Here is a 230,686-nt window from a genome sequence, read left to right as displayed (position 1 = left end):
GGACTTTTCGGCTTCTTTTCCTGACGTGGGCGCGCAATGCGGGTAGTGTCCGGCGGTAGGTGCCCTCGGTGGTGCGATTCTCGTTGCTCTCGCAGGTCAGAGCGGCTAGGTTCCACTGCGGTCGTAGTCCGAACGGGCTGTGGCAGGCGCCTGGTTCGACCAATGTCCTAGCACTTCATTTCCTTCCAGACCCTGAGGTGAACGGCGTGGCTCTTCCGCCCCTTACCCCTGAACAGCGCTCCGCCGCGCTGGCCAAGGCCGCCGAGGCTCGCAAGGAGCGCGCTGAGGTGAAGAACCGGCTCAAGCACTCGGGAGCCTCCCTGCACGAGGTCATCAAGTCCGGCAAAGAGGACAACGATGTCATCGGCAAGATGAAGGTCTCCGCACTGCTGGAGAGCCTTCCGGGCGTCGGCAAGGTCCGCGCCAAGCAGATCATGGAGCGTCTCGGCATCAGTGAGAGCCGCCGGGTCCGTGGTCTTGGTACGAACCAGATCTCCGCGCTGGAGCGGGAGTTCGGCGCCACGTCGTCCTGACGCGCGCCGGTTCGGCACCGGGTGGTCCCGGGTCCGTCCAGGATCCGGGATAATCGGTGCATGAGTGAACGTCCGCGGCTGACCGTGCTCTCCGGCCCTTCGGGGGTCGGCAAGAGCACGGTCGTCGCTCATATGAGGCAACAGCACCCCGAGGTCTGGCTCTCGGTGTCGGCGACCACCCGGCACCCGCGGCCCGGCGAGAAGGACGGGGTCCATTACCACTTCGTCGACAGCGACGAGTTCGACAAGATGGTCGCGAACGGCGAACTGCTGGAGTGGGCCGTCTTCGCCGGCAACAAGTACGGCACCCCGCGTGCGGCCGTCGAGGCCAAGCTGGAGCGCGGCGAGCCGGTGCTGCTGGAGATCGACCTGCAGGGCGCCCGCCAGGTGCGCGAGTCGATGCCGGAGGCACAGCTGGTCTTCCTGGCTCCGCCGAGCTGGGAGGAGCTGGTCCGCCGGCTCACCGGTCGGGGCACCGAGCCCCAGGCGGTGATCGACGAGCGGCTGGCCGCCGCCAAGGTCGAACTGGCCGCCGAGCCGGAGTTCGACACCACGCTGGTGAACACCTCGGTCGAGCAGGTGGCGACCGAGCTGCTAGCCTTGCTCGGTGTAGACTGATCCGATCTTCTCTGCTAGCGGTTCACAGTGATCCGTGACCGGGGAATCGACATCAGGCGTTCTGTTTTTTCCACCCTTTCGGAAGGTTTTCGCGTGTCCTCTTCCATGACCGCGCCCGAGGGCATCATCAACCCGCCGATCGACGAGCTGCTTGAGGCCACGGACTCCAAGTACAGCCTGGTGATCTACGCGGCCAAGCGTGCCCGTCAGATCAACGCCTACTACTCGCAGCTCGGCGAGGGTCTGCTGGAGTACGTCGGCCCGCTGGTCGACACCCACGTGCACGAGAAGCCGCTGTCGATCGCGCTGCGCGAGATCAACGCGGGCATGCTCACCGCGGAGGCCGTCGACGCCGCCTGATGCGACGTGTGGAAGGGCCCGCCGGATTCGTCCGGCGGGCCCTTCTGCGTGCGCTGATCGCGGACCCCCGGCGGACCCTACTAAGGTGAACGCGCATCTTTTGAGCGAATGGAGTCCCATGAGCCAGCCCCGGGTGGTCCTCGGTGTGAGCGGTGGCATCGCCGCCTACAAGGCGTGCGAGCTGCTGCGGCGTTTCAGCGAGTCCGGTCACCAGGTCACCGTGGTGCCCACCGCGGCGGCGCTGCACTTCGTGGGCGAGGCGACCTGGGCGGCGCTGTCCGGGCGGCCCGCCGCCACCGAGACCTGGGACCGGGTGCACGAGGTCCCGCACGTGCGGATCGGGCAGCAGGCCGACCTGGTCGTGGTGGCGCCGGCCACCGCCGACCTGCTGGCCAAGGCCGCCCACGGGCTGGCCGACGACCTGCTCACCAACACCCTGCTGACGGCGCGCTGCCCGGTGGTCTTCGCCCCGGCGATGCACACCGAGATGTGGGAGCACCCGGCCACCCAGGAGAACGTGGCCACCCTGCGGCGGCGCGGTGCGATCGTGCTGGACCCGGCGGTGGGCCGGCTGACCGGGGCGGACACCGGCAAGGGCCGGCTGCCCGACCCCGACGCGATCTTCGCCGCCTGCCGCCGGGTGCTGGCCCGCGGTGCGGCGGCGCCCGACCTGGCGGGCCGCCATGTGGTGGTCTCGGCCGGCGGCACCCGCGAGCCGCTGGACCCGGTGCGCTACCTGGGCAACCGCTCCTCCGGGAAGCAGGGCTACGCGCTGGCCACCACCGCCGCGGCGCGCGGTGCCCGGGTGACGCTGCTGTCCGCCAACGTCGGGCTGCCGGACCCGGCCGGGGTCGATGTGGTCAAGGTCACCACCGCGCTGGAGCTGCGCGAGGCGGCGGTGAAGGCGGCGGCCGAGGCCGACGTGGTGGTGATGGCCGCGGCCGTGGCCGACTTCCGGCCGGCCGAGTACGCGGCGGCGAAGATCAAGAAGCGGGGCGGCGTGGAGCCCGCGCCCGTCGCCCTTGTCCGCAATCCGGACATCCTGGCGGAACTGTCCGGCCACCGGGCCCGCCCGGGTCAGTTGGTGGTGGGCTTCGCCGCGGAGACCGACCAGGTGCTCGCCAACGGCCGGGCCAAGCTCGCCCGCAAGGGCTGCGACCTGCTGGTGGTGAACGAGGTCGGCGAGGCCAAGGGCTTCGGGACCGACACCAACGAGGCCGTGGTGCTGGCTGCCGACGGCTCCGAACACCCGGTCGCACCAGGGCCGAAGGAGGATCTGGCCGACGCGGTCTGGGATCTGGTCGCGGCCCGGCTGGACGGCGCCGGGCAGTCCTGAGCGGGGCCGGCCCGGCCGACGTGATCTGGCGCACGTGTTCGACCGCGGAGACGGTTGGTCCGCTGGTCGGGCGGGCTGTGGGCCGATGGTTGGTCTGCCCACCACGTGAGACGCAGCGTCCGTGAATCGGCGAAAGGAGTGTCGAAGGTCGATAGCCGACCGTTACACTCCAGGAATCAAGTCTTTCCGGATGCCCTTCGATCGGGGGCATTCAGTCAGCAGCCGCTGCAACCCCAGGGAGCGCTGTGTCTCGCCGCCTGTTCACCTCGGAGTCCGTGACCGAGGGACACCCCGACAAGATCGCTGACCAGATCAGCGACACCATTCTCGACGCCCTGCTCAAGGACGACCCGACCTCCCGGGTCGCCGTCGAGACGCTGATCACCACCGGCCAGGTGCACGTGGCCGGCGAGGTCACCACCAAGGCGTACGCGCCGATCGCGCAGCTGGTGCGCGAGAAGATCCTGGAGATCGGGTACGACAGCTCGAAGAAGGGCTTCGACGGCGCCTCCTGCGGCGTCTCGGTCTCGATCGGCTCGCAGTCCCCGGACATCGCGCAGGGCGTCGACACCGCCCACGAGCACCGGGTCGACGGCGAGGACGACGAGCTGGACCGGCAGGGCGCCGGCGACCAGGGCCTGATGTTCGGGTACGCGTGCGACGACACCCCTGAGCTGATGCCGCTCCCGATCACCCTGGCGCACCGCCTGTCGCGCCGGCTGACCGAGGTGCGCAAGAACGGGACCATCCCCTACCTGCGCCCCGACGGCAAGACCCAGGTCACCATCGAGTACGACGGCGACAAGGCTGTGCGGGTCGACACCGTGGTGGTCTCCACCCAGCACGCCAGTGACATCGACCTGGACTCGCTGCTCGCGCCCGACATCCGCGAGTTCGTGGTCGAGCCGGTGCTGGCGGGTGTGGACATCGACACCTCGAACTACCGCCTGCTGGTCAACCCGACCGGTCGCTTCGAGATCGGCGGCCCGATGGGCGACGCCGGTCTGACCGGCCGCAAGATCATCATCGACACCTACGGCGGCATGGCCCGCCACGGTGGCGGTGCCTTCTCCGGCAAGGACCCGTCCAAGGTCGACCGCTCGGCCGCCTACGCGATGCGCTGGGTCGCCAAGAACATCGTCGCCGCGGGCCTGGCCCGCCGCGCCGAGGTGCAGGTCGCGTACGCGATCGGCAAGGCCGAGCCGGTGGGCCTGTTCGTGGAGACCTTCGGCACCGAGACCGCCCCGGTCCTGAAGATCCAGGAAGCCGTCACCCGGGTCTTCGACCTGCGTCCGGCCGCCATCATCCGCGACCTGGACCTGCTGCGGCCCATCTACTCCCAGACCGCCGCCTACGGCCACTTCGGCCGCGAGCTGCCGGACTTCACCTGGGAGCGCACCGACCGCGCCGAGCAGCTGAAGGCGGCTGTCGGGGCCTGATCCCCAGCACCGCGCGGGGCCAGCGGGCCCTTCGCGTCGACCGCGGCGGCGGCGTCCATCCCCAGGGTGGGCGCCGCCGCCGCGGTCTGTCCGTGTCACGTGGTACCACTGGACCCGGGTGATCCACGGTGGCGGCACGGGAAAGGGGGCCGGCGAGCCCATGAGCAGCGACGACACGCCCCCGGGCGGGCCGCCGGAGCAGCTGGCGCTGATCCGTGAGACGGTGCGCCGGGCCAAGCCGCGCACCTGGCACGGCGCGCACCTGGCCGAGGAGCTGCCGGTGGCCCGGGTGGTGGTCGACAAGGGCCTGCTCCACCTCGACCAGTTCTTCGACTACGCGGTGCCGGTCGCGATGGCCGAAGCCGCCCAGCCGGGCGTGCGGGTCCGGGTCCGGTTCGGCGCCCGGGTCAGCGCCGCGGGCCGCCGCGAGGGCGGCGAGCTGCACGACGGTTTCATCGTGGCCCGGCTGGCGAGCAGCGACTACCGCGGCCCGCTCGCCCCGCTGGCCCAAGTGCTCTCCGCCGAGCGGGTGCTGACCCCGGCCCTGCTGAAGCTCAGCCGCACCATCGCCGACCGCTACGCCGGCACCCTGGCCGACGTGCTGCAGCTGGCCGTGCCGCCGCGGCACGCCAAGGCCGAGGCGCAGCCCTCGCCGGCCCCGCTGCCGGCGCCCGCCGCGCCGGCCGCCGGCAGCTGGCAGCGCTATCCGCAGGGGCCCGAGTTCCTGAGCGCGCTGACCGCCGGGCACACCCCGCGCGCGGTCTGGACGGCGCTGCCCGGACCGAGCTGGCCGCAGGAGATCGCGCTGGCGGTGGCCGCCACGCTGGCCGGCGGGCGCGGCGCCCTGGTGGTGCTGCCCGACGGGCGGGCGGTGGCCCGGGTGGATGCGGCGCTCACCGAGCTGCTCGGCGGCTCCGGGCACCACGCGGTGCTCACCGCCGACCTCGGCCCCAAGGACCGCTACCGCAACTGGCTCGCCGTCAGCAGGGGTTCGGTGCGCGCGGTGCTCGGCACCCGGGCCACGGTCTTCGCGCCCGTGCACGACCTGGGCCTGCTGGTGGTCTGGTCGGACGGCGACAGCAGCCACAGCGACCCGCGGGCACCCCATCCGCACGTGCGCGAGGTCGCGCTGCTGCGCGCTGCCGAGGAGGGGGCCGCCGTGCTGGTCGGGGGGCTCGCGATGACGGTGGAGAGCGCACAGCTGCTGCGCACGGGCTGGGCCCGTCCGCTGGCCGCCGACCGCGCGGTGGTGCGCGAGGTCGCGCCGCGGGTGCGCACCGTCGGCGAGGCCGACCAGGCCAGGGACGCCGCCGCGCAGGTCGCCCGGCTGCCCTCGGTGGCCTGGCAGGCGGCGCGCGAGGCGCTGCGCAGCGGCCCGGTGCTCGTCCAGGTGCCGCGCCGCGGCTACGTGCCGCGGCTGGCCTGTGGGCGCTGCCGCACCCCGGCCCGCTGCACGCACTGCGCCGGGCCGTTGGAGGCCGTCGGCGCCGGGGAGGCGCTGCAGTGCGCCTGGTGCGGGGTCGCCGCGCTGGACTGGCACTGCGAGGAGTGCGGCTCGTTCCGGCTGCGCGCGCAGGTGGTGGGCGCCCGGCGGACGGCCGAGGAGCTGGGCAAGGCCTTCCCGGGGATCCCGGTGCGGACCTCGGGCCGGGACGCGGTGCTGGCCGGGGTGTCGGCCGAGCCGGCGCTGGTGATCTCCACGCCCGGGGCCGAGCCGGTGGCCGAGGGCGGTGGGTACGCCGCCGCGCTGCTGCTGGACGGGTGGGCCCTGCTCAGCCGGCCCGACCTGCGCTCCGGGGAGGAGACGCTGCGGCTGTGGCTGGCGGCGGCCGCGCTGGTGCGGCCGGCCACCGAGGGCGGCCAGGTGGTCGTGGTGGCCGAGCCCACCGCGCGGCCGGTGCAGGCGCTGGTGCGCTGGGACCCGGCCGGGCACGCGGACCTGGAGCTGGCGGAGCGGGCGCAGCTGGGCTTCCCGCCGGTCTCCCGGATGGCGTCGGTCACCGGGACGCCCGCCGCGGTGGCCGATCTGCTCGGGCTCACCCGGCTGCCCGAGGGGGCGGACCTGCTCGGCCCGGTGCCGCTGCCGCCGCTGCGCGGTCAGGAGCAGGAGCGTGCCCTGCTGCGGGTGCGCCCGGGGCAGGGCGGGGCACTGACCGCGGCGCTGAAGGCGGCGCAGATCGCGCGGGTCGCGTTGCGGGGGGCGGAGCCGGTGAAGGTGCGGATCGATCCGACCGACATCGGGTGAGGTCGGGCTCGCTGCCCGGAGCAGGGCCGACCCTGGGTGCAGGAAGTCGGGGAGGCCGACTTCCTGCGCACTGGGGCTCGGGCGTGCGGCGGGATGCGGTGACGGGGCGTCAGATGGTGCCGCTCAGAGGGCGTCGCGCGGAAGGTCAGCCGCGCAGCGGGATGCCGGGCCGGTCGAGACCGCCCTGGCGCGCCGCCGGGACGGAGCGGGCGAGCGGGACGCCGGCCGGGGCCGGGGTCTGGGCCGGCGGGGCGGGCGTCTCCTCCGCACGCAGGTCGTCGCGCGGTGCGGCCGGAGCCGGCAGCGTGGCACCCAGCGCCGCCGGGCCACCGGGCACGCCGCCGGCCGCCGCCGCGCCCAGCAGCTCGGTCGCCGAGCGGCGCATCCCGTACCTGCGGTGCACCGCCTGCTTGGTCACCCCGAGGGCGGAGCCCACCGAGTCCCAGGAGAAGCCGAGCGCCCGGTCGAACTCCACCGCCGCCGCCACCAGGGTCTCCACGCTCTCGCGCAGCTCCTGGGCCAGCCGTACGGTCGGCGCGGGCGCCCGCCCGTACACCACGAAACCGCCCGAGCTGCTGGGGCGCCGGGGCCGGTAGACATTGCCCAACTGGGCGGTGAGGGTACGCAGGGCGTCGACCTGGCGGCGGACCCGCTCGATGTCGCGCACCAGCAGGTGCAGGCTCGCCCGTGCCCGGGTGTCGTGGTTGATCTGCTCGGCCATCGTGCTCAGGCCACCTTCCGTGCAAATGATGGGGCCTCGCGCCGGCCCGGTGAAACTCACGGTCAATCTCTTTTGACCAACGCCGAAGCGGGGTCCGGGGTCACGCGTGAGTGCGCTCCGGGATCCGGGAGGCGGGATTCGGGATCCCGGCCGCGCCGCATAGACTGACGTGCTGCCCGTATGAACGCCTGCCCGAGACCGTCGACCGAGAAGGAGCCCGCCGCCGTGGCGATCCAGCCGATCCGGATCTTCGGTGACCCGGTCCTGCGCGCCAAGGCGCAGCCGGTGACCACCTTCGACAAGGAACTGCGCACCCTCGTCAAGGACCTGACCGAGACCATGCTGGACGCGCCGGGCGCGGGCCTGGCCGCGCCGCAACTCGGCATCTCGCTGCGGGTGTTCACCTACCACGTGGACGGCGTGACCGGTCATCTGATCAACCCCGACCTGTCGTTGACGGAGGAGGAGCAGGACGGCCCCGAGGGCTGCCTGTCGCTGCCCGGACTGCGGTTCGACACCAAGCGCGCGTTCGGCGTGGTGGCCCGCGGGTTCAACGAGTACGGCGACCCGGTGACCGTCGAGGGCACCCAGTTGCTGGCCCGCTGCATCCAGCACGAGACGGACCACCTGGACGGGATCATCTTCATCGACCGGCTGGACCGGGAGACCCGCAAGGCGGCGATGCGGGCGATCCGCGAGGCCGAGTGGGGCGACGGTCCGGCCCCCGAGCTGCGGATATCGCCGCACAGCACGTTCGGGCCGATCCGCTGACCGCCGTTCGCCGCTCCTGACCCTCCCGTTCGCCGCTTCTGACGCTCTCGTCAACTCGACTGATCCGAAGGACTACTGCCTTGCGTCTCGTCTTCGCCGGAACCCCCGAGGTCGCCGTCCCCGCGCTGGAGGCGCTGCTCGCCTCGGAGCGGCACGAGGTGGTCGCGGTGGTCACCCGTCCCGACGCCCCCGCCGGGCGCGGACGCAAGCTGGTGGCGAGCCCCGTCGGCCAGCGGGCGGCGGAGGCCGGCATCGAGGTGCTCAAGCCGGCCAAGCCGAGCGAGCCCGAGTTCCTGGCACGGCTGGCCGAGCTGGCCCCGGACTGCTGCCCCGTGGTCGCCTACGGCGCGCTGCTGCGCGAGGCGGCCCTGGAGATCCCCGCGCAGGGCTGGGTCAACCTGCACTTCTCGCTGCTGCCGGCCTGGCGCGGGGCCGCCCCCGTGCAGCACGCGGTGCTGGCCGGTGACGAGGTGACCGGTGCCTCGACCTTCCGGATCGAGCGCGGCCTGGACTCCGGCCCGGTCTTCGGCGTGATCACCGAGGAGATCCGTCCCACCGACACCAGCGGCGAGCTGCTCGACCGGCTGGCCCGGGCCGGCGCCGGCCTGCTCACCGCCACCATGGACGGCATCGAGGACGGCAGCCTGGTCGCCGTCCCGCAGCCGGCCGACGGGATCACCCTGGCGCCGAAGATCAACGTCGAGGACGCCCGGATCGAGTGGCGCCACCCCGCACTGGCGATCGACCGCCTGGTGCGCGGCTGTGCGCCCGCGCCCGGTGCGTGGACCACCTTCCGCGGCGAGCGGCTCAAGCTCTCCGGGCCGGTGAAGCTGCTGCCCGGTGGCGCGGAGCTGGCCGCCGGCGAACTCGCGGTGAGCAAGAACGCGGTGCGGGTCGGCACCGGCAGCCACGAGGTCGAGCTGGGCGAGGTCCAGCCGCAGGGCAAGAAGCCGATGCGGGCGGCGGACTGGGCGCGCGGGGTGCGGATCGAGAGCGGCGAGCTGCTCGGCGGCTGAGGTGTGACCGGCCGCCGGTCCGCGCGCTCCGGCGTTACTGTTTCTGATATCCCCGTAGCACTTTTGAGGTCCCCATGAGCACCCCCGCGTCGAACCCCGCGTCGAAGTCCGTCAAGCGCGCCCCTCGCCCGCACCGCCGTCCCAAGAAGGACCCGGCGCGCAGCGTCGCCTTCCGCGCCCTGCGCGCCGTCGACGAGCGGGACGCCTACGCCAACCTGATCCTGCCCTCGCTGCTGCGCGAGGCCGAGCAGAAGGGCATGGACCGGCGCGACGCCGCCCTCGCCACCGAGCTCGTCTACGGCACGCTGCGCCTGCAGGGCACCTACGACGCGATCATCGCCGCCTGCATCGACCGGCCGCTGCGCGAGGTGGACCCGCCGGTCCTGGACGTGCTCTCGCTCGGCGCGCACCAGCTGCTGGCCACCCGGATCCCCAGCCACGCCGCCGTCTCGGCCACCGTGGAGCTCGCCCGGGCGGAGATCGGCGACGGGCGGGCCAAGTTCGTCAACGCCGTGCTGCGCCGGATCAGCGCGCAGGACCTGGAGGCGTGGATCGCCCAGGTCGCCCCGCCGTACGAGGATGACGCCGAGGACCACCTGGCCGTGGTCCACTCCCACCCGCGCTGGGTGGTCTCCGCGCTCTGGGACTCGCTGGGCCGCTGGCAGCCCGGTGCCGCCGGGCGGGTCGCGGTGGAGGAGCTGCTGCGCGCCGACAACGACCGCCCCGAGGTCACCCTGGTGGCCCGCCCCGGGCGGATCGCCACCGAGCAGCTCGCGGCCGAGCTGCCGGACAGCTCGCCCGGGCGCTGGTCGCCGTACGCGGTGCGGCTGGCCGAGGGCGGCGACCCCGGCTCGCTGCCGGCGATCCAGCAGAACCAGGCCGGTGTGCAGGACGAGGGCAGCCAGCTGGTCGCCCTCGCGCTGGCCGCGGCTCCGCTGGAGGGTCCCGACCGGCTCTGGCTGGACGGCTGCGCGGGGCCGGGCGGCAAGGCCGCGCTGCTCGGTGCGCTGGCCGCCGGGCGCGGCGCCGCGCTGGTCGCCTCGGAGCGGCAGCCGCACCGGGCCCGGCTGGTCGCCCGCGCGCTGGACGGCAACCCCGGTCCGTACACCGTGATCACCGCCGACGGGACCAGGCCCGCCTGGCGGCCCGGCAGCTTCGACCGGGTGCTGGTCGACGTGCCGTGCTCCGGTCTGGGCGCGCTGCGCCGGCGCCCCGAGGCGCGCTGGCGCCGGCGGCCCGAGGACGTGGCCGGCTTCGGCCCGCTCCAGCGCGACCTGCTGCGCTCGGCGCTCGACGCGGTCCGGGTCGGCGGCGTGGTCGGCTACGCGACCTGCTCGCCGCACCTGGCGGAGACCCGGGCCGTGGTGGACGACGTGCTGCGCGGGCGCGCGGACGTCGAGTGGGTGGATGCCCGACCGCTGCTGCCCGGCGTGCCCGCGCTGGGGGAGGGGCCGGACGTCCAGCTCTGGCCGCACCTGCACGGGACGGACGCGATGTACCTGGCGCTGCTGCGGCGCACTGCGTGAGGGGCTGAGGGCTGAGGGCTGAGGGCTTGGGGGTTCGGGGCCCGGTGTTGCTGAGCTGACGTCAGGTGCGGGTTCCGAAAGCGCTGGACAGCGGGCCGGTCGCGGCAGAGAGTGGGATCATGGAGTACACCCACCTCGGCCGGACCGGCCTCCGCGTCTCCCGTCTCTGCCTGGGCACCATGAACTTCGGCCCGCACACCGAAGAGCCCGACGCCCACCAGATCATGGACGTCGCGCACGACCAGGGCATCAACTTCTTCGACACCGCCAACGTCTACGGATGGGCCGAGAACCGCGGCCGCACCGAGCAGATCATCGGCAACTGGTTCGCGCAGGGCGGCGGGCGCCGTGAGCGCACGGTGATCGCCACCAAGCTCTACGGCGACATGGGGACCTGGCCCAACGAGGGCAAGCTCTCCGCGCTCAACATCCGCCGCGCCGTCGACGCCAGCCTGAAGCGGCTGCAGACCGACTACATCGACCTGTACCAGATGCACCACGTCGACCGGAGCACTCCGTGGGAGGAGATCTGGCAGGCGATGGAGGTGCTGGTCGCCCAGGGCAAGATCGTCTACGTCGGGTCCAGCAACTTCGCCGGCTGGCACATCGCCCGCGCCCAGGAGACGGCCAAGGCGCGCGGCTTCCTCGGCCTGACCAGCGAGCAGTCCCTCTACAACCTGCTGGAGCGGTCGGTGGAGTTGGAGGTGCTGCCGGCTGCCGAGGCGTACGGCCTCGGGGTCATCCCCTGGTCGCCGCTGCACGGCGGACTGCTCGGCGGCGTGCTGCGCAAGGACCGTGAAGGGGTGCGGCGGTTGAGCGGCCGGGCGGCCGACACGGTGGCCGACAAGCGCGAGCAGCTCCAGGCGTACGAGGACTTCGCGGCCGAACTGGGCCACGAGCCCGGCGACATCGCGCTCGCCTGGCTGCTCACCCGCCCGGCCGTGACCGCGCCGATCGTCGGGCCGCGCACCCTGGAGCAACTGCACGCGGCGGTGCGGGCGGTGGACCTGACGCTCGATCAGAAGTCGCTGGACCGGCTGGACGAGATCTTCCCCGGGTACCGGACGGCGCCGGAGGCGTACGCCTGGTAGTCCTGGTGGGGTGCGTCCCGGTCAGGAGAGCGCGTGGGCGATCAACTCGTCCGAGAGCGACCGGAGTCGGGTGCGCGCATCGGGGTCGTAGGCCTGCTGGTCGGCGGTGGCGGGCTGAAGCCCGTTGAAGTACCGGCCGGTGCGCGCCCCCGCGGATCCGGTGACCAGCTGGAGGGTCGCCTCGACCCCCTGGGCGACCGTGCTCAAGGGGGTCACCGCGGCCTCCTGGACCATGGTGGTGGCCATGAAGCTGGCCGGGTGCAGGGCGTTCACCGTGACCGGAACGTCCGCCTCGGCCAGCCGTTCGGCCAGGTCGAAGGTGGCGATGATCTGGGCGAGCTTGCTGCGCCGGTAGGCCACCACGCCGTCGTAGTGCGAGGTGAGCTGCGGGTCGGCGAAGTCGATCGGGTACTGCCCGGCGGAGGCCACGTTCACGATTCGTGCCGCGTTCCCGGGGGCCGCCGCCTCGGTGAGCCGGGGCAGCAGTCGCCCGGTCAGCCGGTAGCCGGCCAAGTAGTTGACGGCGAGGCGCAGTTCGATGCCGTCGGCGGACTCCTGGCGGCCCGAGCCCGGGGTGCCGAAGCCGATCCCCGCGTTGTTGACCAGGACGTCGAGCCGGTCGAAGTCGGCCAGTACGGTGTCCGCGAGCCGGTCCACCTGGCGCAGGTCGCCCAGGTCGGCGAGGCGGACCTCCGCCTCGCCGCCGGCCGCGCGCACCTGCCGCTGCACCTCGGCGGCCCGCTCGGCGGACCGGCCGTGCAGCACCAGCAGGGTGCCGGGGCCGGCCAGCCGCAGGGCGAGTTCGCGGCCCAGGCCGTCGGTGGCGCCGGTGATCAGGATGGTGGTGGGGGTGTGTGGCATGGTGTCAGCTCCGGCGGGGTGTTGGGGTGTTGGGGTGTTGGGGTGTTGGGGTGTTGGGGTGTTGGTGTGGTGGGGCTGGGGTGTTGGGGTTTGGGGGCTTGGGGGAGTGCGGTGTCCAGGATTCTCGGGAGGGACGGATGATGGCAAACGCATATGAGGACCCGCAGCTGGCGGCGTCGTACGAGCGTGGCAACGAGCTGCCCGCGCGGTCGCTGCGGGCCTGGGCGGAGCTGATCGCCGGCTACGCGCCGACCGGGCCGGGCGCTCCCGCGGTATCGGATGCTCCCGCTGTGCCGGGGGCTCGCGCGGTGCCGGGGGCGCCGGCTGTAGGGGCCCAGCCCGCTCCCGCGGTGCTGGAGGTGGGCGCCGGAACGGGCATGTTCTGTGCCGCGCTGGCCCGCGCACTCCCCGCCGCCATCGTGACCGGCGTGGAGCCGTCGCAGCCGATGCGGGAGCAGGCCGCCGCGCACAACGCCCACCCCCGGGTGCGGTACCTGGACGGCTCCGCCGAGCGGCTGCCCGTCCCGACGGCCGGCTTCGGACTGGCGCTGCTCTCCCGCGTCGTCCACCACCTGCCCGACCGCCCCGCCGCCGCGCGCGAGCTCGCCCGGGTGCTGCGCCCCGGCGGGCGCCTGGTGATCCGCACCACCGTGCGCGAGCGGCTCGACGCGCCCGTCTACCGGTACTGGCCGCAGCTGTTGGCCAGTGACGCGCTGCGGTTCCCGACCGAGGGCGAGCTGCTCGCCGACTTCGGGGCGGCCGGCTTCGCCGTGCACCAGGTGCGCTCCTACGCGCAGCCGGTCGCCGCCGACCTGCGGAGCTGGCGGGAGCAGGTGGCCGGGCGGGCGCAGTCGAAGTTCCTCGCGCTGAGCGGGGAGCAGTTCGCGGCGGGGCTGGCCCGGCTGGACGAGGAGCTGGACGAGGAGCTGGGAGAGGAGCTGGGAGAGGAGCTGGCGGGCGGGGACGCTGCTGACGGGGATGCCCCCGGCGGGGAGCGGTCGGCGGCGGCTGTTCAGGAGCGGTACGACGTGATCGTGCTGGAGCGCACCCCGGGCGGGGCCTGAACCTGGTGCGCAGGGGATGATAGGGGCAGGCGACCGCGTGGGTGGCCGGTCCGACGAGTGGTGAAGGTTTTCGGAAATGGCGCAGATCAACCCCAGCATCCTGTCCGCGGATTTCGCCCGCCTGGCCCAGGAGGCCGAGGCGGTGCGCGGAGCCGACTGGCTGCACGTCGACGTGATGGACAACCACTTCGTGCCCAACCTGACGCTGGGCATTCCGGTGGTGGAGTCGCTCGCCCGCGCCACGGACACCCCGCTGGACTGCCACCTGATGATCGAGCAGCCCGACCGCTGGGCCCCGCAGTACGTGGAGGCCGGTGCCGGTTCGGTGACCTTCCACGTGGAGGCCGCCGCCGCGCCGGTCCGCCTCGCCCGCGAGATCCGGGCCAAGGGCGCCCGCGCCTCGATGGCGCTCAAGCCCGCGACGCCGATCGAGCCGTACGAGGACCTGCTGCCCGAGCTGGACATGCTGCTGATCATGACCGTCGAGCCCGGCTTCGGCGGCCAGTCCTTCCTGGACATCATGCTGCCCAAGATCCGCCGCACCCGTGAGCTGATCAGCAAGCACGGCCTGGAGCTTTGGCTCCAGGTGGACGGCGGGGTCGCGCCCGCCACCATCGAGCGCTGCGCCGAGGCCGGCGCGGACGTGTTCGTGGCCGGCTCCGCCGTGTACGGCGCCGCCGACCCCGCCGAGGCGGTGCGCTCGCTGCGCGCGCAGGCGGAGGCGGCCACGGCCGGCGCCGGCTGGGCCTGCCGGCACTGAGGCCGGTGCCGGCGCGCATCACTGGACTGTTCTTCACACTGGACTGTTCTCAACAAGGGGGAGTACGTGTCCCAAGCGGGCCCGTATGTGGTTGGCGACGCGCCTGGCGTCGGGGGCTGGGCCGGGGCTGATGCTTCGGCCTTCGTCGGCGCTTCGGCCGAGGTCGCGGCCGAGGTCATGGGCGACGTCGCGGCCGAGGTCATGGCCGGGGTCGGGCGGCGGATGCTGGCCTGGTTGGTCGACTTCGCGCTGGTCCTGGCGACCGCCACGCTGGTCGTGATCGTGACGATGCACCGGATCGGGCTGCTGCTCACCAATGTGCCGAGCCTGGCCGGCGAGAGCGCCTGGCAGCTCGTCAAGTCGCACGGTCACCTGGTCGGTGCGGCCGAGGGCCTGGGCCGCTCGCTCTGGCACTCGGCACTGTCCGACGTCCAGCAGGGCCTCGGCGCGCTGGTGCTGCTGACCTTCGCCTACCAGTTCGGCGCGCTCGCGCTGTCCGGCCGGACCCTGGGCAAGGCCCTGCTCCGGCTGCGGGTCGGCGACTGGCGCGAACCGGGCGTCCTCGGACGGCGTCGGGCCGCGGTCCGGGCCGCCGTCACCACGGTCGCCGACATCGGCTGCTTCGCGCTGGCCTGCTCGCTGCTCGTCGGCGGATCGTTCCTGCTCGCCGCCCTCTGCTGGGCGCTGGCCGTCGCGCTGCTCTGGGCCAACGCCGTCCCCGCCCTGCTGGGCGTGCGGCGCTCGCTCGCCGACCGGCTGGCGGGCACCGGGGTCCGCGGCGCCCGGCGGGTGACTCCGGCGGTGGGCGATCGCCGCTGAGCGCCCGTCAGACCGTTACGGTGGGGCGATGAGCAACCTTGATCTCAAGCCCGTTGCGACCCGCTGCGGCGGCGATGCCAGCACCGGCCCGGTCCGTGAGCTGCTGACCGGACGGGCCGTACAGCTCGGCGAGAGCACCGAGGTGCGCCGACTGCTGCCCGCCATGGGGCGGCGGATGGTCGGCGCCTGGTGCTTCGTGGACCACTACGGCCCCGACGACATCGCCGACGAGCCCGGCATGCAGGTCCCGCCGCACCCGCACATGGGCCTGCAGACGGTCAGCTGGCTGCACGAGGGCGAGGTGCTGCACCGCGACAGCCTGGGCAGCCTGCAGACCGTCCGGCCGCGCGAGCTGGGCCTGATGACCTCGGGCCGGGCCATCTCGCACTCCGAGGAATCCCCGCGCTCGCACGCGCGGTTCCTGCACGGCGCACAGCTCTGGGTCGCCCTGCCCGACGCCCACCGCCACACCGCCCCCACCTTCGAACACCACGCCCACCTCCCCGAGATCACCGCCGCCGGCCTGCACGGCACCGTCATCCTCGGCTCGGTCGACGGCGCCACCTCGCCCGGCACCACCTACACCCCCCTGCTCGGCGTCGACCTCACCCTCACCGAGCGCACCGCCACCCGCCTCCCCCTGGAACCCGCCTTCGAGTACGCGGCACTCGCCATAAGCGGCAGCGTCGACGTGGACGGCGTCCTCGTGGAGCCGGGTTCGATCCTCTACCTCGGCTGCGGCCGCCGCGAACTCCCCCTGCTGGCCCGCACCGACGCCTCGCTGCTGCTCCTGGGCGGCGAGCCGTTCGAGGAGGAGATCGTCATGTGGTGGAACTTCATCGGCCGGACCGACGAGGACATCAGGCAGGCGCGCGAGGACTGGACGACCGGGTCGCGCTTCGGCGAGGTGCACGGCTATGACGGCGCCCGGCTGGCCGCTCCCGAGGTGCCGCAAGTGCCCCTGAAGCCACGGGGGAGGGCGCGCTGACCTGGGGGTATGCATCTGAGAAGTGGCGCGCCGGGTTGCCGTGGATCGCAGTCCGGTCGGTCTGCGATCCACTGTTCCGGGAGGAGGTTCGTGCCGCCGAACGACGGCCTCGGCGAGCGGCCATGAGTCTCAGGTGTGGGCATGTATAGCCAGGTTTAGTCAGACCAATGCTGACTCAATGCTGACTTTGCTGACTGATCGTCAGTTTCGAGGTGAAAGGTCGAACGCCCGACGTCGCGCCGACTCGCCTGAGCCGGCCGGCGACGGGCAGGTGCTTGCTGAGATTGCTGCCATCGTGTCGCAGTCGGTGGAGAGGGGCACGAGCGGGAGCGGTCGGTCCGGCGTGGTGCATTTGTGCGTTGTCGACAACTGGGAGTGCGAGACGACAGGCGTTGACGCTGTGCGTGTGCTCGCCGTGGGAGTTCAAGTCCGAGGGCGACACGGACCGTTACCCCACTACCGCCTTCGTGGCAGGAACAGCCGCTGAGGCTGGGATGTGCAGCGTCGCTGGCACCGATGCGCTCACATCGACCTGTTCACTGGACCGGCGCCTGAGCCGGCCCCAGGGCCGGGCGGGATCCGGTCCCCGGGTCCCGCCCGGCCCGTGTGACCCCAAGCCATGTATGGCTGGCGGCACTGGTTGGGTGGATTACGGAAGTACCGATTCAGGGAATGGGGATGGTGCGATAGGGGTCACCGCTTGCCTCAACAAAGCCTATCGACCTGCTCTCGGTCGACTAATACCTACGTGAAGCAGAGTCAGTTCGGCCCAATGGTGCAGAATATGAACTACTACGAAGACGAGGTGTCGTCAGCTGTCGCGAGTGGGTGGACCGTTCTCTATAAGGTTTTGCCGAAATATGACGGACCGCGTACAGTTCCGGTGGATATGAGACGATCGCCATGGGCATGAATAAAGGTGGTGCGCCGGAATTCCCTTTGATGAAGTCGTGCCTAACATGCTGTACAGTCCGACGCGGGGTTGGCGTAATCTCGGATCGGTGACCGATCAACATGGCACGGCGGTCCCAGTTGATTCAGGGCCGTAATAGGCAAGTGGTATTCGAGGTGTTCCATGGGTTTCTCTGCTGCATTTGATCGCCTCTCGTCAATTATGCCGCCGGATCGCGGTGAGAAGGCTTGCATCGATTGGACGATAATTCGAGGCGAATGGGGGTCTGGCCTCCCGCAGGACTATGTCAGGTTCATCGGGGCGTACGGCGCAGGGTCCATCGACGATTACCTTGGTGTGGCCTCCCCGACGTCGTCCAATTCGCCCGGGACGCTCCCGATCGACCTGGTTTCCGAAACGGAGGAGGCGCGTGACGTGTTTCGGCGGAACCGGCAGGGCCTGCCAGCTTTCGTTGGCGCTGAGTCTCTGATCGCCTGGGCGCACGACTCGAGCTCTGATCTGCTGTGCTGGATCAAAACTGGGGACGATCCTGACTCGTGGCCTGTCGCGGTCTGGGCAACCGATGATGGGCAATGGTCGGTCTACGAGTTCGGGATGGTTGAGTTCTTGGTCGCCATCTTCGACGCGACACTGGACGAGTGTCCGCTGGGTGATACCTCCCTGTGGGGAAAAGCCAACCCAAAGTTCGTCAGCTGGGCGGACCAGGTCAGGCTTCGCGAGTCTGGTACCGATCCGTGGACCGGTGGCCCGCTACCGCATTTCGATGAGTTCGGCGGCTGAGCGGTGTGACGCATTGGCATATCGTCGCGGCATAGCCATCCGGACTTATCGAGGAACTCCTCACCAGCACCCCTGTGGGCGCCCAGACTCGGGCCCCGATCCTGCGCCAGTTCGAGTACGCGCCCGACCCAAGCTTCCTCGCCGCGCACGGCGACACGGCGTAGGGCGGGTCGAATTCGGGGGCGGTCGGCTTGGCGGAGGTCGCTGCGATAGCTCCTTGATCATTTCTGCGAGGAGGGCACGCGTGGCCTGGACGTAGGTGCCGACGTACTCGGCGGGCAGCGGGCAGCGGGCGGTATCCGCGGTGGCCCATGTGGCGCACCCCGAGTGCGCCGTGCTCGTTGCGCTGGCCAACCTTCGTTGGTCGCGTGCGCGTGACGTCAACTGGTCGGCTGAAAGCGGGGCTTCACGATGCGATCACTGGGGTGGTTGTGGCAGGGTCAGCCGGGTGCTGTTGGACTACGCGGTTGTCCGCGACCACCGAGACTTTGACCATCTGAACGCCGAGGCTCTGCACGAGCTGGCCGTCTCGGGCGCTCCCGAGACGCAGGCTGCTGCGTTCGCCGCCACGGCGTTGCGCAACCCGTCGGTGCGGGCCGTGCTGGAGCGTCTGGCCGCCCTGGACCTGCCGGCTTGGTTCTTGACGGCGGGTTCGCTGTTCCAGACGGTGTGGAGCGTGGCGGCCGGCCGGGAGGATCTGACGGCCGGGATTCGTGATCATGACCTGTTCTTCTTCGACGAGGACACCTCGTGGGAGGCGGAGGACGTGGTGATCAAGCGGTGCTTGGCTGCGGTCGACGGGCTCGGTGTGGAGCTTGAGCCGCGCAACCAGGCCCGGGTGCACCTGTGGTATCCGAAGGAGTGGGGCAACGAGATCGCCCCGTACCGCGACCTGGCCGATGCCATCAGCTCCTTCGCGGCGACGAGCTGCTGCGTGGGGCTGAGCCTGGACAGCGGCGGCAAGCTGACGGTGCACTCCACCCACGGATTCAGGGACTTGTTCAACCTCGTGCTGCGGCCCAACCCGCTGACCGTTGCTCCCCAGGCGGTGTACGACGCCAAGGCGGAGCGGTGGATGCGGGAGTGGCCGCAGCTGACGAAGCTGCCGTGGGTGGAGCCGTCTGGTCGGCGGTAGGTCCGACGCCGGCCAGGTGGCGATGAGTGTCAGTGCGGAGTGGTCGCTCAGGCGGCCGGTCCGCACTCAAGACCTGGCACAGCGCGGCGTGCGCGGCGTGCGCGGCGACGTCGGTGGTGACGGCGTCGGCCAGGGCTGGGCCGGTGGTGTGGCCGCCGAGGACGTTGTTGATCGCGGGGATGCGGCGCAGGGTGTGGCAGAGGGAGACGGGCTCGATCAGCACGGAGCGCAGGCCGACGCTGGCTGCCATCACGGCAGCTGCGCAGCCAGCGGGGCCGCCGCCGATGATGATCAGATCACTGCTGGGCGGTGGAGGTGTCGCGGTCATGGTCCTGGTCCAGGGCGGGCTCGGTGAGCCGGGCGAAGAGCTGGGCGGTGGTGAGGAGCTGGCCGGCGCCGATGAAGCGGCGGGCGACGACGAGTCCGGCGTCGTGGACCTGGGGGCCGGCGTCGCTGGCGCAGGCGTCGGTGACGATCCAGGGGGTGAACTCGCGCTCGAAGGCGTCGGCTGCCGACTTGAGGACGCAGCTGTCGGTGGCGATGCCGCAGAAGACGAGGTCGCTCCAGCCTTCGGCGGTGGCCAGAGCGGTGGTTCGGGGCGTGAAGCAGGTGTAGGCCGGCTTGTCGATGACCGCGGCCGATCGGCGGGCGCGGTCCTGGAGTTCGGGTACGAGGTCCGTCTCGGGGGCCTCGCGCAGGCGGGTCCAGTGGATGAGGCGCTCGAACTGGCTGCCCTGGTGGTTGAGGTAGCGGGTGAACACGACCGGGCGTCCGGTCGCGGACCACCGGTCGACCAGGTCCGCCACCACGGGCACCAGGTGCCGGGTGTGGTGGTTGAGGAAGCCGTTCTGCATGTCGACGACGATCAGCGCCGCTCGGGTGTCCATCCCGCCCCGCTCCCTTCACGGTCGGCCGGCGGAGTCCCGCAGCGCGTCCTGAGCGGCACGCATGCGGGCGGCCGGGCCGCTGCTCTCCACGACGGCCTCGCGCATCAGGACGTGCTGAGCGGTCTCCCGGGCGGGGCCGTGGTGGGGCGAGAGTACGCCGCCCGCAGGAACCGCCAGCCGTAGCCCTCGGGCGTGGTGGGGTCCTGGCCGTCCTCGACGAGGAGCTGGGTCTGGTGGCAGTACGCCCACAGGGTCTGGCCCGCGGACCGCTACAGCGCGGCCGTGGGGGTCGCCGAAGCACGGGCGGACCTTCACTCCGGATGCCGCGAGCTGGGCCGGCATCGTGGCGATCCGCGGGTTCGACTGGGCGAAGAAGGTCCCCGAGAACGCGAGCACGTCGATGCCCTGCTCTGCCTCCAGCAGCAGCGAAAGCCACATCACCGGTGACGTGCATGAGGTGGGCGACCGCTTGCTGTGCGTGTTGCCCGCCATCGCGAGGGTGAGAGGGTGGGACGGCCGGGGGAGGGGTGGGTTGTGGTGGGGTGGGAAGGGTTTGAAGAGGTCCGGCAGCGAAACGGTGCGTTCGGGCGGGGGCTGGGGCCGTATGGCTGGGTGCGGCGTGTGGGGGGAGGGGGAGGGGTGGGGCTTTACCCTCCATCTGCTCAACAGGGGGTCGGGGCTGCCTGCAATGATGCTGTGCGCACAGCAGATGGCTCAGGAACGGGGAACGCGGCATGGTGAACGGACAATTCCAGGTACATCCAACGACTCTGACGGCGCTCGGTGGCAAGTTCGGTACCGAGTCGCAGACGTTGGGCGGGCAGGTGGCGTCGTTCGAGACGACTGCCGGTGATGTCGGGCAGGCGTTCGGGCTGCTCGGGGCTTGTGACGGGGCGCTCTCGCAGTACCTGCAGCTGTTCAACAGCACCTCCAAGGCACTCAACCAGCTCACCCAGGTGTTGGACGCCAACAACAGCCGGCTGCAGACGAGTGCGGCGGCTTATCAGGCGACCGACAAGGCGGTCAAGGACAACGCCGACAGTGTCGGCAAGAGCGTCTGAGGGGGCGGGCGATGAGTGTCAACGGCTGGATCGACGGCAAGGTCATGGACATCCTGCAGGCCCTGGGGATCGAACTGCCCGGTGGTGACGGGGACAAGCTGCGCACGGTGGCCGGTGCCTGGGACACCATGGGCAACGAGATCAGCGGGGTCTCGCAGGCGATCGACACCACCATCCACTCGATGGGTCCGGGTGACTGGTCGGGGCCGGCGTACGACGCGTTCCTGTCGCACTGGGGCGACCAGAAGAAGGCCTTCGAGGACATCGCGAAGCACTTCCACGAGATCGCCAAGGGGCTGCGCGACTACGCCGATCAGATCGACTCGATCAACGAGTCGATCATCGACATCGCCACCCAGATCGCCGAGATGGAGGTGGCGGGGGCCGCGCTGTCGCTGTTCACCGGGTTCGTCTCGGACCTGGTGGCCAACACCGCGGTGGCCGCCAAGGCCGCCAAGATCCTCGACCTGGTCAAGCTCTTCACCGCGGCGGCCGAGAAGGTCACCGAACTGCTGAAGAAGTTCTTCGACCTGTCCGAGGAGATGGCCGCCACCATCGAGAAGTTCCTCACCGCGGCGGCCGAGTTCGGCGGGAAGTTCGGCAAGAACTTCCTGAAGAACTTCGCCACCAACCTGGCCGCCGACTACGGCAGCGCGGTGGGCCAGCAGGCGCTCAGCGGGCAGCCGATCACCTACGGTACGGACTTCACCAACGCCCGCCGGGCCGCGGCCGGCACGTCACTGTTCGTCGCGGGCGGGGCCTCGGCGGCCGAGGAGCTCAAGCTGAGCGGCACGGTGGGCAACATCCTCACCGGCGAGGGGCGGATGGGCAACGCGGTCAACGGCGGGCTGGGCAACATCGTCGGCGGGTTCAGCCAGGACCTGCAGAACGGATCGAGCGGGAGCACGCTCTGGCAGGACGCGGTCACCAACGCCATCACCGGCTCGGTCGGCAACGCGAGCAACAAGGAGTTCGCCGACATGGCCACCAAGGAGGGGATGCTCGGTGGCAAGAACCGCAGCGACAAGGCCAAGCTCCGGGACGCCGCGTTGGAGCAGGGCTTCGGCACCGGTCTGAATGCCGCCATATACTCGGCCGGCTCGGGCATCGAGACCGATGCCCAGAACCTGGCCCAGGGGAAGTAGGAGAGCACCAGTGCCGGACAAGTGGGACCTCGCGACGGTGGTGCACAACGGCCCGCACCTCGAAGGCGTCATGGCGGACGTGTGGATGACCGTCGGCGGCTTCGGGGTGGTTCTCGCGATCTTCGGCGCGGGGCTGATCCGCAAGGGCAAGGACGCGGGCGGCAGTTCGGCCGGTTCGCCGGCCGGCCTGGTGGTGCTGCTGGTGGGCCTGCTGATGGCGGTGGGCGGCTTCTGGGCCGCTTAGGCCGTGTCTCACAATTCCCGCCAGGCGCGCGACGCCGGCCCGCAGCGTCAGCTGCTGATGTCGCTGCCCGCCTGGACGCACCGGCGAATCATCCACGTACGACCCAGTACGAGGACGCTTCGCCGGCACGCCCAGCCGGGCGCCCAACACCGCGCGCTGATCCGACGCGAATTGTGAGACACGGCCTAGCTTGACTCTGTCGGGGATCTTGGAGCGTTCCCGGTGTGCCCGCCTGATCAGCGGGCATGCTCGGGCTGATCGAAGACCTGCAGTTGTCGAGGTGTCAGTTGTCGCTCCATCCGCGCTCCGGTGAGCAAGTTCCGGCTCTGACCGCGCAAATCGCGCGGGCGAGCAACCCCGGCGGCACGACGGCGATGTGGGTCAGAGACCGGCTGGACGGGCTGTGGCGCGACGAGGACTTCGCGGGCTGGTACCCGCGCGACGGACGCCCCGGCATCTCGCCCGCCCAGCTGGCCACCGTCAGCGTGCTGCAGTTCCTGCTCGGCCTGTCGGACCGGCAAGCGGCCGAAGCGGTGCGCTGCCGCATCGACTTCAAGTACGCGATGGCCATGGAACTGGACGATCCCGGCTTCCACCACAGCGTGCTGGCCGACTTCCGTGAGCGCCTGGTCCTGGAGGACCGAGCCGACCGCCTCCTCGATCTGGCACTCGCGCGCCTGAAGGAGGCCGGACTCGTGCGCGAGCGCACCACTCAGCGCACCGACTCCACCCACGTCCTGGCCGCGGTGCGCGAACTGACCCGGCTGGAAATGGTCACCGAGGCCGTCCGTGCCGTCCTGGAAGAGGCGGCCCGGACCGCTTCGCACCTGCTGACCGGCCTGGTCGACGAGGACTGGGGGCGTCGCTACGGCCGCCCGGTCCGCCTGGGCAAGAACCCCACCCGGCCCAAGACCAGGATCCTCACCGCCGGTGACGACGCCTGCCGCCTGCTGGAACACCTCCACGAGCACGGACCGGCCTACCGGCCCGGCCCGCAGGCCGAAGCCCTACGGCAGATCCTCGTGCAGAACTACTACCGTGACGCGGCGGGCCGCCTGCGCTGGCGCACCGCCGACGACGGTGGCCTGCCGCCCTCCGCCTCGGCGATCGTCTCCCCCTACGACACCACGGCGCGCTACGTCCGCCACGGGCACATCATCAGCTGGAAAGGCTTCGCCGCGCACGTCACCGAGACCTGTGCCCCCGACAGCGTCAACGTGATCACGGACGTGGCCACCACCTCGGCCGCCACCAACGACGGCCAAGCCTTGCCCGGCATCCACACCCGCCTGGCACGCCGCGAACTGCTGCCCGCCGAGCACCTGGTTGACGGCGGCTACACCTCCCTCGTCCACCTGGAACGAGCCGCCCGCGAACACCAGGTCACCATCAGCGGACCCCTGCCGGGCAACCCCACCCGCCAGCACCGCAAGAACGAAGGGTTCGACCGCGACGACTTCCACATCGACTTCGACCGCCGACAGGTCACCTGCCCCAACGGCCAGGTCAGCGCCGGATGGCACGGTCCCTACCCGACCTCCTCGCCCACCGCGGCACCCCTGATCGTGGCACGGTTCACCAAGAGCCAGTGCCAGCCGTGTCCGGACCGCCCCCGCTGCACCAGCTCCGGTGACGCCCGCAACGTGGGCTTCCCCCCGCGAGAACTCCGCGACCTGCAAGTCCACGTCCGAACAGAGCAGCAGACACCGGAGTGGAAGGCCCGCTACGCGGTCCGCTCCGGTATCGAGGGCACCATGAACGAGTTCGCCCACGGACACGGCATGCGCCACTGCCGCTACCGAGGCCGGCCGAAAGCCCACCTGCAGCACGTACTCACAGCCATCGCCGTGAACATCGAACGACTCAGCGGCCAACCCGTCACCGAGGGAGCTCTCCCGCCGAGACCGCCGACCGCCTTCCAGACCTACCTGGACGAGAACGACATCCCCCGGACGAAGTCCTGGCGCGCCCTCGGTACTTGAGCCCCGTCGTCCAAGATCCCCGACAGAGTCAAGCTAGCTGCGGGTGAAGCGCAGGATGCCGGTCTCGGTGCCCTGGTAGAGGGTGCCGTCGGGGCCGGTGGTGCCGGTCATCTGGAGGGGGTTGTAGAGCAGGCCGAGTCCGATGGGGGAGGAGCTCAGCTGGGTGCCGGTCGCCGGGTCGAGCGTGGCGTAGGAGTAGCGGGCGAAGGTGTTGCTGCCGAGGATGCCGGTCGGGCCGCTGACGGTGAGGGTGTAGATCTTCCCGTCGGCGAGCGAAAGGCGGGGCAGCGCGGCCGACTTGACGTCGCTGTTCCACACCGGGTGGCAGCCGTTGCCGTCGGCGTCCAGGTCCACCCGGCTCAGCCCGCCGTCGAAGTCCGCCGAGGAGGGCACGCTGGCGGGGGCGCCGGCGGGCAGCGCCGGGTACGGGTAGCCGTAGGTGTTGGTGACGAAGACCGAGCTGCCGGAGGCGATCACCGCGTCCTCCGTCCCGCTGGCCGGGTACTGGGTGAGCACCGGCGTGCTGCAGACCGGGGTCGGGCCGTCCGCCACCCGGTAGACCAGCAGGTTCTCGTGCGGGGCGGCGTTGTCGGTGATGGTCACGTACTCGGTGCCGTCGCCGGGGCCGAAGAAGCTCGGGGTCGCGCCGGTTCCCCAGCTCAGCTGGCCGGGCTTGCGGCCGGGGCCGCGGTCGTAGGGGGCCCGCCAGTCGATCACCGGGGTGCCGTCGGGTGCCTCGGAGAGGAGGTAGAGCGCGTGGTCGGTGGCGACGGCGGTGTGGCCCGGCACGGTGGAGATGCTGTTGCCGACGCCTTCGCCGGTGCTGATGGTGCGCACGGTCCCGGTGCCGGTGTCCACCGTGCCGATCACGCCGCCGGAGGTGGCGAACCACACCCGGCCGTCCCAACCCGGGCTCAGGCCCACCACGTTGTCGCCTGCCGGGATCGCACCGGCCAGCGAGGTGGACTGGTCCACGGTCAGGGACCAGCCGCTCGTGCCGTGGTGGTGCCCGATCCGCAGCAGGTTGTCGTTGCCGTCCACCGCGACCAGTGCCCCGGTGGCGTCCAGGTAGGCGTAGACGCCGCCGAAGAGGCTGCCCTTGGGGAGCGCGAGCGAGGCCAGGTCCGCGCCGGAGTGCGGGTCGAGCAGGTGGACGGTGGGGGTCTGCCCGAAGATCGTGGTGCAGAGCGCGACCGGCAGGCCGTCGGCGCCGATCACCACGGTGGGGCAGGCGGAGGCGAGTGCCGTCCGGTTCCAGGAGACGGCGCCGCTGCCGGGCCCGGGATAGGGCGTGGTGTCGCTGGAGGCGCTGTCTCCGTGCATGGTGGCCGTGCCGTTCGGGGCGGTGGCCGGGTTCTGCGGGGGCAGCGGGCCGAAGCCCGGTGCGGCGAGGGAGACGCCGGCCGTGCTGGTCCAGAGCAGGCTGGCGAGGGCGAGTGCGGCGGCGGGTTTCGGGGTGCGCAGGCGCATGGGAGTCCTGTTCCAGGTTGCGGCGGGACGGCGGCCGGGCGCACGGGCGGGGCCGCCGGGGAGGACGAGCGGTGGCGGCCCTCGGACGCCCCGGCGCAGGCCGGGGCGGAGGTGGGAGTTACAGGGGGCCGCGTCAGTTGACGCGGCGACAGCCGGTCGTGGTGGCACGGCCATGGTCGACATGGCGGCGGCTCACGAGCGGGGTCATGCGGGTCACTGTAGCGGAGCCGGGGGGCTTGCTGTCAGCGCCTGACACCATGTGGGACGGCGCAGGTCAGCGGTGCTTTTTCAGGCGGGGAAGGGCGCGCGCCCCGGGGTGCGCGGACGGTGGCGCAGGTGGTGCTGCGATAGTGGGCGGGTGCGTGTCGGCCTGCTCGGACCCTTGATGCTCGATCCCGGAACGGGCCCGCTGGTGATCGGCGGGGCGCGGTTGCGCGCGCTGGTGGCCCGGTTGGGACTGGAGGGCGGGCGCGCCGTGCGGCCGGAGGTGCTGGCCGAGGCGCTGTGGGCCGGGGCGCCGCCGGCCGACCAGGTGAACGCGCTGCAGTCCCTGGTGTCCCGGTTGCGGGGCCTGCTGGGGGATCCGGCGCTGCTCGGCCTCGGACCGGCCGGGTACCGGCTGGCCGTCGAGGCGGCTGCGGTGGACGTCGTTCGGTTCGAGCAACTGGCGGGCTCCGGTAGGCAGTTGCTCGCGCAGGGTCGGCCTGCCGAGGCGGCCCTCGCGCTGCGGGAGGCGCTGGGGCTGTGGCGCGGCCCCGCGTTGGCGGACGTGCGGGAGGCGCCGTTCGCCGAGGCGGCGGCCGAGCGGCTCGAACGCGCCCGGCTGGCCGCTCTGGAGGAGCGGATCGAGGCGGACCTCGCGCTGGGAGCGGGCCCCGAACTCGTCGCCGAGCTGGAGTCGCTGACGGCGGATCACCCGCTGCACGAGCGGCTGCATGCGCAGCTCGTCCGGGCGCTGGCGGTCGGCGGCCGGGGCGCCGAGGCGCTGGCCGGCTACCAGCGGATCCGCGAGCGGCTGGCCGACACCTTCGGCAGTGACCCCGGGCCCCAGCTGCAGGCGGCCCATCTCGCGGTGCTGCGTGGCGAGTTGCCGTCGCAACAGGACCGTCCGGAGCCCTGGCGGGCCCGGCTGCCCGGCAACCTGGAAGCGCCGCTGACCAGCTTCGTGGGCCGCGAGGACGACGTGCGGCGGGTGGTCGGGCTGCTCGGGCAGGTGCGGCTGGTCACGCTGGTGGGGCCCGGCGGGGCCGGCAAGACCCGGCTGGCCACCGCGAGCGGGCGCGAGCTCACCCCGAGCGGCGGGGTGTGGTGCGTCGCGCTGGCCCCGGTCGCCGCGGACGACCTGCCCCGCGCGGTGCTCGGTGCGCTGCGGGCGCGCGAGGCCGGTGTGCCCAAGGGCGCGTCGGGCCCGGGCGGCGCGGGTGAGGAGGTCCTGGACCGGTTGGCCGGGGTGCTGGCGGGCGAGGACCTGGTGCTGGTGCTCGACAACTGCGAGCACCTGGTGGAGGCGGTCGCGGCACTGGCCGAGACCCTGCTGGGCCGGTGCCCCCGGCTGCGGGTGCTGGCCACCAGCCGGGAGGCGCTGCGGATCGAGGGCGAGGTCCTGCACCCGGTGCTCCCGCTGGGTCTGCCCGACCCGGACTCGACGGCCGAGCAGGCCCGCACCAGCGCGGCTGTCCGGCTGTTCCGCGACCGGGCCCTCGCGGTCCGTCCCGACTTCGAGCCGGTCGGCGACGCGCTGACGGCGGCGATCGAGATCTGCCGTCGGCTGGACGGCCTGCCGCTGGCGATCGAACTGGCCGCGGCCCGGCTGCGCACCCTGCCGGTCGAGGTGGTCGCGGCCCGGCTGGACGACCGGTTCCGGCTGCTCACCCGGGGCAGCCGAACGGCGCTGCCCCGGCACCGGACGCTGCGTGGTGCGGTGGCCTGGAGCTGGGAGCTGATGGACGCGGACGAGCGGGTGCTGCTGGAACGGCTCTCGGTGGTGCCCGGCAGCTTCACCGAGGACGCGGCACAGGCGGTCGGCGGGCTCGACGTCCGGTGCGGGGACGGTCGCGGGGCGGACGGCCGCGGGGCGGACGGTTACGCGGCGGATGTGCGGGAGCTGGTGGCGGCGCTGGTCGACAAGTCGCTGCTGCACCCGCTCGGGGCCGCCGCCACGGGCGAGCCGCGCTACCGGATGCTGGAGACCATCCGGGAGTACGGGCTGGAGCAGCTCACCCGGCGCGGGGAGGCCGGGGCCGCTCGCGCACGGCACGCCGCGTTCTTCCTGGAACTGGCCGAGCGCGCGGAACCGCTGCTGCGCACCCGCGACCAACTGCGCTGGCTGGCGCGGCTGTCGGCCGAGCGGGACAGCCTGCCGGCCGCAGTGCGCTGGGCGGTCGACTCCGGGGACGCCGGGACGGCGGTGCGGCTCGCCGCCGCGCTCTGCTGGTTCTGGTCCATGCGGGGCTACCCGCCGGAGTCGCTGGACCTGCTCGGCCGGGTGCTGGAGCTGCCGGGGCCGGTCGATCCGGTGGCCCGTGCACTGGTGGTCGCGACGCACGAGGTCGGCACCGAGTCGATCGGCCGGCCGCAGGAGCGGGAGGCCGCCTTCGGCCGGATCGAGGAGGCGATGGCGGGGATCGATCCCGGGGTCCATCCGCTGCTGGAGCTGGCCCGGCTGGCCGCCGCGATCGGCGGACCGAAGCCGCCCGCGGGCTCGCCGGGTGCGCCGGGCTCGCCGGGTGGGTCGGGTGCGCTGGGTGCACCGGGCTCGCCGGGTGCGTCGGCTCCGCCGGTCGGCGAGCGGCGGGACCCCTCGGGCCGGCCGTTCGGCCTGCTGGTCCAGGGCCTGCTGACCCTGCACACCGGGAACGTCACCGAGGCGACGGACCACCTCACCCGCGCGCTGGCCGGTTTCGAGGAGCTCGGCGAGCGGTGGGGCCTGGCGACGGCACTGAGCACCCTCGGGTCGATCCGGCGGCGCTCCGGCGACCTGGCCGCGGCGCTGGCGATGAACGAGCGGGCCACCCGCTGTTTCGAGGAGCTCGGCATGCAGGAGTACACGGTCGAGAACGAGGTGCAGGCCGCCCTGATGCGCGGCCAGGCCGGGGACGTGGACGGCGCGCGGCGGCAGTTGGCGGGCCTGTGCGAGCAGGTGGCGGGGAGCGGATCGGCCGAGCCGTGGGCCATGGTGGGCCTGGGCCGGGCGACGTTGGAGTGGCGGGCCGCGGAGCCCGCGGCGGCCCGCACCCACGCGCTGGCCGCGCTGGCCGGGGCTCCCGGCGCCCAGCCGGTGCCCTCGCAGCTCACCGCCCTGCTGCTGGCCGTGCTGGCCCAGGTGGACGCGGCGGACGGCCGCCCGGAGGAGGCGGTGCGCCGGCTCGACGACCCGGCCGTGCACCTGGTCCTGACCTGGAACTCGGCGGTCACGGGGCGGATCGCGGTGGTGGTCGCCGGCATCGAACTGAGCCGCGACCGGCCGGCGGACGCGGCGCGGCTGCTCGGGGTCGCCGACGTCCTGCGGGGGTCGGACGACCTCGGCGACCCCGACGTGCGCGCGATCACCCGGCGGGCGACGGCGGCGCTGGGCGCCGCCGGGTTCGCGGCGGCGCACGCCACGGGTGCGGTGATGACGCGGACCGGCGCCAAGGAGCTGTTGTCCGCGCTCGTCACCGCACCCGTGGAGCAGCCGGGGCGCTCCGGTCAGCGCGCCTGAGCCGGGGCCAGAGTCGGGGTCGGGGCCGGGCCCTGAGTCGGGGCCTGAGCCAGGGCTGGGCCCTGAGCCGGGGCTGGGCCCTGGGCCGGGGCCGGGGTCGCGGCGGTCGGAGCCGCCGGAGCGGGCTTGCCGAACATGGCGCAGATCACCGCGGTCTGGAGCGCCTGGTCGGCGGCGACGAGCTTGGGGTCGGCCCCGAACTCGAACAGGAACTCCGTCGGCACCAGGACGGTGGCGGTGCGACTGCCGCTGTCGTCCGTGAGGTTGACGCTGGAGTAGCCGGTGATCCCGCCGTCGTGGGCCCAGATGGTGCCGCAGGCGGTGGTGCCGGTCTCGATGCCCAGCCCGGAACCGGGCCCGTGCACCGGGTTGTCCGGGTCCATCGGGACGGTGCTGCGCAGCTCCGCCAGCTGGGCCGCGGGCAGCAGCCTGCCGGACATCAGCGCGGTGTAGAAGCGGGACCAGTCCTGCGCGGTGGACACCACCGCCCCGGCGGCGCCGCCCCAACTCGGGTCGTTGCCGGAGACGTTCACCTCGCTGCCGTGGTGCACCCCGGCGACGTCCCGGAACGCGGTGGGCACCGCCGCCGGCATGTGGGCCGCGTCCGGCTCGTAGCCGCGGGCGTACCGGCCGTGCCAGCTGCCGTCGGTGGCGAGGTAGGTGTGCCGCAGGCCGAGCGGCCCGGCGATCCGGTCCTGGATCAGGTCGGCCAGGCTCGTTCCGGTGACCCGCTCCAGGACGGCGCCGACGGCGGCGTAGTCGGTGTTGCTGTAGGACCACTGGGTGCCCGGGGCGAACAGCGGCGGGTGCTGCACGCCCATGGCCAGCAGCTCCGCGGAGGTCCACCGGTGCGGGTCCTTGCCGAGGATCGACGGCACCAGGGCCGGGTCCTCGGTGTAGTCGAACAGGCCGCTGGTGTGGTTCAGCAGCATCCGCAGGGTGATCGCCTGGCCGTTCGGGACCTGCCCCGGCAGCCACTTCGCCACCGGGTCGGTCAGCGCGAGCCTGCCCTCGGCGACCAGTTGCAGGACGATCGTGGCCATCATGGTCTTGGTGTTGGAACCCATCCGGAACTCGTCCCCGACCTCGAGCCGCTGGTCCTTCGCCGCCCAGGGAGCCTGTTCGGCGATCTCGACCGGGCGGCTGTGGCCGTCGTCCACCCGCACGACCACCCCCGGCGCGCCCGCGGCCACCAACTGCTGTGCCAGTCTCACCAGTTCGGCCCGCTGCGGATCGGCCCCGCCGCGGGGCGCCACGGTCGCGGCCGTGGGGAGGGCGGCCGGGAAGGCGGTACCGGCGGTCAGGCCGACGGTCAGGGCCGACGCCGTCAGCACGAGCGGCGCCAGCCGCAGGCGGCGCGACCGCGCCGCCCGGTGCGGCGAAGCGGAAGAAGAGGCGGGGAGTGGAGAAGTGACTGGCGACATGGGCCCGTTCCTTTGCTGACCGAGTGAGCTGGACGGACCCAGCCTCCGGCCCGCCGCTGGCAGACCGCGCACAGCGCGCTGGCAGGCGCCTGATCGGCGGTGCGGCGGGGGAACGGGCGCGGCGGGTGGTAGGCAAGGGGTGGTACGCAGGGGGGTGGTGTCGGTCGGTGATCGGAGCGGGAGGCAGCAGATGGTGGACGAGCCGCAGGCGGCGGGGACGTTGAGCGTGGTGAGCCCGTTCTCGGTGGACGAGACGCTGGAGCGGCTGCGGTCGGCGATCGACGCGGCGGGGCTGACCCTGTTCGCGGAGGTGGACCACAGCGGCGGCGCCCGCGCGGTCGGGCTGGAGATGGACGAGACGCGGCTGCTGGTCTTCGGCAACCCGCGCGGTGGCACGCCGGCGATGGTCGCCGCGCCCCTGCTGGCGCTGGAGCTGCCGCTGCGGGCGCTGGTCCGGGCGGACCAGGACGGCCGCACCTGGGTCAGCTACCAGGACCCCGCCGAGCTGGCCCGCCGGTTCGACGTGCCCGAGGCCCTGATGGCCCCGCTCGGCGGGGTGGGCCGACTGGTGGCGGGCGCGCTGGGTTCCTGAGTCCGGACGGTGGCCCGGGTGCCTCAGCCCATCGGGAACTTGACCTGGCCGGAGACGATCGGGTTGAGGTAGTTCGGGCCGGCGATCTTCAGGCGGTTCATCGCCAGGCCGGTCAGGCCCTCGAAGATGGCGCGGCGGGCGTTCATGGTGGTGGAGTAGCCGTGGTCCAGGTGGGGGGCGACCTCGACCACGTCCATCCCGATGACCTTGGTCTCGTGGCAGATCCGGCGGAAGGCCGGGAACAGTTCACGGGTGGTCAGGCCGCCCGGCTCGGGGGTGCCGGTGCCGGGGGCGAAGGCCGGGTCGAGCACGTCGATGTCGAGGGAGAGGTAGACGAACTCGGCGTTCTGCTGGACCTCGGCGATCGCCTTCTCCAGCACCGCGGTGAAGCCGATCTGCTCGATCTCGGCCATGAAGTGCGACTTCATGCCCTGCCGGCGCATCCAGTGGAAGAGCTGGTTGTCGGGGCCGGTGATGGTGCGCAGCCCGACCTGGACCACGTTGCCCGCCGGGATCCCCTCGTCCTCGATGATCCGCCGGATCGGGGTGCTGTGGGTCACCTGGTGGCCGAACTGGCTGTCGTGGCAGTCGGGGTGGGCGTCGAAGTGGATCACGCCGATCTTCTCCGGGCCGTACACGTCGGCCAGCGCGCCGACGCTCGGCCACAGCAGCGAGTGGTCGCCGCCCAGGAGCACCGGCACCGCGCCGACCTCCGCGATCTCCCGCACCAGCGACCGGATCGGGCCGATCGAGTCGGGCGTGCTGAACGGGTCCACGGCGGCGTCGCCGTAGTCCACCACCTTGAGCACGTCGAACGGGTTGATCCGGGTGCTGGCGTTGATCACGGCTTCGGGGGTGTTGAAGACGTAGCGCTCGTCGGCGCGGATCATCCGCGGGCCGTAGGAGGCGCCGCGGTGGCCGACCGAGGAGTCCAGCGGGATGCCGAGCACGGCCACGTCGACGTTCCCGGCCCGCAGGTCCTCCTGGTTGAGGCAGAGCGGCACGCCCATGAAGGTCGCGATGCCCGAGTACGCGGGGTGCGCGTAGTAGCGGCGGATGTCGATCGGCCCGGGCTCCCGGCCGGGCGCCGCCGACCGGTCGATCTCCACGCGCTGCGCGGGCGTCTGAGGCATCTCGTTCAACACGTCTCCCCGGTGGATGGCACGGCGCATTTCCCCGTGCGATTGCTTCTGCCTCGCATATTCCGCTCGCGCTCCAGCGTAGGCGCGCCGGAAATGCGCGGCGCCCGGAACGACCTCCTGTTCGACCCCTTGGCCCCCTGTTCGGCGGCCGGAAAACCCCTAGTCACGGCGGTTCTGCGGGTGCTGACGGGTCGTCGCGCGGGCGCACCGACCCCCGAACCCCACCACAGGACGTAACAAAGCCCTACTAGGGGGAGGTTAGGGGTTGGCCGCCTGAGGCGGCCGCTCTACCGTGGCGCCGGAAAGCGCCGTGTCGAACGTTCGCCGCCCACCCGAAAGCTTCGGAAAAACCTTCTGTGTGGGCGCACCTGCGCGCAGCCGGAATGCCGTAATGAGGTCACGAAATGGCGAATGAAGAGACCCTCCGCAGCTATCTCAAGCGGGTGACGGCCGACCTCGCGCAGACGCGGCTGCGGCTGCGCGAGGTGGAGGCGAAGGACCAGGAACCGATCGCCATCGTCGGGATGAGCTGCCGGCTGCCGGGCGGGGTCGCCTCGCCCGAGGAGCTGTGGCAGCTGGTCGCCGGCGGCCAGGACGCGATCTCCGAGTTCCCGGCCGACCGCGGGTGGGACGTCGAGACGCTCTACCACCCGGACCCGGACCACGCCGGCACCTCCTACACGCGCGAGGGCGGCTTCCTGCACGACGTCGCCGATTTCGACCCGGCGGTCTTCGGGATCTCGCCGCGCGAGGCGCTGGCGATGGACCCGCAGCAGCGGCTGCTGCTGGAGGTGGCCTGGGAGGCGTTCGAGCGGGCCGGCGTCGACCCGCTGTCGGTGCGCGGCAGCCGCACCGGTGTCTTCGCCGGGACCAACGGCCAGGACTACCTGGCCGTCCTGCTGAACTCCACCGACGACGTGGAGGGCTACCTCGGCACCGGCAACGCGGCCAGTGTGCTCGCCGGGCGGATCTCCTACACCTTCGGGCTGGAGGGTCCGGCGGTCACCGTCGACACGGCCTGCTCCTCCTCGCTGGTCTCGCTGCACCTGGCGGTGCAGGCGCTGCGCAACGGCGAGTGCTCGCTGGCGCTGGCCGGTGCCGTCACGGTGATGAACACCCCCGGCAACCTCATCGACTTCAGCCGCCAGCGGGGACTGGCCGCCGACGGGCGCTGCAAGGCCTTCGCGGACGGCGCCGACGGCACCGGCTGGGCCGAGGGCGCGGGCATGCTGCTGGTGGAGCGGCTCTCCGACGCGCGGCGCAACGGGCACCCGGTGCTGGCGGTCGTGCGGGGCAGCGCCGTGAACCAGGACGGTGCGTCCAACGGTCTGACGGCGCCGAACGGCCCCTCCCAGCAGCGGGTCATCCTCCAGGCGCTGGCCAGTGCGCGGCTGACGCCCGATCAGGTCGACGCGGTCGAGGCGCACGGGACGGGCACGAAGCTCGGCGACCCGATCGAGGCGCAGGCGCTGCTGGCCACCTACGGTCAGGGCCGCCCCGCGGACCGGCCGCTGCTGATCGGCTCGGTCAAGTCCAACCTGGGCCACACCCAGGCCGCCGCCGGTGTGGCGGGCCTGATCAAGATGGTGATGGCGATCCGGCACGGTGTGCTGCCGAAGACGCTGCACGTGGACCGGCCCTCGTCGCAGGTGGACTGGGACGCGGGCGCGGTGGAGGTGCTCACCGAGACGCGGCCCTGGCCGGAGACCGGGGCGCCGCGCCGGGTGGGCATCTCCTCCTTCGGGGTGAGCGGCACCAATGCGCACACCATCATCGAGCAGGCACCGGCCGAGGAGAGCGCAGAACCCGGCGAGGCAGGTGAGACCGGCGAGGGCGGTGAGAGCAGTGCGGCGGACAGCGGGCCTTCGGCGGCTGCGGCGCCCGCCGCGCTGCCCTGGCCACTGGCCGGGCGCACCGAGGAGGCGCTGCGCGCGCAGGCGGCCCGGCTGCGGGAGCGGCTGGAGGCCGACCCCGCCCTCGAACCGCTGGACGTGGGCCACTCGCTGGCCACCGGCCGGGCGGCGCTGGAGCAGCGCGCCGTCCTGGTGGCCGGCGACCGCGCGGAGTTCCTGAGCGGGTTGCGGGCGCTGGCGGCGGGCGAGTCGGCCGCGGGGCTGGTGCGGGGGGTGGCGGCCGAGCGCAAGCTGGGCGTCCTGTTCACCGGGCAGGGCAGTCAGCGGGCGGGGATGGGTGCGGAGCTGTACGGCGCGTTCCCGGTCTTCGCGGCGGCGTACGACGCGGTCTGCGGGGAACTGGACCGGTATCTGGAGACGCCGCTGGCCGAGGCGGATGCGCTGCTGGACGAGACGGCGTACACCCAGCCGGCGCTCTTCGCGCTGGAGGTGGCGCTGTTCCGGCTGGTCGAATCCTGGGGTGTGCGGCCGGACTTCCTGGCGGGGCACTCGATCGGTGAGCTGGCGGCGGCGCATGTGGCGGGGGTGCTGTCGCTGGCGGATGCGGCGAAGCTGGTGGCGGCGCGCGGCCGGCTGATGCAGCAACTGCCCGCCGGTGGTGCGATGGTGGCGGTGCAGGCGGGCGAGGCGGCGGTGCTGGCGCTGCTGGCCGGGCGTTCGGACGTGGCGATCGCGGCCGTCAACGGGCCCGCCGCCGTGGTGCTTTCGGGTGCCGAGGACGCGGTCCTGGAGGTCGTCGGGCAGCTGGAGTGCAAGTCGAAGCGGCTGAGCGTGAGCCATGCGTTCCACTCGCCGCTGATGGAGCCGATGCTGGCGGAGTTCCGGGTGGTGGCCGAGGGGCTGAGCTACCGGCCCGCGCAGCTCGCGATCGTCTCCACCCTCACCGGTCGGCCGGCCTCCGCCGACGAGCTGTGCTCGCCCGACTACTGGGTGCGGCATGTCCGCGAGGCGGTGCGGTTCGCCGATGCGGTGGCGACGCTGGAGGCCGAAGGGGTGGGCAGCTTCCTGGAGTTGGGCCCCGACGGGGTGCTGAGCGCGATGGGCCGGGAGTGCCTGGCCGGCGATGCGCTGTTCGCGCCGGTGCTGCGGTCCGGCCGCCCGGAGGTCCGGGCGCTGACCACCGCGCTGGCCGGGATCTTCGTGCGGGGCGCGGCCGTCGACTGGCAGGCGGGCTACGCCGGCCGCGGCGCCCGTCGGGTCGAGCTGCCCACCTATGCCTTCCAGCGCCGCCGCTACTGGCCGACTGCCGCCGCGTGGGCGCAGGCGGGGGCGGCCGAGGAGGTCGCCGGTGACGGGGTGGAGGCGCGCTTCTGGGAGGCCGTCGAGCGCGGCGACCTGGAGGCGGTGACCAGCACTTTGGCGGTGGCGGGCGATCTGCCGCTGAGCTCGGTGCTGCCCGCGCTGACCGCGTGGCGGCGGCAGGGTCGTGAGCGCTCCACGGTGGAGGGGTGGCGGTACCGGATCGGCTGGCGGCCCACCGCGCAGTCCGCCCGGGCCGTGACGGCGACCGATGCGCGCGGGCCGTCGCCCGCGGGGCACTGGCTCGTGGTGGCGCCGCCCGGCGCGGAGTGCTCGCCGGGTGGCGAGGCGTGGGCCGCTGCGGTCGGACGGATGCTCGGCGAGCACGGTGTGACGGTCCGTCAGATCGAGGCGGATGCCGCGGCGGTCGGGCGGGCCGAGCTGGCCGGGCTGCTGGCCGACGGGCAGCCGGTTGCCGGGGTGGTGTCGCTGCTCGCCCTGCAGCAGGCTTCGCAGCCCGGACTGCCGTCGGCGTCGGCGGCGTTGGCGGGCACCTTGGCGCTGGTGCAGGCGCTGGGGGACGTCGGGGTTGCGGCGCCGCTGTGGTGCCTGACCCGGGGCGCGGTGTCGACGGGGCGGTCGGATCGACTGGCGTCGGCGGTGCAGGCACAGGTCTGGGGCCTGGGCAGGGTGGTGGCGCAGGAGCATCCCGAGCGGTGGGGCGGTCTGGTCGACCTGCCGGAGACGGTCGACGAGCGGGCGCTGGCCCGGCTGGCCGCCGTGCTCGGTGGCGCCCTGGGCGACGAGGACCACCTGGCGATCCGCCCCTCGGGTGTGCTGGCGCGCCGGTTGGTGCGGGCACCGCGGGCCGAGGCGGTGGCGGCGGGGTACGCCCCGCGCGGGACGGCGCTGGTGACCGGTGGCACGGGTGCGCTGGGTGCGCAGGTGGCGCGGTGGCTGGCCCGGTCGGGGGCGGCGCACCTGGTGCTGACCAGCCGTCGCGGCCAGGCGGCCGAGGGTGCGGCGGAGTTGGTGGCCGAGCTGACCGCGCTGGGTGCGCGGGTGACGGTGGCGGCCTGTGACGTGGCGGACCGGGCGGCGCTGGCCGCGGTGTTGGCCGAGGTCCCGTCGGAGTTCCCGCTGACGACGGTGGTGCACGCGGCCGGTGTGCTGGACGACGGTGTGCTCGACGGGCTGACGCCGGAGCGGCTGGCGGGGGTGCTGCGTGCCAAGGCGGATGCGGCGGTCCACCTGGACGAGCTGACCCGCGGGTCGGACCTCTCCGCCTTCGTGCTCTTCTCCTCCTTCGCCGGTGCCTTCGGCGGTCCCGGCCAGGGCAACTACGCGGCGGCGAACGCCTTCCTGGACGCGCTGGCGCAGCAGCGTCGGGCGGCCGGGCTGCCGGCGACCTCGCTGGCCTGGGGGCCGTGGGCCGAGGGCGGCATGGCCGTGGACGAGGTGGTCACCGAGCGGATCCGCCGCGGCGGACTGCCGGCGCTGGCGCCCGACCTCGCGATCGCCGCGCTGCAGCAGGCGCTGGACCACGACGAGACGTACGCGCTGGTCGCGGACATCCGCTGGGAGCAGTTCGCACCGCAGTACACCGCGATCCGTCCGAGCACCTTCTTCGACGAACTCCCCGAAGCGGTACAGGCCTTGGCGGCCTCGGAGCCGGGAGGCGGGGCGCCCGGGGAGAGCGGCTCGCTGCGGCGGCGGCTGGCCGTCGCGGGCGAGGCCGAACGCGGCCGGATCGCGCTGGACTTCGTCCGCACCCAGGTGGCCGCGGTGCTCGGCCACCCGGGCCCCGAGACGGTCGAACCCGGGCGCGCCTTCCGCGAGTTGGGCTTCGACTCGCTGACCGCCGTGGAGCTGCGCAACCTGCTGGCCGCGCTGACCGGGCTGAAGCTGTCGGCGACCCTGGTCTTCGACTACCCGAACGCGACCGCGCTGGCCGAGCAGCTCTGCGTCGAACTCCTCGGCACCGTCGTGGACTCCAGGACGGCCGCGGCCGTCGCGAGCGCTCCGGTGGACGACGACCCGATCGCCGTCGTCGGCATGGCCTGCCGGTTCCCGGGCGGCGTGAGCAGCCCCGAGGACCTGTGGCGGCTGCTGGCCGAGGGCGCGGACGCGCTCACCGGTTTCCCCGCGAACCGGGGCTGGGACCTCGATGCGCTCTACCACCCCGATCCCGAGCACCCCGACACCAGCTACGTGCGGGAGGGCGGCTTCCTGGCGGAGGCGGGCGCGTTCGACGCGGGGTTCTTCGGGATCTCGCCGCGCGAGGCGCTGGCCATGGACCCGCAGCAGCGGCTGCTGCTGGAGGTCTCGTGGGAGGCGTTCGAGCGGGCCGGGATCGACCCGGCCTCGCTGCGCGGCAGCCGGACGGGTGTCTTCGCGGGGACCAACGGGCAGGACTACCTTCCGCTGATCCTGACCGCTCCGGACGGCTCCGAGGGGTTCCTCGGCACGGGGAACGCGGCGAGTGTGATGTCGGGCCGGGTCTCCTACAGCCTGGGGCTGGAGGGTCCGGCGGTCACGGTGGACACCGCGTGCTCGTCCTCGCTGGTGGCGCTGCACTGGGCGATCCAGGCGCTGCGGGCCGGTGAGTGCTCGCTGGCGCTGGCCGGTGGTGTGACGGTGATGTCCACCCCCGGCTCGTTCATCGACTTCAGCCGCCAGCGGGGTCTGGCCGCCGACGGCCGGTGCAAGGCGTTCTCGGACGACGCGGACGGCACCGGCTGGGGCGAGGGCGCGGGCATGCTGCTGGTGGAGCGGCTCTCCGACGCGCGGCGCAACGGGCACCCGGTGCTGGCGCTGGTGCGCGGTTCGGCGGTCAACCAGGACGGCGCGTCGAACGGTCTGACGGCGCCGAACGGCCCCTCCCAACAGCGGGTGATCCAGCAGGCGCTGGCCTCGGCCGGTCTGACGGCCAGTCAGGTCGACGCGGTGGAGGCGCACGGGACGGGCACCGCGTTGGGCGACCCGATCGAGGCGCAGGCGCTGCTGGCGACCTACGGCCAGGGCCGCCCCGCGGACCAGCCGCTCTGGCTGGGTTCGGTCAAGTCGAACCTGGGGCACACCCAGGCCGCGGCCGGGGTGGCGGGCATCATCAAGATGGTCATGGCGATGCGCCACGGCGTGCTGCCCAGGACCCTGCACGTCGGCGAGCCGTCCAGCCACGTGGACTGGTCGGCCGGGGCGGTGGAGCTGCTGAGCCAGGCGCGGCCGTGGCCCGAGACCGGCCGGCCGCGACGGGCGGCGGTGTCCTCCTTCGGGATCAGCGGCACCAACGCGCACACCGTGCTGGAGCAGGCCCCGGAGCTCGCCGAGGAGGCGGCCGGCGAGGTGGCGGTGGCGGCGCCGGTGGTCCCGTGGCTGCTGTCGGCCCGAACAGCAGCGGCGCTGGCCGCGCAGGCCGAGCGGCTGGCCGCCCGCCTGTCGCAGGAGCCGCAGCTGCGGCCGGTGGACGTCGGCTACTCGTCGGCGACCACCCGGGCCGCCCTTGAGCACCGGGCGGTCGTGGTGGCGCAGGACGCCGACGGCCACCGGGCCGCGCTGGCCGCGCTGGCCGCGGGCGAGCAGGCGCCGGGCCTGGTCGAGGGCACGGCGGCGCTGGGCCGCACGGCGTTCCTCTTCACCGGGCAGGGCAGTCAGCGGCTCGGGATGGGCGCCGAACTCTACGCCACCTACCCGGTGTTCGCGGACGCGCTGGACGAGGTCCTCGCGCACCTGGACCAGCACCTGGACCGCCCGCTGCGCGAGGCGATGTTCACCGCGGCGGGCCTGCTGGACGAGACGGCGTACACGCAGCCGGCGCTTTTCGCGCTGGAGGTGGCGCTGTTCCGACTGGTGGAGTCGTGGGGTGTGCGGCCGGACTTCCTGGCGGGGCATTCGATCGGTGAGCTGGCGGCGGCGCATGTGGCGGGGGTGCTGTCGCTGGGGGATGCGGCGGAACTGGTGGCCGCGCGTGGTCGGTTGATGCAGGCGTTGCCCGCGGGTGGGGCGATGGTGGCGGTGCGGGCGGGTGAGGCGGAGGTGCTGGCGCTGCTGGCCGGGCGCTCGGAGGTGGGTGTCGCGGCGGTCAACGGGCCTGCCTCGGTGGTGCTTTCGGGTGCCGAGGACGCGGTGTTGGAGGTGGTGGCTCACCTGGGTGGCAAGTCGAAGCGGTTGGCTGTCAGCCATGCGTTCCACTCGCCGTTGATGGAGCCGGTGCTGGCGGAGTTCCGTGCGGTGGCGGAGCGGTTGACCTTTCACGAGCCGCGGATCCCGTTCGTCTCCACGCTCGACCAGGACGCCGACCCGTCCACGGTCGAGTACTGGGTGCGGCATGTGCGCGAGGCCGTCCGGTTCGCCGACGCGATCGGGACGCTGGCGGCGCGCGGCGTCACCCGCTACCTGGAACTCGGGCCCGACGGCGTGCTGAGTGCGCTGGGTCAGGAGTGCGTCACCGGGGACGCGGTGTTCGTGCCGGTGCTGCGGGCGGGCCGCCCTGAGGCGCAGGCCGCGGTGACGGCCGTCGCCCGGCTCCACGTCCAGGGGGTGCCGGTCGACTGGGCGGCGTTCTTCGCGGGCCAGGGCGCCCGGCGGATCGACCTGCCCACCTACGCCTTCCAGCGCGAGCACTACTGGCCCGACGTCCCGGTGCTGGGTGCCGGCGACGTCACCATGGCGGGCCTGGGCGCCACCGACCACCCGCTGCTCGGTGCGGCGGCCGAACTGCCGGACTCCGACGGCTTCGTCTTCACCGGCCGGCTCGCGCTGGCCACCCACCCGTGGCTGGCCGACCACGCGGTGATGGGCACCGTGCTGCTGCCCGGCACGGCCTTCGTCGAGATGGCCGTGCGGGCGGGCGAGCAACTCGGCTGCGCGCTGCTGGAGGAGCTGACCCTCGCCGCGCCGCTGATCCTGGCCGGGCCGGGCGGGGTGCAGCTGCGCCTGACGGTGGCCGCGCCGGATCAGGCCGGGCGCCGGGCGCTCGGCCTGTACTCGCGGCCCGAGGAGGCCCCGGCCGAGGAGCCGTGGACCCGGCACGCCACCGGCCTGCTCGCCACCGGTGCAGCGCCCGCCGGGTTCGAGCTCGCCGCCTGGCCGCCGCCCGGTGCCATCGAGGTCGACCTGGCGGGCCACTACGAGGCACTGATCGGGCTGGGCTTCGAGTACGGCCCGGCCTTCCAGGGCCTGCGGCGGGCCTGGCGCGGCGAGGGCGAGGTCTTCGTCGAGGTGCGCCTGCCGGAGCAGGCCCAGGCCGAGGCCGGGCTGTTCGGCCTGCACCCGGCCCTGCTCGACGCCGCGCTGCACGCGCTCGGTATGGCCGACACCGACGGCGGGACGGACTGGCACGGCCGGCTGCCGTTCTCCTGGACCGGCGTGTCGCTGTACGCGGTCGGCGCCTCGGCGCTGCGGGTGCGGCTGTCGCGGGTCGGGTCGGACGGGGTCTCGCTGGAGCTGGCCGACGAGACCGGGCGCCCGGTGGCCGCGGTGGACACCCTGGTGCTGCGGGCCGTGTCGGCCGAGCAACTGCGCTCCGCGCGGACCGCGTTCCACGAGTCGCTGTTCCGCCCGGAGTGGGTGGCGCTGCCGGTGGCCGCGGCTGCCGCGGACGAGCGCTGGGCCGTGCTGGGCGACGGTGCCGGGACGCTGGGCGCCCTCGGCCGCGGCCTGCCGGCGCACGCCGATCTGGACGCGCTGCTGGCGAGCGGCACGCTGCCCGACGCCGTGATCGTGCCGTGCCTGCCGCCGCAGCAGCCGGTGACGGCCGGGCCCGAGACGGTGCTCGCCACCGTGAACCGGGTGCTCGCGCTCGCGCAGGCCTGGCTCGCCGAGGACCGGACGGCCGACACGCAGTTGGTGGTGGTCACCCGGGGCGCGGTGGCGACCGCTGCCGATCCGGACGTCACCGACCTGGCGCACGCCGCCGCCTGGGGCCTGCTGCGCTCGGCGCAGACCGAGAACGTCGCGCGGATCGTCCTGGTCGACGTGGACGACCCGGACGACGCCGGCTGCGCCCGGGCGCTGACCGCCGTTCTCGCCCACGAGGAGCCGCAGCTGGCGATCCGTCAGGGAGTGCCGCACGCCGTGCGGCTGGCCCGGGTCGAATCCGCTCCGGCCGCGCGCGAGACCGGCTTCGGGCCCACCGGCACCGTCCTGGTCACCGGCGGCACCGGCACGCTCGGCGCACTGCTCGCCCGCCACCTGGTGGCCGAGCACGGTGTCCGGCACCTGCTGCTCACCAGCCGCCGTGGCGCCGACGCCCCGGGGGCGGCCGAACTCGTCGCCGAGCTGGAGCAGTCGGGCGCCACCGTGACCGTCGCGGCCTGCGACGCGGCCGACCGGGCGGCGCTGGCCGGGCTGCTCGGCTCGCTGGAGCACCCCCTGACCGCCGTGGTGCACACCGCGGGCATCACCGACGACGGCGTGCTCGCCTCGCTCACCCCCGAGCGGATCGCCGGGGTGTACCAGCCGAAGGCCGAAGGCGCCTGGAACCTGCACGAGTTGACCGCCGGTCTCGACCTGTCGGCGTTCGTGCTCTTCTCCTCGGCCGCCGGTCTCTTCGGCGGCCCGGGACAGGGCAACTACGCCGCCGCCAACGCCTTCCTGGACGCGCTCGCGCAGCACCGCCGGGCCCAGGGCCTGCCCGCCACCTCGCTGGACTGGGGCCTGTGGGCGCAGCGCAGCGGCGTCAGCGGCCACCTGGACGCCAACGACCTGGCCCGCCTGGCGCGTTCGGGCCTCGGTGCGCTGGAGTCGGCCGAGGGCATGGCGCTCTTCGACGCCGCGCTCGCGGCCGAGGACGCCGTCCTGGTGCCGATGCGCATCCACACCGCCACGCTGCGCGAGCAGGCCGCTGCCGGGCAGCTGGCCCCGCTGCTGCGCGGGCTGGTCCGCGCCCCGCTGCGCCGCAGCGCGGCGCCGGCCGGCCCGGGTGCGGCCGGTGGCGAGTCCGCGCTGGTCGCCCGGCTGGCCCCGCTGCCCGCCGCCGAACAGCGGCAGGCGCTGCTCGAGCTGGTGCGCGGCCAGATCGCCGCGGTGCTCGGCTACGCCGGTGCCGAGGCCGTCGACGCCGGACGGGCCTTCAAGGAGCTTGGCTTCGACTCGCTGACCGCGGTCGAGCTGCGCAACCAGCTGAACACCAGCACCGGTCTGCGCCTGCCCGCGACCCTGATCTTCGACTACCCGAACCCGGGCGTGCTGGCCACCCACCTGCGCGAGGAACTGCTGGGCTCGCTGCCGGAGTCCGCCGCACCGCAGCAGCAGGGCACGGCCCGCACGGGGGCGGGGGAGTTGGGGGCACCTCCCGGCCGTCAGGCTGGGGGAGACCCGATCGCGATCGTCGCGATGGCCTGCCGCTACCCGGGCGGGGTGGACTCGCCCGAGCAGCTGTGGCAGCTGATCGCCGGGGAGCGGGACGGGATCTCGGGCTTCCCCACCGACCGCGGCTGGGACCTGGAGGAGCTGTATGATCCGGACCCGGACGCGCTCGGCACCTCGTACACCCGCGAGGGCGGCTTCCTCTACGACTCCAGCTGGTTCGACCCGGCCTTCTTCGGCATCTCGCCGCGCGAGGCGCTGGCGATGGACCCGCAGCAGCGGCTGCTGCTGGAGACCGGCTGGGAGGCGTTCGAGCGGGCCGGCATCGACCCGGCGAGCGTGCGCGGCAGCTCGGTCGGCGTCTTCGCCGGGGTGATGTACCACGACTACGGCACCCGGCTGCGGTCCGCGCCCGACGAGGTCGAGGGCTACCTCGGCACCGGCGGCTCCAGCAGCGTCGTCTCGGGCCGGGTCTCCTACACCCTCGGCCTGGAGGGCCCGGCGGTCACCATCGACACCGCCTGCTCCTCCTCACTGGTCGCGCTGCACCTCGCGGTGCAGGCGCTGCGCAACGGCGAGTGCACGATGGCGCTGGCGGGCGGGGTGACCGTGATGTTCACGCCCGGCACCTTCATCGAGTTCAGCCGCCAGCGGGGACTTGCCGCCGACGGGCGCTGCAAGTCCTTCGCCGCGGCGGCCGACGGTACGGGCTGGGGCGAGGGCGCGGGCATGCTGCTGGTGGAGCGGCTCTCGGACGCGCGGCGCAATGGGCACCCGGTGCTGGCGGTGGTGCGAGGTTCGGCCGTCAACCAGGACGGCGCGTCGAACGGCCTGACGGCGCCGAACGGCCCCTCGCAGCAGCGGGTGATCCGCGCGGCGCTGGCGAACGCGGGGCTGAGCGCGGACCAGGTGGACGCCGTCGAGGCGCACGGCACCGGCACGCCGCTGGGCGACCCGATCGAGGCGCAGGCGCTGCTGGCCACCTACGGGCGCGAGCACTCCGCCGACCGGCCGCTCTGGCTGGGGTCGGTGAAGTCCAACCTCGGGCACACCCAGGCGGCCTCCGGCGTGGCGGGCATCATCAAGATGGTGCAGGCGATGCGGCACGGGGTGCTGCCGAAGACGCTGCACGTGGACGAGCCCTCGCCGCAGGTGGATTGGTCCGCCGGTGCGGTGGAGCTGCTGACTGAGGCTCGGCCGTGGCCCGAGACCGGGCGGCCGCGACGGGCGGCGGTGTCCTCCTTCGGGATCAGCGGCACCAACGCGCACACCGTGCTGGAGCAGGCCCCGGCCGTCGAAAATGCAGCGGCCCTGCCGGAGACGGCCGAGCTGCCGGAGACGGCCGAGCTGCCCGGGGCGCTGCCCTGGGTGCTCGCTGCGAAGGGCGAGCCGGCCCTGCGGGCGCAGGCCGCCCGGCTGCGCGCCCGGCTGCTGGAGCAGCCCGAGCTGCGGCCGGCCGACGTCGGCCTCTCGCTGGCGACCGGCCGGGCGGCGCTGGAGCAGCGCGCGGTGCTGGTGGCGGGCGACCGCGCGGAGTTCCTGGACGCCTTGGAGACGCTGGCGACCGGAGCGCCGGGCGGCGCCAACCTGGTGCAGGGCTCGGCCGGTGCCGGCCGTACGGCGTTCCTCTTCACCGGGCAGGGCAGTCAGCGTGCCGGGATGGGGGCCGAACTGTACGAGGCGTTCCCGGTGTTCGCCGAGGCGTACGACGCGGTCCGTGCGGAGCTGGACCGGCACTTGGCGACGCCGCTGGCCGAGGCGGGTGCGCTGCTGGACGAGACGGCGTACACGCAGCCGGCGCTTTTCGCGCTGGAGGTGGCGCTGTTCCGGTTGGTGGAGTCGTGGGGTGTGCGGCCGGACTTTCTGGCGGGGCATTCGATCGGTGAGCTGGCGGCGGCGCATGTGGCGGGGGTGCTGTCGCTGGGGGATGCGGCGGAACTGGTGGCCGCGCGTGGTCGGTTGATGCAGGCGTTGCCCGCGGGTGGGGCGATGGTGGCGGTGCGGGCGGGTGAGGCGGAGGTGCTGGCGCTGCTGGCCGGGCGCTCGGAGGTGGGTGTCGCGGCGGTCAACGGGCCTGCCTCGGTGGTGCTTTCGGGTGCCGAGGACGCGGTGTTGGAGGTGGTGGCTCACCTGGGTGGCAAGTCGAAGCGGTTGGCTGTCAGCCATGCGTTCCACTCGCCGTTGATGGAGCCGGTGCTGGCGGAGTTCCGTGCGGTGGCGGAGCGGTTGACCTTCCGTGAGCCGCGGATCCCGTTCGTCTCCACGCTCGACCAGGACGCCGACCCGTCCACGGTCGAGTACTGGGTGCGGCATGTGCGCGAGGCCGTCCGGTTCGCCGACGCGATCGGGACGCTGGCGGCGCGCGGCGTCACCCGCTACCTGGAACTCGGGCCCGACGGCGTGCTGAGCGCGCTGGGTCAGGAGTGCGTGGCCGGGCCGGCGCTCTTCGCACCGGTGCTGCGGGCGGGCCGCCCGGAGGTGCGAGCCCTGCTGACGGCGCTGGCCCAGGCCCATGTGCGGGGCGCGGCCGTCGACTGGGCGGCGGTCTTCGCGGGCCAGGGCGCCCGGCGGATCGACCTGCCCACCTACGCCTTCCAGCGCGAGCGGTACTGGCTGGACACGGGTGTCTCGCTCGGCGACCTGGCCACCGCCGGTGTCGACCCGACCGGGCACCCGCTGCTCGGCGCGGCGGTCGAACTGCCGGACTCCGGCGGCTTCGTGCTCACCGGCCGGCTCGCCCTCTCCAGCCACCCGTGGCTGGCCGATCACGCGGTGCTGGGCTCGGTGCTGCTGCCCGGCACGGCCTTCGTCGAGCTGGCGCTGCGGGCGGGCGAGCAGGTCGGCTGCGCGCTGCTGGAGGAGCTGACGCTGGCCGCGCCGCTGGTCCTGCCCGCGCGGGGCGGGGTGCAGGTGCGGATCACGGTCGGCGCGCCGGACGGCTCCGGCTGCCGCCCGCTGACCCTGCACTCGCGCGGCGAGGAGTCCGCGCCCGAGCAGCCGTGGACCCGGCACGCCACCGGCCTGCTGGCCGCGCTGGACGAGCGGGCGATCGCCTTCGAGGCGACGCCGTGGCCGCCGGTCGGCGCCGAGCCGGTCGACCTCGACGACTTCTACGCCGGGATGGCGGCGGCCGGTCTGGAGTACGGCCCGCTCTTCCAGGGCCTGCGCCGGGCCTGGCGGCGCGAGGGCGAGGTCTTCGCGGAGATCCGGCCCGCCGTCGCGGCGGCGCCGGACGGTTCGCACCGCCCCGGGCTGGACACCGCGCCGTTCGGCCTGCACCCGGCACTGCTGGACGCCGCGCTGCACGGGGTGGCGCTGGGCGGCGTCCTGGCGGCGGCCGACCAGGAGCCGGGCCGGGCCCGGCTGCCGTTCTCCTGGAGCGGGGTGCGGCTGCACGCCACCGGCGCGGCCGAGCTTCGGGTGCGGCTGGCACCGGCCGGGACCGACGCGGTGGCGCTGGAGCTGGCCGACGAGACGGGCCGTCCGGTCGCCTCGGTGGACGCGCTGGTGCTGCGGGCCGTCTCGGCCGAGCAACTGCGCGGCGCCCAGGGCGCGTTCCACGACTCGCTGTTCCGCCCGGAGTGGGTGGCGCTGCCCGCGGCGGCGGATTCGCCGGCACCGGCCCGCTGGGCGGTGCTGGATCCCGCCGGGAGCGGCGAGGCCTTCGGCGACGGGGCGGCGGTGCACGCCGACCTGGCCGCGCTGCTCGCGAGCGGTGAGCTGCCGCTGGCGGTGGTCCTGCCGTGCTTCACTGCGGAGACGGCGAAGACCGCGAAGACCGCGAGGACCGCGGAGGCCGTGAACGGCACCGCCGCCGACACCGCAGCCGCCGCGCGCGCCGCCACCCGGGGCGTGCTGGAGCTGGTCCGCTCCTGGCTCGCCGAGGAGCGCCTCGCCGACACCCGCCTGATCGTCACCACCCGGGGCGCGGTGGCCACCGCCGAGGACAGCGGCGTGGCCGACCTGGTGCATGCGCCGGTCTGGGGCCTGCTGCGGGCCGCCCAGGCCGAGCACCCGGGCCGGATCGTGCTGGTCGACCTGGACGCGACCACCGACCCGCGGCCCGCGCTGTGGGCCGCGCTGGCCGCCGGTGAGCCGCAACTGGCCGTCCGCGCAGGCGTCCTGCACGGGTTCCGGCTCGGCCGGGTGGCCGCCGCTCCGACCGAGCGGGCCACTGTCCTGGACCCGGCCGGCACGGTGCTGGTGACCGGCGGCACCGGCGCGCTCGGCGCCCTGGTCGCCCGCCACCTGGTGACCGAGCACGGCGCCCGGCACCTGCTGCTCACCAGCCGCCGCGGCGCCGACGCCCCGGGGGCGGACGCCCTCGCGCGGGAGCTGGCCGAGCTGGGCGCCGAGGTGGCGATCGCGGCCTGTGACGCGGCCGACCGCGAGGCGCTCGCCGCCCTGCTGGCGGCGGTCCCGGACACCCGGCCGCTGACCGCCGTGATCCACACCGCCGGCGTGCTCGACGACGGGGTGTTCGCCGCGCTGACGCCCGAACGACTGGACGCCGTGCTGCGCCCGAAGGTGGACGCCGCCTGGCACCTGCACGAGCTGACGAAGCATCAGAAACTCGGCGCGTTCGTCCTGTTCTCCTCCTCCTCCGGTGTCTTCGGCGGCGCGGGCCAGGGCAACTACGCCGCGGCCAACACCTTCCTGGACGCGCTGGCCCAGCACCGCAGGGGGCTGGGGCTGCCGGCCGGCGCACTGGCCTGGGGCCTGTGGGCGACCGAGGGCGGCATGGCCGGCGGCCTGGACGAGGCGGACACGGCACGGCTGGTCCGCGCCGGGTTCGCGCCGCTGGCGCCCAAGGAGGGCATCGAGCTGTTCGAGCTGGCCCTCGGGCTGGACGACCCGGTGCTGGTGCCGATGCGGCTGGACACCACGGCCTTGCGCGGCCAGGGCGACCCCGACGCGGTGCCGCACCTGCTCCGCGGCCTGGTGCGGATCCCGGCCCGGCGCCCGGCCGCCACCGCCACCGCCTCGGCGGTGCCCGAGGAGCGCTCGCTGGCCGAGCGGCTGCGCGGTCTGCCGGACGCCGAGCGCGACCGGCTGCTGCTGGACCTGGTGCGCGGCCAGGTGGCCGCGGTGCTGGGCTACGGCAGCGCCGGGGCGATCGAACCGGAGCGCGGCTTCGTCGAGTTGGGCTTCGACTCGCTGACCGCCGTCGACCTGCGCAACCGGCTGGGCGCGCAGGCCGGGGTGCGGCTGCCGGTCACGCTGATCTTCGACCACCCGACCCCGGTGGCGCTGGCCGGCTACCTGCGCGAGCAGACCCGCGGGGCGGAGGCGCCCGGTGGCCCGGCCCTGCCGATCGGTGCGGAGCTGGACCGCCTGGAGTCGATCCTGGCCGGCCTCACCCCCGGCGACGAGGAGCGCCGGGGCATCACCACCCGGCTGCGCACCCTGCTGTCGATGTGGACCGAGACCCAGCAGCAGCCGGCGCCCGGCCAGGAGCCCGCCGCCGACAGCGCGCCCCCGGCCGGGACCGACCTGGGCTCGGCCACCGCGGACGAGCTGTTCAGCATGCTGGACGAGGAGTTGGGGCTGAACTGACCGGGTAGCCATCCCGGGATGACCCGATCGCCCCCTCGGACCGGAGCACCGTCCCGGTCCGAGGGGGCGATCGTCATAGCGGGCGAGGCCCGGGCCGGCCCCGGCGTCCGTCCACCGGGACGCCGCTGCTCAGGTGGCGCGGGTGGCGAGGGTGGCACAGGTGAGGCGGGCGGTCCGTCCCGCCCCCGAGGGCCCGCAGCACGCGGGAACGGCTTCTGCCCCGGGAACCGTTGCCGGTTCCCGGGGCAGAAGCCGTCGGCGCTGGGGCGCTCCGTCAGGCGAACTCGCGCAGGCCGGGCCAGAGCTGGGACCACGGCGTGTGCAGGCCCTGGCAGAGCCAGACCGCCTTGCCCTGGTCGAGGTTCTTCACCCCGTGGCCGTTGTCGACCGTCGCGACCCGGCGCACGGTGGTGAACTCGCCGCGCAGCTTCGCCTCGTCGCCGCCGACGTAGAGCACGGCGCCGGAGTCGTCCGGCGGCGCGCCGAAGTACCAGGCGCCGCGCTGCGGACTGTAGGCCTGCGGCAGCCCGCGGGCCGGTCCGTAGAGCTCCAGGGCGCCCTGGGCCCAGAAGGTGTCGGTGACGACCACCGCGTGCTGCTGCTCGTCGGCGGGCAGCGCGCGGTAGGCCGCGGCGACCGTGTCGGCCAGCTGCGGCCAGCCGATCGTCTCCGCGGTCGAGAAGTTGAAGGCGTAGGGCATCTTCGCGATCGAGGAGAACGGGTACAGCGGCAGCTCGGCGACGGCCACCACCGCGCAGATCACGAAGGAGACCGTGCTGTGGCCCCAGCCCCAGCCGCGCGCGGCCGGGCGGTGCTGCAGCGAGACCGCGCCCGCGGCCCAGAGCACCGGGAAGAGCCCGGCCAGGTAGTACGAACGCCCGTCGCTGAGCAGGAAGAACGCGGTGGTGGCGAGCGCCGCCCAGCCGAGGAAGCGGTACGCGCGCAGCTCCGGCATCCGCAGCAGCCGCCACAGGCCCGCGCACATCAGCAGCAGCAACGGGAAGCCCGCCATGGACAGGGCCAGCGGCAGGAAGCCGAACCGCCCGCCGTAGAGGCGGTCGTCCTCGGCGGCGATCGCGCTGGTCATGTCCGCCTGCGGCCAGTGGTGCTGGGCCTGCCAGAGCAGGCTCGGCAGCGTCACCAGCACCGCGAACAGGCTGCCCGCCCAGAGCGCGGGCCGCCGCAGCAGCTCGCGCGGGCCGACCGCGGCCACCGAGCCGGCCAGGGCGAGCAGCAGGACGCCGACCAGGTACTTGTTCTGCAGGTCCACCGCCGCCGCGAGGCCGAGCCAGAGCAGCAGCCGGTCGTCGCGCACCCGGATCCAGCGCACCAGCAGCCAGCTGACCAGGGTCCAGCAGAAGACGTCCAGGGTCGGCGTGATGGTCAGGTGGCCGAAGACCACGACGATCGGTGACACGGCGAAGGCGCCCGCGCTCAGCACCTGGGCGCGCCGCTGCCCGCCCAACTCCCGGGCGAGCTGCGCACAGAGCAGCACCCCCAGGCCGCTCAGCAGGGTCGCGGGCAGCCGCAGCACCACCAGGTTGCCGGGGGCCAGCGCGTTGAGCGCGTGCGCGAGCAGCGGCAGCAGCGGCGGCTGGTCGGCGTAGCCCCAGGCGAGGTGGCGGCCGGCCACGATGAAGTACAGCTCGTCGCCGTAGTAGCCGTAGCGGTCGCTGGTGATCAGCAGGGCCGCGGTGAGGACCCCGGCGATGATCGCCACCGGCCGCCGGGCGAACGGCTGCCGGCCGGCCGGTGGTCGCCCGGCGGCCGGGGGCGCCGGCTGCTCGGCGGGTGCCGCAGCGTCGGCGAGGTCGGTCTGGCTCATGGGTCTCTTTCTCTCCTCGGGTCAGTCCAGCGCCCGCTTGCGGAAGCCGCGGATGCCGATCAGCCCGTACAGCAGGCAGGCGGCGACCAGCGCGGCGAGGTCGATCCCGAGCGGGATCGAGTGCAGGGCGCTGTGCGGGATCAGCACGGACCGCAGCCCCTCGCTGACGTAGGTCAGCGGGTTGAGTGCGCACACCACCTGGAACGGCCGCACCACGCTCAGGCCGAACCACGGGAACTGGGTGGCGCCGGTGAACATCAGCGGGGTCAGCACCACGGCGATGATGATGCTGATGTGCCGCGAGTCGACCGCGGTGCCGATGGTCATCCCCACCGTCGCCCCGGCCAGCGAGCCGAGCACGAGGATGCCGGCGACCGGCAGCACGCTGGAGAGCGGCCAGTGCACGTGGTCCAGCAGCAGGAAGCCGAGCGGGATCATCACGCCCGCGCCGATCAGGCCGCGGATCGCCCCGAACAGCAGCTTCTCCACGGCCACCAGGCCGAGCGGGATCGGCGAGAGCAGCCGGTCCTCGATCTCCTTGGTGAACGAGAAGTCCACGATGAGCGGGAAGGCCGTGTTCTGCAGCGCCACCAGGAAGCTGCTGAGCGCCACCACGCCGGGCAGCAGCACCTCCTGGAAGCCCTCGCCGGTGTAGCCGATGCCGGTCAGCACCTTGCCGAAGACGAACAGGATGAAGAACGGCTCGACGACCACCTGCGCCAGGAACGGCACCAGTTCGCGGCCGGTGACGAAGATGTCCCGCCACAGGATGTAGCAGAACGCCCAGGCTGCCGAGCGGCCCCTGCGGGCGCGCACCGGGTCGGTTCCGGCGTGCGGCAGGGGCATCAGGGGGGTGCTGGTGCTCAACGCAGTTCCCTTCCGGTCAGTTCGATGAACACGTCCTCGAGGGTCAGCTCGCCGAGGGACACGTCGTCGAGCTCGCGGTTCAGCTCGGTGAGGGCGCCGACGACGGCGGGCAGCGCCGCGGTGGGGCGGCCGGTAGTGTAGATCCGCAGCCGGCCGGGGCCCGTCGCGGCCCCGCCCGGCTCGGGGGCGTCGGCCCGCTCGGCGCCGGGCAGGTCGACCGGCTCGACCCGCTCGACCCCCGCGGTCTTCTCCAGGGCCCGGAGCACGTCGTTCGGGTCCGCGGCGGGGGAGTCCCGCAGGGTGACGGTCAGGGTGCCGGTGCCCTGCAGCGACCCGGTCAGCGCCCGTGGGGAGTCGAGCGCCAGCAGCTTGCCGTGGTCGATGATGCCGACCCGGTCGCAGAGCTTGGCGGCCTCCTCCATGTCGTGCGTGGTGATCACCACGGTGATGCCGGCCGCGCTCAGCTCGGCGACCCGCTCGTGGACGAAGAGCCGGGACTGCGGGTCGAGTCCGGTGGCCGGCTCGTCCAGGAAGAGCACCCGCGGCCGGTGCATCAGCGCGCGGGCGATCATCACCCGCTGCGCCTGGCCGCCGGACAGCTCGTCCACCCGGGCCCTGCCGTGGTCGGTGAGGCCCACCCACTCCAGGCTGCTGTCCGCCAGCCGCTTGCGCTCGGCGCGCCCCATGCCGTGGTAGCCGGCGTGGAAGACCAGGTTCTGCCGGATGGTCAGCGAGCGGTCGAGGTTGTTGCGCTGCGGGACGACGGCGAAGTTGCGGTGCGCGGTGGCGGGGTCCGCCGCCACGTCGACCCCGAGGATGGTGACGCTGCCCGAGGTCGGGGCCACCCGGGTGGTCATGATGCCGACGGTGGTCGATTTCCCGGCGCCGTTCGGTCCCAGCAGGCCGAACACCTCGCCGGGCCGGACGCTGAAACTGAGATCGTCGACTGCCGGGTGATCGCGGTGACGGTATTTCTTGACCAGATGGTCCACGACGACGGCAGAATCCGCGGCCTGTGGCGCTCGTGCTGTATTCATTGATGCCTGCGAATCGGGCGGGACGCGATAACGGCGGCATGGGGGCTGCGCGGCGAGGAGTTCACGCGCATCCTGATTCGACGTCATGCGCCGGTGGAAAGGGACACGGAACTGTGTGCACCATGTATAGCATGGGGGTGAGTTGGGCCGGTCCGCCGCCATCCGCCACCCCCTGAAACAGGGGGGCTAGGGGGCGGTTAGGGGATGTTCGCCCAAGCGGCCGCTGCTAGCCTGACCGGGCAGCAATGATGTTCCGTCGAGTACGCCGGAAATGCCGCAGGATTCCTTTTCGGACGGCGGGGAGACTGCGGGCGCGCGCTTTTCATCAGGAATCAATTGGTGGTCGATCAATTGGCGGTCAGGCCCGATCCGCGCGACGGCGTCCATGGATGCCGGCCGGCGACCGGCCGGACCCTCACGGCCGGTTCAGGGGTGTGACGGACAACGTGGAGAACGAAGAGAAGCTCCTCGACTACCTCAAGCGGGCGACCGCCGACCTGCGTGAGACCCGCCGGCGGCTGCGCGAGCTGGAGGAGCAGGAGCCCGAGCCGATCGCGATCATCGGCATGGCCTGCCGCTACCCCGGCGGCGTCGGCTCGCCCGAGGACCTGTGGCGGCTCGTCGCGACCGGCACCGACGGCGTCTCGGGCTTCCCCGTCGACCGTGGCTGGGAGCCGGACGCCGAGGCCGGCCCCGAGGCTCCGGACTACACCCGTGAGGGCGGCTTCCTGCACGACGCCACCCGGTTCGACCCCGACTTCTTCAACATCTCGCCGCGCGAGGCGCTGGCCATGGACCCGCAGCAGCGGCTGCTGCTCGAGGTCTCCTGGGAGGCCTTCGAGCGGGCCGGCATCGACCTGGACTCGGTGCGCGGCAGCGCCACCGGCGTCTTCGCGGGCGTGATGTACCACGACTACGCCGCCCGCCTCCTCGAGGTTCCCGAGGGTGTCGCGGGCTACCTGGGCAACGGCAACGCGGGCAGCGTCGCCTCCGGGCGGGTGGCCTACGCGCTGGGCCTGGAGGGCCCGGCGGTCACCGTCGACACCGCCTGCTCCTCCTCGCTGGTCGCTCTGCACTGGGCCGTCCAGGCGCTGCGCGCCGGCGAGTGCACGATGGCCCTGGCCGGCGGTGTCGCCGTGATGTCCACCCCCAACGCCTTCATCGACTTCGCCCGCCAGCGCGGGCTCGCATCGGACGGCCGCTGCAAGTCCTTCGCCGCCGCGGCCGACGGCACCGGCTGGGGCGAGGGCGTCGGCATGCTGCTCGTCGAACGGCTCTCGGACGCCCAGCGCAACGGGCACCCCGTGCTCGCCGTGGTGCGCGGCAGCGCTGTCAACCAGGACGGCGCCAGCAGCGGTCTGACCGCCCCCAACGGCCCGGCGCAGCAGCGGGTGATCCGACAGGCGCTGGCCGCGGCCCGACTGACGGCCCATCAGGTCGACGCGGTGGAGGCCCACGGGACGGGCACCCGGCTGGGCGACCCCATCGAGGCGCAGGCGCTGCTCGCCACCTACGGGCAGGACCGGCAACGCCCGCTGCTGCTCGGCTCGTTGAAGTCCAACATCGGGCACACCCAGGCGGCGGCCGGGGTGGGCGGCATCATCAAGATGGTGCAGGCGATGCGGCACGGCGTGCTGCCGAAGACGCTGCACGTGGACGAGCCGACGCCGCACGTGGACTGGTCCGCCGGTGCGGTGGAGCTGCTGACCGAGGCGCGCCCCTGGCCCGAGACCGGACGGCCGCGCCGGGCGGCGGTGTCCTCGTTCGGCGTCAGCGGGACCAATGCGCACGTGGTGATCGAGCAGGGCGTGTTCGAGCAGGCTGCCGCGGAGGCGGTCGACGTCGTGCCGCCGCTCGACCGGGCGCTGCCGCTGGTAATCTCCGGGCGGGACGAGGTGTCGCTGAGGGCCCAGGCGGCCCGGCTGCGGGAGCACCTGGCCGACCGGCCCGAACTCGGCCCGGCAGAGCTCGGGTTCTCGCTCGCCACCTCCCGCACGGCCCTCAAGCAGCGGGCCGCGCTGCTGGTCCGGAACCGTGAGGAGGCGCTGGCGGCCGTCGGAGCGCTGGCCGACGGCGAGCCGGCCGCGGCGTGTGCGGTGCTGGGTGTGGCGGGTTCGGCGGGGCGGACGGCGTTCCTGTTCGCGGGGCAGGGGAGTCAGCGGGCGGGGATGGGGGCGGAGTTGTGTGCTGCGTTCCCGGTGTTCGCGGTGGCGTACGACGCGGTGTGCGGGGAGTTGGACCGGCATCTGGAGGTGCCGCTGAGGGATGCGGGGGCGCTGCTGGATGAGACGGCGTATACGCAGCCAGCGTTGTTCGCGTTGGAGGTGGCGCTGTTCCGGTTGGTGGAGTCGTGGGGTGTGGTGCCGGACTTCTTGGTGGGGCATTCGATTGGTGAGGTGGCGGCGGCGCATGTGGCGGGGGTGTTGTCGCTGGCGGATGCGGCGCGGTTGGTGGTGGCGCGTGGGCGGTTGATGCAGGGGTTGCCTGCGGGTGGTGCGATGGTGGCGGTGCGGGCGGGTGAGGCGGAGGTGTTGCCGCTGTTGGTGGGGCGTTCGGATGTGGGGATTGCTGCGGTCAACGGGCCTGCTGCTGTGGTGCTTTCGGGTGCCGAGGCGGGGGTGTTGGAGGTTGCGGGTCGGCTGGGTGGCAGGTCCAGGCGGCTGACGGTGAGTCATGCGTTCCATTCGCCGTTGATGGAGCCGATGCTGGCGGAGTTCCGTGCGGTGGTGGCGGGGTTGGCTTTCGGGGAGCCGCGGATCCCGATCGTGTCGACGTTGGACCGGTCGGCGGATCTGGCTTCGGCGGAGTACTGGGTGCGGCATGTCCGTGAGGCGGTGCGGTTCGCCGACGCGATCGCGGTGTTGGAGGCGGAGGGGGTGCGCAGCTTCCTGGAGCTGGGGCCGGACGGCACGCTCTCCGCACTCGGCCAGGCCTGCGTGAGCGCCGAGGACGAGGCGCTGTTCGCTCCTGTACTGCGCCGTGACCGGGCGGAGGCGGAGACCTTCACCGCGGGTCTGGCGCAGCTGTTCGTGCGCGGCGTCGGACTCGACTGGTCGGCCGTCTTCGCGGGCACCGGTGCCCGGCGGATCGACCTGCCCACCTACGCCTTCCAGCGCGAGCGCTACTGGCTGGACAGTGGCTCACTGCCGGTGGGCGACGTCACCATGTCCGGCCTCGGAGTGGTGGAGCACCCCCTGCTGGGCGCGGTGGTAGCACTGCCCGGCGCGGACGGGGTGCTCTGCTTCGGACGGCTGTCGCTGGAGGCGCAGCCGTGGCTCGCGGATCACACGGTGGCGGGCAGCGTGCTGCTGCCGGGCACCGCGTTCGTGGAGCTCGCGGTGGCGGCCGGCGACCAGGCCGGGTGCGGCCTGCTGGAGGAGCTGACGCTGGAGGCGCCGCTGGTCGTTCCGGCGGCGGGCGGCCTGCAGCTCTGCCTCGCGGTCGGCGAGCCGGACGCCACGGGAAGCCGGTCGCTGCAGATCTACTCCCGCCCGGAGCACGACACCGCCGCCGAGTCCTGGACGCGGCACGCGACCGGTGTCCTCGCGGTGGGCGAGCGGGCGGCGTCGTTCGAGCTGACGCAGTGGCCGCCGGCGGGTGCGGAGGCGGTGGCGGTCGAGGGGCTGTACGACGGTCTCGGGCAGGCCGGGTTGGAGTACGGTCCGGTCTTCCGTGGGGTGCGGGCGGCCTGGCGGCGTGGTGGTGAGGTGTTCGCCGAGGTGGTGCTGCCGGAGGGGGCTGCTGAGGAGGCGGGTCTGTTCGGTCTGCATCCGGCGTTGTTGGATGCGTCGTTGCATGCGATCGGGCTGCTGGGTGGCGTGGTGGCGGAGACGGGTGAGGGGCGGTTGCCGTTCGCGTGGTCGGGTGTGTCGCTCTTCGCTGCGGGTGCGGTGGAGTTGCGGGTGCGGTTGTCGGCGGTGGGCACGGGTGCGGGTGCGGGTGTGGGTGCGGTGTCGTTGGTGGTGGCCGATGGCACGGGTGCGCCGGTGGCGTCGGTCGATTCGCTGGTGCTGCGGCCTTTCTCGGCGGAGCAGTTGGCGGTTGGTGGTGGGCGGTCCGAGGCGTTGTTCCGGACGGAGTGGTCGGGTGTGGCGCTGCCGTCGGCCGGGTCGCTCGGTGCGGTGGCGGTGCTGGGTGAGGACGGCCTCGGGTTCGCGGGGGCCAGGTGTGTCGCGAAGTTGCGCGAGCTGGTCGCGGCGGTGCCGGACACGATCGTGCTGCCGGTGCTGCCGGTGGACACCGGGGACGTTGTTGGGGCCACGCACGAGGCCGTGCGCCGCACGCTGGGGCTGGTGCAGGAGTGGTTGGCGGAGGAGGCGTTCGCCGATTCGCGCCTGGTGGTGGTGACGCGTGGTGCGGTGGCTGCGTTGCCGGGTGAGGACGTGCGTGATCTGCCGTCGGCGGCGGTTCTGGGTCTGTTGCGGTCGGCGCAGTCGGAGAATCCGGGCCGGATCGTGCTGGTGGATGTGGACGATGCTTCGTCGTCCGTGCTGGCGGCGGCCGTGGAGGTGGGTGAGCCGCAGGTGGCGCTGCGTGCGGGGGTGGCGTATGTGCCGCGTCTGGTGCGGGCTTCGGCGGCGGGTGACGGCGCGTCGGCGTTGGTGCTGGACCCGGAGGGCACGGTGCTGGTGACCGGTGCGACGGGGACGCTGGGTGGTCTCTTCGCGCGGCATCTGGTGAGCGAGTACGGGGTGCGTCGGCTGCTGCTGGTGTCGCGGCGCGGTGAAGCGGCGGAGGGTGCGGTGGAGTTGGCGGCCGGGCTGACCGAGCTGGGTGCCTCGGTGCGGTTCGCGGCCTGTGACGTGGCGGACCGGGAGGCCCTTGCGTCGCTGCTCGCCTCGCTGGAGCAGCCGCTGACCGCCGTGGTGCACACCGCGGGTGTGCTGGACGACGGGGTGATCTCGTCCCTGACTCCGGAGCGGCTGGCTGCGGTGCTGCGGCCCAAGGTCGATGCGGCCTGGCACCTGCACGAGCTGACGAAGCATCAGAACCTTGCCGCGTTCATCGTCTTCTCCTCCGCTGCCGGGGTGTTCGGTGCGGCCGGGCAGGGCAACTACGCGGCGGGCAACGCTTTCCTGGACGCGCTCGCCGAGCACCGGCACGCCGCCGGGCTGCCGGCCCTCTCGTTGGCCTGGGGTCTGTGGGCCGAGGACGGCGGCATGGCCGGGGAGTTGGGCACAGCGGACGTCGAGCGGATGGCGCGCGGCGGTGTGCTGCCGCTCTCCGCAGCCGAGGGCCTGGCGCTGCTGGACGCCTCGGTGCGCTCGGGCGCGCCGGTTCTGGTGCCGGTCCGGCTCGATCTCGCGGGCCTGCGCGCCCAGGCCGGGCTCGGCCTGCTGCCGCCGCTGCTGCGCGGCCTGGTCCGGGTGCCCGCGCGCCGCGCGGCGGCCGGTGTGGGCGGTGGAGCCGGTGCCTCGGCACTGGGCACGCAACTCGCCGGCCTGCCCCGGGCCGAGCAGGACGCCCTGCTGCTCGACCTGGTCCGTGGCCACGCCGCCGCGGTGCTGGGCCACGGCGGGCCGGAGGCGGTCGACCCGACCCGCGCCTTCCGCGAGCTGGGCTTCGACTCGCTCAGCGCCCTGGAGCTGCGCAACAGCCTCGCCGCGGCGACCGGGCTGCGACTGCCGGCCACCCTGGTCTTCGACCACCCGACCCCGACCGCGCTGGCGGGCCTGCTCGCCGCCGAGCTGCTGGGCGCCCTGCCCGAGGACGGGCTGCCGGTCGCAGCCGCGGTGGCCGCCGACGACGACCCGATCGCGATCGTCGGCATGGCCTGCCGGTTCCCGGGCGGGGTGGCCTCGCCCGAGGACCTGTGGCAGCTGGTCGCGGGCGGCCGGGATGCGATCTCCGGCTTCCCCGAGGACCGCGGCTGGGACATCGAGCGCCTCTACCACCCGGACCCGGAGCACCCCGGCACCTCGTACACCCGGCAGGGCGGCTTCCTGCACGACGCCGCCGCGTTCGACCCGACGTTCTTCGGCATCAGCCCGCGCGAGGCGCTGGCCACCGACCCGCAGCAGCGGCTGCTGCTGGAGACCTCCTGGGAGGCCTTCGAGCGGGCGGGCATCGAGCCGGCCTCGCTCAGGGGCAGCCGGACCGGGGTCTTCGTCGGTGTGATGTACCACGACTACGCCGGGCTCCTGCGGGACGATCCGACCGGCGGCGAGGGCTACCTGGGCGGCGGCGACACGGGCAGCATCGCCTCGGGCCGCCTCTCCTACACCTTCGGCCTCGAAGGCCCCGCGGTCACCGTGGACACCGCCTGCTCCTCCTCGTTGGTCGCCCTGCACTGGGCGATCCAGGCGCTGCGCAGCGGCGAGTGCACCATGGCGCTGGCCGGTGGCGTCACGGTGATGGCCACCCCGGCGACCTTCGTGGGCTTCAGCCGCCAGCGCGGCCTGTCGCCCGACGGCCGGTGCCGGGCGTTCTCGGACGACGCGGACGGCACCGGCTGGGGCGAGGGCGCCGGCATGCTGCTCGTCGAGCGACTGTCGGACGCGCGGCGCAACGGGCACCCGGTGCTGGCGATCGTGCGCGGTGGCGCGGTCAACCAGGACGGTGCCTCCAACGGCCTGACGGCGCCGAACGGCCCTGCTCAGCAGCGGGTGATCCGGCAGGCGCTGGCGAGCGCCGGCCTGACGCCCGACGAGGTGGACGCGGTCGAGGCGCACGGCACCGGCACCACGCTGGGTGACCCGATCGAGGCGCAGGCGCTGCTCGCCACCTACGGTCGCGAGCACAGCGCGGAGCAGCCGCTCTGGCTCGGCTCGGTCAAGTCCAACCTGGGCCACACCCAGGCGGCGGCCGGTGTCGCGGGCGTGATCAAGATGGTGATGGCGATGCGCCACGGCGTGCTGCCGAAGACGCTGCACGTCGGCCAGCCGTCCAGCCACGTGGACTGGTCGGCGGGCGCGGTGGAGCTGCTCACCGAGGCGCGGCCGTGGCCGCGGACGGGCCGGCCGCGGCGCGCGGCGGTCTCCTCGTTCGGGATCAGCGGCACCAACGCGCACCTGGTCATCGAGCAGGCCCCGGGGATCGCCGAGGCCGCCGAGGTTACCGAGTCCGCTGCGCCGTCCGCGCCGTCCGTCGCGGCCGGGCGGAGGCCGCTGGTGCCGCTCGTGCTGTCGGGCCGGACGCCGGTGGCGCTGCGCGGCCAGGCGGCCCGGCTCGCCCAGCACCTCGCGGCCCGCCCGGAGCAGGCGATCGCGGAGGTGGGCTTCGCGCTGGCCACGGCTCGCACGGCGTTCGACCACCGTGCCGCCGTGGTCGGGCGCGACCGCGCCGCGCTGCTGCACGGGCTGGAGCAGCTGGCGAGCGGCGCCGCCGCGGGTGAGGTGGTCGGCCCGGTGGGCCGGACGGCCTTCCTGTTCACCGGGCAGGGCAGCCAGCGCCCCGGGATGGGGGCCGAACTCCACGCTGCCTACCCGGTGTTCGCCGAGGCCTACGATGCCGTCGCCGCCGAGCTGGACCGGCACCTGGCGGTGCCGCTGAAGGAGGCCGACGAGCTGCTCGACGCGACCGCCTACACCCAGCCCGCACTCTTCGCGATCGAGGTGGCACTCTTCCGCCTGGTCGAATCCTGGGGCCTGCGGCCGGACTTCCTGGCCGGGCACTCGATCGGCGAACTGGCCGCCGCGCACGTCGCGGGGGTTCTCTCACTTGCCGACGCCGCCAGGCTGGTGGCCGCCCGCGGCCGGCTGATGCAGCACCTGCCCGCCGGTGGCGCCATGGTGGCGGTGCGGGCGGCCGAGGAGCAGGTGCTGCCACTGCTGGCGGGCCGCCCGGAGGTGGGCATCGCCGCCGTCAACGGGCCTTCGTCGGTGGTGGTCTCGGGTGCCGAGCAGGCGGTGCTGGAGGTGGCCGAGCAGCTGACCGCCGACGGGTGCAAGACCAGGCGGCTGACCGTCAGCCACGCCTTCCACTCGCCGCTGATGGAGCCGATGCTGGCGGAGTTCCGCGCAGTCGTCGGCGAGTTGACCTTCCACGAGCCGCGGATCCCGATCGTCTCCACGCTCGACCGGTCCGCGGAGCCGACCTCCGTCGAGTACTGGGTGCGCCATGTCCGCGAGGCGGTGCGCTTCGCCGAGGCGATCCGGGCCCTGGAGGCCGAAGGGGTGAGCACCTTCCTGGAGTTGGGTCCGGACGGCACGCTGACCGCGATGGCGCAGGAGTGCCTGGCCGAGGAGAGCGTGGCGCGGACGGTGTCGCTGCTGCGTCACGACCGCCCGGAGGCCGAGGCGGTCGCCATGGCGCTGGGCAGCCTGTACGCGCGCGGTGTCCGGGTCGACTGGCCGGCGTATTTCGCCGGGACCGGGGCGGAGCTCGGGGCACGGCCCGTCGAGCTGCCCACCTATGCCTTCCAGCGCGAGCGCTACTGGCCCCGGGCGCAGTCCGGCTGGGTCGGCGACCTCGCCTCGGCCGGTCTCGGCGCGGCGGAACACCCGCTGCTGGGTGCCTCGTTGGCGCTTGCGGACGGTGACGGCCACGTTTTCACCGGGCGGCTCGCGGTGGGCAGCCACCCGTGGCTGGCCGACCACGCGGTGGCCGGCACGGTGCTGCTGCCGGGCACCGCCTTCGTGGAGCTGGCGATCCGGGCCGGCGACCAGGTCGGCTGCAGCGTGCTGGAGGAGCTGACGCTGGCGGCGCCGCTGGTGCTGCCGGCCAACGGCGCGGTGCAGCTGCAGCTGACGGTCGGTTCGCCCGATGCCGCCGGTCGGCGCCCGCTGGCGGTCTTCGCCCGCGCGGACGCCGCCGACGCCGACCAGCCGTGGACCCGCCATGCGACGGGTGTGCTGGCGGTGGGTGAGCGGGTGGCGTCGTTCGAGTTGGCGCAGTGGCCGCCGGCGGGTGTCGAGGAGGTCGCGGTCGACGCGGTCTATCCGGGCTTCGAGGCGGCGGGCTTCGGGTACGGTCCGGCGTTCCGGGGGTTGCGGGCGGCCTGGCGGCGCGGCGAGGAGCTGTTCGCCGAGGTGGCGCTGCCGGCGGAGGTCGTCGAGGAGGCGGGCCTGTTCGGTCTGCATCCGGCGCTGCTGGACGCGACCTTGCACGCGATCGGGCTGGGCGGGCTGCTGGAGGACACCGGCCAGGGGCGGTTGCCGTTCGCCTGGTCGGGTGTCTCGCTCTTTGCCGCCGGTGCGGCCGAGGTGCGGGTGCGGCTGTCGGCGGCGGGTCCGGACGCGGTGTCGCTGGCGGTGGCGGACGGGTCGGGTGCGCCGGTGGCGTCGATCGACTCGCTCGTGCTGCGGGCCTTCTCGCCCGAGCAGCTGGCGGGCGGCGGCGGCCGCCACGAGGCGCTCTTCCGCGAGGAGTGGGTGAGCGTCGAACTGCCGCCCACGGGCGCGCTCGGCGCGGTCGCGGTGCTCGGCGCGGACAGCCTCGGACTGCCGGGCGCCGCGTGCTTCGACGACCTGGCGGAGCTGGGCGAGACCCTGCCGGACACGGTCGTGCTGCCGGTGCCGCAGAGCGTCGGGGAGGTCGTCGCGGCCACCCACCGGACCGTCCAGCAGGTACTGGGGACCGTCCAGCAGTGGCTGGCGGACGAGGCGTTCGCCGGCTCCCGGCTGGTCGTGGTGACCCGCGGCGCGGTGGCCCGCACTCCCGGCGAGAGCGTCTGGGACCTGCCCTCGGCCGCGGTGCGGGGTCTGCTGCGCTCGGCGCAGGCGGAGCACCCGGGCCGGATCGTCCTGATCGACACGGACGAGGACCCCGCCTCGCCGGCCGCGCTCGCCGCCGCCGTCGGGACGGACGAGCCCCAGCTCGCGCTGCGCGCAGGCCTCGCGCTCGCTCCCCGGCTGGCCCCCGTCGGCACCGACGAGCCCGTGGCGGCGCCGGCCTACGACCCCGCCGGCACCGTCCTGGTCACCGGCGCGACCGGTTCGCTCGGCCGCGTGGTGGCCCGCCACCTGGTGGCGCGGCACGGGGTGCGGCAGCTGCTGCTGGTCTCGCGCCGTGGTGAAACCGCCGAGGGCGCGGCCGAGTTGGCCGCTGAGCTGGCGCAGCTGGGTGCCTCGCCGCGGTTCGCGGCCTGCGACGTCGCGGACCGTGAGGCGCTGGCCGCCCTGCTGGCCGAGCACCCGGTGTCGGCGGTGGTGCACACCGCCGGCGTGCTGGACGACGGCGTGGTCTCCTCGCTCACCCCCGAACGGCTCGCCGCCGTGCTGCGGCCCAAGGTCGACGCCGCCTGGCACCTGCACGAGCTGACCAAGGACCACGGCCTGACCGCCTTCGTCCTCTACTCCTCCGCGGCCGGCGTCTTCGGCAACCCCGGCCAGGCCAACTACGCTGCCGCGAACGCCTTCCTGGACGCGCTCGCGAGGCACCGGCGCGCCGCCGGCCTGCCGGCCACCTCGCTGGCCTGGGGCCTGTGGGCCGAGGACGGCGGCGGCATGGCGGGCGAGCTGGCCGAGGCCGACGCCCGCCGGATGGCGCGCGGCGTGGCGGCCCTGTCGGTCGCCGAGGGCCTGGCGCTGCTCGACCTGGCCCTCGGCCTGCCGGATCCGGTGCTGCTGCCGGCCCGGCTGGATCTGCCCGCGCTGCGTGCCCGGGTGGCGGAGTCGGGCGAGGTGCCCGCGCTGCTGCGGGGTCTGATCCGCCGGCCGGCCCGGCGCGCGGCCGGCGCTGCCGATGCCGACCCGGGGCAGGCGCTGGTGCGCCGACTGACCGGGCTGGACGCCGGTGAGCAGGAGCGCATCCTGCTGGAGCTGGTGCGCGCTCAGGTCGCGGCGGTGCTCGGCTACGCCACCGCCGTCGCCGTCCAGCCAGGCGCCGGGTTCCGGGAGTTGGGCTTCGACTCGCTGACCGCCGTCGAGCTGCGCAACCGCCTGGGTGCGGCCACCGGCCTGCGGCTGCCGGCCACCATGGCCTTCGACCACCCGAGCCCGGCCGAGCTGGCCGGTGCGCTGCGCGCCGCGCTGCCGCTCGACGAGCAGGCGGCCGGGCCGGGCGTCTTCGCCGAACTCGACCGCCTGGCCGAGGCGTTGGCGACCACCCCCACCGACGACGAGACCGGGACGCGGGTCACCCTGCGCCTGCAGGCGCTGCTCACCCAGTGGCGCAGCTACCTCGGGGCCGATGACCCGGTCCCGGCCGAGAGCGGCACCGACATCGAATCGGCCACCGACGACGAGCTGTTCGACCTGCTCGACGACGAGCTCGAAACCTCCTGACCGGGCGACCGGCCCCCAGTACGCAGGCGCGACCCCTTTTCCGCAAGGAACGGACGGACACGGTGAACGAGGACAAGCTGCGCGACTACCTCAAGCGCGCCACCACTGATCTGCGCAACGCCCGCCGGCGCCTGCGGGAGCTGGAGGAGCGTGACCAGGAGCCGATCGCGATCGTCGGCATGGCCTGCCGCTACCCGGGCGGGGTGAGCACGCCGGAGGAGCTGTGGCGGCTGGTGGCGCAGGGCGGTGACGCCATCGGCGGCTTCCCCACCGACCGCGGCTGGCAGGTCGATGCGCTGATCGGCGACGACCCGGACCAGCAGGGCACCAGCTACGTCAGCCAGGGCGGATTCCTGCACGACGCCTGCGAGTTCGACCCGGCGTTCTTCGGGATATCGCCGCGCGAGGCGCTGGCCATGGACCCGCAGCAGCGGCTGCTGCTCGAAGCGTCCTGGGAGGCCTTCGAGCGGGCGGGCATCGACCCGACCGCGCTCAAGGGCAGCCGGACGGGCATCTTCGCCGGCCTGATGTACCACGAGTACGCCAGCCGGCTCGGCGCGGTGCCGGAGGGCGTCGAGGGCCACCTGGGCACCGGCAGCTTCGGCAGCGTCGCCTCGGGCCGGATCTCCTACACCCTCGGCCTCGAAGGCCCGGCCGTCACCGTCGACACCGCGTGCTCCTCCTCGCTGGTCGCCCTGCACCTGGCGGTGCAGGCGCTGCGCTCGGGCGAGTGCACGCTGGCGCTGGCCGGCGGCGTGACCGTGATGGCCACCCCCGGCACCTTCGTGGAGTTCAGCCGCCAGCGCGGCCTGTCCACCGACGGTCGCTGCAAGGCGTTCTCCGCCGATGCGGACGGCACCGGCTGGGGCGAGGGCGTGGGCATGCTGCTGGTGGAGCGGCTCTCGGACGCGCGGCGCAACGGGCACCCGGTGCTCGCCGTGGTGCGCGGCTCGGCGATCAACCAGGACGGTGCCAGCAACGGTCTGACGGCGCCGAACGGCCCCTCGCAGCAGCGGGTGATCCGCCAGGCGCTGGCCAGTGCCGCGCTGACGCCGGGCGAGGTGGACGTGGTGGAGGCGCACGGCACCGGCACCACCTTGGGTGACCCGATCGAGGCGCAGGCGCTGCTGGCCACCTACGGCCAGGAGCGCCCGGCGGACCGGCCGCTCTGGCTGGGCTCGTTGAAGTCGAACATCGGGCACACCCAGGCCGCGGCCGGGGTCGGCGGTGTGATCAAGATGGTGCTGGCGATGCACCACGGCGTACTGCCGCGCACGCTGCACGTCACCGAGCCGTCCCCGCACGTGGACTGGTCGGCGGGTGCGGTGGAGCTGCTGACCGAGGCGCGGCCCTGGCCCGAGACCGGACAGCCGCGCCGGGCGGGCGTCTCCTCGTTCGGCTTCAGCGGGACCAACGCGCACGTGATCGTCGAGCAGGCGCCTGCGGCCGGGGCGCCGGTTGACGGGGCGCCGGTGGGTCCGCAAGGCGCGGCGGCGATCGGTGCGGCGGTGCTGCCGTGGGTGGTGTCGGGGCGTGGTGTGCCGGCGTTGCGTGGTCAGGCGGTGCGGTTGCGGGCCTTCGTGGCGGCGCAGCCTGCGCCGCGGGCGTTGGATGCCGGTCTCTCGTTGGCCACCGGTCGCGCCGCGTTGGAGCACCGGGCCGTGGTGCTCGGCGGCGACCTGGCCGAACTGGACCACGGGCTGGCGGTGTTGGCCGCCGGTGGGGTGGCTGCCGATGTGGTCGAAGGGGTGGCGCGGGCCGTCGGCAAGGTGGCGTTCGTCTTTCCGGGGCAGGGGTCGCAGTGGGCCGCGATGGGTGCGGGGCTGTGGGAGGAGTCGCCGGTCTTCCGGGCGGCGATGGAGGAGTGTGCCGCGGCGCTCGCGCCGTTCACCGACTGGTCGTTGACCGAGGTGCTGCTCGGCGGTGCGGGTGAGGCGTGGCTGGACCGGGTGGACGTGGTGCAGCCGGTGCTGTGGGCCGTGATGGTCGCGCTGGCGGCCGTGTGGCGCGCGGCGGGCGTGCAGCCCGATGTGGTGCTCGGTCACTCGCAGGGTGAGATCGCGGCGGCGGTGGTGGCGGGTGCGCTGTCGCTGGAGGACGGCGCGAAGGTGGTGGCGTTGCGCAGCAGGGCGATCGCCGCCGGGTTGGCGGGGCGTGGTGGCATGGTGTCGTTGGCGCTGCCGGTGGTCGAGGTGCGTGAGCGGTTGGCGGGCTGGGGTGAGCAGCGGATCTCGGTGGCGGCGGTGAACGGGCCGTCCTCGGTGGTGGTGTCGGGTGAGCCTGCCGCGTTGGACGAGTTGCTGGCTTCGTGCGAGGCGGACGGTGTGCGGGCGCGTCGGGTTCCGGTGGACTATGCCTCGCACTCGGCGCAGGTCGAGGGGATCCGCGCGGAGCTGCTGGCCGCGCTGGCGGGGATCGAGCCGCGGGTAGGCCGGGTGCCGCTGCTGTCCACGGTGACCGGCGAACTGATCGACGGCGCAAGCATGGACGCCGCGTACTGGTACACCAACCTGCGCGAGACCGTGCGCTTCGCGGACGCCGCCCGCACCCTGGTGCGGGACCACGGCGTCGCCGGCTTCGTCGAGGTGAGCCCGCACCCGGTGCTGCTGACCGGGCTGCAGGAGTGCGTGGAGGAGGCCGAGGCCCCGGCGGTGACCGTGGGCACGCTGCGCCGGGGCGAGGGCGGTGCCCGCCGGGTGCTGGCCTCGCTGGCCGAGGCGTGGGTGCGCGGGATCGCGGTGGACTGGACGGCCGCGGTCTTCGCGGGCACCGGTGCCGAGCGCACCGACCTGCCCACCTACGCCTTCCAGCGCAGCCGCTACTGGCTGGACGCGGCGACCGCACCCGCCGCCGAGGAACGGGACGGCGCCCTCGACCCGGTGGAGGCGGAGTTCTGGGAGGTCGTGGAGAACGAGGACCTGGCCGCGCTGGCCGACTCGCTCGACCTGGGCGGGGACGCCCCGCTGAGCGCGGTGCTGCCGGCGCTCTCCTCGTGGCGGCGGCAGCGCCGCGAGCAGTCGGTGATCGACGGCTGGCGCTACCGGGTCGGCTGGCGCCCGCTGACCGCGCTGCCCACCCCGGTGCTCTCCGGGACCTGGCTGCTCGTGGTGCCCGAGCACCTGGCCGCCGACCCCTGGGCGGTGGGCGCCGCCCGGGCGCTCGCCGAGCGCGGCGCCCGGGTCGCGAGCCTGCTGGTGGGCCCGGCCGACCTGGAGCGCGCGGCGCTGGCCGGGCTGCTGGGCCGGGAGCCGGCCGAGGGCGGCACGCCCGCCGGGGTGCTGTCGCTGCTCGGACTCGACGAGAGCCGCCGCCCCGACCACCCGTCCGTGCCGGCCGGCCTGGCGGGCACCGTCGCGCTGTTCCAGGCGCTGGCGGACGCCGAGCTGCCGACCCCGGTGTGGAGCGTCACCCGGGGCGCGGTGGCGGTGCACCGCGACGAGCGGCTGAACTGCCCCGCGCAGGCGCTGGTCTGGGGCCTGGGCCGGGTCGCCGCGCTGGAGGACGCGCCGCGCTGGGGCGGCCTGCTCGACCTGCCCGAGCTGCCGGACGAGCGCACGCTGGACCGGCTGGTGGGCGCGCTGGCCGGCACCGGCGGCGAGGACCAGCTCGCCCTGCGACCCGGTGGGGTCTTCGCCCGGCGGCTGCTGCACGCGCCGGCCGGCCCGGCGCCGGCCGAGGGCTGGCGCCCCGGCGGCGGCACCGTGCTGGTGACCGGCGGCACCGGCGCGCTCGGCGCGCACGTGGCCCGCTGGCTGGCCCGGGGCGGCGCGGAGCACCTGCTGCTGACCAGCCGCCGCGGCCCGGAGGCCGAGGGCGCCGCCGAGCTGCACGCCGAACTGACCGCGCTGGGCGCCCGGGTCACCATCGCCTCCTGCGACGTCTCGGACCGGGCGGCGCTGGCCGAGCTGCTGGCCGGGATCCCGGCCGAGCAGCCGCTGACCGCCGTGATGCACACCGCCGCCGTCCTGGACGACGCGGTGATCCAGGCGCTGACCGCCGACCAGTTGGAGCGCGTGCTCCGGGTGAAGGTCGACTCCGCCCTGCACCTGCACGAGCTGACCCGCGAGCTGCAGCTGTCCGCCTTCGTCCTCTTCTCCTCGTTCGCCGCCACCTTCGGCGCCCCGGGCCAGGGCAACTACGCGCCCGGCAACGCGTTCCTGGACGCGCTGGCCGAGCAGCGCCGCGCCGACGGCCTGCCCGCCACCTCGGTGGCCTGGGGGCCGTGGGGCGAGGGCGGCATGGCGGCCGAGGGCGGCCTGGGCGACCGGATGCAGCGCCACGGGATCCTGCGGATGGCGCCCGACGCGGCCGTGGCCGCCCTCCAGCAGGCGCTGGACCAGGGCGACCGGGTGCTGACCGTGACCGACATCGACTGGCAGCGCTTCGCGCTCGCCTTCACCTCGGGCCGGGTCCGGCCGCTGCTCTTCGACCTGCCCGAGGCCGTGCGGGCGCTGGCGCGCACCGGCAGCGGCGGCGAGGAGCGGGCGGACGCCGAGGGCGGCCTGGCCGCCCGGCTCGCCGGTGCGCCCGCCGCCGAGCGGGACCGGATCCTGCTGGACCTGGTCACCTCCCACGTCGCCGCCGCGCTCGGCTACCCGGGCCCGGAGGCGGTGGACACCACCCGGGCGTTCAAGGAGCTGGGCTTCGACTCGCTGACCGCCGTCGAGCTGCGCAACCGGCTCGGCGCGGCGGCCGGCGTCAAGCTGCCCGCGACCCTGATCTACGACCACCCCACCACCCAGGCCCTGGTCCGCCACCTCGCCGAGGAGCTCTCCGGCACGGTGGGCCGGGCCGCGGCCCCGGTCGTGGTCCGCTCGGCCGCGGACGACGAGCCGATCGCGATCGTCGGCATGAGCTGCCGCTTCCCCGGCGGTGTCGCCTCGCCCGAGGACCTGTGGCAGCTGCTGGTCGACGGCGGTGACGCGCTCTCGGAGTTCCCCACCGACCGGGGCTGGGACCTCGACACCGGCACCTCCTACCTGCGCGAGGGCGGGTTCCTGGACGACGCCAGCCACTTCGACGCCGGCTTCTTCGGCATCTCGCCGCGTGAGGCGCTGGCGATGGACCCCCAGCAGCGGCTGCTCCTGGAGACCAGCTGGGAGGCGATCGAGCGGGCCGGGATCGACCCCGCGCTGCTGCGCGGCAGCCGGACGGGTGTCTTCGCCGGCACCAACGGCTCGGACTACCTGAGCCTGCTGACGGGTGCGGCCGAGTCCGCCGAGGGCCATGTCGCCACCGGCACCGCGGCCAGCGTGGTCTCGGGCCGCGTCTCCTACCTGTTCGGCCTCGAAGGCCCGGCGCTGACCGTGGACACCGCCTGCTCGGCCTCGCTGGTGGCCCTGCACCTGGCCGTGCGGGCGCTGCGCGGCGGCGAGTGCGAACTGGCGCTGGCCGGTGGCGTCACCGTGATGTCCACCCCGGGCACCTTCGTCGAGTTCAGCAAGCAGCAGGGCCTGGCCTCGGACGGCCGGTGCAAGCCGTTCTCGGCCGCGGCCGACGGCTTCACGCCCTCCGAGGGCGTGGGCATGCTGCTGGTGGAGCGGCTCTCGGACGCGCGGCGCAACGGGCACCCGGTGCTCGCCGTGGTGCGCGGTTCGGCGATCAACCAGGACGGCGCCAGCAACGGTCTGACGGCGCCGAACGGGCCGTCCCAGCAGCGGGTGATCCGCCAGGCGCTGGCGGACGCGGGCCTGACGCCCGACCAGGTGGACGCGGTGGAGGCGCACGGGACGGGCACCAGACTCGGCGACCCGATCGAGGCGCAGGCGCTGCTGGCCACCTACGGCCAGGGCCGTCCCGCCGACCGGCCGCTCTGGCTGGGCTCGGTGAAGTCCAACCTCGGCCACGCCCAGGCGGCGGCCGGGCTGGCCGGTGTGATCAAGATGGTGCTGGCGATGCGGCACGGGGTGCTGCCGGCCAGCATCCACCTGGACGAACCCACCGCGCAGGTCGACTGGTCGGCGGGTGCGGTGGAGCTGCTGACCGAGGCGCGGCCCTGGCCCGAGACCGGACAGCCGCGCCGGGCGGGCGTCTCCTCGTTCGGCTTCAGCGGGACCAATGCGCACGTGATCGTCGAGCAGGCGCCCGCAGTCGTGGAGGCGGTTGACGGGGCGCCGGTTGACGGGGCGCCGGTGGGTCCGCAAGGCGCGGCGGCGATCGGTGCGGCGGTGCTGCCGTGGGTGGTGTCGGGGCGTGGTGTGCAGGCGTTGCGTGGTCAGGCGGTGCGGTTGCGGGCCTTCGTGGCGGCGCAGCCTGCGCCGCGGGCGTTGGATGCCGGTCTCTCGTTGGCCACCGGTCGCGCCGCGTTGGAGCACCGGGCCGTGGTGCTCGGCGGCGACCTGGCCGAACTGGAGCATGGGCTGGCGGTGTTGGCCGCCGGTGGGGTGGCTGCCGATGTGGTCGAAGGGGTGGCGCGGGCCGTCGGCAAGGTGGCGTTCGTCTTTCCGGGGCAGGGGTCGCAGTGGGCCGCGATGGGTGCGGGGCTGTGGGAGGAGTCGCCGGTCTTCCGGGCGGCGATGGAGGAGTGTGCCGCGGCGCTCGCGCCGTTCACCGACTGGTCGTTGACCGAGGTGCTGCTCGGCGGTGCGGGTGAGGCGTGGCTGGACCGGGTCGAGATCGTGCAGCCGGTGCTGTGGGCCGTGATGGTCTCGCTGGCGGCCGTGTGGCGGGCGGCGGGCGTGCAGCCCGATGTGGTGCTCGGTCACTCGCAGGGTGAGATCGCGGCGGCGGTGGTGGCGGGTGCGCTGTCGCTGGAGGACGGCGCGAAGGTGGTGGCGTTGCGCAGCAGGGCGATCGCCGCCGGGTTGGCGGGGCGTGGTGGCATGGTGTCGTTGGCGCTGCCGGTGGTCGAGGTGCGTGAGCGGTTGGCGGGCTGGGGTGAGCAGCGGATCTCGGTGGCGGCGGTGAACGGGCCGTCCTCGGTGGTGGTGTCGGGTGAGCCTGCCGCGTTGGACGAGTTGCTGGCTTCGTGCGAGGCGGACGGTGTGCGGGCGCGTCGGGTTCCGGTGGACTATGCCTCGCACTCGGCGCAGGTCGAGGGGATCCGCGCGGAGCTGCTGGCCGCGCTGGCGGGGATCGAGCCGCGGGCGGGCCGGGTGCCGCTGCTGTCCACGGTGACCGGCGAGCTGATCGACGGCGCAAGCATGGACGCCGCGTACTGGTACACCAACCTGCGCGGGACCGTGCGGCTGCAGGAGGCGGTCGGGTCGCTGCTGGCCACCGGCTGCGGGACGTTCATCGAGGTCAGCCCGCATCCGGTGCTGGTGATGGCGGTGCAGGAGAGCATCGAGGCGGCCGAGCGTGACGCGGTGGCCTTCGGCACGCTGCGCCGGGGCGAGGGCGGTGCCCGCCGGGTGCTGGCCTCGCTGGCCGAGGCGTGGGTGCGCGGGATCGCGGTGGACTGGACGGCCGCGGTCTTCGCGGGCACCGGTGCCGAGCGCACCGACCTGCCCGGCTACGCCTTCCAGCGCCGCCGCTACTGGCCCGAGCCGGTCAGGTTCGAGGAGCCGGCCGCGCAGGCGGGCAACGACCCGGTGGAGACGGCCTTCTGGGAGGTCGTGGAGAACGAGGACCTGGCCGCGCTGGCCGACTCGCTCGACCTGGGCGGGGACGCCCCGCTGAGCGCGGTGCTGCCGGCGCTCTCCTCGTGGCGGCGGCAGCGCCGCGAGCAGTCGGTGATCGACGGCTGGCGCTACCGGGTCGGCTGGCGCCCGCTGACCGCGCTGCCCACCGCGCCGGTCCTGCCGGGCACCTGGGCGGTCATCGTCCCCGAAGGGCTGGTGGACCAGGCGTGGGTGGCCGACACCGCCCGTGCGCTGGCCCGGCACGGAGCCGAGGTGCGGCTGTTCGGCCTGGACCGGGTCGACCTGGAACGGGAGGCGGTCGTCGAGCGGCTGCGCAAGGAGCTGGGCGACGTGGTCGAGCTGACCGGCGTGCTCTCGCTGCTGGCGCTGGACGAGCGGGCGCACCACGAGCACCCGGCGCTGCCGCTCGGCCTGGCCGGGACCGTCGCGCTGGTGCAGGCGCTCGGCGACGCCGGGTTCGAGGCGCCGCTGTGGTGCGCGACCCGCGGCGCCGTGGCGGTCGACCGCGGCGAACGCGCGGCGGGCCCGGACCAGTCGCTGGTCTGGGGCCTGGGCCGGGTCGCCGCCCTGGAGCAGCCGCAGCGCTGGGGCGGTCTGCTCGACCTCCCGGACACGCTGAACGAGCGGGTGCTGGACCGGCTGGCCGGGGTGCTGGCCGGGGCGGGCGGTGAGGACCAGCTGGCCGTGCGGGCCTCCGGGGTCTTCGGCCGCCGCCTGCTGCCGGCCCCCGCGGGCCCGGCGCCGGCCGAGGGCTGGCGCCCCGGTGGCGGCACCGTGCTGGTGACCGGCGGTACCGGCGCGCTCGGCGCGCAGGTGGCCCGCTGGCTGGCCCGGGGCGGTGCCGAGCACCTGCTGCTGACCAGCCGCCGCGGCCCGGAGGCCGAGGGCGCCGCCGAGCTGCAGGCCGAACTGACCGCGCTGGGCGCCCGGGTCACCATCGCCTCCTGCGACATCTCGGAGCGGGCCGCACTGGCCGGACTCCTGGCCGCCGTACCGGCCGAGCAGCCGCTCACCGCGATCTTCCACACCGCGGGCGTGCTGGACGACGGGGTGCTCGATGCGCTGACCCCGGACCGGGTCGCCGGTGTGCTGCGCCCGAAGGTGGACGCCGTGCGCCACCTGCACGAGCTGACCCGGGCCTCGGAGCTGACGGCCTTCGTGCTGTTCTCCGGCATCGCCGGCACCCTGGGCGACCCCGGGCAGGCCAACTACGCCGCCGCCAACGCCTATCTGGACGCCTTCGCCGAGCACCGCCGGGCCGCGGGCCTGCCCGCCACCTCGGTGGCCTGGGGCCGCTGGGGCGAGTCGGGCATGGCCGCCGACGGCCTGATCGGCGACCGCCTGGACCGCGCCGGGCTGCCCGGCATGGCGCCGGGGGCGGCGATCGCCGCCCTGCAGCAGGCGCTGGACCTGGACGAGACCGTGATCACGGTCGCCGACATCGTCTGGGAGCGGTTCGTGCCCGGCTTCACGGCCGTGCGCGCCTGCGCCCTGCTGGACGAACTGCCCGGCGCCCGGCGCCCGGTCACGGCCGGCGGGACCACCGGGGAGACGGCGCCCACCGACGCCACCGAGCTGCGCCGGCGCCTTGCGGGGATGGCGGAGCTGGAACGCGAGCAGACCGTCCTCGACCTGGTGCGGGCGCACGCGGCGGCGGCGCTCGGCCACCCGACGGTGGACGAGGTGCTCGGCGGCCGGGCGTTCAAGGAGCTCGGCCTGGACTCGCTGACCGCCCTGGAGCTGCGCAACCGGCTCGGCGCCGCCACCGGGCTGCGACTGCCGGCCACGCTGGTGTTCGACTTCCCGACCCCGGCCGCGCTGGCCGCCCGGCTGCAGGCGGACCTGCTGTCGGCCGGTGACGGACGGGCCGGGGCCTCGCTCACCGACCTCGACCGGCTGGAGGCCGCGCTGGCCGTGGTCGCCGCCGACGAGTCCACCCGCGCGGACGTCGCCGCCCGCCTGTCGGCCCTGCTGACCCGCTGGAGCGGCGAGCCGGGCGAGCGGGCCGCCGGGGAGCAGGTGACCGAGAAGCTCCAGGCGGCCTCGGCCGACGAGCTGTTCGCCTTCATCGACAACGAGTTGGGCATCGCCTGACCGGACCGGCCCGCACCGGCCCACAACTACCTGCAGCAGTGATCGAATTGGGTGAGGTTCCAGCAGTGGATCAGGAAAAGCTCCTCGACTATCTGAAGCGCGTGACGGCGGATCTGCACCAGACCCGCCAGCGGCTGCGCGACGCGGAGTCGGGCGACTCCGAGCCGATCGCCCTGGTCTCGATGAGCTGCCGGTTCGCGGGCGGGGTGAACTCGCCCGAGGATCTCTGGCAGTTGGTGGCCGAGGGCCGGGACGCGATCGGGGAGTTCCCCACCGACCGCGGCTGGGACGCGTCCGCGCTCTTCGACGAGGACCCCGACCAGCAGGGCACCAGCTACACACGGCACGGCGGATTCCTGTACGACGCACCGGAGTTCGACGCCGCGTTCTTCGGCATCAGCCCCCGCGAGACGCTCGGCATGGACCCGCAGCAGCGGCTGCTGCTGGAGTCGTCCTGGCAGCTGCTGGAGCGCGCGGGCATCGACCCGACCACCCTCAAGGGCAGCCGCACCGGCGTCTTCGCCGGCACCAACGGCCAGGACTACGGCGATCTGCTGTACCAGGTCCCCGAGGGCGTCGAGGGCTACACGCTCACCGGCAACGCGGCCAGCGTGCTGTCCGGCCGGATCTCCTACACCTTCGGCCTGGAGGGCCCGGCGGTCACCGTCGACACCGCCTGCTCCTCCTCGCTGGTCGCCCTGCACCTCGCGGTGCAGGCGCTGCGCCAGAAGGAGTGCTCGCTGGCGCTGGCCGGCGGCGTCACGGTGATGTCCAGCCCCCGGGCCTTCGTCCAGTTCAGCCGGCAGCGGGGTCTGGCGGCCGACGGGCGCTGCAAGTCGTTCGCGGCGGCGGCCGACGGCACCGGCTGGGGCGAGGGCGTCGGCATGCTGCTGCTGGAGCGGCTCTCCGACGCGCGGCGCAACGGCCACCCGGTGCTCGCGGTGATCCGCGGCTCGGCCGTCAACCAGGACGGCGCGTCGAACGGCCTGACGGCGCCGAACGGCCCCTCGCAGCAGCGGGTGATCCGCCAGGCGCTGGCCGGGGCCGGGCTGACGCCCGCCCAGGTGGACGCGGTGGAGGCGCACGGCACCGGCACCGTGCTGGGCGACCCGATCGAGGCGCAGGCGCTGCTGGCCACCTACGGTCTGGAGCGCCCGGCGGACCGGCCGCTCTGGCTGGGGTCGGTCAAGTCGAACCTCGGGCACACCCAGGCCGCCGCCGGTGTCGCGGGCGTCATCAAGATGGTGCTCGCGATGCAGCACGGCGTGCTGCCCAGGACCCTGCACGTGGACGAGCCCTCACCGCACGTCGACTGGTCCTCGGGCGGCGTCGCGCTGCTCCAGGAGGCCCGGCCGTGGCCGCCGACCGGCGAGCCGCGCCGTGCGGGCGTCTCCTCGTTCGGCGTCAGCGGCACCAACGCCCACGCCATCATCGAGCAGGCGCCCGAGCCGGAGCAGCCCGAGCCCGAGCAGCCCGAGTCCGGGCCCCCGTCCGCGCGGCCCGCCGACGAGGCCCCGGGGGCGGCGGCTCCCGCGCTGCTGCCCTACCTGGTCTCGGCCCGCAGCGCCGAGGCGCTGCGGGCCCAGGCCGCCGGGCTGCGGGCCCACCTGGACGCCGTCCCCGACCTGGCCCCGGCCGACCTCGCCCACTCACTGGCCACCACCCGCGCCGCCCTGGAGCACCGTGCGGCCGTGCTGGCCGGCGACCGCGCCGAGTTGCTGGCCGGCCTGGAGGCCCTCGCCGCCGGCGGGAGCGCGCCGCACCTGCTGCAGGGTGTGGCCGCCGAGGGCCGCACGGCGTTCCTCTTCACCGGGCAGGGCAGTCAGCGTGCCGGGATGGGGGCCGAACTGTACGAGGCGTTCCCGGTGTTCGCCGAGGCGTACGACGCGGTCCGTGCGGAGCTGGACCGGCACTTGGCGACGCCGCTGGCCGAGGCGGATGCGCTGCTGGACGAGACGGCGTACACGCAGCCGGCGCTTTTCGCGCTGGAGGTGGCGCTGTTCCGGTTGGTCGAATCGTGGGGTGTGCGGCCGGACTTTCTGGCGGGGCATTCGATCGGTGAGCTGGCGGCGGCGCATGTGGCGGGGGTGCTGTCGCTGGGGGATGCGGCGGAACTGGTGGCCGCGCGTGGTCGGTTGATGCAGGCGTTGCCCGCGGGTGGGGCGATGGTGGCGGTGCGGGCGGGTGAGGCGGAGGTGCTGGCGCTGCTGGCCGGGCGCTCGGAGGTGGGTGTCGCGGCGGTCAACGGGCCTGCCTCGGTGGTGCTTTCGGGTGCCGAGGACGCGGTGTTGGAGGTGGTGGCTCACCTGGGTGGCAAGTCGAAGCGGTTGGCTGTCAGCCATGCGTTCCACTCGCCGTTGATGGAGCCGGTGCTGGCGGAGTTCCGTGCGGTGGCGGAGCGGTTGACCTTCCGTGAGCCGCGGATCCCGTTCGTCTCCACGCTCGACCAGGACGCCGACCCGTCCACGGTCGAGTACTGGGTGCGGCATGTGCGCGAGGCCGTCCGGTTCGCCGACGCGATCGGGACGCTGGCGGCGCGCGGCGTCACCCGCTACCTGGAACTCGGGCCCGACGGCGTGCTCACCGCGATGGCCCAGCACTGCCTGGGCGAGGAGAGCACGGCCGCCCTGATCCCCACGCTGCGTGCGGGCCGCCCCGAGGCGCGGGCACTGCTGACCGCGCTGGCCCGGGCCCACGTGCACGGCGCCACACCCGACTGGCGGGCCGTCGGCGCGGCCTGGGGCGGTGCCCGGGTCGACCTGCCCACCTACGCCTTCCAGCGCCGCCGCCACTGGCCCGAGCCCCCGGCCGGCTGGGTCGGCGACGTCGCCTCGGCCGGCCTGGGCGCGGCCGACCACCCGCTGCTCGGCGCCGCCGTCGCACTCGCCGACGCCGACGGGGTGCTCTTCACCGGGCTGCTCTCGCTGCGGACCCACCCCTGGCTGGCCGATCACGCGGTGCTGGGCACCGTGCTGCTGCCCGGCACCGCCTTCGTCGAACTGGCGATCCGCGCCGGGGACCAGGTGGGCTGCCACCGGCTCGCCGAACTCACCCTGCAGGCCCCGCTCGTGCTGCCCGAGCACGGCGCCGTCCAGCTCCAGCTCGCGGTGGGGGAGGCGGACGCCTCCGGCGCCCGCGGCTTCACCCTGCACTCGCGCCCCGAGCCGCAGGAGGCCGCCGGCGGCGCGGCGCCGACCGCCGAGCACACCTGGACCCGGCACGCCACCGGCACCCTCGCGCCGGCCGGCACCGACCAGCAGGGCGAGCCGCTCGGCCGGGGCAGCTGGCCGCCGGCCGGTGCCGTCCCGGTCGAGACCGGGGGACTCTACGACTACCTGGCCGAGGCCGGCTTCGCCTACGGCCCGGTCTTCCAGGGCCTGCGCGCCGCCTGGCAGGTGGGCGAGGAGATCTACGCCGAGGTGCGGCTGCCCGAGCAGGCCAGGGTCGAGGCCCACCGCTTCGGCCTGCACCCCGCGCTGCTCGACGCCGCCCTGCACGGCGTCGGCATGGGCACCCTGCTGAGCCCCAGCGAGTCCGGGCGGCTGCCGTTCGCCTGGAGCGGGGTCACCCTGCACGCCTCGGGCGCCGACACGCTGCGGGTGCGGCTCGCCCCGGCCGGTACGGACAGCGTCGCGGTCACCGTCGCCGACGGCACCGGCGCCCCGGTGGCCCGGATCGAGTCGCTGCTGCTGCGCCCGGTCTCCGCGGCCCAGGTGCAGGCCGCCCGCCGGGTCCACCACGAGTCGCTGTTCACCGTGGAGTGGCAGGACGCCGCCCCCGGCACCGCCGACACCACCGGGTGGGCGCTGCTCGGCGCCGAGGCGCTGGACCCGGACCTCGACCTGCCCCGGTACACCGACCCGGCCGCGCTGGCCGAAGCCCTCGACGCGGGGGCGGCCCTGCCCGCCCTCGTCCTCGCGGCCGTGCGGGGCGAGTCCGGTGAGCCACCGGCCGCGGCGCACGCCACCGCCTCCCGGGTGCTCGCGCTGGTCCAGCAGTGGCTGGCCGAGGACCGGTTCGCCGATGCCCGCCTGGTGCTGGTCACCCGTGGCGCGCAGCGCGTCGTCCCCGGCGAGCCGGTCGCCGACCTGGCCGCCGCCACCGTCTGGGGCCTGGTCCGCTCGGCCCAGTCCGAGCACCCGCACCGCCTGGTGCTGCTGGACCTCGACGCCGACGCGGACTCGCTGCGGGCGCTGCCCGCCGCGCTGGCCGCCGCCCTGGTCGCCGACGAGCCGCAGCTCGCGCTGCGCGCCGGCACTCTCAAGCTGCCCCGGCTGGCCCGGGTGACCGCGGTCGCCGCGGCCGAGCCTGCCCTGGAGCCGGACCTGGCGTCGGACCTGGCGTCGGGTGGGACGGTGCTGGTCACGGGTGCGACGGGGACGCTGGGTGCGCTGGTGGCGCGGCATCTGGTGGCGGTGCGAGGTGTGCGGCGGCTGTTGCTGGTCTCGCGTCGTGGTGCGCGGGCCGCTGGTGCGGTCGAACTGGCGGCCGAGTTGCGGGAGTCGGGCGCGGAGGTGTCGCTGGCGGCCTGTGACGTGGCGGACCGGGCGGCGCTGGCGGCGCTGCTCGCCTCGCTGGAGCGCCCGTTGACCGCCGTGGTGCACACCGCCGGTGTGCTCGACGACGGTGTGATCTCCTCGCTCACCCCCGAGCGGCTGGCCACCGTGCTGCGGCCCAAGGTCGACGCGGCCTGGCACCTGCACGAACTGACGAAGGATCAGAAGCTCACCTCCTTCGTGCTCTTCTCGGCCGCCGCCGCCACCCTCGGCGGTCCCGGCCAGGCCAACTACGCCGCCGCGAACGCCTTCCTGGACGCCCTCGCGCACCACCGGCAGGCCGCCGGCCTGCCCGCCACCGCGCTGGCCTGGGGACTGTGGGCCGAACGCAGTGGCATGACCGGCACCCTGGAGGAGGCCGACCTCCAGCGCATCAACCGGGCCGGGGTCGCCGCGCTCTCCTCCGCGGAGGGCCTGGCGCTGCTCGACACCGCCACCGCACTGGGCGGCGCGAGCTACGTCCCGATCCGGCTGGACCTGGCCGGGATGCGCGCGCACGGCGCCTCCGCGGCCCTGCCCGCCCTGCTGCGCGGCCTGGTCCGGACGCCGGCCCGGCGCGCGGCGCAGGCCGCGCAGTCCGGCGACCCGCTGCGCGAGCAGCTGGCCGCGCTGCCGGCCGCCGAGCGGGCCACGGCGCTGCTCACCCTGGTCACCGGCCAGGTGGCCGCCGTCCTCGGGCACACCGGCGCCGAGGCCGTCGAGCCGCACCTCGCTTTCAAGGAGCTGGGCTTCGACTCGCTGACCGCCGTCGAGCTGCGCAACCGGCTGAACACGGCCACCGGCCTGCGGCTGCCCGCGACCCTGGTCTTCGACTACCCGAACCCGGCCGCCCTCGCCGAGCTGCTCGGCGCCGAACTGCTGGGCACCCTGCCGACGGAGACCGCCGCCGCGGCGGTCGCACCGCTGGACGACCCGATCGCGATCATCGGCATGGCCTGCCGCTACCCGGGCGAGGTGACCACGCCCGAGGAGCTGTGGCAGCTGGTCACCAGCGGCCGGGACGGCATCTCCGGCTTCCCCGCCGACCGCGGCTGGGTGGTGGATGCGCTGCGCAGCGCCGACACCGAGCAGGCGGACGCCGCGCTGGCGGGCGGCTTCCTGCACGACGCGAGCGCCTTCGACCCCGGCTTCTTCGGCATCAACCCGCGCGAGGCGCTGGCCATGGACCCGCAGCAGCGGCTGCTGCTCGAAGCGTCCTGGGAGGCGTTCGAGCGGGCGGGCATCGACCCGGCCTCGGTCAAGGGCAGCCGCACCGGCGTCTTCGCGGGCGTCATGTACCACGACTACGTCTCCCGGCTGCCCGCCGTCCCCGAGGAGGTGGCGGGCTACCTGGGCACCGGCGGCTCCGGCAGCGTCGCCTCGGGCCGGATCTCCTACACCTTCGGCCTGGAGGGTCCGGCGGTCACCGTCGACACCGCCTGCTCCTCCTCGCTGGTGGCCCTGCATCTGGCGAGCCAGGCGCTGCGCAGCGGCGAGTGCACGCTGGCGCTGGCCGGCGGCGTCACCGTGATGGCCACCCCCGACACCTTCGTCGACTTCGCCCGGCAGGGCGGTCTGGCCGCCAACGGGCGCTGCAAGTCGTTCTCGGCCGACGCGGACGGCACCAGCTGGGCCGAGGGCGTGGGCATGCTGCTGGTTGAGTGCCTGTCGGACGCGCGGCGCAACGGGCACCCGGTGCTGGCGATCGTGCGCGGCACCGCCGTCAACCAGGACGGCGCCAGCAACGGTCTGACGGCGCCGAACGGCCCCTCGCAGCAGCGGGTGATCCGCGCGGCGCTGGCGAGCGCCGGCCTGACGGCGGACCAGGTGGACGCGGTGGAGGCGCACGGGACCGGCACCACCCTCGGCGACCCGATCGAGGCCCAGGCGCTGTTGGCCACCTACGGCCGCGAGCACACCGCGGAGCGGCCGCTCTGGCTCGGCTCGGTCAAGTCCAACCTCGGGCACACCCAGGCCGCGGCGGGCGCCGCCGGGATCATCAAGATGGTGCAGGCGATGCAGCACGGCGTGCTGCCGCGCACCCTGCACGTCAGCGAGCCGACCCCGCACGTGGACTGGACGGCCGGCGCGGTCGAGCTGCTCACCGAGACCCGGCCCTGGCCGGAGACCGGCGAGCCGCGCCGCGCGGGTGTCTCGTCCTTCGGGGTCAGCGGCACCAACGCGCACGTGATCCTCGAACAGGCGCCCGCTCCCGAGGCCGTGACCGCGCTCGGGCCGGTCGCTCCGGCCATGCTGCCCTGGGTGCTCTCGGCGAAGAGCGGCGAGGCGCTGCGGGCCCAGGCCGGCCGGCTGCACGCCCGGCTGGCCGAGGACGAGTCGGTGCACCCGGTCGACGTCGCCTTCTCGCTGGCCACCACCCGCGGCAGCCTGGAGCAGCGCGCCGTGGTGGTCGGCGCCGACCGCGCCGAGCTGCTGCGCGGCCTGGCCGCGCTGGCCGCCGGTGAGCCGGTGGGCCACCTCGTGGAGGGCACCGCCACCGGCGCTCTGCGCACGGCGTTCCTCTTCGCGGGGCAGGGCAGCCAGCGCGCCGGAATGGGCGCTGAACTGTACGACGCGTTCCCGGCGTTCGCCGAGGCGTACGACGCGGTCCGCGCGGAGCTGGACCGGCATCTGGAGACGCCGCTCGGCGAGGCCGATGCGCTGCTCGACCAGACCGCCTACACCCAGCCGGCGCTCTTCGCGCTCGAAGTGGCGCTCTTCCGGTTGGTCGAATCGTGGGGTGTGCGGCCGGACTTCCTGGCGGGGCACTCGATCGGTGAGCTGGCCGCCGCGCACGTCGCGGGTGTCCTCTCGCTGGCCGATGCCGCGCGGCTGGTGGCGGCGCGTGGCCGGCTGATGCAGGCGCTGCCCGCGGGTGGTGCGATGGTGGCGGTGCAGGCGAGCGAGGAGGAGCTGCTGCCGCTGCTGGCCGACCGCTCCGACGTCGGGGTCGCCGCCGTCAACGGGCCTGCGGCCGTGGTGCTTTCGGGCGCCGAGCAGGCGGTGCTGGAGCTGGCCGAGAAGCTGGACCGCAGGACGAAGCGGCTCACCGTCAGCCACGCGTTCCACTCGCCGCTGATGGAGCCGATGCTGGCGGAGTTCCGCGCGATCGCCGCCGAACTGACCTTCCACGAGCCGAAGATCCCGATCGTCTCCACGCTCGACCGGTCCGCCGACCTGACCGACCCCGAGTACTGGGTGCGCCACGTGCGCGAGGCCGTCCGTTTCGCCGACGCGATCACGGCGCTGGCGAGCCACGGCGTCCGCGCCTTTCTGGAGCTGGGCCCGGACGGCACCCTCAGCGCGCTGGCGCAGGCCTGTGTGAGCGCCGAGGAGGAGGCGGTCCTCGCCCCCGTGCTGCGCCGCGACCGCGCCGAGGCGTCGGTCTTCGCCGCCGCCCTCGCCCGGCTGCACGTGCGCGGTGCCGCTCTCGACTGGGCCGCCGTCTTCGCGGGCACCGGCGCCCGGCGCGTCGACCTGCCCACCTACGCCTTCCAGCGCGAGCGCTACTGGCTGGAGCCGCCCGCGCTGTGGGCCGCCGACGTCGCCTCGGCCGGACTGGCGGCCCCCGCGCACCCGTTGCTCGGTGCCGCCGCCCCGCTCGCCGAGTCGGACGGCCACCTGTTCACCGGGCGCCTGGACCTGCGCACCCACCCCTGGCTGGCCGATCACGCGGTCTCCGGGACCGTGCTGCTGCCCGGCACCGCCTTCGTCGAGCTCGCGGTCCGCGCCGGTGACCAGGTGGGCTGCGACCGGGTGGTGGAGCTGACCCTCCAGGCCCCGCTCGTCCTGCCGCAGACGGGCGCCCGCCAGCTCCAGCTCTGGCTGGGCGCTGCCGACGAGACGGGCAACCGGGCGCTGTCCATCCACTCCCGGGCCGAGGACGCGGCGGCCGAGGAGCCGTGGACCAAGCACGCCGACGGCCTGCTCGGCACCGCTGCGGCGGAGCGGCCGGCCGGTGCCGGTGCGCTCGCCCCCTGGCCGCCGGCCGAGGCCGTGCCGCTGGAGACCACCGGCTTCTACGAGCGCCTGGCCGTGGGCGGGTTCGCCTACGGGCCCGCCTTCCAGGGGCTGACCGCCGCCTGGCAGCTGGGCGAGGAGATCTTCGTCGAGGTCGCGCTGCCCGCGGGCACCGAGCCGGAGGCGGGCCTGTTCGGCCTGCACCCGGCGCTGCTCGACGCCGCACTGCACGGCACCTTCCTGCAGGGCAGCGGTGCCGAGGGGGGCCGGCTGCCGTTCGCCTGGAGCGGCGTGACCCTGCACGCCGCCGGGGCCGGCGCCCTGCGGGTGCGGATCACCCCGCAGGGCACGGACACGATCGCCCTGGCCGTCGCCGACGCCACCGGGGAGCCGGTGGCCACCGTCGACTCGCTGGTGCTGCGCCCGGTCGGCGCCGAGCAACTGCGCGACGCGGCGCGCGCCGCCCACCACGACTCGCTCTTCGCGGTCGAGTGGACCGCGCTGCCGACCGCCGCCGAGGCGGCCCGCAGCGGCCGCTGGGCGGTGCTCGGCGACGGGCTGGAGCTGCCGGACGGCACCGCCGAGGCCTTCGCGGACCTGGCGGCGGTGGCGGCGGCCGAGGTGGTGCCGCAGGTGGTGCTGGTGCCCTGCCTGCCGCTGGTGCCGGCCGGCGGTCCTTCGGCCGCTGCGGTGCGGGAGGTGACGCACCGGGTGCTGGGCCTGCTGCAGGCCTGGCTGGCCGAGGCGAGGTTCGCGGACTCCCGGCTGGTGCTGGTGACCCGGGGCGCGGTGGCGCCGCTGGCGGGGGAGCGGCTGGTGGATCCGGCCGGGGCCGCGCTGTGGGGTCTGGTGCGCTCGGCGCAGGCGGAGAACCCCGAGCGGTTCGTGCTGCTCGACCTCGACGGCGCCGACTCCTCGGCCGCCACCCTGCCCGCCGCCCTGGCACTGCCGGAGGTCGAACTGGCGATCCGTCAGGGAGCCTGCCATGCACCGAGGCTGGCGCGCATCGCCACCGACGCGGCGCTGACCCCGCCCGAGGGCGCGGTCGCCTGGCGCCTGGGCATCCCGGTCAAGGGCGCCCTGGACAACCTGGCGCTCATCGAACACCCGGCGGCCGTCGCGCCGTTGGAGCCCGGCAGCGTGCGGATCGGGGTGCGGGCCACCGGCCTGAACTTCCGTGACGTGCTCAACGCGCTGGGCATGTACCCGGGCAACGCCGGGCTGCTGGGGCTGGAAGGCGCCGGTGTGGTGCTGGAGGTCGCCCCCGACGTCACCGATCTCGCCGTCGGCGACCGGGTGTTCGGCATGATGTCGGGCGGCTTCGCGCCCGTCGCGGTGGTCGATCGCCGGATGATCGCCCGGATGCCCGAGAGCTGGAGCTTCGCCGAGGCGGCGGCCGTCCCGGTGGTCCATCTCACCGCCTACTACGCGCTGGTGGACCTCGCGGACCTGCGGGCGGGCGAGTCGGTGCTGATCCACGCGGCGGCCGGTGGTGTGGGCATGGCGGCGGTGCAACTGGCCCGGCACCTGGGTGCGGAGGTCTACGGCACCGCGAGTGCGGGCAAGTGGGGCGCGCTGCGTGAGCTCGGTCTGGACGACGAGCACATCGCCTCCTCGCGTGACCTGGACTTCGAGGAGCGGTTCCGCGCGGCCACCGGTGGCCGGGGCGTGGACGTGGTGCTCGACTCGCTGGCGCGGGAGTTCGTGGACGCCTCGCTGCGGCTGCTGCCGCGCGGCGGGCGGTTCGTGGAGATGGGCAAGACGGACGTCCGCGATCCGGAGCAGGTGGCGGCCGAGCACCCGGGGGTGCGCTACCAGGGCTTCGACCTGATCGAGGCCGGACCCGAGCGCACCGGCGAGATGCTCGCCGCCGTCCTCGCGCTCTTCGAGCAGGGGGCGCTGGCGCACCTGCCGATCGCGACCTGGGACATCCACCGCGCGCCGGAGGCCTTCCGCTTCGTCTCGCAGGCCAAGCACATCGGCAAGGTCGTCCTCACCGTCCCGGCCCCGCTGGACCCGGACGGCACCGTGCTGATCACCGGTGCGACCGGCACCCTCGGGGCGCTGGCCGCCCGGCACCTGGTCACCGAGCACGGCGCTCGCCACCTGCTGCTCACCAGCCGGCGCGGCCTCCAGGCCCCGGGCGCGGCCGAACTCGTCGCCGAGCTGGAGCAGTCGGGTGCCACCGTGACGGTCGCGGCCGGTGACGCGGCCGACCGCGCCGCACTCGCCGCGCTGCTCGGCTCCCTGCAGCGCCCGCTCACCGCCGTCATCCACACCGCCGGCGTGCTCGACGACGGCGTGGTCGACGCGCTGACGCCCGAGCGGCTCGACGCGGTGCTGCGCCCCAAGGTGGACGCGGCGCTCAACCTGCACGAGCTGACCGCCGGGCTCGACCTGTCGGCCTTCGTGCTCTACTCCTCGGTCGCCGGCACGCTCGGCGGTGCGGGGCAGGGCAACTACGCGGCTGCCAACGCCTTCCTGGACGCGCTGGCCACCCACCGGGCGCAGCGCGGTCTGCCCGCCCTCTCCCTCGCCTGGGGCCTGTGGGCGCAGAGCAGCGGGATGACCGGCGAGCTCGGCGCGGCGGACCTGGAGCGGATGGCCCGCGGCGGCATCACCCCGCTCGCCTCCGGCCAGGGCTTGGCGCTGCTCGACACCGCGGCGGCCCTGGGCCGCAGCACCCTCGCCCCGATGGGCCTGGACGTCGCCGGGCTGCGCGCCCACGCCGACCCGGCCACCGTGCCGCCGCTGCTGCGCGGCCTGGTGCGCAACCCCGTGCGCCGGGCCGCGCGGATCGCGTCGAGCGCGGCTGCGGGGCCGACGCTGGCGCAGCGGCTGACCGGGCTGGGCGAGCCGGAGCGCCGCATGCTGCTGCTGGAGCTGGTCTGCACCCAGGTCGCCGCCGTGCTCGGGCATTCGGGGCCGGAGTCCGTCGAGGCCGAACGGGCCTTCAAGGAGCTCGGGTTCGACTCGCTGACCGGCATCGAGCTGCGCAACCGGCTGAACGCGGCCACCGGGCTGCGGTTCTCCGCGACGCTGGTCTTCGACCACCCGACGCCCGCCGCGCTCGCCGAGCTGCTGCTCGCCGAGGTCGCCCCCGCCCCGGCGGCCGGCGCGGAGCCGCTGCTGGCCGAACTCGACCGGCTGGAGGCGGTGTTCGCCCAGGCTCCGGTGGCCGACGGCGAGCTGCGCGGCACCCTGGCGGCCCGGCTGGAGGCGCTGCTGGGCAGGATCGGCGGCCCCGCCGTCCCGGCCGGCACCGAGGGCCGACCCGGTGCGGTGGACACCGGGCAGCTCAGGGCGGCCTCCGACGACGAGCTCTTCGCCTTCATCAACGACCAGCTCGGCCGCTCCCAGGGCAGTGGCAACTGATGACCTGACACGAGGAGTTCACGCGGCCCCGGGCCGGCACCGAGCGTGCTGGGGCCTGCCCGGGGCCGGGCAGGTGCTCAGGGCCTGGCCCCGATGACCTCGCGCCCGACGACCGTGCCGGGCGCTCGTTCGCCGAACGGCACAAGAGATTGTGATGACGTTGAGAACGCAACAGGAGAACCAACGCGGCTCCGCCACCCCGGCGTTGACCGGATCCGCCGGCCCGCTGCCGTACCGCCGGGCCGTCACGCCGATGGAGTGGGCCTTCCTGGGCCTGCGTCCGGCCCTGAGCGTCGTCCAGTACGTGGTGGAGGGTGACGGGGAGCTGCCGGCCGAGGACCTCGCCGCCGCCATGGCGGCCGCGGCCGAGTCCTCCCCGGGGATGCGGCTGATCCGCGAGGGCCGCTCCTGGGTCGACAGCGGCGTCACCCCCGCGCTGCACGTCCTCGCCGACGGCGGCTTCGACAACGAGCGCCTCGACCACCCCGCGCTGCACCGCCCGCTGGACGGCAGCGGCCCGACCTGCGAGGTGCTGCTGTTCCCCGGCACCCCGAGCACCCCGAGCACCCCGAGCACCCTGGTCTTCCGCGCCTTCCACGGCGTCACCGACGCCCGCGGCCTGCACCTGTGGGCCGCCGAGGTCTTCCGCGCGCTGCGCGGGGAGCCCCTGGTGGGCCACCACGCCACCGTCGACCACGAGGAGCTGGCGCGCCGCGTCGCCGGTCACGAGCTCGGCACGGTGCCCGCGGCCAAGCAGGAGTGGCCCCCGCTGCTGGGCAGCCCGTCGCCCCTCCCGCCCCGCCTGCGCTGGCGCCGCCGCACGATCGACGGCCGCCACCCGGCGGCGGTGGCCAAGGCGGCCGCCGCGCTGGCCGCGAGTGCCGGGCCCGGCGGCGGGCGGTTCTTCGTCCCGGTCGACCTGCGCCGCCACGAGCCGGACCTGCGCTCGACCGGGATGCTGGCGCACACCCTCACCCTGGACGTCGCCGCGGGGGAGGACTGGCAGCAGGTGCAGCAGCGGCTGCTCGGCGCACTGTCCAGGCGCGAGGAGCTGACCCTGCCGATCGCCTCCTGGCTGCGGCGGGTGCCGGTGCCGGTGCTGCGGGTGCTCAACACCGGGATCGAGCGGGCCGCCGCGCGCAGCGGACGCCACTCGGGCACCGGTTACCTCTCCCACCTGGGCGGCATCGAGCTCGCCGAGCTGTCCACCGGCACCTTCCGGGCCGCCGCCTGCTACGCGCTGGGCGGCAACAGCCCGGGCGGCCCGCCCGAGATCGGCCTGGTGGAGCGGCCCGGCCGCACCGAGGTCACCGTCGCCTGGCACGACGAGCCCGGCACCGCCGACCGTGTCGACGCCCTGTTGGAGACCGTCGCCGACGCGCTCAGCCCGCCCGCGCTCCGGCAGTGGGCCGGCAACCGCACCGAGCGTGCGCTGCCCGGCGAACAGTCGGTGGTCGAGCTCTTCCGCGCCCAGGTCGAGCGCACGCCGGACCGGATCGCGCTGAGCGGCCCCGAGGGCAAGGTGACGTACGCGGAGCTGAGCCGCCGGGCGGACCGGGTCGCCGCCGACCTGCGCCGCGCGGGGGTGGGCCCCGGCAGCGTGGTCGGCCTGCTGGCGGACCGCACGGTGGCCGGGATCGCGGGCCTGTGGGGGGTGCTGCGGGCCGGGGCCTGCTACCTGCCCCTGGACAGCCGCCACCCGGACGCCCGGATCGCGGGCCTGCTGGCCGATGCCGGAAGCGGCCACTGCCTGCTGGAGCGGCCCTACGAGCAGCGCGACTGCCTTCCGCCCGGCTGCCGGGCGCTGCCGCTGGACGAGCTGGCGATGGACGGCGAGGTGCCCGCGGACTTCCGGGAGGCCGTCGTCGATCCCGCGGACCTGGTCTACGTCATCTACACCTCGGGCTCCACCGGCCGGCCCAAGGGCGTGCAGATCGAGCACCGCAGCCTGACCAACTACGTGCACTGGGCGACCCGCGCCTTCGGGGTGGACGCCGACACCCGGCTGCCGCTGATCACCTCGCCCTCCTTCGACGTCACGGGAACCTCGGTCTTCCTGCCGCTGCTGGCCGGCGGCGAGGTGATCCTGCTGCGCGAGGAGCCGACCCACCTCTCGCTGCGCCGCCTGCTGGAGCGCTCGGGCGCCAACATGCTCAACCTCACGCCCTCCCACCTGGACCTGATCGGCCGCCTCGACCTCGCGCCCGCCGGCTACCGCACGGTGCTGGTGATCGGCGAGCAGCTGCGGGTGGAGGTCGCCGCCCGGGCCCAGGAGATGTTCGGGCCCGCCTGCCGGATCGTCAACGAGTACGGCCCCACCGAGGCCACCATCGGCTGCACCGCGCACACCTACGACCCGCAGGGCGACGCCGGTCTCGCGGTGGTGCCGATCGGCCTGCCCGCCGACAACACCACCGCCCATCTGCTCGACGAGGAGCTGCGGTTCGTCGCCCCCGGCGAGATCGGCGAGCTGTACCTGGGCGGCGCGCAGCTCGCCCGCGGCTACCTCGGCCGGCCCGAACTCGACCGGGAGCGCTTCGTGCGGCTGGCCGACGGCACCCGGGTCTACCGCACCGGCGACCTGGTGCGTCTGCTGCCCTCGGGCGAGCTGGAGTGCGTCGGGCGGATCGACGACCAGGTGAAGGTGCGCGGGCACCGGGTCGAACCGGCGGAGGTGGCGCGGGCGCTGGAGGAGCACCCCGCTGTGCACCGCGCGGTGGTGATCGCCCGGGCCCGGCCCGGACAGCGGGCCAAGGCGCTGTACGGCTACGTGCTGGCCGACCCGGTGGTCGACGCTGCGGAGCTGACGGCACACCTGGCCGAGCGGCTGCCCGCCTACCTGGTGCCCGCGGCCGTCATGGTGCTGCCCGAACTGCCCTACACGGTGAGCGGCAAGGTCGACGCGCGCGCCCTGCCGGATCCGTTCGCCACCGACTCGCCCGCCACCGGCCCGGCCGCCGCCGCAGTGCCCGAGGCGGAACTGGCGCCGCCGGTGGACGCGGTGGAGGATGCGGTGGCCGGCATCTGGGCCGGCGCCCTCGGGGTGCCGCGCGAACGGCTCGACGGGGCAGCCGACTTCCACCGGCTGGGCGGGGACTCGGTGACGCTGCTCGCCATGCTGTCGGGCATCTGCCGGGACGTTCTGCTGAGTCCGGGGCAGGAGGAGGCTTTCATGGGACAGTTGGCGTGGATCCTGCGGGAACCCACCCTGACCCGGGTCGCCGACCTGGCCCGCCGGGCCCGGGCCGGCCAGCGGCTCTGAGCACCGGTGCGCCACCGCGCCACCCGGTGCGGTGGCGCGGCGGCGCCGCCCGCGACCCCTATTCGGCGGCCGTTGCCCACCGCCGCTGAACTGCACCGACGCCCTGGACGAGGGCGGTGCGCGGTCGGCTACGGGGTGGCTACGGGTGTCCCGGCCGAGGCCCCGTCGTTAGCCTGGCCCACCGGTGACTGACTGTCTTGATCCGGATCGGTCGAAGGAACGAAAGCGTGGGAACTCAGGTGGACCAGACCCAGCTCAGTATCGCCCTGGTGCTGGAGAACGCGCTGCAGCGGTTCGGGGTCGAGGGCATGATCCGCTTCCCCGACCGCCTCGGCGCGGTCCAGTCGTTCAACCCCGGTGGCGGACAAGCCTGTTCGGCGGCAGGGAAGCGCTTCGACCTGATCCTGACCGCCTCGGCCGAGCTGGCCACCGGCCGCACCCGGGAGACCGTCCGGGCGCTCTGCGCCCAGGGCGCCCGGCTGCTGCTGCTGGTCGACGGGCCCGACGGGATCGACGCGGCGGCGCTGGCGGAGTACGAGGCCCAGGGCGTCCTGGACTGGTCCGAGCTCGACCCGCAGACCCTGCGCGAGGCCGTCCTCGACGTGATGGCGGGCAAGTTCCACGTCTCCGGCACGCTGGCCCGCCAGCTGCTGGTGCGGGCCGGCCAGGCCTCGGTCCGCGGCGGCCAGGTGGGCGCGCCGGCGGGAGCCGCGCTGACCCCGCGCGAGCTGGAGGTGCTGCGGCTGGTGGCCGAGGGCCTGAGCAACAAGCAGGTCTCCCGCCAGCTGGAGATCTCCGAGCACGGGGTGAAGCGCCACGTCGGCAACGTGCTGACCAAGCTGAACTGCCCCAACCGCACCCTGGCCGTCGTCCGCGCGCTGGAGGACGGGCTGCTGGCGGTGTGAACTGCCACTTGCCTCAGCGAAGTTCAGGTCGGCGAACGTCGGGTCGGCGCGTTTCGGGGCCGCCGCCGCCGCCGAACCGGGCCGCCAGCTCGCGCTTGAGCACCTTGCCGCTGGGGCCGAGCGGGAACGCGTCGACGAACTCCACCAGCCGCGGGTACTTGTACGCGGCCAGCCGCTGCCTGCTCCAGGCGACGATCTCCGCACCCAGCTCCGCGCCGGGCTCGGCGCCGGGCCGGGCGCGCACCACCGCGCAGACCTCCTCGCCGTGCCGCGCGTGCGGCACCCCGACGACCGCGACCTCGGCGATCGCCGGGTGGTGCACCAGCACCTCCTCGACCTCGCGCGGGTAGACGTTGTAGCCGCCGCGCAGCACCAGGTCCTTCTTGCGGTCGACGACGGACAGATAGCCGTCCGCGTCCTTGACCCCGAGGTCGCCGGAGCGGAACCAGCCGTCCACCAGCACCTCGGCGGTGGCCTCGGGACGGCCCAGGTAGCCGGCCATCACACCGTGGCCGCGGATGACGATCTCGCCCACCTCGCCCACCGGCAGCAGCTCGATCCGGCCCTCCAGCTCGGCGCGGGCGATCTCCACCGTCACGCCCCACAGCGGCTTGCCGACCGTGCCGGGGCGGCACGGCCAGGCCCGCTGGTTGTAGCAGACCGACGGCGAGGTCTCGGTCAGGCCGTAGCCCTCGTAGATCTCGCAGCCGAAGGTCTCCCGGAACTCCTGGAGCACCGTGACCGGCAGCGCCGAGCCACCGGAGAAGGCACGGTCCAGCGGCGGCCGGCGCGGGTCGCGGGCCGCCGCGTCGAGCAGCGCCAGGTACATCGTCGGAACGCCCATGAACACCGTGCAGCCGTGGGCCGCCATCAGCTCCAGGGCGCCGGGGCCGTCGAAGCGCTCCATCAGCACCATGGCGGCGCCGGCGCGGAAGCAGGTGAGCATGCCGCAGATCTGGCCGAAGGTGTGGAACAGCGGCAGGCAGCCGAGCAGCACGTCCTCGGGCCGGAAGTCGAAGGGGGAGAGCATCCCGACGCCGACGTTCATCGTGATGTTGAGGTGGGTGAGCATCGCACCCTTGGGCCGGCCGGTGGTGCCGGAGGTGTAGAGCACCACCGCGAGGTCCCCTGGCTCGCACTGCGCGTACCCGGCGACCGGCTCGGCCCGTTCGGCCAGCAGATCCAGCCGCGGCGCCTCGCGCTCCTCGGGAGCGTCCACCGTGAGCAGCGGCACGCCGGCGACCTCCGCGCCCTTGCGGCCCTCGGCGAGCAGGGGCCCGGCACAGACGAGCACCCGGGCGGCGCTGTCGCGCAGCACGTACTCGATCTCCGGCGCCCTGAGCAGCGCGTGCACCGGCACGACGACCGCGCCGAGCGCGAGCACGGCGAAGTAGGCGGGCGGGAACGCCAGTCCGTTGGGCAGCAGCAGCGCGACCCGGTCGCCGGGGCGGATGCCCTGCGCCGCCAGCACGCTCGCGTACCGGCGGGCCCGCAGCCACAGGTCGCGGTAGGTCACCTGCTCCCGGCCGAGGGTGATCGCCGGGTGGTCCGGTCGCCGGGCCGCCGATTCGGCGAGCACGGCCGCTACCGAGAGAGTCACCACACCTCCAGGGTCGATCGCTGTCCGCTGTCCGCTGTGCGGGGTACGGCCGCCGGCCGGGTGACGGGGGCACCCGGCCGGCCGCCGGGCGCTATCCCTCGGTGCGGGCGATGCCGAGCTCCTGCCAGATGGCGTCCAGCGCCTCGGCGAACTTCTCGACGTCGGCCGTGGTGTGTGTGGCCGAGGGGGCCACGCGCAGGATCTCCTCGCCCTCGCGGACGCTCGGGGCGTTGATCGCCTGCACGTAGATGCCGTAGCGCTCCAGCAGCATGGCCGAGGCCCGGCGGCAGGTGCTGTCCTCGCCGACGAAGACGGAGACGATGTGGGACATCGGCGAGACGAACGGGATGCGCCGCTCGGTCAGCAGCCGGTGCAGCAGCTGCGCGTTCTCCCGCAGGCGGGTGCGCTCCTCGTCCGAGGAGCGCAGGTGCCGCACCGCCGCCAGCGCGCCCGCCGCGATGGCCGGCGGGAGCGAGGTGGTGAAGATGAAGCCGCGGGCGAAGCCGCGCACCGCGTCGATCATCGCGGCGGGGCCGGCGATGTAGCCGCCGCAGGTGCCGTAGCCCTTGGCGAGGGTGCCCATCACGACGGTGAACTCGTCGGCGATGCCCTCCAGGGCGGCGATGCCCGCGCCCTCGGGGCCGTACATGCCGACCGCGTGCACCTCGTCGATGTACGTGGTGGCGCCGTGGCGCCGGGCGGCCTCGGCGATCTCGGCGAGCGGCGCGATGTCACCGGACATCGAGTACACCGACTCCATGACGACGAGCTTGGGGCGGTCGCCGTCGGCGGCCATCAGCTCGTCGAGGTGCGCGACGTCGTTGTGGCGGAAGATCCGCTTCTCCACGCCGCTGTGGCGCAGGCCGTCGATGATCGAGGCGTGGTTCAGCTGGTCGGAGTAGACGACGGTGCCGGGCATCCGGCCGGCCAGCACGGTGAGCGCGGCGTCGTTCGCGGTGTAGCCGGAGGTGAACAGCAGCGCCGCCTCCTTGCCGTGCAGCGCCGCGAGTTCCTTCTCCAGCAGCACGTGGTGGTAGTTCGTGCCGCCGATGTTGCGCGAACCGCCGGAGCCGGCCCCGAAGGTGTCGATGGCCTCCTTCATGGCCGCCAGCACCGACGGGTTCTGGCCCATGCCGAGGTAGTCGTTGCTGCACCAGACGCTGATCTCCAGCTCGCCGCCCTTGTGCCCCTCGCGCGCGGTGGCGCTGGGGAACCGGCCGACGCGGCGGCCGATCTCCAGGAACTGCCGCGCCTGGTCGGCAAATTCCTGCATCTCACGGGTGAAGAATTCCAGGTGTTGGGTCATGGTGGTGTCACTCGCCTTCTGAGGAACGAGGCCCAGCGCGCGCAGCTGCGGCTTGTCCGGCTTGCCGGAGGCGTTCAGCGGGAGCTCGTCGAGCAGCATGATGTGTTCGGGGGCGTGCACGGGGGACAGGGCCGCGGCGACGTGGGACCGGATGTCCTCGGCGCCGATCCCGGCACCGGGCTGCAGCACCACGGCCGCGTGCACGTGTTCGACGTTGTCGGCGTCCTTGACGCCGTAGACCGCGGCGTGCGCGACGCCGGGCAGCGCCAGCACGGCGCGCTCCACCTCGGTCGGGTGGACCTTGACGCCCCGGGTCTTGACCACGTCGGCGATCCGGTCCAGCAGGTACAGCAGGCCGTCCTCGTCGAGCCGGCCGAGGTCGCCGGTGCGCACCCAGCCGTCGCGCAGCACGGTGGCCGACAGCTCGGGGTCGTCCCAGTAGCCGTCCATCACGTGCGGCGAACGGAACCACACCTCGCCCTGGGTCCCCACCGGGACCTCGGCGCCGGAGTCGGGGTCGCACACCTTGACCTCGACCTCGGGGAACGGGCGGCCCACCGAGGAGAGCAGTCGCGGGTCCTGGTGCTCCCAGGGGTTGAGGTGGGTGATCCGGCCGCCCTCGCTGGCCCCGTAGGCCTGGAGCAGCCGGAAGCCGAACACCTCGACGGCGTCGGCCAGTCGGGCGGGTGCCGCGGCGCTGCCGGTGTAGATCAGCAGCCAGAGCGTGGTCAGGTCGGCCGTGCGGCTGTCGGGGTGGTCGAGCAGGCGGTAGAGGTGCTCGGTGGCCATGAAGGTCCGGGTGATCTTCTCCTCGGCCACCGTGCGCAGCACCGCGCCGGGCTCGAACTCCTCGTGCAGCACGACCGTTCCGCCGGAGAGCAGGACGGCGTCGGCCATCGGGCCGACCGTGTGGCTCAGCGGGGTGGTGACGAGCATCCGGGGGTGGTCGGCCTCGATCATCGAGCCGAGGTTGGTGCGGACGCTGCTCTCCCAGATGCGGTTGGACATCCGGATGCCCTTGGGGCGCCCGGTGCTGCCGCTGGTGAACAGCACCGCGGCCAGCGCCTCGGCGTCGAACGGCGTGCTCTCGCCGAGCTCCGCCGCGGGCCGCGCGGCGATCGGCACCGCGCCCGCCGCGTCCAGGTGGTAGCCGGTGATCGTCGGCGGCGTGTCCGCCAGAGCAGCCAACTCGGCGGCCCGCGCCACGTTTTCGGCATCGGTGAAGAGCACCGAGACGGCCGTGTCGCGCAGGATCCGCAGCTGTCCCTCGACCGGCAGCACCCGCTTGGCCGACCCCGGGTTGATCGTGCCGAGGTAGCAGACGGCGGCGCCGAGCAGATGGGCGGCGTGACGCGCGCTGAACATGTCGGGGCTGTTGGGCGTCACCAGGATGCCCACCATGCTGCCGGGACCGACCCCGAGGCCGCGCAGGGTGTGCACCGCGCCGCTGACGGCGTCGGCGAAGTCGCCGGCCCGCACGTCGCGACCCTGCCAGGACAGGGCGGCGCGGTCCGGGTCCGCCGCCAGTGCCGCCATGATCTCGGCGGCGTAACCGCCGGTCTGCGAGTCGTCCGGATCAGCCATGGTGACCTCGATTCAATGCGCTTGCCCTGGCCCGGTCCGCGGTCTTGCACGGACTCACGCCAGCTTTTCCGCTGGGCCGACCCACCGGCAATGGGCGAACGGGCCGCCGGACCGGGCCCCCGCCACGGGGCACCACGGGGGTACCCGATCGGCTACTGCCGGATCGGCGCACGCCACGGGCGCGGTGAGCAGCGCACGGGCAGCGCCCTAGGGGACGGTTAGGGGTTGAGGGGCCCCTGGGGCCCGACCATCATCTGGCTAGCGAAATGCCATGGGCGAGGTGGCTGCGAATTCCTGCCGGTGAATTCCGTCGAAGCGCGACGTGAGCCGACTGGATGCGTTGAAGAGGTGGGCAATCAGATGTCGAATGAAGAGACGCTTCGTGACTACCTCAAGTGGGTGACCGCCGATCTGGCGCAGACCCGCCAGCGCCTCCAGGAGGTGGAGAGCGCCGACCACGAACCGATCGCCATCATCGGCATGGCCTGCCGCTTCCCCGGCGACGTCGCCTCGCCGGAGGAGCTGTGGCGCCTGGTGCACGAGGGCCGGGACGCCGTCGACGCCTTCCCCGTCAACCGCGGCTGGGACCGCGACGCCATCTACCACCCGGACCCGGACCACCCGGGCACCTCCTACGTCGACGAGGGCGGCTTCCTGCACCGGGCCACCGAGTTCGACCCGGCGTTCTTCGGCATCTCGCCGCGCGAGGCGCTCGCGATGGACCCGCAGCAGCGGCTGCTCCTGACCACCTCCTGGGAGGCGTTCGAGCGGGCCGGCATCGACCCGGCCACCCTGCGCGGCAGCCGCACCGGCGTCTTCGCCGGTGTCATCTACCACAACTACGCCGCCCGCCTGCACGCCGTGCCGGAGGGCGTCGAGGCTTTTCTGGGCACCGGCAGCTCGGCCAGCATCGCCTCGGGCCGGGTCGCCTACACGCTGGGCCTGGAGGGCCCGGCGCTCACCATCGACACCGCCTGCTCCTCCTCGCTGGTCGCCCTGCACCTGGCCTGCCAGTCGCTGCGCCGCGGCGAGTCCACGCTGGCGCTGGCCGGCGGCGTCACCGTGATGTCCACCCCCGAGGCGTTCGTCGACTTCAGCCGCCAGCGGGGTCTTGCCGCCGACGGCCGCTGCAAGGCGTTCGCCGCCGGTGCGGACGGCACCGGCTGGGGCGAGGGCGTCGGCATGCTGCTCGTCGAGCGGCTCTCCGACGCGCGGCGCAACGGGCACCCGGTGCTGGCGATCGTGCGCGGCACCGCCGTCAACCAGGACGGCGCCAGCAACGGCCTGACCGCCCCCAGCGGCCCCTCGCAGCAGCGCGTCATCCGCCAGGCCCTGGCGGACGCCCGGCTGACGCCCCAGCAGGTCGACGCCGTCGAGGCGCACGGCACCGGCACCTCGCTCGGTGACCCGATCGAGGCGCAGGCGCTGCTCGCCACCTACGGCCAGGACCGCCCCGCGGACCGCCCGCTCTGGCTCGGCTCGGTCAAGTCCAACCTCAACCACACCCAGGCCGCCGCGGGCGTCGCCGGTGTGATCAAGATGGTCGAGGCGATGCGCCACGGCGTGCTGCCCCGCACCCTGTACGCCGAGCAGCCCTCGCCGGTGGTCGACTGGACCGCGGGCGCCGTGCGGCTGCTCGCCGCGGAGCAGGCCTGGCCGCAGGGCGAGGAACCGCGCCGCGCCGCCGTCTCCTCCTTCGGCTTCAGCGGCACCAATGCGCACGCCATCCTCGAACAGGCGCCGCCGGCCGACGAGGCCGCCGAGCAGCCCGCGGTGACCGTGCGCACCCCGGTGGTGCCGTGGGTGCTGTCGGGGCGCACCGAGCAGGCGCTGGCCGAGCAGGCCGCCCGGCTGCTCGCCCTGCTGGACGCCGGGCCCGCGGTGGGCCCGGTCGACGTGGGCTTCTCGCTGGCCACCACCCGGGCCGCCTTCGAGCACCGGGCCGTCGTGGTCGGCGGCGAGCGCGACGAACTGCGGCGGGCGGTGGCCGCCCTCGCCCGCGGCGAGGAGAGTGCCGGCGCGCAGCAGGGCAGCACCGGTCCGGTGGGCCGGGTGGCCTTCCTCTTCGCCGGGCAGGGCAGCCAGCGCCTCGGCATGGGCGCCGAACTGTACGACGCCTTCCCGGTGTTCGCCGAGGCCTACGACGCGGCCTGCGCCGAGCTGGACCGCTACCTGGAGCGCCCGCTCAAGGAGGCCGTCGCCGACCCCGAGCTGCTGCACCGGACCGGATACACCCAGCCCGCGCTCTTCGCGATCGAGGTGGCGCTGTTCCGCCTCGTCGAGTCCTGGGGGGTGCGCCCGGACTACCTGGCCGGGCACTCGATCGGTGAGATCGCCGCCGCGCACGTCGCCGGTGTGCTGACCCTCGGCCACGCCGCCGCGCTGGTGGCCGCGCGCGGCCGGCTGATGCAGGCGCTGCCCGCCGGCGGCGCGATGCTGGCGGTGCAGGCCGCCGAGGCCGAGGTGCTCCCGCTGCTCGCGGGCCGCGCGGACGTGGCGATCGCCGCCGTCAACGGGCCTTCGGCCGTGGTGCTCTCGGGCGCCGAGCCGGCCGTCCTGGCGGTGGCCGGGCAGCTCGCGGAGCTGGGCCGCAAGACCAAGCGCCTCACCGTCAGCCATGCCTTCCACTCGCCGCTGATGAGCGGCATGCTCGACACCTTCCGCGCCGTCGCCGAGCGGCTGAGCTACGCCGCGCCGCGGATCCCGATCGTCTCCACCCGCACCGGCCGGCTCGCCACCGCCGAGGAGCTCTGCTCCGCGGACCACTGGGTGCGCCACGTCCGCGAGGCCGTGCGGTTCCAGGACGCCGTGGCCGGCCTGGAGGCCGAGGGCGTGCGCACCTTCCTGGAGCTGGGGCCCGACGGCACCCTCACCGCCCTGGCCCAGGAGTGCGTCACCAAGGAGGCCGTCCTCGCCCCGGTGCTGCGGCCCGGACGCCCGGAGGCCGAGGCGTTCACCGCGGGCCTGGCGCGGCTGTTCGTGCGCGGGGTCCGGCTCGACTGGCCGGCCGTCTTCGCCGGCCGCGGCGCCCGGCGGGTCGACCTGCCCACCTACGCCTTCCAGCACGAGGAGTACTGGATCGACCGCTCGGCCCCGCTGCCGGCCGACGCGCGCGCGATCGGCCTCGGCTCTGCCGACCACCCGCTGCTCGGCGCGGTCGTGGCACTCGCCGACAGCGACGGCTTCTTCTTCTCCGGCCGCCTCGCGGTCGACACCCACCCCTGGCTGGCCGACCACGCGGTGGCCGGCTCGGTGCTGCTGCCCGGCACCGCCTTCGTCGAACTGGCGATGCGGGCCGGCGACCACGTCGGCTGCGACCGGCTGGAGGAGCTGACCCTGGCGGCGCCGCTGGTGCTGCCCGAAACGGGCGGCGTCCAGGTGCAGTTGTGGGTCGGCCGGGCGGAGGCGACCGGGCTGCGCCCGCTGACCGTCTACTCCCGCCCGGAGGACGCCGAGGACGACGAGCCGTGGACCCGGCACGCCGAGGGCCTGCTCGGCACCGGCACCACCACCGCCCCGGCCGGCTTCGAGACCGCCGTCTGGCCGCCCGCCGAGGCCGCCCCGGTCGAGCTCACCGGCTTCTACCAGGCGCTCGCCGAGGCCGACTTCGGCTACGGCCCGGTCTTCCAGGGCCTGCGCGCCGCCTGGGTGCGCGGCGAGGAGGTCTTCGCCGAGGTCGCGCTGCCCGAGTCCGCCGCCGGCGAGGCGGCCGGCTTCGGCCTGCACCCCGCGCTGCTCGACGCGGCCCTGCACGCCGTGGCCCTCACCACCGGGCAGGGCGGCCCCGCGCAGGGGCGGCTGCCGTTCTCCTTCACCGGGGTCGCGCTGCACGCGGTCGGCGCCGCCACGCTGCGGGTGCGGATCGCCCCGGCCGGTCCCGACTCCGTCGCGCTCACCGCCGTGGACGCCGCCGGCGCGCTGGTCTCCACCGTCGAGAGCCTGGTGCTGCGCCCGATCGCCCCCGTCCAGCTCCAGGAGGCCGACCGCCTCGCCGCCGCCGTCGCCGAGGCGCTGTTCGAACTCACCTGGACGCCCCTCACGCTGCCCGAGCCCGCCGACGCGCCCGCCGAGCGGCACACCGTCGTCGGCCCCGACCCGCTCGGCCTCGCCGCCGGCCTGCTCGCCGCCGGGCACGGCGTCGACGCACCGCAGAGCCTGGCCGCCCTGGCCGCGCGCCTGGGCACCGACGGCTCCGCGCCCACCACCCTCCACCTGCCGATCGGCGCTGCCGCGGGCTCGGCCGAGGAGGCCCGCACGGCCGTCCAGGAGGTGCTCGCCCGGCTCCAGGAGTGGCTGGCGGAGGAGGCGTTCGCCGATTCCCGCCTGGTGGTGGTGACCCGCGGTGCGGTGGCCGCCCTGCCGGGTGAGGATGTCGCCGATCTGCCGTCGTCGGCGGCGTTGGGCCTGCTGCGCTCGGCGCAGTCGGAGAACCCGGGCCGGATCGTGCTGGTGGACGTCGACGACGCGTCGCTTTCGGCGCTGCCCGGTGCGGTGGAGCTGGGCGAGCCGCAGCTGGCGCTGCGTGCGGGTGCGGCGTATGTGCCGCGTCTGGTGCGGGCTTCGGCGGCCGGTGACGAGGTGTCGCCGGTGCGGCTGGACCCGGAGGGCACGGTGCTGGTGACCGGTGCGACGGGGACGCTGGGTGGTCTCTTCGCGCGGCATCTGGTGAGCGAGTACGGGGTGCGTCGGCTGCTGTTGGTGTCGCGGCGCGGTGAAGCGGCCGAGAGCGCGGCGGAGTTGGCGGCCGGGCTGACCGAACTGGGCGCCTCGGTGCGGTTCGCGGCCTGTGACGTGGCGGACCGGGAGGCGCTGGCCGGGCTGCTCGGATCGCTGGAGCACCCGCTGACCGCCGTGGTGCACACCGCCGGTGTGCTGGACGACGGCATCGTCTCCTCGCTGACGGCGGAGCGGGTCGACGCGGTGCTGCGACCCAAGGTGGACGCGGCCTGGCACCTGCACGAACTGACGAAGCATCAGAACCTTGCCGCGTTCGTGCTCTTCTCCTCCGCCGCCGGGGTGTTCGGCGCGGCCGGGCAGGGCAACTACGCGGCGGCCAACGCCTTCCTGGACGGGCTCGCCGAGCAGCGCCGGGCGGCCGGGCTGCCGGCCACCTCGTTGGCCTGGGGCCTGTGGGCCGGCGGCATGGCCGGAACCCTGGACGAGGCCGACGTCGAGCGGATGACCCGCAACGGCGTCGCCCCGCTCACCGGCGAGCTGGGCCTGGCCCTGTTCGACGCGGCGCTCGTCCGGCCCGCCGCCACCCTGGTGCCGATCCGGCTCGACCAGGCCGGGCTGCGCCACCAGGCCAGGACCGGCCGCCTGCCCGCCGTGCTGGCGGGCCTGGTGCGCACCCCGGTCCGCCGGGTGGCCGCCGCCGGCGGCGCGGGCGGGGACGCCACGCTGGTGCAGCGCCTGCTCGCGCTCACCGAGGAGGAGCAGCAGCGCGCCCTCGTCGAGCTGGTCCGCACCCAGGTCGCCCTGGTGCTGGGCCACGCGGGCGCCCACACCGTCGACCCGGCCAAGGCCTTCCGCGAGATCGGCTTCGACTCGCTGACCTCGGTCGAGCTGCGCAACCGGCTGAACAGCGTGGCCGGGGTCCGCCTGCCGGCCACCGTCGTCTTCGACTACCCGACCCCCGCCGCACTCGCCGGCTACCTGCACACCGAGGCGCTGGGCCTGGGCGAGGCCGCCACCGAGGCCGCCCCCGCGCCGGTCGCCGCCTCGGACGACCCGATCGCCATCGTCGGCATGGCCTGCCGCTACCCGGGCGGGGTGCGCTCGCCCGAGGACCTGTGGCAGCTGATCGCCGCCGGGGCCGACGGCATCTCCGCCTTCCCCACCGACCGCGGCTGGGACGTCGAGAACCTCTACCACCCGGACCCGGACCACCCGGGCACCTCGTACACCAGCGAGGGCGGCTTCCTGCACGGCGCCGGCGACTTCGACCCGGCCTTCTTCGGGATCTCGCCGCGCGAGGCGCTGGCGATGGACCCGCAGCAGCGGCTGCTCCTGGAGACCTCCTGGGAGGCCTTCGAGCGGGCCGGCATTGACCTGGACTCGGTGCGCGGCAGCCGGACCGGCGTCTTCGCCGGGATCATGTACCACGACTACATCACCCGGCTGCCCGCCATCCCGCCGGGCGTCGAGGGCTACCTCGGCACCGGCAACTCGGGCAGCATCGCCTCGGGCCGCGTCTCCTACGTGCTGGGCCTGGAGGGCCCGGCGGTCACCGTCGACACCGCCTGCTCCTCCTCGCTGGTCGCGCTGCACTGGGCGATCCAGGCGCTGCGGACCGGCGAGTGCACGATGGCGCTGGCCGGCGGCGCGACCGTGATGGCCAAGCCCGACACCTTCGTCGACTTCAGCCGCCAGCGCGGCCTGGCCCGCGACGGGCGCTGCAAGTCGTTCTCGGACGACGCGGACGGCACCGGCTGGGCCGAGGGCGCGGGCATGCTGCTGGTCGAGCGGCTCTCCGACGCCCGCCGCCACGGGCACCCGGTGCTCGCGGTCGTGCGCGGCTCGGCGATCAACCAGGACGGCGCGTCCAACGGCCTGACCGCGCCCAACGGGCCGTCCCAGCAGCGGGTGATCCGCCAGGCGCTGGCCTCGGCCGGGCTGACCGGGGACCAGATCGACCTGGTCGAGGCGCACGGCACCGGCACCACCCTCGGCGACCCGATCGAGGCGCAGGCGCTGCTCGCCACCTACGGCCAGGAGCACACCGAGGAGCAGCCGCTCTGGCTCGGCTCGGTCAAGTCCAACCTGGGCCACACCCAGGCGGCGGCCGGTGTCGCGGGCATCATCAAGGTGATCATGGCGATGCGGCACGGGGTGCTGCCGCAGACGCTGCACGTCGGCGAGCCGTCGACGCACGTGGACTGGTCCGCCGGGGCGGTGGAACTGCTCACCGAGGCCCGGGAGTGGCCGCAGGGCGACCGGCCGCGCCGGGCCGGCGTCTCCTCCTTCGGCATCAGCGGCACCAACGCGCACGCCATCATCGAGGAGCCGCCGGCAGTGCCTGTGGCGTCCGTGGCGTCCGCGTCCGTGCTGCCGGTACTGCCTGCCGTGCCTGTGATGCCCGTACTGCCCGTCGTGCTGTCGGCGAAGAGCCCCGAGGCGCTGCGGGCGCAGGCCGAGCGGCTGCGGGAACACCTGCGGGAGCGGCCCGGGACCACCCTGCCCGACCTCGCCTTCTCGCTCGCCACCACCCGCACGGCCTTCGAACACCGCGTGATCCTGCCGATCGCCGAACCCGAGCTGCTCGACGCCGAGTTGGCGTCCTTTGCGGCCGGCGAGCCGGCCGCGGCGTGTGCGGTGCTGGGTGTGGCGGGTTCGGCGGGGCGGACGGCGTTCCTGTTCGCGGGGCAGGGGAGTCAGCGGGCGGGGATGGGGGCGGAGTTGTGTGCTGCGTTCCCGGTGTTCGCCGAGGTCTATGAAGCGGTCCGTGTGGAGTTGGACCGGTACCTGGAGACGCCGCTGGCCGAGGCCGGTGGGCTGCTGGATGAGACGGCGTATACGCAGCCGGCGTTGTTCGCGTTGGAGGTGGCGCTGTTCCGGTTGGTGGAGTCGTGGGGTGTGGTGCCGGACTTCTTGGTGGGGCATTCGATTGGTGAGGTGGCGGCGGCGCATGTGGCGGGGGTGTTGTCGCTGGCGGATGCGGCGCGGTTGGTGGTGGCGCGTGGGCGGTTGATGCAGGCGTTGCCTGCGGGTGGTGCGATGGTGGCGGTGCAGGCGGGCGAGGCGGAGGTGTTGCCGCTGCTGGTGGGGCGTTCGGATGTGGGGATTGCTGCGGTCAACGGGCCTGCTGCTGTGGTGCTTTCGGGTGCCGAGGCGGGGGTGTTGGAGGTTGTGGGTCGGCTGGGTGGCAGGTTCAGGCGGCTGACGGTGAGTCATGCGTTCCATTCGCCGTTGATGGAGCCGATGCTGGCGGAGTTCCGTGCGGTGGTGGCGGGGTTGGCTTTCGGGGAGCCGCGGATCCCGATCGTGTCGACGTTGGACCGGTCGGCGGATCTGGCTTCGGTGGAGTACTGGGTGCGGCATGTCCGTGAGGCGGTGCGGTTCGCTGACGCGATCGCGGTGTTGAAGGCGGAGGGGGTGCGCAGCTTCCTGGAGCTGGGGCCGGACGGCACGCTCTCCGCACTCGGCCAGGCCTGCGTGAGCGCCGAGGACGAGGCGCTGTTCGCTCCCGTGCTGCGCCGTGACCGGGCGGAGGCGGAGACCTTCACCACCGCCCTCGCCCAGCTGCACGTGCGCGGCGTCAAGCTCGACTGGTCGGCCGTCTTCGCGGGCACCGGTGCCCGGCGGATCGACCTGCCCACCTACGCCTTCCAGTACGAGCGCTACTGGCTGGAGGCGCCGCCGATTCCGGTGGGCGAGGCGGCCGTTGCCCTGCTCGGTCTCGACCTGGCCGATCACCCGCTACTGGGCGCCTTCGTCGGCCTGGCCGACGCCGACGGGCTGCTCTTCACCGGGCGGCTCGCGGTGGACACCCACCCCTGGCTGGCCGACCACGCCGTCGGCGAGGTCGTCCTGCTGCCGGGCACGGCCTTCGTGGAGCTGGCGATCCGGGCCGGCGACCAGGTCGGCTGCGACCTGCTGGACGAGCTGACGCTGGAGGCGCCGCTCGTCCTGCCGGAACGCGGTGGCGTTCAGATGCAGGTCGCGGTGGGTGGGCCCGACGAGGCCGGTCGACGTCAACTCTCGGTCCACTCGCGGCTGGAGGACGCGGGACCGGAGGAGCCGTGGACCCGGCACGCGACCGGTGTCCTCGCGGTGGGCGAGCGGGCGGCGTCGTTCGAGCTGACGCAGTGGCCGCCGGCCGGTGCGGAGACGGTGCCGGTCGAGGCGGTCTACCCGAACTTCGAGGCGGCGGGCTTCGGTTACGGTCCGGTCTTCCGTGGGTTGCGGGCGGCCTGGCGGCGTGGTGGTGAGGTGTTCGCCGAGGTGGTGCTGCCGGAGGAGGCGGCTGAGGAGGCGGGTCTGTTCGGTCTGCATCCGGCGTTGTTGGACGCGTCGTTGCATGCGATCGGGCTGATGGGTGGCCTGGTGGCGGAGCCGGGTGAGGGGCGGTTGCCGTTCGCGTGGTCGGGTGTGTCGCTCTTCGCTGCGGGTGCGGTGGAGTTGCGGGTGCGGTTGTCGGCGGTGGGCACGGGTGCGGTGTCGTTGGTGGTGGCCGATGGCACGGGTGCGCCGGTGGCGTCGGTCGATTCGCTGGTGCTGCGGCCTTTCTCGGCCGAGCAGTTGGCGGTTGGTGGTGGGCGGTCCGAGGCGTTGTTCCGGACGGAGTGGTCGGGTGTGGCGCTGCCGTCGGCCGGGTCGCTCGGTGCGGTGGCGGTGCTGGGTGAGGACGGCCTCGGGTTCGCGGGGGCCAGGTGTGTCGCGGAGTTGCGCGAGCTGGTCGCGGCGGTGCCGGACACGATCGTGCTGCCTGTGCTGCCTGTGCTGCCGGTGGAGGCCGGGGACGTTGTCGCAGCCACCCATGAGGCTGTGCGCGTTGCCTTGGCGCTGGTGCAGGAGTGGTTGGCGGAGGAGGCGTTCGCCGATTCCCGGCTTGTGGTGGTGACGCGTGGTGCGGTGGCTGCGTTGCCGGGTGAGGACGTGCGTGATCTGCCGTCGGCGGCGGTTCTGGGTCTGTTGCGGTCGGCGCAGTCGGAGAATCCGGGCCGGAGCGTGCTGGTGGACGTGGACGATGCTTCGTCGTCCGTGCTGGCGGCGGCCGTGGAGGTGGGTGAGCCGCAGGTGGCGCTGCGTGCGGGTGCGGCGTATGTGCCGCGTCTGGTGCGGGCTTCGGCGGCCGGTGACGAGGTGTCGCCGGTGCGGCTGGACCCGGAGGGCACGGTGCTGGTGACCGGTGCGACGGGGACGCTGGGTGGTCTCTTCGCGCGGCATCTGGTGAGCGAGTACGGGGTGCGTCGGCTGCTGTTGGTGTCGCGGCGCGGTGAAGCGGCCGAGGGTGCGGTGGAGTTGGCGGCCGGGCTGACCGAGCTGGGTGCCTCGGTGCGGTTCGCGGCCTGTGACGTGGCGGACCGGGAGGCCCTTGCGTCGCTGCTCGCCTCGCTGGAGCAGCCGCTGACCGCCGTGGTGCACACCGCGGGTGTGCTGGACGACGGGGTGATCTCGTCCCTGACTCCGGAGCGGCTGGCTGCGGTGCTGCGGCCCAAGGTCGATGCGGCCTGGCACCTGCACGAGCTGACGAAGCATCAGAACCTTGCCGCGTTCATCGTCTTCTCCTCCGCTGCCGGGGTGTTCGGTGCGGCCGGGCAGGGCAACTACGCGGCGGGCAACGCTTTCCTGGACGCGCTCGCCGAGCACCGGCACGCCGCCGGTCTGCCGGCCCTCTCGCTGGCCTGGGGTCTGTGGGCCGAGGACGGCGGGATGGGCGCGGCCCTGGTCCGCTCGGACGTCGAGCGGATGGCGCGCGGCGGAGTCACCGCGCTGACCGCCGAGGACGGCCTGCTGCTCTTCGACGTGTCCGTGCAGGCCCCGGACCCGGTCCTGGTGCCGGTCCAGCTCGATCTCGCGGGCCTGCGCGCCCAGGCCGGGCTCGGCCTGCTGCCGCCGCTGCTGCGCGGCCTGGTCCGGGTGCCGGTGCGGCGCGCGGCGAAGGCGGCGGGCGGCGGTGCCGGATCGGCCCTGGCCCAGCGGCTGCTGGCGCTGCCGGAGGACGAGCGCGAGGCCGCGCTGCTGGCGCTGGTCTGCGCCGAGGTCGCCGCGGTGCTCGGCTACCCCGACCACGTCTCCGTGGACGGCTCCCGCGCCTTCAAGGAGCTCGGTTTCGACTCGCTGACGGCGGTCGAGCTGCGCAACCGTCTCAACGGAGCCACGGGACTGCGACTGCCGGCCACCCTGGTCTTCGACTACCCGACCCCGACCGCGCTGGCCGGGCTGCTCGGTGCCGAGCTGCTGGGCGCGCTGCCCGGGGACGGCCTGCCCGCCGTGGTGGCCGCGGCCGTCGACGACGAGCCGATCGCGATCGTCGGCATGGCCTGCCGCTTCCCCGGCGGGGTGGCCTCGCCCGAGGACCTGTGGGACCTGGTCGCGGGCGGCCGGGACGCGATCTCCTTCTTCCCCGAGGACCGCGGCTGGGACACCGAGAACCTCTACCACCCGGACCCCGACCACCAGGGCACCTCCTACACCCGCGAGGGCGGCTTCCTGCACGACGCCGGTCACTTCGACCCGGGCTTCTTCGGCATCTCGCCGCGCGAGGCACTGTCGATCGACCCGCAGCAGCGGCTGCTGCTGGAGACCTCCTGGGAGACCTTCGAGCGGGCGGGCATCGACCCGACCTCGCTCAAGGGCAGCCGGACCGGCGTCTTCGTCGGTGTGATGTACAACGACTACGGCGTCGTGCTGCAGCACTCGATCGAGGGCCTGGAGGGCCAGGTCGGCACCGGCTCGACGGGCAGTGTGGCCTCCGGCCGGGTCTCCTACACGCTGGGCCTGGAGGGTCCGGCGGTCACCATCGACACCGCCTGCTCCTCCTCGCTGGTCGCGCTGCACCTGGCGTGCCAGTCGCTGCGCTCGGGCGAGTCGACCCTCGCGCTGGCCGGCGGCGTCACGGTGATGCTGACGCCGGGCACCTTCGTGGAGTTCAGCCGCCAGCGCGGGCTGGCGACGGACGGGCGCTGCAAGGCCTTCTCGGACGACGCGGACGGCACCGGCTGGGGCGAGGGCGTCGGCATGGTGCTGGTCGAGCGGCTCTCCGACGCGCGGCGCAACGGGCACCAGGTGCTGGCCATCGTCCGCGGCTCCGCGGTCAACCAGGACGGTGCGTCCAACGGACTGACGGCGCCGAACGGGCCGTCCCAGCAGCGGGTGATCCGCCAGGCGCTGGCCAATGCGCGCCTGACGCCGGCCCAGGTCGACGCGGTGGAGGCGCACGGCACCGGCACCTCGCTGGGCGACCCGATCGAGGCCCAGGCGCTGCTCGCCACCTACGGTCAGGAGCACACCGAGGACCGGCCGCTCTGGCTCGGCTCGGTCAAGTCCAACCTCGGCCACACCCAGGCGGCGGCGGGCGCGGCCGGTGTGATCAAGATGGTGATGGCGATGCGGCACGGGGTGCTGCCGCAGACGCTGCACGTCGGCGAGCCGTCGACGCACGTGGACTGGTCCGCCGGAGCGGTGGAGCTGCTGAGCCGGGCCCAGGAGTGGCCGCAGACGGGCGAGCCGCGGCGCTCCGCGGTCTCCTCCTTCGGGATCAGCGGCACCAACGCGCACATCCTGCTGGAGCAGGCGCCCGCCGACGAGGCGGCGCCGGCGTCGCCGAGGCCGGCCGAGCGCATGCCCGTGCTGCCGTGGGTGCTGTCGGCGCGCACGGCGCAGGGGCTGCGCGGACAGGCCGAGCGGCTGCTGGCCCAGCTGGACGCCGAGCCGGCGCTCAACCCGGTCGACGTCGGCTTCTCCCTGGCCACCGGCCGGGCCGCCCTGGAGCACGGGGCCGTGCTGGTCGGCGGCGACCGTGCGGAACTGCGTGACGCGCTGGCGGCGCTGTCGCGCGGCGAGTCGGCGGCGCGGGCCGTGGCCGGGCGTGCGGGCACGGTGGGGCGGACGGCGTTCCTCTTCGCGGGGCAGGGCAGCCAGCGCCTCGGCATGGGCGCCGAACTCCACGCCGCCTACCCGGTGTTCGCCGCGGCCTACGACGCCGCCACCGCCGAGCTGGACCGGCACCTGGCGGTGCCGCTGGCCGAGGCCGGTGCGCTGCTCGACGAGACGGCGTACACCCAGCCCGCGCTCTTCGCCCTCGAAGTCGCGCTCTTCCGCCTGGTCGAATCCTGGGGCCTGCGGCCGGACTTCCTGGCCGGGCACTCGATCGGTGAGCTGGCCGCCGCGCACGTCGCGGGCGTCCTCTCGCTCGCCGACGCCGCCAGGCTGGTGGCCGCCCGCGGCCGGCTGATGCAGCAGCTGCCCGCCGGTGGCGCCATGGTGGCCGTCCAGGCCGCCGAAGCGGAGGTGCTGCCGCTGCTCGCCGACCGCTCCGACGTCGGTATCGCGGCCGTCAACGGGCCGACCTCCGTGGTGCTTTCGGGCACCGAGGCGGCGGTGCTGGAGCTGGCCGGGCAGCTGGGTGGCAAGTCCAGGCGGCTGACCGTGAGCCATGCGTTCCACTCGCCGCTGATGGAGCCGATGCTCGCCGAGTTCCGCGCGGTGGTATCGGAGTTGGCCTTCCACGAACCGCGGATCCCGATCGTCTCCACGCTCGACCAGGACGCCGACCCCACCACGGTCGACCACTGGGTGCGCCACGTCCGCGAGGCCGTCCGCTTCGCCGACGCGATCGCGGCGCTGGAGGGCCAGGGCGTCCGCACCTTCCTGGAGCTGGGCCCGGACGGCACGCTCTCCGCGCTCGGCCAGGCCTGCGCGACCGCCGAGGACGAGGTGCTCTTCACGCCCGTGCTGCGCCGTGACCGCGCGGAGGCGGAGACGTTCACCACCGCCCTCGCCCAGTTGCACGTGCGCGGCGCCAAGGTCGACTGGCCGGCGCGCTTCGCCGGGCTCGGCGCCCACCGGGTGGGTCTGCCGACCTATGCCTTCCAGCACGAGCGCTTCTGGCCCCGGCCGCTGACCGGCTGGGTCGGTGACGTCGCGTCGGCCGGTCTCGGCTCGGCGGATCACCCGCTGCTCGGTGCCTCGCTGGCGCTCGCGGATGCCGACGGCCACCTGTTCACCGGTCGGCTCGCGGTCGAGGCGAAGCCCTGGCTGGCCGACCACGCGATCGCGGGCAGCGTGGTGCTGCCGGGCACCGCTTTCGTGGAGCTGGCGATCCGGGCCGGCGACCAGGTCGGCTGCGGCCTGCTGGACGAGCTGATGCTGGAGGCTCCGCTCGTCCTGCCGGCGAAGGGCGGCGTTCAGGTGCAGCTGTGGGTCGGCACACCGGACGAGGCGGGCCGGCGCAGCGTCAGCATGTACTCGCGTGCCGAGGACGCGCCGTTCGGCGAGCCCTGGATGCGGCACGCGACGGGTGTGCTGGCGGTGGGTGAGCGGGTGGCGTCGTTCGAGTTGGCGCAGTGGCCGCCGGCGGGTGCCGAGGAGGTCGCGGTCGACGCGGTCTATCCGGGCTTCGAGGCGGTGGGCTTCGGGTACGGTCCGGCGTTCCGGGGGTTGCGGGCGGCGTGGCGGCGTGGCGAGGAGCTGTTCGCCGAGGTGGCGCTGCCGGCGGAGGTCGTCGAGGAGGCGGGCCTGTTCGGTCTGCATCCGGCGCTGCTGGACGCGACCCTGCATGCGATCGGGCTGGGCGGGCTGCTGGAGGACACCGGCCAGGGGCGGTTGCCGTTCGCCTGGTCGGGTGTCTCGCTCTTTGCCGCCGGTGCGGCCGAGGTGCGGGTGCGGCTGTCGGCGGCGGGTCCGGACACGGTGTCGCTGGCGGTGGCGGACGGGTCGGGTGCGCCGGTGGCGTCGATCGACTCGCTCGTGCTGCGGCCCTTCTCGGCCGAGCAGTTGGCGGGCCACGGGGACCGGCACGATGCGCTGTTCCGGCCCGACTGGACGCGGGTCGCCCTGTCGTCGTCGGAGTCGCCCGGTTCGGTCGCGGTGCTCGGTGCGGATCGTCTCGGGCTCGCGGGGGCCAGGTGCGTCGCGGAGTTGAGCGAGCTGGTCCCGGCAGCGCCGGACACCGTCGTGCTGCCGCTCCTGCCGCTCCTGCCGACCGATGCCGTGGATGTCGTCGCGGCCACGCATGAGGCGGTGCGCCGCACGCTGGGGCTGGTCCAGGAGTGGCTGGCGGAGGAGGCGTTCGCGGGCTCCCGGCTGGTGGTGGTGACCCGGGGCGCGGTGGCCGGTACCACCGAGCACGGCGTGGCCGATCTGCCGTCGGCGGCGGTGCTCGGTCTGCTGCGGTCGGCGCAGTCGGAGAACCCGGGCCGGATCGTGCTGATCGACATGGACGACCTGTCGCTGGCCGCGCTGCCCGGTGCGATCGACGCGGGCGAGCCGCAGCTGGCGTTGCGGGAGGGCCGGGCGTTCGCGGCGCGGTTGGCGCGGGTGGTGGTGGCCGAGGCCGAGGCGCCGGTGCTGGATCCGGCGGGCCTGGTGCTGCTCACGGGTGCGACGGGTTCGCTGGGTGGTCTGGTGGCCCGGCATCTGGTGGCGGAGTACGGTGCGCGGCGCTTGCTGCTGGTCTCGCGTCGTGGCGGAGCAGCCCCCGGGGCTGCCGAGTTGGCGGCCGGGCTGGCGGAGCTGGGTGCTTCGGTGGAGTTCGCGGCCTGCGATGTCGCGGACCGGGAGGCCCTTGCGTCGCTGCTCGGTTCGCTGGAGCAGCCGCTGACTGCCGTGGTGCACACCGCGGGTGTGCTGGACGACGGGGTGATCTCCTCGCTGACTCCGGAGCGGCTGGCTGCGGTGCTGCGGCCGAAGGTGGATGCTGCTTGGCATCTGCACGAGCTGACGAGGCATCAGGATCTGTCCGCGTTCGTGGTCTTCTCCTCGGCCGCCGGTGTGTTCGGCAATGCGGGGCAGGCCAACTATGCGGCGGCGAACAGTTTCCTGGACGCACTTGCCCAGCACCGTCGGGCGGCGGGGCTGCCGGCGGTGTCGTTGGCCTGGGGTCTGTGGGCCGAGGACGGCGGTATGGCCGGGGAGTTGGGTGCGGCCGAGGTCGAGCGGATGGCGCGCGGCGGTGTGCTGCCGCTCTCCGCGGCCGAGGGGCTGGCGCTGCTGGACGCCTCGGTGCGCTCGGGTGATCCGGTACTGGTGCCGGTCCGTCTTGAGCAGGCCGGTCTGCGGGAGCGGGCCGAGGCGGGGATGCTGCCGCCACTGCTGCGCGGCCTGGTCCGGGCGCCGATGCGGCGCACCGTCGAGGCCGTCAGCGGTGCCGCTGCGTCGGCGCTGGCCCAGCGGCTCGCGGCCGTGGCCGAGACCGAGCGGGCGGCGGTGCTGCTGGAGCTGGTCCGCGCCGAGGTCGCGGCGGTGCTCGGCTACACCGGGCCGGATGCGGTGGAGGCCGACCGGGCCTTCAAGGACCTGGGCTTCGACTCGCTGACGGCGGTCGAGCTGCGCAACCGGCTCAACGGGGTGACGGGTCTGCGGCTGCCGGCCACGCTGGTCTTCGACTACCCGACGCCGACCGCGCTCGCGGGGCTGCTCGGTGCCGAGCTGCTGGGCGCGCGGCCCGAGGACGGCGAGCCGTCCGTGCCGGCCGCGGCCGTCGACGACGATCCGGTCGCGATCGTCGGCATGGCCTGCCGCTTCCCCGGCGGGGTGACCACGCCGGAGGGCCTGTGGGACCTGGTGGCCGGTGGCCGGGACGCGGTCTCGTTCTTCCCCGAGGACCGGGGCTGGGACACCGAGAACCTCTACCACCCGGACCCCGACCACCCCGGCACCTCCTACACCCGGGAGGGCGGCTTCCTGCACGAGGCAGGGCTCTTCGACCCCGGCTTCTTCGGCATCTCGCCGCGCGAGGCGCTCTCGATGGACCCGCAGCAGCGGCTGCTGCTGGAGACCTCCTGGGAGGCGTTCGAGCGGGCGGGCATCGACCCGACCTCGCTCCGGGGCAGCCGGACCGGCGTCTTCGTGGGTGTGATGTACAACGACTACGGCGCGCTGCTCCAGCAGTCCGTGGAGGCGATGGAGGGCCAGGTCGGCACCGGGGCCTCGGGCAGTGTGGCCTCGGGCCGGGTCTCCTACACGCTGGGCCTGGAGGGTCCGGCGGTCACCATCGACACCGCCTGCTCCTCGTCACTGGTCGCGCTGCACCTGGCCTGCCAGTCGCTGCGCTCGGGCGAGTCGACGCTGGCGCTGGCCGGTGGCGTCACGGTGATGCTGACGCCGGGCACCTTCGTGGAGTTCAGCCGCCAGCGCGGGCTGGCCGCCGACGGGCGGTGCAAGCCGTTCTCGGACGACGCGGACGGCACCGCCTGGGGCGAGGGCGTCGGCATGGTGCTGGTGGAACGCCTGTCGGACGCACGGCGCAACGGGCACCAGGTGCTGGCCGTGGTGCGCGGCTCCGCGGTCAACCAGGACGGTGCCTCCAACGGACTGACGGCGCCGAACGGGCCGTCCCAGCAGCGCGTGATCAAGCAGGCGCTGGCCAGTGCGCGTCTGACCCCGGCCCAGGTCGACGCCGTCGAGGCGCACGGGACCGGCACCACCCTCGGCGACCCGATCGAGGCCCAGGCGCTGCTGGCCACCTACGGCCGCGAGCACACCGCGGAGCGGCCGCTCTGGCTCGGTTCGGTGAAGTCCAACCTGGGGCACACCCAGGCCGCGGCGGGCGCCGCCGGGATCATCAAGATGGTGCAGGCGATGCGCCACGGCGTGCTGCCGCAGACGCTGCACGTCGGCGAGCCGTCGACGCACGTGGACTGGTCGGCGGGCGCGGTGGAACTGCTGAGCGAGGCCCGGGACTGGCCGCAGACGGGCGAGCCCCGCCGGGCGGCGGTCTCCTCCTTCGGTTTCAGCGGGACCAACGCGCACATCATCCTGGAGCAGGCGCCGGACGCCGAGCCGGCGCCCGAGCCCGCCGACGAGGCCCCGGCCGCACCCGTCGTCGTCGGACACCCGCCGCTGCTGCTCTCCGGCCGCACGCCGGAGGCGCTGCGCGGCCAGGCCGGGCGACTGCTCGCCCACCTGGACGCCGAGCCGGCGCTCGACCCGGTCGACGTCGGTTACTCGCTGGTGACGACGCGCACGGTGCTGGAACACCGCGCGGCGGTCCTGGGCGGCAATCGCGAGGAGCTGCGCCGCGGCCTGGCGGCGCTGTCGCGCGGCGAGTCGGCGGCGCGGGTCGTCATCGGCGGCGCCGGTTCGGCGGGCCGCAGCGCGGTCCTGTTCACCGGCCAGGGCAGCCAGCGCGCCGGGATGGGCGCCGAACTCCGCGCCGCTTTCCCGGTGTTCGCCGAGGCATACGACGCGGTCCGCGTCGAGCTGGACCGGCACCTGGAGACGCCGCTGGCCGAGGCCGATGCCCTGCTCGACCAGACCGCCTACACCCAGCCGGCACTCTTCGCGCTCGAAGTCGCGCTCTTCCGTCTCGTCGAATCGTGGGGTGTGCGACCGGACTTCCTGGCGGGGCACTCGATCGGTGAGCTGGCCGCCGCGCATGTCGCGGGCGTTCTCTCGCTGGCCGATGCCGCCAAGCTGGTGGCCGCCCGTGGCCGATTGATGCAGGCGCTGCCCGCGGGTGGTGCGATGGTGGCGGTGCAGGCGAGCGAGGAGGAGCTGCTGCCGCTGCTGGCCGACCGCTGCGACGTGGGGATCGCCGCCGTCAACGGGCCTTCGGCCGTGGTGCTTTCGGGTGCCGAGCAGGCGGTGCTGGAGCTGGCCGAGAAGCTGGACCGCAGGACGAAGCGGCTCACCGTCAGCCATGCGTTCCACTCGCCGCTGATGGAGCCGATGCTGGCGGAGTTCCGCGCGATCGCCGGTGAACTGACCTTCCACGAGCCGAAGATCCCGATCGTCTCCACGCTCGACCGGTCCGCCGACCTGACCGACCCCGAGTACTGGGTGCGCCACGTCCGCGAGGCCGTGCGGTTCGCCGACGCGATCACGGCGCTGGAGGGCCAGGGCGTCCGTACCTTCCTGGAGCTGGGCCCCGACGGCACCCTCAGCGCCCTTGGCCAGGCCTGCGTGAGCCCCGAGGACGAGGCCCTGTTCACGCCCGTGCTGCGCCGCGATCGCGCGGAGGCGGAGACCTTCACCACCGCCCTCGCCCAGCTGCACGTGCGCGGCGCCAAGGTCGACTGGCCCGCACTCTTCACCGGACTCGGAGCCCAACGCGTCGACCTGCCGACCTACGCCTTCCAGCAGGAGAACTTCTGGCCCCGGGTCCGTGCGGGCCTGGTGGGCGATGTCGCCTCGGCCGGTCTGGGGGCAGCCGACCACCCGCTGCTGGGTGCCTCGTTGGCGCTCGCGGACGGCGACGGCCACGTCTTCACCGGGCGGCTCGCGGTGGACAGCCACCCGTGGCTGGCCGACCACGCGGTGGCCGGCACGGTGCTGCTGCCGGGCACCGCCTTCGTGGAGCTGGCGATCCGGGCCGGCGACCAGGTCGGCTGCAGCGTGGTGGAGGAACTGACCCTGGAGGCGCCGCTGGTGCTGCCGGCCAAGGGTGCGGTGCAGGTCCAGGTGACCGTTGCCGCGCCGGACGAGAGCGGTCGGCGCGGGGTCGGCCTGTACTCGCGGGCCGAGGACGCCGAACCGGACCAGCCGTGGACCCGGCACGCCAACGGCCTGCTGGCGGTCGATGCCGCCGAGGCGCGGGTCGGGCTGCCCGGCGACCTGACCCAGTGGCCGCCGACCGGTGCGCAGCCGGTGGCCGTCGACGGCCTGTACGACGGCTTCGCGACGGCCGGCTTCGGCTACGGCCCGGTGTTCCAGGGGCTGCGGGCGGCCTGGCGGCGCGGTGACGAGCTGTTCGCCGAGGTCGCGCTCCCCGAGGGCAGCCGGGCGGAGGCGGGCCACTTCGGTCTGCATCCGGCGCTGCTGGACGCCACCTTGCACGCGATCGCGCTCGGTGGCCTGCTGGAGGACACCGGCCAGGGGCGGTTGCCGTTCGCCTGGTCGGGTGTCTCGCTCTTCGCCACCGGCGCGGCCGAGGTGCGGGTGCGGCTGGCGGCGGCGGGTCCGGATGCGGTGTCGCTGGCGGTGGCGGACGGGTCGGGTGCGCCGGTGGCGTCGATCGACTCGCTCGTCCTGCGGGCCTTCTCGCCCGAGCAGTTGGCGGGCAGCGGCGGTCGGCACGAGGCGCTCCTCCGACCGGAGTGGACGGGCGTGGCGCTGCCGTCGGCCGGCTCGCTCGGTGCGGTCGGGGTGCTCGGTGCGGACGGCCTCGGGCTGGCGGGCGCGGAGTGCTTCGACGACCTGGAGGGACTGGGCGGGATCGTGCCGGACACGGTCGTCGTGCCGCTCCTGCCGACCGGCGCCGTCGATGGCGCCGCGGCCACCCATGCGGCTCTGCACCGCATGCTGGCGCTGGTGCAGGAGTGGCTGGCGGAGGAGGCGTTCGCCGGCTCCCGGCTGGTGGTGGTGACGCGCGGTGCGGTGGCCGTCAGCGCCGAGGAGGACGTCACGGATCTGCCGTCGGCGGCGGTGCTCGGTCTGCTGCGGTCGGCGCAGTCGGAGAACCCGGGCCGGATCGTGCTGGTGGACGTGGACGACGCGTCGCTGTCCGTGCTGCCCGGCGCGCTGGCCGCCGGTGAGCCGCAGCTGGCGTTGCGGGAGGGCCGGGCGTTCGCGGCGCGGTTGGCGCGGGTGCCGGTGGCGGCCGGGGCCGAGCTGCCGCTGCTGGATCCGGCGGGCCTGGTGCTGCTCACGGGTGCGACGGGTTCGCTGGGTGGTCTGGTGGCCCGGCATCTGGTGGCGGAGTACGGTGCGCGGAGTCTGCTGCTGGTCTCGCGTCGTGGCGGAGCAGCCCCCGGGGCTGCCGAGTTGGCGGCCGGGCTGGCGGAGCTGGGTGCTTCGGTGCGGTTCGCGGCCTGTGACGTCGCGGACCGGGAGGCCCTTGCGTCGCTGCTCGGTTCGCTGGAGCAGCCGCTGACCGCGGTGGTGCACACCGCGGGTGTGCTGGACGACGGGGTGATCTCCTCGCTGACTCCGGAGCGGCTGGCTGCGGTGCTGCGGCCGAAGGTGGATGCTGCTTGGCATCTGCACGAGCTGACGAGGCATCAGGATCTGTCCGCGTTCGTGGTCTTCTCCTCCGCTGCCGGTGTGTTCGGCAATGCGGGGCAGGCCAACTACGCGGCGGCGAACAGTTTCCTGGACGCACTCGCTCAGCACCGTCGGGCGGCGGGGCTGCCGGCGGTGTCGTTGGCCTGGGGTCTGTGGGCCGAGGACGGCGGTATGGCGGGGGAGTTGGGTGCGGCCGAGGTCGAGCGGATGGCGCGCGGCGGTGTGCTGCCGCTCTCCGCGGCCGAGGGGCTGGCGCTGCTGGACGCCTCGCTCGGTGCTGGTGATCCGGTGCTGGTGCCGGTCCGTCTTGAGCAGGCCGGTCTGCGGGAGCGGGCCGAGGCGGGGATGCTGCCGCCGCTGCTGCGCGGCCTGGTGCGCGGCGTCGCCGTCCGCCGTGCGGTGGAGGCGAGCGGACCGTCGCTCGCCCAGCGGCTGGCGGGCGTGGCCGAGGAGGACCGCGAGGCGGTCGTGCTGGAGCTGGTCTGCGGTGAGGTGGCGGCGGTGCTCGGCTATGCCGGCCCGCACGCGGTGGAGGCCGACCGGGCCTTCAAGGACCTGGGCTTCGACTCGCTGACGGCCGTCGAGCTGCGCAACCGGCTCAACGGGGTGACGGGTCTGCGGCTGCCGGCCACCCTGGTCTTCGACTACCCGACCCCGATGGCCCTGGTCGACCTGCTGCGGGCGGAGGTGGTGCCCGACCCGGCACAGGCCGTCGCACCGCTGCTCGACGAGCTGGACCGGCTGGAGGCCGCCCTGCTGGGGACGGCACCGGACACCGAGGCCCACCTGCGGGTCGCCAACCGCCTGCAGGCCCTGCTCACCCGGTGGAACGACCAGCAGGCCCCCGCCGCGGACGCCGAGGTGGCCGAGCAGCTCGACGAGGCCAGCGACGACGACCTGTTCGACTTCATCGGCAAGGAATTCGGCATCTCCTGATCGCCGCCCGCTTTTGTCGCAACATCCCGAGAGGTGACCTGACATGTCGGCTGAGATGGTGGCCGAGGAGAAGCTTCGGTACTTCCTGAAGCGCGTGACCGCGGATCTGCACGAGACGCGTCGCCGGCTGAAGGAGTTCGAGGACGGCGAGCACGAGCCGATCGCGATCGTCGGCATGGCCTGCCGCTTCCCCGGTGGTGTGGCCTCGCCGGAGGGGTTGTGGGACCTGGTCGCGGGCGGCCGGGACGCGGTCTCGTTCTTCCCCGAGGACCGGGGCTGGGACACCGAGAACCTCTACCACCCCGACCCCGACCACCCCGGCACCTCCTACTCCCGCGAGGGCGGGTTCCTGGACCGCGCGGGGGCCTTCGACCCGGGCTTCTTCGGGATCTCGCCGCGCGAGGCGATGTCGATGGACCCGCAGCAGCGGCTGCTGCTGGAAGCCTCCTGGGAGGCGCTGGAGCGGGCGGGCATCGATCCGGCCACCCTCAGGGGCAGCCGGACCGGCGTCTTCGTCGGCGTGATGTACAACGACTACGGCGTCCTGCTGCAGCAGTCGATCGAGGGCCTCGAGGGACAGTTGGGGACCGGTACCTCGGGCAGCATCGCCTCGGGCCGGGTCTCCTACACGCTGGGCCTGGAGGGTCCGGCGGTCACCATCGACACCGCCTGCTCCTCCTCGCTGGTCGCGCTGCACCTGGCCTGCCAGTCGCTGCGCTCGGGCGAGTCGACGCTGGCGCTGGCCGGTGGCGTCACGGTGATGCTGACGCCCAGCACCTTCGTCGAGTTCAGCCGCCAGCGCGGACTGGCCACCGACGGGCGCTGCAAGGCCTTCTCGGACGACGCGGACGGCACCGGCTGGGGCGAGGGCGTCGGCATGCTGCTCGTCGAGCGGCTCTCGGACGCGCGGCGCAACGGGCACCCCGTGCTCGCCGTGGTCCGGGGCAGCGCGGTCAACCAGGACGGCGCCTCCAACGGTCTGACGGCACCGAACGGTCCGTCCCAGCAGCGGGTGATCAAGCAGGCGCTGGCCAGTGCCGCCCTCACCGGCGACCAGGTCGACGCGGTCGAGGCGCACGGCACCGGCACCTCGCTGGGCGACCCGATCGAGGCGCAGGCGCTGCTCGCCACCTACGGTCAGGGCCGCCCGGCCGACCGGCCGCTCTGGCTCGGCTCGGTGAAGTCCAACCTGGGGCACACCCAGGCCGCCGCCGGTGCTGCCGGGATCATGAAGATGGTCATGGCGATGCGGCACGGGGTGCTGCCGCAGACGCTGCACGTCGGCGAGCCCTCGACGCACGTGGACTGGTCGGCGGGCGCGGTGGAACTGCTGAGCGAGGCCCGGGACTGGCCGCAGACGGGCGAGCCCCGCCGGGCGGCGGTCTCCTCCTTCGGTTTCAGCGGGACCAACGCGCACATCATCCTGGAGCAGGCGCCGGACGCCGGACCGGCGCCCGAGCCCGCCGACGAGGCCCCGGTCGCACCCGTCGTCGTCGGACACCCGCCGCTGCTGCTCTCCGGCCGCACACCGGAGGCGCTGCGCGGCCAGGCCGAGCGACTGCTGGGCCGGCTGGACGCCGATCCCGACCTGTCCACGCTGGACACCGCCTTCTCGCTGGCCACCACCCGCGCCGCCTTCGAGCACCGTGCGGTCGTGCTCGGCGGCGAACGCGAGGAACTGCGCCGGGCGCTGACGGCACTGTCGCGCGGCGAGTCGACGGCGCGCGCCGTGGCCGGGCGTGCGGGCACGGCGGGGCGGACGGCGTTCCTCTTCGCGGGGCAGGGCAGCCAGCGCGCCGGGATGGGCGCTGAACTGTACGACGCGTTCCCGGTGTTCGCCGCGGCGTACGACGCGGTCCGCGTCGAGCTGGACCGGCATCTGGAGACGCCGCTGGCGGAGGCCGATGCGCTGCTCGACCAGACCGCCTACACCCAGCCGGCGCTCTTCGCGCTCGAAGTGGCGCTCTTCCGTCTCGTCGAATCGTGGGGTGTGCGGCCGGACTTCCTGGCGGGGCACTCGATCGGTGAGCTGGCCGCCGCGCATGTCGCGGGTGTTCTCTCGCTGGCCGATGCCGCGCGGCTGGTGGCGGCGCGTGGCCGGCTGATGCAGCACCTGCCTGCCGGTGGTGCGATGGTGGCGGTGCAGGCGAGCGAGGAGGAGCTGCTGCCGCTGCTGGCCGACCGCTGCGACGTGGGGATCGCCGCCGTCAACGGGCCTTCGGCCGTGGTGCTTTCGGGTGCCGAGCCGGCGGTGCTGGAGCTGGCCGAGAAGCTGGACCGCAGGACGAAGCGGCTCACCGTCAGCCACGCGTTCCACTCGCCGCTGATGGAGCCGATGCTGGCGGAGTTCCGCGCGATCGCCGCCCAACTGACCTTCCACGAGCCGAAGATCCCGATCGTCTCCACGCTCGACCGGTCCGCCGACCTGACCGATCCCGAGTACTGGGTGCGCCACGTCCGCGAGGCCGTCCGTTTCACCGAGGCGATCACGGCGCTGGAGAGCCAGGGCGTCCGTACCTTCCTGGAGCTGGGCCCGGACGGCACCCTCAGCGCGCTGGCGCAGGCCTGCGTGAGCGCAGAGGACGAGGCCCTGTTCACGCCCGTGCTGCGCCGTGATCGCGCGGAGGCGGAGACGTTCACCACCGCCCTCGCCCAACTGCACGTGCGCGGCGCCAAGGTCGACTGGCCCGCACTCTTCACCGGACTCGGCGCCCAACGCGTCGACCTGCCCACCTACGCCTTCCAGCACGAGCAGTTCTGGCCCCGGCCGCTGACCGGCTGGATCGGCGACGTCACCTCGGCCGGTCTGGGCGCGGCCGACCACCCGCTGCTGGGCGCCTCGCTCACCCTCGCGGACGCCGACGGCCACCTGTTCACCGGCCGCCTCGCCGTCGACACCCACCCGTGGCTGGCCGACCACGCCGTGGCCGGGACCGTGCTGCTGCCGGGCACCGCCTTCGTGGAGCTGGCGATCCGGGCCGGCGACCAGGTCGGCTGCGGGCTGCTGGACGAGCTGTCGCTGGAGGCACCGCTCGTCCTGCCCGCCAAGGGCGCCGTCCGGGTGCAGCTCTGGGTCGGCACCGCGGACGAGTCCGGCCGGCGCACCGTCAGCCTCTACTCGCAGCCGGAGGATGCGCCCGCCGAGGAGCCGTGGACCCGGCACGCCACCGGTCTGCTCGCCCAGGACCCCGGTGCACCGGCGTCCGTCGAGCCCGCCGTGTGGCCGCCCGCCGACGCCGAGCCGCTCGCGGTCGACGCGCTCTACGACACGCTCGCCACGGCCGGCTACGGCTACGGACCGGCCTTCCGGGGCCTGCGCCAGGCCTGGCGGCGCGACGGCGAGCTGTTCGCCGAAGTCGAGCTGCCCGAGGCCCACCGGACCGAGGCCGCCTGGTTCGGCCTGCACCCGGCGCTGCTCGACGCCTCGCTGCACGCGATCGGCATCGGCGGTGTGCTGCCGGACACCGGGCAGGCCCGGCTGCCGTTCGCCTGGAGCGGTGTCGCCCTGCACGCGGCCGGTGCGGTCGCCCTGCGGGTGCGGATCGCGCCGAAGGGGCCGGACTCGGTCTCGCTCTCCCTCGCCGACGGCACCGGGGCACCGGTGGCCACGGTGGCCGAGTTGGTGCTGCGACCGGTGGCGATGGAGCAGCTGACGGCGAGCCGGACCGCTCACCACGAGTCGCTCTTCCAGCCGGTCTGGCACCCCGTCCCGCTCCCGGCCGCGCCCGCGGCCGACGGCGGACCGTGGGCGGTGCTCGGCGCCGCCGACGGCTACGGCTACGGCCCGGACCAGGCGGTCGGCTACGCCGACCTCGCCGCGCTGCGTGAAGCGGTCCATCAGGGCGCCCCGCTCCCGCGGACCCTGGTCGCCTCCTTCACCGCGCCGGCCGACCCCGACCTCCCCGCCGCCACCCACCGGCGCACCGCCGAGGCTCTCGCGCTGGTGCAGCAGTGGCTGGCCACCGAGGAGTTCACCGAGACCCGGCTGGTGGCGCTGACCCGGGGCGCGGTCACCACCGGGGACGAGGACGCGGTGACCGACCTCCCGGCGGCCGCCGTCCGTGGCCTGCTCCGCTCCGCGCAGGCGGAGAACCCGGACCGGGTGCTGCTGCTCGACCTCGACACGGTCGGGGACCTCTCGCACGAGACCCTGTCGGCCGCGCTCGCCACCGGTGAGCCCCAACTCGCCCTGCGCGACGGGTCGGCGTACGCGCCGCGGCTCGCCCGGGTGCCGGTCGCCGAGCCCGAGGCCGAGCCTGAGCCCGGGTCCGAGGCCGAGCCTGTCCTGGAGCTGGAGCTGGAGCTGGAGCTGGAGCTGGAGCTGGAGCCGGAGCCGGACCTGGCGTCGGACCTGGCGTCGGGTGGGACGGTGCTGGTCACGGGTGCGACGGGGACGCTGGGTGCGCTGGTGGCGCGGCATCTGGTGGCGGTGCGGGGTGTGCGGCGGCTGTTGCTGGTCTCGCGTCGTGGTGCGCGGGCCGCTGGTGCGGTCGAACTGGCGGCCGAGTTGCGGGAGTCGGGCGCGGAGGTGTCGCTGGCGGCCTGTGACGTGGCGGACCGGGCGGCGCTGGCGGCGCTGCTCGCCTCGCTGGAGCGCCCGTTGACCGCCGTGGTGCACACCGCCGGTGTGCTCGACGACGGTGTGATCTCCTCGCTCACTCCCGAGCGGCTGGCCGCCGTGCTGCGGCCCAAGGTCGACGCGGCCTGGCACCTGCACGAACTGACGAAGCATCAGAACCTCACCTCCTTCGTGCTCTTCTCCTCGGCGGCGGGCACCTTCGGCACCGCGGGCCAGGCCAACTACGCCGCCGCCAATGCCTTCCTGGACACGCTCGCCCAGCAGCGCCGGGCGGCGGGCCTGCCCGCGACCTCGCTGGGCTGGGGCCTGTGGGCCGAGGACGGCGGCATGGCAGGGGAGTTGAGCGGCTCCGACACCCAGCGGATGGCCCGTGGCGGGGTCGGCGCGCTGACCTCGGCGGAGGGCCTGGCGCTGCTCGACACCGCCACCGCGCTGGACGGCGCGAGCTACGTCCCGATCCGGCTGGACCTGGCCGGCCTGCGCGGCCTGGCCGAAGCCGGCCTGCTGCCGCCGCTGCTGCGCGGCCTGGTGCGGGCGCCGATGCGCCGCGCGGCCGAGGCGGCGGGCGGTGCGGGCGGCTCGGCGCTGGCGCAGCGGCTCGCCGCCCTGCCCGAGGCCGACCGGGCGGGTGCGCTGGTGGAGCTGGTCCGCACCGAGGCCGCCACGGTGCTGGGCTACCCGGGCGCGCACGCGGTGGAGACCGACCGGGCCTTCCGGGACCTCGGCATCGACTCGCTCACCGCGGTGGAACTGCGCAACCGCCTGAACGCCGTCACCGGACTGCGGCTGCCCACCACCCTGGTCTTCGACCACCCCAACCCGCTGGCCATCGCCGAACTGCTGGGCGAGGAACTGCTCGGCACCCTGCCGGCCGCTGCCGCCGCCGCGGTCCTCACGCCGTCGGACGACGACCCGATCGCGATCATCGGCATGGCCTGCCGGTTCCCCGGCGGGGTCGCCTCGCCGGAGGACCTGTGGCGCCTGGTGGCCGACGGCGGCGACGGCGTCTCCGGCTTCCCCACCGACCGTGACTGGCCGCTGGCGGCGCTCTACGACACCGACCCGGAGCGGCCGGGCACCTCCTACACCCGCGAGGGCGGCTTCCTGCACGACGCGGGCCTGTTCGACCCGGGCTTCTTCGGCATCTCGCCGCGCGAGGCGATCTCGATCGACCCGCAGCACCGGTTGCTCCTGGAGACCTCCTGGGAGGCCTTCGAGCGGGCGGGCATCGACCCGGCCTCGGTCAAGGGCAGCCGCACCGGCGTCTTCGCGGGCGTGATGTACGGCGACTACGCCCCGCTGCTGATGCAGTCGGCCGACGCCATGGAGGGCTACGTCGGGACGGGCAGCTCCAGCAGCGTCGCCTCGGGGCGGGTCTCCTACACCTTCGGCCTGGAGGGCCCGGCGGTCACCATCGACACCGCCTGCTCCTCCTCGCTGGTCGCCCTGCACCTCGCCGCCCAGGCGCTGCGCACCGGTGAGTGCACGATGGCGCTGGCCGGCGGCTCGGTGGTGATGGCCTCGCCGACCTCGTTCGTAGAGTTCAGCCGCCAGCGGGGGCTGGCCGCCGACGGCCGCTGCAAGCCGTTCTCGGCCGACGCGGACGGCACCAGCTGGGCCGAGGGCGTGGGCATGCTGCTGGTCGAGCGCCTCTCGGACGCGCGGCGCAACGGGCACCCGGTGCTCGCCGTGGTGCGCGGCTCGGCGATCAACCAGGACGGCGCCTCGAACGGCCTGACCGCCCCGAACGGCCCGGCCCAGCAGCGGGTGATCCGCCAGGCCCTGGCGAACGCCCGGCTGACGGCCGACCAGGTGGACGCCGTCGAGGCGCACGGGACGGGGACGCCGCTGGGCGACCCGATCGAGGCGCAGGCGCTGCTGGCCACCTACGGCCGTGAGCACACCGCGGAGCGGCCGCTCTGGCTCGGCTCGGTCAAGTCCAACCTCGGGCACACCCAGGCCGCGGCCGGTGCCGCCGGGATCATGAAGATGGTCATGGCGATGCGCCACGGCGTGCTGCCCAGGACGCTGCACATCGGCGAGCCGACCCCGCACGTGGACTGGACGGCGGGCGCGGTCGAGCTGCTCACCGAGTCCCGGCCCTGGCCGGAGACCGGCGAGCCGCGCCGGGCCGCGGTGTCGTCCTTCGGCTTCAGCGGCACCAACGCGCACGTGATCCTCGAGCAGGCGCCCGAGGACGAGGAGCCGGCCGCGGTGGCTGCGGCACCGGTGGCGAGCGGGACGGCGGTGCCGTGGCTGCTGTCCGCCCGCTCCGAGCCGGCCCTGCGCGAGCAGGCGGCGCGGCTGCTCGGCCGGCTCGACACCGAGCCCGAGATCGCGCTGTCGGACGTCGCGGCGGCGCTGGCCACGACCCGCGCGTCCTTCGAGCACCGGGCGGTGGTGGTCGCGGGTGATCGCGAGGCGGCGGAACGCGGCTTGGCGGCGCTGGCCTCGGGTGGGGCCGCGGCGGAGGTGGTGCGCGGGGTGACCGGCTCGGCGGGGAGGGTGGCGTTCGTCTTCCCGGGGCAGGGGTCGCAGTGGGTGGGGATGGCGGTGGAGTTGTTGGAGTGCTCGCCGGTGTTCGCGGCGCGGATGGGGGAGTGTGCGGTTGCGTTGTCGCCGTTCGTGGCGGGGTGGTCGTTGCTCGATGTGCTGGGTGATGCGGGGGCGTTGGAGCGGGTGGAGGTGGTGCAGCCGGTGTTGTGGGCGGTGATGGTGTCGCTCGCGGAGGTGTGGCGGTCGGCGGGGGTTCGTCCGGCGGCGGTGGTGGGTCATTCGCAGGGGGAGATCGCGGCGGCGGTGGTGGCGGGTGCGCTGTCGCTGGAGGACGGTGCGCGGGTGGTGGCCCTGCGCAGCAGGGCGATCGCTGCCGGGTTGGCGGGCCGGGGCGGCATGGTGTCGGTGGCGCTGCCGGTGGCCGAGGTGCGCGAGCGGCTGTCCGCTTGGGGTGAGGAGCGGGTGTCGGTGGCGGCGGTGAACGGGCCGTCGTCGGTGGTGGTGTCGGGTGAACCGGCGGCACTGGACGAGCTGTTGGCCTCGTGCGAGGCGGATGGGGTGCGGGCGCGGCGGGTGCCGGTGGACTACGCCTCGCACTCGGCGCAGGTGGAGGCGATCCGGGGCGAGCTGCTGGAGCTGCTGGCGCCGGTTCGTCCCCGGGCCGGTGCGGTGCCGTTGCTGTCGACGGTGTCGGGTGAGGTGGTGGACGGTTCCGGGATGGATGCGGAGTACTGGTTCACCAATCTGCGGGCGACGGTGGAGTTCGAGAACGCGATCGGGGCGCTGCTCGCGGAGGGCTTCGGGACGTTCGTCGAGGTGAGTGCGCATCCGGTGCTGGCGATGGCGGTGCAGGAGGGCATCGAGGCCGCCGGGCGCGATGCGGTGGCGTTCGGGACGCTGCGGCGTCACGAGGGTGGTCCGGAGCGGCTGTTCGCCTCGCTCGCCGAGGCGCATGTCCGCGGCATCCAGGTGGACTGGTCTGGCTTCCTGGCCGACCGTGGCGCGCGGCGGATCGACCTGCCGACCTACGCCTTCCAACGCGAGCGCTACTGGCCCAAGCCGTACGCCGGGGTCTTCGGGGACGTCTCCTCGGCCGGTCTGGGCGCGGCCGAGCACCCGCTGCTGGGCGCCTCGGTCACCCTCGCGGACGCCGACGGCCACCTGTTCACCGGCCGGCTGGCCCTCGACACCCACCCGTGGCTGGCCGACCACGCGGTCATGGGCGCGGTGCTGCTGCCCGGCACGGCCTTCGTGGACCTGGCGATCCGGGCCGGCGACCAGGTCGGCTGCGACCACCTGGAGGAGCTGACCCTGGAGGCTCCGCTGGTGCTGCCCGAGCGCGGCGCGGTCCAGCTGCAGCTGACCGTGAGCACGCCGGACACCGCCGGACGGCGCCGGTTCGCCCTGCACGCGCGGCGCGAGGACGCGCCGCTGGAGCAGCCGTGGACCCGGCACGCCACCGGCGAGCTGTCCACCGCCCCGGCCGGTGCCACCGCCCCGGCGGGCACCGCGACGCCGTGGCCGCCGCAGGACGCCGAACCCGTCGGCGTGGACGGCCTCTACGACGCCTTCGCCGCCCTCGGCTTCGCCTACGGTCCGGCCTTCCGGGGCGTGCGGGCCGCCTGGCGGCGCGACGGCGAGATCTTCGCCGAGCTCGCCCTGCCCGAGGAGTGCCGGCCGCAGGCCGAGGCCTTCGGCCTGCACCCGGCGCTGCTCGACTCCGCCCTGCACACCCTGGCGCTCGGCGGCATCGTCGCGGACACCGGCGGTGGGCGGCTGCCGTTCGCCTGGAGCGGGGTCCGCCTGTGCGCCACCGGCGCGACCGACCTGCGGGCCCGCATCCGGCCGGTCGGCGAGGACGCGATCGCGCTGGAGCTGACCGACGCGGCCGGAGCCCCGGTGGCGAGCGTGGACTCGCTCGCGCTGCGCCCGGTCTCGCCCGAGCAGTTCGGGGCCGCCGGCGGCGGGGTAAGTGACGCGCTGTTCGGCCGGGAGTGGGTCGCCTTGCCGGCACCCGCCGAGGCCGCCGCCCGCGGCGCCGACTGGGCGCTGCTCGGCCCGGACCCCGAGGACTGGGCCACCGGCCTGCCCGGCACCGGGACCGCCCGGTACGCCGACCCGGCCGCGCTGGCGGACGCGGTCGCCGCCGGGGCGCCGATGCCGCCGGTCGTGCTGGCCTGCTGCCCGCCGCCCGCCGCCGGTACCCTCCCCGCCGCCGACACCGTGCAGGCGACGCACCAGGCGGTGCACCGGGCGCTGGAGCTGGTGCAGGGCTGGCTCGCGCAGGAGTGCACGGCGGACGCGCGGCTGGTGCTGGTCACCCGTGGCGCGGTGGCCGCCCGGCCCGGCGAGGACGTGACCGACCTGGCGTCGGCCGCCGTCTGGGGCCTGATCCGCACCGCGCAGACCGAGAACCCCGACCGGTTCGTCCTGATCGATCTGGACGGGACCGCGCGGTCCGCCGCCGTGCTGGACCTCGCGTGCACCCTGGACGAGCCGCAACTCGCCCTCCGAGGCGGTGGGTTGATCGCCCCCCGGCTGACCCGGGCCGCCCTGCCCGCCCAGCAGGACGAGGCCGCCGCGGCGCGTCCCGGCTGGAACCCCGCCGGGACGGTGCTGCTCACCGGCGCCACCGGCGAGCTGGGCCGCCTGCTGGCCGGTCACCTGGTCGCCGAACACGGCGTGCGGCACCTGCTGCTGGTCTCGCGCAGTGGCGAAGCGGCCGCCGGGGCCGCCGAGTTGCGGAGCGAGCTGGCCGGGCTCGGCGCCGAGGCGCGGTTCGCCGCGTGCGACGCGGCCGACCGGACGGCGATGGCCGAGCTGCTCGCCTCGGTGCCGGCGGAGCACCCGCTGACCGCCGTGGTGCACGCGGCCGGTGCGCTCGACGACGGCGCCGTGGTCTCGCTCACCCCGGAGCGGGTCGACCGGGTGCTGCGCCCGAAGGTCGACGCGGCCTGGCTGCTGCACGAACTGACGCAGCATCAGAAGCTGGACGCCTTCGTGCTCTTCTCCTCGGTGGCCGGCGTCTTCGGCGGCCCGGGGCAGGCCAACTACGCGGCGGCCAACGCCTTCCTGGACGCACTCGCCGAGCACCGGCGCGCCCACGGCCTGCCGGCGACCTCGCTGGCCTGGGGCCTGTGGGAGACCGCCTCCGGGATGACCGGCGAGATGGGCGAGGCGGACCGGCGGCGGCTGGCCCGCGGCGGTGTGGCGCCGCTCTCCTTCGCCGAGGGGCTGGCACTGTTCGACGCCGCCGAGGCGCTCGACGAGGCGCTGCTGGTGCCGGTCAAGCTCGACCTGGCCGGTCTGCGCGCCCACGCCGCGGCGACCGGGCAGGTGCCGGCGCTGCTGCGCGGCCTGCTGCGGGTGCCGGTGCGCCGGGCCGCCGCCGGTCGGCAGGAGTCGGCCGGGGCGCTCGCCGCGCAGCTGGCCGGCCGCACCGGGCCGGAGCGCGAGGCGATCCTGCTCGATCTGGTGCGCGCGCACGCCGCCGCCGCGCTCGGCCACCCGGGCCCGGAGGCGGTGGACATCGAACGCGCCTTCCTGGAGCTCGGTTTCGACTCGCTGACCTCGGTGGAGATGCGCAACCGGCTCGCTCTGGCGACCGGTCTGCGGCTGCCCGCCACGCTGCTCTTCGACCACCCCACCGCGCGGCTGCTGGCCGCCCGGCTGAACCGGCAGCTGGAGTCGTCGGACGCTCCGGGGGCGGCCGCCGCGGCGGCCGAGGCGTCGGAGAGCGGGCCGGCCGGCACCATGGCGGCCATGCTGCGCACCGCCGCCGCAAGCGGGCGCAGCGAGGAGTTCATGGCCCTGCTCTTCGCGGCCTCCCGCTTCCGGCCCGCCTTCGCGCAGGACGAAGCGGCCGAGCTGGCACCGGAGCTGCTCCGGCTGGCCGAGGGGCCCGAGCAGCCGCTGCTGGTCTGCCTGCCCTCGCTGCTCGCGATCTCCGGCCCGCACCAGTACGCCCGGATCGCGGCGGCCTTCCGGGGCCGGCGCGAGGTCCTGGCGCTGCCGCTGCCGGGCTACCTGGCGGGCGAGTCGCTGCCGGAGACGGCCGGGGCGATGCTCGAACTGGGTGCCCGGGCGGTGCTGCGGGCCACCGGGGGAGCGCCGTTCGTCCTGCTCGGCCACTCCACCGGCGGACTGCTGGCGCAGGCCACGGCGGCCCGGCTGGAGGAACTGGGCAGCGGTCCGCTCGGTGTGGTCCTGGTGGACACCTACTCCTTCACCGGCCCGGAGGCCGACGGCAGTGACACCGGTGACTCGGACGCGGACCGCTCCGACACCGCCGGCCTCGGCGTCGCGGCCCGGATCCTGCCGGTGCTGACCGGGGCCATGCTCGCCCGCGAGGGCGGCTACGTGCCGATGGACGACGCCAGGCTCACCGCGATGGGCGGTTACCTGCGGCTCTTCGCCGACCGCCGGCCCACCGCCATCACCGCGCCCACCCTGCTGGTCCGGGCCGCCGGTCCGCTGACCGCCCCTGCGGTGGACGGCGGACCGGCGCCGGTCACCGCGGCGGTGCAGGCGTCCTGGCCGCTGCCGCACACCGCGGTGGACGGACCGGGCGACCACTTCACCGTGATGGAGGAGCACGCCGCCGTCGTCGCCGAGCTGATCGAGGACTGGCTGCGCTCGATGCGGTGATCCCCGGACTCCCGGCCCCCTTTCCGCCTACGGTGGGAGGGCACAGACCGCCGTCCCGGCCCGACCCCCGCGGGCCGGGGCGGCTCCCCGCACGTCGGCCGGACCGGCCACGGCGCCCGTCCGGCCCCGGCCCGCCCGACCCCGACACGCCCGACCGCGAGAACCGCGCCGAGCACGAGAAACCGCACCGAGCACGAGAACCGCACCGACCCGAGAGAGACGAGAGATCCGAATGAGCGTCCCGACCAGCGCCGCACACGACCTGTGGATACGCCGCTTCCACCAGGCCCCCGACGCCAAGGTGCGCCTGCTCTGCCTGCCGCACGCCGGTGGCTCGGCCAGCTTCTACTTCCCGGTGTCGGCCGCCCTGTCGCCGCAGATCGAGGTGCTCTCGGTGCAGTACCCGGGGCGTCAGGACCGGCGGCTGGAGCCGAGCATCGGGACCATCACCGAGCTGGCCGACCAGGTCCACCGCGTTCTGGGCGCGCTGGACGACCGTCCGCTGGCCCTGTTCGGCCACAGCATGGGCGCGGTCCTCGGCTTCGAGCTGGCCCGCCGGCTGGAGGCCGAGGGGCGGGTGCCGGCCGCGCTCTTCGTCTCCGGGCGCCGCGGCCCGGCCACCCACCGCGCCGAGTTCGTCCACCAGCGCGACGACGACGGCCTGGTGGGCGAGCTCAAGACGCTCAGCGGCACCAACACCGCGCTGCTGGGCGACGAGGAGATCCTGCGGATGATCCTGCCCGCGATCCGCAACGACTACCGGGCGATCGAGACCTACGAGCGCCCGCCGGGCGGCCCGTTGAGCTGCCCGATCGTGACGCTGATCGGCGACGACGACCCCAAGTCCACCGTGGACGAGGCCAAGGTCTGGGCCGAGGAGACCACCGGCGACTTCTCGCTGCGGGTCTTCCCCGGCGGCCACTTCTACCTGGCCGCCCAGCAGCGCGCGGTGCTCGGCGAGATCACCGACCGGCTGCGCCCCTACACCGGCTGACCCAGTGCGGCCAGGGCCCGCAGCGGCCGGCCGGAGCCGGCCCGCTGCGGGCCCTCGTGCACACCCGCGCCGCGGGGCGGACAAGCCGTCAGGAGGCGTACCAGGCGGAGCCGCTCGTCACCAGGCAGAGGTCGCTCGGCAGATCGCTGCGCCGGGTGACCTTGAGCTTGCGGTAGACCCGGGTCAGGTGCTGCTCGACCGTGCTGACCGTGATGAACAGCTCACGGGCGATCTCGCGGTTGCTGTGTCCGAGCGCGGCCAGCCCGGCGACCCGCCGCTCGGCGTCGCTCAGCCCGTCCGTGGCGGAGGCGGTGGAGCCGGCGGCCTCGGCCGTGGCCACCTCGGTGGCCGGTGCCGGTGCCACCTCCTCGCGCAGCTCCGAGAACATGCTGGACAGCCCGCGCTGGATCGGCTCGGCGCTCTGCTCCTTGGCCAGCTGCCAGGCCCGGCTCATCATGATCCGGGAGCGCTTGTGGTCGCCCAGGTTCTGGTGGGCGTAGCCCAGGTCGGCCAGGGCCAGCGCCAGTTCGACCCGCGAGCCGCAGCGCTGGAGGTCGTCCACGGCCTGGCGCAGCAGCGAGGGCCGGTACTTGAGCTCGGCGACCGCGGCGCTGAGCCGCATGGTGAGGCCGCGCGAGCGCGAGGGGCCGGGCTGCAGCCGCTTGGTCTGCTCGTCGATCAGCACCTTGGCCTGCTGGTGGTTGCCCATCTGCAGGTGGACCCGGGCCGCCGCGCTGCGCCACGACACCACGCTCGGCAGGTCGAGGTCCCAGTCCTGCATCATCTCGCCGCAGATCAGGAAGTCGTCCAGGGCCGCGTGCGGGTGGTTGGTGGCAAGCCGGAACTCACCGCGGGCGAACAGGTAGTGCATGCCGTAGCGGGTCTGGTAAATGGCTTGCGGGACAGGCCGGTTGAGCAGCTGGGCGGCGTCCTCGTACTTGCCCATCAGGGTGTAGGTCATCAGCAGCGTGGCGAGCGGCAGGCCGATGTTCACCCCCCAGGCGTTCCAGGGGAGTTGCTCCAGGGCGCTGGTGGCGTAGCGCTCGGCGTCCACCAGCCGGCCCTGGCGCACCGCGATCAGGCCGCGCAGGGCCAGCAGCGGCGGGCGGATGCCCTCGGCGGCCCGGCCGACCCGGCCCAGCAACTGCTCGCAGCAGAAGGCAGCGCGCTCCAGCTGGTCGCCGTAGACGAGCGCGAGCAGCGCGAACTCGACCTGCTCCCAGTGGCGGTAGGTCAGCCCGATGCTGCGCAGCACCTGCTCGGCGCCGAGGAAGGTGTTCTCGTCGGCCCGGCCGCTGAGCACCTCGTCCAGGGCGGCGGCGGCCTGCAGCTGCGGGTCGGCGCGCACGGCGGCCGGCGTGCGGTCCTGGTTGACGTTGCACGAGCCGAACGGCCGCAGCTCGGCCAGCGCGCCCGGGTAGGAGCTGGAGAACTGCAGCTTGACGGTCTGCACCTCGGAGGCGGTCCGCGCGTCGATCGGCCGGCCCAGGGTCAGCAGGTGCTCCAGCAGGTGGGTGGCCTCGGTGATCCGGCCGTGCCGCAGCAGGTACTTGACGACCACCACCGAGTCCCGGTCGTCCAGCTCGCCGGCCCGCAGGGCGGCGGTGAGCATCGGCAGGTGCCGGGTGGCGCTGCCGGGCTGCAACTGCCACTCGACGCCGGCCAGCAGGGTCAGCACCTTGGCGCGCTCGCGGGGGTCGGTGCAGCCGCGGTGGGCGTGCTCCACGCTGCGCCGGGCCAGGTCCGCGTCACCGTCGAAGAGCGCCTGCCGGGCCACGTCGCACAGGACCCGGGTGCTCCAGCCCTCACCGGGCCGGTCGGAGGCGAGCAGCTGCTCGGCGATGGCCCGCTCGGGCGCGCCCTGGCCGTAGAGGAGCCGGGCGGCCTGCGTGTGCAGGGCGCTGAGCTCGGCGGCGTCGGTGTCGTGCAGGACGGCGGTGCGCACCGCGGGGTGCCGGAACCGGCCGTCCTCCAGCAGGCCTGCCGAGTGCAGGCCGTCGATGACCCCGGCCACCAGGCTGGGGAAGAGGCCGAGCAACTGGCCGAGCAGGTGGTCGGAGGCCTGGTCGCCGAGGACGGCGATGCCGCGGGCCACCGCGAGCGCGGCCGGCTCGCTGCGGTGCAGGCAGCTCACCACGGCCTGGGAGAAGGCGAACCCGTCACCGAGACCGGCCGGGTACTGGTCCAGGGAGTGCCGGGTGGACGAGCGCAGGTCCTCCAGGAGACCGTGCACGAGCAGGGGGTTGCCGCCGGTGAGCGCGTCCACCCGGGGCGCCAGCTCCGCGGCCCGCTCGGTCTCCAGCCGGGTGCCGAGCAGGTGGACCACGCCCTCGTGGCTGAGCGGTCCGAGCATGATCCGGCGGCAGTGCGGCTGGCGCAGCAGCTCGGCGTGGAAGGCGGGCCGCGGGTGCTGGCGGGCGGTGCGCTCGGTGAGCACCACGGCGATCCGGGCGGTGCCGAGCCGGCGGATCAGGAAGAGCAGCCACTGCAGGGAGAACGGGTCGGCGTGGTGGGCGTCGTCGACGCAGATCAGCAGCGGGATGGTCTTCGACAGGTCGAACAGGACGCCGCACAGCGCCTGCACCAGATCGGCCGGCAGCTGGTCGGGGCCGGTGGCCCGGGCCGCGACCGCCAGCAGGTGCCGGGTCCGCACGGCACCGTCGGCATCCAGCGGGGCCTGGTGCAGCAGCTGGCCGACGATGCTCAGCGGCGTGCCGGCCTCGGCCTGCGCACCGGTGGCGCGCAGCACCGTGGCTCCGGCCGCGCCCGCCTGCTCGCCCAGGGCGCTGAGCAGGACGGACTTGCCGCTGGCCACCGGGCCGACCACCAGGCCGACCGAGCCGGCGCCCTGGAGCGCGGCGGTGGTGATGCTGTTGAGGACAAGCAGTTCTTCGGTGCGTTCGATGAGGTCAGGACGGCCCGTCATATGGCTGCTCCTTGCTTCGGGTCCTGAATCCGGCCCAGGCGAGGTCTCGAGGTCGACGGTTCCACTAAGTCGGATTCGGCCCGGGGGGTGAGGGGGGACTCCGGCACGGCGGTCTTTTGCAGAGGAAAGGCCGGCCGCACTCCGTGCTGGAACACATTTCTCCCAGATGAAATGCACGAAAATCTTGACGACATTCTAATGACTGGAATTCACCTGGGCAGCGGTGAGTAGTCGGTCCGCACCGGACGGGTGGGGCCGCAGCACTCCATATCCGCGCACAGGTAGGCCGTTGTGGTCCGGCCTTGGCGAGTTGCGGGACAGCTGGTCGGAAACATAACACTGCTCGGGTGACCGGGACACGTCTGTCGTGGAGAACTGATCAAGAATTGAGGATGGCGGCCGGCCCGGGAGTCGCCCGGGGGGCGGGTTGGGGTGATTGATCCGACATGGCGCGACAAATCGGGCAGCGATCGGCCCGTGCCGGGGCGGCACGAGGGTGGGAAACACCGTGTTAACTCTCAGATTTCAGACAGAGTTTGATGGTCCACCAGGTTTCACTCCGGTCGCGGCGGGTCGGGCGGCGCCGGTCCGGCGGTGCGGTGCGGTTGTCCCGTTAGGGCGCCGAGGGCTGCCAGTTGAGGTGCAAGAGTGCCCGATCGGGCAGGCCGGCGAGCGTCGATGTGCCCGATCGGGCACTCTTGGGAACGCCAACGACCGGGCCGGTCCAGCGCGTTGACTGGACCGGCCCGGTCGGCTGGTTCACCTGTTGTTCACTTCTGATCAAACGTCAGTTCACGCCTCGTCGGTCATGCGGTCCAGCCGCAGGGTCAGCCGGGAGCGCCGGTGGCGCACCGGCGGCAGGTCGAGCAGCGGCCCGAGCTGGCCGACGATCCGGTCGGCGGCCGACTTGGAGATCCCGAACACCACGGCGACCTCACGCATGGTCAGGTTGGTGCGGCGGTAGACCGAGACCAGCAGGACCCGGTCCGCCAGGCAGAGCGTCCAGCGTCGCCCCACCCGCGGTGCGTCCGCCTCGGTGTGCGGCCGCAGGGCGTGCAGCAGCTCCTCGAACTCCGTGGTGTCCAGGCCCGTGAGGAGTTCGACCCACGTGGGCTGGGCTGCGCTGATCAACTGTGCCATGACTTTGTCCGCACCGCTCCGGCCGGTCGCCCTGCACGGCACGGTCCATGCCGGCTCGCCGCGGATTCCCTGTTCCAGTAGTTCCATCGCTTCCCCCGTGGTTCGTGTGCTGAGCGTCTTGCGCGCCTGCCGGCCCGTCGGGTGACGGACCCTCAGTCCTCCGGCAGCAGCACCGGAGCGAGCTGGTCGAAGAGGTCCCCCGGACCGGGGTTCTCCGGGCTGGTGGCGCCACCGAGGTGGTGCAGCACGCCCCAGACGGCGTTCAGCGCCGTGGTGACCGCGCCCTCGGCGAAGCCGGCCGTCCAGGAGACGTCGTCGCCGGCCAGGAAGAGCCCGCGCCGCTCGGGCGGCAGGCCGTCCTGGACGAACTGGCCGAACAGCCGGCGCTGGTAGCGGTACTGCCCCGGCAGATTGGCCTTGAAGGCGCCCATGAACAGCGGGTCGGTCTCCCAGGTCACCGAGACCGGCGGTCCGACGATGTGCCGCCGCAGATCGACCCCGGGGTAGATCTCGCGCAGCGCCCCGAGCAGCACCTCCAGGCGCTGCTCGTCGCTCAGCGTCGCGACCTTCAGCGAGTCGTCGTTCCAGGTGTAGGAGAGGCAGATCACCCCGGGCCGGTCGGGGCCCTCGTCGAAGAGGTAGACCCCGCGCGGCATCCGGTCACTGAGCGTCATGCTCATCGTGTCGCGGCCGGTCGCACCGTCCCGGTCCCGCCAGAACGGCCGGTCGGTGAGCACGAACAGCTTGGAGGAGCCCATGTAGTGGGTCCGCTCGACGGCCGTCCACTGCTCGGTGGAGAGCAGTGCGGGGTCGCAGTCGATCTGGCTCAGCAGCGTCCACACGTGCGGGGTGTGGACCACCGCCGGGTAGCTCGCCCGCCCGCCGCCCGCGTCCTCCACCAGCACGCCCCCGGCCACCCGCCGCAGCGCGGTCACCGCTGGACGGGGGGTGCCCTCGTGCAGGCTCGCGAGCGAGGTGTCGGCCGGCCAGTGCGCGGCCCGGCCCGCGGGCCGCCGCCACAGGCCCTGGACCAGCTGCCCGGTGCCGCCGACGATGCCCACCTGGTCCTGGTCGGCGCCGGTGAACACCACCCGCAGCACCTCCAGGATCGAGTTGGGGAAGTCGGTGTCCCAGCCGCCGGTGCCGAAGCCGACCTGGCCGAACAGCTCCCGGTGCCGGAACGAGCGGAAGTACGGTGAGGCGGCCAGGAAGCCGTAGAAGGACTGGTCGTCCAGGGTGCGCACCATACGGTTCCACACCGCCTTGAGCAGCACGGTGTCGCGCCGGCGCACGGCGTCCTCCATCACCGCCAGCTCGGCCTGGTCCAGCAGCGTCTTCTGCCAGGCGTCGGCCACCTGCTGGTAGACCGGCGGCAGGTCCTCGACGGCCCGCGCGTAGTGCCGCTCGCCGCCCAGGTGCACCAGGGTGCTGGGGGTGCCCGGGGCCAGCGGGTTGGGGAAGGGGCGGGTGCGCAGGCCGAGCGCGTCGATGTAGTGGAACAGCGTGCTGGCCGCGACCGGGAAGCGCATCGCACCCAGTTCGGCGGCGTACCGCGGGTCCGCCGCGAACGGCACCGACCGCATCCGTCCGCCCAGCTCACCGGCCTCGTAGAGCACCGGGCGCAGCCCCAGGCGCAGCAGCTCGTGGCCCGCGACCAGGCCCGCCATGCCGCCGCCGACCACGGCCACCGGCGTGCCGTGCCGCGCGGCGGGCAGCGAGCCGAGTCCGGCGGGGTGGCGCAGCCAGTCGTCGTAGGCGAAGGGGAAGTCGGGGCCGAACATCGTCAGGGGTGCGGTCACATCACGCGCGGCCGGATATGCGCGGGCACTGAGGGACATCGGTGGACACCTTTCGGGACCCGGCTCGCGCGGTCAGCCCAGGCGGTCGGGCAGGCCCTGGTAGAGCTCGGGGCGCCGGTCATGGAGGTAGGGAGTGTCGCGGCGCGCCTTGGCCACCACCGCCGGGTCGATCTCGGCCAGGAGCAGGCCCTCGGTGGGCTCCTCCCGGGTGAGCCGGGTGCCGTCCGGGGCCGCCACGGTGCTCAGCCCGCAGAAGTCCAGGCCGCCGCGCTCGCCGATCCAGTTGGCGTAGGCGATGTAGAGCTGGCTCTCGAAGGCTCTGGCGGGCACCAGGGTGCGCGCGACCACGTGCCAGGGGTTCATCAGTGCGGTCGGCACCAGCAGCAGTTGGGTGCCGGCCAGGGCGTGGGCCCGGACGGCCTCCGGGAACTCGACGTCGTAGCAGATCAGCAGACCGACCGTCAGTTCGCCGAGCCGCGCCTGCACCACGCCGTTGTCGCCCGGCACGAACCGGGACCGGTCCACCTCGCCGAACAGGTGCGCCTTGCGGTAGCCGGCCAGCGGGACGCCCTCGGCGGAGACGAGCCGGCTCGCGTTGTAGACCGCGTCCCCGTCGCTCTCCGGCCAGCCGTACAGCAGCGCGATGCGGTGCTCGCGGGCGATCCCGGCCACTGCGGCGCCGTGCCGGCCACCGGCCGGTTCACGGGCCTCGGCCAGCATGCCGGGCCGCAGCGGGTAGCCGCCCACGGTCATCTCCGGGGCGACCAGCAGCTCCGCGCCCGCCTCGGCCGCCTGCCGGGCCGCCGTCCGAAGCCGCTCCAGCAGGTGCGGAACGTCGGGGGAGCCGCACGCGGCCTGCCAGCAAGCAATTCTCATCGCGGGCTTCCTCGTGGTGCGGTGGAATCATCGGCAGCGGAATCATCCGGGACGGGCATTGCCGCCGCCGAAGCTATGGGTGTCCGAATAATCCGGGCAACCCCTAACGTGCCCCTAGGGCGGCGTTCGGGTCGGCGGTGAAAGGCGCGCCGGCGCACGGGGAGAAGGGGGCCTAGGGGTCGGACAGGGGTGGCGGGGATTGTCCCTGCCGATAGGTTCGGGGCGACCGACACGGCCGAGAGAACGGGCTGACATGACGACCGGTGAGCCGGGTAGCAGCGCTATCGTCTTTCCCGCCATGGGCCCGTCGCGATTCGCCGACTTCGGTCGGTTCATGGTGGTCAACAGGCAGGCCAGAAAACGCTTTGCGATCGCCGACGAGGTACTCGGCTACCGGATCTTCGACGCCCTGCGGCAGAGCGAGGACGACTATGCCGAGGTCGCACAGATCACCTCGTTCGTCGCCTCGCTCGCCCTGGTCGAGTGGGGCGGCGCGCAACTGCCGGGCCCGGTCGACCATTGCGCGGGGGTGAGCTTCGGCAAGATGGCCGCCGCCGCGCACGCGGGTGTGCTGCCGTTCGAGGAGTGCGTGCTGCTGGTCGCCGAACTCGCCCGCTGCGAGCGCGAGTACTTCGCCGAGCAGCACACCGGGATCGTCACCCACTCCTTCGTGAAGGTCGGCCCGGCCGCCCTCGACGAGCTGCTGGCCGAACTGGCCGTGGCCGACGAGTGGTTCGAGATCTCCTCGTACCTGGACCACGACATGCACATGGTGTCCCTCGACGAGCGGGCGCTGGAGGGCTTCAAGCAGCGGATCGGTGCGGTCGGCGGCTACTCCCTCTACACCATGCGCCCGCCCGCTCACGCGGCGATCTTCGCCCCGCTGCGTGAGCGGATCGACCAGGAGGTGCTCGGCGGCCACCGGTTGCGCGATCCGCTGCTGCCGATCGTCTCCGACCAGGACGGCTCGCTGGTCACCACCGCCGAGCAGGCCCGGGAGTGGATCCTGGGCGGCTACACCCGGCCGATGCGCTGGCCCGGCGTGGTGGACACGCTGGTCGCGCAGGGCGTGCGGCGCATCGCCATCGTCGGCCGGGACCGCCTGCTGCGCCGCCTCAAGTGCACCACCGAGAGCCTCACCGCCCTCACCCTCGCCCCGGAGTCGGCGCTCAAGCCCGGTGGTTGACCGGGCCGGGCCGCCGCGCCGGTGGCCGCACCGCCCGGACGGAATCCGCGGGCGGCGCTTTCGCCGTGCCCAACCCACTTATGGATGTGGGTAGTTGACGGTCGGCCGACTGGGGTCGGTTAGGGGTTCCGGCCCCTGCCGGGTGCTCGGTAGCCTCCGGTTACGTGCGGGCCCGGCCCGCCCCGAATCCCCCTTTGACACCACCCCCGGCCGCCCGGGCATGCGGGCGGCCGCGGTGGGCCGCCGAGCACGAGAAGGATGAGTGGAGCCGATGCCGGCCAAGATCCTCGCGGAGAACTCCGCAGCGACGCTCGCCGAGTTCGAGCAGGACACCCTGCGGATCGCCCAGGTCCTGCGGGAGCGGGGCGTGGGACTGGGCGACCGGGTACTGCTGAAGGCCGGCAACTCGATCGCCTATGTCTCGGTCCTCTTCGCCCTGATGCACCTGGGCGCCTCGGTGGTGCTGGTGGACCAGCAGGAGAAGCAGGAGGCCACCGGCTCGATCATCCGGCGGGCCGGCACCAAGCTGGTCCTGGTGGACGACGACGCCCCGGTGCCGGCCGACACCGAGCCCGTCTACCTCTACGAACTGATCTCCGCCGCACCCGACTTGGCGGTCACCGAGGAGCGGCTCTCGTTCGACGCCTGGTCCGACCTGGACGACGCGCTGATCATGTGGTCCTCCGGGTCGACCGGCGAGCCCAAGGGCATCGTCAAGAACGGCGGCCGGATGCTGGCCAACCTGGAGCGCAACGCCCGGCACATGGGCCACCGCGCCGACGACGTCCTGCTGCCGCTGCTGCCCTTCTCGCACCAGTACGGCCTGTCGATGGTGCTGATCGCCTGGATCGTCCAGGGGTCACTGGTGATCGCCCCCTACAAGCGCGCCGACCGGGCGCTGCGGATGGCCGGGCACTCGGGCGCCACCGTGCTGGACGCGACCCCGGCCAGCTACCGCAGCATGCTGAACATCATCGGCCAGAAGCCCTCCCTGGCCGGGGCGTTGCGCACGGTGCGGATGTTCTGCAGCGGCGCCGCCCCGCTCGACCAGTCGTTGGTGGAGCGCTACGTCGAACGCTTCGGCCTGCCGCTGCTGGACAGCTACGGCAGCACCGAGGCGGGCAACGTGGCCTTCGCCACCAGCGACAACGCCGTCTCCTGCGGGCAGGTCATGGACGGCCTGCGGGTGCGGGTGGTGGACGACGAGGAGAACGAGGTGCCGGCCGGCGAGGTGGGCGAACTGCTCGTTGAGACACCGGACGTGATGGTCGGCTACCTCACCCCGGACGGCGGGATCGACCCGGTGGACCAGCGCGTCTTCCGCACCGGGGACCTCGGCTACCTCGACGCGGCGGGCAACCTCTTCGTGCTGGGCCGCAAGTTCGCGGTGCACCGCAACGGCTACACGCTCTACCCCGAGATCGTCGAGCGCAAGGCGGCGGCCGGCGGCTGCTCGGTGCGGATCGTGCCGCTGCCGGACGAGCGCCGCGGCAGCAGCCTGGTCTTCTTCGTGGAGGACGAGCAGCAGCGCGACGCCGCCCACTGGCGCGCGGTGCTGGGCGAGTTGCTGCCGGCCTACGAGCAGCCCAACCGGGTGATCGTGGTGGAGCAGTTCCCGCTCAACCGCAACGGCAAGCCGGACAAGCGCCGGATGACGGAGCTCGCCGAAAACGCAAGTAATATGACGACTCATCGGGATATCGCCTGATCGATCGTCCGGGCGGCGGGGCGCCAGTCGCCGGGCCGCCTCCTTGCCCCGCAGCCGGCCGGCCGCGGCCCCCGAGCGGGAGGAACGACACCGTGCCCCACTCCGACGGACCTCGCCTGCGCCCGCCCCGCCACCGGGTCGAGCGCCGGGCCATCGCCTGGTGGGTGGTGCGGGCCGCACTGATCCCGATGCCCACCGCGCTGGTGCTGGGCGTGCTCGACCTGCTCATCCCGCCGGCCCGGTTCGTCTTCGGCCCGCTCTTCCTGGCCGTCCTGCTGCCCGGACTCTGCTACCTGGTCGTCATGCCGCTGTGGCGCTACCGGGTGCACCGCTGGGAGACCACCGACCAGGCCGTCTACACCGCCTCCGGCTGGCTCTGGCAGCGCCGGCGGGTGGCGCCGCTGTCGCGGATCCAGACCGTGGACACCGTGCGCGGCCCGCTGGAGCAGCTCTTCGGGCTCAGCGCCGTCAAGGTCACCACGGCCTCCGTCGCGGGCGCCGTGACCATCCGGGGGCTGGACCGGCACCGGGCCGCCGAGGTCGTGGAGCACCTGACCGCCGTCACCCAGGCCACCCCGGGGGACGCGACGTGAGCACCGGCACCCAGGAACCGGCCGGGACGGCCGGGACCGCAGGGAGCGCAGGGAGCGCCGACACCGCCGGGACGACGGACGGCGCCGCAGCCGCCGGGCCCACCCGGCCCGCCGAGGCCGCCCAGCCCAACGAGCCCGCCTGGCAGCGGCTCAGTCCGCGGCTGATCCCGGTCCACCTGGCCTGGCTGGCCCCGCCCGCCTTCACCACCCTCGCCACCCTGCTCGGCACCGGCGGCCGGCCCGGCCTGCAGGCGCTGATCACCCTCGCCTCGCTCACCACGGCCTTCCTGGTGGTGGCCGGCCTCAACCTGACCCGGCTGCTGACCACCGGCTACCGGATCACCACCGAGCGGCTGGAGCTGCGCTCGGGCCTGCTCTTCCGCAGCCGCCGCGCCGTCCCGCTGGAGCGCATCCGCAGCGCGGACATCACCGCCCGTCCGCTGCACCGCCTGCTCGGGCTCGCCACCGTCAGCATCGGCGCCGGTGCGCACGGCGGCTCGGCCGGCCGGGCGCTGCGGCTGGACGGCGTCACCGCGGTCCAGGCCGGCGCGCTGCGCCAGGACCTGCTCAACCGCCGGGCCACCCTGATCGCCCAGCGGCCCGGCGAGCCGGGCCCCGAGGCGCCGCCGCCGCTCGCCGAACTGTCCTGGCAGTGGCTGCGCTACGCCCCGCTCACCATCTGGGGGGTCGGCAGCCTCTTCGCGCTCCTCGGCACCGCCTACAAGATCCTGCACGACCTGGGTGTCGACCCGCTGAAGCTGGGCCTGGTGCACGGGCTGACCACCGCCTTCACCGCCGTGCCGCTGTGGCTCGCGCTGCCGCTGGCGCTGCTGCTGGTGGCCGTGCTCGGCACGCTGGCCGCGGTCGGCCAGTACCTCGAAGGCTGGTACGGCTACCGCCTGGAGCGCGAGGAGGGCGGCATCCTGCGGGTGCGGCGCGGGCTGTGGATCCACCGCTCGGTCTCCATCGAGGAACGCCGGCTGCGCGGCGTCGAACTGGTCGAACCGTTCCTGCTGCGCCGCGCCGGCGGTGCGCGGCTGAACGCCATCGCCACCGGCCTCGGCAGCGCCGAGGAGAACCGTACCCGCGGCGCCCTGCTGCCGGCCGCGCCGCGCGCGCACGCCCTGCGGGTGGTCGGCGCACTGCTGCCGGACGATCAGCCGTCCCCGCTGACGGCCGCCTTGCGCCCGCACCCGGCGGCGGCCCGGCGGCGCCGGATCAACCGGGCGGTGGCGCTGGTCGCCCTCACCGCCGGAGCCCTGGCGCTGCCCGGCATCTGGCTGCCGGTGCTGCTGCCGGTCGCCGCCGCGGTCGCCGTCGTCCTGCTGCCCGTGGCGCTCTGGCTGGCCGTTGACGCCCACCGGGCGCTGGGCCACGCGCTGGTCGGCGACTACCTGGTGACCCGCGCGGGCACCTTCGCCCGGCGCACGGTCGCCCTGGAGCGCGCCGGGGTGATCGGCTGGAGCATCAGCCAGTCCCCGTTCCAGCGCCGCCTGGGGCTGCTCACGCTCACCGCGACCACGTCCGCGGGCGGCGGCGCCTACCGGGTGCGCGACGTGGGCGTGGCCGAGGGGCTCGCGTTCGCCGAGCAGGCCGTGCCGCGCCTGCTCGCCCCGTTCCTCGAAGCGGGCTGACCCGGGGCACGGCGCTGGCGCGCCGGTCCGGAAATGGCGGTTCCGGCATTACCGCAGCCGTCGGAGGGTATTTCCGCACGGCCGGCGCGGCTTTTCGGAAATGCCTTTTCCGGCGCCGGAATTCGGTCAGGGGTCGGCAGGGGATTGGGTAGGGGTGGCCGGGGGGCCGTAGGGGTTTCTGCTGCTCACCGGCGCTGGCAGGGTGGCTGACGGTGTTGGATACCGTCTGCTGGGTGGTGGAGCGCGATGATGAACCAGTCCGAGGGTCTCATTTCGGAGCCGGACGGTACGGGTGCCGGAAATACCGCGGCGCGGGCGTCCTGGGAACAGCGGCTGGCCGACCGTTCGGTGGCGGAGCAGCAGCGCCTGCTGCTGGCCCTGGTGCTGGACCAGGCGACGGAATCCCTGCGCGGAAAGCCCGCCGCCCCGGTCGAGGCCGACCGCCCGTTCCTGGAGCTCGGCTTCGACTCGCTGGCCGCCGTCGACCTGCACAGCCGGCTGGCCGCCGCCACCGGGCTGCGGCTGCCGGTCACCCTGGTCTTCGACCACCCCACCGCAGCCTCGCTCGCCCGCCACCTGCGCACCGAACTGCTGGGCCTGGCCGCCGACACCGGCACCGTGGTGCCGCTGGGCTCCGCCGACGACGAGCCGATCGCGATCGTCGCGATGGCCTGCCGGTTCCCCGGCGAGGCGAACTCGCCCGAGCGGCTGTGGCAGCTGGTGGCGGACGGCACCGACGCGATCTCCGCCTTCCCGGCCGGCCGCGGCTGGGACCTGGGCGGCCTCTACGACCCGGACCCCGACCACCCCGGCACCAGCTACGCCCAGGCCGGCGGGTTCCTGCACGACGCCGACACCTTCGACCCCGGCTTCTTCGGCATCTCGCCGCGCGAGGCGCTGGCGATGGACCCGCAGCAGCGCCTGCTCCTGGAGACCTCCTGGGAGGCCTTCGAGCGCGCCGGCATCGACCCCACCACCCTGCGCGAGTCGCGCACCGGCGTCTTCATCGGCGCCGAGGCGCAGGACTACGGCCCGCGCCTGCACGAGGCCACCGAGGGCCTGGAGGGCTACCTGGTCACCGGCAGTGCGCTGAGCGTCGCCTCGGGCCGGCTCTCCTACACCTTCGGCTTCCAGGGCCCGGCCGTCACCATCGACACCGCCTGCTCCTCCTCGCTGGTCGCCCTGCACCTCGCGGTGCAGTCGCTGCGCCGCGGCGAGTGCGGCGTGGCGCTGGCCGGCGGCGTGGCCGTGATGGCCAACCCCGGCTCCTTCATCGCCTTCAGCCGCCAGCGCGGCCTGGCCCCCGACGGCCGCTGCAAGCCCTTCGCGCAGGCCGCCGACGGCACCGCCTGGGGCGAGGGCGTCGGCATGCTGCTGGTCGAGCGGCTCTGCGACGCCGAGCGCAACGGCCACCCGGTGCTCGCCGTGGTGCGCGGCACCGCGATCAACCAGGACGGCGCGTCGAACGGCCTGACCGCCCCGAACGGCCCCGCCCAGCAGCGCGTCATCCGCCAGGCCCTGGCCGACGCCCGCCTGACGCCCGCCGAGGTCGACGCCGTGGAGGCGCACGGCACCGGCACCACCCTCGGCGACCCGATCGAGGCCCAGGCGCTGCTCGCCACCTACGGCCAGCAGCGCCCCGAACACCCGCTGTACCTGGGCTCGCTGAAGTCCAACATCGGCCACACCCAGGCCGCAGCCGGCATCGGCGGCGTGATCAAGATGGTGATGGCGATGCGGCACGGCGTGCTGCCGCGCACCCTGCACGTCGACCGGCCCAGCGAGCACGTGGACTGGAGCGCGGGCGCGGTCGAGCTGCTCACCGAGGCGCTGCCCTGGCCGGAGCTGGACCGCCCGCGCCGGGCCGCCGTCTCCTCCTTCGGCATGAGCGGCACCAACGCGCACGCCGTCATCGAGCAGGCCCCGGCCGCCGCCGCGGAGCCGGTCACCGCCGCGCCCGCGGCCGTCACCCCGGCCGTGCTGCCCTGGGCGCTGTCCGCCCGGACCCCCGAGGCGCTGCGCGGCCAGGCCGAGCGGCTGCTCGCCCACCTGGCCGCCCACCCCGGGCAGCGCCCGGCCGACCTCGGCCACTCGCTGGCCACCACCCGGGCCGGCTTCGAGCACCGCGCGGTGCTGCTGGCCGGTGAGCGCGCGGACTTCGAACGGGCGCTGCGGGCCCTGGCCGACGGCGGCGAGCTGCCCGGACTGGTCCGGGGCACCCCGGTGGCCGGCCGCACGGCGTTCCTCTTCACCGGCCAGGGCAGCCAGCGCCTGGCGATGGGCCGCGAGCTGTACGCGACCTTCCCGGTCTTCGCCACGGCGCTCGACCAGGCCTGCGGCCACCTGGACCTGCAGCTGGACCGCCCGCTGCGCGAGGTGCTGTTCGCCGCCGAGGGCTCCGAGGAGGCCGGGCTGCTGCACCTGACCGCCTACACCCAGCCCGCGCTCTTCGCCGTCGAGGTGGCGCTCTTCCGGCTGGCCGAATCCTGGGGCCTGACCCCGGACGTCCTGGCCGGCCACTCGATCGGCGAACTGGCCGCCGCGCACGCGGCCGGCGTCCTCAGCCTGGCGGACGCGGCGCTGCTGGTCGCCGCCCGTGGCCGCCTGATGCAGGAACTGCCCGGCGGCGGCGCCATGCTGGCCGTCCAGGCCACCGAGGCCGAGGTGCTGGCGCTGCTCGCCGACCGCGCGGACGTCGCCGTCGCCGCCGTCAACGGGCCCCGGGCCGTGGTGATCGCGGGCGACGAGGACGCGGTGGCGGCCCTCGCCGAGCAACTGCGCACCGAGGGGCGCAAGGTCAAGCGCCTGCAGGTCAGCCACGCCTTCCACTCCCCGCGGATGGACGCGATGCTGGACGAGTTCCGGCGCTGCGCCCAGGTGGTGACCTACCGCGCCCCGAAGATCCCGATCGTCTCGACGCTGGACCAGGGTGCCGACCTGACGGACCCCGAGTACTGGGTGCGCCACGTCCGCGAGGCCGTCCGCTTCGCCGACGCCGTCGAGACGCTGGAGCGCGAAGGCGTGCGCACCTTCGTCGAGGTGGGTCCGGACGGCGTGCTGTCCGCGATGGGCCAGGAGTGCGTCACCGAGCCGGTCGCCTTCCTGCCGCTGCTGCGGGCCGGGCGCCCGGAGGTCCACAGCTTCACCGCCGCGCTGGCCCAGGCCCAGGTGCGCGGCAGCGTGCTCGACTGGGACGGCGTCTTCGCCGGCCAGCAGGCCGTCCGGGTCGAGCTGCCCACCTACGCCTTCCAGCGCGAGCGCTACTGGCTGGAGAGCGGCAGCCCGCTCGGCGACGTCGCCGCGATCGGCCAGGGCAGCGCCGACCACCCGCTGCTGGGCGCCGCGGTGGCGCTGGCCGACGTCGACGGCTTCCTCTTCACCGGCCGCCTCGCCCTGGACACCCACCCGTGGCTGGCCGACCACGCGGTGCGGGGCACCGTGCTGCTGCCCGGCACCGCCTTCGTCGACCTGGCGATCCGGGCCGGGGACCAGGTCGGCTGCGACCTGGTCGAGGAACTCACCCTGGAGGCCCCGCTGCTGCTGCCCGAGCAGGGCGGCGTGCAGCTGCAGATCGTGGTCAGCGGCGCCGACGAGCACGGCAGCCGCTCGCTCAGCCTGCACTCGCGGATCGAGGGCGCCCCGGCCGAGGAGCCGTGGACCCGGCACGCCACCGGTGTGCTCGGCGCCGGGGCCGCGCCGGCCGGCTTCGAGCTGACCGCCTGGCCGCCGGCCGGCGCCCGCGCCGTCGACGTCGAGCAGCTGCGCACCGGCCTGATCGAGGCCGGCTTCGGCTACGGGCCCACCTTCCAGGGCCTGCGGGCCGCCTGGCTGCGCGGCAGCGAGATCTTCGCCGAGATCGCGCTGCCCACCGGCACCGAGGAGGACGCCGACCGGTTCGGCCTGCACCCCGCGCTGCTGGACGCCGCCCTGCATGCGCTCGGCGCCGCTGACGGCGCTGACGGCTCCGAGCGCTCCGACGGTGCGCTGCGCGGCGGTCTGCCGTTCAGCTGGACCGGCGTCGCCCTGCACGCCACCGGCGCCGCCGCGCTGCGGGTGCGGGTCGTGCCGCTGGGCCAGGGCGAGGTGGCGCTCGAACTCGCCGACGGCACCGGCGCGCCGGTGATGTCGGTGCGCTCGCTGGCGCTGCGCGAGATCTCCGCCGAGCAGCTGGGCGCCGCCCGCGCCGCGCACCACGAGGCGCTCTTCCGGGTGGAGTGGACGGCGCTGCCCGTCCCCGCCGGTGCTCCCGTCCCCGCCACCGCGCCCGCGCCCGGCCGGTGGGCCGCGCTCGGCGCCTTCGCCGGGGCCGAGACCTTCGCCGATCTGGCGGCGGTGGCGGCGGCCGAGGTGGTGCCGGAGGCGGTGTTCGTGCCGTGTGCGCCGCGCGGCGGCGAGCCGTCGGCGGACGCGGTGCGGGAGGTGACGCACCGGGTGCTGGGCCTGGTGCAGGACTGGCTCGCCGAGGAGCGGTTCGCCGACTCGCGCCTCGTCCTGGTGACCCGGGGTGCGGTCGCGCCGCTGGCGGGGGAGGAGCCGGCCGACCCGGCGCACGCCGCGGTCTGGGGCCTGATCCGCTCCGCGCAGGCGGAGAACCCCGATCGGTTCGTGCTGCTGGACCTGGACGACGCCTCGGCGGCCGCCCTGCCGGCCGCGCTGGTCTCCGGCGAGCCGGAGCTGGCGCTGCGTCAGGGAGAGTGCTACGTCAGCAGGTTGGTGCGGGTAGTGGGCGACGACGCGCTCACCGAGCCGGTCGGCGCGGTCGCCTGGCGGCTGGACATCCCGGTCAAGGGAACGCTGGACAACCTGGCGCTGGTCGAGTACCCGGCGGCCGTCGCGCCGCTGGAGGCGGGCCAGGTCCGGATCGGCGTGCGCGCGGCCGGTCTGAACTTCCGTGACGTGCTCAACGCGCTGGGCATGTACCCGGGCAACGCCGGCCTGTTGGGCCTGGAGGGCGCGGGCGTCGTCCTGGAGGTGGCGCCGGACGTCACCGATCTCGCCGTCGGCGAGCGGGTGTTCGGCATCCTGTCCGGCGGCTTCGCGCCCATTGCGGTGACGGACCGCCAGCAGATCGCCCGGATGCCGCAGCAGTGGACCTTCGCGCAGGCCGCCTCGGTGCCGCTGGTCCACCTGACCGCCTACTACGCGCTGGTGGACCTCGCGGACCTGCGGGCGGGCGAGTCGGTGCTGATCCACGCGGCGGCCGGTGGTGTGGGCATGGCGGCGGTGCAACTGGCTCGGCACCTGGGTGCGGAGGTCTACGGCACCGCGAGTGCGGGCAAGTGGGACGCGCTGCGTGAGCTCGGTCTGGACGACGAGCACATCGCCTCCTCGCGTGACCTGGACTTCGAGGAGCGGTTCCGCGCGGCCACCGGTGGCCGGGGCGTGGACGTGGTGCTCGACTCGCTGGCGCGGGAGTTCGTGGACGCCTCGTTGCGGCTGCTGCCGCGCGGCGGGCGGTTCGTGGAGATGGGCAAGACGGACGTCCGTGACCCGGAGCAGGTGGCGGCCGAGCACCCGGGGGTGCGCTACCAGGGCTTCGACCTGATCGAGGCCGGGCCCGAGCGCACCGGCGAGATGCTCGCCGCCGTCCTCGCGCTCTTCGAGCAGGGGGCGCTGGCGCACCTGCCGATCGCGACCTGGGACATCCACCGCGCGCCGGAGGCCTTCCGCTTCGTCTCGCAGGCCAAGCACATCGGCAAGGTCGTCCTGACCGTCCCGGCCCCGCTGGACCCGGACGGCACCGTGCTGATCACCGGCGGCACCGGCGCGCTGGGCGCCGTCGCGGCCCGGCACCTGGTCACCGAGCACGGCGCCCGACACCTGCTGCTCACCAGCCGGCGCGGCTCCCAGGCCCCGGGCGCGGCCGAACTCGTCGCCGAGCTGGAGCAGTCGGGCGCCACTGTGACGGTCGCGGCCGGTGACGCGGCCGACCGCACCGCACTCGCCGCGCTGCTCGGCTCCCTGCAGCGCCCGCTCACCGCCGTCATCCACACCGCCGGCGTGCTCGACGACGGCGTGCTCTCCTCGCTCACGCCCGAGCGGCTCGACGCCGTGCTGCGCCCCAAGGTGGACGCGGCGCTCAACCTGCACGAGCTGACCGCCGGGCTCGACCTGTCGGCCTTCGTGCTCTACTCCTCGAACGCCGCCACGCTCGGCGGCGCGGGGCAGGCCAACTACGCGGCGGCCAACGCCTTCCTGGACGCGCTGGCCACCCACCGGACCCAGCGCGGCCTGCCCGCCCTCTCCCTCGCCTGGGGCCCCTGGGCCGAGGGCGGCATGGCCGGCACCCTGGACGCCGCCGACCTCCAGCGTCTGGCCCGCGACGGCATGCGCGGCCTGACCAACGCCGAGGGCCTGGCCCTGCTCGACACCGCCGCCGGCCTCGGCCGGGCCGCCCTGCTGCCGATGCACCTCGACGTGACCGCGCTGCGCACCCGGGCCGCCACCGGCGCACTGCCCGCCCTGCTGCGCGGCCTGGTCCGGACCCCGGCCCGGCGCACCGCCCAGGCCGGTGCGGGTGGCGGCTCGGAGCTGCTGCGCCGCCTGGCCGGCCTGCCCGAGGCCGAGCTGGAGCGCGAGCTGCTCGAAGTCCTGCGGGTGCGGGTGGCCGCCGTGCTGGGCCACGCCTCGCCCGAGGTGATCGAGGCCGGCCGGGCGTTCAAGGAGCTCGGCTTCGACTCGCTGACCTCCGTCGAGCTGCGCAACGCGCTCAACACGGCCACCGGCCTGCGGCTGCCGCCCACCCTGATCTTCGACTACCCGACCCCGGCCGCCCTCGCCGAGTACCTGCGCAGCCAGATCGCCGGTGCCCAGCAGCCGGCCACCGCCACCGGCGCGCCGGCCCCCGCCCGTGCGTCCGACGAGGCGATCGCCATCATCGGCATGGCCTGCCGCTACCCGGGCGGCGTGCGCTCGCCGGAGGACCTCTGGCGGCTGGTCACCGGCGGGACCGACGCGATCGGCGCGTTCCCGGCCGGGCGTGGCTGGGACCTGGAGCACCTCTTCGACCCGGACCCGGACCACCACGGCACCAGCTACGTCGACCAGGGCGGCTTCCTGCACGACGTCGGCCTGTTCGACCCCGCGTTCTTCGGCATCTCGCCGCGCGAGGCGCTCGCGATGGACCCGCAGCAGCGCCTGCTGCTCGAGACCTCCTGGGAGGCGATCGAGCGGGCCGGCCTCGACCCGGCCGCCCTGCACGGCAGCCGCACCGGCGTCTTCGCGGGCGTGATGAGCAGCGACTACGCCACCCGGATCGGCGCCGTGCCGGAGGGCGTCGAGGGCTACCTCGGCACCGGCACGGCCGGCAGCGTCGCCTCCGGGCGGATCGCCTACACCCTGGGCCTGGAGGGCCCGGCGGTCTCGGTCGACACCGCGTGCTCCTCCTCGCTGGTCGCCCTGCACCTGGCCGTGCAGGCGCTGCGCCAGGGCGAGTGCACGATGGCGCTCGCCGGTGGTGCCACCGTGATGGCGACACCCGAGGCGTTCATCGACTTCAGCCGCCAGCGCGGCCTGGCCGCCGACGGCCGCTGCAAGGCCTTCTCGGACGCGGCCGACGGGACCGGCTGGGGCGAGGGCGTCGGCATGCTGCTGGTCGAGCGGCTCTCGGACGCCCGGCGCAACGGCCACCCGGTGCTCGCCGTGGTGCGCGGCACCGCGATCAACCAGGACGGCGCGTCGAACGGCCTGACGGCGCCGAACGGTCCCGCCCAGCAGCGCGTCATCCGCCAGGCCCTGGCCGACGGCGGTCTGACGCCCGCCGAGGTCGACGCGGTGGAGGCGCACGGCACCGGCACCGCGCTGGGCGACCCGATCGAGGCGCAGGCGCTGCTCGCCACCTACGGCCAGCAGCGCCCGGCCGAAGCCCCGCTCTGGCTGGGCTCGTTGAAGTCGAACATCGGCCACACCCAGGCGGCGGCCGGCGTCGGCGGCATCATCAAGATGGTCATGGCGATGCGGCACGGCATGCTGCCGCGCACCCTGCACGCCGACCGGCGCTCGGCGAACGTCGACTGGGCGGCCGGTGCGGTCGACCTGCTCACCGAGACCCGCGCGTGGCCCGAGACCGGCCGGCCGCGCCGGGCGGGCATCTCCTCCTTCGGGTTCAGCGGCACCAACGCCCACACCATCGTGGAGCAGGCACCCGTCGCCGAGGCCACGGCGGACACCGAGGCCCCGCGTCCGGTGCCCGCCGCCCTGCCGTGGCTGCTGTCGGCCCGCACCGCCGAGGCGCTGCGCGACCAGGCCCAGGCGCTGCTGACCCACCTGGAGGCCACGCCCGAGGCGACCACCGCCGACCTCGCCTACTCGCTGGCCACCGGCCGCGCGATGCTGGAGCACCGCGCGGTGCTGATCGGCGGCGAGCGTGCGGAGTTCGCCGTCGCGCTGGCGGCGCTGGCCGCCGGCGGCCCGAGCGCCGACGCGGTGCTCGGCACCGCCGGTGCGGCGGGCCGGACGGCGTTCCTGTTCACCGGTCAGGGTAGTCAGCGGGCCGGGATGGGTGCTGAACTGTACGGTGCGTTCCCGGTGTTCGCGGCGGCGTACGACGCGGTCCGCGGGGAGCTGGACCGGTATCTGGGGATGCCGCTGGCCGAGGCGGATGCGTTGTTGGACGAGACGGCGTACACGCAGCCGGCGTTGTTCGCGTTGGAGGTGGCGCTGTTCCGGTTGGTGGAGTCGTGGGGTGTGCGGCCGGATTTCCTGGCGGGGCACTCGATCGGTGAGTTGGCTGCGGCGCATGTGGCGGGGGTGCTGTCGCTGGCGGATGCGGCGCGGTTGGTGGTGGCGCGTGGTCGTCTGATGCAGGCGTTGCCGTCCGGTGGTGCGATGGTGGCGGTGCAGGCGGGCGAGGCGCAGGTGCTGCCGCTGCTGGAGGGCCGCTCGGATGTGGGTATCGCTGCTGTCAACGGGCCTTTGGCTGTGGTGCTTTCGGGTGCCGAGCGGGCGGTGCTGGAGGTGGCCGGGCAACTGGACTGCAAGACCAAGCGGCTGAGTGTCAGCCACGCGTTCCATTCGCCGTTGATGGAGCCGATGCTGGCGGAGTTCCGGGCCGTCGTCGCGGAGTTGGGCTTCTGCGCGCCGACGATCCCGATCGTCTCCACCTTGGACCGGTCGGCGGACCTGACGGATCCCGAGTACTGGGTGCGTCATGTCCGTGAGGCGGTGCGTTTCGCGGATGCCGTCACGGCCCTGGAGGGCCAGGGTGTGCGCAGCTTCGTGGAGTTGGGCCCGGACGGTGTGCTGTCCGCGATGGGGCAGGAGAGCGTCTCCGTCGAGGGTGCCGTCTTCGTGCCGGTGCTGCGTGGCGAGCGCCCGGAGGTCCGCACGCTGACCACCGCGCTCGCCCGGCTCCAGGTGCGGGGCATCGCCGTGGACTGGCCGGCGTTCTTCGCGGGCACCGGTGCCCGCCGGGTCGACCTGCCCACCTACGCCTTCCAGCGCCAGTGGTACTGGCTGGAGAACGCCGCCACCCCGGCCCCGGGCGCGGCGCCGACCGATGCCGTGGACGCCGACTTCTGGGCGGCCGTCGACAGCGGTGACCTGGACACCCTCACCGCCGCTCTCGACCTGGGCGGCGACCAGCCGCTCAGCTCGGTGCTGCCCGCGCTCTCGGCCTGGCGCCGCAAGAGCCGCGAGCAGGCGACCGTGGACAGCTGGCGCTACCGGGCCGGGTGGCGGCCGGTGCGCGAGCCGGCCGCCCGCCCGGCGGTCGGCGACTGGCTGCTGGCCGTCCCGGCCGGCGCGGCCGAGGACGCTGCCACGCTCGCCGTGCTGCGGGCGCTGACCACGCGGGGCGTCGAGCCCCGCCTGGTCGAGCTCGGCGGCGACGACACGCCGCGTGCGGCCGTGGCGCAGCTGCTGCGGGAGACGCTCGACGAGCAGGTCTCGCCGGCCGGTGTGCTGTGGCTGCCCGCGCTCGACGGCGACCCGGCCCGCACCGCCACCGTGGTCCAGGCGCTGGGCGACGCGGGGATCACCGCGCCGCTCTGGTGCCTGACCCGCGGCGCCGTCTCGACCGGCCGGACGGACCGCACGGCCACCCCCGAGCAGGCCCGGCTCTGGGGCCTGGGCCGGGTGGTGGCGCTGGAGCACCCCGACCGCTGGGGCGGTCTGATCGACCTTCCGGTGACGCTGGACCAGCGCGCCCTCGCCCGGCTGGCCGGCGTGCTGGGCGGCGCCGAGGACCAGGTCGCCCTCCGGGCCTCGGGCCTGTTCGCCCGGCGCCTGGTGCGCTCCACGCGGGGCGAGGCCGTCGGCTGGCGGCCGTCCGGCACCGTGCTGGTCACCGGCGGCACGGGTGCGCTGGGTGCCGAGGTGGCGCGCTGGCTGGCCCGCAACGGCGCCGAGCAGCTGCTGCTCGCCGGCCGGCGCGGCCCGAACGCCCCGGGCGTGGACGAACTGACCGACGAGCTGGCCGCACTGGGTGCCACGGCGACGGTCGCGGCGTGCGACGTGGCCGACCGCGCGGCGCTGGCCGAGCTGTTGGCGGCCCACCCCGTCACCGCCGTCTTCCACACCGCCGGGGTGCTCGACGACGGCCTGCTCGACGACCTCACCGCCGAGCGGTTCGCCGCCGTGGCCCGGCCCAAGGTGGACGCCGCCCGCAACCTGCACGAACTGACCGGCGAGCTCAGCGCGTTCGTGCTCTTCTCCTCGATCGCGGGCACCATCGGCAGCGCGGGGCAGGCCAACTACGCGGCGGCCAACGCCTATCTGGACGCGCTCGTCGAGCAGCGCCGGGCCGACGGCCTGCCCGCCACCGCGATCGCCTGGGGTCCGTGGGCCCGGGGCGGCATGGCCGTTGACCCGGCCGTCGAGCAGCGGCTGCGCCGTGACGGCCTGCCGCCGATGGACCCGGCCCTGGCCGTCGCCGCCCTCCAGCAGGCCCTGGACCACGGCGACGGCGCCCTCATGGTGGCCGACCTCGCCTGGGACCGCTTCCTGCCGGGCTTCACCGCCGCCCGGCCCAGCGAGCTGTTCGGCGACCTCCCGGAGGCCCGGCCCGCCACCGGTGGCGCCACCGGCACGCTGCCGGGCACCGCCCCCGACACCCTGGCCGGCCGGCTCGCCGGCCTCGCCCCGGCCGACCAGCAGCGAGCCCTGCTCGACCTGGTCCGCAGCGCGGTCGCCGCCGTCCTGGCGCACGGCGACGCGGAGACGATCGAGTCGGGCCGGGCGTTCAAGGAGCTCGGCTTCGACTCGCTGACCGCCGTCGAACTGCGCAACCGGCTCGGCGCGGCCACCGGCCTGACCCTGCCGACCACCCTGGTCTACGACTACCCGACGGCCGCCGCGCTCGCCGGCCACCTGCACGCCGAGCTGCTCGGCCGGCACACCGCCGCCGCGACGCCGGCCCTGCGCGCCGCGGGAGCCGAGGACGAGCCGATCGCCATCGTCGCGATGAGCTGCCGCTTCCCCGGCGGCGTCAGCAGCCCCGAGCAGCTCTGGCAGCTGCTCGTCGCGGGCACCGACGCGATGTCCGGCCTGCCGGAGGACCGCGGCTGGAACACCGACGCGCTCTACGACCCGGACCCGGAGCGGGTCGGAAAGATCTACACCCGCGAGGGCGGATTCCTCTACGACGCCGCCGAGTTCGACCCCGCCTTCTTCGGCATCTCGCCCCGCGAGGCGCTGGCGATGGACCCGCAGCAGCGCCTGCTCCTGGAGACCACCTGGGAGGCGTTCGAGCGGGCCGGCATCGACCCGGACACCCTGCGCGGCAGCCGGACCGGTGTCTTCGCGGGCACCAACGGCCAGGACTACCTCGCGCTGCTGATGAACTCGCCGGAGGAGCTGGAGGGCCACCTCGGCACCGGCACCTCCGCCAGCGTGCTGGCCGGCCGCCTCTCCTACACCTTCGGCCTGGAGGGCCCGGCGGTCACCGTCGACACCGCCTGCTCCTCCTCGCTGGTCGCGCTGCACCTCGCGGTGCAGGCGCTGCGCAACGGCGAGTGCACGCTCGCCGTGGCCGGCGGTGCGACCGTGATGGCCACCCCTGACACCTTCCTCGACTTCAGCCGCCAGCGCGGGCTGTCGGCCGACGGCCGCTGCAAGGCCTTCTCGGCCGCCGCCGACGGCACCGCGTGGGGCGAGGGCGCGGGCGTGCTGCTGGTCGAGCGGCTCTCGGACGCGCGGCGCAACGGGCACCCGGTGCTGGCGGTCGTGCGCGGCTCGGCGGTCAACCAGGACGGCGCGTCCAACGGTCTGACCGCCCCGAACGGCCCCGCCCAGCAGCGCGTCATCCGCCAGGCGCTGGCCGACGCCCGCCTGACGCCGGCCCAGGTCGACGCGGTGGAGGCGCACGGCACCGGCACCGCGCTGGGCGACCCGATCGAGGCGCAGGCGCTGCTCGCCACCTACGGCCAGGAGCGGGCGGCCGACCAGCCGCTGTGGCTGGGGTCGATCAAGTCGAACATCGGCCACACCCAGGCCGCCGCCGGTCTCGCCGGCGTCATCAAGATGGTCATGGCGATGCGCCACGGAGTGCTGCCCCGCACCCTGCACGCGGACGAGCCGACCCCGCACGTGGACTGGACGGCGGGCGCGGTCGCCCTGCTGACCGAGGCCACCACCTGGCCGGGGACCGGCGAGCCGCGCCGGGCGGGCGTCTCGTCCTTTGGGTTCAGCGGCACCAACGCCCACGTGGTCCTGGAGCAGGCGCCGGAGGCCGCCGAGCCGGTCGCCGAGGCGACGGTGCGGCCCGCGGTGCTGCCGGTGGTCCTCTCCGCGCGGGATGCGGAGGCGCTGCGTGCGCAGGCCGAGCGGCTGCTGTCGGCGGTCGCGGGCGTCGAACTCGCGGATGCGGCCTACTCGCTGGCGACGACGCGTGCGGCCCTGGAGCAGCGTGCCGTGATCGTTGCCGGTGAGCGGGGCGAACTGCTGGGCGGGCTGGCCGCGTTGGCGGGTGGAGAGTCGGTGGCGCAGGTCGTCACGGGCTCGGTGGTGGAGGGGCGGACGGCGTTCCTGTTCACCGGTCAGGGTAGTCAGCGGGCCGGGATGGGTGCTGAACTGTATGGCGCGTTCCCGGTGTTCGCGGCGGCGTACGACGCGGTCCGCGGGGAGCTGGACCGGTATCTGGGGACGCCGCTGGCCGAGGCGGATGCGTTGTTGGACGAGACGGCGTACACGCAGCCGGCGTTGTTCGCGTTGGAGGTGGCGCTGTTCCGGTTGGTGGAGTCGTGGGGTGTGCGGCCGGATTTCCTGGCGGGGCACTCGATCGGTGAGTTGGCTGCGGCGCATGTGGCGGGGGTGCTGTCGCTGGCGGATGCGGCGCGGTTGGTGGTGGCGCGTGGTCGTCTGATGCAGGCGTTGCCGTCCGGTGGTGCGATGGTGGCGGTGCAGGCGGGCGAGGCGCAGGTGCTGCCGCTGCTGGAGGGCCGCTCGGATGTGGGTATCGCTGCTGTCAACGGGCCTTTGGCTGTGGTGCTTTCGGGTGCCGAGCGGGCGGTGCTGGAGGTGGCCGGGCAGCTGGGTTGCAAGACCAAGCGGCTGAGTGTCAGCCATGCGTTCCATTCGCCGTTGATGGAGCCGATGCTGGCGGAGTTCCGGGCCGTCGTCGCGGAGTTGGGCTTCTGCGCGCCGACGATCCCGATCGTCTCCACCTTGGACCGGTCGGCGGACCTGACGGATCCCGAGTACTGGGTGCGTCATGTCCGTGAGGCGGTGCGTTTCGCGGATGCCGTCACGGCCCTGGAGGGCCAGGGTGTGCGCAGCTTCGTGGAGTTGGGCCCGGACGGTGTGCTGTCCGCGATGGGGCAGGAGAGCGTCTCCGTCGAGGGTGCCGTCTTCGTGCCGGTGCTGCGTGGCGAGCGCCCGGAGGTCCGCACGCTGACCACCGCGCTCGCCCGGCTCCAGGTGCGGGGCATCGCCGTGGACTGGCCGGCGTTCTTCGCGGGCACCGGTGCCCGCCGGGTCGACCTGCCCACCTACGCCTTCCAGCGCCGCCGCTTCTGGCCGCGCACGCCGATCACGGCCGCCGGTGACGTCGCATCGATCGGCCTCGGTGCGGCCGGTCACCCGCTGCTCGGCGCCAGCGTCGAACTGCCGGACTCCGACGGCGTGGTGTTCGCCGGCCGGCTCTCGGTGCAGTCGCACCCGTGGCTCGCGGACCACGTCGTGATGGGCTCGATCCTGCTGCCGGGCACCGCCTTCGTGGAACTGGCGATCCGGGCCGGCGACCAGGTGGGCTGCGAGGTGCTGGAGGAGCTGACGCTGGAGGCTCCGCTCGTCCTGCCCGAGCGCGGCGGCGTCCAGCTCCGGCTGGCGCTCAGTGCCGTCGACGAGTCCGGCCGCCGCCCGCTGACCATGCACTCCCGCCCGGAGGACGCGCTCGCCGAGGAGCCGTGGACCCGGCACGCCACCGGTGTGCTCGCGCCCGGCTCGGCCACCGCGCCCGGCTTCGAGCTGGCCGAGTGGCCGCCGGCCGGTGCGACCGCGGTCGGCGTCGAGGACCTGTACGAGCGGCTGGCCGCCGCCGGTTTCGGCTACGGCCCGGTGTTCCAGGGCCTGCGCGCCGCCTGGCGCCACGAGGGCGAGGTCTACGCCGAGCTCCGGCTGCCCGAGGCCGCGCACGAGGACGCCGCCGGCTACGGCCTGCATCCGGCCCTGCTGGACGCCGCGCTGCACGCGCTCGGCCTGGACATCACCGGCCCCGAAGGCGCCGAGGCCCCCAGGCAGGCCCGCATCCCGTTCGCCTGGAACGGCGTGAGCCTCTACGCGAGCGGCGCCACCGCGCTGCGGCTGCGGCTCTCCGAGCGCAACCAGGAGACGGCGGCACTGCTGCTGGCCGACGAGTCCGGACAGCCGGTCGCCTCGATCGAGTCGCTGGTCTCCCGCGAGGTCTCCGACACCCAGGTGCACGCCGCGCGCGGCGGCTTCGTGGAGTCGCTCTACCGGGTGGAGTGGGCCGCGCTGCCGGTCTCCGCCGCGCCGGCCGGCCGCTGGGCCGTGCTGGGTGCCGAGGCGTTCGGTGCGGCTGCCTTCGCCGACCTGCCCGCGCTGGGTGCGGCGGTGGACGGCGGCCTGACCGTGCCCGACGCGGTCTTCCTGACGCTGGGAGCGGCGAGCGAGGCCGGCGCCGCGGCAGTGCGCGAGGTGCTGCACCGCGCGCTCGCCGTGGTCCAGGCGTGGCTGGCGGACGAGCGGTTCGCCGGCTCGCGGCTGGTGCTGGTGACCAGCGGCGCGGTGGCGGCCGACGCGAGCGGCGTCACCGACCTGGCGCAGGCCCCCGTCTGGGGCCTGGTCCGCGCCGCGCAGGGAGAGAACCCCGACCGCCTGGTGCTGCTCGACCTCGACGGCGGGGACTTCTCCCGCGAGGCCCTGTCGGCCGCGCTGGCCGCGGGCGAGCCCGAACTGGCCGTCCGTGCGGGCACCTTGCGTGCGCCCCGTCTGGCGCGGGTGGCGGCGGCGGTCGAGTCGTCGCCGGTCGAGCCGGTGCCGGTCTTCGATACGGACGGCACGGTGCTGGTGACCGGCGCCTCCGGTCTGCTGGGCACTCTGGTGGCCCGGCATCTGGTGGCCGAACACGGGGTGCGGAGCCTGCTGTTGGTGTCGCGTCGTGGTGGGCAGGCGCCGGGGGCGGACGAACTGGTGACCGAGCTGGCCGCGTTGGGTGCCAGCGCGGTCGTCGCGGCGTGCGATGTGGCGGATCGTGACGCGCTGGCGGCGCTGCTTGCCGAGCACCCGGTGTCGGCGGTGGTGCACACCGCGGGGGTGCTGGACGACGGGATCGTCTCCTCGCTGACCCCCGAGCGGCTGGACACGGTGCTGCGCCCGAAGCTGGACGCGGCCCTCAACCTGCACGAACTCACCGACGACCTGAGCGCGTTCGTCCTCTTCTCGTCCGCCGCCGGCACGATGAGCAGCCCCGGCCAGGGCAACTACGCCGCCGCGAACGTCTTCCTGGACGCGCTCGCCAGCCGGCGCCGCGCCCAGGGCCTGGCCGCCACCTCGCTCGCCTGGGGCCCGTGGGCCGACAGCAGCGGCATGGTCGGCAGCCTGGACGAGCTCGACGTCCAGCGGATGAGCCGCGGCGGTATCCACGGGCTCTCCGCCGCCGAGGGCCTGAGCCTGCTCGACGCGGCCACCGCCACCGGCGAGGCCGCCCTGGTGCCGATCCGCCTCGATCTCGCCGCGCTGCGTGCCCAGGCGGCGGCCGGCACCCTGCCCGCCCTGCTGCGCGGACTGGTGCGGGTCCCGGCCCGCCGGGTCGCCCGGTCGGGTGCGGCCGGTGGCTCGGAGTTGACCGCCCGTCTGCTGGCGCTGCCGGCTGGTGAGCGTGAGGCCGCGCTGCTGGAGCTGGTCTGCGGTCGGGTGGCGGCGGTGCTCGGTTATGCGGATGCGGGTGCGGTGGAGGCGGGTCGGGCGTTCAAGGAGTTGGGCTTCGACTCGCTGACGGCGGTGGAGCTGCGCAACGAGCTGAACGGTGCCACCGGTCTGCGGCTGCCCGCCACGCTGATCTTCGACTACCCGAGCCCGCTGGCCCTGGCGGCCTTCCTGCTCGCCGAGCTGCTGGGCGACGCGGTGGCGACGTCCGTGACCGGCCCGGCTCCGGCTGCTGCCGATGACCCGATCGCGATCGTCGGCATGGCCTGCCGCTACCCGGGTGGTGTGGAGTCGCCCGAGGACCTGTGGCAGTTGGTCTTCTCCGGTGCGGACGCCGTTTCGGGCTTCCCGGCCACCCGTGGCTGGGACCTGGCGAGCCTCTACCACCCGGACCCGGACCACCAGGGCACCACCTACGCCCGCGAGGGCGGTTTCCTGCACGACGCGGGCATGTTCGACCCGGCGTTCTTCGGGATCTCGCCGCGCGAGGCGCTGGCGATGGACCCGCAGCAGCGGCTGCTGCTGGAGACCTCCTGGGAGGCCGTCGAGCGGGCGGGCATCGACCCGGCGACCCTGCGCGGCAGCCGGACCGGCGTCTTCGCGGGCGTGATGTACCACGACTACGCCACCGGGATCAGCGAGCTGCCGGACGGCGTCGAGGGACACATCGGCACGGGTGTGTCCGGCAGCATCGCCTCCGGTCGGGTCGCCTACACCTTCGGGTTCGAAGGCCCGGCCGTGACGGTCGACACCGCCTGCTCGTCCTCGCTGGTGGCGCTGCACTGGGCGATCCAGGCGCTGCGCAACGGCGAGTGCACGATGGCGCTCGCCGGTGGTGTCACCGTGATGGCCACGCCCGAGACCTTCGTCGACTTCAGCCGCCAGCGCGGGCTCTCGGCCGACGGGCGCTGCAAGGCGTTCTCGGGCGACGCGGACGGCACGGGGTGGGGCGAGGGTGTCGGCATGCTGCTCGTGGAGCGGTTGTCGGACGCCGAGCGCAACGGGCACCCGGTGCTGGCGGTGGTGCGGGGTTCGGCCGTCAACCAGGACGGCGCCTCGAACGGTCTGACGGCGCCGAACGGTCCCTCGCAGCAGCGGGTGATCCGCCAGGCCCTGGCCAACGCGGGTCTGTCGGCCGAGAGCATCGACGTGGTGGAGGCGCACGGGACGGGGACGCCGTTGGGTGACCCGATCGAGGCGCAGGCGTTGCTGGCGACGTATGGCCAGGAGCGTTCGGTGGAGCGGCCGTTGTGGTTGGGGTCGTTGAAGTCGAACATCGGTCACACGCAGGCGGCGGCGGGTGTCGGCGGGATCATCAAGATGGTGATGGCGATGCGGCATGGTGTGCTGCCGCGGACGCTGCATGTGAACGAGCCGTCGCCGAAGGTGGATTGGGCTTCGGGTGCGGTGGAGTTGCTGACCGAGGCGCGGGAGTGGCCGGCGAGCGGTGGGCCGCGTCGTGCGGCGGTGTCGTCGTTCGGGATCAGTGGCACCAACGCTCATGTGGTTCTGGAGTTCGCGCCGACCACCGAGGTCCAGCCGGCCGCCGCACCTGCCGGTGTGGTGCCGTTGGTGCTGTCGGCGAAGAGCGGTGCGGCACTGGAGGGGCAGGCGGCGCGGCTGTTGGCCCGGCTCGCGGAGCGGCCCGAGGTCGGCCTGCTGGATGTGGGCCACTCGCTGCTGGCCTCGCGCTCGGTCTTCGAGCACCGGGCGGTGGTGGTCGCGGGCGACCGCGAGACGGCGGAGCGCGGCTTGGCGGCGCTGGCCTCGGGTGGGGTCGCGGCGGAGGTGGTGCGCGGGGTGAGCGGCTCGGCGGGGAAGGTCGCGTTCGTCTTCCCGGGCCAGGGCTCGCAGTGGGCCGCGATGGGTGCTCGGCTGTGGGAGGAGTCGGCGGCGTTCCGGGCCTCGATCGAGGCCTGCGGCGTGGCGCTGGCGCCCTTCGCCGACGGCTGGTCGCTGGAGGACGTCCTGCTCGGCCGGGCCGGTGAGGCGTGGTTGGAGCGGGTGGAGGTGGTGCAGCCGGTGTTGTGGGCGGTGATGGTGTCGCTCGCGGAGGTGTGGCGGGCGGCGGGGGTCCGTCCGAGCGCGGTGATCGGTCATTCGCAGGGGGAGATCGCGGCGGCGGTGGTGGCGGGTGCGCTGTCGTTGGAGGACGGTGCGCGGGTGGTGGCCCTGCGCAGCAGGGCGATTGCTGCGGGGTTGGCGGGCAGGGGCGGCATGGTGTCGGTGGCGCTGCCGGTGGCGGGGGTGCGCGAGCGCCTGGCCGGATGGGGTGAGGCGCGGGTGTCGGTGGCGGCGGTGAACGGGCCGTCGTCGGTGGTGGTGTCGGGTGAACCTGCCGCGTTGGACGAGTTGTTGGTCTCGTGTGAGGCGGAGGGGGTGCGGGCGCGGCGGGTGCCGGTGGACTACGCGTCGCACTCGGCGCAGGTGGAGGCGATCCGGGCTGAGTTGCTGGAGCTGTTGGCGGGGATCGAGCCGCGCGCTGGACAGGTGCCGTTGTTGTCGACGGTGTCGGGTGCGTGGGTGGACGGTTCCGGGATGGATGCGGAGTACTGGTTCACCAATCTGCGGGCGACGGTGGAGTTCGAGAACGCTGTCGGCACGCTGCTCGCGGAGGGCTTTGGGACGTTCGTCGAGGTCAGTGCGCATCCGGTGCTGGCGATGGCGGTGCAGGAGGGCATCGAGGCCGCCGGGCGCGATGCGGTGGCGTTCGGGACGCTGCGCCGTCACGAGGGTGGTCCGGAGCGGCTGTTCGCCTCGCTGGCCGAGGCGCATGTGCGCGGGATCGCGGTCGACTGGGCGGGCTTCCTGGCCGACCGGGGCGCGCGGCGGATCGACCTGCCGACCTACGCGTTCCAGCGCGAGCGCTACTGGCTGGAGTCGGACGGCTCGGTCGCCCGGCCCGAGGCCGTGCTCGACGAGGTGGACTCCCGCTTCTGGGAAGCCGTCGAGCGCGGCGACCTCGCGGAGCTGACCGGCACCGCCGATCTGGACGGTGACCAGCCGCTGAGCTCGGCCCTGCCGCTGCTGTCGGCCTGGCGCCGCCGGCACCGCGAGCAGACCGTGATCGACGGCTGGCGCTACCGGGACAGCTGGCTGCCGGTCGCGGATGCCACGTCGGCCGCGCTGTCGGGCAGTTGGCTGGTGGTGGTCCCGGCGTCGCTGGCCGAGGATCCGGCGGTGCTGGGTGCGGTGGCGGTGCTGACCGGGCGGGGTGTGACGGTGCGTCAGGTCGAGGTGGATGCGGCGGCGGCCGGGCGCGGTGCGCTGGCGGAGCTGCTGGCCGGTGTGACGGCTGATGGGGTGCTGTCGTTCCTGGCGTTGGACGAGTCGGTGTCGGTGGCTGGTTCGTTGGCGTTGGTGCAGGCGTTGGGTGATGCCGGGGTGGGTGGGCCGTTGTGGTGTGTGACGCGTGGTGCGGTGTCGGTGGGTGGTGCGGAGCGGCTGGTCGGTGCGGTGCAGGCGCAGGTGTGGGGTCTGGGCCGGGTGGTGGCGTTGGAGCATCCGGAGCGTTGGGGTGGTCTGATCGACCTTCCCGAGGTGTTGGACGAGGGTGCGTTGTCGCGGCTGGCGGGTGTGCTGGCGGGTCTGGGTGGTGAGGATCAGGTCGCGGTGCGGGCGTCGGGTGTGTTCGGTCGTCGTCTGGTGCGGGCTGGGCGTGGGGAGGCGGTGGCGTGGCGGCCGTCGGGCACGGTGTTGGTGACCGGTGGTACGGGTGCGTTGGGTGCTGAGGTGGCGCGTTGGCTGGTGCGTACCGGTGCCGAGCGGTTGCTGCTGACGAGTCGGCGTGGCCTGGAGGCTCCGGGTGCGGTGGGGCTGCGGGAGGAGTTGGCCGCGTTGGGTGCGGAGGTCACGGTCGCGGTGTGTGATGTGGCGGACCGTGAGGCGTTGGCGGCGTTGCTGGCGGCGCATCCGGTGTCGGCGGTGTTCCACACGGCGGGTGTGCTGGATGACGGTGTGCTGGAGGGGCAGACGCCGGAGCGGTTCGCTGCGGTGGCTCGTCCGAAGGTGGATGCGGCGCGCAATCTGCATGAGCTGACCGACGGGTTGGACGCGTTCGTGCTGTTCTCGTCGATGGCGGGTTCGGTCGGCAGTGCGGGTCAGGCCAACTATGCGGCGGCGAACGCGTTCCTGGACGCTCTCGCGGAGCAGCGGCGGGCCGATGGTCTGGCCGCGACCTCGATCGCCTGGGGTGCCTGGGCGGAGGCGGGGTTGGCGACCGAGGAGGTGGTGGCCGACCGGCTGCGCCGTGACGGTGTGGTGGGGATGGCGCCGGCGCTGGGGATCACCGCGCTGCAGCAGGCCCTGGAGAACGGCGACGTCACTGTCACCATCGGCGACATCGTCTGGGAGCAGCTCGCCCCCGAGTTCGCGGCCGTCCGGCCCGGCAACCTGTTCGACGAGATCCCGGAGGTCCAGCGCCTGCGGGCCGCTGCCGCCCAGCCGGGCGGCACGGACACCGCCGCCGGGCCCGGCACCTCGCTGGCCGGTCGTCTGGCGGGTCTGTCGCCGGTGGAGCAGGACCGGGCGCTGCTGGAGCTGGTGCGGGCGCAGGTGGCGGCGGTCCTCGGTTACGCGGACGCGAGTGCGGTGGAGGCGGGCCGGGCGTTCAAGGAGCTGGGCTTCGACTCGCTGACGGCCGTCGATCTGCGCAACCGGATGAACGCGGCGACGGGTCTGCGGCTGCCGGCCACGTTGGTCTTCGACTATCCGTCGGCGGCCGTGCTGGCCGAGCACCTGCGCTCCGAACTGCTGGGCACCGCAAAGCCGTTGTCCACGGCCGTGCCGGCCACTTTCGCCTCGGCCGCCGGTCTCGCCGACGAGCCGATCGCCATCGTTGCCATGAGCTGCCGGTTCCCCGGCGGCGTCAGCACCCCCGAGCAGCTCTGGGACCTGCTGATCGCAGGTGGCGACGCGGTGGTGGACTTCCCGGCCGACCGCGGCTGGGACCTCGACTCGCTCTTCGACGACGACCCCGAGCAGCTCGGCAAGATCTACACCCGTAAGGGCGCCTTCCTGCAGGACGCGACCCGGTTCGACCCCGCGTTCTTCGGCATCAGCCCGCGCGAGGCGACCACCATGGACCCGCAGCAGCGGCTGCTCCTGGAGACCTCCTGGGAGGCGTTCGAGCGGGCGGGCATCGACCCCGCCGTGCTGCGCGGCAGCCAGGCCGGCGTCTACATCGGGACCAACGGCCAGGACTACATCTCGCTGCTGGGCGAGGGCCAGGAGGGGGTGGAAGGGCACCGCCTGACGGGCACGGCCACCAGTGTGCTGGCCGGGCGCCTCTCCTACACCTTCGGGCTGGAGGGTCCGGCGGTCTCGGTCGACACCGCGTGCTCGGCCTCGCTGGTCGCTCTGCACCTCGCGGTGCAGGCGCTGCGCAGCGGTGAGTGCTCGTTGGCGCTGGCCGGCGGTGTCACCGTGATGTCGACGCCGGATCTGTTCATCGAGTTCAGCCGTCAGCGCGGGCTGTCCGTCGACGGCCGGTGCAAGGCGTTCGCCGGTGCGGCGGACGGCACGGGCTGGGGCGAGGGCGCGGGCATGCTGCTGGTGGAGCGGCTCTCCGACGCGCAGCGCAACGGGCACCCGGTGCTGGCGATCGTGCGCGGCTCGGCCGTCAACCAGGACGGTGCGTCCAACGGCCTGACGGCCCCGAACGGGCCCTCGCAGCAGCGGGTGATCCGCCAAGCACTGGTGAACGCCCGCCTGACCGCCGACCAGGTCGACGCGGTGGAGGCGCACGGCACGGGCACCCGACTGGGCGACCCGATCGAGGCACAGGCGCTGCTCGCCACCTACGGCCAGCAGCGGCCGGCCGACCAGCCGCTGTGGCTGGGGTCGATCAAGTCGAACATCGGCCACACCCAGGCGGCGGCCGGTGTCGCGGGCGTGATCAAGATGGTCATGGCGATGCGGCACGGCATGCTTCCCCGCACGCTCCACGTCGACGAGCCCACCCCGCAGGTGGAGTGGTCGGCGGGCGCGGTCACGCTGCTGACCGAGGCCACCGCCTGGCCGCAGACCGGCGCCCCGCGCCGGGTCGGCATCTCGGCCTTCGGCGTGAGTGGCACGAATGCGCACACGATCCTGGAGCAGGCACCGGAGACCGCGCCGGAGCCGGTCACCGAGGCGACGGTGTCGCCCGCGGTGCTGCCGGTGGTCCTCTCGGCGCGGGATGCGAACGCGCTCCGTGCGCAGGCCGAGCGGCTGCTGTCGGCGGTCGCGGGCGTCGAACTCGCGGATGCGGCCTACTCGCTGGCGACGACGCGCGCGGCCTTCGAGCAGCGTGCCGTGATCGTCGCCGGTGAGATGGACGAACTGCTGGGCGGGCTGGCCGCGTTGGCGGCGGGGAAGTCGGTGGCGCAGGTCGTCACGGGCTCGGTGGTGGAGGGCCGCACGGCGTTCCTGTTCACCGGGCAGGGCAGCCAGCGCGCCGGGATGGGCGCTGAACTGTACGGCGCGTTCCCGGTGTTCGCCGATGCCTACGACGCGGTCCGCGGGGAGCTGGACCAGTACCTGGAGACGCCGCTCGGCGAGGCCGACGCGTTGATCGACGAGACGGCCTACACGCAGCCGGCGCTCTTTGCCCTCGAAGTGGCGCTGTTCCGCCTCGTCGAGTCCTGGGGTGTGCGGCCGGACTTCCTGGCCGGTCACTCGATCGGTGAGCTGGCCGCCGCGCACGTCGCCGGGGTCCTGTCCCTGGCGGATGCGGCGCGGTTGGTGGCCGCGCGTGGCCGCCTGATGCAGGCGCTGCCTGCCGGTGGTGCGATGGTCGCGGTGCAGGCTGCCGAGGCGCAGGTGCTGTCGCTGCTCGCCGGCCGCTCCGATGTCGGTATCGCCGCCGTCAACGGCCCTACGTCCGTGGTGCTTTCAGGCGCGGAGCAGGCGGTGCTCGACGTTGCGGCGCAACTGGACTGCAAGACCAAGCGCCTGACCGTCAGCCACGCGTTCCACTCCCCGCTGATGGAGCCGATGCTCGCCGAGTTCCGCGCGCTCGCCGCCGAACTGACCTTCCACGCCCCGACGATCCCGATCGTCTCCACCCTCGACCAGTCCGCCGACCTTGCCACTCCCGAGTACTGGGTGCGCCACGTCCGCGAGGCCGTCCGCTTCGCCGACGCGATCGCCACCCTGGAGCAGCACGGCGTCCGTACCTTCGTCGAGCTCGGCCCCGACGGCGTGCTCGCCGCGATGGGCCAGGAGATCGCCACCGCCGAGCGGACCGCCTTCGTGCCTGTTCTCCGCGCGGGCCGCCCCGAGGTCCGCAGCGCGGTCACTGCGCTCGCCCAGGCGCACGTCCGCGGCATCCCCGTCGACTGGCCGGCGTTCTTCGCAGGCACCGGCGCCCGCCGGATCGACCTGCCCACCTACCCCTTCCAGCGCCAGCACTACTGGCCCGAGCGCCCGTTCGCCGGCACCGGTGACGTCGCGGCGGCCGGTCTGGCCCCCGCCGGGCACCCGCTGCTCGGTGCGGCCGTCCCGCTCGCCGCTGCCGACGGCTTCCTCTTCACCGGCCGCCTCTCGGTGCAGTCGCACCCGTGGCTGGCCGACCACGTCGTGCTGGGCTCGGTGCTGCTGCCGGGCACGGCCTTCGTGGAGCTGGCGATCCGGGCGGGCGACCAGGTGGGCTGCGAGGTGTTGGAGGAGCTGACGCTGGAGGCTCCGCTCGTCCTGCCCGAGCACGGCGGGGTCCAGGTGCAGCTCTCGGTGGAGGCCGCCGACGCCTCGGGCCGGCGCGTGGTGAGCCTGCACTCCAGGCCGCAGGACGCGCTCGCCGAGGCGCCGTGGACCCGGCACGCCACCGGTGTGCTCGCGCCCGGCTCGGCCGCCGCGCCCGGCTTCGAGCCGGCCGAGTGGCCGCCGGCCGGTGCGACCGTGGTCGGCGTCGAGGACCTGTACGAGCGGCTGGCCGCGGCCGGTTTCGGCTACGGCCCGGTGTTCCAGGGCCTGCGCGCCGCCTGGCGCCTGGGCGAGGACGTCTACGCCGAGGTCCGGTTGCCGGAGGCCGCGCACGGCGACGCCGCGCGCTTCGGCCTGCACCCGGCCCTGCTGGACGCCGCGCTGCACGCGGTGGGTCTCGGCGAGCTGTTGGCGAGCGACGGCGGCGGGCGGCTCCCGTTCGCCTGGAACGGGGTGACCCTGCACGCGACCGGCGCCTCGGCGGTCCGGGTGCGGATGTCCCCGGCGGGCCGTGACACGGTCGCGCTGGTGCTGGCGGACGAGTCGGGCCGGCCGGTCGCGTCGGTCGACGCACTGGCGATGCGCGAGGTCTCCGAGGAGCAGATCCGCGCAGCCGGTGGCGAGTTCACGGACTCGCTCTTCCAGGTGGCCTGGCAGAACCTGCCGGTGGCGGCGGCCGGTGCGGCCGGGCGCTGGGCGGCGCTGGGCGCCGAGGCCTTCGGCGCGGCTCGGTTTGCCGATCTCGCCGCGCTGGGTGCGGCGGTGCAGGACGGCCTGACCACCCCGGAGGCGGTCTTCCTGTCCCTGGACAGTGCATCGACCGTGCGTGAGGCGCTGCACGGCGTGCTCGCCGTGGTCCAGGCGTGGCTGTCGGACGAGCGGTTCGCCGGCTCGCGGCTGGTGCTGGTGACCCGGGGCGCGGTGGCGGTCGACACGAGCGGCGTCACCGACCTGGTGCACGCGCCGGTCTGGGGTCTGGTGCGCTCGGCGCAGTCCGAGAACCCCGGCCGCTTCGTGCTGCTCGACCTCGACGGTCAGCAGACGCGCGGCCCGATCGCCGGTGCCTTGGCCTCCGGCGAACCGGAGTTGGCGATCCGCGCGGGCGAGGTCCTGGTGCCCCGTCTGGCGCGGGTGGCTGCGGCGGTCGAGTCGTCGCCGGTCGAGCCGGTGCCGGTCTTCGATGCGGACGGCACGGTGCTGGTGACGGGTGCCTCGGGCACCCTGGGCGGTCTGGTGGCCCGGCATCTGGTGGCCGAACACGGGGTGCGCAGCCTGCTGTTGGTGTCGCGTCGTGGTGCGCAGGCGCCGGGTGCGGACGAACTGGTGGCCGAGCTGACCGTGTTGGGTGCCAGCGCGGTCGTCGCGGCGTGCGATGTGGCGGATCGTGCTGCGCTGGCGGCGCTGCTTGCCGAGCATCCGGTGTCGGCGGTGGTGCACACCGCGGGTGTGCTGGACGACGGGATCGTCTCCTCGCTGACCCCCGAGCGGCTGGACACCGTGCTGCGCCCGAAGCTGGACGCGGCCCTCAACCTGCACGAACTCACCGACGACCTGAGCGCGTTCGTCCTCTTCTCGTCCGCCGCCGGCACCTTCGGCGGCCCGGGCCAGGGCAACTACGCCGCCGCGAACGTCTTCCTGGACGCACTCGCCACCTGGCGCCGCGCCCAGGGCCTGGCCGCCACCTCGCTCGCCTGGGGCGCCTGGGCGAACGGCGGCATGATCGGCAGCCTGGCCGAGGCCGACGTCCAGCGGATGAGCCGCGGCGGTGTGCAGGGCATGTCCGCCGCCGAGGGCCTGGCGCTCTTCGACGCCGCCTGCGCCGCCGACCAGGCCGTGCTGGTGCCGATGCGTCTCGACTTCGCCGCGCTGCGCGCCGAGGCCGCGGCCGGGACCCTGCCGCCGCTGCTGCGCGGCTTGGTCCGGGTGCCGACCCGACGAGCCGTCGAAGCCGGTACCGCCGGCGCGGCGACCGGCTCCGCCCTGGTGCGGACGCTGACCGCGCTGCCGGCTGGTGAGCGTGAGGCCGCGCTGCTGGAGCTGGTCTGCGGTCGGGTGGCGGCGGTGCTCGGTTATGCGGATGCGGGTGCGGTGGAGGCGGGTCGGGCGTTCAAGGAGTTGGGCTTCGACTCGCTGACGGCGGTGGAGCTGCGCAACGAGCTGAACGGTGCCACCGGTCTGCGGCTGCCCGCCACGCTGATCTTCGACTACCCGAGCCCGCTGGCCCTGGCGGCCTTCCTGCTCGCCGAGCTGCTGGGCGACGCGGTGGCGACGTCCGTGACCGGCCCGGCTCCGGCTGCTGCCGATGACCCGATCGCGATCGTCGGCATGGCCTGCCGCTACCCGGGTGGTGTGGAGTCGCCCGAGGACCTGTGGCAGTTGGTCTTCTCCGGTGCGGACGCCGTTTCGGGCTTCCCGGCCACCCGTGGCTGGGACCTGGCGAGCCTCTACCACCCGGACCCGGACCACCAGGGCACCACCTACGCCCGCGAGGGCGGTTTCCTGCACGACGCGGGCATGTTCGACCCGGCGTTCTTCGGGATCTCGCCGCGCGAGGCGCTGGCGATGGACCCGCAGCAGCGGCTGCTGCTGGAGACCTCCTGGGAGGCCGTCGAGCGGGCGGGCATCGACCCGGCGACCCTGCGCGGCAGCCGGACCGGCGTCTTCGCGGGCGTGATGTACCACGACTACGCCAGCGGGATCAGTGAGCTGCCCGAGGGCGTCGAGGGACACATCGGCACCGGGGTCTCGGGCAGCATCACCTCGGGCCGGGTCGCCTACACGCTGGGCCTGGAGGGCCCGGCGGTCACCGTCGACACCGCGTGCTCCTCGTCCTTGGTGGCGCTGCACTGGGCGATCCAGGCGCTGCGCAGCGGCGAGTGCACGATGGCCCTGGCCGGCGGTGTGGCGATCATGTCCACCCCGGAGGTCTTCGTGGACTTCAGCCGCCAGCGCGGGCTCTCGGCCGACGGGCGCTGCAAGGCGTTCTCGGGCGACGCGGACGGCACGGGGTGGGGTGAGGGTGTCGGCATGTTGCTCGTGGAGCGGTTGTCGGACGCCGAGCGCAACGGGCACCCGGTGCTGGCGGTGGTGCGGGGTTCGGCCGTCAACCAGGACGGCGCCTCGAACGGTCTGACGGCGCCGAACGGTCCCTCGCAGCAGCGGGTGATCCGCCAGGCGCTGACGGCAGCCGGGCTGACGGCCGATCAGGTGGATGCGGTGGAGGCGCACGGGACGGGGACGCCGTTGGGTGACCCGATCGAGGCGCAGGCGTTGCTGGCGACGTATGGCCAGGAGCGTTCGGTGGAGCGGCCGTTGTGGTTGGGGTCGTTGAAGTCGAACATCGGTCACACGCAGGCGGCGGCGGGTGTCGGCGGGATCATCAAGATGGTGATGGCGATGCGGCATGGTGTGCTGCCGCGCACCCTGCATGTGAACGAGCCGTCGCCGAAGGTGGATTGGGCTTCGGGGGCGGTGGAGTTGCTGACCGAGGCGCGGGAGTGGCCGGCGAGCGGTGGGCCGCGTCGTGCGGCGGTGTCGTCGTTCGGGATCAGCGGGACCAATGCTCATGTGGTTCTGGAGCAGGTTCCGGAGCCGGTGGGCGAGTCGGTGGCCGTGAGTGGTCCGGTGCCGTTGGTGCTGTCGGCGAAGAGTGGTGCGGCGTTGGCGGGGCAGGCGGCGCGGTTGCTGTCGCTGCTGGGGGAGCGGCCCGAGGTCGGCCTGCTGGACGTGGGCCACTCGCTGTTGGCCTCGCGCTCGGTCTTCGAGCACCGGGCGGTGGTGGTCGCGGGTGATCGCGAGACGGCGGAGCGCGGCTTGGCGGCGCTGGCCTCGGGTGGGGTCGCGGCGGAGGTGGTGCGCGGGGTGAGCGGCTCGGCGGGGAAGGTCGCGTTCGTCTTCCCGGGCCAGGGCTCGCAGTGGGCCGCGATGGGTGCTCGGCTGTGGGAGGAGTCGGCGGCGTTCCGGGCCTCGATCGAGGCCTGCGGCGTGGCGCTGGCGCCCTTCGCCGACGGCTGGTCGCTGGAGGACGTCCTGCTCGGCCGGGCCGGTGAGGCGTGGTTGGAGCGGGTGGAGGTGGTGCAGCCGGTGTTGTGGGCGGTGATGGTGTCGCTCGCGGAGGTGTGGCGGGCGGCGGGGGTCCGTCCGAGCGCGGTGATCGGTCATTCGCAGGGGGAGATCGCGGCGGCGGTGGTGGCGGGTGCGCTGTCGTTGGAGGACGGTGCGCGGGTGGTGGCCCTGCGCAGCAGGGCGATTGCTGCGGGGTTGGCGGGCAGGGGCGGCATGGTGTCGGTGGCGCTGCCGGTGGCGGGGGTGCGCGAGCGCCTGGCCGGATGGGGTGAGGCGCGGGTGTCGGTGGCGGCGGTGAACGGGCCGTCGTCGGTGGTGGTGTCGGGTGAACCTGCCGCGTTGGACGAGTTGTTGGTCTCGTGTGAGGCGGAGGGGGTGCGGGCGCGGCGGGTGCCGGTGGACTACGCGTCGCACTCGGCGCAGGTGGAGGCGATCCGGGCTGAGTTGCTGGAGCTGTTGGCGGGGATCGAGCCGCGCGCTGGACAGGTGCCGTTGTTGTCGACGGTGTCGGGTGCGTGGGTGGACGGTTCCGGGATGGATGCGGAGTACTGGTTCACCAATCTGCGGGCGACGGTGGAGTTCGAGAACGCTGTCGGCACGCTGCTCGCGGAGGGCTTTGGGACGTTCGTCGAGGTCAGTGCGCATCCGGTGCTGGCGATGGCGGTGCAGGAGGGCATCGAGGCCGCCGGGCGCGATGCGGTGGCGTTCGGGACGCTGCGCCGTCACGAGGGTGGTCCGGAGCGGCTGTTCGCCTCGCTGGCCGAGGCGCATGTGCGCGGGATCGCGGTCGACTGGGCGGGCTTCCTGGCCGACCGGGGCGCGCGGCGGATCGACCTGCCGACCTACGCGTTCCAGCGCGAGCGCTACTGGCTGGAGTCGGACGGCTCGGTCGCCCGGCCCGAGGCCGTGCTCGACGAGGTGGACTCCCGCTTCTGGGAAGCCGTCGAGCGCGGCGACCTCGCGGAGCTGACCGGCACCGCCGATCTGGACGGTGACCAGCCGCTGAGCTCGGCCCTGCCGCTGCTGTCGGCCTGGCGCCGCCGGCACCGCGAGCAGACCGTGATCGACGGCTGGCGCTACCGGGACAGCTGGCTGCCGGTCGCGGATGCCACGTCGGCCGCGCTGTCGGGCAGTTGGCTGGTGGTGGTCCCGGCGTCGCTGGCCGAGGATCCGGCGGTGCTGGGTGCGGTGGCGGTGCTGACCGGGCGGGGTGTGACGGTGCGTCAGGTCGAGGTGGATGCGGCGGCGGCCGGGCGCGGTGCGCTGGCGGAGCTGCTGGCCGGTGTGACGGCTGATGGGGTGCTGTCGTTCCTGGCGTTGGACGAGTCGGTGTCGGTGGCTGGTTCGTTGGCGTTGGTGCAGGCGTTGGGTGATGCCGGGGTGGGTGGGCCGTTGTGGTGTGTGACGCGTGGTGCGGTGTCGGTGGGTGGTGCGGAGCGGCTGGTCGGTGCGGTGCAGGCGCAGGTGTGGGGTCTGGGCCGGGTGGTGGCGTTGGAGCATCCGGAGCGTTGGGGTGGTCTGATCGACCTTCCCGAGGTGTTGGACGAGGGTGCGTTGTCGCGGCTGGCGGGTGTGCTGGCGGGTCTGGGTGGTGAGGATCAGGTCGCGGTGCGGGCGTCGGGTGTGTTCGGTCGTCGTCTGGTGCGGGCTGGGCGTGGGGAGGCGGTGGCGTGGCGGCCGTCGGGCACGGTGTTGGTGACCGGTGGTACGGGTGCGTTGGGTGCTGAGGTGGCGCGTTGGCTGGTGCGTACCGGTGCCGAGCGGTTGCTGCTGACGAGTCGGCGTGGCCTGGAGGCTCCGGGTGCGGTGGGGCTGCGGGAGGAGTTGGCCGCGTTGGGTGCGGAGGTCACGGTCGCGGTGTGTGATGTGGCGGACCGTGAGGCGTTGGCGGCGTTGCTGGCGGCGCATCCGGTGTCGGCGGTGTTCCACACGGCGGGTGTGCTGGATGACGGTGTGCTGGAGGGGCAGACGCCGGAGCGGTTCGCTGCGGTGGCTCGTCCGAAGGTGGATGCGGCGCGCAATCTGCATGAGCTGACCGACGGGTTGGACGCGTTCGTGCTGTTCTCGTCGATGGCGGGTTCGGTCGGCAGTGCGGGTCAGGCCAACTATGCGGCGGCGAACGCGTTCCTGGACGCTCTCGCGGAGCAGCGGCGGGCCGATGGTCTGGCCGCGACCTCGATCGCCTGGGGTGCCTGGGCGGAGGCGGGGTTGGCGACCGAGGAGGTGGTGGCCGACCGGCTGCGCCGTGACGGTGTGGTGGGGATGGCGCCGGCGCTGGGGATCACCGCGCTGCAGCAGGCCCTGGAGAACGGCGACGTGACCGTCACGATTGCCGCCGTTGCCTGGGAGAAGGTGGCGGCCGAGACCGCCGCTGTTCGTCCGAGTCGCCTCTTCGACGAGATCCCCGAGGCCCGCACGGTCATGGAGGCCGCGCTCGCCTCGGCTCCTGCCGCGAACAGCGAGTCCTCGCTGGCCGGTCGTCTGGCGGGTCTGTCGCCGGTGGAGCAGGACCGGGCGCTGCTGGAGCTGGTGCGGGCGCAGGTGGCGGCGGTCCTCGGTTACGCGGATGCGAGTGCGGTGGAGGCGGGCCGGGCGTTCAAGGAGCTGGGCTTCGACTCGCTGACGGCCGTCGATCTGCGCAACCGGATGAACGCGGCGACGGGTCTGCGGCTGCCGGCCACGTTGGTCTTCGACTATCCGTCGGCGGCCGTGCTGGCCGAGCACCTGCGCTCCGAACTGCTGGGCGCCGCACAGCCGTTGTCCACGGCAGTGCCGGCCACTTTCGCCTCGGCCGCTGGTCTCGCCGACGAGCCGATCGCCATCGTTGCCATGAGCTGCCGGTTCCCCGGCGGCGTCAGCACCCCCGAGCAGCTCTGGGACCTGCTGATCGCCGGTGAGGACGCGATCGGCGGGTTCCCGACCGACCGCGGCTGGGACATCGAGAACCTCTACCACCCGGACCCGGACCACCAGGGCACCACGTACGCCCGCGGCGGTGGATTCCTCGACAGCGCCACGGAGTTCGACCCGACCTTCTTCGGCATCTCGCCCCGCGAGGCGCTGTCGATGGACCCGCAGCAGCGGCTGCTCCTGGAGACCTCCTGGGAGGCGTTCGAGCGGGCGGGCATCGACCCGGCGGCGCTGCGTGGCAGCCAGGCCGGTGTCTTCATCGGCACCAACGGCCAGGACTACGCGAACCTGCTCGTCGACGGCCTGGAAGGGGTGGAGGGGCACCGTCTGACGGGCACGGCCACCAGCGTCATCTCCGGCCGCCTCTCCTACACCTTCGGGCTGGAGGGTCCGGCGGTCTCGGTCGACACCGCGTGCTCGGCCTCGCTGGTCGCCCTGCACATGGCGGTGCAGGCGCTGCGCAGCGGTGAGTGCTCGCTGGCACTGGCCGGCGGTGTCACCGTGATGTCGACGCCGGATCTGTTCATCGAGTTCAGCCGTCAGCGCGGGCTGTCCGTCGACGGCCGGTGCAAGGCGTTCGCCGGTGCGGCGGACGGCACGGGCTGGGGCGAGGGCGCGGGCATGCTGCTGGTGGAGCGGCTCTCCGACGCGCAGCGCAACGGGCACCCGGTGCTGGCGATCGTGCGCGGCTCGGCCGTCAACCAGGACGGCGCGTCCAACGGCCTGACGGCCCCGAACGGGCCCTCGCAGCAGCGGGTGATCCGCCAAGCACTGGTGAACGCCCGCCTGACCGCCGACCAGGTCGACGCGGTGGAGGCGCACGGCACGGGCACCCGGCTGGGCGACCCGATCGAGGCGCAGGCGCTGCTGGCCACCTACGGCCAGCAGCGGCCGGCCGAACGGCCGCTGCTGCTCGGCGCGGTGAAGTCGAACATCGGCCACACGCAAGCCGCGGCCGGTGTGGCGGGCGTGATCAAGATGGTGATGGCGATGCGGCACGGCATGCTGCCTCGCACGCTCCACGTCGACGAGCCGACCTCGCACGTCGAGTGGTCGGCGGGTGCGGTCTCGCTGCTGACCGAGGCCACCGCCTGGCCGCAGACCGGCGCTCCGCGCCGGGTCGGAATCTCGGCCTTCGGCATCAGTGGAACGAATGCGCACACGATCCTGGAGCAGGCGCCGGAGAGCGCGGCGGAGCCGGTCACCGAGGTGGCGGTGTCGCCGTCGGTGATGCCGGTGGTCCTCTCCGCGCGGGACGCGGACGCGCTGCGTGCGCAGGCGGAGCGGTTGCTGCCGGTGGCTGCGGAGGCCGAACCGGTGGATGTGGCGCACTCGTTGGCGACGGGCCGGGCGGCGCTGGAGCGCCGCGCGGTGGTGCTGGCGGGGGAGCGGGACGAACTGCTGGGCGGGCTGGCCGCGTTGGCGGCGGGGGAGTCGCTGGCGCAGGTCGTCACGGGCTCGGTGGTGGAGGGGCGGACGGCGTTCCTGTTCACTGGGCAGGGCAGCCAGCGGGCCGGGATGGGTGCTGAACTGTACGGCGCGTTCCCGGTGTTCGCCGATGCCTACGACGCGGTCCGCGTGGAGCTGGACCAGTACCTGGAGACTCCGCTCGCCGAAGGCGACGCGCTGCTCGACCAGACGGCCTACACCCAGCCGGCGCTCTTCGCCCTCGAAGTGGCGCTGTTCCGTCTCCTCCGATCCTGGGGCGTGCGGCCGGATTTCCTGGCCGGTCACTCGATCGGTGAGCTGGCTGCCGCGCACGTCGCCGGTGTCCTCTCCCTCACTGACGCCGCCAAGCTGGTGGCCGCGCGTGGCCGCCTGATGCAGGCGCTGCCCGCCGGTGGTGCGATGGTGGCCGTCCAGGCGAGCGAGGCTGAGGTGCTGCCGCTGCTCGCCGACCGCTCCGACGTCGGTATCGCCGCCGTCAACGGCCCGACGTCCGTGGTGCTTTCGGGCGCCGAACAGGCGGTGCTCGACGTTGCGGCGCAGCTGGACCGCAAGACCAAGCGCCTGACCGTCAGCCACGCGTTCCACTCACCGCTGATGGAGCCGATGCTCGCCGAGTTCCGCGCGCTCGCCGCCGAACTGACCTTCCACGCCCCGACGATCCCGATCGTCTCCACCCTCGACCAGTCCGCCGACCTGACGGACCCCGAGTACTGGGTGCGCCACGTCCGCGAGGCCGTCCGCTTCGCCGACGCGATCGCCACCCTGGAGCAGCACGGCGTGAGCACCTTCGTCGAACTGGGCCCCGACGGCGTGCTCAGCGCGATGGGCCAGGAGATCGCCACCGCCGAGCGGACCGCCTTCGTGTCCGTTCTCCGCGCGGGCCGCCCCGAGGCGCGCAGCGCGGTCGCCGCGCTCGCCCAGGCCCACGTCCGCGGCATCCCCGTGGACTGGCCGGCGTTCTTCGCAGGCACCGGCGCCCGCCGGATCGACCTGCCCACCTACCCCTTCCAGCGCCAGCACTACTGGCCCGAGCACCTGCCCGCTGCCACCGCCGCCACCCTCACCGGTGAGAGCCGGACCGGGGCGCAGGCCACGGATGCGCGGTTCTGGGAGGCCGTCGAGAGCGAGGACCTGGCCGCGCTGGCCGCGACCCTGGAGGTCGAGGGCGGCAGCGAGCTGAGCGCCGTCCTGCCGGTGCTCTCCGCCTGGCGCCGCCAGCAGCGGGAGCAGTCGGTGGTGGACGGCTGGCGCTACCGGATCACCTGGAAGCCGCTCGCCGCCGAGCCGACGGGACGCCTGAACGGCAGCTGGCTGCTGGTTGTCCCGGCCGCACGGGCCGAGGACGCCAGGGTCGCCACGACTGCACAGGCGCTGACGGCGGCGGGCGCCGAGGTCCACCGCTTCCCGGTGGAGGCCGCGGCCTGCGACCGCGCCGCGCTGGCCGAGGCGCTGCGCGCCGGGGCCGCCGATCTGGTCGGCGTGGTCTCGCTGCTCGCGCTGGACGAGGAGCCGCATCCGACCCACCCCGTGCTGCCTGCCGGGCTTGCCGCGACCGCAATGCTGACCCAGGCGCTCGGCGACGCGGAGATCGGCGCGCCGCTGTGGTGCGTGACCAGTGGTGCGCTGGCGACCGGTCCGGCCGACACCGCCGGCAGCCCGGCCCAGGCGCAGGTCTGGGGCCTGGGGCGGGTGGTGGCGCTGGAGCACCCGGAGCGCTGGGGCGGCCTGGTCGACCTCCCGTCGACCGTCGACCGGCGCGCGGCCGCCAGCCTGGCGGCCGTCCTCGCCGACACCGACACGAGCACAGGCACAGGCACAGGCACGGGCACGGGCACGGGCACGAAGCCGAGCACGGGCGCAGGCGCAGCCACCGGCACGAGCGCGAGCACGGGCCCGGGCGCGCGCCCGGAGGCCGGCGCCGGTGAGGACCAGCTGGCGATCCGCCGCTCGGGCGTCCTGGTCCGCCGCCTGGCGCGGGCGGCCCGGCCGCAGGCGTCCGTCCCGGCCTGGAAGCCCCGTGGCACGGTGCTGGTCACCGGCGGCACGGGTGCGCTGGGTGCCGAGGTGGCCCGCTGGCTGGCCCGCAACGGCGCCGAGCACCTGGTGCTCACCGGGCGCCGCGGTGCCGACGCCCCCGGCGCCGAGGAACTGCGCCAGGAGCTGGCGGAGTTGGGCGCCCAGGTCACCCTGGAGGCCTGTGACGTGGCCGACGGCCCGGCCGTGGCGGCGCTGCTCAAGCGCCTCACCGCGGAGGAGCCCGGCGGCACCCCGCTGCGTGCGGTCGTGCACGCGGCCGGGGTCACCCAGGACACCGCGCTGACCCACAGCGACCTGGGCGAGCTGTCCTGGGTCATGGACGCCAAGGTCTCCGGCGCGGTCCACCTGGACGCGGCGCTGGGCGAGACCGACCTGGACGCCTTCGTGCTCTTCTCCTCGATCGCCGGGGTGTGGGGCAGCGGTGGCCAGGCGGGCTACGCGGCGGCCAACGCCTTCCTGGACGCGCTCGCCGAGCGCCGTCGGGCCGCCGGCCTGGTGGCCACCTCGGTCGCCTGGGGTCCGTGGGGCGAGATCGGCATGGCGGCCGAGGACCCGCAGGCCGCCGAGCAGTTGCGCCGCCGCGGCCTGCGGGTGCTGGCGCCGGAGCTCGGCATCGCCGCCCTCCAGCAGGCGCTGGACCACCAGGAGACGGCGCTGACGGTCGCCGACGTGGACTGGGCGCTGTTCGCCCCGGCCTTCGCCGCGGCCCGGCCCCGCCCGCTGCTCGACGAGGTCCCCGAGGCCCGAGCGGCGCTGGCGGTCGGCACGCCCGCCGACGAGGGCGACGGGGCCGAGCAGTCGGCGGCCTTCGTGGAGCGGCTGCGGGCACTGCCCGCCGCCGAACGGGACCGCACCCTGCTCGACCTGGTGCGCGCCGAGGTCGCCGCCGTCCTCGGCTACGCCGGGGCCGGCGCGGTCGACGCCGACCGGGCCTTCAACGAGCTGGGCTTCGACTCGCTCACCGCCGTCGAGCTGCGCAACCGCCTCACCGTGGCCAGCGGGCTGCGCCTGCCGACCAGCCTGGTCTTCGACTACCCGAACCCCACGGCGCTGGCCGAGCACCTGGGCGCGGAGATCGTCCCCGACGCGGTCGACTCCGCGGCGCCGGTGCTGGCCGAGCTGGACGCGCTCGACCAGCGGCTCACCGCGATGTCCGCCGACGACGCCGACCGCGCCCGGGTCACGGCCCGGCTCCAGGCGCTGATGGCGAAGTGGACCGTGACCGAGGACGCGGCGGACGGCGCCGAGGACGAGGAGTTGGCGAACGCGTCGGCCGACGACCTCTTCGACATCATCAGCCGTGAATTCGGCCGGGACTGAGGGACCGGGATGACTCCCGCACCGACCGACCCGCCCGCGGGCCCTCGTGCCGCGGCGGACCACCGGACCACCGATCACCACCGGACCACCGACCACCCGACCCCCGATCACCACCCGACCCCCGATCACCCCCCGGCCGATCAGCACACGATCGACCAGCTCCTGACCGCGATTTTCCGCGCCCCGACCGCACGTGTCCCGGCTTCCCCGAAGGTGGCCCACTGATGGCAGACGAAAAGAAGCTCCTCGACCACCTCAAGTGGATGACGGCCGAGCTGCGCAGGACCACCCGCAGGCTGCGCGAGGTCGAGGACGCCGAGCAGGAGCCCATCGCGATCGTGGCGATGAGCTGCCGCCTGCCCGGTGGCGTGCGCTCGCCCGAGGACCTCTGGCAGCTGGTCGCCGCTGGCGGGGACGCCATCACCCCGTTCCCGGCCGACCGCGGCTGGGACGTCGACGGCCTCTACCACCCGGACCCGGACCACCCCGGCACGGTCTACGCCACCGGCGGCGGCTTCCTGCACGACGCGGGGCGCTTCGACGCGGAGTTCTTCGGCATCTCGCCGCGCGAGGCGCTCGCGATGGACCCGCAGCAGCGGCTGCTCCTGGAGGCCTCCTGGGAGGTGGTCGAGCGGGCCGGGATCGACCCGGGCACCCTGCGCGGCAGCCGGACCGGCGTCTACGTCGGCGGCAGCTACCAGGGCTACGGCTCGGAGCTGGCGGAGGTGCCGGAGGGCGTCGAGGGGCGGCTGCTGACCGGCAACGCGACCAGCGTGCTCTCCGGCCGGATCGCCTACACGCTCGGTCTGGAGGGGCCGGCCGCCACCCTGGACACCGCCTGCTCCTCCTCCCTGGTCGCCCTGCACTGGGCCTGCCAGGCACTGCGCCGGGGCGACTGCTCGCAGGCGCTGGTCGGCGGCGTCACGGTGATGGCCACCCCGGACGTGTTCATCGAGTTCAGCCGCCAGCGCGGCCTGGCGGCCGACGGGCGCTGCAAGTCCTTCGCCGCCGGGGCCGACGGCACCGGCTGGTCCGAGGGCGTCGCGATGCTGCTGGTCGAACGGCTCTCGGACGCCCGCCGCAACGGGCACCCGGTGCTGGCCGTGGTGCGCGGCAGCGCGGTCAACCAGGACGGCGCCTCGAACGGTCTGACGGCGCCGAACGGCCCGGCCCAGCAGCGGGTGATCCGCCAGGCGCTGGGCGACGCCCGGCTGACGCCCGACCAGGTCGACGTGGTCGAGGCGCACGGCACCGGCACCACGCTGGGCGACCCGATCGAGGCGCAGGCCCTGCTGGCCGCCTACGGTCGCGAGCGGGCGCCCGAACGCCCGCTCTGGCTCGGCTCGTTGAAGTCCAACATCGGCCACACCCAGGCGGCGGCCGGTGTCGCGGGCGTGATCAAGATGGTGATGGCGATGCGGCACGGCGTGCTGCCGCCGACCCTGCACGTGGACGAGCCGACCCCACACGTGGACTGGTCGGCGGGCGCGGTCTCGCTGCTGACCGAGGCCGTCGACTGGCCGGCGACCGGCGAGCCCCGGCGGGCCGCGGTCTCCTCCTTCGGGGTGAGCGGCACCAACGCGCACACCATCCTGGAGCAGGCGCCGGAGCCGGTCGAGACCGAGGGCGAGACCGGCGAGGAGGCGGCGGCGCCCGCCGGGAGCGCCGTGGTGCGCACCGCCGTGGTGCCGTGGCTGCTGTCGGCGAAGAGCGCGGCTGCGCTGCAGGCCCAGGCCGCGCGGCTGCTCGCCCACCTGGCCGCCGACCCCGGCGGTGACCGCGGCCACGACCCGGTCGACCTCGGCTACGCGCTGGCGACCACCCGGGCCGTGCTGCCGCAGCGCGCGGTGCTGGTCGCCGGCGAACCGGAGGAGTTCCGCCGCGAGCTCCAGGCGCTGGCGGCGGGCGAGCACGGCGGCGCGCGGCTCGTGCGGGGCGAGGCCGGCGACGGCAAGCTCGCCTTCCTCTTCACCGGCCAGGGCAGTCAGCGGGCCGGCATGGGGGCCGAACTCTACGCCGCCTTTCCGGCGTTCGCCGACGCCTACGACGCGGTCTGCGCCGCGCTGGACCCGTACCTGGCGACGCCGGTCGGCGAAGCCGACGCGCTGCTCGACCAGACCGCCTACACCCAGCCGGCGCTCTTCGCGCTGGAGGTGGCGCTGTTCCGCCTCGTCGAATCCTGGGGCCTGACACCGGACTTCCTGGCCGGGCACTCGATCGGCGAGCTGGCCGCCGCGCACGTCGCGGGCGTCCTCTCGCTGGCCGACGCGGCCGAACTGGTCGCCGCGCGCGGCCGGCTGATGCAGCAACTCCCTGCCGGTGGTGCGATGGTGGCCGTGCAGGCGAGCGAGGCGGAGGTGCTGCCGCTGCTCGCGGGCCGCGAGCACGAGGTGGGCATCGCCGCCGTCAACGGCCCGTTGGCCGTGGTGGTCTCGGGTGCCGAGCAGGCCGTGGCGGAGATCGCCGCACAACTCGCCGAACGGGGCCGCAAGACCAGGCGGCTGACCGTCAGCCATGCGTTCCACTCGCCGCTGATGGAGCCGATGCTCGCCGAGTTCCGCGCGCTCGCCGAGCAGCTGACCTTCCATGCCCCGACGATCCCGATCGTCTCCACCCTCGACCAGTCCGCCGACCTGACGGACCCCGAGTACTGGGTGCGCCACGTCCGCGAGGCCGTCCGCTTCGCCGACGCCATCGCCACCCTGGAGCAGCAGGGCGTGTGCACCTTCGTGGAGCTGGGCCCCGACGGCACCCTCAGCGCGATGGGCCAGGAGTCCGCCGGCACCGCCGCGTTCGCCCCGGTGCTGCGCGCCGACCGCCCCGAGGCCGAGACGGTGCTGACCGGCGTCGCGCTGGCCCAGGTCCGCGGCGCCGCGCTGGACCGGGAGGCGCTCTTCGCGGGGCGGTCCGCGCAGCGCGTCGAGCTGCCCACCTACGCGTTCCAGCACGACTGGTACTGGCTGGAGTCGGGCGGCGCGGGCACCACGGCCGCGGCGGCGGCAGCCTCCACGGCCGCGCCGGATGCGGACTTCTGGGCGGCCGTGGAGCGCGAGGACGTCGACGCGCTCGCCGCGACCCTCGCCGTGCACGACGAGACCGCGCTGGGCACGCTGCTGCCCGCCCTGTCGGCCTGGCGCCGGCAGAGCCGCGAGCAGTCCACCGTGGACGGCTGGCGCTACCGAGCTGGCTGGCAGCCGGTCACCGACGCCCCGGCCGGGACGCTGACCGGGACCTGGCTGCTGGTGCTCCCGGCCGGGCACCGCGACGACGCCCTCGTGCGGGACCTGGCGCGGGTGCTGACCGCGCGCGGCGCGACGGTCCGGCTGCTGGAGCCGGCCGGCACCGAGCGCGGCAGCCTCGCCGGCGAGCTGCTCGCCACCCTCTCCGACGCGCCCTCGCCCCTCGCCGTCCTCTCGCTGCTCGCGCTGGACGAGGCCGCCTCGGTGGCCGGCACGCTCGGGCTGCTCCAGGCGCTGGGGGACACCGGCTTCGAGTCGCCGCTCTGGTGCGTGACCCGGGGCGCGGTCTCCACCGGTGGCGCGGACCGGCTGGCCAGCCCCGTGCAGGCCCAGCTCTGGGGCCTGGGCCGGGTGGCGGCGCTGGAACAGCCGGAGCGCTGGGGCGGGTTGATCGACCTGCCGCAGCACGCGGACGACCGCGTGCTCTCCCGCCTGGCCGACGCCCTGACCGGGGTCGGCGGCGAGGACCAGCTGGCCGTTCGTGCCACCGGTCTGCTCGCCCGCCGCCTGGTCCGCGCCCCGCGCGGCACGGCGACCGCGTGGCAGCCGTCCGGAACGGTGCTGGTCACCGGTGGCACGGGCGCGTTGGGCGCCGAGGTGGCGCGTTGGCTGGCCCGCAACGGTGCCGAGCAGCTCGTGCTCGCCGGTCGGCGTGGCCCGGACGCCCCGGGTGCGGCCGAGCTGGTCGCCGAGCTGGGCGCGTTGGGTGCCACGGCGACGGTGGTGGCGTGTGATGTGGCCGACCGGGCGGCGCTGGCCGGGCTGTTGGCGGCGCACCCGGTCTCGGCCGTCTTCCACACCGCCGGGGTGCTGGACGACGGAATGCTCGACGGCCTGACGGCCGAACGCTTCGCCGCCGTGGCCCGGCCGAAGGCGGACGCCGCCCGCCATCTCCACGAACTCACCGACGGACTCAGCGCGTTCGTGCTCTTCTCGTCCACCGCCGGCACGATCGGCAACCCCGGCCAGGCCAACTACGCGGCGGCCAACGCCTATCTGGACGCACTGGCGGAGCAGCGCCGGGCCGACGGCCTGCCCGCCACGGCGATCGCCTGGGGCCCGTGGAGCAGCGGCGGCATGGCCGCCGACGGGGCGCTGGAGCAGCGGCTGCGCCGCGAGGGCGTGCCGCCGATGGACCCGGCGTCGGCGATCACCGCGCTGCACCAGGCACTGGAGAACGGCGACGGCACGCTCGCGGTCGCCGACATCAGCTGGCAGCTGCTGCTCGGCGGTGCCACCGGCAGCCGCCGAGCCACCACGCTGTTCGACGCGATCCCCGAGGCCCGCCAGGCCCTGGCGGCCGCTGCCGCCGGCGCGGCCACCGACCAGCAGGCGCAGCACGGGCCGCTGGCCCAGCGGCTGGCCGCCCTCGCCCCCGCCGAGCGGGAGCGCGCGCTGCTCGACGCCGTCCGCACCGAGGTGGCCGCCGTGCTCGGCTACCCCGGCCCGGACGCGGTGGACCCGGCCCGGGCGTTCAAGGAGCTGGGCTTCGACTCGCTGACCGCCGTCGAGCTGCGCAACCGCCTGAACGCCGTCACCGCCCTGAGCCTGCCCAGCACCCTGGTGTTCGACTACCCGACCACGACTGCGCTGGCCGGCCATCTGCGCGGTGAGTTGCTCGGTGCGGGGCAGGCTGAACCAACGGCGTTCGTGGCGCGGGCGGTTGACGACGAGCCGATCGCGATCGTGGCGATGAGCTGCCGGTTCCCGGGGGGCGTTGCGACGCCCGAGGAGCTGTGGCAGCTGCTGGCCGCGGGTGGCGATGCGATCTCCGGTTTCCCGACCGACCGTGGTTGGGACCTGGCCGCGCTCTTCGGCGAGGGCGAGACACAGTCCTCGCACACCCGCAGCGCCGGATTCCTCTCCGGTGTGGCCGAGTTCGATCCGACCTTCTTCGGGATCTCGCCGCGTGAGGCGCTGTCGATGGACCCGCAGCAGCGGTTGCTCCTGGAGACCTCCTGGGAGGCGTTCGAGCGGGCGGGCATCGACCCGGCCACCCTGCGTGGCAGCCAGGCCGGCGTCTTCATCGGCACCAACGGCCAGGACTACCTCGCCCTCGCCGCCTCCTCGGCGGACGAGCTGGCGGGCCAGCTCGGCACCGGCACCGCGGCGAGCGTGGTGTCGGGTCGGTTGTCGTACACCTTTGGTCTGGAGGGGCCGGCGGTGACGGTGGACACGGCGTGTTCGTCGTCGTTGGTGGCGTTGCATCTGGCGGGGCAGGCGTTGCGGGGTGGTGAGTGTTCGTTGGCGTTGGTGGGTGGTGTGACGGTGATGTCGACGCCTGGTGCGTTTGTGGAGTTCAGTCGTCAGGGTGGGTTGGCTGCGGATGGTCGGTGCAAGGCGTTTGCGGGTGGTGCGGATGGTACGGGGTGGGGTGAGGGTGTGGGGATGTTGTTGGTGGAGCGGTTGTCGGATGCGGAGCGCAACGGGCATCCGGTGTTGGCGGTGGTGCGTGGCAGTGCGGTGAATCAGGACGGTGCGTCGAATGGTCTGACGGCGCCCAATGGTCCTTCGCAGCAGCGGGTGATTCGGCAGGCGTTGGCGAATGCGGGTGTGGTGGCGTCCGAGGTGGATGCGGTGGAGGCGCACGGGACCGGTACCACGCTGGGTGATCCGATCGAGGCGCAGGCGCTGCTCGCCACCTACGGTCAGGAGCGGCCGGCCGACCAGCCGTTGTGGTTGGGGTCGATCAAGTCGAACATCGGTCACACCCAGGCGGCTGCGGGTGTGGCGGGTGTGATCAAGATGGTGTTGGCGATGGGGCATGGGGTGTTGCCGCGCAGTCTGCACATTGATGAGCCGACGTCGCAGGTGGACTGGTCGTCGGGTGCGGTGGCGCTGTTGGCGGAGGAGCGGGTGTGGCCGCGGAGCGGGCGTCCGCGTCGTGCGGGTGTCTCGTCCTTCGGGCTGAGCGGTACCAACGCCCACGTCATCCTGGAACAGGCACCCGTGGTGGCACCGGCACCGGCGGACCAGCCGACGCCGACACCCGTCACGCTCCCCACGGTGCCGTTGCTGCTCTCCGCCCACAGCGCGCAGGCGCTGCGGGCGCAGGCCGAGCGCCTGCGGTCCTGGGCCGGCACCGAGCCGGGCCGGGCCGGGCTGCCCGACCTGGCCTACTCGCTGGCGACCGGGCGGACCGCACTGGAACACCGGGCCGTCGTGGTGGCCGATGACGAGCAGGGGTTCCTGGGGGGTCTTGAGGGGTTGGTCTCGGGGGAGCCCGGTGCGACCGTGGTGCGGGGCTCGGCCACGGGCGGCAGGTTCGCCTTCCTCTTCACCGGCCAGGGCAGTCAGCGGGCCGGCATGGGAGCGGAGTTGCACAAGACGTACCCGGTGTTCGCCGAGGCCTACGACGCGGTCTGCGCCGAGCTGGACCAGCACCTGGCGACACCGCTCGGTCAGGCCGACGCGCTGATCGACGAGACGGCCTACACCCAGCCGGCGCTCTTCGCGCTGGAGGTGGCGCTGTTCCGCCTCGTCGAGTCCTGGGGCCTGACCCCCGATTTCCTGGCCGGGCACTCGATCGGTGAGCTGGCCGCCGCGCACGTCGCGGGGGTTCTCTCGCTGGCCGATGCCGCCAAGCTGGTGGCGGCGCGTGGCCGCCTGATGCAGGCGCTGCCCGCCGGTGGTGCGATGGTGGCGGTGCAGGCCGCCGAGGCCGAGGTGCTGCCGCTGCTCGCCGACCGTTCCGACGTCGGGATCGCCGCGGTCAACGGCCCGACATCCCTGGTGCTCTCGGGCGCCGAGGACGCGGTCCTTGAGGTCGCGGCGCAGCTGGACCGCAAGACCAGGCGGCTGACCGTCAGCCATGCGTTCCACTCGCCGCTGATGGAGCCGATGCTCGCCGAGTTTCGCGCGATCGCCGCCGAACTCACCTTCCATACCCCGACGATCCCGATCGTCTCCACCCTCGACCAGTCCGCAGACCTGACGGACCCCGAGTACTGGGTGCGCCACGTCCGCGAGGCCGTCCGCTTCGCCGACGCCATCGCCACCCTGGAGCAGCAGGGCGTGCGCACCTTCGTCGAGCTGGGCCCCGACGGCACCCTCACCGCGCTCGCCCAGGACTGCGTCACCGCCGAGGACGCACACGCCGTGCCGACCCTGCGCGCCGACCGTGCCGAGGCCCGGACGCTGACCACCGCGCTGGCCCGGGCCCACGCGAACGGCGCCGCGATCGACTGGCCCGCCTACTTCGCCCCCGCCGGCGCCCGCCGGGTCGACCTGCCCACCTACGCCTTCCAGCGCGAGCGCTACTGGCCGCGGCCCGCCGCCGACGCCCCGCCCGCCACCGCCGGCACCCCGGACGCGGTGGACGCCCGGTTCTGGGAGACCGTGGAGCGCGAGGACCTCGAAGCGCTCACCAGCACCCTGGGCCTGGACGGCGACCAGCCGCTCAGCGCGGCGCTGCCCGCGCTCTCGACCTGGCGCCGGCAGAGCCGCGCCCGGTCGGCGGTGGACGGCTGGCGCTACCAGGTCGCCTGGCACCCCGTCACCGGCTCACCCGTCACCGGCTCACCCACTGCCGGCTCACCCGCCGCCGCACTCACCGCCGCCGTGCCGACCGGTACCGCACTCACCGCCGCCGCGCTCAGCGGCACCTGGCTGGTCGTCACCCCGGCCGGCGCCGCCGAACCCGCCGCGCCCGTCCTCGCCGCGCTGACCGGGCACGGCGCCGAGGCCCGGCAGCTCACCGTCGGCACGGCGCAGACCGATCGCGCCGCCCTGGCCGACCGCCTGCGTGCCGAGCTCGCCGCGGCCGGTCCGCTGGCCGGCGTGGTCTCGCTGCTCGCCTTCGACGAGACCCCGCACCCCGCCCACCCCGCGTTGCCCGCGGGCCTGGCGGCCACCGCGCTGCTGGTGCAGGCGCTCGGCGACGCCGGGGTGCCCGCGCCGCTGTGGTGCCTGACCCGCGGCGCCGTCTCCACCGACCGGGCCGACCACCTGACGAACCCTGTGCAGGCGCAGGTCTGGGGCCTGGGCCGGGTGGTGGCGCTGGAGCACCCCGACCGCTGGGGCGGGCTGATCGACCTCCCGGCGACCCTGGACGAGCCCGCGCTCTCCCACCTCGCCCAGGCACTGGGCGGCGGCACGGAGGACCAGCTCGCCCTCCGGGCCACGGGCCTGCTCGCGCGGCGCCTGGTGCGCGCCGCGCAGGGCGAGGCCACCGGCTGGCGGCCGTCCGGCACCGTCCTGGTCACCGGCGGCACCGGTGCGCTGGGCGCCGAGGTGGCCCGCTGGCTGGCCCGCGGCGGCGCCGAGCACCTGGTGCTCACCAGCCGCCGCGGTCCGCAGGCGCCCGGTGCGGCCGAACTGCGCGAGGAGCTGGCCGGCCTGGGCGTCGCCGTCACCATCGCCGCCTGCGACGTGGCCGACCGCGCGGCGCTCGCCGACCTGCTCGGCTCGCTGGAGCAGCCGCTGGACGCCGTCGTGCACGCGGCCGGTGCGGTCGCCGACGCCGCCCTCGCGGAGAGCGGACTCGCCGACCTGGCCGAGGTGATCGACGCCAAGGTGAGCGGCGCGGCGCACCTGGACGCGCTGCTCGGCGACACCGAGCTGGACGCCTTCGTCACCTTCTCCTCGATCGCCGGCGTCTGGGGCAGCGGCGGCCAGGCGGCCTACGCCGCCGCCAACGCCTTCCTGGACGCCCTGGTGACCAGCCGCCGGGCCCGCGGTCTGGCCGGCACCTCGGTGGCCTGGGGCCCCTGGGGCGGGGCCGGCATGGCGGCGGGCGCGGCGGCCGAGGAGCACCTGCGCCGGTTCGGCCTGCCGGTGATGGACCCCGCGGCGGCGCTGATCGGCCTGCAGCTCGCCCTGGACGGCGCGGCGCCCACGAGCGTGGTGGCCGACGTCGACTGGGCCCGCTTCGTGCCGTCCTTCACCGCCGCCCGGCCGCGCCCCCTGCTGGGCGAGCTGGCGGAGGTGCGGCAGCTGCTGGCCGCCGAGCAGACCGCCGCCGCGCCGGGCAGCAGCGAGGAGACCGGGCTGCGCGGCCGGCTGGCCGCCATGACCGGCGCCGACCGCGACCGCGCGCTGCTGGACCTGGTGCGCGGCGAGGTCGCCACCGTCCTCGGCTACGCCGGGGCGCACGCGGTGGAGCCCACCCGGGCCTTCCAGGCGCTCGGCTTCGACTCGCTGACGGCGGTCGAGCTGCGCAACGCGCTCAACACGGCCACCGGCCTCAAGCTGCCGTCCAGCGCGGTCTTCGACTACGCGACGCCGACGGCCCTCGCCGGACACCTGCGGGACGAACTCTTCCCGGACCAGGCCGATGCCGCCCTCGACCCCGAGGAGGCCGAGCTGCGCCGGGCGCTGGCGGCCATCCCGCTGGCCCGGTTCCGGGAGGTCGGGCTGCTGGAGACGCTGCTGAAGCTGGCCGACCCCGGCACCGACAGCACGACCCCGGACAGCGGCGACGACCTGGACCTGATCGACTCGCTCGATCTCGACAGCCTGATCGACATCGCTCTCGACAGCAACGATTCCTGAACCGTCCGAAGTGCGGAGCCCATGATGACCACGCCGAACGAAAAAGTCGTTGCCGCGCTCCGGGCCTCCATCAAGGAGACCGAGCGGCTGCGGCGGCAGAACCAGCAGCTGATCGCGGCCGCGAAGGAGCCGATCGCGATCGTCGCGATGAGCTGCCGGTTCCCGGGCGGCGTGGCATCACCCGAGGCGCTGTGGCGACTGGTCGCCGAAGGCGGCGACGCGATCGGCGAGTTCCCGGCCGACCGCGGCTGGCAGCTCGCCGACCTGTACGACGAGGACCCCGACCGCCAGGGCACCTTCTACGCCCGCGGCGGCGGGTTCCTGGCCGGCGCCGACCGCTTCGACCCGGCGTTCTTCGGCATCTCGCCGCGCGAGGCACTCGCCATGGACCCGCAGCAGCGCCTGCTCCTTGAGACCTCCTGGGAGGCGTTCGAGCGGGCCGGACTCGACCCCTCGGCGCTGCGCGGCAGCCGCACCGGCGTCTTCGTCGGCGCCTCCGCCTCCGGCTACGCGGGCGTGGCCGACCAGCTGCCGGACGGGGTCGAGGGCTACCTGCTCACCGGCAACGCGGCGGCCGTCGTCTCCGGCCGGGTCTCCTACACCTTCGGCTTCGAGGGCCCGGCCGTCACGGTCGACACCGCCTGCTCCTCCTCGCTGGTCTCGCTGCACCTGGCCGTGCAGGCGCTGCGCAACGGCGAGTGCTCGTTGGCACTGGCCGGCGGCGTGACGGTGCTGGCCACCCCGGACGTCTTCGTCGAGTTCAGCCGCCAGCACGGCCTGGCCGCCGACGGCCGCTGCAAGGCCTTCGCGGCCGGGGCCGACGGCACCGGCTGGTCCGAGGGCGTCGGCATGCTGCTGGTCGAGCGGCTCTCCGACGCCCGGCGCAACGGGCACCCGGTGCTGGCGATCGTGCGCGGCTCGGCCGTCAACCAGGACGGCGCGTCCAACGGTCTGACGGCCCCGAACGGCCCCTCCCAGCAACGGGTGATCCGCCAGGCGCTGGAGAACGCGCGCCTGAAGCCCGAGCAGGTCGACGCGGTCGAGGCGCACGGCACCGGCACCACCCTCGGCGACCCGATCGAGGCGCAGGCGCTGCTCGCCACCTACGGCCAGGACCGGCCCGCGGAGCGGCCGTTGCGGCTGGGCTCGCTCAAGTCGAACATCGGTCACACCCAGGCGGCGGCCGGTGTCGCGGGCGTGATCAAGATGGTCATGGCGATGCGGCACGGCGTGCTGCCGCCGACCCTGCACGTGGACGAGCCGACCCCGCACGTGGACTGGACGGCGGGCGCGGTCTCGCTGCTCACCGAGGCCGTCGACTGGCCGGCGACCGACGAGCCGCGCCGGGCCGGGATCTCGGCGTTCGGCGTGAGCGGCACGAATGCGCACACGATCCTGGAGCAGGCGCCGGAGAGCGCGCCGGAGCCGGTCACCGAGGCGGCGGTGTCGCCGTCGGTGCTGCCGGTGGTCCTCTCGGCGCGGGACGCGGACGCGCTGCGGGCGCAGGCGGAGCGGTTGTTGCCGGTGGCTGCGCAGGCCGAACCGGTCGATGTGGCGCACTCGTTGGCGACGGGCCGGGCGGCGCTGGAGCGGCGTGCGGTGGTGCTGGCGGGGGAGCGGGACGAACTGCTGGGCGGGCTGGCCGCGTTGGCGGCGGGGGAGTCGCTGGCGCAGGTCGTCACGGGCTCGGTGGTGGAGGGGCGGACGGCGTTCCTGTTCACCGGTCAGGGCAGCCAGCGGGCCGGGATGGGCGCTGAACTGTACGGCGCGTTCCCGGTGTTCGCGGAGGCGTACGACGCGGTCTGCGCGGAGCTGGACCAGTACCTGGAGACGCCGCTCGGCGAGGCCGACGCGTTGATCGACGAGACGGCCTACACGCAGCCGGCGCTCTTTGCCCTCGAAGTGGCGCTGTTCCGGCTGGTCGAGTCCTGGGGTGTGCGGCCGGACTTCCTGGCCGGTCACTCGATCGGTGAGCTGGCCGCCGCGCACGTCGCGGGCGTCCTGTCCCTGGCGGATGCGGCGCGGTTGGTGGCCGCGCGTGGCCGCCTGATGCAGGCGCTGCCTGCCGGTGGTGCGATGGTGGCCGTGCAGGCGAGCGAGGCGGAGGTGCTGTCGCTGCTCGACGGCCGCTCCGATGTCGGTATCGCCGCCGTCAACGGCCCGACGTCCGTGGTGCTTTCGGGCGCCGAGCAGGCGGTGCTCGACGTTGCGGCGCAGCTGGACCGCAAGACCAAGCGCCTGACCGTCAGCCACGCGTTCCACTCCCCGCTGATGGAGCCGATGCTCGCCGAGTTCCGCGCGATCGCCGCCGAACTGACCTTCCACGCCCCGACGATCCCGATCGTCTCCACCCTCGACCAGTCCGCCGACCTCGCCACCCCCGAGTACTGGGTGCGCCACGTCCGCGAGGCCGTCCGCTTCGCCGACGCCATCGCCACCCTGGAGCAGCAGGGCGTGCGTACCTTCGTCGAGCTGGGCCCCGATGGAACCCTCACCGCACTCGCCCAGGAGTCCGCCACCGCCGAGCGGACCGCCCTCGTGCCCGTTCTCCGCGCGGGCCGCCCCGAGGTGCGCAGCGCGGTCACCGCGCTCGCCCAGGCCCACGTCCGCGGCATCCCCGTGGACTGGTCGGCGTTCTTCGCAGGCACCGGCGCCCGCCGGATCGACCTGCCCACCTACCCCTTCCAGCGCCAGCGCTACTGGCTCGAAGGCGGCGCCCCGACGGGCGACCCCGCCTCGCTCGGGCTGGTCGCCGCCGGGCACCCGCTGCTCGGCGCGAGCGTCGAACTCCCGCACTGGGACGGCCTGGTGTTCACCGGCCGGCTCTCCGTGCAGGCCCAGCCGTGGCTCGCCGACCACGTCGTGCTGGGCTCGGTGCTGCTGCCGGGCACCGCGTTCGTGGAGCTGGCGATCCGCACCGGCGACCAGGTGGGCTGCTCGCTGCTGGAGGAGCTGACGCTGGAGGCCCCGCTGGTCCTGGGCGCCCAGGGCGGTGTCCAACTGCGCCTCGCCCTGGGCGCGGTGGACGAATCGGGACGCCGCCCGCTGAGCCTGCACTCGCGGCCGGAGGATGCCGAGGCCGAGGAGCCGTGGACCCGGCACGCCACCGGTGTGGTCGCCCCCGGCAGCCCTGCGGAGCCGTTCACCGCACCGGCCGCCTGGCCGCCGGCCGGTGCGGAGGCCGTCGACGTCACGGACCTCTACGAGCGCCTCACCACGGCCGGTTTCGGCTACGGCCCGGTCTTCCGCGGCCTGCGGGCCGCCTGGCGGCGGGCCGACGAGGTGTTCGCCGAGGTGGCGCTGCCCGAGGAGGCCCGCGACGGTGCTGCTGCCTTCGGCCTGCACCCGGCGCTGCTGGATGCCGCACTGCACGCGGTCGGCGTCGGCAACCTGCTGGACGACACCGGGCGCGGCCGGATCCCGTTCGCGTGGAGCGGCGTCTCGCTCCACGCCTGGGGTGCCACCGTGCTGCGCGCCCGCCTGTCGCGTACCGGACCGAAAGCGATCACGCTGGAGCTGGCCGACGAGACCGGTCGGCCGGTCGCCTCGGTCGACTCGCTGGTGCTGCGCGAGGTCTCCGAGGAGCAGGTGCGCGCGACCCGGGGCGGCTTCACGGACTCGCTCTTCCAGGTGGCCTGGCAGCCGCTCGCGGTGTCGGTGTCGGTGTCGGAGTCCCCGGCCGGGCGCTGGGCGGTGCTGGGCGCCGAGTTGTTCGGTGCGGACCACTTCGCCGACCTCGCCGCGTTGGGTGCGGCGGTGGACGACGGCCTGGCCGCCCCGGAGACGGTCTTCCTCCCCCTCGTCCCGACCCCCGGGGTCGGCTCTGCTGAAGTGCGTGAGGCCCTGCACAGCGTGCTTGCGGTGGTGCAGGAGTGGCTGGCGGACGAGCGGTTCGCCGGTTCGCGGCTGGTGCTGGTGACCCGGGGTGCGGTGGCGGTCGACGCGAGCGGCGTCACCGACCTGGCGCACGCGCCGGTCTGGGGTCTGGTGCGCTCGGCGCAGTCCGAGAACCCTGGCCGCTTCGTCCTGCTCGACCTTCCGGCCGACGGCGCCTCCCCGGAGCTGCCGACCGCTGCGCTGGCCACCGACGAGCCGGAACTCGCCGTCCGCGCGGGCGAGGTCCTGGTGCCCCGCCTCGCGCGGGTGGCGGCGCCGGTCGAGTCGTCGCCGGTCTTCGATGCGGACGGCACGGTGCTGGTGACGGGTGCCTCGGGCACCCTGGGCGGTCTGGTGGCCCGGCATCTGGTGGCCGAACACGGGGTGCGGAGCCTGCTGTTGGTGTCGCGTCGTGGTGCGCAGGCGTCGGGGGCGGCCGAACTGGTGGCCGAACTGGCCGCGTTGGGCGCCAGCGCGGTCGTCGCGGCGTGCGATGTGGCGGACCGTGCTGCGCTGGCCGAGCTGTTGGCGGTGCACCCGGTGTCGGCGGTGGTGCACACCGCGGGGGTGCTGGACGACGGGATCGTCTCCTCGCTGACCCCCGAGCGGCTGGACACGGTGCTGCGCCCGAAGCTGGACGCGGCCCTCAACCTGCACGAACTCACCGACGGGCTCAGCGCGTTCGTCCTCTTCTCGTCCGCCGCCGGTACCTTCGGTGGCCCGGGCCAGGGCAACTACGCCGCTGCCAACGTCTTCCTGGACGCACTCGCCAGCCGGCGCCGCGCCCAGGGCCTGGCCGCCACCTCGCTCGCCTGGGGCCTGTGGGCCGAAGGCGCCGGCATGGCCGCCGCGCTCGGTGACGGCGACGTCGACCGGATGGCGCGCTCGGGCGTGCAGGGGCTCACCGCCGCCGAGGGCCTGGCGCTCTTCGACGCCGCCCTCGGCACCGGGGCCGCGACCGTGGTCCCGATGCGGCTGGACCTGGCCGCGCTGCGCAAGGACGCGAGCCGCGCGGTCGTGCCGCTGCTGCGCGGGCTGCTGCGGGCGCCCGCCCGCCGGGCCGCCCGGTCGGGCGCGGCCGGTGGCTCGGAGCTGACCGCCCATCTGCTGGCGCTGCCGGCCGGTGAGCGCGAGCCCGCGCTGCTGGAGCTGGTCTGCGGCCGGGTGGCGTCCGTGCTCGGCTACGCCGACGCGAGCGCCGTCGAAGGCAGTCGGGCCTTCAAGGAGCTGGGCTTCGACTCGCTGACGGCGGTCGAGCTGCGCAACGAGCTGAACGGTGCCACCGGCCTGCGGCTGCCCGCCACGCTGATCTTCGACTACCCGAGCCCGCCGGCCCTGGCCGCCTTCCTGCTCGCCGAGCTGCTGGGCGACGCCACGGACCCCGCTACCACCGGCCCGGCCGCCCCGGCCGCCCCGAGCGCCCTGGCCGACGACCCGATCGCGATCGTCGGCATGGCCTGCCGCTACCCCGGCGGTGTCGAGTCGCCCGAGGACCTGTGGCAGCTGGTCTTCTCCGGCGAGGACGCGATCTCCGGCTTCCCGGCCGGCCGCGGCTGGGACATCGAGAACCTCTACCACCCCGACCCCGACCACCAGGGCACCAGCTACGCCCGCGAGGGCGGCTTCCTGCACGACGCGGGTCTCTTCGACCCGGCGTTCTTCGGGATCTCGCCGCGCGAGGCGCTGGCGATGGACCCGCAGCAGCGCCTGCTCCTCGAGGTCTCCTGGGAGGCGATCGAGCGGGCGGGCATCGACCCGGCCTCGCTCAAGGGCAGCCGCACCGGCGTCTTCGCCGGTCTGATGTACCACGACTACACCTCCGGCATCAGCGAGCTGCCCGAGGGCGTCGAGGGCTACCTGGGCACGGGCAACTCCGGCAGCATCGTCTCCGGTCGGGTCGCCTACACCTTCGGTCTCGAAGGCCCGGCGGTGACGGTCGACACCGCCTGCTCGTCCTCGCTGGTGGCGCTGCACTGGGCGATCCAGGCGCTGCGCAGCGGCGAGTGCACGATGGCGCTCGCGGGCGGCGTGGCGGTGATGGGCACGCCCGAGACCTTCGTCGACTTCAGCCGCCAGCGCGGCCTGTCGGCCGACGGGCGCTGCAAGTCCTTCGCCGCCGCTGCCGACGGCACCGGCTGGGGCGAGGGCGCGGGCATGCTGCTGGTCGAGCGCCTCTCGGACGCGCGGCGCCACGGGCACCCGGTGCTCGCCGTGGTGCGCGGCTCCGCGGTCAACCAGGACGGAGCGTCCAACGGCCTCACGGCCCCCAACGGCCCGTCGCAGCAGCGGGTGATCCGCCAAGCACTGGTGAACGCCCGCCTGACCGCCGACCAGGTCGACGCGGTGGAGGCGCACGGCACCGGCACCACGCTGGGCGACCCGATCGAGGCGCAGGCGCTGCTGGCCACCTACGGCCGCGAGCGCGCGCAGGACGAACCCCTCTGGCTCGGTTCGGTCAAGTCCAACATCGGCCACACCCAGGCCGCCGCCGGTGTCGCGGGCATCATCAAGATGGTGATGGCGATGCGGCACGGCGTGCTGCCGCGCACCCTCCATGTGGACGAGCCCTCGCCCACCGTCGACTGGGCCGCCGGTGCGGTCGAACTGCTGACCGAGGCACGGCCCTGGCCGCGGAGCGAGCGCCCGCGTCGCGCGGCGGTCTCCTCCTTCGGCATCAGCGGCACCAACGCGCACACCATCCTTGAGCAGGCCCCGGCCGCCCCTGCCGCGCAGGCTCCGGCCGCCGCCGAGGCGGTGCACGCGGCCGTGCTGCCGTGGCTGCTGTCGGCGCGGAGCGGCGAGGCGCTGCGGGCCCAGGCCGAGCGGCTGCGCACCTTCCTGGTGAACCAGCCGGCCGCCGAACCGGCCGATGTGGCCTACTCGTTGGCCACCACCCGGGCCGCCCTGGAGCACCGCGCGGTACTGGTCGCCGAGGACCGCGACGAACTCCTGCGCGCACTGGGCCTGCTGGCCGCGGGCGAGCCGGCTGCGGGGGCGGTCCGCGGCACGGTGGCGCCGGGCAGGCTCGCCTTCCTGTTCACCGGTCAGGGCAGCCAGCGGGCCGGGATGGGCGCTGAACTGTACGGCGCTTTCCCGGTGTTCGCCGAGGCGTACGACGCGGTCCGCGCGGAGCTGGACCAGCATCTTCAGACGCCGCTCGGCGAGGCCGACGCGTTGTTGGACGAGACGGCCTACACGCAGCCGGCGCTCTTCGCCCTCGAAGTGGCGCTGTTCCGTCTCCTCCGATCCTGGGGCGTGCGGCCGGATTTCCTGGCGGGGCACTCGATCGGTGAGCTGGCTGCCGCGCACGTCGCCGGTGTCCTCTCCCTCACTGACGCCGCCAAGCTGGTGGCCGCGCGTGGCCGCCTGATGCAGGCGCTGCCTGCCGGTGGTGCGATGGTGGCCGTGCAGGCCGCCGAGGCGCAGGTGCTGCCGCTGCTCGCCGACCGCTCCGATGTCGGTATCGCCGCTGTCAACGGTCCGACGTCCGTGGTGCTTTCGGGCGCCGAGCAGGCGGTGCTGGAGGTGGCCGGGCAGCTGGGCTGCAAGACCAGGCGCCTGACCGTCAGCCACGCGTTCCACTCCCCGCTGATGGAGCCGATGCTCGCCGAGTTCCGCGCGCTCGCCGCCGAACTGACCTTCCACGCCCCGACGATCCCGATCGTCTCCACCCTCGACCAGTCCGCCGACCTCGCCACCCCCGAGTACTGGGTGCGCCACGTCCGCGAGGCCGTCCGCTTCGCCGACGCGATCGCCACCCTGGAGCAGCAGGGCGTGCGCACCTTCGTCGAGCTGGGCCCCGACGGCGTGCTCAGCGCGATGGGCCAGGAGAGCGCCACCGCCGAGGGGACCGCCTTCGCGCCCGCGCTGCGCGCCGACCGCCCCGAGGTCCGCACCCTCACGACCGCTCTCGCCCGGCTGCACGCCCGTGGCGCGGCCGTGGACTGGCCGGCCTTCTTCGCCGGCCGGAACGCCCGCCGGGTCGACCTGCCCACCTATGCCTTCCAACACGCCTGGTACTGGCTGGAGTCCGCGGCGCAGGCCGCCGGCGGACCGGCCGCCGACCCGGTGGACGCGGAGTTCTGGCAGGCGGTGGAGCGCGGGGACCTGGACACGCTCGCGGCGACGCTCGACGTCGAGGCCCGCAGCGAGGGGCCGCTGGGCACCCTGTTGCCCGCACTGTCCACCTGGCGCCGCCGGCACCGGGAGCGCACCACGGTGGACGGCTGGCGCTACCAGGCCGGGTGGCAGCTGGTCGCCGATGCCGGCGCTGCCGCACCGTCGGGGCGCTGGCTGGTGGTGGTGCCGGTCGGCAGCGTCGAGGACGCCGTGGCGCTGGACACCTTGCACCTGCTGGTCGACCGCGGCGTCGAGGTGCACCGGATCGACGTCGCGGTGGCGGATGCCGACCGCCGCCGGCTCGCCGAGCGTCTGCGGCCACTGGCCGATGCCGAAGCGCCGACCGGCGTGCTCTCGCTGCTCGCCCTGGACGAGCAGACGGCCGTCCCCGGGACGCTGGCGCTGGTCCAGGCACTGGGCGATGCCGGGGTCGCGGCGCCGCTGTGGTGCCTGACCCGCGGCGCCGTCTCGATCGCGCCCGCCGAGCGGCTGGCCAACCCCGTCCAGGCCCAACTCTGGGGCCTGGGGCGGGTGGCGGCACTGGAACACCCCGACCGCTGGGGCGGCCTGGTCGACCTGCCGGTGATCGCGGACGACCGGGTGCTGAGCCGCCTGCTCGGTGCGCTGGGCGGTGCGGTCGGCGAGGATCAGCTCGCGGTGCGCACCTCGGGCGTCTTCGCCCGACGTCTGCTGCGCTCGGCACCCGGTGAGGCCGTCGGCTGGCAGCCGACGGGCACCACCCTGGTCACCGGTGGCACGGGCGCGTTGGGCGCGGAGGTGGCGCGTTGGCTGGCCCGCAACGGTGCCGAGCAGCTGGTGCTCGCCGGTCGGCGTGGCCCGGACGCCCCGGGTGCGGCCGAACTGGTCGCCGAGCTGGGCGCGTTGGGTGCCACGGCGACGGTGGTGGCGTGTGATGTGGCCGACCGGGCGGCGCTGGCCGAGCTGTTGGCGGCGCACCCGGTCTCGGCGGTCTTCCACACCGCCGGGGTGCTGGACGACGGGGTACTCGACGGCCTGACGGCCGAGCGGTTCGCCGCCGTGGCCCGGCCCAAGGTGGACGCCGCCCGCAATCTGCACGAACTGACCGGCGAGCTCAGCGCGTTCGTGCTCTTCTCCTCGATCGCGGGCACCATCGGCAGCGCGGGGCAGGCCAACTACGCGGCGGCCAACGCCTACCTGGACGCGCTGGCCGAGCAGCGCCGGGCCGACGGCCTGCCCGCCACCGCGATCGCCTGGGGCCCATGGGCCCAGGGCGGCATGGCCGATGACGAGGGCCTGGCCGAGCGCCTGCGCCGTGGCGGCCTGGGCACCATGGCACCGGAGTTGGCGCTGGCCTTCCTGCACCGCGCGCTCTCCACCAGGGACACCGCGGTGGCCGCCGCGGACCTGGACTGGGCGCGGTTCGCACCCTCCTTCGCCGCCGCTCGGCCCACCCGCCTCTTCGACGAACTGCCCGAGGCCCGCACGGCGATCGAGCAGGCCGCTCCCGCGGCCGGCGACGACCTCGCCGCCGGTACCCTCGCGCATCGCCTGGCCGCTCTGGCCCCGGCCGAGCAGGAGCGCGCGCTGCTCGATGTGGTGCGGGGCAATGTGGCCGCCGTGCTCGGCTACGCCGGCCCGGACTCCGTGGAGGTCGGCAAGGCGTTCCGTGAGTTGGGCTTCGACTCGCTGACCGCCGTCGAGCTGCGCAACCGCCTGAACGCCGTCACCGCCCTGAGCCTGCCCAGCACCCTGGTGTTCGACTACCCGACCACGGTCGCGCTGGCCGGCCATCTGCGCGGTGAGCTGCTCGGTGCGGGGCAGACTGAACCGACGGCGGTCGCGGTGCGGGCGGTTGACGACGAGCCGATCGCGATCGTGGCGATGAGCTGCCGGTTCCCGGGGGGCGTTGCGACGCCCGAGGAGCTGTGGCAGCTGCTGGCCGCGGGTGGCGATGCGGTCTCCGGTTTCCCGACCGACCGCGGTTGGGACCTGGCCGCGCTCTTCGGCGCCGACTCCGACGATGCGCACGCGTCCCACACCCGCCGGGCCGGTTTCCTCTCCGGTGTGGCCGAGTTCGATCCGACCTTCTTCGGGATCTCGCCGCGCGAGGCGCTGGCCATGGACCCGCAGCAGCGGCTGCTCCTGGAGACCTCCTGGGAGGCGTTCGAGCGGGCGGGCATCGACCCGACCGCGCTGCGTGGCAGCCGGACCGGCGTCTTCGTCGGCACCAACGGCCAGGACTACCTCCAACTGGCGATGGACGACGCCCGGGACCTCGCCGGGTTCCTGGGCACCGGCAACGCCGCCAGCGTTGTCTCCGGCCGGTTGTCGTACACCTTTGGTCTGGAGGGGCCGGCGGTGACGGTGGACACGGCGTGTTCGTCGTCGTTGGTGGCGTTGCATCTGGCGGGGCAGGCGTTGCGGGGTGGTGAGTGTTCGTTGGCGTTGGTGGGTGGTGTGACGGTGATGTCGACGCCTGGTGCGTTTGTGGAGTTCAGTCGTCAGGGTGGGTTGGCGGCGGATGGTCGGTGCAAGGCGTTTGCGGGTGGTGCGGATGGTACGGGGTGGGGTGAGGGTGTGGGGATGTTGTTGGTGGAGCGGTTGTCGGATGCGGAGCGCAACGGGCATCCGGTGTTGGCGGTGGTGCGTGGCAGTGCGGTGAATCAGGACGGTGCGTCGAATGGTCTGACGGCGCCCAATGGTCCTTCGCAGCAGCGGGTGATTCGGCAGGCGTTGGCGAATGCGGGTGTGGTGGCGTCCGGGGTGGATGCGGTGGAGGCGCACGGGACCGGTACCACGCTGGGTGATCCGATCGAGGCGCAGGCGTTGCTCGCCACCTACGGTCAGGAGCGGCCGGCCGACCAGCCGTTGTGGTTGGGGTCGGTGAAGTCGAACATCGGTCATACGCAGGCGGCTGCGGGTGTGGCGGGTGTGATCAAGATGGTGTTGGCGATGGGGCATGGGGTGTTGCCGCGCAGTCTGCACATTGATGAGCCGACGTCGCAGGTGGACTGGTCGTCGGGTGCGGTGGCGCTGTTGGCGGAGGAGCGGGTGTGGCCGCGGAGCGGGCGTCCGCGTCGTGCGGGTGTCTCGTCCTTCGGGCTGAGCGGTACCAACGCCCACGTCATCCTGGAACAGGCACCCGTGGTGGCACCCCCTGCTCCGGCGGCAGTCGCCCCGTCCGTTCTCCCGGTGCTCCTGTCGGCGCGCACCGAGCAGGCGCTGCGGGCGCAGGCGCAGCGGTTGCTGCCGGTGGCTGCGGAGGCCGAACCGGTCGATGTGGCGCACTCGTTGGCGACGGGCCGGGCGGCGCTGGAGCGCCGCGCGGTGGTGCTGGCGGGAGAGCGGGACGAACTGCTGGGCGGGCTGGCCGCGTTGGCGGCGGGGGAGTCGGTGGCGCAGGTCGTCACGGGCTCGGTGGTGGAGGGGCGGACGGCGTTCCTGTTCACCGGTCAGGGCAGCCAGCGGGCCGGGATGGGCGCTGAACTGTACGGCGCGTTCCCGGTGTTCGCCGATGCCTACGACGCGGTCCGCGTGGAGCTGGACCAGTACCTGGAGACGCCGCTCGGCGAGGCCGACGCGTTGTTGGACGAGACGGCCTACACGCAGCCGGCGCTCTTCGCCCTCGAAGTGGCGCTGTTCCGCCTCGTCGAGTCCTGGGGAGTGCGGCCGGACTTCCTGGCGGGGCACTCGATCGGTGAGCTGGCCGCCGCGCACGTCGCCGGGGTCCTGTCCCTGGCGGATGCCGCCAAGCTGGTGGCCGCGCGTGGCCGCCTGATGCAGGCGCTGGCCGCCGGTGGTGCGATGGTGGCCGTCCAGGCCGCCGAGGCGCAGGTGCTGCCGCTGCTGCTCGCCGACCGTTCCGATGTCGGTATCGCCGCCGTCAACGGCCCGACGTCCGTGGTGCTTTCGGGCGCGGAGCAGGCGGTGCTGGAGGTGGCCGGGCAGCTGGGCTGCAAGACGAAGCGCCTGATCGTCAGCCACGCGTTCCACTCCCCGCTGATGGAGCCGATGCTCGCCGAGTTCCGCGCGCTCGCCGCCGAACTGACCTTCCACGCCCCGACGATCCCGATCGTCTCCACCCTCGACCAGTCCGCCGACCTCGCCACTCGCGAGTACTGGGTGCGCCACGTCCGCGAGGCCGTCCGCTTCGCCGACGCCATCGCCACCCTGGAGCAGCAGGGCGTGCGCACCTTCGTCGAGCTGGGCCCCGATGGAACCCTCACCGCACTCGCCCAGGAGTCCGCCACCGCCGAGCGGACCGCCTTCGTGCCCGTTCTCCGCGCGGGCCGCCCCGAGGCGCGCAGCGCGGTCGCCGCGCTCGCCCAGGCCCACGTCCGCGGCATCCCCGTGGACTGGTCGGCGTTCTTCGCCGGCACCGGCGCCCGCCGGATCGACCTGCCCACCTACCCCTTCCAGCGCCAGCGCTACTGGGTGCAGCCGTCCGCGCTGCCCGCCGCGACCGACGTGGCCGCGGCCGGTCTGGCCTCCGCCGGGCACCCGCTGCTTGGCGCGGCCGTCGAACTGCCCGACTCCGACGGCTTCCTGTTCACCGGCCGGCTCACCCTGGACACCCACCCGTGGCTGTCCGACCACGCGGTGGGCGACACCGTGCTGCTGCCGGAGACGGCGTTCGTCGAACTCGCCGTCCGGGCCGGCGACCAGGTCGGCTGCGGCCTGCTGGAGGAGCTGACCGTCGAGGTGCCGCTGGTGCTGCCCGAGGAGGGCGCGCTCCAGCTGCACCTGGTGGTCGGCGGCCCCGAGCAGGCTTCCGGTCGGCGATCGCTGGCCCTCTATGCCCGCCCCGAGAGTGCGATGGCGTCCGAGCCGTGGACCCGGCACGCGAGCGGTGCGCTGGCCGTCGCCGCGACGTCCGCCCTCCCCGCCCCCGTGCCGCTGGACCCGGCGGCCTGGCCGCCGGCCGGCGCCGTCGAGCTGCCGGTCGAGGGCCACTACGAGCGGCAGGCGTCGGCCGGCCGCTGGTACGGGCCCGCGCTCCGGGGCCTGCGCAAGGCCTGGCAGCACGGGGACACGGTCTTCGCGACCGTGGAGCTGCCCGAGGAGCTGCGGACGGCGGCGGACGCCTACGGCCTGCACCCGGCCCTGCTCGACGCCGCCCTGCACGCCCTCTCCCTCGACCCGGCGTCCACCGGCCCGGCGTCCCTCGCCCCCTTCGCCTGGCGCGGCCTCACCCTGCACGCCGGGGGTGCCACGGAGCTGCGGGTGCGGCTCACGCCGACCGGGCCGGCGGAGGTGTCGCTGGCCGCGACGGACGAGTCGGGTACTCCCGTCGTCTCGGTGCAGGCCCTGACGCTGCGCCCCCTCGCGGCCGAGCAGCTCGCTGCGGCCTCGAAGGCCGGGCGGCCCGACGCGCTCTTCCGCATCGACTGGGCGCCCCTGCCCTTGCCGGAGCGGTCCGAGGTGCCGACCGGTACGCGCTGGGCCGTGCTCGGCGCCGACCGGCTCAAGATCGGCGCCTCCCTCGAACTGGCCGGTGAACGGCCCGAGTTCTACGACGGCCTGGCCGAGCTGCAGGCGGCCGTCGCGGCCGGGCGGCCCGCCCCCGGCACCGTGCTGGTGAGCTGCACGGGCGAGCCGGGCGGCAACGACCTGGCGGCCGAGGTCCACACAGCCACCCACCGCGCGCTCGCCCTGGTGCAGGGCCTGCTCGCCGACGACGGCCTCGCCGGTGCCCGGCTGGCCCTGCTGACCAGCGGCGCGGTGGCCACCGGCACCGGCGACGGGCCGGTCGACCTGGTCCACGCCCCGCTCTGGGGCCTGGTGCGGGCGGCCCGGATCGAGAACCGGGACCGCTTCACGCTGGTGGACCTGGACGACGACGAGGAGTCCCGCCGCCTGCTGCCGTTCGCGATCGCCTGCGGCGAGCAGGAGTTCGCCCTGCGGGCGGGCACCGTGCGGGTGCCCCGGCTGGCCCGCCTCGCCCGTCCCGCGCACCCCGCCCAGAGCGATGAACAGCCCGGGTCCGCACCGAAGTTGAACCCCGACGGCACGGTGCTGATCACCGGTGCGGCCGGCGGGCTCGGCGCTCTGCTCGCCCGCCATCTGGTGGCCGAACACGGCGTCCGCCACCTGCTGTTGACCAGCCGGCGCGGCCCCAGCGCCCCGGGCGCGGCCGAACTGGTCGCCGAACTCACCGCGTCGGGTGCCGAGGTCACGATGGCGGCCTGTGACGTGGCGGACCGCGTGGAACTGGCCGCGCTGCTGGCCGAGGTGCCGGTCGCGCACCCGCTGACGGCGGTGGTGCACACCGCGGCCGTGCTGGACGACGGCGTGGTCGGCGCGCTCACCCCCGAGCGGGTCGACCGCGTGCTGCGTCCCAAGGTGGACGCGGCGCTCCACCTGCACGAGCTCACCGCCGAGCTGGAGCTGGACGCCTTCGTGCTCTTCTCGGCCGCCGCCGGCACGCTGGGCGGTGCGGGGCTCGCCGGCTACGGTGCGGCCAACGTCTTCCTGGACGCGCTGGCCCGCCACCGCCACGGCCACGGCCTGGCCGCGGTCTCGCTGGCCTGGGGTATGTGGGCCGAGCGGCGCGGCATGGCGGGCCGGCTGAGCGAGGTGGACCTCGCCAGGTCGGCGCGCGGCGGGGTGCTCCCGATGACCGCCGAGCAGGGACTGGCGCTCTTCGACGCCGCCCTCGCGGTCACCGGCGAGCCGGTCCTGGTCCCGATGCGGCTGGACCTGAACGTGCTGCGGGCGCTGGCCACCGTGCCCGACGCGCTGCCCGCGCCCTTCCACGGCCTGGTGCGGCCCCCGGCCCGGCGCGCCTCCGTCGCTGCCGCGGCGGCGGCCGCCGAGCCCGACAGGGCCACCCTGGCCCAGCAGTTGGCCGGCCGCCCGGCCGCCGAGCAGCGCGGTGCGCTGCTCGACCTGGTCCGCCGCCACGTGGTGGCCGTGCTCGGCTACACCTCGGTGGAGCTGGTCGGCGCCGGACAGGCCTTCCGCGAGCTGGGCTTCGACTCGCTGACCGCCGTCGAGCTGCGCAACCGGCTGACCGAGGCCACCGGGATCCGACTGCCCGCGACCCTGATCTTCGACCACCCGACGCCCGCCCTGCTGGCCGAGTCCCTGCTGGCCGAGCTGGCTCCCGACAGCGGACCGGCGGCTCCCGGCCTCCTCGAGGAGCTGGACCGCCTGGAGGCGGCGATCGCCGCGCTCGGCGCCGGGGAACACGGCGCCGTCGCCCCCGACGACGCCGCCCACGCGCGGATCGCGGTCCGCCTGCAGACCCTGCTGGCGAGCTGGAACGCCGCGCGCGGCAGCGAGGAGAGCGCGGGCGCGGCGGCGATCGACGAGGCGAGCGACGACGACCTCTTCGACTACATCGACAAGAAGTTCGGCAGGGGCTGAGCGGCGTGCCCGCCGTGTTCCGCAACCCCGTCACCCCCTACCCCGACGAACCGGATGGGCAGCGCTCCGATGGCCAATGAAGACAAGCTCCGCGAATACCTCAAGCGCGTGCTGAAGGACCTCGACGAGGCCCACACCCAGCTGCGCGACCTCGACGAGAAGGCCCGCGAGCCGATCGCGATCGTCGCGATGAGCTGCCGGTTCCCGGGCGGTGTGCAGAGCCCGGAGCAGCTCTGGCGGCTCGTCGAGAGCGGCGGTGACGCGATCTCCGGCTTCCCGACCGACCGCGACTGGGACCTCGACGGGCTCTACGACCCGGACCCGGACGCGCAGGGCGCCTCCTACACCAAGGAGGGCGGCTTCCTGTCCGCCGTGGACGAGTTCGACGCCGCCCTGTTCGGCATCACGCCGCGCGAGGCGCTGTCGATGGACCCGCAGCAGCGCTTGCTGCTCGAGACCTCCTGGGAGCTGTTCGAGCGGGCGGGCATCGACCCGGCGACCCTGCGCGGCAGCCGCACCGGCGTCTTCGTCGGCACCAACGGGCAGGACTACGTCCCGGTGCTGATGCGCTCGGCCGAGAACTTCGAGGGCCACCTGGGCACCGGCAACACCGCGAGCGTGATGTCCGGGCGGCTCTCCTACACCTTCGGTCTCGAGGGTCCGGCGGTCACCGTCGACACCGCCTGCTCGGCCTCGCTGGTCTCGCTGCACCTCGCCGTGCAGGCGCTGCGCACCGGCGAGTGCTCGCTGGCCCTGGCCGGCGGCATCACCGTGATGCCGAACCCGGGCACCATCATCGAGTTCAGCCGCCAGCGCGGGCTGGCCGCCGACGGCCGCTGCAAGTCCTTCGCCGGTGCGGCCGACGGCACCAACATGGCCGAGGGCGTGGGCCTGCTGCTGGTCGAGCGGCTCTCCGAGGCCCGCCGCAACGGGCACCGGGTGCTGGCCGTGGTGCAGGGCAGCGCGGTCAACCAGGACGGCGCGAGCAACGGCCTGACCGCCCCCAACGGGCCGTCCCAGCAGCGGGTGATCCGCCAGGCGCTGGCCAATGCCCGGCTGACGCCCGACCAGGTCGACGTGGTCGAGGGCCACGGCACCGGCACCCGGCTGGGCGATCCGATCGAGGCGCAGGCGCTGCTGGCCACCTACGGCCGGGGCCGGCCCGAGGACCGGCCGGTGTGGCTCGGCTCGGTGAAGTCGAACATCGGCCACACCCAGGCGGCGGCGGGCGTCGCGGGCGTGATCAAGATGGTGATGGCGATGCGGCACGGCGTGCTGCCGCGCACCCTGCACGTGGACGAGCCGACCCCGCACGTCGACTGGTCGGCCGGTGCCGTCGAGCTGCTGGCGGAGAACCGGCCCTGGCCGCAGACCGGCCGCCCGCGCCGGGCCGCGGTCTCGTCCTTCGGCATCAGCGGCACCAACGCCCACACCGTGCTGGAGCAGGCCCCCGTCGAGCAGGCCCCCGCCGGGCAGGCCCCCGCCGGGGAGGCGCCGGCCGGTGAGGCACCGGCCGCGCTCGCCGTCACTGCCTCGGCGTCCCCCGTGCTCCCGGTGGTGCTCTCCGGCAAGAACGACGCCGCCCTGCGCGACCAGGCGGACCGCCTGCGCGACTGGCTGGACGCCGAGCCGGACGTCACCGTGCCCGAGGTCGCGCAGGCCCTGGCGACCACCCGGGCGGCGCTGGACCGCCGGGCGGCGATCGTGGCCGCCGACCAGGACGAACTCCGCGCCGGGCTCGATGCGCTGGCCCTCGGGGTGCCCGCCGCACCGGTGCTCAAGGGCACCGCGGTCGAGGGCCGGCTCGCCTTCCTCTTCACCGGCCAGGGCAGCCAGCGCCCCGGCATGGGGGCCGAACTCCACGCCGCCTTCCCGGTGTTCGCCGAGGCCTACGACGCGGTCCGGGTCGAGCTGGACCGGCACCTGGAGACCCCGCTCGCCGAGGCCGACGCACTGCTCGACCGGACGGCGTACACCCAGCCCGCGCTCTTCGCCCTCGAGGTGGCGCTGTTCCGGCTTGTCGAATCCTGGGGCCTGCGACCGGACTTCCTGGCCGGGCACTCGATCGGCGAACTGGCCGCCGCGCACGTCGCGGGCGTCCTCTCGCTGGCCGACGCCGCGCAGCTGGTCGCCGCCCGTGGCCGGCTGATGCAGCAACTGCCTGCCGGTGGTGCGATGGTGGCCGTCGAGGCGGCCGAGGACGAGGTGCTGCCGCTGCTCGCCGACCACCCGGAGGCGGGCATCGCCGCTGTCAACGGGCCTTCGTCGGTGGTGATTTCCGGTGCCGAGGCGGCCGTCCTGGCGGTGGCCGAGAGGCTGGCCGCCGAGGGCTGCCGGACCAGGCGCCTGACCGTCAGCCACGCGTTCCACTCGCCCCTGATGGAGCCGATGCTCGCCGAGTTCCGCGCGATCGCCGAGCGGGTGACCTTCCACGCCCCCACCCTCCCGATCGTCTCGACGCTCGACCAGCGCGCCGACCTGACCACCCCCGACTACTGGGTGCGCCACGCCCGCGAGACGGTCCGGTTCGCCGACGCCGTCGAGACGCTGGAACGCGAGGGCGTGCGCACCTTCGTCGAGCTGGGCCCGGACGGCATCCTCAGCGCCCTCGGGCGGGACTGCGTCGGCACGGCCGCGCTGTTCGCCCCGGCGCTGCGCCGTGACCGCCCCGAGGCCCGGACGGCGATCGGCGCACTGGCCCAGGCGCACGCCCACGGCGTCGCCGTCGACTGGGCGGCCTTCTTCGGGGGGACCGGCTCCGGCCGGCTCGATCTGCCCACCTACGCCTTCCAGCGCCGCCGCTTCTGGCCGGCGGCGGCCGAGGACGAGTCGACGGTGCCGGCCGACGCCGTGGACGAGCGGTTCTGGTCCGCCGTGCGGCGCGAGGACCTGGACGGGCTGCTCAGCACCCTGGGCCTGGCCGGTGACCTGCCGCTCAGCGCGGCACTGCCCGCCATGTCGTCCTGGCTCCGGGCGCGGAGCCAGGACCGGCTCCCGGCGGCGCCCGCCACGGCGGCGGACACCTCGCGTGGCACCGCCCCGGAGACCGTGGCAGCCGTGGCAGCGGCGGAGCCCGCCGATGCTCCGCTGACCGTCCGCCTGGCGGGGATGGCCGGGTTCGAGCGGCAGAACGCGCTGCTCGCCCTGGTCCGGACCGAGGCGGCGTTCATCCTCGGCTACGCGGGACCGGAGGAGATCGAACCGGGGCAGGCCTTCCGGGACCTCGGCGTGGACTCGCTGATGGCGGTGCTGCTGCGCGACGGCCTGGCCGACCAGACGGGCCTGTCGCTGCCCGCCTCGCTCGTCTTCGACCAGCCCACCCCGGCCCTGCTCGCCACCCACCTGCACCTGGAGCTGTTCCCCGACAGCGCGGGCTCGGGCGGCTCGGTGACCGGGGAACTCGATCGCCTGGAGGCCGCGCTGGCCGCCAGCACCCCCGACGGCGTCACCCGGGCCCGGCTCCAGATGCGCCTCAACGCCCTGGCCGCCCGCCTGGGCGAGTCCCAGCAGCCCGCCGCGGAGGCCACGGCGGCCGAGGCCGACCTGGCGGAGATCGAGGGCCTCGACACCGCCTCGGACGAGGAGTTGTTCGCCTTCATCGACGACAGCCTCGGCTAGGAAGCGTGCGTTGGTGCTGAGCCAACCGGGGGGGGGACTCCGGCAGGCGGGTGGATCGCTCCGCCCGTCTGCCGGACATCGGACGAGATCATTAGCCCATGAGAGGCGCTGAGCTGACGGCCCGTCGGCTGCCTCCCCGCCTCCCCGCCTTCCCGCCTTCCCACCTTCCGCCGAACGGCGGACAACCGGACAGGCCCTGGCCGCCGGACGGGCACGGCAGCGGGGGCGGGCCCCGCCCCGCCCTCAGCCCTGCGGCGGCCGGACCTCGATGATCTCGGCACGGCCGCCGACGGGCCGGGCCTCGTGCAGGGTGATCACGTCACCGGGCGTCAGGTGCCGCCACTGCTCGGGCGTCAGGGGAGCCAGCCGCACGTCGGCCGTCCCACCGGGGCCGAGCTGCGGCGCGGACTCCACCCAGAGCCGCGCGACGTTCAACGCCGACCGGCCGTCCGCGGTGCGGGTGCCGATGTCCCACAGGGGCCTGAGCCGACCGTCGCCCGCGAAGGCGGTGCGGCGTCCGCGTCTGCTCTCGTCGGCGGGCAGCAGGGTCAGGGTCGCGCGGATGGTGCCGTTCCGGCGCTCCCAGTCCCGCCACTCGCACCAGCGGCGCGTGCGCTCCGACATCATCTGCCGGGCGGCCTCGGCGAGCGTCTCCCAGAAGTCGACGGGCACCGGATGGACGTCCGCGATGTCGACGAGCAGGTCGAGCGCCAGCTCCCACTCCTGGAGCCCGAGTTCGGCGCGGGCGTCCGCGACCGTCCAGCCGTTCTCCGCCGCGGCGTCCTCGGGCAGGAGGCCGGCGGCCCGCCGGAGGAGGGTGAACGCGTCGTCCATGGGGCCCATTGTCGCCCGGCCTCGCCGGGGGCCGAGGGGCGGGGGGAACGTACTGCGCCGGGAGGCGGTTCATGGGTTTCCGGTGTGGCCGAAATTCGGACAACGCATTTCGGCCAGTGGCCGGTTCATCGGTACACAGTGGTCGTCGGGGGGAGGGGAACGTATGCTGATGGCGTTCGGTTCAATGGGTTCCACAACCTTTCGGGGGGACCGAAACAGGCTGACATGACGTAGGTCACGTTTCATTTCCGGCCGGGCGGTGACGCCCTCTTCGTGCTGTGACCAGGGGCTGATGCATGGTTGACAGCCGAGTTGGCCTGGTTGCAGCATGTTGGAGCGGCGAATTCCGGATGGTTCCGGCGGCCGCTTCCGCCGAGGCGGACGAACTGGCTTTCCTGGCGAGTTCACCTGCTTTCCATTTCCTTACGTGTATGCGCGGCGGATTGTCGTGTGCCGACCGCTGGGAAAGGCCTGTAGTGACATCTCCCCGAACTGAACCGGTTGTTTTCCCATTCGACCGCGCGGCGGGCTGCCCGCTGGATCCGCCGGACGGATACCGGGCGCTGCGGGAGGGTTCCTCGGTCGTCCGGGTCACCGTTCCGACCGGCGACCAGGCCTGGCTCGTGACCCGGCACGACGACATCCGGTCGATTCTCGGCGATCCGCGCTTCAGCTCGGACATGACGCAGCCCGGGTATCCGCGCTTCTTCGTGCCGGGGGAGCGCCAGCCGGGCGCCTTCGTCGCGATGGACCCGCCGGACCACACCCGCTACCGCAGAACGGTGGCGTCCTGGTTCACCAGCCGGGCCGCGGAGCGGCTGCGGCCGCGGATCCAGGAGATGGTGGACGGGCTCCTCGACGACCTGCTCGCGGGGCCGCCGGCGGCCGACCTGGTCGCCCGCTTCGCCTCGCCGCTGCCGGCCATGGTGATCTGCGAGTTCCTCGGGGTGCCCTACCCGGACCGGGACAAGTTCGGCGGCTGGATCCTCGCGCTGATCGAACGCGAGGGCGCGCCCGAGGAGTTGGCCCAGGCGCTGACCGACCTCTTCGCCTACATGTACGAGTTGGTGGCGGCCAAGGAGGCCGAGCCCACCGACGACCTGCTCGGGCAGCTGGCCGGCAACGAGATCCGCAACGGCGAACTGACGCAGCAGGAGGTCGTCGTGATCGGCCTGATGCTGCTCTCGGCCGGCTTCGACACCACCGCCAGCTCGATCTCGCTCAGCGTGCTCGCGCTGCTGGAGAACCCGGCGCAGGCCGAGCGCCTCGTCGCCGACCCGTCGTTGGTGCCCGGCGCGGTCGAGGAACTGCTGCGCCATCAGAACGTGCTGCAGTACGGCATCGGCCGGGTCGCGGCCGAGGACGTCGAGCTGCGCGGGCAGCTGATCCGGGCCGGTGAGGGCGTGGTCCTGCTGACCCCCTCCGCGGCCCGGGACGCGGACGCCTATCCGGATCCCGACACCCTCGACGTCGGCCGGGAGGGGGTGGACCCGATGACCTTCGGGCACGGCATCCACAACTGCGTCGGCAAGTTCCTGGCCCGGGTCGAGCTGCAGGTCGCCATCGGCACCCTCTTCAGCCGGCTCCCCGGCCTGCGGCTGGTCACCCCGGTGACCGAACTGCCGTTCCGCGACGGCTCCATGGTGTACAGCCCGCGCGAACTGCCGGTCACCTGGTGAGCGCCGAGGTGGAGTCCACGTTCCCGCAGGCGCGCCCGGCCGGGTGTCCGATGGACCTCGCGCCGCAGTACGGCCGGTGGCAGGAGGGGCAGGGGCTGGTCAGGGTGCGCCCGCCGGTCGGCGACCCGGTCTGGCTGGTCACCCGCCACGAGGACGTCCGCAGGGTCCTCGCGGACGTGCGGTTCAGCTCCGACATGACCGCGGCCGGCTACCCGAAGCTCTTCGTGCCGCCGCTGATCCTGCCGGGGGCGTTCATCGCGCTGGATCCGCCCGAGCACACCCGTCTGCGGGCCATGCTGACGGGCGAGTTCACCACCCGCCGGATGCAGGCGCTGCGCCCCAAGGTGCAGGCGATCGTGGACGGCGCGCTGGAGGAGCTGCTGGCCGGCCCCGCCCCGGCCGACCTGGTCACCGCCTTCGCCCGGCCGGTCGCCGCGGTGGTGATCTGCGAGCTGCTCGGGGTCCCGGCCGCCGACCAGCGGCTCTTCCTGGGCTGGACGGAGACGCTGCACCGCCGCGACGTGCCGCCCGCGGCCCACCAGGAGGCCAACGAGGCGCTGTTCGGCTACATGGACGCCCTGGTCGCCCGCAAGTCCGCGGAGCCGACGGACGATCTGATCGGCCGCCTGGTGGTCGAGCGGGTCCGCACCGGCGAGCTGAGCCACGGTGAACTGGTGGCCTTCGCGCTGCTGTTGCTGGCCGGCGGGCTGGACACCTCGGCCAACGTGATCGGCCTGAGCACCCTGTCGCTGCTGCTCGACCGGTCGCAGTGGACGGCGCTGGCCGCCGAACCCGCGCTGCTGGACGGCGCGGTGGAGGAGATGCTGCGCTTCCACACCATCACCCAGTGGGGGATCGGCCGTGCGGCCACCACCGACCTGGAGGTGGGCGGCACGACGGTGCGGGCGGGCGAGGGCGTCATCCTGCTGCTGCCCGCGGCCAACCGCGACCCGTCGGTCTTCGCCGAGCCGGACCGGTTCGACGTGCGCCGCGAGGCGCGCGGGCACCTGACCCTCGGCCACGGCGTGCACCACTGCATCGGCCAGGGGCTGGCCCGGCTGGAGCTCCAGGTGGCGATGGGCACCCTGGTGCGGCGGCTGCCGGAGCTGGCGCTCGCCGTCCCGCAGGCCGACGTCGGCTTCCAGGACGACATGTTCGTCTACGGCGTGCACGGCCTGCCGGTCACCTGGTGACCGGGCCCGACTCCCGGCAGCGCCCGGCAGTCCGTCCCCGGAGTTGAGTTCCCAGCAAGCGAGTTCCCAGCAGCGAACAGTGCCAAGCGAGGTGTGACTACGCGTGTCTGACGCCGGATCGAGCCCCACCGCCCAGCCCGTCGCCGTGATCGGCCTGTCCTGTCGGCTGCCGGGCGCGGCCACGGCCGAGGCCTTCTGGCAGCTGCTCGCCGAGGGCCGCGGCGCGGTCGGGCCGATCCCGGCCGACCGGCTCGGCGCCGCCCATCGCACCGGCACCGGGGAGGTGCCCGCGGGCGCCCGCCGGGGCGGCTTCCTGGCCGACGTCGCCGGGTTCGACGCCGACTTCTTCGGCATCGCGCCCAACGCGGCGGCCGTGCTGGACCCGCAGCAGCGCCTCGCGCTCGAACTCGCCTGGGAGGCGCTGGAGGACGCCCGGATCACCCCGGCCGCCCTGCGCGGCGGCCGGACCGGCGTGCTGATCGGCGCGATCGCCGACGACTACGCCGCGCTGCTCGCCGCCCGCGCCGGCGCGGTGAGCGGCCACGCGATGGCCGGGGTGCAGCGCGCCATGATCGCCAACCGGGTCTCCTACGCGCTCGGCCTGCGCGGCCCGAGCCTGACCGTCGACTCGGGGCAGTCCTCGTCGCTGGTCGCGGTGCACCTGGCCTGCGAGAGCCTGCGGCGCGGCGAGTCGCGGGTCGCGCTGGCCGGCGGGGTGCAGCTGAACCTCGCCGTGGAGTCGGCGGCCCGGGCCGAGGCGTTCGGCGGCCTCTCGCCGGACGGCGTCTGCTACACCTTCGACGCCCGCGCCAACGGCTTCGTGCGCGGCGAGGGCGGCGGCGTCGTGGTGCTCAAGCCGCTGGCCGACGCGCTGGCCGAGGGCGACCCGGTGCGGGCGGTGATCCTGGGCAGCGCCGTCAACAACGACGGCGGCGGCGCCCATCTGACGGCGCCCAGCGCGCAGGCGCAGCAGGAGGTGGTGCGCGCGGCGCTGACCGCGGCCGGGACCGACCCCGAGGCCGTGGGCTACGTCGAGCTGCACGGCACCGGCACGGCCGTCGGCGACCGGACGGAGGCGGCGGCGCTCGGTGCGGTGTACGGCAGACGGGCGAGGCCGCTGCCGGTCGGCTCGGTCAAGACCAACCTTGGCCACCTCGAAGGCGCGGCCGGCATCACGGGGTTCATCAAGGCCGTGCTCAGCGTGGAGCACGCGGTGCGGCCCGCCGCCCTCAACTTCGCCACCCCCAGCCCGGCGATCCCGCTCGACGAGCTGAACCTGCGGGTGGTCACCCGCGCCGAGCCGTGGACCGGCGAAGGCCGCCGCACGGCCGCGGTGAGCGCCTTCGGACTGGGCGGGACCAACTGCCACCTGGTCCTCGCCGCCGCAACACCGGCCGCCACCGCGCCTGCCGCCGCAACGCCGGCCCCCCCAGTGCCGGCCGCCACCGCGCCTGCCGCCGCAACACCGGCTGCCACCGCGCCGCTCTCCGCAGCGCCGACCGCCCCGGCGCCCGCCGGCGGACCGTGGCTCGTGTCCGGCCGTACCGCCGAGGCCCTGGCCGCCCAGGCAGCCCGGCTGGCCGCCCACGTCCGCGCCCAGGAGCAGCTGCGCACCGGCGACCTCGGCCTGAGCCTGGCCACCACCCGCACCGCCTTCGAGCACCGGGCGGTGATCGCCGCGGCGGACCCGGCGGGTCTGCTCGCCGGGCTGGACGCGCTGGCGGCCGGCGAGCAGAGCGCCGCCGTGCTCACCGCTACGGCGCCCGCGCCGCGGCGCGTCGCCTTCGTCTTCCCGGGCCAGGGCAGCCAGTGGCCGGGGATGGCCGTGGACCTGCTCGACACCGCCCCGGACTTCCGTTCCGCGATGGAGCGCTGCGCGCGGGCCCTCGCGCCCTGGACGGACTTCGACGTGCTCGCGGTGCTGCGCGGCGAGCCCGGCGCGCCCGACCTCGAACGGGTCGAGGTCGTCCAGCCGGTGCTGTTCGCCGTGATGGTGTCGCTGGCCGCGCTGTGGCGCGCGCACGGCGTCGAACCCGTCGCGGTGATCGGCCATTCGCAGGGCGAGATCGCCGCCGCCCACGTGGCCGGCGCGCTCTCGCTGGAGGAGGCGGCCAAGGTGGTGGCCGTGCGCAGCCGGCTGATCGCCGAACTGCGCACCGACGGCGCGATGGCCTCGGTGCCGATGTCCGCCGAGCAGCTGAGCCCGCGGCTGGCCCGCTGGGCCGGGCGGCTGTGGCTGTCGGTGGTCAACGGCCCCGGCACGGTGGTGGTCTCCGGCCTGACCGACGCGGTGACCGAGCTGGTCGAGGCGCTGACGGCCGAGGGCGTGGACGCCCGGCGGATCCCGGTCGGCTACGCCTCGCACTCGCCGCTGGTGGAGCCGCTGGACGCGGCGCTGGCCGAGGGGCTCGGCGAACTGTCGCCCCGGGCGGGGACGTTGCCGTTCTACTCGGCGCTGACCGGCGCGCTGCACGACACGGCCGGGCTGGACGCCGGGTACTGGTACCGCAATCTGCGCGAGCCCGTGCTGTTCCAGCAGGCGAGCGCCGCCGCGCTGGCCGACGGGATCGACGCCTTCATCGAGGTGAGCGCCCGCCCGGTGCTGACCGTCCCGCTGCAGCAGACGGCCCAACTGAGCGGGCACCAGGCGGTGGCGCTGGCCACGCTGCGGCGCGACGAGGGCGGCCCGGCGCGGTTCCGCGCGGCGCTGGGCGCGGCCTGGAGCCACGGGGTCGAGGTCGACTGGGCGGCCGTGTGGGCGGGCAGCGGCGCGGTCACCGTGCCGCTGCCGGGGTACGCCTTCCAGCGGCGCCCGTACTGGCTGACCGGGCAGCCGGCCGAGCCCCTGGCCCTGCCTGCCCCCGACCCCGCCGACCCCGTCGACGCGGCCGCTGCCCAGCCGCCGGTGACCGGCTTCGCCGGGCGCCTGGCCGGCCTCCCGGTGGCGGAGGGCCGGCGGCTGGCCGAGCACCTGGTGCGCTCCGCCGTCGCCGCCGCGCTGGGCCACGACGGCCCCGCCGCCGTGCCCGTCGACCGCATCTTCCGCGACCTCGGGGTGGACTCCGCCGCGGCGACCGAGACCGCCGGGCGGCTTGCTGCCGCCACCGGCCTGCCGGTGCCCGCTGGGCTGCTCTACGACCACCCCACCGCCCGGGAACTGGCGGCCCGTCTGGTCGCCGAGCTGACCGGCGGCGCGGCCGGGCACCCCGCGCCTTGTGAGCACCGCGCCGGGGAGCGGCCCGCCGATGCCGAGGACCCGGTCGTCATCGTCGCGATGAGCTGCCGGCTGCCCGGCGAGGTCCGCTCCCCGGAGGACCTGTGGCAGCTGCTGGCCGACGGCGGCGACGCCATCGGCGACTTCCCCGCCGACCGCGGCTGGGACGTGGCACGGCTGCACGACCCCGACCCCGAGCAGCTCGGCCGCTCCACCACCGACAAGGGCGGGTTCCTCGCCGACGCCGCCGATTTCGACGCCGCGCTGTTCGGCATCTCGCCGCGCGAGGCGCTGGCCATGGACCCGCAGCAGCGCCTGCTCCTGGAGGCCTCCTGGGAGGTGTTCGAGCGCGCCGGGATCGACACCGCGACCCTGCGCGGCAGCCGCACCGGCGTCTTCGTCGGCGTGATGGACCAGCGCTACGGCCCCCGGTGGAACGAACCCGCCGACGGCGTCGAAGGGTTCCTGCTCACCGGCAACTCGGCGAGCGTCAACGCCGGCCGGATCTCCTACACCTTCGGCCTGAACGGCCCCACCGTCGCGATGGACACCGCCTGCTCCTCCTCGCTGGTGGCCCTGCACCTCGCGGTGCGCGCGGTGCGCGGCGGCGAGTGCGCCATGGCGCTGGCCGGCGGGGTCACCGTGCTGTCGACCCCCGAGATCTTCATCGAGTTCTCCCGGCAGCGGGGCCTGGCCGCCGACGGCCGCTGCAAGGCGTTCGCCGCGGCGGCGGACGGCACGGGGCTGGCCGAGGGCGTCGCGATGCTCCTGGTCGAGCGGCTCTCCGACGCCCGGCGGCACGGCCACCCGGTGCTCGCGGTGGTCCGCGGCAGCGCCGTCAACTCCGACGGCGCCTCCAACGGCCTCACCGCGCCGAGCGGCACCGCGCAGCGCGAGCTGATCCGCCAGGCGCTGGCCGACGCCGCCCTCGAACCGTCCGAGGTGGACGCGGTGGAGGCGCACGGCACGGGCACCGCCCTCGGCGACCCGATCGAGGCCGCCGCACTGCTGGACGCCTACGGCGCCGGGCGTCGGGCGCCGCTGCTGATCGGCTCGCTGAAGTCCAACATCGGCCACACCCAGGCCGCGGCCGGTGTCGCGGGCGTGATCAAGATGGTCACCGCGCTGCGGGCCCACCTGCTGCCGCGCACCCTGCACGTGGACGCGCCGAGCCCGCAGGTGGACTGGGCGCGCGGACCGGCCGAGCTGCTCACCGAGGCGCGCCCCTGGCCGGCGGGCGACCGGCCGCGCCGGGCCGGCGTCTCCTCCTTCGGCATCAGCGGCACCAACGCGCACGTCATCATCGAGGAGGCCCCGCCCGCGCCCGCCCCGCCCGCGCCTGCCCCGCCCGCGCCCGCCCCGCTCGCGCCCGCCCCGGCGAGCCACGACGACGCGCCGGGCCCGCGCCCCTTCGTGCTCTCCGGCCACACCGACGACGCGCTGCGCGCCCAGGCCGACCGGCTGCTCGGCCACCTCGAGGAGCCCGGCCACCGGGAGTCCGTCCCCCTCCCCGACCTGGCCCGCACCCTCGCCACCGCGCGCACCGCGCTGGAGCGGCGCGCCGCCGTGATCGCCGCCGACCGCGACCAGTTGCTCGCCGGGCTGACCGCGCTCGCCGCGGGCCGGACCCCGGATCACGTGGTGACCGGCGAGGCCAGGCCCCGCTCCGGCACGGTCTTCGTCTTCTCCGGCCAGGGCGGCCAGTGGCAGGGCATGGCCGTCGAACTCCTGGCGGACGCACCGGTGTTCCGGGCGCGGATGACCGAGTGCGCGCAGGCGCTGCGCCCGCTGGTCGACTGGGACCTGTTCGACGTGCTGCACGCCCGGCCCGGCACCCCGCCGCTGACCGACACCGAGGTCGTCCAGCCCGTGCTGTTCTCCATCGCGGTCTCGCTGGCCGCGCTCTGGCGCTCCTACGGGGTCGAGCCGGCCGCGGTGGTCGGCCACTCGCAGGGCGAGATCGCCGCCGCCTGCGTGGCCGGCGCGCTCTCGCTGGCGGACGCGGCCCGGGTGAGCGTGGTGCGCAGCCGGCTCGCCGTCGCGCACCTGACCGACGGCGGGATGGCGAGCGTGGCCCTGTCCGCCGAGGAGCTGCGGCCCAGGCTGGAGCGCTGGGCCGGGCGGCTGTGGCTGTCGGTGGTCAACGGCCCCGGCTCGGTCGCCGTCTCCGGCGAGGAGACCGCCCTGGACGAGCTGATCGCCGAACTCACCGCGGAGGGGGTCAAGGCCCGGCGCATTCCGGCCGCCTTCGCCTCGCACTGCCCCGCGGTGGAGGTGCTGCGCGAGCCCCTGTTCGACGAACTCGCCGGGCTGCGGCCCCGGTCCACCGAGCTCCCGTTCTACTCCAGCGTCACCGTCGGCCCGGTGGACACCGCCACCCTGGACGCGGCGTACTGGTACCGCAACCTGCGCGACACCGTCTGCTTCGCCGACGCCACCGCGCTGCTGGTGCACGAGGGCCACCAGGTCTTCGTGGAGATCGGCCCGCACCCGGTGCTCACCCCGGTGGTGGCGGCGATCGCGGAGCAGGCCGGGGCCGACGCCGTCGTCACCGGCACGCTCCGTCGCGACCAGGGCGGCCTGCGCCGCTTCCTGGCCGCGCTGGCCACCCTGCACACCAAGGGCGTCGCGCTCGACTGGGCGGCCGTGCTGGGCAGCGGCGGCACCCGCGTCGAGCTGCCCGGCTACGCCTTCCAGCGCCGCCGCTACTGGCTGCCCGCCGGGGACGGCACCGCCCGCACCGCGGCGGCTGCTCCGGTCCTGGCCCCGGCCCTGGCCCCCGAGCGGGCGGTCACCCCCAAGGACCTGCTCGCCCTGGTCCGCACCCAGCTCGCCGACGTTCTCGGCCTGGCCGACGGCGAACAGGTGGCGGTGGACCGCGCGTTCAAGGAGATCGGGCTCGACTCGCTCACCGCGCTCGAACTGCGCAACCGGCTGAGCACGGCCACGGGGGCGGCGATCCCCGTCACGGCCGTCTTCAGCCACCCGACCGCCGGTGCACTCGCCCGCTACCTCGCCGACCGGACGGCCGGCACCGACGCCGAGCCGGCCGGGGTCGGGGGCGGGGCCGCCGGCGGTGGCCGGGTGGCGCTGGACGATCCGATCGCGATCGTCGCGATGGCCTGCCGGTTCCCCGGCGGCGTGGACACCCCCGAGGGCCTGTGGGAGCTGGTCGAGCGCGGCGGCGAGGCGATCAGCGGGCTGCCGACCGACCGCGGCTGGGACCTGGCACGGCTGCCCCAGGCGGTGCGTCAGGGCGGCTTCCTGCACGACGCGGGCTGGTTCGACGCCGGCTTCTTCGGGATCTCGCCGCGCGAGGCGCTGGCCATGGACCCGCAGCAGCGGCTGCTCCTGGAGACCTCCTGGGAGGCGCTGGAGCGTGCCGGGATCGACCCGGTCACCGTCCGGGGCGCCCGGATCGGCGTTTTCGCGGGCGCGGTGGCCCAGGACTACGGGCCGCGGCTGCACGAGTCCACCGCCGCCCAGGAGGGCCACCTGCTCACCGGGACGATCAGCGCGGTGGCCTCGGGGCGGATCGCCTACGCCCTGGACCTCCAAGGCCCGGCGATCACCGTGGACACCGCCTGCTCGTCCTCGCTGGTCGCGCTCCACCTGGCGGCGCAGTCGCTGACCCTCGGCGAGTGCTCGCTCGCGCTGGCCGGCGGTGCGACGGTGATGGCCAACCCCGGTGTCTTCGTGGAGTTCGACCGCCAGCAGGGGCTGGCGGTCGACGGCCGGTGCAAGGCGTTCGCCGCCGAGGCGGACGGCACCAGCTGGGCGGAGGGCGCGGGCATGCTGGTGCTGGAGCGGCTCTCCGACGCCGAGCGGCTCGGCCACCCGGTGCTCGCCCTGCTGCGCGGTTCGGCGGTCAACTCCGACGGCGCGTCCAACGGCCTGACGGCGCCGAACGGGCTGGCGCAGCAGCGGGTGATCCGGGCGGCGCTGGCGAACGCGGGTCTGTCGGCGGCGGACGTGGACCTGGTGGAGGCGCACGGCACGGGCACCCGGCTGGGCGACCCGATCGAGGCGGACGCCCTGCTGGCCACCTACGGCCAGGGCCGCTCGGCCGAAGCGCCGCTCTGGCTCGGCTCGTTGAAGTCCAACATCGGCCACACCCAGGCCGCCGCCGGTGTGGCCGGGGTGATCAAGACGGTACTGGCGATGCGGCACGGCGTGCTGCCGCGCACCCTGCACGCCGAGCAGCCGACCCCGCACGTCGACTGGTCGACCGGTGACGTCCGGCTGCTGACCGCCGCGGTGCCCTGGCCGGCGGGGGAGCGACCGCGCCGCGCGGGCGTCTCCGCCTTCGGGGTGAGCGGGACCAACGCCCACGTGGTGCTGGAGGCGGTCCCCGCGCCCGTCGTCGAACCGCCGTCCGTGGCCGGGCCGCGGCCGCAGGGCCCGGTGCCGGTGCTGCTGTCGGCGCGCACCCCGCAGGCGCTGGCCGCGCAGGCCCGGCGGCTGCGGGCGGCCGTCGCCGACGGGCTGGACCCGCGCGACGCCGCCTGGACGCTGGCCACCTCCCGGACCGGCTTCGAGTACCGCGCGGCACTGGTGGCCGCCGGGCACGAGGAGCTGCTGGCCGGCCTGGCCGAGGTGGCGGGCCGCCGGGCGGCCACCGGCGGGCTGTCGGTGGGTGTGGTGTTCGCCGGGCAGGGGTCGTCGGGGCTGGGCGCGGCACGGGAGTTGTGCGCGGCGTATCCGGTCTTCGCGGCGGCGTTCGACGAGGTGTGCGCGGTGGTGGACGGCCTGGTGGACTGGTCGCTGCGAGCGGTGGTGTTCTCGGGGGAGGGGCTGGAGCGCACGGAGGTGGCGCAGCCGGCGCTGTTCGCCTTCGAGGTGGCGCTGTTCCGGTTGCTGGAGTCCTGGGGCGTGTCGGCCGGTGTGATGCTGGGGCATTCGCTCGGGGAGCTGGTGGCGGCGCAGCTGGCCGGGGTGTTCTCGCTCGCCGATGCCTGCCGGGTGGTGGTGGAGCGCGGCCGGCTGATGGAGGGGATGGAGCCGGGGGCGATGGTGGCGCTGCCGGTGCCGGTGGCGGACGTGCTGCCCCGGCTCGCGGGTCGCCGGGTGTCGGTGGCGGCGGTGAACGGGCCTTCCTCGGTGGTGGTTTCGGGTGCCGAGGCCGATGTGCTGGCGGTGGCGGCGCAGTTCGACCGCTCGCGTCGCCTGGCGGTGCAGCGGGCCTTCCACTCGCCGCTGGTGGAGCCGGTGGTGGGGCCGCTGCGGGCGGTGCTGGAGGCGGTGGAGTTCCGGCCTCCGACGCGCACGGTGGTCTCGGGGCTGACCGGTGAGGTGGCGGACGCGGAGCTGCTGTGCACGCCGGAGTACTGGGTGCGGCACGCGCGGGAGGCGGTGCTGTTCGGCGACGCGCTGCAGGCGGGTCGAGCGGCGGGCGCCGAGGTGTTCCTGGAGGTGGGGCCGGACGGGTCGCTGTCGGCGCTGACCGGCGGTGTCGCGGCGCAGCGCCGGGAGCGGGACGGGGTGACGGCGCTGCTCGCGGCGGTGGCCGAACTCCACGTCCGGGGCGCCGAGATCGACTGGCGTGCGGTGCTGGGCCAGGGCAGGCTCGCCGATCTGCCCACCTACGCCTTCCAGCGGGAGCACTACTGGCTGCCCACCGGCCCGGAGGGTGCCGAGGTCGAGGATCCGACGCACTACCAGGTCGACTGGCAGCGGCTCGACGATCTCGCCGCCCCGGCCCCGGCCGGTCGCTGGCTGCTGGTCGCCCCGGCCGGCTTCGAGGAGCACGAGCTGGTGCGGGCCTGCGCCGCCCGGCTCGGCGCGGACACCGTGGAGCTCTTCCTCTCGGCGGCCGACGACCGGGCCCCGATCGCCGAACGGCTGCGCGAACTTCCGCCCCCGGACGGGGTGTTCTCGCTGCTGGCACTCGACGTCGCGCTGCACCCCGGCCACCCGGGGCTGGCCGTCGGCGGGGCGCTCACCCACCTGCTCGTCCAGGCACTGGGCGACGCGGAGCTCGCGGCACCGCTCTGGCTCGGCACCCGCGGCGCGGTCGCGGTCGGCGAGGAGGCGCTGGACGCGGTGGAGCACAGCGGCGTCTGGGCGCTGGGCCGCGTCGCGGCCCTGGAGCACCCGGCGCGCTGGGGCGGCCTGGTGGACCTGCCCGCGGTCTTCGACGAGACGGCCGGCGAGCGGTTCGCCGCCGTCCTGGGCGCGGCCGAGGACCAGGTGGCGATCCGGGCGGACGGCGTCCACGGGCGCCGGATCGTGCGCGCACCGCGGGCCCGCTCGGCCGGCAGCTGGCAGCCGCGCGGCACCGCGCTGATCACCGGCGGCACCGGCGGGCTCGGTGCGCAGGTCGCCCGCTGGCTGGCGCGGCACGGCACCGAACGCCTGGTGCTGCTCGGCCGGTCCGGCCCCGAGGCCGCCGGAGCCGCTGAACTGGTCGCCGAGCTGGCCGAGTTGGGCGCACAGGCCGAGGTGGTCGGCTGCGACGTGACCGACCGGGAGGCACTGGAGGCGGTCATCACCGACGCGCGGGAGCGCGGTGCGGTCTTCCGTACCGTCGTGCACGCGGCCGGACTCTCCCAGCGCACGCCGATCGCCGAACTCGACCTCGCGCGGTTCGCCGAGATCACCGCCGCCAAGGTGATCGGCGCGGTCCACCTGGACCAGCTCTTCGACGACGACGAACTCGACGCCTTCGTCCTCTTCTCCTCGATCTCCGGCGTCTGGGGCGCCGGCGGCCAGTGCGCCTACGCCGCCGCCAACGCCTTCCTCGACGGCCTGGCCCGGCTGCGCCGCGCCGCCGGTGTGCACGCGGTCTCCATCGCCTGGGGTCCCTGGGACGCACCGGGCATGGCCGAGGAGGGGGACCAGGCCGACCACCTGGCCCGGCGCGGCCTGCGCGCGCTCGACCCGGAGGCCGCACTGCGGGCGCTGCGCGCGGCCGTGGAGGGCACCGGCGCCGAGGTGACCGTCGCCGACGTGGACTGGGACCGGTTCCTGCCCGCCTTCACCGCCGCCCGCCCCGCGCCCCTGCTGGCCGCCCTCGGCAGGCCGGCCCACCAGCCCGACGATCCGGCCGAGGGGGCCGCCGACCAGGCCGCCGACGGCGCGTCGGAGACGCTGCGGCGCGAACTGCGCGCCCTCGGCGCCCCGCAACGGGCCGCCCAGGTGCGCTCGGTGGTCCGCGCCGAGGTCGCCAGGGCGCTCGGCCACCGGGGCGAGCGGACCGTCGGCCTGGAGACGCCGTTCTCCGAGCTCGGCATGGACTCGCTCGCCGCCGTCGACCTGCGCGGCGCCCTCAACGCCCGCACCGGGGTGACGCTGCCCGTCACGGTGGTCTTCGAACGGCCCTCCGTCCAGGCGCTCACCGCCCACCTGCTGGAGCTGCTCGACGACGCCGGGCAGGAGGCCGGGCAGGGCGGCGAGCCGCCGACCGGCGAGGAGGCCAGGATCCGCGCCGTGCTGGCGTCCCTGCCGCTCGCCCGGCTGCGGCAGGCGGGCCTGCTCGACCGGCTGCTCGACCTGGCGGACGACGGCTCCGCCACCGCGCCCCGCACCGCTCCCGCCACCGACCCCGTCGTCGGCGAGCCGGAGAGCGGCATCGACACCATGGACCTCGACGACCTGGTCCGCGCCGCTCTCGACGGCGATTCCCGCTGAGCCCGCGCCGACACTGGAGCTGAACACCGATGGCTGAGGACCGAGTCGCCGCCGCCCTGCGCGCCTCCCTGAAGGAGACCGAGCGGCTGCGCCGCGAGATCCGCGAGATCTCCGCGGCCGAGCACGAACCGCTCGCCGTGGTCGGCATGAGCTGCCGCTACCCCGGCGGCGTCGGTTCGCCCGAGCAGCTGTGGCAGCTGGTCGCCGACGGCGGGGACGCGATCTCCGGCTTCCCGACCGACCGCGGCTGGGACACCGGGCGGATCCACGACCCCGCGGGCGGTCCGGGCACCAGCTACGTGCGCGAGGGCGGCTTCCTGCACGACGCCGCCGAGTTCGACGCCGCCTTCTTCGGCATCGCGCCGCGCGAGGCGCTGGCGATGGACCCGCAGCAACGGCTGCTCCTGGAGGCCTCCTGGGAGGTGCTGGAGCGGGCCGGCATCGACCCGCGCTCGATGCGCGGCAGCCGCACCGGCGTCTTCGTCGGCGCCGCGCACCAGGAGTACGGCGGCGACCCGCGGCACGCGCCGGAGGAGGTCGACGGGTACGTGCTGACCGGCATCGGCGGCAGCGTGGTCTCCGGCCGGCTGGCGTACTTCCTGGGCCTGACCGGGCCGGCCGTCACCGTGGACACCGCCTGCTCCTCCTCGCTGGTCGCCCTGCACCTGGCCGGGCGCTCGCTGCGCTCCGGCGAGTGCACGGCGGCGCTGGTCGCGGGGGTCTCGGTGATGGCCTCGCCGGTGCCGTTCGTGGAGTTCTCCCGGCAGCAGGGGCTGGCCGCGGACGCCCGCTGCAAGCCGTTCGCGGCAGCCGCCGACGGCACGATCTGGTCCGAGGGCGTCGGCGTCCTGCTGGTCGAGCGGCTCTCGGTGGCCGAGCGGCTGGGGCACCGGGTGCTGGCGGTGGTGCGCGGCTCGGCGGTCAACTCGGACGGGACCTCCAACGGTCTGACGGCGCCGAACGGGCTGGCGCAGCAGCGGGTGATCCGTGACGCGCTGGCGGACGCCGGGCTGTCGGCGGCGGACGTGGACGTGGTGGAGGCGCACGGCACCGGCACCCGGCTGGGTGACCCGATCGAGGCGCAGGCACTGCTGGCCACCTATGGGCAGGACCGCCAGGAGCCTTTGTGGCTCGGCTCGTTGAAGTCCAACATCGGGCACGCCCAGGCCGCCGCCGGCGTCGGCGGCGTGATCAAGATGGTGATGGCGATGCGGCACGGCGTGCTGCCGCGCAGCCTGCACGCCGAGCAGCCGACGCCCAACGTCGACTGGTCGACCGGAAAGGTCCGGCTGCTCGCCGCCCCGGTGCCGTGGCCGGCGGGGGAGAAGCCGCGCCGCGCGGGCGTCTCCGCCTTCGGGGTGAGCGGGACCAACGCGCACGTGGTGCTGGAGGCGGTGGCCGCGGCGGAACCCGTCGCCGAGCCGCTGCCCGATGGCCCGGTGCCGGTCCCGCTGTCCGCCCGCAGCGCCCGCGCGCTGGCCGAACAGGCCCGTCGGCTGCGGGAGTTCCCGCACGCCGAGGTGCCGCTGGCCGACCTCGCCCGGACGCTGGCGACCGGACGGGCGGCCCTGGAGTACCGGGCCGTGGTGCTGGCCGCCGACCACGCGGACCTCGCCGAGGGGCTCGACGCCCTCGCCGAGGGCCGCGCCGCGGCCGGGGTGGCCGGCGGCGCGGCGGCGGCCGGCGAGCTGTCGCTGGGCGTGGTGTTCGCCGGTCAGGGGGCGCTGGGCGTGGCCGCGGCCCGTCGGCTGCACGAGAGCTTCCCGGTCTTCGCCGAGGCCTTCGATACGGTGTGCGGGCAGCTGGACGCGCTGGTCGACTGGTCGCCGCGCGCGCTGGTCTTCGCGGGCGACCAGGCGCTGCTCGCCCGCACCGAGTACGCCCAGCCCACGCTGTTCGCCTTCGAGGTCGCGCTCTTCCGGTTGCTCGAATCCTGGGGGGTGGTGGCCGATCTGCTGCTCGGCCACTCGCTCGGCGAGCTGACCGCCGCCCACCTGGCGGGCGTCTTCTCGCTGCCCGACGCCTGCCGGGTGGTGGTCGAACGCGGCCGGCTGATGCAGCGTCTGGAGTCCGGCGCGATGGTCGCCGTGCCGGCTTCGCCGGCCGAGGTCCGCCCGCTGCTGGCCGGGCGCCGGGCCGACCTGGCGGCCGTCAACGGGCCCGACTCCGTGGTGGTCTCGGGCACCGAGGAGGACGTCCTCGCCGTCGCCGCGCAGTTCCCCCGCTCCCGCCGGCTGGAGGTCGACCGCGCCTTCCACTCCGCCCTGGTCGAACCCGCCCTGGAACCCCTGCGGGCGCTGCTCGCCACCCTCGAACTCCACCGGCCGCAGCGCACCGTGGTCTCCACCCGCACCGGCGAGGTCGCCGACCCCGAACTGCTGCGCACCGCCGAGCACTGGGTCCGGCACGCCCGCGAGGCCGTGCTGTTCCAGGACGGGCTGGCCGCCGCCCGGGCGGCCGGGGTCACCACCCTGCTCGAAGTCGGCCCGGACGGCAGCCTCACCGCGCTGACCGGCGGCATCGCCGCCCAGCGCCGTGGCCAGGACGCGGTGGCCGCGCTCCACGCGGCGCTCGGCGAACTCTTCGTCCGCGGCGGGGCGGTGGACTGGCACGCCGTCCTGGGCCGCGGCACCCTCGCCGACCTGCCCACCTATGCCTTCCAGCGCGCGCACTACTGGCTGGCGCCGACCGGGCGCCCGGCCCGCGGCGGCCACCCGCTGCTCCCGCAGGAGTCCGAACTGCCCGCAGCGGGCGGTCTGTTGCTCAGCGGTACGGTCTCCGGCGCGGCCCCCGGCTGGCTCGCCGACCACGTGGTGTCCGGCGAGGTGCTGGTGCCCGCCACCGCCTTCCTGGACGCGGCGCTGCACGCGGGAACCCGCACCGGCTGCCCGCGGGTGGCGGAACTCGTCGTCGAGGCACCCCTCGTACTCGCACCGGGCGGCTCGGCCGCCTGGCAGCTGTGGGTGGCCGAGCCGGAGGAGGACGGCCGGCGCCGGCTCACCGTGCACGCGCGCCACGGCGAGGGGCCGTGGACCCGGCACGCCAGCGGCACCCTGGCCCCGGCCGCCGAGCGCCCGCCGGTCGCGGACCTGGCCGCCTGGCCGCCGGCCGGCGCCGAGGCGCTGGACGTCGAGTCGCTCTACCCGCGCCTGGCCGCCGCCGGGTTCGGCTACGGCCCCGCCTTCCAGGGGCTGCGCCGCGCCTGGCGCCGGGGCGCGGAGGTGTTCGCCGAGGCCGTCCTGGATCCCGGGACCCCGGCCGCCCGCTACGGCCTGCACCCGGCGCTGCTCGACTGCGCGCTGCACGCCACCGGCCTGCTCGGCGAGCGCACCGCGGGACAACTGCCCTTCTCCTGGCAGGACGTGACGCTGCACACCCCCGGCGCCGACCTGCTGCGGGTGCGGCTGACGGCCGCCGGCGACCGGGCCGTCGCGCTCGACCTCGCGGACGCGACCGGCGCGCCGGTCGCCTCGGTAGGCTCGCTGACCCTGCGCGGCACGCCCCGCAAGGCCCCGGAGCTGTACCGCGTCGAGTGGACCGCACAGCCGCTCGGCGATCAGGCGGCCGACGGTGACGGTGCCGGTGCGGTGCCGGACGAGGGCACGGCCGACGTGGTCCGCTGCGCGACCCCCGCCGAGGCGCTGGAGCTGGTCCAGCGCCGGCTCGCGCTGCCCGGCACCACCCCGCTGGTCGTCACCACCCAGGGCGCCGTGCGGACCGGCACGGCCGACCAGGCCGTCGACGCCGCCGCGGCGGCCGTCTGGGGCCTGCTGCGCACCGTCCAGGCCGAGCACCCGGGCCGCTTCACCCTGGTCGACCTCGACGGGCACCCCGACTCGGCCGCCGCGCTGGGCCGGGCCCTGGCCGGCGGTGAGCCGCAGCTGGCGATCCGGCACGGGGCGGCCTTCGTCCCGGTGCTCGCCCGGGTCACCGACGAGGACCTGCTCCACCTGCCGGCGGGCGCCGACGCCTGGCGACTGGACGCCGCGCCCCGCGGCAGCCTGGACGGTCTGGCCCTGGTGCCGGTCGCGCACCGCGCGCTCGCGGCGGGCGAGGTGCGGATCGCGGTGCGGGCCGCCGGGCTGAACTTCCGGGACGTGCTGATCGCGCTGGACGTCTACCCGGGCGCGGCCGAGATGGGCAACGAGGCCGCCGGGGTGGTCACCGAGACCGGCCCCGGCGTCACCGGACTCGCCGTCGGCGACCGGGTGTTCGGGATCGTCCCCGGCGCGTTCGGCCCGACCGCGGTCGCCGACGCGCGGATGCTGGCGCCCGTCCCGAAGGGCTGGTCCTTCGCCACCGCCGCCTCGGTGCCGATCGCCTTCCTGACCGCCCACCACGCCCTGCTCGCCGAGGGCGACCTGCGCCCGGGCCGGTCGGTGCTGGTGCACGCCGCCGCGGGCGGCGTCGGGATGGCCGCGGTGCAGCTCGCCCAGCACCTGGGCGCGACCGTCTACGCCACCGCGAGCCCGGCCAAGTGGGCGGCGGTGCGGGCGCTGGGCGTCCCGGCGGAGCGCATCGCCTCCTCGCGGACCCTGGAGTTCGAGCAGCGCTTCGCCCCCGGCGTCGACCTCGTGCTCGACGCGCTGGCCGGCGAGTTCGTCGACGCCTCGCTGCGGCTGCTGCCGCGCGGCGGGCGGTTCGTCGAGATGGGCAAGACCGACCTGCGCGACCCGGCCGAGGTCGCCCGGGCGCACCCCGGCGTCGAGTACCGCTCCTTCGACCTGACCGCGACGGCGCCCGAGCGGATCGGCGCGATGCTCACCGAGCTGCTCGCCCTGTTCGAGGCGGGCGCGCTCACCCCGCTGCCGCTCGCCTGCTGGGAGGTGCGCCGGGCGCCGGCCGCCTTCCGGCACGTCAGCCAGGCCCGGCACACCGGCAAGGTGGTGCTCACCGTGCCCGCGCCGCTCGACCCCGAGGGCACCGTGCTGATCACCGGCGGCACCGGCGCGCTCGGCACCCTGCTCGCCCGGCACCTGGTCGCCCGGCACGGCGTGCGGCACCTGCTGCTGACCGGACGTGGCGCCCGGCGCCCGGAGCTGGGCGGCCTCGACGCCACCGTGCAGGTCGCCGCCTGCGACGTCACCGACCGTGCGGTGCTCGCCGAGCTGCTGGCCGGCATCCCCGCCGACCGGCCGCTGACCGCGGTGGTGCACGCCGCCGGCGTCGTCGACGACGCCCCGGTCGGCGCGCTGACGCCGGGCCGGCTGGCCGAGGTGCTGGCGCCCAAGGCGGACGGCGCGCGCCTGCTGGACGAGCTGACCCGGGAGCTGGACCTCGCCGAGTTCGTGCTCTACTCCTCCGGCTCCGGCATCCTCGGCAACCCCGGCCAGGCGCACTACGGCGCCGCCAACGCCGCGCTGGACGCGCTCGCCGAGCAGCGCCGCGCCCAGGGCCGGCCCGCCCGCTCGCTGGCCTGGGGGCTGTGGGAGGCGGCCGGCTCGATGGCCGGGGCGCTCTCGGGGACCGACCGGGCCCGGCTGGCCCGCGCCGGCATCCTGCCGCTGGACCCCGCGCACGCGCTGGAGCTGTTCGACGCGGCCCTGCTGCGCGACGAGGCCGTGCTGCTGCCGATCGCCCTCGACCCGCTCGCGCCCGAACTGGCCACCCGCTCACCGCTGCTGCGCCGGCTGGCCGGGCCCGCGCCCGCCGCCCGGCGGACCGGCGGCGGCCGGGCACCGCTCGCCGAGCGGCTGCCCGCCCTGGGCGCCGCCGAGCGCCGCCGGTTGCTGCTCGACCTGGTGCTCGACCTGACCGCGGCGGTGCTCGGCCACCGCGACGCCGCTGCGCTCGACCCCGAACGGCCGTTCCGCGCACTGGGCTTCGACTCGCTGACCTCGGTCGAGCTGCGCAACCGGCTGGACACCGCGACCGGCCTGCGGCTGCCCGCCACCACCGTCTTCGACCACCCCACCCCGCAGGCGGTCGCCGAGCTGCTGGACGCGGAGCTCGGGGCCGCCGCGCCCGCTGCCGCGCCCTCGTCCTCGCCCTCACCTGAGGCCGTCGCGCCGGTCGCCGCGGCGCAGGACGAGCCGATCGCGATCGTCGCGATGGGCTGCCGCTTCCCCGGCGGGGTCGCCTCCCCGGAGGACCTGTGGGCCCTGGTGCGGGACGGCGTCGACGCCGTCGCCGAGTTCCCGGCCGACCGCGGCTGGGATCTCGACCGGCTGGCCGACCCCGACCCGGAGCGGACCGACACCAGCGCCACCCGCTTCGGCGGTTTCCTGCCCGAGGCGGCCGACTTCGACGCGGAGTTCTTCGGCATCGCGCCGCGCGAGGCGCTGGCGATGGACCCGCAGCAGCGGCTGCTCCTGGAGGTGGCCTGGGAGGCGCTGGAGCGGGCGGGCATCGACGCGGGGTCGCTGCGCGGCTCGGCGACCGGCGTCTTCGTCGGCGCCTTCGCCCAGCAGTACGGCACGCTGCTCGACGCGCCCGCCGACCTCGCCGGGCACCTGGGCACCGGCCGCGCCTCCAGCGTGGCCTCGGGCCGCCTGGCCTACACCTTCGGCCTGGAGGGGCCCGCGGTCACCGTGGACACGGCCTGCTCCTCCTCGCTGGTGGCGCTGCACCTGGCGGCGCAGGCGCTGCGCGCAGGGGAGTGCGAGCTGGCACTGGCCGGCGGCGTCACCGTGATGGCGACCCCGGAGATCTTCGTGGAGTTCTCCCGCCAGCGCGGCCTGTCCGCCGACGGGCGGTGCAAGGCCTTCGCCGACGGCGCCGACGGCACGGGCTGGGCGGAGGGTGCGGGTCTGCTGGTGCTGGAGCGGCTCTCCGACGCCGAGCGGCTCGGTCACCCGGTGCTCGCGGTGGTGCGCGGTTCGGCGGTCAACTCCGACGGCGCGTCCAACGGTCTGACGGCGCCCAACGGCCCCTCCCAGCAGCGGGTCATCCGCCGCGCACTGGCGAACGCGGGGCTGTCGACGGCGGATGTGGACGTGGTGGAGGCGCACGGGACGGGGACGCGGCTGGGCGACCCGATCGAGGCGCAGGCGCTGCTGGCCACCTACGGGCAGGGCCGGTCGCCGGAACAGCCCCTGTGGCTCGGCTCGTTGAAGTCCAACGTCGGGCATGCCCAGGCGGCGGCCGGGGTCGGTGGCGTGATCAAGATGGTGCTGGCGATGCGCCACGGCGCCGTCCCGCGCACGCTGCACGTCGACACCCCCTCCAGCCAGGTCGACTGGAGCGCCGGCCAGGTCCGGCTGGCCGTCGAGCAGACGGCCTGGCCGACGACCGGTCGGGCCCGGCGGGCCGGTGTCTCCTCCTTCGGCGTGAGCGGCACCAACGCCCACGTGATCCTCGAACAGGCCCCCGAGCCGGTCGAGTTGGCCGCCTCGGCTGATCCTTCGGTGCTGCCCGTGGTGCTCGCGGCACGCACCCCGCAGGCACTGCGCGACCAGGCGGCCGGGCTGCTGGCCCACCTCGGCGCACACCCCGAGCTGCCCCTGGCCGAGGTCGCCAGGGCGCTGGCCGCCCGGCGGTCGGGCTTCGAGTACCGCGCCGTCCAGGTCGTCGCGGACCACGCCCAGTTGACCGCCGCGCTGGCCGCGCTCGCCGCCGGGGAGGCGGACGCGCGCACCGTCACCGGTGTGGCGCGGCGAACCGGCTTGCCGGTGCTCGTGTTTCCGGGTCAGGGGTCGCAGTGGGTGGGGATGGGGCGGGAGTTGTTGGTGTCCTCGCCGGTGTTCGCGGCGCGGATGGGGGAGTGTGCGGCGGCGTTGGCGCCGTTCGTGGAGTGGGAGTTGGTGGAGGTGCTGGGGGACGCGGAGTTGTTGGGCCGCGTGGATGTGGTGCAGCCGGTGTTGTGGGCGGTGATGGTGTCGTTGGCGGCGGTGTGGGAGGCCGCTGGTGTGGTGCCGTCGGCGGTGGTGGGTCATTCGCAGGGTGAGATCGCGGCGGCCTGTGTGGCGGGTGCCCTGTCGTTGGCGGACGGTGCTCGGGTGGTGGCGTTGCGCTCGAAGGCGATCGCCGGTGCTCTCGCGGGCCGTGGTGGCATGGTCTCGGTCGCGCTCCCGCGTGCCGATGTCGAGCCGTTCCTGCGCGCCGGGGTGGAGGTTGCTGCGGTCAACGGTCCGGCTGCCACGGTGATCGCGGGTGCGAGTGCCCCGCTCGAGGAGGTCTTCGCGGCGCTGACCGTGGCGGGTGTGCAGCCGCGCCGGATCGCGGTGGACTACGCCTCGCACTCGGTGCAGGTGGAGCTGATCCGTGCGGAGGTCCTCGACGCTCTCGCTGGGGTGTCCCCGCGTCCGTCCCGTATTCCGTTCCACTCCTCGGTCACTGGTGGCCGGATCGACACCACCACCCTTGACGCCGCGTACTGGTACGAGAATCTGCGCAGTACGGTGCTCTTCGAGCAGGCGGTGGCCTCGCTGGGTGAGGCCGTGTTCGTCGAGTGCAGTCCGCATCCGGTGCTGGCGAGCGCGCTGCCCGATGCCACGGGCACGCTGCGCCGTGACGACGGCGGCTGGGACCGTTTCCTGACCTCCGCCGCCCAGGCCCACACCGCGGGCGTCCCGGTCGCCTGGCCGCTGCTCCTGGGCGAGGGTGCCAGGGCCGAGCTGCCCACCTATCCCTTCCAACGCACCCGCTACTGGCTCCCCGACCGGGCCCGCCCCACCGCGCCGACGGCGACCGCGGCACCCATCGCGCCGATGCCCGTCGCGGCTCCCGCCGGGCCCGCCGGTGCCTGGCGCCCCGAGGACCTGCTGCGACTGGTGCGCACCCAGATGGCCGCCGTGCTCGGCCACAGCGAGAGCGCGGCGGTGCGCCCCTCGCTGGCACTGCGCGAGGCCGGATTCGACTCGCTGATGGCCGTGGACCTGCGTCGGCGGCTCAACGCCGCCACCGGCCTGACGCTGCCCGCCACCGTCGTCTTCGACCACCCCACCCCGGCCGCGCTGGCCGAGCGCCTGCACGCCGAGCTGACCGGCGAGGGTGCCGAGTACGCCGCCGACGGCCCGGCGGCCGACGCCGGTGACCCGATCGCGGTGGTCGGCATGGCCTGCCGGTTCCCCGGCGGTGTCAGCACCCCCGAGCAGCTCTGGGAGCTGGTGCTGGCCGGCGGGGACGGCACCACCGGCTTCCCCACCGACCGCGGCTGGGACCTGGCGGCGCTCTACCACCCCGACCCCGAGCACCGCGGCACCGCCACCACCCGGCGCGGCGGCTTCCTGCACGAGGCGGCCGACTTCGACCCCGAGTTCTTCGGCATCTCGCCGCGCGAGGCGCTGGCGATGGACCCGCAGCAGCGCCTGCTCCTGGAGACCTCCTGGGAGGCGCTGGAGCGCGCCGGGCTCGACCCCTCGGCGCTGCGCGGCAGCCGCACCGGCGTCTTCGTCGGCCAGGTCCAGCAGGACTACCGGACCCGGCTCTCCGCCAACCCCGAGGAGCTGGAGGGCTACCTGGGCACCGGCAGCGCCTCCAGCGTCGCGTCCGGCCGGATCGCCTACGTGCTGGGCCTGGAGGGTCCGGTGCTCACCGTGGACACCGCCTGCTCCTCCTCCCTGGTGGCGCTGCACCTCGCGGGCCAGGCGCTGCGCGCGGGCGAGTGCGAGCTGGCGCTGGCCGGTGGTGTCACGGTGATGTCGACGCCCGACGTGTTCGTCGAGTTCTCCCGCCAGCGCGGGCTGGCCGACGACGGCCGGTGCAAGGCGTTCTCCGAGGACGCCGACGGCACCGGCTGGGCGGAGGGCGCCGGCGTGCTGGTCCTCGAACGGCTCTCCCGGGCCCGGCGGCTGGGCCACCGGGTGCTGGCGGTCGTCGCGGGCAGCGCGGTCAACTCCGACGGCGCCTCCAACGGCCTGACCGCCCCCAACGGGCGCGCCCAGCAGCGGGTCATCCGCGGTGCGCTGGCCGCCGCCGGGCTCACGCCCGCCGACGTCGACGCGGTGGAGGCGCACGGCACCGGCACCCGGCTCGGCGACCCGATCGAGGCCGGCGCGCTGATCGCCGCCTACGGCCAGGACCGCGACCGCCCGCTCTGGCTCGGCTCGTTGAAGTCCAACATCGGCCACGCCCAGGCCGCTGCCGGCGTCGGCGGGGTGATCAAGACGGTGCTGGCCATGCAGAACGGGGTGCTGCCGCGGACCCTGCACGCCGAGCGCCCCACCAGCCAGGTCGACTGGTCGGCGGGCGAGGTCCGGCTGCTCACCGAGAACCTGCCCTGGCCCGAGCGCGAGGGCAGGCGCCGGGCGGCGGTCTCCTCCTTCGGCGTCAGCGGCACCAACGCGCACGTCATCCTCGAACACGCCCCGGAACCGGCCGCCGAACCGGCCGCCGAACCGGCGACGGAACCGCGGCCCGCCGACGACGCCCCGGCCGCTCCCGTCCCGCTGCCGATCGCCGCGCCCACCGCCGCGGGCCTGGTCGCCCAGGCCCGCGCCCTCGCCGACCATCTGGCGCTCCGTCCCGAGCTCCAACCGGCCGACGTGGCCCACGCGCTGGTGCACAGCCGCACCGCCTTCGAGCACCGGGCGGTGGTCTTCGCCGCCGGGACGTCCGAGGCGCTCGAACGGCTGCGCGGCCCGCTCGACGCCGGGCGGGTGCTGGAGGGCCGCACCGCGCTGCTCTTCTCCGGCCAGGGCTCCCAGCGCCACCGGATGGGGCACCGGCTGTACCAGGAGTTCCCGGTCTACGCGGCGGCCTTCGACGCGGTCGCCGAGCAGCTGGAACTGGCTGTCCCGCTCGCCGAGTTGGTCTTCGGTGCGGACGAACGGTCCCTGGAGCGCACCGAGTTCGCCCAGCCCGCGCTCTTCGCGACCCAGATCGCGCTGCACCGGCTGGCCGAGAGCCGGGGCCTGGTCCCGGACGTCCTGCTCGGCCACTCGGTCGGCGAGATCGCGGCGGCGCACGTCGCCGGGGTGCTCTCGCTGCCCGACGCCTGCCGGCTGGTCGCGGCCCGCGGCCGGCTGATGCAGCAACTGCCGGACGGCGGTGCCATGGTGGCGCTGGCGGCCACCGAGGAGGAGGTGCTCGCCGCGCTGGCCGACCGGACCGGGGTGGCGATCGCCGCCGTCAACGGGCCCGAGGCCGTCGTGGTGTCGGGCGCCGAGGAGGGTGTGCTCGCGGTGCGCGAGCTCTTCGCCGCCCAGGGCCGGCGCACCAAGCGGCTGGCGGTCGGCCACGCCTTCCACTCGCCGCTGATGGACCCGGTGCTGGACGACTTCGCCGCCGTCGTCGGCCAACTCGCCTTCACGCCACCCACCTTGCCCGTCGTCTCCACCGTGACCGGCCGGCTCGCCACCGGCGAGGACCTGGTGACCGCCGACTACTGGGTACGCCACGCCCGGCAGGCGGTCCGCTTCGCGGACGGCGTGCGCACCCTGCACGAGGAGGGGGTGAGCCGCTACCTGGAGATCGGCCCCTCGGCCGCGCTGGCCCCGATGGCCCAGGAGTGCCTGGCCGGCACCGAGAGCGTGGTGATCCCGCTGCTGCGCCCGGGGCGCGAGGAGCCCGAGGCCGTCCGTTCGGCCCTGGGCGCCCTGTACGCCCACGGCGCCGCCGTCGACTGGGACACCTTCCTGCCCGGCGCCGATGCGGCCAACGGCGCCGACAACGGCACCGACAAGGGCACCAGCACCCGCACCGGCACCCGGACGGTCGACCTGCCCACCTACGCCTTCCAGCGCCGCCGCTTCTGGCTGGCGGCGCCCGGACCGGTGGCCGTCGAGCCCGGCGGCCACCCGCTGCTCAGCACGGCCGTCCCGTTCGCGGGCGGCGCCGGACTGGTGCTCACCGGCCGGCTGGACCTGGCCGAGCAGCCGTGGCTGGCCGACCACGTGGTCGCGGGCCGCACCCTCTTC

At 74.6% G+C, this 230,686-nt stretch carries 56 protein-coding genes and 16 pseudogenes (1 of these 72 only partly in view); 54 read left to right on the top strand and 18 right to left on the bottom strand.

Annotated features, from left to right (window positions below):
- The first annotated feature begins 206 nt into the window (after positions 1 to 206).
- The 6 genes from mihF (at position 207) to OG500_RS07750 (ending at position 6,531) form a co-directional block, all read left to right on the top strand.
- Entirely contained in the window at positions 207 to 533 is a 327-nt protein-coding gene (gene mihF, locus OG500_RS07775) for an integration host factor, actinobacterial type (RefSeq protein ID WP_327065674.1), read from the top strand.
- Between the two features lie 60 nt (positions 534 to 593).
- Positions 594 to 1,151, top strand: coding sequence for a guanylate kinase (gmk, locus tag OG500_RS07770; RefSeq protein WP_327065673.1), 558 nt, complete (start codon positions 594 to 596; stop codon positions 1,149 to 1,151).
- 93 nt (positions 1,152 to 1,244) lie between these two features.
- On the top strand, positions 1,245 to 1,511 hold the full coding sequence (rpoZ, locus tag OG500_RS07765) for a DNA-directed RNA polymerase subunit omega (RefSeq protein WP_035840778.1): 267 nt from the start codon (positions 1,245 to 1,247) through the stop codon (positions 1,509 to 1,511).
- A gap of 118 nt (positions 1,512 to 1,629) precedes the next feature.
- Positions 1,630 to 2,847, top strand: coding sequence for a bifunctional phosphopantothenoylcysteine decarboxylase/phosphopantothenate--cysteine ligase CoaBC (coaBC, locus tag OG500_RS07760; protein WP_329578053.1), 1,218 nt, complete (start codon positions 1,630 to 1,632; stop codon positions 2,845 to 2,847).
- A gap of 245 nt (positions 2,848 to 3,092) precedes the next feature.
- Positions 3,093 to 4,286 (top strand): methionine adenosyltransferase, encoded by a 1,194-nt coding sequence (gene metK, locus OG500_RS07755; RefSeq protein ID WP_327065671.1) that lies wholly within the window; start codon positions 3,093 to 3,095, stop codon positions 4,284 to 4,286.
- Positions 4,287 to 4,446: 160 nt separating this feature from the next.
- On the top strand, positions 4,447 to 6,531 hold the full coding sequence (locus OG500_RS07750; protein WP_327065670.1) for a primosomal protein N': 2,085 nt from the start codon (positions 4,447 to 4,449) through the stop codon (positions 6,529 to 6,531).
- Between the two features lie 145 nt (positions 6,532 to 6,676).
- Here the strand turns inward: OG500_RS07750 and OG500_RS07745 are convergent, their stop codons facing one another.
- The gene (locus OG500_RS07745; RefSeq protein WP_327065669.1) at positions 6,677 to 7,252 is read right to left on the bottom strand and encodes a hypothetical protein; all 576 of its coding nucleotides are present in this window, start codon (positions 7,250 to 7,252) and stop codon (positions 6,677 to 6,679) included.
- Between the two features lie 225 nt (positions 7,253 to 7,477).
- Here OG500_RS07745 and def point away from each other — a divergent pair, with 225 nt between their 5' ends.
- The 4 genes from def to OG500_RS07725 all read left to right on the top strand — a co-directional run bounded on the left by def (position 7,478) and on the right by OG500_RS07725 (position 11,656).
- The gene (gene def, locus OG500_RS07740; RefSeq protein WP_327065668.1) at positions 7,478 to 8,023 is read left to right on the top strand and encodes a peptide deformylase; all 546 of its coding nucleotides are present in this window, start codon (positions 7,478 to 7,480) and stop codon (positions 8,021 to 8,023) included.
- An 80-nt stretch (positions 8,024 to 8,103) separates the two neighbouring features.
- On the top strand, positions 8,104 to 9,039 hold the full coding sequence (gene fmt / locus OG500_RS07735; RefSeq protein WP_327065667.1) for a methionyl-tRNA formyltransferase: 936 nt from the start codon (positions 8,104 to 8,106) through the stop codon (positions 9,037 to 9,039).
- A gap of 74 nt (positions 9,040 to 9,113) precedes the next feature.
- Positions 9,114 to 10,565, top strand: a complete 1,452-nt coding sequence (locus OG500_RS07730) for an RsmB/NOP family class I SAM-dependent RNA methyltransferase (RefSeq protein WP_329578045.1) — start codon at positions 9,114 to 9,116, stop codon at positions 10,563 to 10,565.
- A 119-nt stretch (positions 10,566 to 10,684) separates the two neighbouring features.
- On the top strand, positions 10,685 to 11,656 hold the full coding sequence (locus tag OG500_RS07725) for an aldo/keto reductase (RefSeq protein ID WP_327065665.1): 972 nt from the start codon (positions 10,685 to 10,687) through the stop codon (positions 11,654 to 11,656).
- Between the two features lie 21 nt (positions 11,657 to 11,677).
- On the opposite strand, the gene OG500_RS07720 is transcribed toward OG500_RS07725, so the two are convergent.
- Entirely contained in the window at positions 11,678 to 12,517 is an 840-nt protein-coding gene (locus OG500_RS07720) for an SDR family NAD(P)-dependent oxidoreductase (protein ID WP_329578042.1), read from the bottom strand.
- Between the two features lie 140 nt (positions 12,518 to 12,657).
- On the opposite strand from OG500_RS07720, the gene OG500_RS07715 reads away from it, so the two are divergent.
- The 6 genes from OG500_RS07715 (at position 12,658) to OG500_RS07690 (ending at position 18,976) form a co-directional block, all read left to right on the top strand.
- Positions 12,658 to 13,581, top strand: coding sequence for a class I SAM-dependent methyltransferase (locus tag OG500_RS07715; RefSeq protein ID WP_329578040.1), 924 nt, complete (start codon positions 12,658 to 12,660; stop codon positions 13,579 to 13,581).
- A 76-nt stretch (positions 13,582 to 13,657) separates the two neighbouring features.
- Entirely contained in the window at positions 13,658 to 14,341 is a 684-nt protein-coding gene (gene rpe / locus OG500_RS07710; RefSeq protein ID WP_327065662.1) for a ribulose-phosphate 3-epimerase, read from the top strand.
- Between the two features lie 177 nt (positions 14,342 to 14,518).
- Positions 14,519 to 15,160, top strand: a complete 642-nt coding sequence (locus tag OG500_RS07705; RefSeq protein WP_329578037.1) for an RDD family protein — start codon at positions 14,519 to 14,521, stop codon at positions 15,158 to 15,160.
- Between the two features lie 28 nt (positions 15,161 to 15,188).
- The gene (locus tag OG500_RS07700) at positions 15,189 to 16,148 is read left to right on the top strand and encodes a pirin family protein (RefSeq protein ID WP_329578034.1); all 960 of its coding nucleotides are present in this window, start codon (positions 15,189 to 15,191) and stop codon (positions 16,146 to 16,148) included.
- Positions 16,149 to 17,223: 1,075 nt separating this feature from the next.
- Entirely contained in the window at positions 17,224 to 17,841 is a 618-nt protein-coding gene (locus OG500_RS07695) for a hypothetical protein (RefSeq protein WP_329578031.1), read from the top strand.
- A gap of 448 nt (positions 17,842 to 18,289) precedes the next feature.
- Positions 18,290 to 18,976, top strand: coding sequence for a nucleotidyltransferase family protein (locus OG500_RS07690; RefSeq protein WP_329578029.1), 687 nt, complete (start codon positions 18,290 to 18,292; stop codon positions 18,974 to 18,976).
- 117 nt (positions 18,977 to 19,093) lie between these two features.
- Here OG500_RS07690 and OG500_RS07685 read toward each other — a convergent pair.
- Both OG500_RS07685 and OG500_RS07680 read right to left on the bottom strand, forming a co-directional pair.
- Positions 19,094 to 19,304 (bottom strand): annotated as a pseudogene (locus OG500_RS07685) (FAD-dependent oxidoreductase); the annotation flags it as partial.
- Entirely contained in the window at positions 19,273 to 19,863 is a 591-nt protein-coding gene (locus OG500_RS07680; RefSeq protein ID WP_329578026.1) for an isochorismatase family cysteine hydrolase, read from the bottom strand. The pseudogene OG500_RS07685 and the gene OG500_RS07680, both read right to left, overlap by 32 nt.
- Before the next feature lie 734 nt (positions 19,864 to 20,597).
- Between OG500_RS07680 and OG500_RS07675 the strand changes: the two genes are divergently transcribed.
- The 4 genes from OG500_RS07675 (at position 20,598) to OG500_RS07660 (ending at position 24,295) form a co-directional block, all read left to right on the top strand.
- Complete coding sequence (locus OG500_RS07675) at positions 20,598 to 20,924, top strand: WXG100 family type VII secretion target (RefSeq protein WP_327065646.1); 327 nt, start codon at positions 20,598 to 20,600, stop codon at positions 20,922 to 20,924.
- Between the two features lie 11 nt (positions 20,925 to 20,935).
- Complete coding sequence (locus OG500_RS07670) at positions 20,936 to 22,069, top strand: WXG100 family type VII secretion target (RefSeq protein WP_327065645.1); 1,134 nt, start codon at positions 20,936 to 20,938, stop codon at positions 22,067 to 22,069.
- A gap of 10 nt (positions 22,070 to 22,079) precedes the next feature.
- Positions 22,080 to 22,313, top strand: a complete 234-nt coding sequence (locus OG500_RS07665; RefSeq protein ID WP_327065644.1) for a hypothetical protein — start codon at positions 22,080 to 22,082, stop codon at positions 22,311 to 22,313.
- A 374-nt stretch (positions 22,314 to 22,687) separates the two neighbouring features.
- Positions 22,688 to 24,295, top strand: coding sequence for an IS1182 family transposase (locus OG500_RS07660; RefSeq protein ID WP_329578021.1), 1,608 nt, complete (start codon positions 22,688 to 22,690; stop codon positions 24,293 to 24,295).
- A gap of 33 nt (positions 24,296 to 24,328) precedes the next feature.
- Here OG500_RS07660 and OG500_RS07655 read toward each other — a convergent pair whose 3' ends face one another.
- The gene (locus tag OG500_RS07655; RefSeq protein ID WP_329578019.1) at positions 24,329 to 25,765 is read right to left on the bottom strand and encodes a hypothetical protein; all 1,437 of its coding nucleotides are present in this window, start codon (positions 25,763 to 25,765) and stop codon (positions 24,329 to 24,331) included.
- A 385-nt stretch (positions 25,766 to 26,150) separates the two neighbouring features.
- Here OG500_RS07655 and OG500_RS07650 point away from each other — a divergent pair, with 385 nt between their 5' ends.
- Positions 26,151 to 29,465 (top strand): ATP-binding protein, encoded by a 3,315-nt coding sequence (locus OG500_RS07650; RefSeq protein ID WP_329578017.1) that lies wholly within the window; start codon positions 26,151 to 26,153, stop codon positions 29,463 to 29,465.
- Here OG500_RS07650 and OG500_RS07645 read toward each other — a convergent pair.
- The gene (locus OG500_RS07645; RefSeq protein ID WP_327065640.1) at positions 29,453 to 30,889 is read right to left on the bottom strand and encodes a serine hydrolase domain-containing protein; all 1,437 of its coding nucleotides are present in this window, start codon (positions 30,887 to 30,889) and stop codon (positions 29,453 to 29,455) included. The genes OG500_RS07650 and OG500_RS07645 overlap by 13 nt on opposite strands.
- A 190-nt stretch (positions 30,890 to 31,079) precedes the next feature.
- Here OG500_RS07645 and OG500_RS07640 point away from each other — a divergent pair, with 190 nt between their 5' ends.
- The gene (locus tag OG500_RS07640; protein WP_327065639.1) at positions 31,080 to 31,481 is read left to right on the top strand and encodes a DUF302 domain-containing protein; all 402 of its coding nucleotides are present in this window, start codon (positions 31,080 to 31,082) and stop codon (positions 31,479 to 31,481) included.
- Between the two features lie 23 nt (positions 31,482 to 31,504).
- Here the strand turns inward: OG500_RS07640 and OG500_RS07635 are convergent, their stop codons facing one another.
- Positions 31,505 to 32,614 (bottom strand): agmatinase family protein, encoded by a 1,110-nt coding sequence (locus OG500_RS07635; protein ID WP_327071470.1) that lies wholly within the window; start codon positions 32,612 to 32,614, stop codon positions 31,505 to 31,507.
- Between the two features lie 413 nt (positions 32,615 to 33,027).
- On the opposite strand from OG500_RS07635, the gene OG500_RS07630 reads away from it, so the two are divergent.
- Positions 33,028 to 48,639, top strand: coding sequence for a type I polyketide synthase (locus tag OG500_RS07630; protein ID WP_329578013.1), 15,612 nt, complete (start codon positions 33,028 to 33,030; stop codon positions 48,637 to 48,639).
- Positions 48,640 to 48,913: 274 nt separating this feature from the next.
- Here the strand turns inward: OG500_RS07630 and OG500_RS07625 are convergent, their stop codons facing one another.
- Genes OG500_RS07625 through OG500_RS07615 form a run of 3 tightly spaced genes read right to left on the bottom strand, consistent with a single transcriptional unit; the run spans position 48,914 to position 52,368 of the window.
- Complete coding sequence (locus OG500_RS07625) at positions 48,914 to 50,464, bottom strand: glycosyltransferase family 39 protein (RefSeq protein WP_329578009.1); 1,551 nt, start codon at positions 50,462 to 50,464, stop codon at positions 48,914 to 48,916.
- Positions 50,465 to 50,485: 21 nt separating this feature from the next.
- Positions 50,486 to 51,331: an ABC transporter permease gene (locus tag OG500_RS07620; protein ID WP_327065636.1), complete on the bottom strand. Its 846-nt coding sequence runs from the start codon at positions 51,329 to 51,331 to the stop codon at positions 50,486 to 50,488.
- Positions 51,328 to 52,368 (bottom strand): ABC transporter ATP-binding protein, encoded by a 1,041-nt coding sequence (locus OG500_RS07615; protein ID WP_327065635.1) that lies wholly within the window; start codon positions 52,366 to 52,368, stop codon positions 51,328 to 51,330. Before OG500_RS07615 ends, OG500_RS07620 begins: the two co-directional genes overlap by 4 nt.
- A 389-nt stretch (positions 52,369 to 52,757) precedes the next feature.
- Between OG500_RS07615 and OG500_RS07610 the strand changes: the two genes are divergently transcribed.
- From OG500_RS07610 to OG500_RS07590, 6 genes and pseudogenes are all read left to right on the top strand, one after another.
- The gene (locus tag OG500_RS07610; protein WP_442907011.1) at positions 52,758 to 63,533 is read left to right on the top strand and encodes an SDR family NAD(P)-dependent oxidoreductase; all 10,776 of its coding nucleotides are present in this window, start codon (positions 52,758 to 52,760) and stop codon (positions 63,531 to 63,533) included.
- Between the two features lie 62 nt (positions 63,534 to 63,595).
- A complete protein-coding gene (locus OG500_RS07605) occupies positions 63,596 to 73,210 on the top strand; it encodes a type I polyketide synthase (RefSeq protein ID WP_329578002.1) in 9,615 nt (3,204 codons plus the stop codon).
- A 38-nt stretch (positions 73,211 to 73,248) separates the two neighbouring features.
- Positions 73,249 to 73,323, top strand: a pseudogene (locus tag OG500_RS38140) (polyketide synthase docking domain-containing protein); the annotation flags it as partial.
- Between the two features lie 93 nt (positions 73,324 to 73,416).
- Positions 73,417 to 85,080, top strand: a complete 11,664-nt coding sequence (locus OG500_RS07600) for an SDR family NAD(P)-dependent oxidoreductase (protein ID WP_442907131.1) — start codon at positions 73,417 to 73,419, stop codon at positions 85,078 to 85,080.
- Between the two features lie 154 nt (positions 85,081 to 85,234).
- Complete coding sequence (locus OG500_RS07595) at positions 85,235 to 88,342, top strand: non-ribosomal peptide synthetase (protein WP_329577996.1); 3,108 nt, start codon at positions 85,235 to 85,237, stop codon at positions 88,340 to 88,342.
- A 227-nt stretch (positions 88,343 to 88,569) separates the two neighbouring features.
- The gene (locus tag OG500_RS07590; RefSeq protein ID WP_327065630.1) at positions 88,570 to 89,247 is read left to right on the top strand and encodes a response regulator transcription factor; all 678 of its coding nucleotides are present in this window, start codon (positions 88,570 to 88,572) and stop codon (positions 89,245 to 89,247) included.
- A 13-nt stretch (positions 89,248 to 89,260) separates the two neighbouring features.
- Here OG500_RS07590 and OG500_RS07585 read toward each other — a convergent pair whose 3' ends face one another.
- From OG500_RS07585 to OG500_RS07575, 3 genes and pseudogenes are all read right to left on the bottom strand, one after another.
- Positions 89,261 to 90,847 (bottom strand): long-chain-fatty-acid--CoA ligase, encoded by a 1,587-nt coding sequence (locus tag OG500_RS07585; protein ID WP_329577993.1) that lies wholly within the window; start codon positions 90,845 to 90,847, stop codon positions 89,261 to 89,263.
- Between the two features lie 91 nt (positions 90,848 to 90,938).
- Positions 90,939 to 92,153, bottom strand: coding sequence for a 5-aminolevulinate synthase (hemA, locus tag OG500_RS07580; protein WP_329587440.1), 1,215 nt, complete (start codon positions 92,151 to 92,153; stop codon positions 90,939 to 90,941).
- Between the two features lie 72 nt (positions 92,154 to 92,225).
- Positions 92,226 to 93,689 (bottom strand): annotated as a pseudogene (locus OG500_RS07575) (class I adenylate-forming enzyme family protein); the annotation flags it as partial.
- Between the two features lie 348 nt (positions 93,690 to 94,037).
- On the opposite strand from OG500_RS07575, the gene OG500_RS07570 reads away from it, so the two are divergent.
- From OG500_RS07570 to OG500_RS07560, 3 genes and pseudogenes are all read left to right on the top strand, one after another.
- A complete protein-coding gene (locus tag OG500_RS07570) occupies positions 94,038 to 115,280 on the top strand; it encodes a type I polyketide synthase (protein WP_442907010.1) in 21,243 nt (7,080 codons plus the stop codon).
- A gap of 55 nt (positions 115,281 to 115,335) precedes the next feature.
- Positions 115,336 to 126,975, top strand: a pseudogene (locus OG500_RS07565) (type I polyketide synthase); the annotation flags it as partial.
- Positions 126,976 to 127,234: 259 nt separating this feature from the next.
- A complete protein-coding gene (locus OG500_RS07560; protein WP_327065626.1) occupies positions 127,235 to 127,996 on the top strand; it encodes a thioesterase II family protein in 762 nt (253 codons plus the stop codon).
- An 88-nt stretch (positions 127,997 to 128,084) separates the two neighbouring features.
- Here OG500_RS07560 and OG500_RS07555 read toward each other — a convergent pair whose 3' ends face one another.
- The 4 genes from OG500_RS07555 to OG500_RS07540 all read right to left on the bottom strand — a co-directional run bounded on the left by OG500_RS07555 (position 128,085) and on the right by OG500_RS07540 (position 134,737).
- Positions 128,085 to 130,922: a helix-turn-helix transcriptional regulator gene (locus OG500_RS07555; RefSeq protein WP_327065625.1), complete on the bottom strand. Its 2,838-nt coding sequence runs from the start codon at positions 130,920 to 130,922 to the stop codon at positions 128,085 to 128,087.
- Positions 130,923 to 131,714: 792 nt separating this feature from the next.
- On the bottom strand, positions 131,715 to 132,062 hold the full coding sequence (locus OG500_RS07550) for a helix-turn-helix domain-containing protein (protein WP_327065624.1): 348 nt from the start codon (positions 132,060 to 132,062) through the stop codon (positions 131,715 to 131,717).
- A gap of 152 nt (positions 132,063 to 132,214) precedes the next feature.
- Entirely contained in the window at positions 132,215 to 133,900 is a 1,686-nt protein-coding gene (locus tag OG500_RS07545; protein WP_327065623.1) for a flavin monoamine oxidase family protein, read from the bottom strand.
- 33 nt (positions 133,901 to 133,933) lie between these two features.
- A complete protein-coding gene (locus tag OG500_RS07540; protein ID WP_327065622.1) occupies positions 133,934 to 134,737 on the bottom strand; it encodes a carbon-nitrogen hydrolase family protein in 804 nt (267 codons plus the stop codon).
- Positions 134,738 to 135,035: 298 nt separating this feature from the next.
- Here OG500_RS07540 and OG500_RS07535 point away from each other — a divergent pair, with 298 nt between their 5' ends.
- From OG500_RS07535 to OG500_RS07500, 8 genes and pseudogenes are all read left to right on the top strand, one after another.
- The gene (locus OG500_RS07535; RefSeq protein ID WP_327065621.1) at positions 135,036 to 135,923 is read left to right on the top strand and encodes an ACP S-malonyltransferase; all 888 of its coding nucleotides are present in this window, start codon (positions 135,036 to 135,038) and stop codon (positions 135,921 to 135,923) included.
- Between the two features lie 271 nt (positions 135,924 to 136,194).
- Positions 136,195 to 137,631 (top strand): class I adenylate-forming enzyme family protein, encoded by a 1,437-nt coding sequence (locus OG500_RS07530; RefSeq protein ID WP_327065620.1) that lies wholly within the window; start codon positions 136,195 to 136,197, stop codon positions 137,629 to 137,631.
- A 92-nt stretch (positions 137,632 to 137,723) separates the two neighbouring features.
- A complete protein-coding gene (locus OG500_RS07525; RefSeq protein WP_327065619.1) occupies positions 137,724 to 138,224 on the top strand; it encodes a PH domain-containing protein in 501 nt (166 codons plus the stop codon).
- Positions 138,221 to 139,858 (top strand): PH domain-containing protein, encoded by a 1,638-nt coding sequence (locus OG500_RS07520; protein WP_329577981.1) that lies wholly within the window; start codon positions 138,221 to 138,223, stop codon positions 139,856 to 139,858. Before OG500_RS07525 ends, OG500_RS07520 begins: the two co-directional genes overlap by 4 nt.
- A 249-nt stretch (positions 139,859 to 140,107) precedes the next feature.
- On the top strand, positions 140,108 to 175,645 hold the full coding sequence (locus OG500_RS07515) for a type I polyketide synthase (protein WP_329577977.1): 35,538 nt from the start codon (positions 140,108 to 140,110) through the stop codon (positions 175,643 to 175,645).
- Positions 175,646 to 175,866: 221 nt separating this feature from the next.
- Complete coding sequence (locus tag OG500_RS07510) at positions 175,867 to 185,376, top strand: type I polyketide synthase (RefSeq protein WP_442907130.1); 9,510 nt, start codon at positions 175,867 to 175,869, stop codon at positions 185,374 to 185,376.
- A gap of 69 nt (positions 185,377 to 185,445) precedes the next feature.
- Complete coding sequence (locus OG500_RS07505; RefSeq protein WP_442907129.1) at positions 185,446 to 200,721, top strand: type I polyketide synthase; 15,276 nt, start codon at positions 185,446 to 185,448, stop codon at positions 200,719 to 200,721.
- Between the two features lie 108 nt (positions 200,722 to 200,829).
- Positions 200,830 to 204,339 (top strand): annotated as a pseudogene (locus tag OG500_RS07500) (type I polyketide synthase); the annotation flags it as partial.
- Positions 204,340 to 204,582: 243 nt separating this feature from the next.
- Here the strand turns inward: OG500_RS07500 and OG500_RS07495 are convergent.
- Positions 204,583 to 205,173, bottom strand: coding sequence for a hypothetical protein (locus OG500_RS07495; protein ID WP_442907009.1), 591 nt, complete (start codon positions 205,171 to 205,173; stop codon positions 204,583 to 204,585).
- A gap of 623 nt (positions 205,174 to 205,796) precedes the next feature.
- Between OG500_RS07495 and OG500_RS07490 the strand changes: the two genes are divergently transcribed.
- From OG500_RS07490 to OG500_RS38080, 14 genes and pseudogenes are all read left to right on the top strand, one after another.
- Positions 205,797 to 206,852, top strand: a complete 1,056-nt coding sequence (locus tag OG500_RS07490; RefSeq protein WP_327065612.1) for a cytochrome P450 — start codon at positions 205,797 to 205,799, stop codon at positions 206,850 to 206,852.
- Positions 206,849 to 208,045, top strand: coding sequence for a cytochrome P450 (locus OG500_RS07485; protein WP_329577961.1), 1,197 nt, complete (start codon positions 206,849 to 206,851; stop codon positions 208,043 to 208,045). Before OG500_RS07490 ends, OG500_RS07485 begins: the two co-directional genes overlap by 4 nt.
- A gap of 145 nt (positions 208,046 to 208,190) precedes the next feature.
- Positions 208,191 to 209,735: pseudogene (locus OG500_RS38135) on the top strand (polyketide synthase); the annotation flags it as partial.
- Positions 209,715 to 213,830, top strand: a pseudogene (locus OG500_RS38130) (acyltransferase domain-containing protein); the annotation flags it as partial. The pseudogenes OG500_RS38135 and OG500_RS38130, both read left to right, overlap by 21 nt.
- Positions 213,831 to 213,905: 75 nt before the next feature.
- Positions 213,906 to 214,214 (top strand): annotated as a pseudogene (locus tag OG500_RS38125) (acyl carrier protein); the annotation flags it as partial.
- A gap of 162 nt (positions 214,215 to 214,376) precedes the next feature.
- Positions 214,377 to 215,021, top strand: a pseudogene (locus tag OG500_RS38120) (polyketide synthase); the annotation flags it as partial.
- 30 nt (positions 215,022 to 215,051) lie between these two features.
- A pseudogene (locus OG500_RS38115) lies at positions 215,052 to 215,396 on the top strand (hypothetical protein); the annotation flags it as partial.
- Between the two features lie 24 nt (positions 215,397 to 215,420).
- Positions 215,421 to 215,801, top strand: a pseudogene (locus OG500_RS38110) (ketoacyl-synthetase C-terminal extension domain-containing protein); the annotation flags it as partial.
- Between the two features lie 12 nt (positions 215,802 to 215,813).
- Positions 215,814 to 216,677: pseudogene (locus OG500_RS38105) on the top strand (acyltransferase domain-containing protein); the annotation flags it as partial.
- Positions 216,660 to 218,057 (top strand): annotated as a pseudogene (locus OG500_RS38100) (beta-ketoacyl reductase); the annotation flags it as partial. The pseudogenes OG500_RS38105 and OG500_RS38100, both read left to right, overlap by 18 nt.
- 21 nt (positions 218,058 to 218,078) lie before the next feature.
- Complete coding sequence (locus tag OG500_RS38095; protein ID WP_442907128.1) at positions 218,079 to 218,888, top strand: beta-ketoacyl reductase; 810 nt, start codon at positions 218,079 to 218,081, stop codon at positions 218,886 to 218,888.
- Between the two features lie 56 nt (positions 218,889 to 218,944).
- A pseudogene (locus OG500_RS38090) lies at positions 218,945 to 221,890 on the top strand (type I polyketide synthase); the annotation flags it as partial.
- Positions 221,891 to 222,391: pseudogene (locus OG500_RS38085) on the top strand (polyketide synthase dehydratase domain-containing protein); the annotation flags it as partial.
- An 84-nt stretch (positions 222,392 to 222,475) separates the two neighbouring features.
- Positions 222,476 to 230,686 (top strand): annotated as a pseudogene (locus OG500_RS38080) (SDR family NAD(P)-dependent oxidoreductase) (its annotated part continues 663 nt past the right edge of the window); the annotation flags it as partial.

It is taken from the genome of Kitasatospora sp. NBC_01250 (genome assembly GCF_036226465.1).
Lineage (GTDB): Bacteria > Actinomycetota > Actinomycetes > Streptomycetales > Streptomycetaceae > Kitasatospora.
This window is presented reverse-complemented; position numbering and strand designations above follow the sequence as displayed.

Bases quoted from the DNA above. Each gene is read 5' to 3' on its own strand.
- gmk (WP_327065673.1), top strand. From the start codon at position 594: ATGAGTGAACGTCCGCGGCTGACCGTGCTCTCCGGCCCTTCGGGGGTC.
- coaBC (WP_329578053.1), top strand. From the start codon at position 1,630: ATGAGCCAGCCCCGGGTGGTCCTCGGTGTGAGCGGTGGCATCGCCGCC.
- OG500_RS07750 (WP_327065670.1), top strand. From the start codon at position 4,447: ATGAGCAGCGACGACACGCCCCCGGGCGGGCCGCCGGAGCAGCTGGCG.
- OG500_RS07745 (WP_327065669.1), bottom strand. From the start codon at position 7,252: ATGGCCGAGCAGATCAACCACGACACCCGGGCACGGGCGAGCCTGCAC.
- OG500_RS07730 (WP_329578045.1), top strand. From the start codon at position 9,114: ATGAGCACCCCCGCGTCGAACCCCGCGTCGAAGTCCGTCAAGCGCGCC.
- OG500_RS07725 (WP_327065665.1), top strand. From the start codon at position 10,685: ATGGAGTACACCCACCTCGGCCGGACCGGCCTCCGCGTCTCCCGTCTC.
- OG500_RS07720 (WP_329578042.1), bottom strand. From the start codon at position 12,517: ATGCCACACACCCCCACCACCATCCTGATCACCGGCGCCACCGACGGC.
- OG500_RS07715 (WP_329578040.1), top strand. From the start codon at position 12,658: ATGGCAAACGCATATGAGGACCCGCAGCTGGCGGCGTCGTACGAGCGT.
- rpe (WP_327065662.1), top strand. From the start codon at position 13,658: ATGGCGCAGATCAACCCCAGCATCCTGTCCGCGGATTTCGCCCGCCTG.
- OG500_RS07705 (WP_329578037.1), top strand. From the start codon at position 14,519: ATGGGCGACGTCGCGGCCGAGGTCATGGCCGGGGTCGGGCGGCGGATG.
- OG500_RS07700 (WP_329578034.1), top strand. From the start codon at position 15,189: ATGAGCAACCTTGATCTCAAGCCCGTTGCGACCCGCTGCGGCGGCGAT.
- OG500_RS07695 (WP_329578031.1), top strand. From the start codon at position 17,224: ATGGGTTTCTCTGCTGCATTTGATCGCCTCTCGTCAATTATGCCGCCG.
- OG500_RS07680 (WP_329578026.1), bottom strand. From the start codon at position 19,863: ATGGACACCCGAGCGGCGCTGATCGTCGTCGACATGCAGAACGGCTTC.
- OG500_RS07675 (WP_327065646.1), top strand. From the start codon at position 20,598: ATGGTGAACGGACAATTCCAGGTACATCCAACGACTCTGACGGCGCTC.
- OG500_RS07670 (WP_327065645.1), top strand. From the start codon at position 20,936: ATGAGTGTCAACGGCTGGATCGACGGCAAGGTCATGGACATCCTGCAG.
- OG500_RS07660 (WP_329578021.1), top strand. From the start codon at position 22,688: ATGTGGGTCAGAGACCGGCTGGACGGGCTGTGGCGCGACGAGGACTTC.
- OG500_RS07655 (WP_329578019.1), bottom strand. From the start codon at position 25,765: ATGCGCCTGCGCACCCCGAAACCCGCCGCCGCACTCGCCCTCGCCAGC.
- OG500_RS07650 (WP_329578017.1), top strand. From the start codon at position 26,151: ATGCTCGATCCCGGAACGGGCCCGCTGGTGATCGGCGGGGCGCGGTTG.
- OG500_RS07645 (WP_327065640.1), bottom strand. From the start codon at position 30,889: ATGTCGCCAGTCACTTCTCCACTCCCCGCCTCTTCTTCCGCTTCGCCG.
- OG500_RS07640 (WP_327065639.1), top strand. From the start codon at position 31,080: ATGGTGGACGAGCCGCAGGCGGCGGGGACGTTGAGCGTGGTGAGCCCG.
- OG500_RS07635 (WP_327071470.1), bottom strand. From the start codon at position 32,614: ATGCCTCAGACGCCCGCGCAGCGCGTGGAGATCGACCGGTCGGCGGCG.
- OG500_RS07630 (WP_329578013.1), top strand. From the start codon at position 33,028: ATGGCGAATGAAGAGACCCTCCGCAGCTATCTCAAGCGGGTGACGGCC.
- OG500_RS07625 (WP_329578009.1), bottom strand. From the start codon at position 50,464: ATGAGCCAGACCGACCTCGCCGACGCTGCGGCACCCGCCGAGCAGCCG.
- OG500_RS07615 (WP_327065635.1), bottom strand. From the start codon at position 52,368: ATGAATACAGCACGAGCGCCACAGGCCGCGGATTCTGCCGTCGTCGTG.
- OG500_RS07610 (WP_442907011.1), top strand. From the start codon at position 52,758: ATGCCGGCCGGCGACCGGCCGGACCCTCACGGCCGGTTCAGGGGTGTG.
- OG500_RS07595 (WP_329577996.1), top strand. From the start codon at position 85,235: ATGACGTTGAGAACGCAACAGGAGAACCAACGCGGCTCCGCCACCCCG.
- hemA (WP_329587440.1), bottom strand. From the start codon at position 92,153: ATGACCCAACACCTGGAATTCTTCACCCGTGAGATGCAGGAATTTGCC.
- OG500_RS07560 (WP_327065626.1), top strand. From the start codon at position 127,235: ATGAGCGTCCCGACCAGCGCCGCACACGACCTGTGGATACGCCGCTTC.
- OG500_RS07555 (WP_327065625.1), bottom strand. From the start codon at position 130,922: ATGACGGGCCGTCCTGACCTCATCGAACGCACCGAAGAACTGCTTGTC.
- OG500_RS07550 (WP_327065624.1), bottom strand. From the start codon at position 132,062: ATGGCACAGTTGATCAGCGCAGCCCAGCCCACGTGGGTCGAACTCCTC.
- OG500_RS07545 (WP_327065623.1), bottom strand. From the start codon at position 133,900: ATGTCCCTCAGTGCCCGCGCATATCCGGCCGCGCGTGATGTGACCGCA.
- OG500_RS07540 (WP_327065622.1), bottom strand. From the start codon at position 134,737: ATGAGAATTGCTTGCTGGCAGGCCGCGTGCGGCTCCCCCGACGTTCCG.
- OG500_RS07535 (WP_327065621.1), top strand. From the start codon at position 135,036: ATGGGCCCGTCGCGATTCGCCGACTTCGGTCGGTTCATGGTGGTCAAC.
- OG500_RS07530 (WP_327065620.1), top strand. From the start codon at position 136,195: ATGCCGGCCAAGATCCTCGCGGAGAACTCCGCAGCGACGCTCGCCGAG.
- OG500_RS07515 (WP_329577977.1), top strand. From the start codon at position 140,108: ATGAACCAGTCCGAGGGTCTCATTTCGGAGCCGGACGGTACGGGTGCC.
- OG500_RS07495 (WP_442907009.1), bottom strand. From the start codon at position 205,173: ATGGACGACGCGTTCACCCTCCTCCGGCGGGCCGCCGGCCTCCTGCCC.
- OG500_RS38095 (WP_442907128.1), top strand. From the start codon at position 218,079: ATGGCCGAGGAGGGGGACCAGGCCGACCACCTGGCCCGGCGCGGCCTG.